Source organism: Streptomyces sp. NPDC015661, assembly GCF_043077765.1.
Lineage (GTDB): Bacteria > Actinomycetota > Actinomycetes > Streptomycetales > Streptomycetaceae > Streptomyces.
This window is the reverse complement of sequence record NZ_JBIBST010000002.1, coordinates 385,974-616,659: the sequence shown is the minus strand read 5'-3', so window position 1 is coordinate 616,659 and position 230,686 is coordinate 385,974. Positions and strand designations below refer to the sequence as shown.

Sequence of the window (230,686 nt, the reverse complement as noted above, 5' to 3'; positions counted from 1 at the left end):
GACCGGCACGGCCACGACCTGTACAACGGCACATCGGAGGCGGCCGAACGGCTGGACCGTGCCGTGGAGGCCCTGCTCTTCTTCCGCCCCGAGGTGACCGGGGCGGTCGACGGCCTCCTCGCGACCGCCCCCGCCGCGCCGGTGGCGCACGCGTTCGCGGCCTATCTGGGGGTGCTGGGTACCGAGCCGGCCGACGCCGCGACGGCACGGCGCCGGTTCGACGGCTTCGTGTCCGGTCTCGACGTGACCGGCCTCCCCCCACGGGAGCGACTGCACACGGCCGCCGCCGAAAGCCTGCTCGCGGGAGACCTGCGGCGGGGCAGCGCCGTCCTGGAGGAGCTGACCGTGGCCTACCCGCGCGACGCGCTCGCGCTCTTCGTGGGGCACCAGCTCGACTTCCTCACCGGTGACGCCCTGCGCCTGCGGGACAGGATCGGCGGCGCCCTGTCCGCCTGGGACGAGGACGACCCGCACCGGGGCCCGATCCTGGGCATGTACGCCTTCGGCCTGGAGGAGTCCGGGCACTACGGCCACGCGCGGGACATCGGATCGGCGGCCGTCGCGCGCAACCGCCACGACGTGTGGGCGATCCACGCCGTCGTGCACACCTACGAGATGCAGGGCCGGTTCGCCGAGGGCATGGCCTATCTCGACGCGCGCACCGGCGACTGGTCCACGGGCAACTTCCTGACCGTCCACAACTGGTGGCACTACGCGCTCTACGCCCTGGAGGCGGGCCACACCGACAAGGCGCTCTGCATCTACGACGACGCACTGCACCACGGGGGATCCCGGGGGCTCGCGATGGAACTCCTGGACGCGGCGGCCATGCTGTGGCGCTTCCTCCTCGCGGGGTCCGACCAGACCCGCCGCTGGGAGGCGCTCGCGGACGCCTGGTCGGCCCGGGCCGATCCGCCGTTCTACGCCTTCAACGACGTGCACGCGGTCATGTCCTACGTCGGCGCCGGCCGGACCGGGGAGGCGCGGCGGCTGATCGCCGACCGCCGCCGGTGGCTCGCGGAGCCAGGCGCGGGAACGGTCAGCAACCACGCCATGACCGCGGAGGTGGGCCTGCCCGTGTGCGAGGCCCTGGTCGCCCACGCCGAAGGGGACCAGGACACCGTCCTGGGGCTGCTGTGGCCGCTGCGGCGGCGGTTCCACGAGTTCGGAGGCAGCCACGCCCAACGCGACGCACTCCAGAAGACCCTCGTCGAGGCGGCCCTGCGGTCCGGGCGGCACGACATGGCGCGTGTCCTGATCAGCGAGCGGATCGCGCTGCGGCCGGACAGCCCGTACAACTGGCTCAGCAGGGCCCGCCTGGCGGACGCCTCGGGGGATGCCTCCAGGGCCGCGGCAGCCCGCGAGGAGGCACGTCGTCTCGGCCGGGGCGGAGACCTCACGGCCGACCGGTTCTGACCTCGGGCCATCCCGACGGCGCCCGCGACCGCGTCCCGGCCCGGCTCGCCCCTCGGTGCGAATGAGCCCGGCAGACACCTTCCGGGTCTCGGGGGACGGCCTTATGCTCCTGCGTCGGACGTCAGGTTACCGCCGGTAAAGGGGTTGGGTCATGGACCGTACGGGCACCTCGCGACGCACTTTCGTGGCGGGCGCGGCCGCCGCGACCGGAGCGGCCGCCGTCGGGGCGGTCGCCCTCGGCACCGCACCGGCCGTCGCCGCGGAACCGTCCGCACCGCAGTCCGTGGCCGTGCTCGGTGGTGGGGTCGCGGGCCTGACCGCCGCCCACGAACTGGCCGAGCGCGGCTTCCGCGTCACCGTCTACGAGCGCCGGGCGCCGGGCGGCAAGGCACGCTCCATGGACGTACCGGACAGCGCGCGCGGCGGCCGGCGCCCGCTCCCCGCCGAACACGGCTTCCGGTTCATCCCCGGCATCTACCACAACCTCCCCGACACGATGCGGCGCATCCCCTTCCCCGGGAACGCCAACGGCGTCTGGGACAACCTCGTCGCCCCCGCGGAGATGTCCTTCGCCCGCACCGGCCGCGAAGACTTGCGCATCCCGCTCCCGTGGCCGGGCCACCGGCCCGCCGAACTCACCCTCGACGAGATCGGCCGTGCCCTCACCGCACTCCTGGACACCGCCCGCTCCCTCCCGCTCCACGAGACCGCGTACTTCGTCAACCGCTTCCTCGTCTTCCTGACCAGCTGCGACGAGCGGCGGAACGAGGCGTGGGAGCGCACGCCCTGGTGGGAGTTCCTGCGGGCCGAGCGGATGAGCTACGACTACCAGCGCATCCTGGCCGTCGGACTGACCCGCAACATCGTGGCGACGAAGGCCGAGGAGGCCAGTACCCGTACGGTCGCCACGCTCCTGGAGGCCTTCGCCCTCAACGCCCTGGGCCGCGGCGCCGACGGACCCCTCGACCGGATCCTGAACCTGCCCACGAACGAGGCCTGGATCGACCCCTGGGTGGCCCATCTGACCGGCCTCGGCGTGGAGTTCCGTATCGGCTGGACCGTGCGCGAGCTGGCCCACGACGCGGGATCCGGGCGCATCGGGGCGGCGGTCGTCGAGGATCCACAGGGCCTCCGCCACTCGGTGACCGCGGACCACTACATCTCGGCGATGCCGGTGGAGCACGCCCGGCGGACCTGGGGCGCGGCCCTGCGGGCGGCGGACCCGCAGCTGGCGCGGTGCGACGAACTGGAGACGGACTGGATGACGGGCATCCAGTTCTATCTCACCGAACGCGCGCCGCTCCTGGCCGGCCACGCCAACTGCATCGACTCCCCCTGGTCGTTGACGGCGATCCAGCAGGCACGCCACTGGCCGTCCCGCGACTTCCCGGCCGACTACGGCGACGGCGTCGCCGTCGACTGCCTCTCGGTGGACGTCTCGGAGTGGGACCGCCCCGGCATCCTCTACGGCAAGACGGCCAAGCAGTGCACCCGCACGGAGGTCGCCCGGGAGGTGTGGGCACAGCTGAAGGCCGCGTTCAACGACACGGGCCGTACGGTGCTGAAGGACAGCGCCCTGCACTCCTGGTTCCTCGACCCCGGAGTCGACGGCCTCGGCACCCCGAACCCGACCAACGAGGACCAGCTCCTCGTCCATCCGGTCGGTACCTTCCACAACCGCCCCGAGGCCGCCACCGCGATCCCCAACTTCTTCCTGGCCGGCGACTACGTGGCCGTCGACATCGACCTGGCGACGATGGAGGGCGCCAACGCCTCCGCCCGCCAGGCCGTCAACGCCCTCCTCGACCGGACGGGCTCGACCGCTCCGCGCTGCACGGTCCAGCCGCTCTTCCGGCCCCCGGAGCTGGAAGGCCTCAAGCGCCACGACCGCCTGCGCTACCGCCTCGGCCTGCGCAACGCGCTGGACGTCGGCTGAGGCGCCATGGACCCGGACGCCGGGCCCCGGATACTGGCCGCTGACCGCATCGCCGAGGAACCTGGAGACGACGTGCTTCACCGCTCTGCTGTCGCCCTTGGTTCAGCCACGCCGACCTGCGGTGTTCTGCTGGCCGCCCCACCGGCGAGCGCTGCCGACTATCCGGTCAGCACCTTCGACATCACCTACGGGCAGACGTACACGCGGGGCACCATCACCTCGTACGCACGTACCTGAAGTGCGTGAGGTACGGCCACCCCTGGGGGGTGTCTTGCACACGGGCCCGGATGCCGGCGGGGCCCCGGCACACAACGGGATCGCCGTGTGCCGGGGCCCGGGTTCATCAGTGCTCGCAGAGGGAGAACTCCCGTTCGTAGAGCTGCTCGTTGTGTTCGTCGACGAAGAACTTGCGTTCCTGCATGAGCTGTTCGCGGAAGTCCCTGGCCTGTTCGAGCGTCATGGTCGAGGTGTCGGCCCACGGCTGCTGCGGCGGCACGTCGGACGTCGAGACGATCGTCTCCGACGGGTCGACGAGGAAGAACGCGAGAATCTTGCGGTGTCCCGGACGGGTGGGATCCGCGAGGCGGAACGAGTCGACGCGGTGCTGCAGGACGTTCGGGAACGCCAGGCACCGGCCCGCCGGGGTCGATGCCGATCCGAGCACCTGGTTCAGCGCGTCCTCGTCCTCAAGGCCGTAGACCTCACGCAGACCGTTGTCGTCGTTCTGCTCGTAGTCCGGGTCGTCGAGCGCCGCACGGAAACCCAGCCGGCTCTCCGTGATGTTCTCGCTGTCCCAGTAATAGATGCCGGTCGAGACGATCCGCTCGTTCAGCATCCCCTCGACGTGCCAGGAACCGCCGGAGTACTCGGGCTTGTCCGGGGTGAGATGAAGAGTGGCGAGCTTGACGACGACCTGGAGACGGCGGCCGCGCAGGTCGACCCGGGCGGAGGCGTCGGGCGAACCGGGCGGGGCGAAGTCCGGGGCGTCCGGGACGACCGGGCGGCGGTTCTCCCACCAGTCGTCCTGGGCCCGTCCCCATGCGCGGCGGGCCTCCGCGTAGGCCTCGTCGTCGCTGTAGGCGGACTGGTCCGGGTACTCCGGCTCCGAGTCGTACCACCCATAGGGATCGGCGTCGATGCGCAGGGCCCGCGGATGGCGCAGATCGGTGAGCACGTTCTCCCACAGGGGGAGAAAGCGCGCGAACAGGTCCGGCAGCACGGAGGCCAGTGCGTGATGAGTCTCGGGGTGGACGTTGTTGACGTACGAGCGGAAGGCGACCTCGCCGTCGTCACTGACGTCGACGTCCGTCGGCAGCCACTGGAACCTCTCCGAGAACTCGTACGTCGAGTAGGGGTTCGTCGGGTTCTGCCAAGCCCGCTCGGGCGCGCCGCTCACCTCTCTCACCAGGCAGAACAGGGAGGGATGAACCAGATCCAGTACCTGCTCGCCGGATCCGGGATGCCAGTCCCGCTCGGCTTCGGGGACCTGCTCCAGAACCCGAACCGCCTCGCGCAGCCGGGAGCCGAGCTTGTCGTCGACCAGGGAGTCCGACTGCCACACCCCGTCGACGGCGGACACCTCGATGCCGGTGCGTCCGTCCCGCAGCGCGGCGTAGTGCGCGAGTTCGGCAAGCACATAACGAACTTGCGCTTCGGTGAGGCCCTGGGCGACCGCTTCTCGCGTCCACCGGGAGACGATGGCGGGATCGTTCCTCTTGTCGAACCACCCCGGCTTCGACCGAATGTGTGCGCTGCACCGCATCATCTGGAGCTCCCGCAGCGTTCGGGGCGTCGCGAACGCGAGGGAACGGGAGGCGTGGAAGGGCAAGGGGAAAGCAGACAGGCCGGTCAATTCTCGAGGTCCCTAGGGTCGGTCGGCGTGCGGTGGCGGGAAGAATAGCCCAGCCGACTGACACCGCAGGGGGGGCGCACGAGGAACCCCGCCGGGGCCGGGAGCGGGCCGCGGCTCCGTTCCGGACGGCGAGCCCGGAACGGAGCCGCGGCAAGCGAGCGCGAGCCAACAGGCAAGGGGGGGACGGGGATACGGCCGGTGGGCGCGCGGGTCAGTTCAGCTCGTCGGGGTGCGGGCCGGTGCGCAGGCCGCGGTCGAGACCGGCGATCGTCGCCATCTCCTCGTCCGTGAGGACGAAGTCGAACACGTCGATGTTGGCGCGGATCCGGGCCGGGGTCACCGACTTGGGGATGACCACGTTGCCGAGCTGCAGGTGCCAGCGGATGACGACCTGCGCCGGCGACTTGCCGTGGGCGGCGGCGATCGCGGTGATCGCCGGGTCGTCGAGGACCGCGCCCTGCGCCAGCGGGCTCCAGGCCTCGGTGGCGATCCGGTGCTCGCCGTGGAAGGCGCGCAGCTCGGACTGCTGCAGCGCGGGGTGCAGCTCGATCTGGTTGACGGCCGGGGTCAGCGCCGCGCCGTCCATCAGCCGGCGCAGATGTCCGGGCTGGAAGTTGGAGACGCCGGCGGCCCGGATCCGGCCCTCCTCGGCGAGCCGCTCCAGGGCGCGCCAGGAGTCGAGGTACAGGTCACGGTCCGGGGCGGGCCAGTGGATCAGGTACAGGTCGACGTGGTCCAGGCCGAGCTTGGCCAGGCTGTCGTCGAAGGCGCGCAGCGTGGCGTCGTGGCCCTGGTCGGCGTTCCACAGCTTGGTGGTGACGAACAGTTCCTCGCGGGCGAGCCCGGAGGCGCCGAGGGCACGGCCGACGCCGGCCTCGTTGCCGTAGACGGCGGCGGTGTCGATGCTGCGGTAGCCGGCTTCCAGGGCGGAGGTGACGGCGGCGGTGGTCGCGTCGTCGGCGACCTGGAAGACGCCGAAGCCGAGCTGCGGGATCTCGACGCCGTTGTTCAGCGTGACGGTGGGGACGGTGGGGGTGGTGGACGGTGCCATGGTGGGCGGGCGTTCCTTCACTCGGTGCGGGTGGAGAGGGTGGGGGATCAGTGGTGTACGGGGCTGGGGGCGGCCGGCGCCGTGACGGTGAGGGCCCCGACGGCACCGGCGTCGTCCGTGAGGCCGGGGGAGTCCTTCGCGGAGGCCCGGCGTTCCAGCGCCGCCGACCAGAAGGCGAGGAGCAGCGCGGCGGCGGCCAGGACGGCACCGACCCAGTTCGGGGACGTGTAGCCGAAGCCGGCGGCGATGACCATGCCACCGAGCCAGGCGGCGAGCGCGTTGCCGAGGTTGAAGGCGCCGATGTTCACGGCGGAGGCCAGGGTCGGCGCACCGTGCGCCTGGTCGAGGACGCGCTTCTGCAGCGGCGGCACGGTGGCGAAGCCGAGCGCCCCGACGAGGAGGATGGTGATCGCGGCGAGGATCTTGTGGTGCGCGGTCACGGTGAACAGGGCCAGTACGACCGCGAGGCCGCCCAGGGTGACGTACAGCAGGGGCATCAGCGCCCGGTCGGCGAAGCGCCCGCCGAGCAGGTTCCCGAGGAACATGCCGATGCCGAAGAGGACGAGCAGCCAGGTCACGGCGCCGTCGGAGTAGCCGGCGGCGTGCGTCATCATCGGCGCGATGTAGGTGATGGCCGCGAAGACACCGCCGAAACCGAGCACGGTCATCGCCATCGCGAGCAGCACCTGAGGGTTGCGGAAGGCCTTCAGCTCGCCGCGCAGACGGGCACCCGCGGGGCGGGGCACGGCCGGGACGAGCTTCGAGATGCCGAGCAGTCCGATCACGCCGAGCGCGGCGACGACGGCGAAGGTGGTGCGCCAGCCCACCGCCTGCCCGATGAACGTGCCCAGGGGCACGCCGACGATGTTGGCGACGGTCAGGCCGGTGAACATGGTGGCGATGGCGCCGGCCTTCTTCTCCGGTGCGACCAGCTCGGCGGCGACGACGGACCCGATGCCGAAGAACGAGCCGTGGGCGAGCGAGGCGACGACGCGGCCGGTCAGCATCATCCCGAAGTCGGGGGCGAGCGCGGACAGCAGGTTGCCGAATACGAACAGGCCCATGAGCAGCATGAGCATCCGCTTCCGGCTCACCTTCGTACCGAGCACGGTGAGGAGCGGGGCGCCGATGACGACGCCGAGTGCGTAACCGGTGACCAGCAGTCCGGCGGTGGGGATGGTGACGCCGTAGTCGGCGGCGATCTCGGGCAGCAGCCCCATGATCACGAACTCGGTCGTACCGATGCCGAAGGCCCCGACCGCCAGGGCCAGGAGAGCGAGCGGCATGGCTCGCCCCCTTCCGGAATTACTTGAACGATCCCTTTGCATGCTTCGACAATAGTTGCATGCGCGCTATATATGCAAGCGCGGGTAGGTGGTGCGATCTGGGTGGTGCTGACTGCAGGTGAATCCGCCGTGCTGCGGCGCCGGACTCTTACGCACCTACGTAACAGGTATTACATCTAGCCATGACAAACATTGATGTGTAACTTCTGGAACGCCGGCGGAGAGGATTCCGCTCGCTTCGGACGTCCGAGAGGGAACGACGTTGATGTACATCTCTGCGCCCCGCCGCGGGGCGACTGCCGTGCTCGCCTGCACGGCTCTGGCGGTGGTCTCCGGCTGCGGCGCGAGCGGTGCCGGCGGTGGTGAACCCGCAGCCGTGGGCAAGATCGCCGGGGTCACGGTCACGCGGGACGCGGCCCTCCACGAGGCCCTGCCCGAGCAGATCAAGAAGGCGGGCACCGTGCGTGTGGCCACGGACGTCCCGTACCCCCCGTTCGCGATGTTCGTCACCGAGGGGAAGAGCGACCTGACCGGCCTGGACTACGACCTCGGCCAGGCCCTGGGCGCGAAGCTCGGCGTCAGATTCGCCTTCACCCCGACGAAGTTCGACGGCATCGTGCCCGCCCTCCAGGCGGGCAGGTTCGACGTCGCGATGTCCGCGCTGACCGACAACAAGGAGCGGCAGAAGGTCGTCGACTTCGTCGACTACTCGCGCTCCGGCTCGGGCATCCTGGTGGCCGAGGGCAACCCGGCGAAGATCAGCACGCTGGACGATCTCTGCGGCCGGAAGGTCGGCGTCCAGGCGGCGACCAACCAGTACAAGCTGCTCACGGCCCACCAGGCCACATGCCGGGCGACCGGCCGACAGGTGGCCGACATCCAGACCTTCCCCAAGGACTCCGACGCCCAGCTCGCCCTGCGCTCCGGCAAGGTGGTCGCCGAGGTCGTCACCAAGCCCGCCGCCGGCTGGTCGGCCAAGACCGCCGACGGCGGCAAGGCCTTCGACCTGGCCGAGGACCCGGCGGCACCGGCCGGCTACCGTGCCTCGCCCAACGGCATCGCGGTCAGCAGACAGCTCCCGCAACTGACCGAAGCGATCAGGCGGGCGCTCCAGGCGCTGATCGACGACGGCACCCTCACCGCGATCTGCGACAAGTACGGCGTCGCCTCCATCGCCGTGAAGGAAGCCACCAAGAACGCGGCGGTGGACTAGAGATGACCACCACCCACGTGGGCACACCGCACACCGGCGAGCACCTCGCACCCGACACCTTCGAGATCGTCCCCGTCCACCACTGGGGGCGTTGGATCTCCGCGGTGGCCGCCGTCGCCGCCCTGGCCGGCCTCATCGGCTCGCTCGCGAAGAACGGCAACCTGCACTGGGACGTCGTCGGCCACTACCTGTTCGCCGGGCTGATCTTCGACGGCCTGGCCACCACCCTGTGGCTGACCGCCGCCGCGATGACCCTCGGCCTCGCCCTCGGCACCCTCGTCGCCGTCATGCGGCTCTCCGACAACCCGGTCCTGTACGGCCTCTCGTCGCTGTTCGTCTGGGTCTTCCGCGGCACCCCGCTGCTCGTACAGATCATCTTCTGGGGCTACGCCGGAGCCCTCTACCAGCAGGTGATGATCGGCGTCCCGTTCACCGGCGTCACCTTCTTCCAGGCCGACACCAACACCCTGCTCACCCCGTCCGTCGCGGCCCTGCTCGCACTCGGCCTCAACGAGGCCGCGTACGCCTCCGAGATCGTCCGCGCCGGGATCCGGTCCGTCGACCCGGGGCAGACCGAGGCGGCCCACTCGCTCGGCATGCGCCCGGCGCTCACCATGCGGCGGATCGTGCTGCCCCAGGCGATGCGGGTGATCATCCCGCCGCTCGGCAACGAGACGATCAACATGCTCAAGATGACCGCCCTCGTGTCGGTGATCGCGGCGCACGACCTGATGTCCAACATCCAGGACGTGTACGGGCAGAACTACCAGGTCATCCCGATGCTCGTGGTGGCGTCGCTCTGGTACCTGGCCCTGGTCAGCGCCCTGAGCGTCCCGCAGGCGTGGCTCGAGCGCCGCTACGGGCGGGGCACGGCCCGCGGTGCCGAGCTCTCTCCCCTGCGACGCCTGTGCGCCGGACCCCTCACCGCCCTGCGCGGCCGCACACAGAAGGAGGCGGGCCGTTGAACGCGCCCATGGTGCACGCCGAGGGCGTGCGCAAGCACTTCGGGAAGCTCCAGGTCCTCAAGGGCATCGACCTGACGGTCGAACGCGGTCAGGTGTGCTGCCTGCTCGGGCCCTCCGGGTCCGGCAAGTCCACGTTCCTGCGGTGCATCAACCATCTGGAGAAGATCGATGGAGGACGGCTCTCCGTCGACGGTGAACCGGTCGGATACCGGCCGCAGGGCACCCGCCTCCACGAGCTGCGGGAGCGCGAGGTCGCTGCCCGACGGCGCGACATCGGCATGGTGTTCCAGCGGTTCAACCTCTTCCCGCACATGACGGCCCTGGAGAACGTGATGGAGGCCCCCGTCAAGGTCGCCGGAACCGCCAGGGAACAGGCCCGCGAGGAGGCGAGGGCCCTGCTGGACCAGGTGGGGCTCGCCGACAGGGAGGGCCACTACCCGGCCGAGCTCTCGGGCGGCCAGCAGCAGCGCGTCGCCATCGCCCGCGCCCTCGCCATGAAACCGAAACTGATGCTGTTCGACGAACCGACGTCGGCGCTCGACCCCGAACTCGTCGGCGACGTCCTCGACGTCATGCGCCGGCTCGCGGACGACGGCATGACCATGGTCGTCGTCACGCACGAGATCGGCTTCGCCCGCGAAGTCGGCGACCTCGCGGTCTTCATGGACGAAGGCGTCGTCGTCGAATCCGGTGACCCCCGACGGGTCCTGGCCGAACCGGAGCAGGAACGCACCCGCGCCTTCCTGTCGAAGGTCCTGTGAGCGCCCCGCCCCGGCAGCAGCCCCTCGACGACGTGCTGCTGTCCCTGTCCCAGGCACATCAGGCGCGGTACCTGGAAGACCTGGCCGAACTCGTCGCGATCGACTCCGGCTCGTACAGCGCCGACGGAGTCAACCGGGTCGCCGACCTGGTCCGGGCCCACCTCGAGCGCCTGGACTTCTCCGTGGAACGCGTCCCACTGCCTTCGGCCCAAGGACACCGCACCGGAGATGTCCTCATCGGCCGCAGACAAGGCCGCCTCGCCGTCGCGGACGGAGGCCGCAGAATCCTCCTCGCCGCGCACATGGACACCGTCTTCGACGACGGAGCCGCCGTCGAACGCCCCTTCTCCCTCGATGGACCCCTCGCCCACGGACCCGGCGTCAGCGACGACAAGGGAGGCCTGATCGCAGGCCTCGCAGCCCTCGAGGTCCTCGCCTCGGCAGGCATCGATGACTACGCGGAACTCGTCTTCCTCGCCACACCCGACGAGGAGATCGGCTCACCCGCCAGCAGACCCGTCACCCGGCGGGCGGCCGAAGGAGCGCACTACGCCCTCGCCCTCGAATGCGCCCGGGAGAACGGCGACCTGGTCATCGCACGCAAGGGCGTGGCCGACTTCCGGGTCACCGTCACCGGCCGCGCCGCACACGCGGGCATCGAACCCGAACGGGGAGCGAACGCGGCCCTGGCCGCCGCCCACCTCGTCATCGCGATCCAGGCGCTGAACGGCACGTGGGAGGGCGTCACCCTCAACGTCGGCGTCGTGCGCGCGGGCAGCCGCTACAACATCGTCTGCTCCGAGGCGGAACTCCTCGTCGAGATCCGCTCGGCCACGGACAGGGGCATGCGCGCGGCCACCGCCGCCCTCGAGGAGGCCGCCTCGCGGCCCGTCGTCCCCGGCACCCGTGCCACCGTGGAGGAAGTCGCCTCCTGCCCGCCGATGGAAGACACAGCCGCCTCCCGCCGGATGCTCGCGCGGGCCCAGGACATCGGCGTACGCCTGGGCCTGACCTTCGGCGGCACGGCGACAGGCGGCGTGGGAGACGCCAACACCATCGCCGGCACAGGGGTCCCGACCCTGGACGGTCTGGGGCCGGTCGGCGGCGCCGACCATACCCCCGAGGAGTGGCTCGACGTCCGTACGGTCCCGGCCCGGGTCGCCCTGCTCGCCTCCCTCATCGCCGACCTCGGCGACAGCCGCAGCGGCTGACGCCGCCCCCGACGCTCCCGCACCGGTTCACCGCGCCGTTGCCCGGTGCGGGAGCACCCACCGCCGTCGGCGGGGCGCGGCGGCCGCGATCGCGGCGCGGACGATCGGCATTAGGCTCGGCACGCGGGCCGCACGCCCGCCGACGACCCAGAAAGGAACCCGCGATGGCCTCCGGCGCACTCGCCGACGTGATCCGGCACAAGCTGGGCGACCTCAGCCCGGCCGAGCGCAAGGTCGCCCGCGTCCTCCTGGCCAACTACCCCTCGGCCGGTTTCGAGACCGTCGCCGTCCTCGCCGAGCGGGCGGGCGTCAGCGCCCCCACCGTCATCCGCTTCGTCAACCGGCTCGGCTACCGGGGCTTCCCCGACTTCCAGACCGCGCTGCGCGAGGAACTCGACGAACGCAACGCCTCACCCCTGTCCCTGTACGAATCCGCCGACCGCACCCGCACCGACAAGGCACCGGACGGCGAAGCATCCCTGCTCGAACAGGGCAGCAGGCTGTTCGGCGGTGCCGTCGCGCAGACCCTCACCGAACTCCCGCCGCACGACCTGGAACACGCCGTCGCACTCCTGGCCGACGGCAAACGGCGCATCACCCTGACCGGCGGCCGCTTCACGCATCTCCTCGCCCAGTACCTCGGACTGCACCTCATGCAGTTGCGCGACGACATCCAGCTCCTGCCCGCGGGCGACGTCGAGCGCACCGCGGCACTCGGTACGCTCACCCGCCGCGACGTCCTGGTCGTCTTCGACCACCGCCGCTACGAGCAGGACAAGGTAACCATGGCCCAACTCGCCCTCGAACAAGGCGCGAAGGTCATCCTGTTCACCGACCGTTGGCTCTCCCCGGTCTCCGCGCACGCCGAGGTCGTCCTTCCCAGCCTGGTCACGACCCCCTCACCGTACGACAGCCTCGTCCCGACCCTCGCCGTGGTCGAGACCGTCGTCGCCGGAGTCGTCACGGCCCTCGGCGACGCCGCACCGGCACGCCTGCGGCACACCGAGGAGATCGCGCGGCGCCTCGGACTGCAGTGACCCGCGGCACGGACCTGCGGTGACCGGGGCCCAGGCCGACCCCGGCCCGCCCGCCGGAATCTCAGCGCTCAAGGCCCAGAGGCGCAATCCCCTCGCGCAGTGCCTGCCTCGTCGGCACACTGAGCCGATGAGCCTGTTGGACGCCACCCACTACACCCCCGACGACATGCTGATGCACCCGCGCCACATCGCGATGCAGCCGGCGCTCGCCCATCTCATCGAGCAGGTCAGGGCCATCGACTCCGCCGCAGCGGGCTACGAGTTCCAACAGGATCTGCTCGACCGCATCCTCGAAATCGACAGAGACCGATACGAGTTCAAGAAGGCCGCCGAGCGGATGAAGAAGGGCAAGGCCCCGCACCCGGACGCCCCCGAACCCCAATCCGGACGCGACCTCTCCGACGAGGCGACGTGGCGGTTCGAGCACGCGGTCTGTGAACGGCTGGGGAGCCAGCTCCGCTCCGTCGGCGATGCCCTGGCCTGGAGGGCCTTCGGGTTCCACCGACCCTTCGTCCTCGCACTGAGCCGCAATGACAGCCCCGGCCCCATGCACGGCAAGACCGGCCTCGCGGCAGAACGGGACCGTGCGGAGAGGGCCTTCAAGGACGACGGCCACTTCGCCCTCCTGCACGACGTGACCAACTGCCTGCGCATCGGCGACATCACCCTCTGGGACGAGACCAACCCACCCCTCACCGAGGAGATCAAGACCAACCCGAACGCCAAACGCAGCACTCAACTTCGGCGGATCAACCAGGCCAGAGCCGCCATCCTGGACGGCGGCCCGCTCCCCGGCCCCGACACCGCACAGCGCTTGCACGACCTCGATCTCCCGATGCGTACCCACCTCGACATGCTCCAGTCCGCTGCCCGGCAGGCAGCAGCGGACGGCATCCACGCCACCGTGGTGCCGGGAGCGCGCGCCCTCGCCGTCGTCGACCAACAAGCCTGCTCCCGGAACGGCCTCTCCTCCGAGCAGTTCAACGCCCAGTTCCAGTCGGCCTTCGGCGCGGCACTCGCGAGCGCCGGCATCGCCGGCCGACGAGAGGACCACAACTGGCACGCCACTACCTTGGACAGCACCGCCCGAGACCCGCTGCGCGTTCCATGGGCGAATTACCCCCTCGACCCGACCCTCTGCGCGCGCCTCATCGGCGACTACGTCATTTTCACCGTCGAGACCTCCGGCCCCGTGCTCACCCGCCTCATTCGGACCGCCGGCCTGGATGCCCACTGGGTCAGACCGCCAGGCCCCCGAGCCCCCCGCCCCGGCGAAGTGTTCATGGAAATCCACCACCAAGAGCAACTACAGGCCCTGCCGCTCCCCGGTGGTGTGACGATGACCCCTGGCTGGACGCTCCAGATGGCACCTTCGGAACTCGACCGGTACCTGCTCGAATTCCTCCAGCCAGGGACCTGGATCGCGGGCATCAAGCACCTGCTCGCGGCACGACAGGCCGGACGCCCGTGGCCGCACTTCCGGGACGAGCACGAAGTCTGGCGCTGATCGAGCTCGGAGTGGACCGGCCACTGAGGAAGTCCATGTGTTGGCGGTGCGCCGCCGCTTCCGCCGCTCTTGCGGGTGTCGGGGCGTAGCGCAGGTGGGCCTGTGGGATGAGGGCGGGCGGGGAGGCAGTGACGACGCTGCGTACCGTGCGGCTCGTCACGGCCCCGAGGGCGTCACCGCTCGCCGTCGCTCGTCGCGCCCGGTTTGCGGCCCCAGGCGGTGAGCATCCCGGCGGACAGCGCGGCGCACGCGTCCGAGTCCAGGTAGCGGACCGCCGCGTCGATGCCCGCGCTGTCGATCAGCCCGGTGGTGACCATCGACGCCCGGCTCCGCTCCCACGTGTCCGCCCAGAAACGGCTGATCGGACTTCCCCGCAGCAGCGGCGGTGCGTACATCTCCGCGCCGACCGCCCTCAGGCCGGCCGCGCGCAGCAGCTGCGGATACGACGGCACCCACGAGACGTCCGTGCCGATGGAAGCGCGCAGCCCCTGCCACATCGCGCGCATCGCCGCGGCGTACGGGGTGTCGCCCTCCGTCTTCGTACGGTTGCTGGTGAGGTCCACCGCGTCGCTGAGGACCAGCACCCCGCCGGGCGCCACCAGCCCGGCCAGCGCGGACACCATCCGCTCGGGCTCCGGCAGATGCATCAGCACGAACCGCGCGTGGACCAGATCGAACCGGCCCGGCGCGAAGTCCGGAGCGGTGATGTCGGCCTGGAGCACGTCGAGGCCGGGCACGGGCCGTTCGGCGAGGAACCGCACATCGCGGTCGACGGCCAGCACGCCCGCCACCTCCGCCTCGCGCAGCAGGCGCCGCGAGACCGTGCCCGTACCGGCACCGATGTCCAGGCACCGCCACCCCGGCCCGGCACCGAGGGCGCGCAGCCGCGTCAGGGTGAGGTCGTCGTACGCGAGCGCCCCGAGATCGATCCGCTCGCCCTCACCGGGTTGCTCGGGCCGGAACACGTCCTCGCCGTAACGGCCCCCGTCCGACGCGCGGAACGGGAAGGCGGGGTCGTCGAACGATTTCCTCGACGTCATGACGGGACCCTTTCCGCGGGAGGACGGTGGGACTGCGGCGCTGCTGGGCAAGCGGTACCGCGGGGCTTTCCCATCCTCCGGTCCGTACGGCCGGGGCGCGCAGCCCCTGGGGCATTCGGGTCACGGAAGGAACGGGCCCGGCCCCGTCCCCTTGAGCGCCGGGCCTCGCGCACCTTGACCGCCTGGGTAGGGGCTCTACCCGGCCGCCAGGCGGTCGAGGTGGCGCTGCGCGAGTTTCGCGAGGGCCGGCCCGTGTTCGTAGCCGAGCGGCGCGAGCTCCGGGGGGAGCACGTAGCCGTCCGGCATCCCGGCGTACGTCTGCTCCATGAGCTGCCGGTAGGCGCCCGCGAGCAGGCCGGGCCAGTCGCCCGTCAGCGGTGGGCGCATGCGGGACTCGGCGGCGAGGGCGGCGTGGTGGGCCGCCGCCTCCTCGACGGCCTCGGCGGTCGTCCAGTCGGAGATCGGCTGCCGGTTCGGCCGCCACGGCGCGAGCCAGGGGCTCGGTTCGCCGCGCAGGATCTCGCCGGCGAGTTCCTGGGCGATCAGCGGGGAGGCGTGCAGGCCGTCGCGGTGCGTGCCGGTGGCCACCCACAGGCCGGGGCGTCCGGCGTTCCCCAGGAGCGGGTGTCCGTCGAGGCCCACAGGGCGGTTGCCGTGGTGGACCCGGTCGATCCTCGCGCCGGTCAGACCGTGGTGCAGTTGGCCGAGACCCGCGCCGAGGAGGAAGTGCAGCGCGCCGGCGGTCGGTGCGTCGCCCGGGAGGAGTGCGGGGGCCGCGGAGGCGCCGAGGTACCAGGTGCCGTCGGCCTGCGGGACGGCGTGGAGCCCGCACGCGTACGCGCGATTGGGGGTGCGTAACACCACCGGCGGCACGGGGGCGGCGGAGGGGCGGAGGGCGACGGCGCTGCCTTCCGCCGCGACCACCGGCAGGACGGGCAGTTCCGGGTCGACACGCTCCAGGAGCGCGCTCGACCACGCCCCGGCCGCGACGACGACCCGGCCGGCCCTGAACGCGCCCTCGCGCGTGGCGAGTTCGTACCCGCTTCCATGAGCGCGCAGCCGGCCGGTCCCGGTGCGGTGCACGTTCGGCAGTGCTCGGAGTGCCGCGTCGAGGCTCCGCAGCCAGCGTCGTGCGTCCAGGAAACGTTCCCGCGGCAGGAAGACGGCCCGCAGTGCCCGGTCGTTGTCCAGCGGCCGGTACGCGGGGACGTCCGGGACGGCACTCTCCTCGACGGGCAGTCCGTGGCGGGCGCCGGCCGTGCGCATGGCCTCGACCGCCGATTCGTCCAGCGGCCCGGACACCGTGTTCAGCAGGACGTACGTCCCCGCCCCGTACCCGTCCGCGGGAGCCGCCGCCCCGGCCCGCTCCCGTACGCCCTCGCGCCAGGCCGGCCAGCGCGCGGCGGCCTCCACCGCCATGTTCAGGCGAAGTCCGCCGTGCCGGGTTCGCAGACCGGCCGCCGTCACCTCGCCGAGCACGCCGAGCATCGCGCCCGCTGCCCGCGAGGCGCCGGGACCGCGCCGGCCCGACAACACGATCCGGAGCTCCGGCTCGGCACAGGCCAGCGCGTAGGCGACCGACCTGCCCAGCACCCCCGCGCCCACGACCACCACGTCCACGTCCGCCACGGATTCCCCTCCCGTACGAGTCGCCTCACAGGCTTCCCTCCGCGTCCCGGGCCACACCTGCCGCACGGTCCGGGGGCGCGGTCCCCTGGGAGTGGCGTTCACCGGCGCGGGCCCACCGACATCGCCGTCCTCGACGGCGGACCCGCGCGGTACGCCGTCGAGGACCGCGATGCCGGTGGGCCCGGCACGTTCGAGCAGGCTGGCGGCGGTCATGGCGCGCTCGCGGTGACCGCAGGCCACGACCGCCCTGTCGGGGGCGCCGGCGACCTGGGCGGTCAGGCTGCCGAGCTCGATGTACGTGGCGCCCGGCACGTGGCCGCCGGTGAATTCCCGTTCCTGCCGCACGCCGCCGACCTGCACCGCCCGGCCGGGCGGTGATCAAGGCCCTGGGATCCCCTCCGCCCCGCCGAGTCCCGGCGCGCCCCACACCGGGAACCATCGCTCCATGTCCGGCTCCATCGCCAGGTCGCCGGCGAGCAGGCCCCTGACCTCGAGCTCGAGGGCGTTGTCGCGCGTCTCGGCTCGATCGGTGCGCGGCGCGAAGGGGTAGAAGGTGCCGCGTTTGTAGAGGTACACGAGCGCGAGGTCGCGCGCCCGGTGTCCGTCGGCTCCCGGATCGTCTCCGGCCGCCGGGGCGCGGAACGCTGTCAGGGAGCAGAGCAGGTTGGGGCCGAAGCCGGCTTCCTCGAGGAGCGCGTTGACCGCGTGCAGGTCATTGACCAGCGTGATCAGGTCCTCGGCGGGAGGTCGTACGGTCAGCCAGGTGTAGCCGTACGCGTCCGAGGTGTACGTCACGGGGTACGCCCCCGGCCCCGCGTCCCGGCCCTCGCCGCCGCCCGCCCCCGGCCCCGCGTCCCGGCCCTCGCCGCCGCCCGCGCCCGGATCGGGGCCGGCCCCCGCCCCGGCGTCGAGGAGATCCCGTACGTCTGCCTTCAGGCGCGCGAAGGCACCGCCCTCCACCGCCGCGAAGCACACCGACCCGGCGCCGGCCGGGACGAAGCCCGTGCCTGCCTGAAGGGTGAGTGCCGCGGCCGGCAGCCCGAAGAGACGGTCGAGATCGGGCCGGACCGGCCTGCTGCGCCCGAGGATGCTGTCGAGGAGCCCCACTGCCGTCACGCCCCGCCGAGCTGCGCCGAGATCCGCGTGAGCTGTTCGAGCCGCTGCTCCAGGGTGGGGTGGGTGGAGAACAGCCGGCTCAGGCTCTCCTTGGAGGAGAAGGCGGGAGCGAACCAGAAGGCGTTGTACGGCTCCGCCTTGCGCAGGTCCTTCGTCGGGATCCTGGCCATCTCGCCGCTCACCTTGGTGAGCGCCGAGGCGAGCGCCGACGGGCGGCCCGTGAGGAGCGCGGCGGCGCGGTCGGCGGCGAGTTCGCGGTAGCGGGACAGGACGCGGGTCAGCAGGAAGCTGACGACGTAGACGGCGGCGCTGACCACGGGGACGAGGACCGCGGCGAGGCCCATGGTGCTGTCCCGGCTGCGGCCGAGACCGCTGTAGAGCGCGACCCGCGTCATCATCCCCGCGAGGACGCCGAGGAAGGACGCGATGGTCATGACGGCGACGTCCCGATGCGCCACGTGCGACATCTCGTGCGCGAGGACCCCCTCCAGCTCCTCCGGTTCGAGGCGCCGCAGGAGGCCGGTCGTGACGCAGACCAGCGCGGTCTTCTCGCCGCGGCCGGTGGCGAAGGCGTTCGGCACGTCGCTCTCGGCGATCGCGACCTTCGGTTTCGGCATGTCGGCCAGCGCGCAGATCCGGTCCACGGTGCCGTGCAGCTCGGGCGCCTGCTCGCGAGTCACCTCGCGGGCCCCCATGCCCAAGGCGGCGATCCGGTCGCTGAACCAGAACTGCCCGACGAACAGCGCGCCCGTGATCAGCAGGATGATCGGCCAGGAGCCGCGCAGCAGTACCAGCAGGACGCCGACGAAGACCACGTACAGCAGCCCGATCAGGAACATCGTCGTCGCCATGCGCGTCGCGAGCCCCCGGTCGGGGGCGTAGCGCGAGCGGGCCGAGGACCGGGTTCTGGGCATCCGCGCACCCTCTTCCACGAGTGGGCGGGACCGGCCGACCCCCGGGCGGGGCAAGCCTTCCGCCCCTCCTGCCAGTGTGCTCCCCCGTACGCCGGAACGAATCGGAGACAACGTTGTCAGAACGTGCATGTGCCCTCCGGGCGGCGGCACGGGGAGACGGGCCGCCGCCCGGAGGGGAGTCACCGAGGTCACCCCGGTGGGGTGACCCGCCGGATCATCAGGGGAAGTCGACGACGGTGGAGGGGACGGTCCCGGTGCCCTGGGTCGGCGCGCCGATGTCGTTGATGACGTGGTCGAACTGGCCGTTGCCGCCGAGCGACACGGTGAGCAGGCCGTGGAACCTCACGCCGGGCTTCGCCGGGGCCTTGAAGCCGTGGTCCTGACGGATGGTGGGGTCGACGTTGTAGTAGCAGTAGCTGCCGAGGCCCCAGCCCTCGTGGGTGGTGACGGAGTCGTCGACACGGTAGGCGGCGTAGCCCTTCGTGGTGCCGTTCTGGATGGCCGCCTGGTCGGGCGCGTCGTACGCCTTCTCGTTCTGGAAGAAGATCGTGCGGCCGCGGTCGCCGAACCACTCGACGTCGTACTTGTTGAAGTGCTCGACGAACAGTCCGGTGGCGAGGACGTCGTCGCCGTTCACGCGGACGCCGTAGTCGGCCCGGTTGGTCTCCCAGCCGACGCCGTCGCCGTGGTCGGCGCGCCAGACCCAGATGTGGTCGACGAGGGTGTCGTCGCTGTTGACGACGATGCTCGTGGTGGCCTTGCCCGCGCCCGCGCCGCCGATCCGGACGTAGACGTCCTGGACGGTGGTGGGGTCGGCCGCGTGGTCGGCGGAGGCGTTCTGCGGGCCGACCTCCAGAAGTGTCGGCGAGGCGACCGGGCCGGCGTCGATCAGGAAGCCGGCGAGGCGGACGCCGTCCACGTCGGCGACGCGCATCGCGGTGACGCCGTTGTCCGGGACGATCGTGGCCAGGCCGAGGCCGAGGACGATCGTGCCGGCCCGGTTCACCTCGATCGTCTGGTCCAGGTGGTAGACGCCGGGCGTGAACAGCAGGTGCAGGCCCTGGGCGAGCGCCTGGTTGACGGTGGCGGCGGTGGTGCCGGGCCTGACGACGTAGAACCGGCTCAGCGGGATCCTCTCGCCCTGCGGGGTGCCGTTCGCCCAGGTGGTGCCGCGGGCGTTGGTCCGCTTGGCGGGGGAGAAGACCTTGTACTGGTTGTCCTCCCAGATGAGGTACGGCTTCTCGCGGGAGACCGGGGTGGTGTCGAGGGTCGTGTACTTGGGCTCGGGGAAGGACTGCGCGGGCGCGCCCTCGGTGCCGGAGAAGACCTGGTTCCAGACGCTGTTGGACCAGCCTCCGATCGAGCTGTCCCGGGTGTACCACTGCTGCTGCGAGTAGTTGCCGACCTGGCCGTCGATCTTCGAGTCGGCGATGTAGCCGCCGCTGGCCCAGCCGTAGCCGCTGGGCGCGAGGTTGAGCCCGCCCTTGACGTGCATGCGGCGGAAGGAGGAGGCCTGCGAGACGGCCCAGCGGTCGGTGCCGTTCACCGGGTTGAGGGCCAGGCCCTCGGCTCCGCGCCAGAAGTTCTGGGTGGCGTTGCCGTCGAACCAGCCGGCGTCGACCGTCACGTCGCCGTTGATGGTGGTGTCGTCGGGACGGACACCGAGGCCGGCGATCTGGGTGTAGAAGCCGATCTGGGCGTTGAGGCCGTTGTACGTGCCCGGCTTGAACAGGAAGGCGTGCCGGCCGCTGCCGAACTGGGCCGACTCCTGCTGCCGGAAGACGCTGTCCAGCTGTGCCTGGACGTCGGGCGTGGACGGGTCGACGACGTGGACGTTGGGTCCGAGGTCGCCGCCGCCCGGCAGGGTGGTGCCGCCGGTGGTGCCGTACACCTGGAACTCCCAGAGCGAGTAGCCCCAGACGGTGCCCCGGGAGAGACCGTTCATCCGGACGTAGCGGCCGGTGCCCGAGAGGGCGACATCGTCGGTGCCGCCGTCGCCGCCGGTCACCGTGGTGACGGTCCGCCAGTCGGTGCCGTTCTCGGAGGCCTGGATCTCGTAGCTCTTGCCGTAGGCGGTCTCCCAGGTCAGGACGGCGCTGCTGAGCGTGGCGCTCCGGCCGAGGTCGACCTGGAACCACTGGGCGTCGGACCAGTCGCTGGCCCAGCGGGTGCCGGTGAGGTCGCCGTCGACGGCTCCGCCCGCGGTGAAGGCTCCTTCCGTGGACGAGGAGGTGGCCGTCTTCCCCTGGGAGAGCAGGGTGGGGGCCGCGGAGGCCGTCGTGGCGGGGGCGACGGCGAGGAGGCCGCCGGCGAGCGCGGTGACGAGTGCGCCGACGGCGGTCCGTCGGAGGGCTGGGGCGGGGCGCCGGAGGACCGGCGAGGACCCGACAGGGGACATGGGAGCTCCTCGGGATGCGTGGGGGAAACAGGGGGAGCGTTCTTCGAACCTTGGTGCCGGGTGACACGCGTGCCGCAGGGGGCGCCCGGTCACCCGCGGTGCGTCCGGTGGGCGCGCATGATCTCCGCGTACCGGCGGCCGCTCGACTTCACCGTCCGCCGCTGGGTCGCGTAGTCGACATGGACCAGGCCGAAGCGCTTGTCGTAGCCGTAGGCCCATTCGAAGTTGTCGAGCAGGGACCAGGCGTAGTACCCCGCGAGCGGTGCGCCCTTGCGCAGCGCGCGGGCGCAGGCCGCGAGGTGCTGCTCCAGGTAGCGGGTGCGGTCCGGGTCGTGCACCTCGCCGTCGGGGCCGACGGTGTCGGGGAACGCCGAGCCGTTCTCGGTCACGTACAGCTTCCGCACGCCGTACTCCTCGGTGAGGCGGAGCAGGAAGGTCTCCAGGCCGTCGGGGCCGATCTGCCAGTCCATGCCGGTGCGCGGGACGTCCGGGAGGCGTACGGCACGGGCGTGGGGGACGGGTCCGGCCGGGTCGTCGGCCACCGTCTCCGGGAAGTAGTAGTTGAGTCCGTGCCAGTCGAGCGGGGCCGAGATCAGTTCCAGGTCACCGGGCCGCTCGGGGAGCTCGACCCCGTACAGCTCGCGCATGTCGGCGGGGAAACCGCGCCCGTACACCGGGTCGAGCCACCAGCGGTTGGTGTGCCCGTCGGCCCGGCGCGCGGCGGCGACGTCCTCGGGGCGGGTGGAGACCGGGGTGACGGTGGAGTGGTTGGTGACGAGGCCGACCTGGGCGCCGGGGGCGGCGGCGCGGACGGCGGCCGTGGCGAGGCCGTGGCCGAGCAGCAGATGGTACGAGGCGCGGACGGCGGCCGTGAGGTCCGTGAGGCCCGGTGCCATCCGGCCCTCCAGGTGGCCGATCCAGGCGGAGCAGAGCGGCTCGTTGAGCGTGGCCCAGTGGGTGATGCGGTCGCCGAGGCGCTCGGCGACGGCGGAGGCGTAGGAGGCGAGGTGTTCGGCGGTGTCGCGGACGGTCCAGCCGCCGCGGTCCTGCAGGGTCTGCGGCAGGTCCCAGTGGTAGAGGGTGACGTTGGGGGTGATGCCGGCGTCGAGCAGTCCGTCGACGAGCCGGTCGTAGAAGTCGAGCCCGGCCTTGTTGACGGGCCCGTCGCCGTTCGGGACGACGCGGGGCCAGGCGACGGACATCCGGTACGCGTCGGTGCCCAGCTCCTGCATCAGGGCGATGTCCTCGGGCCAGCGGTGGTAGTGGTCGCAGGCCGTGTCTCCGTGGTCGCCGTTGTCGATGGCTCCGGGGACGCGCGCGAACGTGTCCCAGATGGAGGGGGAGCGGCCGTCCTCGGCGACGGCGCCCTCGATCTGGTGGGCGGACGTGGCCGTGCCCCAGGTGAAGTCCGCGGGGAACGCACCCAGGTCGAGGGTGTGGTGGTCGGTGGTGTCGGACACGGTGGACCTCTTCGTGGAAGGCCGGAGGCCGGCGGAGGGAGCGTCGGGCGCGTCGGGTGCGGCCGGGCGGATCACTTGACCGCGCCCGCGGTGAGGCCCGCGACGAGGTAGCGCTGGAGGAGGAGGAAGCCGGCGACGACGGGCACGCTCACCACGAGGGAGGCGGCCATCACCTGGTTCCAGTAGACGTCGTTCTGGGTGGCGTAGCCCTGGAGGCCGACGGCGAGGGTGCGGGTGGTGTCGTCGGTCATGACGGAGGCGAAGAGGACTTCGCCCCAGGCGGTCATGAAGGCGTAGACGGCGACGGCGACGATGCCGGGCAGGGCGGCGGGCACGATGACCCGGAAGAGGGCGCCGACGGGGCCGCAGCCGTCGACCTGGGCGGCTTCGTCGAGCTCGCGGGGGATGGAGTCGAAGTAGCCGGTCAGCATCCAGATGGAGAAGGGCAGCGAGAAGGTCAGATAGGTGAGGACCAGACCGCCGCGCGAGCCGAAGAGGGCGATGCCGGTGGCGTTGCCGATGTTGACGTAGATGAGGAAGAGCGGCAGCAGGAAGAGGATGCCGGGGAACATCTGCGTCGACAGGACGGTGACGGCGAAGACGCGCCTGCCCCGGAAGTCGTAGCGGCTGACGGCGTACGCGGCGACGATCGCGACGGCGACGGAGAACACGGTGGCCGCGCCCGCCACGGCCAGGGAGTTCAGGAAGTAGTCGGCGAGCGGGACGGTGTCCCAGATGTCGAGGTAGGGGCGGAGCGTGAGCCCGGACGGGATCCACTCGAACGTTCCCGACACGTCCTCGAGGGGTTTCAGGGAGCCGGAGACCATCACGTACAGCGGCAGCAGTACGAAGCCGGTGAGCAGGGTGAGGAAGATCCGCCGGGACCACAGGAAGGAGGGGGGCGCGGCCATGGGGGAGCGTGGTGTGCGTTCAGGCATCGGAGGCCTTCCTTCCTCGGGTGGTGAGCAGGAGGTACACGCCCGTGACGAGCAGGAGGAAGAGCAGGAGCAGCACGGACATCGCCGATCCGGTGCCGAAGTTCCACGTCAGGAAGGACGACTGGTAGATGTGCAGGGAGATCAGGTCCGCCGCCTCGGGTGCGGCCTTGCCGAAGAGCACGAACGGCGTGTTGAAGTCGTTGAAGGTCCACAGGAAGAGGACCAGGACGAGGACCTGGTTGACCTGGCGCAGGGACGGCAGGGTGACGTGGCGGAGCTGCCTCCACACGCCGGCGCCGTCGAGGGCGGCCGCCTCGTACATGTCCGGGGAGATGTTCTGCAGGCCGGCCATGACGGTCAGGAAGGCGAAGGGCCAGCCCTTCCACACGGAGACGGTGAGCAGGGCCCAGAAGCTGTTGTCGCCGATGAGCCAGAAGGCCGGGCTGTCGCCGAGGCCGAGCTGGTCGTGCAGCACGTGGTTGATCAGGCCGTTGTCCCGCTGGAACATGAACGCCCAGGTGATGACGGCGGCGTAGACGGGCAGCGCGTACGGGACGAGGAACAGGGTCCGCAGGAAGCCCCGGCCGCGGAAGTTCTCCTGGAGGAAGACGGCGGCGGCCGTGCCGAGGAACCAGCAGAGGGCGACCGACGCCAGCGTGAACAGGCAGGTGGTGAGGAAGGACTTCAGCAGGGCCTGGCCGACGGGCGCGTCGAAGTCGACCGAGACGGCGTAGTTGTCGAGGCCGGCCCAGGGCGCGGACGACCAGTCCCGGATGAAGAACTGGGTGAGCTCCTTGAAGCTCATGCCGATGCCCATGAGCATCGGGACGAGGTGGACGAGGAGTTCGAGGACGAGCGCGGGGAGCAGCAGCAGGTACGGGAGGGCGATGCGGCGGCGTCCGGAGCGGCGCTGTGCGGGCGCCGCTCCGGGTCCGGCCGTGCGCACCGCGCCCTCGCTCGGCCGGGCGACGGCGGTCTGGGTCATGGAGGTGCCGCCTACTTCTTCGGCATCTGCTGCTGGGCCTTGTCGAGCTTGGCCCGTACGGACTCGGTGGTGACCGGGCGGCCGGCGGCGGCGTCGGCGAAGAGCTCCTTCACCGCGGTGCCGACGACGGTCTCGAACTGGGACTCCTCGGGGACCTGCGGCAGTGCGGAGGCGCTCTTGGCGAGGGTGTCGCGGATGACCGCCAGCGACGCCGTGTTGAAGGCGGGGTCGGCCTGGGCGGACCTGACGGGCGGGACGGATCCGTACGTCTTGTTGAGGAGGATCTGCTCCTCGTCGCCGGTCATGAACTTCACGAACGCGAGGGCGCCGTCGAGGTTCTTGGTGTTCTTGAAGACGGAGATGTTGATGCCGGCGACCATGGAGTTGGTCCGGGCCCCCTGGCCGGGGGCGCCGGAGGCGACGGGGGCCGGGACGACGCCCCACTGGTCCTCGGACATGCCCTGGGCGGCGAAGGTCTGCTGGGGGGTCTGCCACAGGACCATGCCGGTGCGGTTCTTGGCGAAGTCGGCGAGCGACTGGTTCTGGGCGTACTCGGCGTTGCCGGGTGCGACGATCCTGTCGGCGGCCATCAGGTCGACGTACTGCTTGACGGCGGCGACGGCTCCGTCGGAGGTGAAGTCCGGCTTGCCGTCGGGGGTGAAGAAGTCGGCGCCGTGCTGTTTGCCCAGTACGAAGATCTGGTGGATGTTGTTGGCGAGGCTGGAGCCCTCGACCCCGATGCCCCACCTGCCGTCCTTGCTGAGCTTCCTTCCGGCGGCTTCGACCTCGTCCCAGGTGGTCGGCGGCTTGGCTATGCCCGCGTCGGCGAACATCTTCTTGTTGTAGTAGAGGGCGTAGGCCATGGAGTAGAGCGGTACGGCCGCCGGGTCCTTGCCGGGGGCCCCGGTGGAGCCGAGCGCGGAGTCGACGAAGCGGTCCCTGCCGCCGATCGTGGCGAAGTTCTTCTCGTCCCAGGGCAGCAGGGCGCCGGTCGCCTGGAGCGAGGCGCTCCAGGTGTTGCCGATGTTGAGGACGTCGGGGCCCTGTCCCGAGGTCGTGGCGGTCAGGATCCGGTTGAGCAGGTCGGACCAGGGGATGACCTCCAGCTTGACCTCGATGCCCGTCTGCTTCTCGAACTTGTCGAGCTCCGGCTGCAGGATCTTCTTGTCGGCCTCCAGGCTGGTGCCCTGGTTCGTGGCCCAGTAGGTCAGCGTCTTCGGACGGGAGTTGGATCCGCCCGAACCGCCGGTGCCGCCGCCGCAGGCGGTGGCGGCGAGGACGAGGGAGAGGGTGACGGCACCGGTGACGGCGGCTCTGCAACTGCGCATGGCTCCAGGGCCCTTTCAGGGACGACGGGAGGACCGACACCGTGGGCGGGCCCGGCCGCTTCCGGTCCATCGGCTTAATTTAGGACGTGAGTTAATCCCCGTGAGAAGGTCGCGTCAAGGCTTGGAATGCGGGTATGTTGCACCGAAGGACTTCAGAGACGGGAACCCACGTGGACGCGACAAGTGGCCGTACGGTGCGTGACCTGCGGCGCGAGAACCGCACCGCCGTACTGCGGAGGCTCTACTTCGACGGACCCATGAGCCGCCTCATGCTCGGGCCCGCGACCGGGCTCAGCTCCGGCTCCGTCAGCAACGTCGTGGCCGAACTCGTCGCCGAGGGCCTCGTCGAGGAGGCCGGCAGCGTCGACTCGGCGGGCGGACGTCCCCAGACCCTGCTGCGGGTCAGGCCCGACAGCGGCTGCATGATCGGTGTCGACGTCGGCGAGACCCGTGTCCGCGTCGAGCTGTTCGACCTCACCCTCACCGAACTCGCCCGTACCGACCGGGCGTTGCCGAGCTCCGGGCCGCGCACCTCCCGCTACGACGTGGATCTGGTCGTCGCCCATGTCCGCGACGGCATCGCCGAGGTGCTGCGGACCGCGGGCGTCGACCCCGACCGGCTCCTCGGCGTGGGCGTCGGCGTCCCCGGCATCGTCGCCCACACCCCTGACGACGGCGCCGTCGTCCACGGACAGACCATCGGCTGGGAAGCCGTCCCCTTCGAAGGCCGGCTGCGCCGGACCGTCGACCTTCCCGCCACCGTCCCCTACTGGATCGACAACGGAGCCAAGACCCTCGGCCAGGCCGAGATGTGGTTCGGCGCCGGTCGCGGCGCCCGCAGTGCCGTCACCGTCCTGTTCGGCTCCGGTGTCGGCGCCTGCGTCGTCACCGACCCGCTCGGACCCGGCCGCGCCCTCGAATGGGGCCATCTCACCGTCAACGTCCGAGGGCGCCGGTGCCGCTGCGGTGCCCGCGGCTGCCTGGAGGCGTACGCGGGCGCCGAAGCCCTCCTCGACCGCTGGCGCGAGGCGGGCGGCACCCCGCCGGCCGGCGCCGACGAGGAGACCGCCCTCGCCGCCATGCTCGCCGCCGCCTACCCCGACGAGTCCCGCACCGAACCCGACGCCACCGCCCTCACCGTCCTCGACGAGACCGCCGAGTACCTCGGCGCGGGCTTCGCCGACCTCATCAACCTCTTCCAGCCCGAGCGCATCCTCGTCGGCGGCTGGGCCGGCCTCCAGCTCGGCTCCCGCTTCCTCGACACCGTCACCCGGTACGCGACCGAGTACGCCCTGCGCTATCCGGCGAGCCGCACCACCGTGGGCCTCGGAACCCTGGGCCCCGAGGCGGTCACGGTCGGCGCGGCCCTTCTTCCGCTGGACGACTTCTTCGCCCGGGGCGGCCGCCGGCCGGAGACCGCCCCGCGCGCGCCGGCCCCCGCCTGGCAGACGGCGATCGCGGACCGTGTCACGCCCTGACGCCGCGCCGGGTCCGGGAACTCAGCCCACGGTCCATTTCTGGGCCGGGGTGCCGTTGCAGGTCCAGATCTGCAGCCGGGTGCCGTTCGCCGAGTTGCTGTCCGGCACGTCCAGGCACTTGTCCGCGGCGACGTTCACGATGTCCTTGGCCGCCTCGACACGCCATTTCTGGGCGCCGGTGCCGTTGCAGTCGTAGAGCTGGAGCTTGGCCCCGTCCGCCGTGGATCCGGCGGTGACGTCCAGGCACTTGCCGAGCGCGCGGATCGAGCCGTCGGCGTTCACGGTCCACTGCTGGGCCGCGGTGCCGTTGCAGTCGTAGAGCTGGACCGGGGTGCCGTTCGCGGGGTTCGCCCCGGCGACGTCGACGCACTTGCCGGCGAGGCCGGTGATCGGGCCGCCGGTTCCGGTCGGCGGGGCAGGCTGGTCGTTCGTGACCCGGACGTAGTCGACGGTCAGGGCGTTCGGCATCGGGGTGCTGCCGTCCGGGTCGCCCGGCCAGTAGCCGCCGACGGCGAGGTTGAGGATGAGGAAGAACGGGTGGTCGAACACCCACTGCCGACCGCCGAGATCGGCCGGTGTGCGCGTCTGGTAGGTGACGCCGTCGACCTTCCAGACCAGCTTGTCCGGCGCCCATTCGAGACGGAAGGTGTGGAATCCGTCCGCGAAGGGCGAGCCGATCGAGTAGCCGGCGCCGATGCCGCCCGAACCCGAGTAGCCCGGGCCGTGGAGGGTGCCGTGCACGGTGTTCGGCTCGAATCCGACGTTCTCCATCACGTCGATCTCGCCGCTCTGCGGCCAGCCGACGCTGCCGATGTCGTTGCCGAGCATCCAGAACGCCGGCCACATGCCCTGGCCGCGCGACATCTTCAGCCGGGCCTCGAAGGTGCCGTACGCCTGGGTGAACTTGCCGGACGTGTTGAGCCGGGCCGAGGTGTACTCGCAACGGCCGTACCAGCAGGCGTAGTTGCCGGGATTCTCGCGCCGCGCGGTGATCACCAGGTTGCCCTGGCCGTCGTGGACGGCGTTGCGGGTGGAGTTCGTGTAGTACTGCCGCTCGTGGTTGTTCACGTTGTCGCCGGTCTCCAGGTTCCACTTGGAGCCGTCGACCGGCGTGCCCGCCGGAGCGTTGAACTCGTCGCTGAACGTGGTGGCCTGGACGCCGGCTTCGGCCGCGGGCGCCGCGGCCGAAACCGGCGCCGCGAGCGTCGACGCCTGCGCCGTGGGGCTCACCAGAGCCGCCACCGTGGCGCATCCCAGGCCCAGGGCCAGGAGAAGCCGTGATCGTCGAGAGGGGGGTGCGGACATCGTTGTCACCGCCGACAGTCGGAGGGGTGAGAGATGGCAACGAAGAGTGCCATTGTCTGGACCAAGTCGACAAGAGCTTGAGCCGAATCCGCTCTCAACCAGCTTACTGCGTTCGGGAGTTGTATGCGGAAGGGGTTGACGTGTGCGAGGGGCCTCCATAGCTTCACACCTTAAGGAAAGCCCGAAGGCCTGGGCCCTCATCGAAAGGTCTGTCAGGTGCATTACAGAAGCAGCTCCTGGTTCGGCTCCTGGTCCGGCGCCCGCCGCGGGCGCCGCCCGCGCCGCCTCGCCGCCCTCGTGACCGGCGCCCTCCTCGCGAGCGGCCTGGTCATGACCGGTCCCGGCGTGGCCGAGGCCACCGGCGAGCGGGTCGACGTCTGGCTGACCACCACCTCGGACGCCGGCGGACGGACCGTCACACGGGGTCTCGCCCCGCAGGCACCGATCGCCTTCGGCCCCTCCGGCGGCAGCGCGAACCGCACCATCACCGTCGACGAGAACACCACCTACCAGCAGTTCGAGGGCGGCGGCGCGTCGATCACCGACACCACCGCCCACCTCCTGCGCGGCGGCGCGATCAGCGCCGCCACCCGCGACGAGGTCATGCGCAAGCTCTTCTCACCGACCGACGGCATCGGCCTCTCCTTCGTCCGCAACCCGATCGGCGCCTCCGACCTCTCCCGGCCCGGCAACGTCTCCCTCGACGACACCTGCTGCGACCTCGCCGACTTCGGGACCAACGGCTACGACACCGACGTGCGGCTGCTCACCGTCCAGGCCAAGCAGCTCAACCCGGCGCTCCGGCTCAAGGCCGTGCCGTGGAGCGCGCCCGGCTGGATGAAGGACAACGGTCGGATGGACCAGATGGGCTGGCTGAAGTGGGAGTACTACCCGCTCTACGCCCAGTACCTGGTGAAGTACATCCAGAGCTACCAGGCGGCCGGCGTCAAGGTCGACTACCTGTCCGTGCAGAACGAGCCGAACTGCTGCCAGGCGGGCAATCCCACCGCCATGAACTACCCGGGCATGAGCTGGAACCCCTCGGGTCTGGCCGAGTTCACCAAGAACCACGTCTACCCGGCCTTCCGGGCCGCCGGGATCACCACCAAGATCCTGGTCCACGACTGGAACTACGGCGACTACGCGAACTTCGGCTCCGGCGTGCTCGACGACGCGGGCGTCCGCAACGATCCGCTGTTCGGCGGCATCGCCTGGCACGGCTACTCCGGCGACCCCGCCGTCGGCAGCCACGTCCACGACCAGTACCCGACGGTCAGGCAGTTCAGCACCGAGCACTCCGGCGGCACCTGGATCGCCGACCAGCACAACGAGGACCTGAAGGACATCGTCGGCTACGCCCGCAACTGGAGCAGCAGCCTGACGAAGTGGAGCCTGGCGCTCAACCAGGACATGGGCCCGCACAACGGCGGCTGCGGCACCTGCACGGGGCTGATCACGGTCCAGGAGGGCGGCCCGCGCGCCGGGCAGGTCGACTACACGATCGAGTACTACACGACCGGCCATCTCACCAAGTTCGTGCGCCCCGGCGCGTACCGCATCGCCTCCACGGCCGACTCCACCGTGCAGAACGTCGCCTGGCGCAATCCCGACGGCTCCAAGGCGCTCATCGCCCACAACGGCGGCGCCTCCGCGCAGTCCGTCCGCGTCGACTGGGGCGGCCAGTCCTTCACGTACAGCCTGCCGGCCCGCACCACGGCCACCTTCACCTGGTCCGGCACGACGGCCGGCGCACCGACGGGACCGCTGACCGGTCTCGCCGGGAAGTGCCTCGACGTGGCCGGCGCGGCCACGGCCGACGGCACCCCGGTGCAGCTGTACACCTGCAACGGCACCACGGCCCAGCGGTGGGCGCTCGCCGCCGACGGCACCGTCCGGGCGCTCGGCAAGTGCCTGGACGTGACCGGGGGAGCGACCGCGGACGGCACCAAGGTGCAGCTCTACACCTGCAACGGGACGGGCGCACAGCGCTGGTCGTACGACGCCGCCACGCACGACGTCGTCAACACGGCCTCCGGCAAGTGCCTCGACGTGACCGGCAACACCTCGGCGGACGGGACCCGCACCCAGATCTGGTCCTGCACGGGCGCCGCCAACCAGAAGTGGACCCACCAGCCTTCCTGACGGGCCGGCGGCACAGGGGGCGAAGGAGCCGGATCCCCGGGGGACCGTCCCCGGGGATCCGATGTCAGGGGTGAACCGTCGTGCGGGGCCGGATCAGCCGACCGACCACCGCTGCAGGGCCTAGCCGCCGTCGACGTCGGCGCACAGGCCCGACCTGACGTTGACGAGCTCGTCGTCCGCGACAGCACGTGCCCGCCCCGGTCCGCGGGGGCGTGAGCGCTACCTCCTGCGCCGCCTCACCTGCCGGTGGGGTCGGCCTTGGGCCGCGACGGGACGCCCGGTCGTGGATACACCCTTGACTGTTTGACGCTGCCGAAGGCGAAGCTGGACTCGATCGACGCGATGCCCGGGATGGCGTGGATCCGGGTGCGTACGAGGGCTTCGTACGCCTCCAGGCTCTCGATGACGACCCGCAGCAGATAGTCGCTGCTGCCGGCCATCAGATAGCAGTCCTGGATGTGGTCGATGAGGCCGATGTGCTCCTCGAACACGTTGACGGCCTCGGCGGTGTGGCGCTCCAGCCTGATCCGTACGAAGACGGTGATCGGCAGGCCGAAGGCGACCTGGTCCACGGTGGCCGTGTAGCCGCTGATCAGGCCCGACTCCTCCAGGCGGCGCACGCGGCGCAGACAGGGGGAGGGGGACAGGCGGATCCGGTCGGCGAGGTCCTGGTTGGTCAGGCGGCCGTCCGCCTGCAACTCGTGGATGATCTGGAAGTCCACGGCGTCCATCGTCACTCCTTGGCAGATTCTGCCCCCACGCTATGTTCAGAGGGCAGAACTGGCAATCGTCTGCCCCGGCGCAAGGTCTAGCGTTGCTTCTCGGGGCAAACGCCGGTTTTCGGTTCGCCCGTATGTTCAGAGCGGGAGGAATCGTCGGTGGTCGCACCACAATCGGTCGCGTCGGAATCGGTAGGGACGCCAGGTCCGGGGGTGCCCGCGGCCGCCCGCGCCCGGGGTCTGTCCCCGCAGGGCGTGGGCATGGTCGCGCTGGTGCTCACCGTGGTGATCTGGGCCGCGTTCGCCCTCAGCGCCCGTGCGCTGAGCGCCTCCACGCTGCTGCCCGCCGATGCCGCATTGCTGCGGTTCGGCGTGCCCCTGGTGGTCCTGGCGCCCGCGCTGTGGCGGCGCAGGCGCCGGCTGGCCGCGGTACGGCCCGGCCCCGCACTCAAGATCGTCTGCGGCGCGGGCGTGCCCTTCTTCCTCGCCGCCATGTACGGCGGATCGCTGACGTCGGCCGCCTTCGTCGGGGCGATCGTGCCCGGCATGGTCCCGCTGTTCGTCTCCGCCCTCATGGTCGCCGGCGGGAAGCGCGCGCCGCGCGGGACGCAGGCGGCCGGGCTCGCCCTCATCGTGGCCGGGATCGTGGCCCTGGTCTGGCGCTACACCGCCGCCCTCGACGCCGACGTCCTGCTCGGTACGGGAACGCTGCTCGTCGCCAGCGGTCTGTGGGCGCTCTACACCGTGGGGCTGCGCGAGGTGGACCTCGACCCCGTCGGGTCGATCGGCCTGCTGTGCCTGCCGTCCTTCACGGTCATCGCGCTCCTGGCCCTGACCGGCGTCCTGCCCACCGGCCTCGCCCGGGCGGCCGGCGGCGACATCGCGCTGTTCCTCGTCGTCCAGGGCCTGGGCGTCGGTCTCTGCGCCGGTCTGCTGTACGCGTTCGCCATCCGCCGACTCGGCCCGGAACGCAGCTCGGTCGTCGGCAGCCTCAGCCCGGTCGCCGTCGTCCTGCTCGCCATCCCCCTGCTCGACGAGTCGCCGACCCTGCCCGTCGTGGTCGGCGTCCCCCTCATCACCCTCGGCGTCGCACTCGCCAACCGGCGCCCCCGAACCAAGGTTTCCCCCGATGCTTGAGCTTCTTCCCGCCCCGCCCGTGGACCCGCTGTGGGACCTGACGGCCGAGTTCGCCGCCGACCCGCGTCCCGAGCGCCTCGACCTCGTCCTCGGCGTCTACCGCGACGCGAGCGGGGTCACCCCGGTCATGGCGGCGGTCAGGGAGGCCGAGATACACCTGGCGGAACGTTCCGGCACCAAGGAGTACCTCGGCCTGTCGGGCAACACCGCCTTCAACCGGGCCATGCTGTCGCTCGTACTGGGCTCCGAGGAGCTGACGGGACGCGCGACGGGCGTCCAGACCGTGGCCGGCACCGGGGCCCTGCGGCTCCTCGCCGACCTCGTCCAGCAGACGCGCCCCGGCGCCACCGTGTGGATCAGCGACCCCGCGTACGTCAACCACCGCCCCATCCTGGAAGGCGCCGGGCTCACCGTCCGGACCTACCGGTGGCGCGACGACAGCGGCCGGCCGGACACCGGGGGCATGCTCGACGACCTGGCCGGCGCACGCCGCGGCGACGTCGTCCTGCTGCAGGGCTGCTGCCACAACCCCACCGGCGTGGACCCCTCCTTCGGCACCTGGGAGGAGCTCGCCGCACTCGCCGCGGCGAACGGCTGGGTCCCCTTCGTCGACCTCGCCTACCACGGCCTCGGCGACGGCCTCGCCGCCGACCTGGCACCGACCCGGATGCTGGCCGAACGCCTCCCCGAGGTGCTGATCGCCGTCAGCTGCTCGAAGAACTTCGGCCTCTACAGCGACCGCACCGGATGCGCCATCGTCCTCGGCTCGTCGAAGCGGACCCTGCGGCACGTCGAGACCGCCCTGCAGAACGCCGCCCGCACCCTGTACTCGATGCCGCCCGACCACGGTGCCGCGATCGTCGCCACCGTCCTGGACGACGAGCGCCTGCGCGCGGAATGGCTCGCGGAACTCGACGCGATGCGCCACCGGATCACGGCCAACAGGACCGACCTCGTCGCCCACCTCCGCGCCCTCGGGCACGAGGAGGAGGCGCGGTCCCTCGCCGGCCAGAAGGGCATGTTCTCGATGCTGCCCCTCACGCCGGACGGGATGCGCCGGATGCGCCGCCGGTCCGGCATCTACGGCACGGCCGCCGGGCGCATCAACATCGCGGGCGTCCCGGCACACCGGATCCCGTTCCTGGCCCACGGCATCGCCACCGCCCTGCGGACGCCGCACACCGCCCCGTCCGTCTGAGCCGCCGGCTACCCGGCGCCGAGCAGGGCGGGCAGGTCGGCGAAGGAGTCGAGGACGTGGTCGGGCGTCCCCGAGGCGGCGCGGAGCGTCTCGGGGAGGTACTTCCCCGTCCTCACCAGGACGCCGGTGATGCCGGACCGCTGGGCGGCGAGCACGTCGGACTCGATGTCGTCGCCGACCATCAGCGCCTGCGCCGCGCCGACGCCGAGATGATCGAGGGCGCTCGCGAAGAACGCCGGAGCCGGCTTGCCCGTCACCTCCGCCTCGACGCGGGCGGCCTTCTCGAGCCCTTCCAGGAAGGCCCCCGTGTCCAGGTCGAGCCCGCCCTCGGTGCGCCAGAACAGATTCCGGTGCATCGACACCAGCCGTGCCCCGCGCTGCAGCTGCCGGAACACCCGGTTGAGCGCCTCGTAGCCGAACTCGGCCCCCGCGCCCCCGAGCACGACGACGTCAGCGTCTTCTGCGTCTCCGTCCCCGACGAGCGTGACGCCGGCCAGGTCGTCCCGTACGTCCCCGCTGTTGAGCAGCAGGCAGCGCGCACCGGCGAAGTGTTCCCGCAGATACGCCGCCGTCGCCGCCGGCGCGGTCAGGACGTCCCCGGCGTCGACGGGAAACCCGAGCCCGTCCAGCCGCGCGGCGATGGCGGCCCGCGTCCGTGACGTGTTGTTGGTGAGCAGCGCCACCCGCAGCCCGGCCTCGCGCACCTGCTCCAGGGCCCGGACCGCCCCGGGCAGCGCCTTCCAGGACACGGTGAGGACGCCGTCGATGTCGATCAGGGCAGCCCGGATTCGCTCCATGCCCCGACGGTAGCCCCGGGGCCGCCGCCCCGCCGCCCGCTTGCGACCCCGGCGCGTCCCTCGATCCGTTACACCGGCGCCGCCCGGTCCAGAGCCTCGCGGGCCGCTTCTTCGGCGATGCCGCGGTCCTCCGGGACCAGACCGATGCGGGTGCGGCGGTCGAGGAGGTCGGAGGTGTCGAGGGCGCCTTCGTGGCGGACGGCCCAGACCAGTTCGGCTCCCGTGACGGGGTGGCCGGGCACGACGGGCTCGGCGAGGGCGGGGTCGGCGAGACCGAGGGCGTGGACGGCCGGGGCTTCGGAGCCGTAGCGCTGTACGAGGCGGGGCGGGACGTCGAGACCGGCGAGGGTCTGCGGGCGGGCCGCGCCGACGAGGGGGACGGAGGCGGTACGGCACGGGCCGGCGGTCAGTCCGCGGGCGGCCACGGCCGCGTCGACGGCGTCCTGGGCCATGCGGCGGTACGTGGTCAGCTTGCCGCCGACGACGGTGACGATGCCGTCGGGCGAGGTGAGCACGGCGTGCTTGCGCGAGATGTCGGCGGTGCGGCCCTCCGAGTCCTGGGTGTCGAGCAGGGGCCGCAGTCCGGCGAAGGCCCCGACCACGTCGGAACGGTGGACGGTGACGTCGAGGGCGGAGCCGAGGACGTCGAGGAGGAAGCCGATGTCGGTCTCGGGGACCTCCGGCACGTCGGGGACGTCGCCGTCGACGGGCTCGTCGGTGAGGCCCACGTACACGCGTCCGTCGCCCTGGGGCAGGACCAGGACGAAGCGGTTCGTCTCGCCGGGGATCGGGATGTGCAGTCCGGCGGAGAGCCGGCCGAGGGTTTCGGAACGCAGGACGAGATGGGTGCCGCGCGAGGGCCGGAGGCGTACGTCGTCGACGAGGCCGCCCGCCCAGACGCCGGCCGCGTTGATCACCGTACGGGCACGGACGCGCAGCTCCTGGCCGGTGGTCTCGTCGCGCACCAGCGCGCCGTCGCCGTGGAGTTCCAGGGCCCGGGCGCGGGTGACGACCCGGGCGCCGTGGGCGGCCGCGGTGCGGGCGATCGCGGTCACCAGGCGTGCGTCGTCGGAGAGCTTGCCGTCCCAGGAGAGCAGTCCGCCGCGCAGGCCGACGGGGCGCAGGGCCGGGGCGAGGTGGCGGGTCTCGACGGCCGACAGCGTGCGCGGCTGCGGCAGCGTGCGGCGCGAGGTGCGGGCGGAGACGCGCAGCAGGTCGCCCGCGACGAATCCGGCGCGGGCGAGGGCGGCCTGGCCGCGGCTGACCAGCGGGGTGAGGGGCAGCACGAAGGGCTGGGCGCGGACGAGGTGCGGGGCGGTGCGTTCCATGAGGATGCCGCGTTCGACAGCGCTCTCGTGGGCGACGTCGAGCTGTCCGGACGCGAGGTAGCGCAGCCCGCCGTGGATCAGCTTGGAGCTCCAGCGGGAGGTGCCGAACGCGAGGTCGTGGGCGTCGATCGCGGCGACGCTGAGCCCGCGGGTGGCGGCGTCGAGGGCGGCTCCCGCTCCCGTGGCGCCGAGCCCGACGACGAGGACGTCGACGACGTCGCCGTCGGCGAGCCGGGCCAGTTCGGTCCGGCGCCGCTCGGCATGGAGGGAGGAGCCGGGCAGGGCGGTGCTGCTCGTGGGGTTCACGGGGTGAGGGTCCTCTCCAGCAGGGTGCGCAGCTCGTCGAGAAAGGCGGCTTCGCTCAGTTCGGGATCGGTCTCGTCGGCCATGGTGCGCAGCGAGAGCGTGAAGGACTGGACGACGAGCAGCAGGGACCGGGCCTGCAGGTCGGACTGGACGCGGCGTACGGAACCGTCCTCGTGCCCTTCGTCCAGCGCCGTGACGAGGAGCCCGAGCAGGGCGTCCTGGCTGGCCCCCCGCCGGTCGAGGACGTACGGCAGCAGCAGTTCGGGGTCGACGTCGAGGATCTTCCGGAACAGCGGATGGGCCCGGAACGCGGCGACTCCCGCGACCAGCCCCTCGACGATCCGGGAGCGTTCGGGCCGGTCCTCGTCGAAGGGCGGCATGGCGCCGGCGGCGACGGCGATCCATTCCCGGGTCATCAGGTCGCCGACCAGGGTGCGCACATCGGGCCAGCGCCGGTACAGCGTCATCCGCGACACGCCGGCCCGCCGGGCGACGTCGGTGAGGGTGGTCCGTCGTACTCCGACGGCGAGCACGCAGTCGCGTGCGGCGTCGAGCACGGGATCTGCGTCCACATGGTTGTGACGAATGGGCGTCATCTGTCACAGTGTAATACCAGCGCGGGCCGAACGGCAGCGCCGTCCGTGAAACAGACCGTGAGGAACCTCTCGAAGTGGACATGTTGTGGAGCGGCTGGGGCGACCCGGCCAAGGCGGCGCCCCTGCCCGAATCGGTGACCGGGCTCCTGCGGGACCTGCTCGGCGTCACCCCGCGCGAGAGCGGTCCTTCCGCCCTCGCCGACATCGACGTCCCCGCCGCGGCACTGACCGACGAGGCGAGCGGTGCGCTGCGTGCCGCCGTCGCCGCCCCCGACGGTCTGCGGGACGACCCCGAGAGCCGCATCCGGCACACCCGGGGCAAGTCGACCCCCGACCTCCTGCGCATCCGCGCCGGCGAGGTCGCCGACATCCCCGCCGCCGTCGTGCTCCCCGGCAGCCACGACGAGGTCCTCGCCGTGCTGCGCGCCTGCGCGGACCACGGCCTGTCCGCCGTCCCGTTCGGTGGCGGCACCTCCGTCGTCGGCGGCCTCGCGCCCACCACGAAGCGGCCGTTCGTCGCCCTCGACCTCCGCCGCCTCGACCAGCTCCTCGCCGTCGACGAGGTGTCCCGCACCGCGACCCTGCAGCCCGGTCTGCGCGGCCCGCAGGCAGAGGCGCTCCTCAACGCCCAGGGCTGGACGCTCGGCCACTTCCCGCAGTCCTTCGAATGGGCCACCATCGGCGGCTTCGCCGCGGCCCGCTCCAGCGGTCAGGCCTCGGCCGGATACGGCCGCTTCGACGAGATGGTCGTCGGCCTGAAGGTCGCCACCCCCGAAGGCACGCTGTGGAGCGGCCGGGCCCCGCGCTCCGCCGCCGGCCCCGACCTGCGCCAGCTGATCCTCGGCTCCGAGGGCGCCCTCGGCGTGATCACGTCGGTGACCGTACGCATCCGCCCGCTGCCGCAGAAGCGGATCTACGAGGGCTGGCGCTTCGCCACCTTCGAGGCCGGTACGGCGGCACTGCGCCGCCTCGCCCAGGACGGCCCGCGGCCCACCGTGCTGCGACTGTCGGACGAGTCCGAGACCTTCATCGGACTGGCGCAGCCGGACGCCATCGGCAACACCGAACTCCCGCAGAACCCGGGCTGCATGGCCATCGTCGGCTTCGAGGGGACCGAGGCCGACACGGCCGCCCGCCGCGCCGCCGCCCGCGAGGTCCTCCTCGCCTGCGACGGCGAGTTCATCGGGGAGGAGGCCGGCGACAAGTGGGAGCACGGCCGCTACAACGCCCCCTACCTGCGCGACGCGCTGCTCGACGCGGGCGCCTTCGCCGAGACGCTGGAGACGGCCGCCTTCTGGTCCGCGATCCCCGGCCTGTACACGGCGGTACGTGACGCGCTGACCAGCACCCTCACCGAGGCCGGCACCCCGCCGCTCGTCATGTGCCACATCTCCCACACGTACGAGAACGGCGCCTCGCTCTACTTCACCGTCGTCTCCGCGCAGGGCGAGGACGCCGTCGCGCACTGGGCGCCGGTGAAGCGGGCGGCGAACGACGCGATCCTGGCGGCGGGCGGCACCATCAGCCACCACCACGGCGTCGGCACCGACCACCGCGACTGGTACTCCCGCGAGATCGGCCCCCTCGGCATCCGCATGCTGCAGGCGGTCAAGGCCGAGGTCGACCCGTCCGACGTGCTCAGCCCCGGGGTCCTGATCCCCGTCCGCTGAGCGCCCCCTCCCGCACCGCTCCCTCCCGAACCCCCCTTCTGCCGTCCGGAGGCCAGATCCATGCGACAGTTCACCGCCGTCGTCAACCCCACCGCAGGGGGTTCCAGCGGTACGGCGGGCCTGCTCCCGCTGGCCCGGCTGCTGCGGGAGGCGGGCGCGCGGCTCGACACCGTCTACAGCCGCAGCCTGGAGCACGCGCAGGAACTCGCCCGGGAGGCCGGGGCGAAGGGGCACATCGTGCTCGCCGTCGGCGGTGACGGCATGGCCGGCACCGTCGGTGGCGCGCTCAGTGGCACGGACACCGTCTTCGGCCTGGTCCCCGCGGGCCGCGGCAACGACTTCGCGCGCGCCCTGGGGCTTCCCACCGACGCCCCGGGCCTCGCCAAGGTGCTGCTCGAAGGCGAACCGCGGGCCGTCGACACCATCGAGGTGGAGTCCGCCCAGCACCAGGGGACCTGCGTCCTCGGCAGTGTGTACGCGGGTGTCGACGCGGTGGCCAACCGCCACGCCAACGCCTCCCGTCTGCTGCGCGGCGCGGCCTCCTACTACGCCGGCGGCCTCCGGGCGGTCCTCGCCTGGAAGCCCGCCGCGTACCGCATCACGATCGACGGGATCCGGCACGAGCGCACCGGCTACACCGTGGTCGCGGCCAACTCCGGCTTCTACGGATTCGGGAGGAACATCGCGCCGGGCGCGCGTCTCGACGACGGCCTCCTCGACGTCGTGGTGATCAAGGAGGCGCCCAAGCGTCTCTTCTTCGCCATGATGAACGAACTGAAGACGGGCGCGCACGTGAACCGTCCCCAGATCGAGATCCTGCGCGGGAAGGAGGTCCGCATCGAAGCCGACCGCCCCCTGCCGTACGGCGCGGACGGCGAGGTCGACGCGACCCTGCCGGTGACCCTCAGGGCGAGGCCCGCCGCCCTCCGCGTCCTGGCCTGACGACAGCCCGGAGCCGCCCGGACCCGGTCCCGGCGGCGTCACGGCCCGGAGGGCAGGCCCTAGCGGGGCCCGTGGGTCTGCAGGAAGACCACCGGGCCCCCGTCCAGTCGGCCGGCCGCGTCCAGGTCGAGCAGGGCCGCGAGCGCCTTGGCGGTGTAGGTGCGTTCCAGGGTCAGCCCGGCCTGCGCCGCCGCGCGGGCGAGCGCCTGGTCGCCCGCGGTGGTGGGGTGCGCGTAGCCGTCCCCCAGCCAGGCGGTCTCGGTGCGGATCGCGGCGGGCCCGATTTCGACGCCGCCCAGGTCGGCGCCCCGGGCCCTGAGCAGGACCGTGGACCGGCGGGCCAGCCCGAGGAGGGTGGCGGAGTCCAGCCGCAGCGTGTCGTTGACCACGACACCGAGGACACGGGTACGCAGCCCGGCGAGCCGCAGTCCGAGGGCCAGCCCCGCGGCGGTGCCGCCGGATCCCACGGCGGTGACGAGCCACGCCGGCTCCGGCAGCTCCCCGGCCTCCACCTGCGCGCCCAGCTCCAGCGCCGTCTCGACGGCGCCGAGCGTACCGAGCGGCGAGGAGCCGCCCGCCGGGAGGTAGTACGGCGGAGTGAGACGGTGGGTGTGCCGGGTGAAGAGCCAGGGCGCGGCGAGGATCAGCCTCGCCTTGGTGTGCAGGAAGTGCAGCGTGGCGCCGGAGGCGCGCAGCCGTTCCAGCTGGGCCCGCACATGCTCGTCCACCGGGTGGTCGATCAGACCCAGCGCCACCCCGAGCCCCAGCTCCCGGGCGTACCGGGCGGTGGCGAGCCCCCAGTTGGTGCCGAGGCCGCCGACCGTGAGGATGGTCCTCGCGCCGCGCCGCCGGGCCTCCGGCAGCAGCCACTCCAGCTTGCGGACCTTGTTGCCGCCCCAGCCGCCCGAGCCGTATCCGCTCTCGTCCTTGATCCACAGCTCGGAGTGCTTGCCCAGTCCGGGCAGCGGCCGGACCGGCGTGGGTGCCTCGCCGAGCCGGAGGAAGGGCAGCGACCCTGCCAGTTCGGGGCAGCGCCGGTGCAGCAGCGGAGGGGGCATGGGGGAGACGGTAGAGCACCGGGCCGCCGACCGGACCGGCTTCGGCGTCGACTGCCGTGAACGTCCGGTTCGGCGCCGGTCTGTTCACGGGGTCACGATCGGGAACTCCGGCTCGGGGCTGTCGAGGACCGCGAGCAGCCGCGGCAGGAGCGTGCGGTCGCCGGTCATGACGATGCCGTCGGTGCCCTTTCCGGCGAGGAGCGAGATGAGCTGGGGCTTGGTCATCGTCAGGGTCAGGCCCGCGTCGGGCGCGGGGCGGTTGTCCGTGGTCCAGGTGAGCAGGCCGTTGGCGAGGCGCAGGTGCCAGTAGTCGGAGCCGATGCGCCAGTCCATGGCGATCCCCAGCGGCCAGGCCTTCGGGCCGTCGACGCGGACGGCGAGGCTGTCGATGATCTGGCCGACGCTCAGCGCCAGGTACATGTCGGGGCCGAGGGTGGCGGTGGCGTGCGGGGTGATGCCGTGCAGGAGTTCCTGGGCTCCGGTGAGGTAGAAGTTCCGCCACACCGCGTTCTCGACGGCCTGGCCCAGGCGGGTGTAGAGCGCGGCGAGCTGTCGCTTGGCCCGGCCGTCCTCGGGGTCGTTGAAGACGGCGTGGTTGAGGAGCGTGACGGCGAAGCGCAGCTCGCCCCGGTCGGCGTAGTGCCGGGCGCGGGCGCGGACCGCGGCCTGGCCGCCCAGGGACTCCACCCAGAGGCGGGCCTGCTCGACGGGCGGGTGTTCCCACAGGTGCGCCGGGTTGCCGTCGAACCAGCCCATGTACCGCTGGTAGACGGCTTTGACGTTGTGGCTCAGCGAGCCGTAGTAGCCGCGATTGGCCCAGACGCCTTCGAGTGGTGGCGGCAGCCGGAAGGTCTCCGCGATCTCGGTGCCGGTCATGCCCCGGTTGATCAGCCGGACGGTCTGGTCGTGCAGGTAGCCGTACAGGTCCCGTTGGTGGGTGAGGAGGCCGATGATGGCGTCGTTGCCCCAGGTGGGCCAGTGGTGCGAGGCGAAGGCGACGTCGGCGGTGCCTTCGTAGAGACCGATGGATTCCGTGAGGTAGCCGGCCCACGCGTGGGCGTCGCGCACCTGGGCGCCGCGCAGGGTGAGGATGTTGTGCATGGTGTGGGTGGCGTTCTCCGCCATGCACACCGCGCGCAGGTCGGGGAAGAGGAAGTTCATCTCCTCCTGGCATTCGGTGCCGGGGGTCATCTGGAAGCGGATCCGCACCCCGTCGAGGACGACCTCCTCTCCCGTGCTGCCGATGAGCCGCGTGGGGGCGATGAGTCCGACGGTGCCGAGCGAGACCGTGAGGCCGAGCCCGCAGCCGACCTGCGCGCCCCCGTTCTTGGGGAGCGTGGAGCCGTACATGTAGGCGGCGCGGCGCGCCATCGCGGTGCCGACGTACACGTTCTCGCTGACCGCGTGCTCCATGAAGCCCTCGGGCGCGAGGACGGGCACGTCCCCGGCGCCGTGCGGCAGCACGCCCCGGCAGCCGCCGAAGTGGTCGACGTGCGGATGGGTGTAGATCATCGCGCGGACCGCGCGGTCGCCGCGGTGGGCGCGGTAGAGCCGCAGGGCCGCGGCGGCGGTCTCGGCGGAGATGAGCGGGTCGATGACGATGATGCCGGTGTCGCCCTCGACGATCGTCATGTTGGACAGGTCGAGGCCCCTGACCTGGTAAATGCGATCGGTGACCCGGTACAGGCCCTGGCGCGACAGCAGCCGCGCCTGTCGCCACAGGCTGGGGTCGACGGTGTCGGGTCCGGCCTTGCCGCCCTCCGCGTCGGCGAGGAAGCGGTAGGCGTCGGGGTCCCAGGCGGTCTTCCCGGCAGCGGTGGTGATCGGTCCGTCCGTGAACGCGGCGATGAACCCGCGGTCCGCGTCGGTGAAGTCGGCCTCGTCCTCGTACGGGAGTCCGTCGGTGCGCGTGGGGGTCCGCGACTCCTGGGGCAGATGCCCGCTCCCGGCGAGCGCCTGGGCGGTCTGCGGGTTCAGGGAGACGGAGGCGGCCGCGGCGCCCATCGCGGCGGCGGCCGCGACGAAGCCGCGCCGGTTCATCGGGGTCATGGCAGGGTCACGTCCTTCTCGGCTCTCGGTGAGGACGCCCACTATTGCAGTCTGACTGCAATACGAGTCAAGGGGTGTGCGGCACGACGTTCAGGAGCGCCCGCAGCGTGCGGTCGATCGCAGCCCGGGCAGCGGTCTCGTCGAGCCCTCGACGGGACCGCAGATGGTCCCAGGCCGCCCAGGACGAGGCGGCCTCCAGCGAGTCGAGCAGGCCTCCGGGCGCCTCGGCCTCCGGCATCTGCCCCAGCTCCGGCGCGAACACGGCGGCGAGGTCCGCCCGGAACCAGGCGTCGCCCTCCGCCATCACCCCGCGAAGGCCGGGCGAGTCCGGTTCCAGGCCGAGCCCGATCCTGCGGATCGGCGTCATCACCTCGTACATCCGGCCGCGCTGTGCCACGAGCGCCCCCACCTTGCGTGCCGTCTCCCACACGGGCGGTACGGGCTCCGCGTGGGCGCGCCACCGCTCGGCCTGTCGCCGGGCAGCCGCCACGTACAGCGCCTCGCGGTCGGCGAAGTGCACGAACACCGTCCGCTCGGACACCCCCGCCCGCTCCGCGATCGCCTTCCTGGTGGGTTCACGCCCGCTCTCGGAGATCAGCCGGAGCAGCGCGTCGAGCAGCGCCGCATACGTCCACTCCGGGTCCCGCCGACGCCGCCCCCGCGCGCCCGCGTCCGCAGGTCCGGGGCCCTTCTCCGCCTCTGTGTCGCTCACCGGCCCATCGTGGCAGAACGGCACCGGCGGGGCGGACGGCACCGGCGGGGCGGACGGCACCGGCGGGGCGGACGGTTCCGGGCCGGCCGTCGCCGGTGAGCCCGATCGGTCCGTACCCGGGTCACGTGCCGTACGCTCCGGGCCCTCCGGAGTCCGCCCCGCGCCGGGCGGCCGCCGCGTGCAACGCCCGCAGGGCGATCAGGAGGACACCGACGTCGTCGAGGTAGACCGGGTCCGGGATCAGGTCGATCGGCGAGACCGTGTAGACCACCGCGGCCCAGAACAGGGCCTTCGACTGCAAGGGGACACCGGCGTCCAGGAGCAGCCTTCGCGCCCGGAAGACGCGGACGAGCAGAACGGCCGCGAATCCCGCCACGACGAGCACGAGAACCACGGCCACGATGAGCCAGAGGGAGCTGTCCATGCTGCTCTCCTGCCCGCTAGCGGTCCAGGCCGCGCCGGTCGTCCGCGGCTCTCACAAGGCTACGACGCCGGGCCCGCTGCGCGGCTCACCGGCGGTCCCGTGGTCGAGACCGGCACGGTCACTGCTTGCCGGTGCCGGTGCCGGTGCCGGTGTCGGTGTCGGTGGGTGGCGGTTCGGCGTCACCGGGGCCGGGCTCGACGGGCGGGGGCGGGCCCGGGGTGGCCGGGGGAGCCCACTGCGCCCCGGTGCGCAGACGGAAGGCGGCGACCGCCGCCTCCACGGTCGGGAAGAAGTGCCGGGGGTCGATGGTGCGGGTGAGCTCGTACCGTTCGATCTTGCGGCGCACGGGGTCCTTGAGCTCGGCGAACACGAGGTGGACGCCGTCCGCGTTGAGCGTCTCGTCGAGCTCTTCGAGGACGTCGGCGGCGGTGGTGTCCACGTCGGTCATGGGCTCCGCCGCGATCACGATCCAGCTCGGCCGCGGGTCCGCCGCGGCCAGGCGCCTGATCTCGTCGCGGAAGGCCTTGGCGTTGGCGAAGAGGAGCGGCGCGTCGAACCGGTAGACGACCAGGCCCGGCAGCTGCCGGGCCTGCGGGTACGAGCGGATGTCGTGGTAGCCCTCAAGACCCTGCACCAGACCCAGCACGGTGTGGTACGGCCACCAGACGCGGCGGAAGACGTTCAGCACGGACAGGGCGACGGCGATGCCGATCCCGGGCAGCACACCGAGCAGGGCCACGCCCAGGAACGCCGCGCAGCACAGCAGGAAGTCCGTCCGCCGCTGCCGCCACAGCCGCACGGCCCCCGGGATGTCGGCCAGGGACAGCGACGCCGTGATGACCACGGCGGCGAGGGCCGGCTGGGGGAGATTGCGGAACAGGCCGGGAGCCAGCACGAGCATGAGGACGATGAGAACCGCTCCGGCGACCCCGGTCAGCTGGCTCCTGGCTCCCGCGCGCTCCGCCACCGCCGTGCGGGAACCGCTCGTGCTGACCGGGAAGCCCTGGAAGAGACCGGCCGCCAGGTTGGCCGCACCGATGGCCGCCATCTCCTGGTTGCCGCGGACCTCCTGTCCGGTGCGCGCCGCGAAGGCCGACGCGTTGGAGATCGTGTCCGCCAGGGACACCAGAGCGATGCCGAGCGCACCGCCGAGCAGCAGCGACAGGTCGGCGAGCCGCACCTCGGGGATCGTGAACGGGGGGAAGCCCTCCGGCAGTTCTCCGACCAGGCCGACGCCGTGCCCGCCCAGATCGAAGACCGTGGCCGCGGCGATCGCCAGGACCACCATCACGAGCACGGCGGGGACCTTCGGCAGCAGGCGTTGCAGGACCAGGATCAACGCGATCCCGCCGCAGCCGACCGCCGCGGCTGCCGGCACGGCCGCCCCGTCGGCGAGACCGCGCACGAAGCCGGCGCATTCGCCGATCAGGTCGTCCGCCTCGACCTTGAAGCCGAACAGCTTGGGCAGTTGACCGACCAGAATGGTCAGGGCCAGGCCGTTCATGTAGCCGATCATCGTCGGCTTGGAGATCAGATCCGCGACGAAGCCGAGCTTCGCCACCGAGGCCAGGATCATCACGCCCGCCACCATGAGCGCGAGGACCGAGGCCAGCGCGACGGCCCGCGCGGGGTCCCCGTCGGCCGCCACCAGGGGCAGCACGGTGGCGGCGATCATCGGCCCCAGCGAGGAGTCCGGGCCCAGCACCAGGATCCGGGACGGCCCGCACACCGCGTAACCGAGCAGGCAGAGAATCGTGGTGTACAGCCCGGTGATGGGCGGCAGCCCCGCGAGCTCGGCGTACGCCATGCCCTGCGGCACCAGGAGCGTGGTCAGGACGACTCCCGCCACCAGGTCCTTGACCAGCCACTCCCGCCGGTAGGACGACGCGGCACGGACCCCGGGAACGGCCCGCAACCGGGCGAGAGGCCTGCGGCTCATGCGGTGGATGGTCACGGACCGTCCCTCCGATCGGTCCGGCCGGAGCCTGTCCGGCTTCCCGTCCGGCCGAGCGGCCTCAGTCCCTGTCCGGTCCGGGGCTCGCCCGGCCTGTCTCGGGGTCCGCCCGGCCGTCGCGGGCCTGACCGGGGGCCGTGCGGGCGGCGGCGTCGAGCGCCCTCCTGGACCGGCGCTCGACCAGGATCGGGACGTACGCTCTCACCCTGGCCTGGCGGAACGACTCGTACGCCGCCCTGACCGTCGTCTCGACGGCGACCGCGTCCAGCGAGGGGTAGGCGGCCCCCAAGCGTGCCACCGTTTCCCGGATGGACACGAGTTCGTCCTGCGAGCCGGATGACAGGAGGTCGGCCGGCCCTTCCGGATCGGGGCGCTCGACCGGCTCGGAGTAGCTGGTCACACGTTCGACGGGAAGGTAGGCGTCGGCTTGAGGGGGCTGTTCGTCGACTGTCATGGGGGCACTGATCTCATGTCCTACGACCTCCAGACCGCAGAACCGCAGGTCTCGACGTCGCCACGAAAAGGTCCGTCACGCTGATTGTCTGCTGGCCCGCACAAGATCGCCCTCCGAGGGCGCGGGAAGCGGTGGGGTCCCGCCGTCAGGGGCGTGCGCCGGCCTCCCGGCCCGGCCGCGTCAGCCTTCCGCGTCGAGCTCGGCGACGGCGATGGCGACGCCGAGCGCCGAGGTGATGTTGCCGGCTGCCGTCATGACCCTGGCCGTACCCACGATGGGGGCGATGGCGACCAGCACGTCCTGCAACTGCTCGATGGTGAGTCCGGCCTTGAGGGCGGGATCGACGTGGGCGAGATAGGAGACCGGAGGAGCGTCGGAGGCGGCGAGCGCCGCGATACGGGTGAGCAGGAGCATGTCCGGGGCCAGCCCGCACCGCTCCAGCGAGTCGTCCGTCATGGCGAGGATGGTGTCCAGAACAGGGGTGTCAGATGCAGTGGACATGTCGAACTGTCCTCCTGGAACGGCCCGGTTGGGGGGGCGGGATGAAAGGGGGATGCCCGCGGACCACCACCGGCACGCCCTGCCTTCAACTCTAGAACCCCTCCTGAACCCGCGCGCGGGATGTGTGCCCGTGCCGACCACGGTGGGCGGGCGGCCGTGGGACGGGGGTGTGCCGGGCCCGCCGCGGCCGGTCAGTCGTCGATGGATCCCAGGGAGTCGTCGTCCAGGCTGGCCGCCAGCCACTGCTCGACGGCGCTGATGTGGGTGGTCGCGGCGGAGACGGCGAGCAGGGTGTCCCGTGCCTCCAGTGCGCGGAGGATCTCCTCGTGGTCCTTGTGGGCGTTCTCCAGGGCGTGGCTGGTCCGGCTGCCGCGCATGATGCGTACGCGCTGGGTACGGGTGGAGAGCACGGACAGCAGCATCGACAGCACCGGGTTGCCGACGGCCTCGACGATCCTGAGGTGGAAGGCGATGTCGTGGGCGACGAACTCCTCGACGGTGGCCGCGGAGCGGCACTGGTCGAGGAGGTGCCGCAGTTCGCGCAGGTCGTCCGGTCGCAGCAGGGCGGCGGCGAGTCCGGTGGCCTGCGGTTCGAGGAGCCTGCGGACCTGGAGCAGCTGCAGGGCGGTCTCCCCCTGGGAGACGTCGGCAGCGAAGGAGAGACTCTCGAGCAGCAGGTGGGGCTCCAGGCTGGAGACGTACGTGCCGTCGCCCTGCCGGGTGATCAGGATCCGCATGGCGGTCAGAGCCCGGACGGCCTCGCGCAGCGAGCTGCGCGACAGGCCGAGCTGTTCGGCGAGGACCTCTTCCCTGGGGAGGCGGGAGCCGGGTGCGAGTTCGCCGGTGACGATCATCGCCTTGATCTTGTCGATGGCCTCGTCGGTCAGTGCCACGCGTGTGTCTCTCCAAGCCGGGTGCGTACGGGCGGCGGCTCCGCCCGCCCGTCGCGGGCCGGGCGGAGCCGTTCGTGGGGTGAGGCTATTCCTGCTTCTCGCCGGAGGCGAAGCGGGAGATGACCAGGGCGACGATGATGATGAGGCCGTTGAGGAACTGGTTCCAGAGGGGCGGTACCCCCGCCAGCGTCATGACGTTGACGACGAGCTGGAGGGTCAGGACACCCGTGAGGGCTCCGAACACCGAGCCCTTGCCGCCGTTGAGGCTCACGCCGCCGATGACGGTCGCCGCGAAGACCTGGAAGATCCAGCCGCTGCCCTGGGTCGCGGAGATGGAGCCGTAGTGGCCGCTGTAGAGGATGCCGGCGAACGCGGCGAGCACACCGCCGACGACGAGGGCGATCCACACGCTCCGTTCGACGCGGATGCCGGCGGTGCGGGCGGCCTCGGGGTTGCCGCCGATCGCGTACAGGGCCCGCCCGTGCCGCAGCCAGGCCAGCGCGCTGCCGCCGATGGCGAAGAGCGCCGCGCAGACCCAGATCGCGGCGGGCACGCCGAGCCAGGACGCCTTGCCCAGATAGGTGAAGGACGGCGGCAGGTCGATGATGGACTGGCCCTCGGACAGCGCGACCTGGAGGCCGCGCAGCATGGTCAGGGCGCCCAGCGTCACGATGAAGCCGTTGAGGCGCAGTTTGAGGATCAGGAAGCCGTTGACGGCGCCGATCAGCGCGCCGACGAGCAGGCACAGGGGCACGGCCGTCCACGCGGGAAGGAGTCCGAGACCGCTGAACCGGCCTCCGGTGGTGGGCAGGACCAGCCAGACGGCGACGAGGGGAGCGACGCCGATGGTCGACTCGAGGGAGAGGTCCATCCGCCCGCAGATCAGGATGAACGTCGTGGCGAGGACGAGCAGGCTCAGTTCGGTGGACTGCTGGGCGACGCCGATGAGGTTGTCGGCGGTGAGGAAGGCCGGCGAGACGATGAATCCGATCAGGCCGAGCACCAGGATGGCGGGGACGAGGGACAGCTCACGGAAGCGGCCGAGGTCGACGCGGCGGCGCGCGGGGCCCGCGGCGGCCGGCTCCGCCGCGCTCGTCGCGGGCTCGGTGAGATCTGTGGTGGCGGACATGACTACCTTCCGTGCTTGTCGGTGCCGGGTGCGGGGGATGCGGTGCCGGTGTCGGCGACGCCCTCGATGGCGGCGACGACGTCCTCGTCCTTCCAGCCGCGCCGGAACTCGGCGACCACCCGGCCGTGGAACATGACGACCACCCGGTCGCAGACCTTGAGGTCGTCGAGCTCGTCGGAGACGATCAGCGCGGCCCTGCCGCCGTCGGCGACCCGTCGGATCCTGCCGAGCAGGAACTCCTTGGACTTGACGTCGACGCCGTTGGTGGGCCGGATGGCCACCAGGACGTGGGGGTCGGTGGCGAGGGCGCGGGCGACCACGACCTTCTGCTGGTTGCCGCCGGAGAGGGCGGAGACAGGGGTGGCGGCTCCCGGGGTCTTGATGTCGAGATCCCGGATCATGCGCCGGGCGAAGACCTTCGTCCGGGAGGGCAGCACCGTGCCGAACGGGCCGAGCTGATCGGTGACGGTGAGCGTCGCGTTCTCCGCCACGCTGCGGTCGTTCACCAGGCCCTGGAGATGGCGGTCCTCGGGGACCAGACCGACCCCGGCGGCGAGCGCGGACGGCACGCTGCCGGTGCGTACGATCCTGCCGCCGGCCGAGATCGTGCCGCCCTTGGCGCGATGCAGACCGGCGACGGCCTCGCCCACCCGCACGTTGCCGCTGGCCGCCGAACCGGCGAGCCCCACCACCTCGCCCGAGCGGACCGAGAGCGACAGCTCCTCGCAGGCACCGGGCAGGGTCAGCGCGTCGATCGTCAGCAGCTCCGCCGAGCCGGCCGCCACCGCCGGGGCCGCGCCCCCGGCCGGGGGCGTGAGGGAGGCGGACTCGCCGGTCATGGCCTCGACCAGCGCCTGACGGCCGAGCCGGGCCACCGGCGCGGTGAGGACGTGCGCCGCGTCGCGGTAGACCGTGACCGTGCTGCAGAGGTCGTACACCTCCTGCAGGTGGTGGGAGATGAAGAGGAAGGCGACGCCCTGCTCCTGGAGGTCGCGGAGCTTGTCGAAGAGGCGCCCGATGCCACGGGCGTCGAGCTTGGCGGTCGGCTCGTCGAGGATGATGAAGCGGGCGCCGAAGGACAGTGCCCGGGCGATCTCGACGAACTGCCGCTGCTCGACGGTGAGGTCCTTCGCGCGTGCGGAGGGGTCGACCTCGACGCCGTACTCGCCGAGCAACTCCTCCGCGCGGACCCGGAGCTGCTTCCAGCGGATCCGCCGCAGCGGGCCGGCGCTCTGTCGGTTGAGGAAGAGGTTCTCGGCGACCGTGAGCTCGCCGATGACCGTGGAGTGCTGGTAGACGCAGGCGACGCGGGACCGCCAGGCGTCGATGTCGCCGACGGCGGGTGCCGGTGTGCCCGAGAAGCGCAGGGATCCGGTGTCGGGTCGCTGGAGTCCGGTGAGGACGGACACGAGCGTCGACTTGCCGGCGCCGTTGCGTCCGACCAGGGCGTGCGACTCGCCCGCCGCGACGCTGATGCGGGCGTCGCGCAGGGCGACGGTCGCGCCGAACCGTTTGGTGATGCCGGTGGCCTCGGCCACCGGGGCCGGGTGCCCGGGCACTGTCGCCGGGGCGGTCGCGGTGTCCGCCATGGTGGATACCGTCCTTCGTGTGCGGGTGCCGGGGTGCCGGGGTGCGGGAGTGCGGGGGTGCGGGGGAACGCGGGGTGGGGCGCGGCGCGGGGAGAGGACGGTGTCACCCTTCCCGCCGCGGGCGCCGGCGGTCAGCCGACGTTGTTGCCCCACAGCGCCTTGTCCTCGACGTTCTCCTTGGTCACCAGCGGGGCGGGCAGCTGGTCCTCCAGGCCGTTCGGGATCTTGACGATGGTGGAGCCGTGGTCCGTCGCACCCGGCTGGAAGGTCTTGCCCTCGGTCGCGGCCTCGGCGTAGTAGAGCGCGTACTTGGCGTAGAGGTCGGCGGGCTGGGAGACCGTGGCGTCGATCTGTCCCTTGCGGATCGCGTCGAACTCCTGCGGGATGCCGTCGTTGGAGATGATCGAGATGTGGCCCTTCGCGCCGGCCGGCTTCAGCAGCCCCTTCTGCTCCAGGAGGGCGAGCGTCGGCTGCAGGAAGACGCCGCCGGCCTGCATGTAGATGCCGTTCAGGTCCGGGTTCTGGGCGAGCAGTGACTGGAGCTTCGCGGAGGCCACGTCGCCCTTCCAGTCGGTGGGCAGCTCGAAGACCTTGATCTTCGGGAACTTCGTCCTCATGCACGCGCCGAACGCCTCGGAGCGGTCCCGCCCGTTGATGGAGTCCAGGGCGCCCTGGAGCTCGGCGACCTTGCCCTCGCCGTTCAGCTGCTTGCCGAGGAACTCGCAGGCCTTGGTGCCGTACGCCCGGTTGTCGGCCCGGACCACCATGTAGACGTCGCCCTTGTCCGGCCGGGTGTCGACGCTGACCACCGGGATCTTCGCCGCCGACAGGGTGTCGAGGGTCGAGGCCACGGCGCCGGTGTCCTGGGGTGCCATGACGACGGCCTTGGCCCCGGTGTTCTGGAACACCTGCACGTTGGCGACCAGCTTGGTGATGTCGTTCTGCGAGTTGCTCAGGGGCAGGGTGTGGACGCCTCCGGACGCGATGTCCTTGTTCAGGTACTGCGCGTAGGAGTTCCAGAAGTCGGAGTCGGAGCGGGGCAGGTCGATGCCGATGGCGGGCTTGCCGCCGCCGGGCTTGGCGGAGTCCGCGCCCTCGCGGTTGCACGCGGTGGCGAGGGACAGCACCGCGAGGACGGCGGCGGCTGCCGTAGCGGTGGAACGGGTGCGAGCGAGCTTCATGGCGGTGTTCTCTCCTGAGCCGGGGCGGGGGAGCCGCGGAGCGAGGTGGGAGGTGGCGGATGCGCCTGCCGGGGCAGGGGCGCGCCCGCCGTCCGGGCGGGGGCGGCCCGGCGTGGGAGTGGGCGTGGGGGACATCCCACATTCCTCCGATGTATCGCGGACGCCGAGACGTTACGACGGTGTCGCAGGCGCTGACAAGGGTCCGTTCGCACCCGATTTCCGGGCGTAGGGCCTGGAGTTCCGCGATACATCGGAGGTATCCGTTGCGGTGTCCGCCTCCCTGTGTCTACAGTCGCGCTGCCGCCATACCTCCGATGACTCCGTCCGATGTCCGAAGGTGCGGGCCATCGAAGAACCCTGCGGCCGACCTCCTCGACGAACCAGCCATGGCAAGGGAGTTGTCTGTGAAACTGCTACGTGTCGGTGCCCCCGGTGAGGAGCGGCCCGCCGTCCGCACCGACGACGGCCGGCTGCTCGACCTGTCCTCCGTGGCCTCCGACATCGACGGCGCCTTCCTCGCCTCGGGCGGCCTCGACCGGGCCCGTACGGCGCTCGCGGAGGGATCGCTTCCCGAGCTGGACCCCGAAGGACTACGCATCGGTGCGCCCGTCGCCCGTCCCGGCAAGGTCGTCTGCGTCGGCCTGAACTACCGTGACCACGCCGCCGAGACCGGCGCGCCCGTCCCCGCACGGCCGGTCGTGTTCATGAAGGACCCGGGCACGGTCGTCGGCCCGTACGACGAGGTGCTGATCCCCCGCCGCTCTGTGAAGACGGACTGGGAGGTCGAACTCGCCGTCGTCATAGGCCGCCGGGCGCGCTACCTCGACGGGCCGGCCGCCGCACGGGCCGTGATCGCGGGGTACGCGATCAGCCACGACGTGTCCGAGCGCGAGTTCCAACTGGAGTACTCGTCCCAGTGGGACCTCGGCAAGTCCTGCGAGACCTTCAACCCCCTCGGCCCCTGGCTCGTCACCGCCGACGAGGCCGGCGACCCCCAGAACCTCGGACTGCGCCTGAGCGTCAACGGGGTGAAGCGGCAGGACGGCCACACCGGCGACATGATCTTCCCGGTCGACCACATCGTGTCGTACCTCAGCCAGTACATGGTCCTGGAGCCGGGCGACGTCATCAACACGGGCACCCCCGCCGGCGTGGCCCTCGGCCTGCCCGGCACCCCCTTCCTGACTCCCGGCGACACCGTCGAGCTGTCCGTCGACGGGCTCGGCAGCCAGCGCCAGACCTTCGGCCGCGCGTGAAAGGCACCCCCTTGACTGCAACCCCCGCCCGGATCACCGCGGTCGACACCTTCGACATCCGCTTCCCGACCTCACGGGAACTGGACGGCTCGGACGCGATGAACCCGGACCCCGACTACTCCGCCGCCTACCTGATCCTGCGCACCGACGCCGGCGACGGGCTCGAAGGACACGGCTTCACCTTCACCATCGGACGCGGCAACGACGTCCAGGTCGCCGCCATCGACGCGCTGCGGCACCACGTGGTGGGACGCCCCGTGGCGGAACTCTGCGCCGACCCGGGCTCACTCAGCCGCGACCTCGTCGGAGACAGCCAGCTGCGCTGGCTCGGCCCCGAGAAGGGCGTGATGCACATGGCGATCGGCGCCGTCGTCAACGCCGTGTGGGACCTGGCCGCCAAGCGCGAAGGCAAGCCGCTGTGGCAGCTGCTCGCCCACGCCTCCCCGGAATGGCTGGTCTCCCAGATCGACTTCCGCTACATCGCCGATGCCCTCACCCCCGAGGAAGCCCTCCACCTCCTCCACGAGGGGCGCGCCGGCCTCGCCGAGCGCGAGACGGCCCTGCTGGAACACGGCTACCCCGCCTACACCACCTCCCCGGGCTGGCTCGGCTACTCCGACGACAAGCTCACCCGGCTCGCCCGGCAGGCGGTCGCGGACGGCTTCACCCAGATCAAGCTCAAGGTCGGTGCCGACCTCGACGACGACATCCGACGACTGCGCACCGCACGGGCCGCCGTCGGCGACGGCATCCGCATCGCCATCGACGCCAACCAGCGGTGGAACGTGAACGAGGCGATCGACTGGACCGGCGCCCTCGCCGAATTCGACCCGTACTGGATCGAGGAGCCCACCAGCCCGGACGACATCCTCGGCCACGCGACGATCCGCAAGGCCGTGGCACCGGTGAAGGTCGCCACCGGCGAGCACGTCCAGAACCGGGTCGTCTTCAAGCAGCTCCTGGAAGCCGGCGCCATCGACGTCCTCCAGATCGACGCCGCCCGCGTCGGAGGCGTGAACGAGAACCTCGCGATCCTGCTGCTCGCCGCCAAGTCCGGTGTGCCGGTCTGCCCGCACGCCGGCGGGGTGGGACTGTGCGAGCTGGTCCAGCACCTGTCGATGTTCGACTACCTGGCACTGTCCGGCACCACCGAGAACCGCGTGATCGAATACGTCGACCACCTCCACCAGCACTTCACCGACCCCGTGGTGATACGCGACGGCCACTACGCCGCGCCGCTCGCCCCCGGCTTCTCCGCCACCATGCGGGCGGAGTCCATGGCCGAGTACCGCTACCCGGACGGAACGTTCTGGGTCGCCGACCGCACCGGACAGGAGAACGCGGCATGACCGAGCTGTCAGGCCTCAGGGCCCTCGTCACCGGCGGCGCGTCCGGCATCGGACTCGCCACGGCCCACGAGCTTGCCGAGCGCGGCGCCGCGGTCGCCGTGCTCGACCTCGACCCGGCCGGTGTGCCCGGGCCGCTGCTCGCCCTCAAGGCCGACGTCGGGGACGACGCCTCGGTACGCGCGGCCGTGGACGCCGCCGCCGCACACCTGGGCGGCATCGACATCCTCGTCAACAACGCGGGCATCGGCGCCGCCGGGACCGTCGAGGACAACGACGACGAGCAGTGGCACCGCGTCCTGGACGTCAACGTCGTCGGCATGGTCCGCACCACCCGGGCCGCCCTGCCGCATCTGCGCCGATCCCTGCACGCCGCCGTCGTCAACACCTGCTCCATCGCCGCCACCGCCGGGCTGCCTCAGCGGGCCCTGTACTCCGCGAGCAAGGGCGCCGTACTGTCCCTCACCCTCGCCATGGCCGCGGACCACGTCCGCGAGGGCATCCGGGTCAACTGCGTCAACCCCGGCACCGCCGACACCCCCTGGGTGAGCCGGCTCCTGGACGCCGCCGACGACCCACGGGCCGAGCGCGCCGCCCTCGAAGCCCGCCAGCCCATGGGCCGCCTGGTCACGGCCGAGGAAGTGGCGGCCGCCATCGTGTACCTCGCCGGTCCCGCCGCCGCCAGTGTCACCGGCACCGCACTCGCCGTCGACGGCGGCATGCAGGGACTGCGCCTGCGCCCGGCGGTCCACTCGTGAGGACCACCGCGGGCGGGGGCGCCCTCCGGGTCTCACGCCTGGCGCTGGGCTGCGCAGCCCTCGGCAACCTCTACGAGCCGGTGAGCGACGAGACGGCCCGCGCCACCGTGGACGCGGCCTGGGACGCCGGCGTCCGCACCTTCGACACCGCACCCCACTACGGTCTGGGTCTGTCGGAACGGCGCCTCGGGGCGGCACTGCACGGCCGACCCCGCGACGAGTACACCCTCTCCACCAAAGTGGGCCGCCTCCTCGTGCCCGACGCCGAGGGCCGCGGCCGCGACGACCTCGCCAACGGCTTCGCCGTTCCCGCGACCCACCGCAGAGTCTGGGACTTCAGCGCCGACGGAGTGCTGCGCTCCCTGGACGCGAGCCTGGACCGCCTCGGCCTCGACCGTGTCGACCTCGCTCTCCTGCACGACCCGGACGACCATGCCGAGCAGGCCCTGCGCGAGGCGTACCCGGCCCTTGAGCGGCTGCGCGCCGAAGGCGTCGTCGGGGCGATCGGCGTCGGGATGAACCAGTCCGCGCTGCCCGCCCGCTTCCTGCGCGACACCGACATCGACGTGGTCCTCCTCGCCGGCCGCTACACCCTGCTCGACCAGGACGGGCTCGGCGAACTGCTGCCGGAGGCGGCCGCCCGCGGCCGCGGCGTGATCATCGGAGGCGTACTCAACTCCGGCCTGCTCACCGCTCCGGGGCCGGGTGCCACGTACGACTACGCGCCCGCCCCGCGACCGGTGCTCGACCGCGCCCTGCGGCTCCTGGAGATCACCGAACGCCACGGCGTCCCGCTGCGCGCCGCCGCCCTGCACTTCCCGTTCGGTCACCCCGCCGTCGCGAGCGTCCTCACGGGCGCGCGGTCCCCCGGAGAGGTGCGCGACACCGTGGAGCAGCTGAGCCGGCCCGTCCCGGACGCGCTGTGGGACGAACTGCGCGCCGAGGGCCTCCTGGCCCCGGACGTCCCCGTCCCCCACGCCGGACCTTCCAAGGAGGAGTCATGAGGGTCGCCCTGCACACCAGGGTCCGCGCCGACCGCGTGGGGGAGTACGAGGCGGCGCACCGCGAGGTGCCCGAGGAGCTGACCGCCGCCATCCGCGCCGCCGGCGTGCGCGAGTGGACGATCTGGCGCAGCGGCACCGATCTCTTCCACACCCTGGAGGTGGACGACTACGCGGCGATGATCGCCGCGCTCGGGAAGCTGCCGGTCAACATCGCCTGGCAGGCACGGATGGCGGAACTCCTGGACGTCGTCCACGACTACTCCGCCGAGGGTGCGGACGCCTCGCTGCCGGTGGTGTGGCAACTGTGACCGCCGCCCGTCCCCAGCTCCGCGTCGTCGACGCCCACCACCACGTCTGGCAGCTGTCCGTACGCGACCAGGACTGGATCTCCGGACCCGAACTGGCGCCGCTCCGGCGCGATTTCACCCTCGCCGACCTGGAGCCCGAGGCCCGCGCGGCCGGAGTCGCCGCCACCGTGCTGGTGCAGACGATCACCGTGCCGGAGGAGACCCCGGAATTCCTCTCCCTGGCCGCGCGCAGCGACCTGGTCGCCGGCGTGGTCGGCTGGACCGACCTGACCGCCGCCGACGTCGCCGACACCCTCGCGAGCCTGCGCGCGGGACCGGGCGGCGAGCACCTGGTCGGCATCCGCCACCAGGTGCAGGGAGAACCGGACCCCCGCTGGCTCACCCGCCCCGACGTGCTGCGCGGTCTGGCCGCGGTCGCCGGGGCCGGACTCGTCTACGACCTCGTGGTGAAGCCCCATCAGCTGGAGGCCGCGACCGAGGCCGCCGGGCTTCTGCCGGGACTCACCTTCGTCCTCGACCACCTGGGCAAACCGCCCGTCGCCTCCGGTGCACTCGCCCCCTGGGCCGGGCGGATCCGACGGCTCGCCGCCCTGCCGAACACCGTCTGCAAACTCTCCGGCCTGGTCACCGAGGCCGACTGGCACTCATGGACTCCGGACGGCCTCAGGCCGTACGCCGACACGGTCCTGGACGCCTTCGGTCCGGAGCGGCTGATGTACGGATCCGACTGGCCCGTCTGCCGTCTCGCGGCGACCTACGCCGAAGTCCTCGGCGCCGCACACGCGGTGACGGCACGACTCGACCCGGCGGAACGCCACGAGGTCTTCGCCGGCACCGCCACGCGGACCTACGGCCTGACGATCACCGGATCCCCGGGTCCGCCGAAGGAAGCACCATGCGCATAGCCCTCTTCATGGACCTTCGGCCACCAGCGACATCGAACCGGACCGGGTGGAGGGCGTGCACGGGCCGAGGGTCCTGGACGTCATCGTGATCGACAAGGGGAGCCCGTGATGACGACCCCTTCGGCGAAAGCCGCTGAGCCCCCACTTCCCCGCAAGAGAACCCCTGCATGGATGGGAGACCCTGCCATGACCGACGAGGCCCGACCGCAGCGACGAAGTGTCCTCAAGTTCGGGGGTGCGTTCGCCCTCGCCCCTCTGCTCGCTCAGCTGACCGACCTGACGCCGGCCGGAGAAGCCGCCGCCGCGCCCGCCTCCGCTTCGGCGGCCGTCCCGTGGCCGGCCCTCTCGCGAACGGCGCTGAAGTACCCCGTCCCCGCCCTGGACTGGCAGTCGCAGGCCCTGCCGATCGGCAACGGCCGACTGGGCGCCATGCTCTTCGCCGACCCCGACCAGGAACGCATCCAGTTCAACGAGCAGAGCCTGTGGGGCGGGGTCAACGACTACGACAACGCCCTCGCCGGCAAGCCGGACAGCGACTTCGACACCGGCATGACCGGCTTCGGCTCGTACCGGAACTTCGGTGACGTCGTGGTCTCCTTCCACGACCGCCCGCAGGTCACGGCGCCCGGAGGCCCGTACCGGACCTCCTCGACGGAGGGCGTCGACAAGACGTACGACGGCACGCCGAGCACCAAGTGGTGCATCGACGGACCGGGCACGAAGGTGCAGTGGCAGGTCGAGCTGCCCGACCCCGTCGCGGTCGCGACCTACCGTCTGACGAGCGCCAACGACGTTCCGGAGCGCGACCCGCAGGAGTGGACGCTGTCCGGTTCCTCCGACGGCGCCACCTGGACCACGCTGGACAGCCGCACTCTGGCGGCACCGTTCGAGAGCCGCTTCCAGACGAAGGAGTTCACCTGCGGCGGCACCGGGACCTACCGCTTCTACCGCTTCGACTTCGTCCCCAGGGCCGGAGTCAGCCACTTCCAGGTGAGCGAGATAGCCCTCTCCGGAGTCGACGTCCTCGGGGGAGGCACGATGTACCTGTCCTCGCCCAGCGGACACTCCGAGGGATCCGGCACCGTGGCCGGCGCGCAGGACATCTCGCGTTCGGTGGACGCCGATCCCGCCACCGTCTGGCGGGTGGAGGGAGGCGCACCCGCGGTCGTCTGGCAGGCCGACCTGCCCAGGGCGGCCGTCGTCACCTCGTACGCGCTGACTGCCGCCCCCGACCGCGCACAGGACGACCCCCGGAGGTGGGTGCTCGAAGGCTCGCAGGACGGGCACACATGGGTGACCCTCGACGCCCGGAACCCGGGGGCGTCCTTCGCCGGCCGCGGTGAGACCCGGACCTACCGGATCACCAACGGCACGGCCTACCGCACCTACCGGATCACCTTCACCCCCGGCAAGGCCTCCACCGGCTTCCAGATCGCGGAGGTCGCCCTGGCGGGCACGGGTCTCGACACGCGCGCCCTGCGCACGTTCGTCGACTACCAGCGTGCCCTGGACTTCGCCCAGGGCCTCCACGTCACCCGCTTCGGCGGGCCGGGCCGGCGCGTCCTGCGGGAGGCCTTCGCCAGCCGGACCGCGGACGTCATGGTCTTCCGGTACACCTCGGACACCGACCGGGGACTGTCCGGAGTGATCTCCCTGACCTCAGGACAGGAGGGGGCTCCGACCACCGTCGACGCCGCCGCCGGGAGGATCGCCTTCCGCGGCGTCATGGGCAACGGCCTCAAGCACGCCTGCACCGTCCAGGTCGCGCACGCGGACGGAGAGGTACGCGCGCAGGGGCAGACGCTCCGGTTCAGCGACTGCACGAGCCTGACACTGCTGCTCGACGCCCGCACCGACTACAAGCTCGACGCCGCCGCAGGGTGGCGCGGAGCCGATCCGGAACCGGTCGTCGTGAGCACGCTCGACGCGGCCGCCGCCCGGTCCTACGACGAGTTGCGCGAGGAGCACACCGCCGGGACGCGGGCCCTCATGAACCGCGTCTCCGTCGACTGGGGCACCTCCGCCGACGCCGTCGTCGCCCTCCCCACCCCCGCCCGGCTCGCACGGTACGCGGCCGGCGGGCAGGACCCCACCCTCGAACAGACGATGTTCGACCTCGGGCGATACCTGCTGATCAGTTCCTCGCGCCCGGGCGGACTGCCCGCCAACCTCCAGGGGCTCTGGAACGACAGCAACGCGCCGGCCTGGGCCTCCGACTACCACACCAACATCAATGTGCAGATGAACTACTGGGGAGCCGAGACGACGAACCTGCCGGAGTGCCACGAGGCGCTCGTCGGGTTCGTCCGGCAGGTGGCGGTCCCCAGCCGCGCGGCGACCCGCAACGCCTTCGGCGCGGACTCCCGGGGCTGGACGGCCCGTACCAGCCAGAGCGTCTTCGGCGGCAACGCCTGGGAGTGGAACACCGTCGCGAGCGCCTGGTACGCGCAGCACCTGTACGAGCACTGGGCGTTCACTCAGGACATGGGCTACCTCCGCACGGTCGCGTACCCGATGATCAAGGAGATCTGCACGTTCTGGGAGGGGCACCTCAAGGAGCGCGAGGACGGACTCCTCGTCGCGCCGAACGGCTGGTCCCCCGAACACGGGCCGCGCGAGGACGGGGTCATGTACGACCAGCAGATCATCTGGGACCTGTTCCAGAACTACCTCGACTGCGAGGCGGTCCTCGACGCGGACCCAGACTACCGATCCAAGGTCGCGGACATGCAGGCGCGCCTCGCGCCGAACAGGATCGGCCGCTGGGGGCAGCTGCAGGAGTGGCAGGAGGACATCGACAGCCCCACCGACACCCACCGCCACACCTCGCACCTCTTCGCGGTCTACCCGGGCCGGCAGATCACCACGAGGACGCCGGACCTCGCGGCCGCCGCCCTGGTCTCGCTCAAGGCGAGGTGCGGGGAGCGGGACGGCGTCCCGTTCACGGCCGCGACGGTGACGGGCGACAGCCGCCGCTCCTGGACCTGGCCCTGGCGGGCGGCCCTCTTCGCCCGCCTCGGCGACGGGCACCGCGCCGGGATCATGCTGCGCGGACTGCTGACGTTCAACACGCTGCCCAACCTGTTCTGCAACCATCCGCCCTTCCAGATGGACGGCAACTTCGGCATCTCGGGTGCCGTGGCGGAGATGCTCCTGCAGAGCCACGACGGCGTCGTCCGGTTGCTGCCCGCACTGCCCGACGCGTGGAAGGCCAAGGGGTCCTTCAGGGGCCTGCGCGCCCGCGGCGGCTACGAGGTCAGCTGCGACTGGCGGGACGGGAAGGTCACCTCGTACCGGATCGTGGCCGACCGGGCGCGCACGCAGGCGACCGTCGCCGTGCGGGTGAACGGCGTCGACAGGAACGTGAAGCCGGCCAAGCGCTGACGGCGGGTGGGGGAACCGCGAACGCCACTGCCGCCGAGGGGGCGACCAGCTCCGTCGGCGGCAGTGGCCCGGTCCGGTGCGGATCAGGCGGTGAACACGGCGGACGAGCTGAACGGGGTTCCGTCCAGCGTCCAGTGCAGATCCGGGGTGATGCCGAGGGACGTGTAGACCTGGGCGGCGACATCGCTGTGGTGGAGGGCCGCCGGAGGCTCTCCCGCGGTCAGGTCGGGACCGCAGGCGGCGATCCACGCCGTGCGCTCCAGCGGGCTGCGTCCCCCGTGGCCGCCCTCGTCGCGGTGGCCGTGGTCCGTGACCACGATGATCGTCCACCGCTCGTGCTCCGGACGGCGCCGCACCGCTGCCAGGAGCCGGCCCAGGCGCCGGTCCGCGGCCTCGATCGCGGCACGGTATTCCGGGCCGCAGCCGAGGAAGTGGGCGGTCTCGTCGACGGCGCCCAGATAGACGAAGCCGGCGTGGAGGTCCTCGTCCAGGCCCAGGAGGTGCTCCGCGTCGGCGGTCACCCGGTCGTCCACCTCCTCCCATGCCTCGGGGGTGTCCTCGCGGGGAGCGACGTAGCGGAGCCTGGTGGGGGCGACGAAGAGGGGGCCGCCCTGCTGGGCGAGGAAGAGCGGTGCCCAGCCGCCGACGGCGAAGGTCCGCCGTCCGCACTCGGCGGCGAGGCGGGTCGTGAAGTCGGGGAAGACGTCGAGCCGGTTGCCGTCGAAGCGGTTGGCCCACACCCCGTGCTTGGCGACGCCGACGCCGGTGACGATCGTGGTCCAGCACGGTCCGGACATCGTCGGGGTCTCGGCGTCCACCTCGACGGGGGCCAGGAAGCCCGCGCGGGCGACCCCGTCGAGGTGGGGGGTGTCGAGTGCGGGGAGGAGGTCGAGGCGTACGCCGTCGATGCCGACCACCAGTACGCGGGCGTTGTCCTGGGCGGTGTCCATGAGTGATCCAGAGGTGTCGTTTAGGGGCGGGGGAGTGCGTGCGCGGCAACGGGGCCTCGGACCGTACGCTCAGGTCGGGACGCGGCGCAGCCGGATCAGGGCGCTGGCGTGGTCTCCGGCGGGGAGGTCCGGTGCGATGCCCCGGTGGACGAGGACGGCCCCGCTGTACTCACGCTTCCGGTCCGGGTCCAGGTAGCGGGCCCCGGGGTCGAGGGCGGGCAGCCGTACGGGGTCGGGGGCGTGACCGAATCGGGTCGTGGAGCGCCAGACGAGGAGCGCGTGCTCGCTGTCGTCCGGTGCCGCGTAGTGGACGGCGGCCACGGCAGCGCCGTCAGGGGTGACCCGGTGCTGGTGGCCCCTCTGGACGAGCGGGCGGATCCGCTTGTACGCGGCCACGAGCTCGGCGGTCTCCGCGAGTTCCTCCTCGGACCAGGACGTCAGGTCTCCGCCGAGCCCCAGCGCGCCGGCCATGGCGACGTGGAAGCGGAAGCGCAGGGGAGTGCGCCGGCCGGTGGCGGTGTTCGGGCTGTCGGTGACCCATGCGGCCATGGCCTGGGCGGGGAAGAGCTGGGAGAAGCCGTGCTGGATGCCGATCCGGTCGACCGGGTCGGTGTTGTCCGAGGTCCAGGCCTGATCGGTGCGGGCGAGGATGCCGAGGTCGACGCGACCGCCGCCGCCCGCGCAGGCCTCGATGCGCAGACCGGGGTGGGCGGCGCGGAGCCGGTCCATGACGCGGTGGACGGCCCGCGTGTGGTCGATCCAGAGACGGTCGGGGTCGGGGTGGCCGTCCCATCCCGCCTCGGTGAAGGCCCGGTTGGCGTCCCACTTGAGCCAGTCGACGTCGTTCTCGCGGACCAGCCGGTCGAGGGTTCCCTGGGCCCAGGCCTCGACCTCGGGCCGGGCGAAGTTCAGCACGAGCTGGTTGCGGAGCTCGGTCGCGTCGAGGTGGGGGGAGTGGACGACCCAGTCCGGGTGGGCGCGGTACAGCTCGCTGTCGGGGTTGACCATCTCCGGCTCGACCCACAGTCCGAAGTCCATCCCGAGACGGTGCACCTCGTCGGCCAGCGGGCGCAGGCCGCGGGGGAACGCCTCCGGGCGGGGGGTCCAGTCGCCGAGCCCGGACCGGTCGTCCCGACGCGTGCCGAACCATCCGTCGTCCAGGACGAAGAGTTCCGCCCCGACCCGGGCGGCCAGGTGCGCCAGGCGGATCTGACCGGCCTCGTCCACGTCGAATCCGGTGGCCTCCCAGGAGTTGTAGAGCACCGGCCGGTCCCGCTCCGGCCCCGGCAGCACGTGCCGGCGGACGTAGTCGTGCCAGGCACGACTGGCCGCGCCGAAGCCGTGCGGGGTGTAGAGGCCCGCGTACACGGGCGTGCGCAGGCTTTCGCCGGACCGTAGGGTCCAGCCGGTCCCCTCGTGGCCGAAGCCGCCCGTCCAGGTGGTGCGGCCGACGGGGTCACGGTGGACGGTGACGCGCCAGCTTCCGCTCCAGGCGAGAGCCGTGCTCCACACCTCGCCCCGCTCCTCGCCGGCGGTGCCGTCGTCGAGGGCCAGCCAGGGGCTCGCGTGGTGGCCGGTGATGCCGCGACGGCTCGTCAGCACGGTCTCGGCGACGGGAAGCCGGTCGCGCTGGAGCTGGAACTCGCTGTTCCAGCCGCCCACCAGATGGCTGAGGCGGTAGTCGGCGAGCGCGGGGGCGGTCCAGGACGCCGAGTCGAGCCGGTCGACGGTGATCGGACCGTCCGCGCTGTCAGGGGACCCGAGGTGGGTCAGCTCGGTCCAGCGCTCGACGACGTCGGTGCCGGGCCGGACGCGGTAGCAGAGTTCCGCCCGCAGGGGCCGGCGCCGGTCCTCCAGGCGCAGTCGTAGTGCGCCGGAGTCGATCGTGTGACCCACGAAGTGCCACTGGGCGCCTCGGGTGCCGTCGGCGAAGCGGACCTGAAGGCCGGCCGGTCCGAAGCGTGCCCCGGTCTGTGGTGCGAGTTCGTCGGCGGCGGCGTCGGCCTCGAAGCTGCTCGCGGCGGGGGAGGCCCCCTCCGGCAGCGCGGCCAGGGTGTCCGTGCCGAGCGGCGCACCCCAGTACAGGTGCCGGGGACTGCCGTCGGAGCCTACGCGGAGCGCGTACACGCTGTTCGGCGTGCGCAGGACCGCGAGGCCGAGGTCGGGATCGAAGGTGATGGGCGGGAGCGTGGCGAGCACGGATGGATCCCCTGACGTGCGGAGAGGAACAGGGTCTTATCCAGGGCGACATGAACAGAGCGCCGATGAAGTCGCCGTCCGAGGCCCAGAGTTGGCCACGGAGGCGGGCCCGAGCGTAGGGCGGCCCCAACTCCTAAATCAATACTGGAAGAAGTTATTTATTTGCTCTATGTTGCACCCGTGTTTCGACATCACCCCCAGCCGCTGGTCAGTGCGCCCGCCGAAACCGCGGTCCTCGCCCTCCTCCTCGCGGAGGGACCTCTCAGCAGAGTGGAACTGGCACGCCGCACCGGGCTCTCCTCGACCGCGGTCACCAAGGCCGCCAGGCCGCTCATCGACGACGGCTATCTGTACGAACTCCCGCCGGAGCGCACCGCACCCGGTGCCGGACGGCCGGTCAACCCGCTCGCGGTCGCTCCCGACCGGGAGTTCTTCATCGGAGTGAAGATCAGTTCCGACCAGGTCTTCGGCGCCGTGTGCGATCTGCGGGCCGGGATACGGGCCACGGCCGCCCGTCCGCTCGACGTGTGCACCCCCGAGGCCGTGGCCGCGCTCGTGGCCGAGCTGGTCGACGAACTGTTCGACGCCGACCCCGCGTTCCGGGACCGTACGCGCCACCTGGGCGTCGCCGTGAACGGGGACGTGGACCGCGACAGCGGCAGGCTCCGCCACTCCGGACTCCTCGGCTGGCGCGACGTCCCGCTCGCCGAACTGCTCCGCGCCTCCACCGGCCTGATGGTCACCGTCGAGAACGACGTCAGGGCCCTGACCGTCGCCGAGCACTGGTTCGGCGAAGGCATCGGAACCGGCTACTTCGCGCTGGTCACCATCGGCTCGGGCATCGGCTCCGCCCTCGTCGTCAACGGGCACCTGCTCCGCGGGGCCTACGGCGTCGCCGGCGAGGTCGGTCACATCTGCGTCGATGTGACCGGACCGCGCTGCCGCTGCGGGGCGCGCGGCTGTGTCGAGGCGATCGCCTCGACCGACGTGATCCTCGCGACGGTCCGCGAGGCCGCGGCGAACCCCCGCCTCACCTTCCACGAGGTCGTCGACATGGCCCGGGAGGGCCGTCCCGAAGCCCGCGAGGCCTTCGCCCGCGCCGGACGTGCCATCGGCGTCGGCATCTCCACGCTCGTGAACCTCGTCGGACCGGAGCGTGTCGTCGTCAGCGGCGAAGGCGTCGACGCCTACGACCTGTTCAGCCGCCACATCCAGGAGGCGTACGCCGCACACGCCTTCGGAGCGGCCTCCCGGTGCCCGCTGTCGCTCCGCCCGCTGCCCTGGGAGGAATGGGCCCGCGGCGGAGCCGCCGTGGCCATCCAGGCTCTCTTCCCCCAGCCCGCGGCCACCACCACGATCGGCGCCGGCTGAGCATCCCCGCAGCCGTCGCGTACCACTCCCTGGCCGTCGCCCTCCACTGCCGGCAAGCACATGCGAAGGCGCCGACCAGGGAGCACATCCGCCCCGTACACACACCCTCACAGAAGGATTTGCGACATGAGCGCACGCAGACCAGAGCTTAGCCGACGCGGATTCCTCACCGGATCGCTGCTCGTCGCCGCGGGATCGGTCCTCTCGACCGCCTGCAGCACCGACCCCACGGGCGCCTCCTCCTCGGGCGCCAAGACCACCCTCAACGTCTGGTACCACGCCTACGGCGAGGCGGGCACACAGCAGGCCGTGCTCCGCTACGCCACCGCCTTCACGAAGGCCAACCCGGACATAGCCGTCAAGGTGACCTGGGTGCCCGGCGACTACGCGGCCAAGCTCAACGCCACCCTGCTGACCGACGGGGCCCCCGACGTCTTCGAGATCGGCGACTTCAGCGAGCGGATGGCCCGCGGCGGCCAGATCGCCGCCCTCGACGACGTGTACGGCAGCGCCAAGAGCGACTTCAACGCCAACGCCATCAGCTCGGTCACCGTGGACGGCAAGCTCTACGGCGTCAAGATGATCGACGACGTCATCATGCTCTACTACCGCAAGAGCGTCCTCACCAAGGCCGGCATCACCCCGCCCACCACCTTCGACGGCCTCGTCTCCGCGGCGAAGGCCCTGACCACGAAGAAGAACAAGGGCCTGTTCGTCGGCAACGACGGCATCGGCGACTCCCCGAGCAACGCCGTCTGGTCCAACGGCGGCGACCTGGTGACCCCCGACGGCAAGGTCGCGTTCGGATCGGCCCAGTCGCTGGAGGCGATCACGGCCCTGAAGCGCCTGCACGACGACAAGTCGCTGCTCCTCGGCTTCACCACCGACTGGTGGGACCCGGCCGCCTTCACCCAGGGCGTCGTACCGATGCAGTGGTGCGGCCTGTGGGCCATGCCCGCGATCGCGGACGCGCTCGGCGACGACTTCGGTGTCCTGCCGTGGCCCGCCTTCAAGGCCGGCGGCGTTCCCGTCGTCCGCGTCGGCGGCTGGACGAGCTGCGTCAACGCCAAGGGCAAGAACCTGGCCGCGGCCAAGAAGTTCGTCAAGTGGCTGTGGGTCGAGCAGGCCGACCTGCAGAAGGACTTCGCCGAGAGCTACGGCTTCCACGTGCCGCCGCGCACCTCCGTGGCGGCGACCGCGGACAAGCTCTCCACCGGCACCGCCAAGGAGACCGTGGAACTGGCGGCGAAGCACGGGAAGCACAACCCGGGCACCTGGGACTCCGCCGTGAGCAGCACCTTCAACGCGGCCGCGGCGAAGATCGTCGGGGGAGAGGGCGATCCGGCCACCCTCCTCGCCGACGCGGTGAAGAAGGCCCAGAGCGAGATCGACAAGCAGCTCGGCCGGTGACACCGATGAACTCGGCCAACCCCACCACCCTGGAGCCCGAGCACACCGGGCGCCCCGCGGTCACCCCGCGGGGCGCCCGCCCCGGCAGGGCCCGCCCCGGCAGGGCCCGCGCCGACCGGGCCCGCGCCGGTGGGCCCCGCGCCGGCCGCTCCGGCTGGATCGCGTTCGTCCTGCTCACGGCGCCGACGCTGATCGGGCTCGGCATCTTCAAGTACGTCGCGATCGGCTGGAGTTTCCTGCTCAGCCTCAGCGACGCACGCGGCACCATCGCCCTCGGCCACTGGATCGGACTCGACAACTACCGGACCCTCCTGACCGACCAGGCCTTCCGCACCTCACTGGTCCAGATCCTGCTGTTCACCGCCTTCATCGTGCCGCTCACCTTCGCCGCCTCACTCGGACTCGCCCTGCTCGTGCACAGGATCAGGCGGGGCCGGGCCCTGTTCCGTACCACCTTCCTCATCCCGGCGGCCGTCTCGTACGTCGCCGCCTCACTGCTGTGGAAGATGTCCCTCTTCAACGGCCTGCCGGCGGGCATCGCCAACACGATCGGAGGATGGTTCGGCGCGGAGCCGGTGGCCTGGCTCCAGACCACGTCGCCGCCGCTGTACTGGATCGCGCTCGTCACGCTGCGGCTGTGGCTCCAGGTCGGCTTCTACATGGTGCTCTTCCTCGCCGGACTGCAGGCCATCCCCACGGAGGTGTACGAGGCGGCCGCACTCGACGGTGCCAAGGGCCGGCGGCTGCTGACCGGCATCACCCTGCCGATGCTGCGCAACACCTCCGTCGCCGTACTGATGCTGCTGTTCATCGCCGCCTTCCAGGCCTTCGACGAGTTCTACAACCTGTTCAACAGCGGGCTCTCGGGAACCGGGACCGCCCCCGTGCGAACCCCGCTGGTCCACCTCTACGACACCGCCATGGGCAGCCAGAACTACGGCCTCGGCTCCGCCGGAGCGTTCGTGCTCACCGCCCTCATCGTCGGAGTGACCCTGATCCAGGGACGGTTCACCGGCTTCGGCAGGAGCGGAGAATGAGAAGCGCATGACCACCCCGCCCGCACTGACCCGATCCGTGCGCCTCGGCGCGCGCGGCCTGCTCGTCGGCCTCCTCACCGCGGCCTTCCTCGCCCCCTTCTACCTGATGCTCCGCAACGCCCTCATGGACTCCCAGGGGCTGACGTCGCCCGAGTGGACCTGGTGGCCCTCGACGATGCACTTCGAGAACTTCACCGCCCTCTTCGACGACCCCGCCGTCTCCATGGGCCCGGCCCTCGGCAACTCGCTCCTCGTCGCCGCCGTCACCGCACCGGTGTCCACGCTCCTCGCCTCCGCCGCCGGCTACGCCCTGGCACGGATCCCGGTCCCGGGACGTGGTGTGGTGCTCGCCCTGATCGTGGCCACGCTGATGATCCCCGGCTCGGTCACCTTCGTACCGACCTTCGTCGTCGTCGGCTCCATGGGCGGCGTGAACACACTGTGGGGCCTCATCGTGCCCGGCCTCTTCAATCCGTTCGCGGTGCTGCTGTTCCGCAACTTCTACCTGCAGTTCCCGAGCGAGATCGAAGACGCCGGACGGCTCGACGGCCTCGGCTGGCTGGGTCTCTACCGCCGGATCGCCCTGCCGAGCTCGGGGGCCATGCTGGCCTCGCTCGGCGCGCTGTCCTTCATCGACAGCTGGAACTCCTTCCTGTGGCCGCTGGTCATCGGACAGGACCCGTCCGCCTGGACCGCGCAGATCGCGCTGTCCACCTTCCTCACCTCGCAGACCATCAACCTGCCCGGCCTGTTCGCCGGCGCCGTCGTCACCATCACGCCCCTGGTCGTCATGTTCGTCGTCGCCCAGCGCTACATCGTCGAGGGCATCGCCACCAGCGGCCTGAAGGGCTGACCCCCGGACCGCACCACCGCACCACCGCACCACCGCGCACGGCACGACCACGCACCACCCCCGCACACGGCACCACCGCACCTCACGGCACCACCGCACCTCACGGCACCACCGCACCTCACGGCACCACGTACAAGGCAGGTACAACGTCCCCCCATCCGCAAGGAGTCCCCGTGACACCTCGCACCACCGTGCTCCGGCACGCCACAGCGGCCCTCGCCATGTCGTCCGCGCTCCTCCTCGGCACCCTCGCCCCCACCGCCGCCACCGCGGCGGAGCCAGCGGCCGTGCCTCCCCAGGTCCTCACCGGCGCCCAGCTCGCCGCCTCGTGGACCGCCCCCCTGTCCACCCGCGGCCGGTACGTCGTCGACGCGAACGGCGAGCGGTTCAAACTCAAGTCCGGCAACTGGGCCGGCGCCCAGGGCACCTGGGAGGGCAGCGGCGACGTCAACGACGTCACGAACCACCAGGCCGACCAGAATTCGCACAACATCCCGCTCGGCCTGGACCGCAAGCCGCTGGCCCAGATCCTGAGCGACTTCCACGCCCTGGGCCTGAACAGCATCCGCCTGCCGTTCGCCAACGCCCTGGTGCACGACACGACCCCGGTCCCCGACGCGGCCGTCACCGCCAACCCGCAGCTCCGGGGCAAGACCCCGCTGCAGGTCCTCGACTCCGTGATCGACGGCCTCACCGCCGACGGCTTCGCCGTCATCCTCAACAACCACACCACCAGCTACCGCTTCTGCTGCGGCCTGGACGGCAACGAGCGCTGGAACAGCGGCCAGTCGACCCAGCAGTGGATCGACGACTGGGTGTTCCTGGCGAAGCGCTACCAGAACAACAAGCGCGTCGTCGGCGCCGACCTGCGCAACGAGGTCCGCCGCGACACCTGGAACGACTCCAACTGGGGGTGGGGCGACGACCACGACCTGAACAAGGCCCTGGAAGAGGCCGGGAACAAGATCCTCCAGGCCGACCCCGACCTGCTGATCGTCATGGAGGGCATCAACTGGCAGGGCATCCCGACCGACCTCACCAGCCACGGCCGCCCGATGCTGACCCCGGTCGCGACCCTGTCCAACACACTGATCCGCTCGGACAAACTCGTCTACTCGGCCCACTTCTACGGCTACACCGGCCCCCACCACACCGGCGCCACCGGCACGGGTGAGACCCACGACCCGCGTTACCACGACCTCACCCCCGCGGAGCTCGTCCGGGCCGTCGACGACGAGGCCCTGTTCGTCACCCGGTCCGGCCAGCACTTCACCGCGCCCGTGTGGATCAGCGAGTTCGGTGTCGGCGGCCGGGGATCGACCGACGCCCTGGAACAGGACTGGTTCGCCCGCTTCACCGACATCATGGTGAACAACGACAGCGACTTCGCCATCTGGCCGCTCGTCGGCTGGACCGACGCGAGCGGCAAGCCGCAGGACAACTGGGCCATGGTCAACTACGCCGCGGACGGCACCCGGCTCGGCGTCATGGACTCCGGCGACTGGCGGACCACCGCCTGGAACAAGCTGGTCAACGCCCCCGGCAGGACCGGCCAGGTCGCGCAGACCCCGCGCTGGAACATGCTGAACCTGGACTACGCCGACTACAACGTCTCCGCCACCATGCTGGCGAAGCCGGACTGGTCACCGGGCAACCGCAAGGGCAACTGCCCCGACACCCAGCGCCTGGTCGGTCTCGGCCGCAGTGACAGCCGCGGCCTGTGCACCGACGCGGGGCAGCCGGCGAAGGGCAGCGGAGCCTGGACCGTCGTCACCGACGAGCGGTACGTGACGAACGGCGACTGGGCTTCCGGCTACAACAAGCTGGAGTGCCCCAGGAACACGTTCGCCGTCGGCTACAGCGTGAACGGCAACGCGATGTCCGCACTCCTCTGCGCCCCCGCCGCGGCCTCCCTGCCCACCTCGAACCGCGTGCTCTGGTTCGACCACGGCGACAACCGGCCCGCCACCGGAGGCTCGAACGCCAGTGACTGGGCCCCCGGCTACTACAAGGGCCAGTGCGCCGACAACGAGTACCTCGCCGGCGTCGCCCACACCTGGAAGTGGCTGCACTACGGCGTCCCGGACGCCGTGCTCTGCCGCCCCCTCGCCTGACCCTCACCTCCGCACCCGTACGCACACCTAGGAGCATCCCGGCATGCCTCGACTGGAGATCGCCGAGAACGGCTTCCGTCTCGACGACCACCCGTTCCGCATCATCTCGGGCGGACTGCACTACTTCCGCGTCCACCCGGAACAGTGGGCCGACAGGCTCCACAAGGCGAGGCTGCTGGGTCTCAACACGGTCGAGACCTACGTCCCCTGGAACCTCCACGCCCCCCGGCCCGGTGAGTTCCGGACGGACGGAGGTCTCGACCTGCCCCGCTTCCTCGACCTCGCCGCCGCGGAGGGCCTGCACGTCCTCCTGCGGCCCGGCCCGTACATCTGCGCCGAATGGGAGGGCGGCGGCCTGCCCTCGTGGCTGCTCGCCGAGGACGGCATCGAGCTGCGCAGCAGCGACCCGCGCTTCCTGGCCGCCGTCGACGGCTACCTCGCCGCGCTCCTCCCGCCGCTGAAGACCTACCTGTCCTCCGCCGGCGGGCCGGTGATCGCGGTGCAGCTGGAGAACGAGTACGGGGCCCACGGCGACGACGCCGGCTACCTCTCCGACCTCGCCGGCCTGCTCCGCACCCACGGCGTCGACGTCCCCCTCTTCACCTGCGACCAGCCCGGCGACCTCGCCCGCGGCGGCCTGGACGGCGTCCTGCGCACCGTGAACCTCGGGAGCCGGGTCGACGCGGGGCTCGCCGAGCTGCGCCGGCTCCAGCCCTCCGGGCCGCTGATGTGCTCGGAGTTCTGGATCGGCTGGTTCGACCGGTGGGGCGGTGTCCACACCACCCGCGACGCCGCGGACGCGGCGGCCGACCTCGACCGTCTGCTCGCCGCCGGAGCCTCCGTCAACATCTACATGTTCCACGGCGGTACGAACTTCGGATGCACCAACGGAGCCAACGACAAGGGCACCTACCGCCCCACCGGCACCTCCTACGACTACGACGCCCTCCTCGACGAAGCCGGCGACCCCACCCCCAAGTACGAGGCGTTCCGCGAGGTCATCGCCCGCCACGCGCCCGTCCCCGACGAACCGGTCCCGGCACCCGCTCCGAAGCTCACCCCGACCGTCGTCGAGCTGGACGCGTCCGGCGGCCTGTTCGACCAGACCCACCTGTTCGGACAGCCGGTCCTCGCCGGCCACCCGCTCACCATGGAACACCTGGGCCAGTCCTTCGGCTTCGTGCTGTACGAGGCGGAACTGCCGACCGCCGGGCCGGCCCTGCTGCGGGTGGGCGAGGTCCGCGACCGGGCCCAGGTCTTCGTCGACGGCCAGCCCGTCGGCGTCCTGGAACGGGAGAACCACGAGCACGCCCTCGGCTTCGTCTCGCCCAGGAGCGGCGCCCGCCTCACCGTCCTCGTGGAGAACCAGGGCCGGGTCAACTACGGACCCGGCATCCACGACCGCAAGGGCCTGCTCGGCCAGGTCACCGTCAACGGCGCGGAGCTCGCGCGGTGGAGCAGCAGCCCGCTGCCGCTGGACCGCCTCGACGGCCTCACCCTCACCCCGGCCGCACCCGTCGCGGGCCCGGCCCTCCACCGCGGCACCTTCGAGGTCGACCGGCCCGCCGACGGCTACCTCGCCCTGGACGGCTGGACCAAGGGACACGCCTGGGTCAACGGCTTCCCGCTCGGCCGCTACTGGTCCCGGGGCCCGCAGGCCACCCTGTACGTACCCGCGCCGGCCCTGCGCCCCGGCCGCAACGAGATCACCGTCCTCGAACTCCACGCCACCGCGTCCCGTACCGTCGAACTGCGGGACCGGCCCGACCTCGGCATCGTCGAGGACTGACACCCGCCCGGAGAATCCCATGCACAGCAAGCGACGCCTGATCGAGCAACGCCTCAAGAGGGTGCTCACGGAGCGCATCCGACCGACCGTGCACGCCCGGACCGTCCCCCTCCGGGCCGAGATCTGGAACGCCCCCGGCGAACCGGTGCCGGTCGCCGCCGGCCTGGCAGCGCCGTACCGGCCGGTCCAGGTCGGACACCGATGGGGACCGGCCTGGTCGACGAGCTGGTTCAAGATCACCGGCCGGGTTCCCGAGGAGTGGGCCGGACAGCGCGTCGAAGCCGTCCTCGACCTCGGTTTCGACGTCACCGGCGCCGGCTTCTCCACCGAGGGCCTGGTGTACCGGCCCGACGGGACCGTGCTCAAGGCACTCAACCCCCGCAACGCCTGGGTGCCGGTCGCCGACCCGGCCCAGGGCGGCGAGGAGTTCACGTACTACATCGAGGCCGCCGCCAACCCGGCCCTCTGCGACAGCCACATGCCGACCCCGCTCGGCGGCCCACCCCCGTGGACGACCGGCGGCGGCAACCCCGGCGACCCGCTCTACCGGCTGCTCCGCCTGGACCTCGCCGTCTTCGACACCCAGGTCTGGGAACTCGCCCAGGACCTCGACGTGCTCGGCGAACTCATGCTGGCGCTCCCGGAGGCCGACCCCCGCCGCTGGCAGCTCCTGGGGACCATCGACAAGGCCCTGGACGCCGTCGACCTCCAGGCGGTGTCCGCCAGTGCTCCCGCCGCCCGCGAGATCCTCCGGCCGGCCCTGTCGGCCCCGGCCGCGCCGAGCGCCCACCGCGTCTCCGCCGTCGGACACGCCCACATCGACACCGCGTGGCTGTGGCCGCTGCGCGAGACCGTCCGCAAGGTCGCCCGCACGCTCTCCAACGTCACCCACCTCATGGACGGCCATCCGGACTTCCGCTTCGCCATGTCCCAGGCCCAGCAGCTGGCCTGGCTGAAGGAGAAGCGCCCCGGGGTGTACGCCCGCGTCCAGGAGAAGGCGAAGAGCGGCCAGTTCCTGCCCGTCGGCAGTCTGTGGGTGGAACCCGACACCAACATCACCGGAGGCGAGGCGTTCGCCCGTCAGCTGATCCACGGCAAGCGCTTCTACCTCGACGAGTTCGGCGTCGAGACAGAGGAGATGTGGCTGCCCGACACCTTCGGCTACAACGCGGCCATGCCCCAGCTGATGAAGCTGGCGGGCGTGCGCTGGTTCCTCACCCAGAAGATCTCCTGGAACACCACCAACAAGTTCCCGCACCACACCTTCCGCTGGGAGGGCATCGACGGCAGCCGGATCTTCAGCCACTTCCCACCCGTCGACACCTACAACGCCGAGATCACCGGCGCCGAACTCGCCCACGCCGTGCGCAACTTCCAGGACAAGGGAGCGGCCAACAGCTCGCTCCTCCCCTTCGGATACGGGGACGGCGGCGGCGGTCCCACCCGCGAGATGATCGCCCGCGCCGCGCGCCTGGGAGACCTGGAGGGCTCGCCCCGGGTGGTCGTCGAGACGCCCGCCGCGTTCTTCACCCGCGCCGAGGCCGAGTACCCCGACGCCCCCGTCTGGGTCGGCGAGCTCTATCTGGAGTTCCACCGCGGCACGCTCACCAGCCAGCTGCGCACCAAACAGGGCAACCGGCGCAGCGAGCACCTGCTGCGCGAAGCCGAACTCTGGGCGGCGACGGCGGCCGTGCGCGGCGGCTTCCCGTATCCGTACGAACAACTCGACCGGCTCTGGAAGACCGTCCTCCTGCACCAGTTCCACGACATCCTGCCCGGCTCCTCCATCGCCTGGGTGCACCGCGAGGCCGAGCAGACCTACGCCGAGGTCCTCGGCGAGCTGGACGGGATCGTCTCCGCGGCGCAGCGCGCGCTGGCCGGCGAGGGAGAGCGGACCGTCGTCTTCAACTCCGCGCCGCACGCCCGCGGCGACGCCCCGGCCCTCGGCGCGTCCGTACGCACCACCTCGGTCGGCCGGCCGGTCGAGCCGGTGCGCTCCGGAGACGGCTTCGTCCTCGACAACGGTCTCGTGAGGATCGTGATCGACGCCCGCGGCCTGGTCACCTCGGCCTTGGACCTGACCGCCGGCCGCGAGGCCCTCGCCCCGGGCGCCGTGGCCAACCTCCTCCAACTGCACCAGGACTTCCCCAACGAGTACGACGCCTGGGACGTCGACGAGTTCTACCGCAACACCGTCCACGACCTCACCGACGCCGACGACCTGCGCGCCGAACCGGACGGCGTCCGGATCGTCAGGACCTTCGGCGACTCCCGGATCGAACAGCTCCTCTCGCTGCGCGAGAACTCCCGTCGGCTCGACATCGACACCATGATCGACTGGCACGAGAAGGAGAAGCTCCTCAAGGCCGCCTTCCCCCTGGACCTGCGCGCCGACCACTCCAGCGCCGAGATCCCGTTCGGACACGTCAAACGCCCCACCCACACCAACACCAGCTGGGACGCGGCCAAGTTCGAGATCTGCGCCCACCGCTATCTGCACGTCGGCGAGAACGACTGGGGCGCCGCCCTCGTCAACGACTCGACCTACGGCCACGACCTCACCCGGGACGTACGCCGGGACGGCGGCACGACCACGACCGTTCGCCTCTCCCTGCTCCGCGCCCCCCGCTTCCCCGACCCGGACGCCGACCAGGGAAGCCACCGCCTGCGGTACGGCCTCGTCCTGGGCGCCGACATCGCCGACGCGGTCCGCGAGGGCTACGCCTTCAACCTCCCGGAGCGCACGGTGGCAGGGGCCGCGGCGGCGGTGGTCCCGCTCGTCACCGCGGACGACGACGCCGTCGTGATCGAGGCCGTGAAACTCGCCGACGACCGCTCCGGCGACATCGTCGTCCGCCTCTACGAAGCCCACGGCGGTCGCGCGCGGACCGCTCTGGAGCTCTCCGCCCCGTGGGACACCGTCACCGAGACGGACCTCCTCGAACGCCCCCTGGCAGGCTCGGAGCCCATCCGGCCGGGGACACCGGACACCACAGCGCTGCCCCTCACGCTGCGCCCCTTCGAGATCCGCACCCTCCGGTTCACCCTCCGGGCGGGCTCGTGACACGCGTACGCCCGACACGACAGGGGAATTCCGTGCCCACAGAACTCCAGGCCGTCCTCTTCGACATGGACGGCACGCTCGTCGACACCGAGCGCCTCTGGCGGCGGGCGGTGGAGGAGGAATGCCTGGACCTCGGCCTCGCGCTCACGGACGCGGACCTCCCGTACGTCGTCGGCCGCGCGATCGAGGACACCGCGGCCCACCTCGTCTCCCGTGCTCCCGGCCGCACCGAGCCCTCCCGGCTCGCGGCGGCCCTGGAGCGCCGTTTCACCCGGCTCGTGCGCGCCGAGGTGGTCCCCCTCCCGGGGGCCGAACGCCTGCTGGCGGCCCTGGGCGCGGCCGGCGTGCCCACCGCCCTGGTCTCGGCCTCGCCCCGCTCCGTGGTGGACACCGTCCTCGCCGCGCTGGGGCGGCACCGGTTCGGCACGACCGTCGCCGCCGGCGAGACGCCGCGCACGAAACCCTTCCCCGACCCGTACCTGGCGGCGCTGACAGCCCTGGGTGCCGCTCCGGCCGCCTGCGTGGCGATCGAGGACAGCCTCGCGGGCGTGGCCTCCGCGGAGGCGGCGGAGTGCACGGTCCTGGCTGTCCCCTCCCTGATCCCCGTCCCCACGGCACCGGGGCGGACGGTGGTCGACAGCCTGCTGGACGTGGACCTCGTCCTGCTCCGGGGCCTCACCGCGGGGCGGTGAGGCCCCGGAGCCGTGGTCGGCTTCGGGGGGAGCCCCGGCCGGCGACGGTCTACTGCGGCTCGCGCCGCACCGCGCACAGCGCCCAGATGACGACCACGGACATGGCGATCACGATGATCGACCAGGCCGGGTAGTTCGGCAGGGACATGAAGTTCGCGACGATGAGGAGCGCGGCGATGGCCACGCCGGCCACGCGTGCCCACGTGGACGTCCGGTACAGCCCGAAGCTCACGAGGACGGCGATGACACCGATGACGAGGTGGATCCAGCCCCACGACGTCAGGTCGAACTTGTAGACGTAGTTGGGCGTCGCGACGAAGACCTCGTCCTCGGAGATCGCCATGATGCCCCGGAAGATTCCGACGAGGCCGGTGAGGCCGAGCATGACGGCGGCGAAGACGGTGAGCCCGCCCGCCCACGCTTGTTTCGTCGTGTCGACCGGGTGTGAGGAGTGCGTGGCGGCCATGGGGTGCCTCGATTCCTGTCGATTCCTCGGGCGTGGGGCGTCAGACGACCGGCCCCGACGTGTCGTGGCGCGGGGTGCCCGCCGTGTCGTTCCCTGTGACGCCGGCCCGGCGCAGGGTCGACCGCCAGGCCAGGGCGGCCGCCGTCTCGGCCAGGCCCATGAGGACGAGCCACAGGCCGAGGAGTCTGGTCAGGGCCCGCGCGGACTCGGTCGGCAGAGCCAGGACCACGATGCCCGCGACGATGCCCAGCGCGGCGATCGCCATGACGACGCCACGGTGCGGCATGTTCTTGGTGGCGATCGCGGTGTACAGGGTGAAGATGCCGGTCACGAGCCAGACGGCACCGACGATGAGCGACAGCGCGGCGATCGTCTGCAGGGGGTTCCGCAGGCACAGCACCCCGCCCAGGACGTACAGGACGGCGACGATCAGGCCGGCCACCCGTTCCCCGCCGGAGCCCTGGCCGAACACGGCGACGAAACGGAACGCACCGGCCGCCAGAAGGTACAGGCCGATGAGCACGGCCAGGACGTGCAGGGTCACGTCCGGCCAGACGAGCGCCAGGATGCCCGGCACGAGCGTCGCCATCGCCGCGCCCAGGAGCCAGACCCAGGAACCGCCGAGACGCGCCAGCTGGTCCGCCGGGTCCGCCGTGTCGGCAGCGGAGGCGGGTGTGGGTCCTTGCGACGTGGCCATGTGTCCTCCTCCCCGGTCGCCCGGTGGATCACGGGGATCATCCGGGCGGCTGGTGGCTCCCCCTCAGTGTGCGTCCTCCGTCCGGCCGTCGCCTCCCGTCGCCTCCCGTCACCGCAGGACAAGCGCTCTGCCGCGCCGGAACCTACCGTGGACCTGGGGAAGCGATCCCACGGAGGGATGATGGACAAGAACAGGGCCATGGACATGGCCAAGGCCCGATTCAAGGAGATCGCCGGAAAGATCACCGGCGACGAGCGTCTCGAGTCCGAGGGCAGAACGGACCAGGCGAAGGTCAAGATCCGGAAGAAGATGCAGAGCATCCGCCACCGTGCCGAAGGCTTCAAGGACTCGCTCAAGCACGACCGTTCGTGACGTAAGCGTGACGCGTCAGCGGGGGAGGAACGGGGGCGGGCGGCCGCGCAACCGATGGCGCGGGCCGATCGGCACCTGGCCGGCCGTGGCGCTCGTGGTCGCCGTACTCGTCACGGCCAATGTGCTCCTGCACCAGTGGACCGGCGCGCTCCGCCTGGCGACGGCCGTCGCGGTCGGCGTCCTGCTGCTCGCCGTCCTCCGCTGGGCGGGCGGCACTCTGGCCGACGCGGGCCTGGCGCGCGGGACCCTGGCCCGGGGGGCCGTGTGGGGGCTGGCCCTGACAGGGCTGGTCGGAGTCGTCTACGCCCTCGGGGCACTGCTCCCGGCCACCCGCCCGCTGTTCGAGGACCGGCGGTACGACGCGATGACCGGGGGCGACGTGCTGACGCGCGTTCTCCTGGTGGTGCCCGTCGGCACGGTCCTGGTGGAGGAGATCGCGTTCCGCGGAGTGCTGTACGGATTGGTGTGCCGGGCCCGTGGGGCGGTCTGGGCGACCGCCGTGTCGAGTGTGCTGTTCGGCCTGTGGCACGTCCTGCCGTCCCTGCACCTGGCGAGCGCGAAGCCCGTGCTCACCTCTGTCCTCGGAGGTTCCGTGCTCGGCTCCGTCCTCGCGGTCGTGGGCGCCGTCCTGTTCACCGCGCTGTCGGGCGTCCTGCTCTGTGAGCTGCGACGCCGCAGCGGCAGTCTGCTGGCCCCGATGGGGCTGCACTGGGCGGTCAACGCGCTCGGTTACGTCGTCGGCTTCCAGCTGCGCTGACCGCGCGGCCGCGCCGCGCGCACGGCGGTCAGTGATCCGGCTGGATGACGTCCCGCAGCCGGTCCACGTCCTGCGGTGTGAAGTCCGTCGGCCGCATGACGGCGTTCCACCCGTCGACGTAGGCGGCCTTGTACGTGTGACCGTGGCCGTCCGGGACGCCGGTGGCGAACGGCAGGTCGGCGGTGACCTGCCAGAAGGTGACGAAGGGGATCCAGACCATCCCTTCGAGCACGTCGCTGCCGGGCGCCTCGCCGATCCAGTCGGGCTCGGAGAGAGCCAGCGCGGGGCTCCACCAGACGATCGGATCGGACGGGTGCATGAGGTACAGCACCCGCGTACCGTTCCACGGCTGGTCCGCCGGAGGGCTCGCGGTCGTCGGGTCGTCGGTGAACCGCACGGTCCGCCCCTGCTTGTAGACGGGCTCGATCTCCGGACTCCCCGCGTCGCGGTGGTCGCTGAACTCGCGGAACAGGGTGTTGAAGTTCGGTGGGCCGGCGAAGAGCGTGCCGGCGGTGCGGTTGCGCAGGTCGTACTCGCCGCTGAAGGCCGTCTCGCCGCCGAACGACCCGAGGCTCTCGCCCGCCACGAACAGCCGCGGACGCTGGTCCTGCGGCAGCTTGGACCAGACGTCGTAGACCGCGTCGAAGAGCTCACGGCCGGCCTCGCGCGCCTTGGACTGGTCCACGAGATAGGAGAGCCACGACGGCAGGTACGAGTACTGCATCGCCACGGTGGCCGAGTCGCCGTCGCCGAGGTACTCGAACGAGTCCACGGCGGCCGGGTCGACCCAGCCGCTTCCGGTGGTGGTCATGACGAGCAGGTTCGCGCGTTCGAAGCCTCCGGCCCGTTCGAGGTCCGCGACGGCCCGCTCGGCGCGGGCCTCCGCGTCGTCGGCGGTCTGGAGCCCGGCGTAGGCCCGCACCGGTTCCTGCGCCGGGCGGTGGGTGAACGCGCCGATGTCCCGGGCCGACGGACCGCTGCCGGTGAAGGCCCGGCCCTGGTAGCCGAGCGTGTTCCACGGCACCAGCGAGCCGGGTCCGCCCGACCGCAGGGTGGTCGTGGGCTGGTGCACGCCCTCGGGAGTCTCGTTGTCCCGCAGCGAGAACGCCTCGTTGGTCGCGTTCACGAAGCCGCCGATCAGCACCCCGCTGACCACGGACCACGCGAGGGCCGCCACCACGACCCAGCCGACCACCCGCGCCGCGCGCGGGCCGATCCAGCGGCGGAGGAGGCGGGCGAACCATCGGTACAGGCGCCGCAGTCCCCGGCCCGCGAGCAGCAGCAGCAGGAAGACGAGCGCGGCCACGAACGGGGAGGCGACGGTGGCGAGGACGTTGTAGTCGGTGACCCCCATGAGCCCACGGATCTCGTGCTGCCAGTACTGACCGAACCCGAACGCCAGGCCGAACAGGACGATCGCGCACCCGATCAGGACCTGCCACGACCTGTGCGACGCGCTCCGCGCCTCCCGGTCGGCGAACGCGCGCCACACATACGCCGCGACCACACCGAGCCCGTACCCGATGGCCGCGCTGATGCCGCAGATCAGTCCCTGGAGGATGCCGCCGCGGGGCAGCAGCGACGGGGTGAAGGACAGGCAGGCGAGGACAAGCGCACCCCAGCAGCCCGGCACCGTCAGATGGAGCGACCGGCGGCGCTTCCCGGTCCCGGCGGCCGGCTCGGCGTCCACCGTCCCCGTGACCTCGCGGTCCTGGGGGACGTCCGGCCGGGGCTCGTGCTGGTCAGGAATCATGACTGTCCTCCGGCTTTCGGAGGAAATCATCCCAACACCCTGCAGGGCACGCCATTCGGACCCGGCGCTCCACGAGAGCGGGGCCGGCGGCCGCGATGGCCGGCCCGTGGCCCCCGAGGCGGCGGGGGCCACGGGCTCAGGCGGCCGTCACCCGGCGCACGCGTACGTGAAGGCGGCCTCGGCCTCCAGCGGGGTCCCGTCCGCGCGCAGCACCTGGAGATGGGCGGTGCCGTGGAACCGGCCCGGGCCGCGGACGGTCCAGCGAAGGTGCACCGGCACCTCGTGCTCGCCACCCCGGGCCGTACGGGTCAGCACCTCGGACCGCTGCCCGTCACTGCGCAGCCAGCGGTACCTGAACGGTCCGGCTTGGCCGTCCGTCGTCACCACACCGGTCACCTCGGCGGTCCCGCCGCACGCCAACTGGTGCGGGGCCGTGACCCGGACCGCCGTCACCTCCGGGCCCGTCGACGGCCGCAGCAGCAGCCACAGGACCACCCCCACCGCCACCAGCGCGGCACAGGCACCGAGCAGTCCGGCCCGGCGCCGCCGGCGCACGGGGGCGGGTACGGGCGCGGGCACGGCCCACAGAGCGCGCAGGGCCTCCTCCTCGGAGCGCGGGACGCCCGGGCCGAAACGCAGCACGATCTCGTCGTCGTCCTCGCCACCGGGCAGAGGCGTGAGGGGTGTGGCGGCGGCGCTCCCATGGCGCTTGCCGAGGACGGTGTCCCGCTGGTCGGGGGCGCCGCCGGCGGGGGCGTCCGCGGCCGTGTCCTCCGTCGCCCCCGCGTCCTGCACCGTCTCCTCGCCCGGCCTCGCATCCGCCTCCGCGTCCTCCACCGACGCCGGCGGCTCGGCGAGTTCCGCCAGGGCGGCGGCCGCCGCCGTCCGCAGGGCCGTCCTCCGCAGGAAGTCCCGGGGCAGCGCCGTACGCCCCGAGGTGAGTGTCGTACGGGCGGCGGCGAGGCCGTCGGACTCGGCCGTGGCGGAACAGCGGGCGAGCAGCTCGGCCGCCGGTGTGCCGGGCGCGGCCCAGGCCGTGCCGAGGGTACGGGCGAGCCCCGCCCACGCCTCGATGTCGGCGCCCTGCGGGGAGGCCACGGAGGCCTCGTCGCCGGGCAGCGCGGCGGCCAGCGACGCCACGGAGGCCTCGTCCCCGGCCAGAGCACCGGCCAGCGACGCCTCGGTGAGCTGAGCGGTGCCGTCCGGGGCGAGGACCACGTGGTCGGGGGTGAGCGAACCGTGGGCGAGGCCCGCCGCGTGGAGGGCGAGCAGCGTCTGCGCGGTCTCGTTGAGCACGCTCGCCGCGCTGCCCTCGTCGAGCCCGGGCGCCCCCGCGGCGAGCAGGTCGGCGACCGTACGGGCCGGCGGGCGCGCGACGATCAGCCACACGTCCCCGGCCTCCCGCACCAGGTCGACGGTGGCCGGCACGCCCGGCAGCCGTAGCTTCGCCACGGAACGGACCGCGGCCGTGAGCCGCTCCTGCGCACCGCTCGGCGTGAGCAGGGCGCGATGGATCCGCAGGGCGCCGAGGGGCGGTTCGTCCGCGTCGGCGGGCCCCAGCGCGTACCAGACGCCGAACCGGCCGTCCCGCGACCAGTCCGACAGGGCACGCCCGGCGACCGTGGCCGGTGCCGGGGGCGTCGGCGACATCGGTGGAGTCAAGGGGGGCCTCATCCTGCCTCGTTCTCCTCGGTGGTGGCTCAGCACGGCGGTGCGTCGGCGGAGGCCGTCCGCGTTCCGCCCGGGGACGCCGGGCTGCTGCTGACGGCGATGGTCCAGGTGCCCCGGCACGGGTGGTTCGCGAAGTCGCCCTCGAAGGTCACGGAGTACTGCGTGCTCCCCGACAGCCGGCGGGACTGCGAACCGTACGACTCGGCGGGCGAGTCGACGTAGAAGTCCGCCGTGAGCGTCAGCGGACCGGTGCCGGTGGTGTCGACGGTCACGTCGGCGATCAGCGTGCTGCCCGGCCCCCGGCGCAGGGAGCCGATGACGAGGGTGATCGTGCCCGGCGTCGGCGCCGCCGGGGTCGTGGTGGGCGGGGCCGACGTGGGCGGAGCCGGGTCGGTGGAGGCGGTGGGACCCGGTCCGGGTGCGGTCGTGGTCGGCGGGCCGTCCGTGGCCGGTGCCGTCGTCGTGTCGCTCGGTGCCGGTTCGGTCGAGGCGCTGTCGGACGGCGACGCGCTGGGCGTCGGGGCGTCCGAAGGAGCGAGGGACGAGGAGGACGGAGCCGGGGCACCGGAGGCGGGAGACCCCGAGGGGACGGAGTGCGCCGCGGTCGTCGTCGTGTCCTCCGGCGTTCCGGCCTTCGCCACCGTCGCCGCACCCGCCGCGACCACGGCCAGGACGGCCGCACCGACCAGCGTCTTCCCGAGCACACCCCTGAGGCGGCCCAGGACCGTCAGCGCCGGCGTCGCCTCGTACACCGCCCCCGTCGTCGCGAACGGGAACAGCAGGGCGAGCAGGGCGGCGAGCCGTCCGAGCCCGCGGCGTCCGCGCTCCTCCCAGTCCGCTCCGTAGCCGTCGGTGGCGGCGCGTTCGAGTCCGGCGAGCAACGCGTCGACGGCGGGCCGGTCGGCCGGGTCCTTCGCCAGACCCGTACGCACCAGATCGCGCACCGGCTCGGGCACGCCGGCCACCTCGACGGGTGCCCGGAGGTGCTGGAGCCGCAGGGCGATCAGGTCGTCGGCGACGAACGGCTGCCGGCCGGTGAGGCACTCGTAGAAAACGGCCGTCGCCGCGTACACGTCGCCCGCCGGGCTCGCCGGCTCGCCGTCCCACTGCTCGGGCGCCATGTATGCGGGAGTGCCCGCGGCCTCCGCCTCGCGGCCCGCGCGCACGGCGATCCCGAAGTCGGCGAGGGCGCTCGAACCGTCGGCGCGCACCAGCACGTTCTCCGGCTTGTAGTCGCGGTGCACCACCCCGGCCGCGTGCGCCGCGCCGAGCCCGAGCAGCGAGCCCTTGAGCAGCACCAGTGCCGCCTCGGGGCCCGTCGACCCGTGCTCGCGCAGCAGCGCGCGCAGAGCCACCCCGTCGACCGCCTCCATGACGATCGCCGCACCCCGCCGGGCCTCCACGTACTCGTACAGCCGCACCACGCACGGGTGCCGCAGCTCGCCGAGCAGCCGCGCCTCGGCGCGGAACCGGGCCAGGAAGTCCCGGTCGCCGTGCAGCCGTTCGCTCAGGTACTTGACGGCCACGGGCACGCCCGTCGCCTCGTGCCTGGCCAGGACGACCTGCCCGCCGGCGCCGCGGCCGAGCGTCCGCACCGCCTCGTAACCGGGAACCGCCCAACGGGCATCCGCCGTGGGTGTGTCGCTCATGCCGTCCCCTCCAGGGGCGCGCCGTCCACGGCCGCCCCGTCCGCCGGGCGCGCCCGGCCGTCATCCGCCGCCGTGCGGCGCCGCTTCACCACCCGTACCAGCCACCGCACCGGCGCGGCCCACACCGGGAACGCCACCAGGGCCACGACCACCGCCACGATCACCGTGTCCCACGGTGCGGGCACCCGCCCGTCCAGCCACTCACCGAGCCGGGACCGCCAGGCCAGCAGGGCGAGGACCAGGAAGCCGTACGTCCCGAGGACCACCGCGAGGCCGTACGCGGCCATGCCGGTCTGCCGAGGCCCCGGCCGGCGGCCCGCGCGCAGGTCCCGCCACAGCCCCTTGCGGAAGTACGCGCTCGCCTCCTCGCGGAGTCGCGGCACGCGCAGGGCGTCGGTGAGCGCCTGGTAACCGTCCAGCGGCATCAGCGGATTGAAGTTGTACAGGGTGTTCAGATACAGACCGAAGGCCAGGTGGAACAGCACGGCCGAGACCGGCCCCACCGGCAGGAAGGCCGCGCCCACGGCGCACCAGCCCGCCAGGGCGGCCGTCGACACCGGCCCGGACAGCGCCACCACGACCCGCGACCAGCGGGTGCCGAACCACATGTCGCTCGTGTCCACGAACGCGAACGGCATCCCCATCATCAGCATGAAGCCGCCCCGTCTGACCTTGCGGCCGTACGACTTCACCGCGAGGGCGTGCGCGAGTTCGTGCACCACCAGCGCCGAGACGTAGCCGACGGCCAGCGCCACCGGTCCCCAGACACCGGACCCGCCGAAGTCGAGGAGGTGCTGCCGGCCCTGTGCCACCGCGAAGAACACCACGAGACCACCGAGCAGCGACAGCCAGGTCAGCGCCACTCCGGTACGGGTGAAGAACCGCCAGCCGCCGCCCGCGTACAGCCGGGTCACGACTCCGTCGAGTCCCGGTACCGACACCTCCAGTTTCAGCAGCGCCCGGTACACCGCCCGCCACACCCGGCGCGGCCTGGAGAGCGCCTTCTCCTCGCTCTGCCCCGGCAGACCGCTCAGGAGCCCGGCGCCCGCGAACGCCGCGAGCGCGGCCTCGATCCGCGGCAGCGCCAGCTCGCCGAAGCGGTCCGCGTACGCGAAGAGCAGGTCCCGCACGGTGGCGTCGCCGTCGAGGGCGTTCCACAGGAACACCTCGCGCTCGTCGAGCCGGAGATACGCGCCCGTCCGCGTGTTGTTCAGCACCCAGTGCGGCTCCGCGCGGCCGCTCGTCGGCACCTGCTTGAGCGCCCACCCGCCGCGGCGGCGCGGCCGCGCGGTGAGCGGGCCGTGCGCCTCCGGCGCGTCCGGCTCGGAGACGACACCGGCGGCCAGCTCGGTGAGCTGGGTGCCGACCATGACGGTCCGCGAGCCGATCCGCACGTCACGCGGCTGCTCGAACACCAACCGGACGTCGCCGACGGACAGTTCGGCGCCGTCGTCCAGGCGCGCCGAACCGCCGTGCAGGGTCGCCCCGGCGACCGCCGTGCCGTTGAACGAATCCAGGTCCTCGACCCGGAAGCCCGACGCGTCACGGACGATCCGGGCATGGCGGCGCGACACGCTGCCGTCCGCCAGGACGACGTCGTTCTCCGCGCCGCGGCCCAACGTGGTGGTCTCGCCGGTCAGCGGTACGAGGAGGTCGGGGTCGTCGAGGCCGCGCAACCGGGGCGCGGCGAACGACGTCGGTGCCGCGCCGCGGCGCAGGGTGCCGCAGCGCAGGCAGTACGGGAAGTCGCGCCGCACGTGCACGCGACAGGCATGGCAGAGCATGGTGAGAGACCCGACGCCTCAGGAACCGGTGACGAAGGAACCGCCGGCCGGGCCACCGAGCGCGTCGTGACCGGGCCCGGTGGCGCGCAGGTGACTGTCGCCGAGCCGGTCGAGGCCGGGACGGACGAGCCCGTCGCCCGCGTGGTCGGAGTCGGGAGCGGGAGTCTCGGAACGCCCGCCACCACCGCTGGGCCGGCGCCCGTTCTCACTGCTGCCGCCGTCACCGCCGCCGTCGCCACCGCCGCCTTCACCGCCGCCGGTGCCGCCACTGCCGGGCCGGCGCCCGTTCTCGCTGCTGCTGCCTTCACCGCCTCCGCCGTCGCCCCCTCCGTCGCCGCCGCCCGGGCCTCCGCCGCCGGGCCGACGCCCGTTCTCGCTGCTACTCCCCTCGCCGCCGCCGCCGCCTTCGCCGCCTCCGTCGCCGCCGCCGGAGCCTCCGCCGCCGGGCCGGCGCCCGTTCTCGCTGCTGCTGCCATCACCGCCGCCGCCTCCACCGTCGCCTCCGCCTTCTCCGCCGCCGCCTCCGCCTTCACCTCCGCCGGAGCCGCCACCGGGCCGGCGGCCGTTCTCGCTGCTGCTGCCTTCACCGCCCCCGCCGCCGTCGCCCCCGCCGCCTTCCCCGCCGCCGGAGCCACCGCCGGGCCGGCGGCCGTTCTCGCTGCTGCTGCCTTCACCGCCCCCGCCGCCGGAGTCGCCTCCACCGCCCCCAGAGCCGCCGTCGTCGCCCTCCGCGTAGATGCCACCGTGCCCGAAGCCCTCGGCACCGCCCCCGCCGAACCCACCGTCGTGGCCGCCGACTCCGTCACCGAAACCACCGCCGAACCCGCCGCCGTGGCCGCCCCCGAAGCCGTCCCCGGCCCCGCCGCCGAACCCGTCGCCGAGTCCACCGCCGAGCCCGCCCTCGAACCCGTCCCCGGCCCCGCCGCCGAAGCCGTCGCCGAGTCCACCGCCGTGGCCGCCCCCGAAGCCGTCCCCGGCCCCGCCGCCGAAGCCGTCGCCGAGTCCACCGCCGTGGCCGTCCCCGAAGCCGTCCCCGGCCCCGCCGCCGAAGCCGTCGCCGAGTCCACCGCCGAGCCCGCCCTCGAAGCCGTCCCCGGCCCCGCCGCCGAAGCCGTCGCCGAGTCCACCGCCGAGCCCGCCCCCGAAGCCGTCGCCGAACTCACCGCCGAGCCCGTCACCGAACCCGCCGTCGTGGCCGCCGATTCCGGCCTCGCCGAAGCCCGAGTCGCCGTCACCGAAGGAGCCGAAGTCCCCGAAGCCCCCGGCGTCCCCCAAGCCACCGGCGTCCCCGAAACCGCCGAAGTCGCCGGCGTCGCCCAGACCGCCCATGTCTCCCAGCTCGCCGGTGTCGCCCAGCCCTCCGAGGTCGCCGAGGAGGGAGCCGTCGTCGCCGACGGGCGTGTCGGTGTGGGCGTCGCCGATCAGGCCGGCGAGGTCGGACGCCGTCCCGTCGAGCTGTCCGGCCAGGTCGCGGGAGTCGCCCAGGGCGTCCGCCGCGTCGTGCGGGCCCGCCTCGACGGGCACGTCGTGGGCCGCGAGGGCGTGGGCCGCGTTGCCGAAGAACAGGGACGACTTGGACAGCCGGGCGTCGAGGGTGGAGGGCCCGTCGGTCGCGCTCGACTCCACACGGAGCCGCCGCAGCTCGGTGACCTGCTCGGGCGTCAGACCGAGTCTTCGTGCGACCTCGTCGGGGTCGCCGTCGAGTTGCTCCGCGAACGCGGGATCGATCGCGAGACGGGTCATGGCATCGCGAAAGGCGTCGTTGTCGGTCATGGCCTCACGTTCTCCGTCGGTACGCGTGCGCGCACGGTGCTCCCGGCGGGAAGTGGAGGGTCCCCCTGGTCGGTGGCATGGATGCCATTCCGGCCATCCCAACCGATGCCTACAGGGAACCTTATAGAGGCTTTCGACCCCCTGGCGCAAGGGCTCAGGAGGCCCCAGGAAGGGACGAACCGCCTACCGGGCACGGGCCCGTCGATCGAGTTTCGGACAGTGCCGTTCACCCCTTCCGGCCCTGAACCCCGGACCCGTCCCGGGGCGGTGTCCGGGCGAGGAAGGCCCCGCACACGCGCCGCGGCGCGTACGGGGCCTTTGTGCCGCATCGGAACGGCCCGCACGCAACTCTGGACCGCCGAGTCGGCGCTCGGGGAGCTAGTGCTTGTGGCCGTGTCGTACGTCCAGGCAGAGCGCCCAGACGTCCGAGTAGCTGCCCTGGGAGGGCGAACCGCCGCTGTGGGTGGCTGCCGTCCAGTACGACGGGTTGGTGGCCCCGTCGCCGACCGGGGTGCCTGCGGCGTCGCTCGGGAAGCTGCCGTTGAGGTGGGGGCCGCCCGAGGTCGCCTTGCCGAAATCGGTCGTGGTCACGTTGCCACCGCTGATCGCGGCGCCGCCGCTGACCAGTTGCCCATCCTCGCGGGAGCAGCCGGCCGTCGCCGTCTGCCCCGTGGAGGCCGTGTTCGGGCCGTCGACCTCGGTGAAGCGGACCGTCGTGGAGACGTGTTCGAGGCCGATGTCGTCCGTGCTGCAGATCGCGTAGGCGTAGGTCATGTTGTCCGCGCCGCGCCCGCCGCCGATCCCGCCGACCGCCGTCCAGGAGTCGGGGTCGCGCTCGCCGTCACCCGCCGCGATGGAACCGTAGTGGTGCTCGGCGTCGTCGAAGGTGGGGAAGCCGGCGATCGGCTTGAGGCTGCCGACACCGGCCGGGGTGGTGCGGGCGCCGCCGCCGATCAGGACGGTGCCGGCCGGGCAGGTCGCGGTGACGAGCTTGGACGAAAGCCCGACGGACGGCCCCTGGGCCTTGTTCATGACCACCTGGGTGTGCCTGATGAGGTTGCTGTTCAGGCAGATCGCGTACGGGGTGGTGGAGAAGGCGTCGCTGCTCCGGCTCCCGCTTCCGCCGAACGTCATCCAGTGCGTGGCGTCGGTGCCGACGATCCCGGGCGCGTCGGTGTACGCGGTGGCTCCGTCGGCGCTGGGCACCATGCCCATCACGTGGTTGCCGTTGGACATCTCGTCGTTGCCGATGGTCTGGTCGGCCCCGCCGCCGGAGACGAGGCCGTCGGGGCAGTCGGCGTGCGAGGACACACCGGTGAAGGGCGTCGCGGGGCCCATGGTGGCCCCGGGGGTGACGACGGTGACGTCAGCGGTTTTGGCGTACGCGGCTCCCGGCACCGCGACGGTCAGCAGGGCGGCAAGGATCAGGGCCTTGCCCGCGGCGGAGTCCCGCCGGATGGTCGTGCTCATTGGACTCTCTCTCGTGTGTTCATGCGGACGACGGGAACGGCTGGCCCTCAGACGCCGTCGTCGGCGCACAGCGCCCAGGCGTCCGTGTAGGTGCCGGGGGAGGACTGGCCTCCGGTGTGGGCGGAGGCCGTCCAGTACGCCGCCGTGGTGGTCCCGTCGCCGACCGCGGCGCCGCCGGAGGTGCTGGGGAAGCCGCCGTTGAGGTGGTCGCCGCCCGAGCCCGGACCGGTGAAGTTCGTGGAGGTCACGCCGCCCCCGCTGATCGCGGCACCGCCGCTGACCAGCTTCCCGTCGCCCTGGCCGCAGCCCACGGTCGCCGTCTGGCCGGTGCTCCCGGTGGTCGGGCCGCTCACCTCCGTGTGGCGGACCTTCACCGTGGCGCCACCGGCATTGATGCCGCTTCCGGCGCAGATCGCGTACGCGTAGGTGTGGTTGGCGCTGTTGGCGCCGGAGTCCCAGCCGACCGCCGTCCAGGAGTCGGGGTTGGTCTCCCCGTCGGCCGCGGCCTTGGCGCCGTAGGAGTGTGCGGAGTTGTTGAAGGTGGGGAAGCTCGCGATCGTCTTGAAGCTGCCCGTGTTGCCCGGGGTGGTGCGGGCCCCGCCACCGAGCAGGCGGGTGTTGGCCGGGCAGGTCGCCGTGACGAGGCCCGCGGTCGCCCCGGCGGTCGGGGTGTTGGCCTTGTTCATGACGAGGCCTGGTTGATCCCGCCACCGGAGACGAGACCGCCGACGCAGTCCGCGTGGGTCGATATCTCGGAGTTGGCGGAGGCGGGACCACCGGTGGCCCCGGGGGTCTTCACCGTCACGCTCACGGAGTTGGCGTAGGCGGTTCCCGGCACTGCCAGGGCGAGCGCAGCGCCGAGGACCGGCACCTTGCTCACAGCAGGGCGCAGCGACAGGTTCGTTGTCATCGGATTCCATCTCTCTGATGGTCGGCATGGACGGCGACTGGGGACCGAAGAGGCGGTTCGAGTTCAGCCGGACTGCCGGGGAGGACGGGAGCGGGCATGCGGAAGAGCCCCTGCGTGCCGAACACCGCGCGCGACACGCAGGGCCTTCCTGGCCGGCGGTCGCGTCGCGGTGAGAGCCACTCCTCCGCCACGGCGCCGGTGAGGGTCAGTCAAGCAGTCGACGAACCGCGGGGGCGATTGGATCGGGACACAGAAATATCCGGTCGGTGGCTCCTTGGGTACGGTGGATCATCCAAGAGGTGAACAGGGTCCTATGACACCCACCTGCAAGGTGGGCAGTGTCATTCGTCTGGCTTGTGCGGTTCGGGATTGCCTGGGTGTGAGATGGGGACCCCTGAGGGAGGGTCTTGTCGAATGCGCGAGGAGAATGCGCCCATTCGGCTGGTGGATGCGACGCCTGGCGCCAAACGGATGTTCTCTTCCAGTAGCGTCGGTGCCCTGCAGGTCGCAGAAGTGACGACTGCTCGTTTCCCGCTTTGTGAGGCGTGCTTCCATGACTCTGTCCATTCGTAACCAGCTGCCCGGAACCGTCGCCGCCGTCACGCTGGGCGAGGCCATGGCGTCCGTGAAGGTGCGCCTGGCCGGCGGCCAGGACATCACGGCGGCCATCACCGCTGACGCCGTCAGGGATCTGGGTCTGGCCGAGGGCTCCGCGGTGAAAGCCCTCGTGAAGTCCACCGAGGTCGCCCTCGCGACCGGCCCGGTCGAGGGCATCTCCATCCGCAACCAGCTCGCCGGCTCCGTCACCGAGGTCTCCACCGGTGGCGCCATGGGTTCGGTGAAGGTCTCCGTCGAGGGCGGGGAACTGACCGCCGCGATCACCAAGGACGCCGTCGAGGACCTGGGCCTGAGCGCCGGCACCGCCGTCGTCGCCCTGATCAAGTCGACCGAGATCTCCCTCTCCGCGGCCTGACCGAGAAGCCCTGTCGCACGCGAGGCCTGTCACACGCGGGGCCTGTCGCACGCGGGGCCTGTCGTACGCGGGGCCTGGCTTGCGCGAGGGTCGCGCTCCCGGGCGGGGCGCGGCCCCGCGCCCGCGGGCTCATCGGCCTGGCGACCGGACTCCGCCCAGTGGAAGGTGACCGCGGCGCGCGGAGTGCCGGTGAGCTCAGAGCCGGTGGACGCCGATCCAGATCCCGGTGACGGCGCTGACATAGCGGGCACCGCAGCGGTCGGACGGGACGACGAGCTGGGTGCCGGCCGTGTCGAGTTCCGAGTGGTCCATGCGGGTGGCGAGCAGTACGGGGGCGTTGCCGAAGTCCGCGTCGATCTCCGCCCACGACAGGACCGCGTGGTGTCCGTCCCCGCCGCTCACGGACAGCAGGAAGCGGGAGCGTTCCTTGCGGCGGGCGGGATCGAAACCGGGCCGCGCCACGGCCATGACCTCGCGCAACAGCGGTCCGACGAAGGTGTGGTGCTGCGGTCCCTCCGTGGCGCAGTCGAAGACCACCTCGGCCCGGTGCTGCCGCCACCCTTCGCGCAGGTCGGCGACGGTGAGCGTGGCCGGTTCGGCCACATCCCCCCAGAGTGCGAAGGATCCGGGTGCGGGCGTGGTCGCGGCCATCGGGTGCGGTGCGGTGCTCGGTCGGCTCATCGTGCGTCCCTTCGGGCGGTCGGTGCGGCGGCTGCGCGCAGTGATACCCGACCGTCCGAGCGGGAAATCGTGTTTGCTACTCGAATTCGGCCTGGAAGCCAGCATTTGTGAGCTTGCTACGAGTCGATCGCTCACATCCTCCCGGTGCTTCGACCGACGTTCCGTGCCTTCCGGTCGAGGGCGAGCCAGACGCGGTCACGGGTCACCGGCAGTTCGGTGAAGCGGATGCCCGTGGCGTCGCGCAGGGCGTTGGCGAACGCGGGAGCCACCGGGTTGAAGGGGCTCTCGCTCATCGACTTGGCGCCGAGCGGGCCGATCGCGTCGGACGTCTCGGTGAAGTGGACCTCGGTGCGCGGGACGTCCGCGTACTGGGGGAGCCGGTAGCGGCGGAAGGCGGCGGTGGTGACCTCGCCGCGATCGTCGATCCGGACGGTTTCGAAGAGGGTGGCGCCGAGGGCCTGGGCGACACCGCCCTCGACCTGGCCGCGGCACTGCATGGGGTTCATGACCTTGCCGGCGTCGGCGGCGTGAAGGCTGCGGAGGATGCGGATCTCGCCGGTCGCGGGGTCCACGGCGAGGCGGAACCACTGGGCGTTGAAGGCGACCGAGCGCGGAGACCCGCCCCAGTGGCCGTCGGCGGCGAGTTCCTCCGTGGCACCGAGTGCATGACCCGCCTCGTACAGCTCCTTGAGCGTGACGAGCCGGCCCGCGCAGTCGAGGGCCTCTGCTCCGAGGACGCACTGGTGGCGGGCGACGCCGGTGTGACGGGCGGCGAGCGTACGGAGGCGTTCGGCGAGGGAGGTCGCGGCGAGCAGGACGGCCTTTCCGGCGACGACGGTGCCGGCGGAGCCGAAGGCGCCGGTGTCGTGGCGGACGACGTCCGTGTCGGACTGGCGGACGGTGAGCCGGTCCTCGGTGGTGTTCAGGGCGCCGGCGGTGATCTGTTGGTGGACCGTGGTGGTGCCGTTGCCGAACTCGGCGGTGCCGACGGCGATGTCGTACCTGCCGTCTTCGAGGAGGGAGACACGGGCGTCTGCGAAGTGGCCGCCGGGCGGGCCGGTGGCGATCATCGCCATGCCGGTGCCCTGCCCGACCAGCCAGCCCTCGGGGGCCTCCCCGGCGCTGCGATCCTCGGCGATGGCCTTCCGTACGACCGACAGGCACTGGTCCAGGCCGTACGAGGCGATGTGCAGGTCCTCCTCCTCCCCGATCGGGCTGAGCATGGCCTCGCCCGGACCGATGACGTTCTTCTCGCGGAAGACCAGCGGGTCCATCCCGAGCCGGCGTGCGAGCTCGTCCATCACGGACTCGACGGCGAAGGTGACCTGGCCGAGGCCGTAGCCGCGGAAGGCGCCCGCCGGGACCACGTTGGTGTAGACGGAGTAGGCGTCGACCTTCTTGTGCGGGGCGCGGTAGACCGCGAAGGGCTCGCCGACGCTGTGGAACATCACCGCCGGGCCGTGGTTGCCGTACGCCCCGGTGTTGGACACCACCCGCATCTGGACGGCCGTCAGCCTTCCGTCCTCACGCGCACCCGCCTTGATAGCGACGGTGAAGGGGTGCCGGGTGGTCGCCCCGTAGAACTGCTCGGCGCGGGTGTACTCCAGCTTCACGGGCCGGCGCAGCTTCAGCGCGGCGAGCGTGACGACGTCCTCGGTGAGCATCTCCTGCTTGCCGCCGAAACCGCCGCCCACGCGTCCCGCGACCACCCGCACCCCGTCCTCCGGCAGGCCGTACAGCGCACACAGGGCGCGCCGGGTCAGGAACGGGGTCTGCGTGGACGAGCGGACCGTCAGCCGCTCTCCCGAACCGTCCTCCTTCGGCTCGAAGTACGCGACGCAGCCGTGCGTCTCCAGGCTGGCGTGCTGCACGCGCTGGGTGCGGAAGGTCTCCTCGTACACGACGTCCGCCTCGGCGAAACCCCGCTCGACGTCGCCGATCTCGCCGTGCACCTCGCCCGCGACGTTGTTCTCGACCCGGGCGATGCGCACGTCGGGCCCCTTGCCGTCGTGGACGACGGGCGCGCCGGGACGCATCGCCTCCTCCGGGTCGGTGACATGCGGCAGTTCCTCGTACGTCACCTCGATCCGGCGGCACCCCTCCTCGGCGGCCCGTTCGCTGTCGGCGACCACGGCCGCGACCCGCTGGCCGACGTGGCGGACCACGTCGTCCAGGACACGCGTGTCGTCGGGGTCCTCGGTGGGGTGCTCGTGCCGGGCGGAGGAGTACAGCGTCGCCGGGGCGTCCTCGTGGGTGAGGACGGCGACCACCCCCGGCACGCGCAGTGCGGCGGTGCTGTCGATCGCCAGGATCCGGGCGTACGGGTGCGGTGAGCGCAACAGCTTCATGTGGAGCAGGCCGGGGACCTCGACGTCGAAGGTGTAGCGGGCGGTGCCGGTGACGACCTGCGGACCGGCCGGCGCGCCCACGTTGCGCCCCACGGCCTGTCCCGCGCAGGGCCGTTCGGTGTGCTTCACCCCCCGGACGGCGTCCTCGATCGCCCGATAGCCCGTGCAGCGGCAGATGTTGCCCTTGAAGGCGCGCGGGAGGTCGTCGAGCTTGCCGTCGTCATGGCCGGAGCACCGTTCGGCCTCGAGTGCCGCGGTCGTCATGAGGAACCCGGCGGTGCAGAAGCCGCACTGGTAGCCCTGGGCGTCGAGGAACTTCTGCTGTACGGGGTGGAGTTCGCCGTCCGGGGAAGCCAGCCCCTCCACCGTGGTGACGGTGCGACCCTCGGCCCGTACCGCCGGGTACAGGCAGCTGTGCACGGGCTCCCCGTCGACGTGCACGGTGCAGGCACCGCAGTCACCGGCGTCGCAGCCCTTCTTCACCCCGAACCAGCCGCGCTCGCGGAGGTAGGTGCGCAGACACTGGCCGGCGCGCGGCTCGTCCTGATGGGACCGGCCGTTCACATGGAGCTGGAATCCCTCGGTCCGCGGGCTCATCGGACTCCTTCTTCCGTCAGGGTGATCAGTTCACGGCGGACTTCCTCGGCGAGGCGCAGGCCCATGTGCCTTCGCCATGCGGGGAGTCCGTGGATGTCGTCGAACCACTCGTCGGGCCGGACCGCCTCGTCGATCGCCAGGCGCAGGCGCGCGCGGTCCGGCGGCAGCGGGAACCAGAACCGGAACGGCCGTACGGTCGCGGCGCTGACCGTCACCGCCAGCGAGCCGTCCACCGGATCGAGCGTCCCGATGACCAGCGCGCCCGAGCGGCCCAGCCCGTACAGCGAGGCCTGCCGGAACGCCGTACGGCACTCCAGCGCCCGGGCGGGCAGGGTCACCGAGCGCAGCAGCTCGCCCTCCGCGAGGTCCTTGACGCCCGCGCCGGTGATGAAGTCGACGACCTTCACCTCGCGCAGCGAGCCGTCCTGCGCCTGGAGCAGACACGTGCCGTCGAGCGCGGCGGTGAGCGAGATCATCGGCCCGGCAGGCAGGCCGTTGCACAGGTTCCCGCCGATCGTCGCCATGTTCCAGATCTTGAACGAGGCCAGGAAGGCCCGGCAGCACTGCTCGAACAGCGGAGCCGCGGGCGCGTCCAGGGATCGCCGCCCGAAGCGGGACAGCTGCGCGACGGTGCACGTCGCCGCGATCTCCAGCGAACCGTCCTCGTGCCGGGTGAGCGGTTCCCAGCCCATCCGGCTCAGGTCGACCAACCGGCGCAGATGCGGCTGCGGCTCGGAGAAGAGGTAGGTGCCGCCACCGAGCCACGCGTCGCCGGGCCGCCACGCCTCGCGCCGACGGGCGTCCCTCACGTCCGCGATCGTGTTCAGATCCATCCCTACCCATGCCTTCCGACCGGTGCCTTCAGGCCAGTGAAGCCGGGGGAGACCGGCGGCACGACTGGACGCGAAGCCGGAAAACGTCCACCTCGCTGCGCCCTGCCCTGGAGGATCAACCAAGAGCTGTTTTGCACCTCTGCTCTGGCATCTACGATGTCTTGTCTCGCATTCGCCTCGTGAATGTGGGCGCGGGACAATCCCGCGACCGCGCTAGGAGCCTCTTCATGCACGTCGGCCATCTCCTCCGTCTCGACCGCCTGGACCTCTCCCTCGTCTGGGGCGACGAGGCGCTCCTCGGCCAGGACATCGGCGGCGTGACGGCGACGGACCTGGAGGACCCGGCGCGGTTTCTGCAGCCGGGGGAGATCGTTCTCAGCGGACTGGTGTGGTGGAGCCCCGACAGCGGTCCGGGCAAGACCGAGCGCTTCGTCTCCGCCCTGCGCGAGGCGGGCGCGGTGGCTCTGTTCGCCGGGGAGGAGACCCACGGAGAGGTGCCGCGACAGCTGGCCGAGGCGTGCCGGAAACACCGCGTCCCCCTGATCGCCGTGCCCGCGCACACGACGTTCCGGGCGATCACCGAGGCGGTCTACCTCCGGCAATGGAGCGAGCTGAGCCGCCGGCCCACCGACCACTTCGCCCTGCCGGAGAACGTCCGCCTGGACCTGGACCGCGCACTGGAGAACGGCGCCACGGCGGGTGATCTGCTGGTCCGGGCGTTCGCTCACCTCGGCATGCCCGCCTGCCACTTGCTGACCAGCAGCGGCCGCACGGTCGCCCGGACCGGCCCCGCCCGGACGGAACTCCCGGCCCGGCGGGCCGCGGAGCTCGTACGCGGCGCACACGGTACGACGGTACGTGTCGAGGCCGACGGCACGGCCTACGACACCTGGCACCTCCACCTGCCCGAGGCCGGCCAGGTGCCCCCGCGGATCCTCCAGGAGATAGCCGAACTCCTCGGGCGTCACCGGCGCCGCGAGGACCGGAACCGGGCGGCGAGCGGCGCGGCGTTCACGGAACTCGTCGACGCGGTGGGCGCGCCGCGCTTCGCCACCCACCGCGTGCGGACCGCGCTGGCCTCCTGCGGCCTCGCCGACAAGGCCGCGTACACCGTGGTCGTCGCGGCCTCGGACACGCTTGGTGAGGCCGGTGCTCCCGGCGTCGCCGCACTCACGGAAGCGCTGCGGCACGTCCCCTCCGTCGCGTTCGCGGTCGCCGACGACCCCGGGGGAGAGGCGACGGCCGTGATCGCGCACGAGAAGGAGGCGGCGCCGCGCGTACGGGCCAGGCTGGGCGACGCCTGGCCCTTGATCCACGGCTGCACCCCGGACATCACCCTGCACGCGGGTGTGAGCGGGCCCGCCGTCGGCCCCGAGGGGCTGAACACCGCACTGACCCAGGCCCGTTACGCCCTGGCCGCGGCCCGCACCGCGGCACCGTCGTCGTCCCACGTCGCCGGCCTCGGCGACCTCGACGGGCTGGGCAAACTGATGGCCGGCATCCCCGTCGACGTACGGAACGTCTACCGCGAGACCGTCCTCGGACCGCTCCTCGGCGCCGGCCGAGGGTCGAGCAGGATGCTCCTGGAGACCCTGGAGGTCTTCCTGGCACACGACTGCTCCTGGGCGAGAACCGCCGAGGCCCTCCACGTCCACGTCAACACGGTCCACTACCGCGTCGAACGCATCGAGACCATCACCGGCCGGGACCTGTCGCGGCTCGACCACAAGGTGGACCTGCGCGCCGCACTGCTCTGCCACTGACGGTCCGCGCGCCGGGACCGCTCAGGGCAGGTCGATGTGCACACTCGTCGACTTCACCCGGGCCGTCACCGTGACGCCGACATCGAGCCCCAGCTCCTCCACGGCCTCCCGCGTCACCAGCGAGACCAGCCGGTGCGGGCCCGACTGGACCTCCACCTGCGCGGCCACATCGTCCACCCGCACCCCCGTGACGATCCCCACGAAGGAGTTCCGGACGGAGGTCGACACGTCGTCCTCCGGAACCGCGTGGAGCCCGGCGCCCCGCTCCCGCGCGAAACGGGCCAGAGCCGCCCCTTCGATCACCCGCTTGCCGGCCCCGTCGCGCACCATGGCCAGCTTGCCGCCGTCCGCCCACCGGCGAACGGTCTCCGAACTCACTCCCAGCAGCTGCGCTGCCTGCCCAATGCTGTATGACGGCACCATCGCACTCTAGGCCACCCCCCCCCCCGGACCACGCGGCACGCGGGAGGACCCTCGTGGCGACGACGGTGCCGGCGTCCCGGAGCAGGTCACGGGTGACAGCCGCGCCCATCCGGCCGCTCCCGTTCAGACGTGTCGCGCGCTCGACTGCCATTCCCGGGGCGTCATCCCGTAGGCGGCGCGAAAGGCCCTGCTGAAGTGGGAAGGGCTCACGAAGCCCCACCGCTGGGCGACCGCCGACACGGCAGGTGCCGTCCTCGACTGCCCGGACAGGTCGCGTCGGCACCTCTCCAGGCGCTCCCGGTGGATCCAGCGGCCCACCGTGGTCCCTTCCGACTGGAAGAGCTTGTGCAGATACCGGACCGACATGTGGTGCGCGCAGGCGATCCTCTCCGGGGAGAGACCGGGATCGGGCAGGTGCCTCAGGATGTACTCCTTGACGCGGGCGAGCATGCCGCGGGCCGTTTCCGACACGTGGGGGTTGAGCTCCCCCTGCCGTTCGCGCACCAGAACCGTCAGCAGGTCCGTGGCCGTCATCGCGAGTTGCCGGCCCGTGTAGGGGTCGACCCCCGCCGCCTGCTCGGCCAGCCGTTCCAGATATCCGGCGACCAGTCCGGACGTACCGGAACGGCTGCTGAACACCGTCCCCGTGATCGCGCGCAGGTCGGCGTCCGACACCCCGAGCACCTGCTTCGGCACGCGGATCGCCGTGAATCGGAAGTCGTCCGGCTGCTCTCTCCGATAGGGCCGGCCGGCGTCGGAACAGGTGAAGGTGCCGGGCTGGACGAGGGCCTCCCGTCCGTCCTGGCTGAGCCGCGCGGTGCCCCGCTGCTGCAGGGTGACGGTCATGAACTCCCCGCCGCCCCTGGAGATCAGGTGGCCATGACGCGACACCGTCTGCGGGCCCGCCTCGACGACGGAGATCTGCAGGGGACCGAGCCGCTCCGTGGTGATCGTCCCCACCGAGGACTCGTCGTGCAGCATGACGTCCAACGGGATGAAGGTGCCGGAAACCAGGCTGTGCCAGTACTCCGCCCGTTCGGCGGGCGAGAGCGGCAACGTGGAAAGTGCGACTGGCATCATGACTCCTCGTCATGGTGGTGCGGACATCTGTGCGTCTCCTCCCGTCCAGTCTCGGAGCCTCCGCCGCCGCTGCCATCAGTCGTCCGACTGGCGCTCTGTTCAGTACCCGGCTTACGCATGCCGCTCGCCGGACACCGCGGCCGCGGGACGGGCCCGGCAGCCGCCCCGCCCTCATGCGAGATGAGCGCGCAGGAACACGCCACCCAGCCGCACCGCCGCCAGCGTCGGCGGACTGGTCCGCAGCGCGGTCAGCGACGCGAAGTCGTGGACCGTGCCCTGGAAGCGGGTGGCGGTCGCGGCGACGCCGGCACGACGCAGCCGGTTCGCGTACTCCTCCGCCTCGTCCCGCGTCACGTCGGCCTCCGCCGTGACGATCAGCGCCGGCGGCAGCCCGGCCAGGTCGGCCAAGCCCGCCCGCAGCGGGGCCGCCGTCGGCTCGTCCCGCTGGCGGGGGTCGACGGCGTACTGACGCCAGTACGCGCGGACGGCTTCCCGGGTGAGCGGATACCCCGTGGCGAACTCCCGCTGCGACGGGCTGTCACAGCGGGCGTCCGTGAGCGGGTAGTACAGGAGTTGGGCACGGATCTCCGGGCCCCCGCGCTCCTTCGCCAGCAGCGTGAGCGCCGTGGCGAGCGTCGCCCCCGCGCAGTCGCCGGCGACCGCGAGACGGTCGGCGTCGAGTCCGAAAGCCGCCGCCTGCCGCACCGTCCAGGTCAGCAGGGCGTAGCACTCCTCCAGGGCGACGGGATAGCGGGATTCGGGGGTGCGGCTGTACTCGGGGACCACGGCCGCCACGGCCGCCCGGCGCACCAGTTCGCTGACCAGCCACGCGTGGGTCTGCCCGTCACCCAGCATCCAGCGGCCCCCGTGGATGTAGAGCACCGTCGGTGGCGGGTGCGTGACGCCGGTCGGCCGGAAGATCCAGAAGCCCACCAGACCGGAAGGACCCACGGGCGCCGCGTGGAAGGTGGCGTCCACCGCGAAGTCCTCGATCCGATCGCCCTGGGACTCCCTCAACGCCTGCCGGGCGGTGTCGGGTTCGAGCTCGTGCAGAAACGGAGGCGCCGTCGAGGCGTCGACGAGCCGTCGTACGACCGGATCGAGGATCACGGGCGACGGCGGCTCGGCGCGTGGCTCCCGATCGTCGGCACCGGGGTCCGGCTGCATGCGGTCTTGCCTCTCGCTCGTGCCCCTGTGGATGGTGGTTCCTCGCACGTCAGCAGTCGTGCAGGAGGTCCCGAAGTTGGTGGCGGCTGCTGATGCCGAGCTTGGGATACACGTTGTAGAGGTGCGAGCCCACGGTACGCGGCGAGAGGAAGAGCCGCTCGCCGATCTCGCGGTTCGACAGGCCGCGCGCGGCGAGCCGCGCGATCTGCTCCTGCTGGGCCGTGAGTTCGGCCATCCCGTCGGCCCAGACGGAGGTGTCCGCCACTCCCGCCGCGCGCAGCTCGCCACGTGCCGCGTCGGCGAGGGCCCGTGCGTCGAGCCGGGTCGCGACCTCCAGTACCGCGGTCAGCTGGGCACGGGCCTCCACGGGCCTCCTGCGCCGGCGCAGCCAGATCGCGTAGTGCAGACGGGCCTGGGCCCGCTCCAGAGGCCAGGTGTCTCCCTCGGGGTTGACGAGGGCGAGCCGGAAGTGGTGCTCGGGATCCGCGTCCTCGTCGACGAGGGCAGCCGCGTGATGCATCAGCAGGGTCATCCGGGTCGTCGGCCGCTCGCCCTGGCTTCTGCGCACCTCGCCGAGGACGCGCGCCGCTTCCTGCTGCCGGCCGACGCGTTGTGCGGCGGCGGCCAGCTCGCTGATGGAACGCGCGGACAAGAAGGGAACGAGGGGCGAGCCGTCCTCCCCGAACAGGGCCCGCAAGTGGCGGAACGCGCGGTCCGCGTCACCGTGGGCCAGCGCCGTCAGGCCGCAGGCGCGCAGCATCCTGGCCCGGGTGGCCCCGTTCTCACCCAGGTTGACGGAGCGCCAGTGGGGGCCGGTGAAGGGGATGTCCGGCACGCTGTCGCCGCGCAGCGCGCACAGCGTCACCTCCAGGGCCTGGAGATCCATGTCGACACGGGGCAACCGGTGGACGACAGCGTCGGAGCGCCCTTCACCGATCAGGGCCTCGGCCTCCGGCCACCGCCCCAGGACGATGAGGGTGTCCACCTGGGCCGGCAGCGTCCACACCCGCGGGCCCCAGGCTCCGGGCGCATCGTGCTGGGTGCGCGCCCGCCGGTACATCTCTGCACAGGCCTCCGACGCGTCGGTGTAGTAGGCCACTGATGCGCCGGCCAGGAGGCGGGTCAGCTGACCCGGTCCGTCGAGCGGTCCGTCGGGCCGTCCGTCGGGCCGGGCGGCCGCCCGGCGGGACATGCCGGCACGGGCGTCGGGATCGACACCCACCGACACATAGGTCTCCAGGGCTGCCAGGACCCCGGGTCCGTCGAGCTCGGGATACAGGCCCCGGTACCCGGGTTCGGTGCGCCTCGCGGGTGCGGCGGTCCGCCGGGCGTGGTCGAGCATGCCCGGCAGCTCCCGCCGGTGCTCCGGCAGCCCTGACTGGTGGGCGATCGCCGCCGCGAGCGCGGTGAGCGCGAACGACGCGGTGGCCGTGCGCGGAGGCGAGTGCCGCCACACGTCGAGCAGGAGGTCGAAGGCCTCCCGCTGGAACGACAGCAGTGCCAGTGCGCTTGCCATGGCACAGGTCGCGATGCAGCGCAGCTCCGGGTCGCGGTTCAGCCGGGAGAACTCCGTGTAGAGGTCGCGGACCCATTCCGCATCCCCGAGATCGCTCGCCGCCACCATGGCGGCGGCGAGGCGCCGGGCCCGGTCCTCGTCGCTTCCGCTCAGTCGCGCCGCCTGCTCCAGAGCCTTGGCCGAGAGGAAGGGGTCTCCTGCCAGCCGGGCCTGTACGGCGGTGGCCTCCTCCAGGGACGAAGCCACCGCCTCGTCGGGGCCGACCGCCGCGGCGGCCAGATGCCAGGCCCGGCGTGCCGGGTTCTGTCCCCGTGCCGCCGCCAGATCGCGGTGTGCCCGCTGCCGCAGCTGCGCGGGCTGCCGGTGGAGCGCCGCCGTGCGGATCAGCGGGTTGCCGAACACGAGATGGCTGTCGGCGATGCCGATCAGACCGGCCTTCTCCGCAGCGGCCCATACGGTGAGGTCGTCGGTGCCCAAGGCGGCCATCACGGTGGGAAGCTCCTCCTCCCGCAGCGCGGCCGCGGCGTAGAGCAGCGCATGCTGCGTGTTCTCCGGAAGCGCGTCCAGGCGCGCGGCGAACATCTGCGGGATCCGTATGATCCGGCCCGCTTCGGCGATGACCGGCGGTGATCCGGTACCGGTGCGTGACGTCCGGTTCAGTTCGACGATCGCCAGCGGATTGCCTTCCGCCTGCCGGAGCAGCTCCAGTCGGAGCCGTCCCCCAGGGGCTTCGGGCTGCGCGTCCAGGAGCCGGGCCGCCGCGCCGGGGGACAACGGGCCGAGCCGTACGACAAGGAGATCCCCGGGGACCCCGGCCGGAGGAGTCTCGCCGTGTGCGGCGAACAGCATGGTCACGCCCTGCTGGGTGAGCCGCTGCTGCACGGAGAAGAGGACGTCCAGGGAGGCGCGATCGCAGTCCTGCACGTCGTCCACCGTCACCAAGAGAGGGTTCGCCCGAGCCAGACGGCTCAGGAGGGTCACGACCTCGGCGCAGGCCGCATGCCGCTCCTGCGGTCCGGTGCCCACACCCGGTTCGAAGACGGCACGGAGCGCGGGCCACCGGTCCTCCGGCAGAGTCTCCGGCGTATCGAGCACCGGCAGGAGCAGCCGGCGCAGCGAGGTGAAGGGCTGCGGTTCCTCGGCGTCCCAGCCCCGTACCGACAGGACCCTGATCCGACGCGCCGCGGCCGTCTCCGCGGCGAAGCGCAGCAACCGGGACTTTCCGGTGCCGGTCTCCCCGAGCACGAGCAGCGACCGAGGCGGACCGGAACGCTCGTCGAGGCACCGCAGGATCCGGTCGGCCTCCTTCTCGCGGCCGATCGGCACCGCCGTGCCGCCTGCTTCGAACTCCGTCATCGCACTCCGACTCCCCGTACAAGGCGCTCGTTCCCGCCCCTGAGGGGATGCTGGCAGGAGCCCCGGCCGTGCTGCTTCTGTCATGTGACCAGTCATGCCGGAAGAGGGCCTGGCAGGATGGCTTCAACGCTGTGAACAGGCAGTTCGCGGCCGGCACTGTCCACTGGGCGGACCGTTCGGCCGTGTGAAGGGCAAGGGAGAGCATGGACGTCGGCTCCATAGACACACGTACGCCGGGCATCCGGGGCAGGGCTCGCGAACTGGAGTGGATCGGGAGGCTGGTCGACGCCGCGGACGGCCCCGGCCCGAAGGTGCTCGTGCTGACCGGTGAGCCCGGGACCGGCAAGAGCACACTGCTTGACCACGCCGCCGCCGCGGCCGAGGCACGTGGTCTCCGTGTCCTCCGGGTTCGGGGGTGCGAGGGCGAGCTGGGCCTCGACCTCGCGGGAGCGCATCAGCTGCTGCGCCCGGTTCTCCGCGACGCCGAACGGCTTCCCGCGCGTCAGCGCAACGCCCTGCGGTACGCCTTCGGCGAGGACGACGGCGACGAACAGCAGACGCCCGACCCGCTCCTGATCAGGACCGGGGTGCTGACACTCCTTTCGGAAGCGGCGACGGAACGACCCGTGCTCATCGTCGTCGACGACGCCCAATGGCTGGACGTCGGCTCACTGGACGTCCTGGCGTTCGTCGCCCGGCGCCTCGAAGGCGAACGCATCGCCCTCCTGCTCGCCGCCCGGGAAGACGCGGTGCCCGTGCGCTTCGACCGCGATTTCCCCCATCTGACGGCAGGGCCCTTGGACCGGGCCGAGGCGGGCCTCCTGCTGGACGAGCAGCCGCACCCGCCGCGCGGCAAGGCCCGCGCCCGGATCCTCGAGCAGGCCTCCGGGAACCCGCTCGCGCTCATCGAACTCGCTCGCGCCCACGCCAAGGAACCGGCGGACCCCGGCTCCGACTCGATCGACTCGCTCGCCCTCACCGCGCGGCTGGAGCGCCTGTTCGCCGCCGACCTGCCCGACCTTCCGGAACCCACCCGGCGTGCGCTGCTCCTTGCGGCAGCCGCCGGTACGGACCGGCTCTCCGACGTCCTGCACGCGGCCCCTGGCCTGGACGAGCCGGACGTGTGGCGGCCGGCCGAACAGGCGGGTCTCGTACGGGTCGAGAGCGGCGACATCCGCCTGCGCCATCCGCTGGTCCGCGTCGCGATCCACCAGGCAGCCTCCTTCGCCGAGCGTCGCGAGGCCCACCTGGCGCTCGCGGCGGCCTTCGCACACGAACCCGACCGCCGGGCCTGGCACCTCGCCGCCGCCGCACTAGGACCGGACGAGGCGGTCGCCGACGCCCTGGCGGAGAGTGCCGAACGCTCCCAGCGCCGCGGCGGATACGCGGCCGCGGCCACCGCGCTGGAACGAGCGGCGGAACTCACCCCGGACCCCGAGCACCGTGCCGGGCGCCTGCTCGCGGCCTCCGCCGCCGCCATGTACGCCGGCTACCCGCAGTGGGTCGGCGACCTCGCGTCCCGCGTCGCCACGCTGACCGACGACCCCCGGATGCTCGCCGAGGCCTCCCTGCGCGGCGGCTGGTCGCTCGCCGTGACCCTCCGCCACGACGACGCGCTCGGGTTCCTGCTCCCCGTGGCCGAATCCATGGCCACCGCGGCACCCGAGCTGGCACTGGACGCCCTGGGGACGGCGTCCACCCCTGCCTACAACTCCGGAGACCCCTTCTACCGCACGGAACTCGAGCGCATCCGCACCCTGATCGCGCCGCGGCCCGACAGGAGCGACAGTCTCTGGACACAGCTCGTCAGCCGGCCGTTCGAGGGCCGGGGAGCGGCGCTGGAGCTCCTGACCCACAAGGTCGACAGCCTGCGGGATGCCTCCCTCCCCGATCTCGTCGTGCTCGGCGCCACCGCCTGGATCCTGGACGAGAGCGAGACCGCCGTGCGCCTCCTCGGCCAGGCCGTGGACCATCACCGCCGCGCCGCGACGGCCGGCACCAACTGCACGGTCGCCCAGGCGCTCGGACTCGCGTTGTTCGAGAGCGGAGCCTGGACGGCCGCCCGGTCCATGGCCGAGGACGCCTTCGGCCTGGCCGCCGAGGCGGGGGCCGACAACGTGTCCGTGGGATCGCTGATCCTCCAGGCCACGCTGCGCGCCGCCCGCGGCGACCACGCGGGCGCCCGGGCACAGGCCGCCGACGCCGTGCGCGGCACCGACCTGCGCTCGTCCCGCAGCCTCTACGTCCGTCATTGCCACGCGCTCGGCATGGCGGCGCTCGCCGAGGGCGACCAGACGACGGCGTACGAGCACCTTCGCCGCGCCTTCACCCGGGACCTCCGCCCCGCCCCCGTGCACCACCACGCCTCGTTCTACTACCTCGCCGACCTCGCGGCGGCCGCCGTTCGCGCCGGCCGGACGAACGACGCCCGCGCCGTGCTCCACGCCGCCGAGCAATCCCTGGACGCACCCCGCTCCGCCCGCCTTGACGCCATCGTGTGCCGTGCCTCGGCCCTGTTGAGTGAGTCCGACGACGCGGAGCCGCACTTCCGCGCGGCGCTCGCCGACCCGGCCGGCGCACGCTGGCCCTTCGAACACGCCTGCACGCTCCTTGACTTCGGCGAGTGGCTCCGTCGCCACCGCAGGGCCGCGGAGGCGCGCCCCCTGCTCAGTACCGCCCTGGAGATCTTCGAACGGCTCGACGCACGGCCCTGGATCGCACGCTCCATCGCCGAGCTCCGGGCGGCGGGCGTGTCCGTGGCGGACTCCACGGCACCGGAGGCGGTGGCCGGCCTGACCCCGCAGGAGCTGCAGATCGCCCAACTGGCCGCGGAGGGCCTGACGAACCGGGACATCGGTGCCCGGCTCTATCTGTCTCCCCGCACGATCGGCTTCCACCTGCACAAGATCTTCCCGAAGCTCGGCATCACGGGGCGCGCCCAACTGAGGGACGTCCTCGCCCCGTGAGGGGGCTGGAATCGCTCGTCGGGATTCCCTCCGCCGAATGGGTCGAGACCCTCCAACGAGGCGGACGACCTGTTCCGTTGCACCCCGCCCGCCCGGTCGTCCGGGCGGGCGGTTCCTTTCCCGCGGGCGTTTCCGCACGAGTTCCGCTTTGGGCGCTGAGGGACAAGAGCCCTTGCGCGCAGGAGCACGGCGGCCGCCCGTGCAGCGCCTAGATTTCGAGAAAGAGTAGCTATTCACGAACAAAGAGGCGTATATGCAGTTCGGAGTCTTTTCCGTGGGGGACGTGACCCCTGACCCGACCAACGGCCGTACCCCTTCGGAGGGGGAGCGCATCAAGGCGATGATCGCCATCGCGCTGAAGGCGGAGGAGGTCGGACTCGACGTGTTCGCGACCGGCGAGCACCACAATCCGCCGTTCGTGCCGTCCTCGCCCACCACGATGCTCGGATACATCGCCGCCCGAACCGAGAAGCTGATCCTCTCCACCGCCACGACGCTCATCACCACCAACGATCCGGTGAAGATCGCCGAGGACTTCGCGATGCTTCAGCACGTGGCCGACGGGCGTGTGGACCTGATGATGGGCCGCGGCAACACCGGGCCGGTCTACCCCTGGTTCGGGCAGGACATCCGGCAGGGCATCAACCTCGCGAGGGAGAACTACGCGCTGCTGCGACGGCTGTGGCGCGAGGACGTCGTGGACTGGCAGGGCACGTTCCGTACGCCGCTGCAGGGGTTCACGTCCACGCCGCGTCCGCTGGACGGGGTCCCGCCGTTCGTGTGGCACGGCTCCATCCGGTCTCCGGAGATCGCCGAGCAGGCCGCCTTCTACGGCGACGGCTTCTTCCACAACAACATCTTCTGGCCGGCCGACCACACCCGGCGGATGGTCCAGCTGTACCGCCGACGGTACGAGTTCCACGGCCACGGCCGGGCGGAGGAGGCCATCGTCGGCCTCGGGGGACAGGTCTTCATGCGGAGGAACTCCCAGGACGCGATACGGGAGTTCCGCCCGTACTTCGACAACGCGCCGGTCTACGGGCACGGCCCGTCGCTGGAGGAGTTCACCGAGCAGACCCCGCTGACGGTCGGGTCCCCCCAGCAGGTGATCGAGCGGACGCTGTCCTTCAGGGAGACGGTCGGCGACTACCAGCGGCAGCTGTTCCTGATGGACCACGCCGGCCTGCCGCTGAAGACCGTTCTGGAACAGCTCGACATCCTCGGTGAGGAAGTGGTGCCCGTGCTGCGGAAGGAGTTCGCCGCCGGTCGCCCGGCCGGCGTGCCGGACGCTCCCACCCACGCGTCCCTGCGCGTCGCCCGGGAAGGGGCCGCGGCATGAAGCTGGTCGCCGTGTCCGCGGGGCTGAGCACCCCGTCCTCCACACGTCTGCTCGCCGACCGTCTCGCCGAGTCCGTCCGCGACGATCTCGGCGCCCAGGGGCACGAGGTGGAGGTGGAGGTCATCGAGCTCCGTGAACTCGCCGTCGCCGTCGCCAACAACCTCGTGACCGGCTTTCCCGCACCGCAACTCGCCTCCGCCATCGACGCGGTGACGGGAGCGGACGGACTGATCGCCGTGACGCCCGTGTTCACCGCCTCCTACAGCGGGCTGTTCAAGTCCTTCTTCGACCTGATCGACCCGGACGCCCTGACGGGCAAGCCGGTCCTCGTCGCGGCGACCGGCGGAACGGCCCGCCACTCCCTGGTCCTGGAGCACGCCCTGCGCCCGCTCTTCGCCTACTTGAGGGCGGCCGTCGTGCCCACCGCGGTCTATGCGGCGTCGGAGGACTGGGGGGCCGGCGGCGACGAGTACACCGACGGCCTGCCCGCCCGCATACGAAGGGCGGGCGCCGAACTCGCCGTACTGATGGCGGCCCGCCCGGCGCCGGAGGCGGGGGCGCCCGAGGACGACGTCACCGCGCTGGAGCGACAACTCTCCGACCTCCGCTTCGACTGATGCCTCCGCAGCGCGCGTCTCCGTACCGTCGAGCGGGGCACGGGTACGCGCGCCGCGGCACCACCACCCAGCACACCGACCATGACACCAAAGGGAGTTCACTCATGTCCCGTTCCCCCAAGCCGACCGTCGTCCTCGTCCATGGCGCGTTCGCCGACGCCTCCAGCTACGCGCAGGTCATCCCGCGGCTGATCGCCCGCGGTCTGGACGTCGTCGCGCCCGCCGTTCCCAACCGAAGCCTGATCGGCGACGCCGCCTACATCGCCTCCGTCGTCCGGCAGATCCCCGGCCCCGTCGTCCTGGTGGGCCACTCGTACGGAGGCGCCGTCATCACCGTCGCCGGCACCGAGGACAACGTCCAGGCGCTGGTCTACCTCGCCGGCTACGCCCTGGAGAAGGGCGAGAGCCTCGGCGAACTGCAGGGCCGTTTCCCGGACTCCGACCTCGCCGCCGCACTCGTCTACACGCCTTTCCCGCTGGAAGGGTCGGCCGGCACCGGGACCGATGTGTCGGTGCAGCCCGACGAGTTCCCGTCCATCTTCGCCGCCGACGTCGACCGCCGCCTGACCGAGGTCCTCGCCGTCAGCCAGCGTCCGCTCGCCGCCCAGGCGTTCGCCGACGTGGCCTCGGCCGCCGCCTGGAGGACGAAGCCCTCCTGGGGGCTGGTCGCCTCTTCCGACCGCACCCTCAACCCGGACGTCCAGCGCTACGGCTACCAGCGCGCCGGCATGACCACCGTCGAGGTCGACTCCTCGCACCTGGTCATGCTGTCCCGGCCCGACAGCGTCGTCGAGCTGATCGAGGACGCCACCCGATCCACCTCCGCCTGAGGCACCCGCCGCGAACCATGCCCGCCCAGCCCGCCGCCCTCTGGCGTCCTTTCCCTTCCGCAGAGAGCGAACGATGAACTCACCTGTCCCCACCGTCGTCCTGATCCACGGAGCGTTCGCCGACGCCTCCAGTTGGACCGGTGTCGCCGGGGCCCGAGGGTGGCCACCCGCTGTGGTTCACCGCAGAACCGTGTCCCCCAGCCAACGGGCGGCGAGCAGTGCCGCGCGGACATCGAAGTCGTCCACGAGATCGTCCGGGCCGTGCGGCAGCAGGGCGGTGGCCTGTTGCACCCGGTACTGCACCGAATTGCGGTGCAGGTTCATGTCCCTGGCTGCCGCCGCGTAGCTGCGGTGGTGCCTGAGGAAGGTGTGCAGCGTCTCGCGCAGGGTCGCCTCGCGTTCGTCGTCCCGTGACAGCTCGCCGAGCGTGGTCCGGACGAAGTCCCGTACCGCCGCCCGGTCCCCGGCCATCAGTGCGACCGGCGCCACGTCGGCGTAGTGCAGCCACTGCGCGACGGGCGGGTGGGACCGCTCCTTCCCCGTGCTGCCCAGCCGGGCCGTGAGGATCTCCTTGACCTGTGCGGCCTGGCGGGCCGAGGTACGGAAGCCCTCCAATCCGATGCCCGGCCGCCCGACCGAGGCGTGCAGGAGGGTCCCGTCCGGAGGAGTCAGCCGTTCGGGACGGGCGCCGCCCGAGGTGGGCAGAGCCAGCCACAGCCGGGCCTCGCGCTCGTCCGTCGGTACGACGAGCGCGGCACGTGCCCGGAGCGCCGCCGTGGCGGAGGCCCGCGCGTCCTCCACGGCGGTGACGAGGTCGAAGGAGGACATGTCCGCGGCCGGCCACAGCGTGCACGCGAGGTGCGGCCCGTCCAGTGGATAGCGCAGGGCCTGCTCGGCCGCGGCCCGGTCCACCGGCGCACCCGCCAGCAGTTCGTTCACCCACTGCTGCCGGACACCGCTCCGGCTGGCCACCCACCGCTCGCGCTCCCGCTCGTAGGCACGCCCGACCTGCTCGCAGATCTGGTCGATGAACTGCGCGGAACGCCGCACGAAGATCAGGACGAGCGGTAGCCGGCCCTCCGGAGGCAGGTCGGCGAGCTCCTCGAAGGCCCGGTCGAGGACCAGCGAGTGCCCGATCCGGTACGCCCTGATCAGCGCCGACAGGGGGACGTCACGCTGCGCCAGGACCCGGGCGTACGCCAGGGCCGAGGTCGGCGCCTCCAGGTCGTCCGCGTCCAGGCCGTGCCCGATGAAGTGGAGCGCGGACACGACGTTCTCGGCGATGCTCGCCTCGAGTAGCGAGCGCAGCGCGGTGTCGTGGTCGAGGACGCTGATCTGGGCGCGGGTCACCCGCGTGAGGCCGGCGACGAGCTCGTCCCGTACCTCCATGAGGCGGTCGGTCACCTCGGCGACCGACGGCTGTTCTGTCGGCATGCCCCGCACTGTACGCCGACGGGCCGCCCCGGTGTTCGTGCCCGCCGCACGAAAGCGGACCTGATCCTTGTGGCCCGCGTCCGTCGCCGTACGGCCGGGCCGCGCCCTACCTTCGCCTGGTTCCGCCGTCCCTCCACCTCCGAGGTGCAAGCCCGCATGAACCTGAGCCGCCTTCCCGCTGTGCGCCGCGCACAGGCCCCCGAAGACCCCGCCCTCTCCGACGACACCCGCGGCACCCTGTCGAACGCCGCCTTCGCCGACCTCGTCGAGCGGTTCGCCCGCCACTTCGCCGACCACGGCATCGGCCCCGGCGACATCGTCGCCGTCAAGCTCCCCAACCGCAGCGAGCTGGTCGTGGCCCTGTTCGCCGCCTGGCGTCTCGGCGCCGCGCTCACCCCCGTGAACCCCGCCCTGACCGAGGGCGAGACCCGTCACCAACTCGCGGACGCCGGCGCACGCCTGCTCGTCGTGGAGGGAGCGCCGGCCGACGGCTCCGGTGCCGTACCCCTCGCCGTACCCCGGCCCGTCACCGTACTGACCCTGGACGACCTGGCCGTGCCGCCGCCGCGCACCGCCGTCCTGCCCGAGCCGTCCGCGGACCCGGAGGCCGGCGCGGACGATCTCGCGCTGGTGATCTACACCAGCGGCACCACCGGCCGCCCCAAGGGCGTCGAGCTGCTGCACCGCAACCTCGACGCCATGACCGAGGCCATGATCGAGTCGATGAAGATGACCGCGGGCGAGCGGCCCCACAGCCTCCTGATCCTGCCGCTCTTCCACGTCAACGGCATCGTCGTCAGCATTCTGTCGCCGCTGCGTGCCGGTGGTCAGGCCACGATCATGGGACGGTTCAGCGCCTCGAACTTCTTCACGGTCCTGGAGAAGGCCCGGCCCACGTTCTTCTCGGGAGTCCCGGCGATGTACGCGATGTTCGCGAACCTGCCGCCCGAGGTGCAGCCGGACACCTCCTCGCTCCGCTACGTCATCTGCGGCGCCGCGCCCATGCCCCCGCAGCTCATCGACGTGGTGGAGAAGAGGTACGGCGTCCAGCTCATCGAGGGGTACGGCCTGTCCGAGGCGACCTGCGCGTCGACGGTCAACCCGCTGGACGGTCGGCGCAAGCCGGGCACGGTCGGACTTCCGCTGCCCGGCCAGACCGTGGCGATCATGGGCGAGGACGGGGAGCCCGTCACCGACGGCCGGGTCGGCGAAGTCGTCATCAGCGGCCCGACCGTGATGCGCGGCTACCTGGGCCGACCCGAGGAGACCGCCCGGGTGCTCCGGGACGGACTGCTGTACACCGGCGACCTGGGGCGGCTCGACGAGGACGGCTATCTGATCCTGGTCGACCGCGTGAAGGACATGATCATCCGGGGCGGGGAGAACGTCTACCCCAAGGAGATCGAGACCGTCCTGCACGACCACCCCGCCGTCTTCGAGGCCGCAGTGGTCGGCCGTCCCGACGCGGTGATGGGCGAGGTCCCGGTCGCCTTCGTGTCGCTGCGCGACGGGACGCGGGCCGCCGCGGAGGACCTCGACGCGTTCCTCGCCGAGCGGCTTGCCCCGTACAAGCGACCGGTCGCCGTCATCCTCGTGCCCTCGATCGTGAAGAACCCCGTCGGCAAGATCGACAAGCCCATGCTGAGGCGCCACGCGCTCACGCCCCTCGACTGAACCGACGCGCACCGCCCGGCTCGCCCCCCGCGAAGAAGCGGCCCCAGTCCGGCTCGCCCCCGCGAAGAAGCGGCCCCAGCTCGGCTCGCCCCCGCGAAGAAGCGGCCCCAGTCCGGCTCGCCCCCCGCGAAGAAGCGGCCCCAGCTCGGCTCGTCCCCCGCGAAGAAGCGGCCCCAGTCCGGCTCGCCCCCGCGAAGAAGCGGCCCCAGCTCGGCTCGCCCCCGCGAAGAAGCGGTCCCCGGCCCCGCACGTCCCCCGCGAAGACACGAAAGGCGTGATCCCCCTTGGGCTTCATGAAACCCGCACTGCCACCCGTCGACGGCGCCACCTTCCGCGCCCTGCCGCGCCGCGAGCGCCTGCAGACGCTGACCCGTCACTGGGTCGAGCACGGCTTCGGAACCCCGTACGCGGTCTACCTGTTCTACGTCGTCAAATGCCTGCTCTACGTCGGCGTGGCAGCGCTCGCGATCTCGACGACCCCCGGTCTCGGACCGGTCACCGGCCTCGCCTCCTGGTGGTCCGAGCCGATCGTCTACCAGAAGCTGATCGTCTTCACCCTGCTGTGGGAGATCGTCGGTCTCGGCTGCGGATCGGGCCCGCTCTCCTCCCGCTTCGTCCCGCCGATCGGTTCGGTGCTGTACTGGCTGCGCCCGGGTACCGTCCGGCTTCCGCCCTGGCCGGACAAGGTGCCGCTGACCCGCGGTGACCGCCGCACGGGAGCCGACGTCCTGCTGTACGCGGCCGTCCTCGGCTCGGGCGTGTGGCTGCTGAGCCGGCCGGGCGACGGCAGCCCCGTCCCGGGTTTCGGCGACGTCGGTCTGATCGATCCGGTGGCGGCCGTCCCCCTCATCGCCTCCCTCGCGGTGATCGGGCTGCGGGACAAGACCGTCTTCCTCGCGGCGCGCGGCGAGCAGTACGGACTGTCGCTGCTGCTCTTCTTCTTCCCGTACGGGGACATGTTCGTCGGCTTCCAGCTCGTCATGCTGGCGCTGTGGTGGGGAGCGGCGACGTCCAAGCTCAACCACCACTTCCCGTTCGTCGTGGCGACGATGATGAGCAACGCGCCGCTGCTGCCGTCCCGCCGTCTGAAGCGGGCCTTCTACCGGGACCACCCGCACGACCTGCGCCCCTCGCGGCTGCCGTTCGTCCTGGCCCACGTCGGAACCCTCACCGAGTACCTCGTGCCGCTGTATCTCGTCTTCCTGGGCGACGGCGGCCGGTGGACCTGGGCGGCCGTGCTCTACATGACCGTCTTCCACCTCCACATCCTGTCGACCGTGCCGATGGGCGTGCCGCTGGAGTGGAACATCTTCTTCGTCTTCTCGCTCTTCCACCTCTTCGTCGCACACGGCGACGTGACGGTGTGGCAGCTGGAGTCGCCCTGGCTGCTCGTCGTGGTGCTGCCGAGCCTGCTGGCCCTTCCCGTGCTGGGAAACCTGCGCCCCGACCTCGTGTCGTTCCTGCCGGCCATGCGCTACTACGCCGGGAACTGGGCCACCACCGCCTGGGTGTTCACCGGCGACGCCCTCGACCGCCTGACGGCCGGGCTGACCACGTCGAACCGGCTCGCGCCGCACCAGCTGGAGATGCTCTACGACCCGGACACCGCCCTGATGACGGCGAGCAAGATCCAGGGCTGGCGCGCCATGCACTCCCACGGCCGCGCCCACAACGGCCTGATCGACCGCGTCACCGACGGCCAGGACGACACCGTCGTCCTCGACGGAGAGCTGATCGCCGGGTTCGCGCTCGGCTGGAACTTCGGCGAGGGCCACCTCCACGACGACCAGCTGCTGCGCGCCGTCCAGGCCCGCTGCGGGTTCGCGCCCGGCGAGGTCCGCGTGGTCTGTTTGGAGGGCCAGCCCATCCACCGGCAGACTCAGGCCTATGAGATCCACGACGCCGCCCTCGGACTGCTGGAAGCCGGCCACGTCACCGTGCGCGACATGCTGACCCGGCAGCCCTGGCCCACCGACGGCCCCGACTATCCCGTCCACGGGGTGCGCTCCCTCCACCCGCTGCGGCCGGTCCCCGGCCAGCCGCCCGTGGAGACGGCGTCGTGACCACCGCCGTCGTCGTCGGCGGCGGGCCCAACGGGCTCGCCGCCGCGGCCCTCCTCGCGAAGGCGGGGCTGCGGGTCACGCTCCTGGAGGCCGCCGACCAGGTCGGCGGCGGCACCCGCAGCGACGAGGCCATCCTGCCCGGACTGCTGCACGACCACTGCTCGGCCGTCCACCCGATGGCCGTCGCCTCGCCCGCGCTCCGCTCCCTGGACCTGGAGGCCCACGGGCTGCGCTGGCGGCTCCCGGAGATCGACTGCGTGCACCCGTTGGACGACGGGACCGCGGGCGTACTGCTGCGCTCCGTCGACGCGACCGCCGCAGGACTCGGCCCGGACGGCGACCGCTACCGGGCCCTGCTGGCTCCCTCGGTACGGCGCTGGGACGCGCTGGCCGAGGACGTGATGGGCCCGCTGCTGCGGGTCCCCGCGCACCCCCTGCTCCTCGTGCGCTTCGGCCTGCCGACGGTGCTGCCCGCCGTCGCGCTCGCCCGGATCTTCCGTACCCCGCAGGCCCGGGCGCTGTGGGCGGGCGTGGCGGCGCACGCGTACCGCCCGCTGTCCGATCCGCTCAGTTCGGCGATCGGGCTCGGCATCCTGACCGCCGGCCATGCCTCCGGCTGGGCCGTCGCCGAGGGCGGCTCGCAGTCGATCGCCCGGAGCATGGCCGCGGTGCTGCGCGCGCACGGCGGCACGATCGAGACCGGCGTACGGATCACCGACCGTCGCCAGATCCCACCGGCCGACGTGACCCTCCTCGACCTCGACCCCGGCCAGGTCGCCGACCTGTACGGCGATCGGCTGCCGGCCCGGGTGACGGCCGCGTACCGGCGTTTCCGACGCGGCCCGGGCGCGTTCAAGGTCGACCTGGCGGTGGAGGGCGGCGTGCCCTGGCGGGACCGGCGCGCCAGGAGCGCCGGGACCGTGCACCTGGGCGGCCCGCTCGCCGAAGTGGCGGGCACGGAGCGGGACGTGACGGAGGGCCGGATGCCCGAGAGGCCCTTCGTCCTGGTCGGCCAGCAGTACCTGGCCGACCCGACCCGCTCGGCCGGCGACGTCCACCCGGTCTGGACGTACGCGCACGTCCCGCACGGCTACGACGGGGACGCCACCGAGGCGATCCTGCGACAGCTCGAACGCTTCGCCCCGGGCGTACGCGAACGGATCGTGGGCCGTCGCGTCACCCGCCCGGCCGACTTCGCCGCCGCCAACCCCAACTTCGCGGGCGGTGACATCCTCACCGGGGCGAAGACGATCCCCCAGCTCGTCCTGGGCGCGCGCCCCACGCTCGACCCCTACTCCACGGGCCTGCCCGGGGTGTTCCTGTGCTCGGCGTCCACCCCGCCCGGACCCGGTGCGCACGGCATGTGCGGCGCGGGGGCGGCGGCGTCCGCGCTGCGCCACCTGGGAGCCCACCCGCACGGGGGAGAGGGCGTTCCCCGTCGCCGCCGCGAATGAAGGCCGGTGGCCTGCCCCCAGGAAACGACCGGGAGCGACGGTAAGATGATCTTGCTGGCAGGGTGCGGTCGGCTATGGGGGATACGGTGGGAGAGCGGCTTGACTTCGGAATTCTCGGCCCACTCGTGGCCCGCGTCGGAGGGCGAACGCTTCCACCCGGCGGGGCGCGGCAGCGGACGGTACTGGCCCTCCTGCTCCTGACCCCGGGACGCGTCGTGCCGCTGGACGTCCTGGTGCACGAGGTATGGGGCGACCGGCCGCCGGCGACCGCGCGCACCCAGATCGCCATCGTCATCGCGGCCCTGCGCAAGGCCTTCAGAAGCGAAGGTGCGGCGGACGAGGTCATCGTCACCGCGCACCCCGGCTACCTGCTGCGGCCGGCGGGGCACGGGCTCGACAGCGAGACCTTCACCGGACTCGTCGCCGAGGCGGAGACGGCGACGCGTGAGCACCGCCCCGCCGACGCCGCCCGCTGCTACGCCGAGGCGCTCGCGCTCTGGCGGGGACCCGCGCTGACCGGTGTGGCCGGTCGACGCGTGGAGGACGAGGCGGCCCGCTGGGAGGAGCTCCGCCGCCACGCCCAGGAAGCGCTGACCGGCGTACGTCTGGAGCTCGGACACCACCGCGAGCTGCTGCCCCAACTCGAAGCGGCCGTACGGGAACACCCCCTGCGTGAGCGCGCCCGGTGTCAACTCATCCTCGCGCAGTACCGCTGCGGACGGCGGGCCGAGGCGCTGGAGAGCTTCCGGGAGGGGCGGCGCCTGTTCGTCGACGAACTCGGCATGGAACCGGGCCGGGAGCTCCAGGAGTTGCACGAAGCCATCCTGCGGGACGACCCGTCCCTGAGGGCCGGCACGACGGACGCGGCGACGGCCCCGCCGACGGCGGAAGCCTCCGCACCGGCCGCAGCGCCCGGCTCCGCGTCGGCCGCACTGCCGTCCGGACCACCGGCGTCCCGCCCCGTCGTCCCCTCCGAACTCCCCTCCGACGTACCGGGTTTCGCGGGACGCGAGCAGGAACTGGCTGCTCTCGACACCCTGGCGGACGCCCGGGACGACGACCGGAACGCGCCCTCCGTCGGGCTGATCACGGGCGTCGCGGGCGTGGGCAAGACCGGCCTCGCGGTGCGCTGGGCGCACCGCGCCACCGCGCACTACCCGGACGGCAGGCTCTTCGCCGACCTGCGGGGATACGACGAGAACCACGCCCCGACCGCCGCCGGCGAGATCCTCAGCCGTTTCCTGCGCTCTCTCGGAATGGCCAGCGAGGACGTCCCCGACGGCCTGGAGGACCGGATCGCGCTGTACCGCAGCGTGCTGGCCGACCGGCGGGTGCTGCTCGTGCTCGACAACGTCCGTACGCCGGAGCAGGTACGACCGCTCCTGCCGGGCGGCAGCGGCTGCACCGTCCTGGTCACCAGCCGCGAGCAGCTGGAGCAACTGGTGACCTGGCCGCCGTCCGCGCGGATCCACCTCGGCCTCCTGCCCGCGGACCGCTCCCTCGAACTGCTCGGCGGCATCGTCGGCGAGGACCGGATCCTCCGCGCGCCCGCCGAGTCGGCCCGCCTGGTCGAGTTGTGCGACCGGCTGCCGCTCGCACTGCGCATCGCTGCCGCCCGGCTGGCCTCGAAGCCGCACTGGACCGTTCGGCATCTGGTCGCCCGGCTCAGCGACGAGCGCCGCCGACTCGACGAGCTCAGCCAGGGCGAGCTGCGCCTCAGGGCCGGCTTCGCACTCAGCTACCGGTACCTGGACCCGGACGCGGCCCGCCTCTACCGCCTGCTCGGGCTGCTCGCCGTCCCGGACTTCACCACCTGGGTCGCGGCCGCGCTCCTCGACTGCGGCGAGCTCGCAGCGGAGCGGCTCGTCGAGCACCTCGTGGACGCCCAGTTCCTGGGGGTCGCCGGAGTCGACGCGACCGGGCGGCTGCGCTATCGCTTCCACGACCTGATGCGGCTGTACGCGGGGGAGCTGGCCCGCGAGGAGGAGTCCGAGGCGGACCGGGCGGCCGCCTGCGACCGCGCGTTCAGGACCTACCTGACCATCGCCGAGCTGGCGTACCGGCGCGAGAACGGCGGCGCCGGCGACACGCTGCACGGCGGCGTACCGCGCAGGGACGTCGACCCCGTCCTGGTGGAGGAACTGCTGCCGGAACCGATGGAGTGGTTCGAGGCGGAGCGGCTGTGCCTCGGGGCCGTCGTGGAGCAGTCGGCCCGGATGGGCGCGCACGACCTGGCCTGGGACCTGGTCATGACCATGCAGGCGCTCTTCGAGTCGCGCAACTACCTCGACGACTGGCGGGACTGCAGCGAGCGGGCGCTCGCGGCGGCTCGCACCGCGGGCAACCTCCGGGGGCAGGCCGCGATGCACTCCCAGCTGGGGAGGATCGCACTGCGGCAGCGCGACGTACCCTCGGCGCTCACCCGTCAGGAGACCGCCCTCACCCTGTTCGAGGAAGCGGGGGACGCATACGGTGGGGCGCTCGTGCTGAACGGCCTCGGGCTCATCGACCGGATCCGGGGCGAGTACGAGCAGGGCGTCCGGCGGTTTCGGGCGGCCCTGGACGTGTTCCGTGAGGTGGGAGACCGTGCCGCCGCGGCCTATGCGCTCCACGGCCTCGCCCAGTTCGCCCTCGACGAGGGGCGGCCGGAGGAGGCCCTGGAGCTCTGCCTGGAGGCCGTCCGGGTCGCCGAGACCATCGCGGTCGACGGGCGCAGCATGGCCCTGGCCCTCTACCGACTGGCCAGCACCTACCTGGCGCTGGGGCGGCTCGACGCCGCGGAGGAGGCGTTCGGCCGGGTCGTCCCGATCGTCGAGCGGAAGGCCGACCTGATCGGCGTCGCGTACGCCCTGATGGGGCTCGCGGAGACCCGGCGCGCGGCCGGGGCGGGCGAGGCCGCCGAGCGGACGTATCTGGAGGCGCTGGACTTCGCCACACGCCGGCAGAGCACGCTGCTCGAAGGTCAGATCCGGCTCGGCCTCGGCCGGCTCCATCACGCGGAGGGCCGCCCGGAGGAGAGCCGTGTGCAACTGGCCGCCGCGCTGACCGTGTTCCGTGCGATCGGCTCGCCGCCGTGGGAGGAGAAGGCGGTCGGCGCGCTGGCGCTGGTGGACGCCGGGGACACCGCCTGACCGGGCGGTGTCCGGTACAGGAGCCGATCGCCGGAGACCCGGCCGCCCGGATATCGCGTCGATACCCGCCCCGATGCCCGGCTCGATAACCGGCCGATAAGGCCGTTCCCTAGCGTCGTCGCAGACGAGAAACCCCGCGATCCGCAGGCAACGGTTCGCGAGCTCCAGAGCTCCAGAGCTCCAGAGCTCCGGGGGTTCCCGAGTTCCGACACGTCTGGAGTCCGTGATGACGCACACCGCCGGCGTGCCCCGCCAGGGCACACGTCCCTCCCCCGGAGCCCCCTGATGCGGTTCCGGCACCGCGACGGCACGGCCGTCCATCTCGGCTACCTCGCCGACGTGCGGACGGCCGGCAGTCTGGAGGAGATCGTCGGCCGGCTCGCCCCGTACGCCGATCCGGTCCGCCGGGCCGCCTCCGCACCCGTCGTCGGCCTCGGCCTGTGGCTGCCGGCGGACACGGCGGCCGCCCTCGCGGCCGACCCGGGCGCGGTCGCGAGGCTGCGCCGGGAGCTCACCGCCCGGGGCCTGGAGACGGTGACCCTCGACGGCTCCCGCCACCGGGTCTTCCACGCCCCCGTGGTCAAGCGGGCCGTGTACTACCCGGACTGGTCCGAACCGGCCCGCCTCGCCTACACCCTCGACCTCGCCCGGATCCTCGCCCGGCTGCTGCCGGACGACGCCGCGCGCGGCTCCGTGTCGACGCTGCCGCTGGCCTGGCGTACCGCCTGGTCGCGGACCCGGATGGCGGCGGCGATGCGGCAGTTGGACGCGCTCGCGGCGGGGCTGCGGCGGATCGCTGCGGAGACCGGCCGGATCGTCCGCGTCGCCGTCGAGCCCGAGCCCGGCTGTGTCGCCGCGACCACCGGGCAGGCCGTGGAGCTGCTCAAGGACGTCGACCACGACTGGATCGGCCTCTGCGTGGACGCCTGCCACCTCGCCGTCGCCCACGAGGACCCCGGAGGCGCCGTCGCCCGGCTGCTGCGGGCCGGGATTCCGGTGGTGAAGGTCCAGGCGTCCCACGCCCTCCAGGCCGCGGACCCGGCGGACCCGCGGGTCCGCGAGGCGCTGGCCGCCCTCACGGACCCGCGCTTTCTGCGCCAGACCACGGAGGCCGCTCCCGGCGGCGGTGGGGGCGCCCCCGGAGACCGCCCCGTTGGGGGCGCCCCCGGAGACCGCCACCTGTCGCTCGGCTCCGACGACCTGGCCACGGCCCTCGCCGGTGCCCTGCCCGCGCGGACACCGTGGCGGATCCACCACCACGTACCCCTGCACGAGGAGCCCGCAGCGCCCCTGTCCTCCACCCGGCCCGTACTGAGGGACACCCTGCGCGCCCTCTTCGCCGAGGACCGCGCCCTCACCGACCACGTCGAGGTGGAGACCGCCACCTGGTCCGCGCTGCCCGCGCACCACAGGCCGACCGGCGAGTCCGGCCCGGCCGGGGCGGTCGCCGCCGAACTCGCCTGGGCCGCCCGGGAACTGACCGGCCTCGGCCTGACCCCCGACGACGGACGGCGGACGAGTCCCGCCGCACCGCAATCACCCACCGAGGAAAGGACCACTCACCCATGAGCACCACACCGCGGACGACCGGCCTCGCACTGCGCATGGACGGCGTCGTGAAGGAGTACGGGAAGACGGGCCGCGCCGTCCGCGCCCTGGACGGAATATCGGTCGGCATCGAACGGGGCTCGTTCACCGCCGTGATGGGCCCGTCCGGCTCCGGGAAATCGACCTTCCTGCACTGCGCCGCCGGCCTCGACGGACCGTCAGGCGGCTCGGCCTTCATCGGCGACACCGAACTCGGCGGACTCAACGAGACCCGGCTGACCGAACTGCGGCGCAAGCGCGTCGGCTTCGTCTTCCAGGCCTTCAACCTCATCCCGTCACTGTCGGTACGGCAGAACGTCGAGCTGCCCCTCCGCCTCGCCGGCGAACGGCTCGACCCCGCCTGGCTGGACGAGATCCTGAGCCGCGTGGGCCTGGCCGGACGGGCCGCCCACCGGCCCGCCGAGCTCTCCGGCGGGCAGCAGCAGCGGGTCGCGATCGCCCGCGCCCTGATCACCCGCCCCGACGTCGTCTTCGGCGACGAACCCACCGGCGCGCTCGACACGATGACCGCCAAGGAGATCCTCGGGCTGCTCAGGTCCTGCGTGGACGACACCGGCCAGACCGTGGTCATGGTCACCCACGACCCGGTCGCCGCCTCGTACGCCGACACCGTGCTCTTCCTCGCCGACGGGCGGATCGTCGACCGCATGCAGGCCCCCACCGCCGACCGGGTCGCCGAGCGCATGACGCACCTGGGAGCGTGGGCCTGATGCTGCGGTACGCCTTTCAGACCCTGCGCGCCCGCAAGGGCGGCTTCACGGGCGCCTTCCTCGCGCTCTTCTGCGCGGCCGCGCTGGTCACGGCCTGCGGAGTCCTGCTGGAGACCGGACTGCGCGGGACCATCGGCACCGAACGGTACGCCGGAACCCCGGTGATCGTCGGCGCCGACCAGAACGTGCACGAGGTCACCGTCGAACACAAGGGCGACAAGACCAAGACGAAGGAGAAGGCCAAGCCGCTCGGCGAGCGCGTCCGGCTGCCCGCCCGAACGGTGACCACGCTCGCCGCGGTGCCCGGCGTCCGGGCCGCGCTCCCGGAGATCACCTTCCCCGTCTCCGCGGTCTCGCCCGAGGGCCGGATCATCCCCGGCGTCGACGCCAAGCCCTCGTACGGCCATTCCTGGACCTCGGCGCCCCTGACCCCCTTCACCCTGACCGAGGGCACCGCCCCGGCCCGCCCCGACGAGGTCGTCCTCGACCGCGAACTGGCCGGGCGCACCGGCCTCGCCCCCGGCGACCGGCTCACCGTCCAGTCGACCCGGGCGCCGTGCACGTACCGCGTCACCGGCATCGCGGCACCCTCCGGCGGCGATCTGCGGCAGCAGACCTCGCTGTTCTTCTCCGATTCCGAGGCCGAACGGCTGTACGGGCACGAGGGCGAGGTCGCCACGGTCGGCGTGCTGCCGGAGCCCGGCGTGGCCACCGCCGAGCTCGCCGCGCGCGTCGCGAAGGCCCTCGAAGGCTCGCGCGCCCAGGTGGTGACCGGCGGCGACCGCGGACCGGTCGAGTTCCTGGACGCCGCCAACGCCCGGATCAAACTGGTCTCCATGGGAGGCGCCATCGGCGGCACATCGCTGCTCGTCGCGATCCTCGTCGTCGTCGGCACCTTCGCCCTCACCATCCAGCAGCGCCACCGCGAACTGGCCCTGCTGCGCGCCGTCGCGGCGACCCCCCGCCAGGTCCGCCGCCTCATCGGCCGCGAGGCTTTGATCGTCGGCCTCATGGCCGGCGTCCTCGGATCGCTGGCGGGCCTGCCCCTCGCCTCGTGGCTGCACGACCGTTTCGTCGCCCTGAAGGCGATCCCGGAGACCCTGGACGTCACCTACAGCGTCTTCCCGGTCTTCGCCGCCGTCGGCGCCGCCCTCCTCGGCGCCTGGTCGGCCGCACGGATCTCGGCCCGCCGCACCTCCCGCATCCGCCCCGCCGAAGCGCTGTCCGAGGCGGCGATGGAGCACCGCCCGGCTTCCCGGGGCCGCATCGCGGCCGGAGTGGCGGCCCTGGCCGCCGGTACGGTCCTGCTGGCGGTCCTGTCCACGCTCCGCAGCGAGCCCGCGGCGACCCCGGTGACCTTCCTGTCGGTCGTCGTGCTGGCCGTGGCGGTCTCCCTGCTGGGCCCGCTGACAGCCCGCGGCGCACTGGTCGTCCTCGGCGTCCCGCTCCGGACCTCACGGGTGGCGGGCCACCTGGCCGCGGCCAACGCCCGTGCCAACACCGGCCGCCTGTCCGCGGCCGTCACCCCGCTGACCCTGCTGATCGGCATGGCCTGCACCGTCCTCTTCGTCCAGACCACCATGGGCGCGGCGGCCACAGCCCAGGCCCGGACCGGCAACAAGTCGGACTGGGTCGTGGCGTCGGCCGGACCGGGCGTGCCCGCGCAGGGCGCCGACACGCTCCGCCGGCTCCCCGGCGTGTCGGCGGTGACCGAGGTCGTCCGCACGTCCGTACGCGTCGGCCTGGTGAAGTACGCGGCCCAGGGGGTCTCCACGGACGGCCTGACCCGCACCTGGGACCCGGGCGTCACCGCCGGCAGCCTGGACGGCTTCGACCGGGGAAGCGTCGCGTTGAGCGAGCTCGCCGCCGACGACCTCGGAAAGAAGCCGGGCGACACGCTCGAGCTGACCCTCGGCGACGGCACGGAGACCGAACTCACCGTCGCGGCCGTGTACGAGCGCGGCCTGGGCTTCGGCGATCTGACGATGGCCCACGCGCTGGTCTCCCTGCACGTCGACAACCCGCTGGCCTCCAGCCTGCTGGTGAAGACGGAGGGGACCGACCGTCCTGACCGCGCCGCCCTGCAGAAGGCGCTGGGAGCCCTGCCGGGCGTGGCCGTCCTGGACCGCGACGAGGTCGAGGACCTGCAGGCCGAGGTGCAGCAGTCCAACGCCGAGGTGAACTACGTGGCGATGGGCCTGATCATCGCCTTCACCGCCATCGCGGCGGTCAACACGCTGGCCATCTCGGTCGCCGACCGCGCCCGCGAGTTCGCCCTCCTCCAGCTCATCGGCACGACACGCCGCCAGGTGAGGCGCATGCTCCGGATCGAGGCAGCCCTGGTGACCCTGATCGCCACGGCACTGGGCTCAGGCATCGCGTACGCGGTCCTCACCGCCTTCAGCCTCGGCATGACGGGCTCGGCCGCACCGTCCATGAACCCCTGGACCTATCTCGGCGTCGTCGCCTTCGCCACGGCCCTCGCCTTCCTGGCGACGCTGCTCCCGGGCCGCCTCGCCCTGGCGGGCCGCCCGGCGGACGTCATCGGCTCGCGGCAGTAAGGGCACGGCGGAGGGGAGGCGGCAGGAGCGGCACGACGCGGCGCCGCGCGGCTGCTACGTGGCGCGGAATCGTCCCTTCTCGACCTCGGTGACCAGTCCCCTGCCGGCCAAGCGGTTCAGGTGCTGTGCCGCGGTCCGTCGCTCCACCGGCTGCACGTGGGGGCCTTCGACGTGCGGCCGGTAGACCAGCCCGCGCTCGGCGATCTCCTCGACGGTCCGCGGCTCGCCGAGGTACGCCAGGAGGGTCGCGTCCCGCTTCTCCACCACCCCGACGAAGGCGTCGAGCCGCCGGCCGAACTCCGTGGCGCCCTCGATCACGCCCTTCTGGTGGGCCGTGCCGTACCAGCGGGCGCCGATCTCCCGGCATCGGCGCATGGATGCCTCGAAGTCCGGGAGGCTGCTGCCGAGGTCTCCGTAGAACGGGCCGAACGAGGTCAGGTCGATGTCCGCCACGAACAGGAAGCCGTCCGGCTCGATCAGGAAACCGCAGTGGCCCGCGGTGTGGCCGGGGAGGTGCACGACCGTCACGGTGCGTCCACCGAGGTCGAACACGGTTCCGTCGGTGAACCCCGTCGCGTCGGGGCGGTCGCGCACGTGGAACCGGTCGCGCAGCATCGTCTCCGTCTGCTGGGTGGCGTCCGGTGGGAGGCCGTAGCCGGCGGCCATGACCTCGCGGGATCGCAGGGCGGCGAGATCCCTCTCGTGGGTGTGGACGGGCACGTCGTATCCTCCGAGACCCGCGACGTGGTCCTCGTGCGCGTGGCTGACGAGCACGGTGTCCGCGTGTGGTGCCGAGCCGACGAGCGACAGCGACGGGTCGATGACCAGGGTCTCGGCGGTGCCGCGCACGAGGACGGAGTGGGCGTACGGGTACGCCCCTCGCTCGGCGCCGACCAGTACGGTGACTCCTCCGTACTCGGCCTCCGCGTATCCCGTCGTGAGCAAGGTCGGCACTCCTTCGTCAGTTCCCGCTCGATTATCCCGCCGGTCGCCGGCATGGGCAGGGTCCCCCGGAACCCGACGACACGGGGGCCTCCGGGAGCGGTCCCCGGAGGCCCCCGCGTGGCGTGGTCAGCCGCGCAACGCCGAGGCGAAGATCTTCGGCAGCGCGGTCCAGCGGGGCTCCGCGGCGAAGTCGGCGAGAAGACGGCCGGTGGTGGCCGCGGTGCGGTGGGTGACGAACCACGGCGGCTTGGGGGACAGGGTCGTCCTGCCGTGGAGGAGGGCCCGGGGCGCGGGGTGGAACGGGCCGCGGACGACCGTGCGTTCCGGGCCGTCCAGGAGAAGGGCGTTGTGCACGACGCCGATGCCGCTCTGCACGTCGTCGAGGGTGTGGCCGGGGTAGGCGCCCCAGGTGGCGGTCGCGGTGAGATAGCCGACGCCGGTCCACGCGTTCAACGCGACCGTTCCGTAGCGGAGTTCGGCGATCGCCTCGTCGAGCGCGGGCCCGAGGGCGGAGACGGTGCCCGGGTGGGCGATCAGGTTCACGCCGAGCGTGCCGGCGAACTCCTCGTTCGCGGTGCGTACGGCCTCGGCGAGGAACCGCCGCGCGTCACCGGGGAGCTCCAGGACGGCGAGGACCGGGCCGAAGTACTCGGAGGCCAGGGCCGGACCGGGATGCGCGGGGTCGACGTCCTTGATCAGCACCCGCCCCGCGCCGATGTTCTCCGCGCCGGGGTACGACTCCAGGGCCGTCGCCACCCGGTCGTCGCTGCCCGGGTAGTAGGCGGGGCGCACCGGGGCGTCGGACAACGCGGCTCGCAGATGGGCCAGGAACCGGTCCTTCTGGGCCCAGTCGGAGCTGACGACGACGACCTGGCTCGCGACGCAGTTGTAGCCGCCGTTGTGCAGCTTCTGGGTGGCGACGTGTTCGGCCTGGTAGCGCAGGTCCGCCTCGGACCAGCGGCCCGGGAGCACGATCGTCGGGGACACCCCGCCCAGTTCGCTGGTGACCGGCTTGTCGAGCAGCGGTGTGCCGGCCTTCTTGCGGTCGGCCCCCTCCCTGCCCGTACCGAAGACGATCGCGTCGTGGGTCGCGGCGCTGCCCGTCATGTGGACGTGGCCGACCTTGGGATGGTGCACCAGGTACGAGCCCACGTCGGCGCCGCCGGTGAGGATCCGTACCGCCCCCAGGTCGATCAGCGGGCCGAGCACCCGGCCGAAGACGTCGAGGAGGCCGTCGGTGACCGGGTTGAGCTTGAGGGCCACGACACGGTTGTTCGCGTACAGCTCGTACAGCACGTCGAGGACCGGGATCGAGGTGATGTTTCCCGCGCCGAGCACGACACCCACGCCCTTGGTGTCGGCCGGATGCAGCTGGGCGAGGCCCGCGCGCCTGCGGACCGTCTCCTTCGTGACGCCCGGAGGCATCCACACCTCGGCACTGAAGCCGTTCAGCAGGAGCTGGTCCCAGATGCCGTGCGGCAGCACGCGGACGGAGACCCGCCCGCCGGGCGCCCGGCCGAAGGAGAAGCCGTCGACGGGGCTGCTGCCCTCCTCCAGGGACCCGATGCTCGCGGCGAGCGCGCCCAGGGAGGTGAGCACGGGGTAGGGGCCGGTGATCCACTCCTCGCCGATCAGCGGGCTGTCCTCCGGCAGCCGCTTGTAGGCCACCGCAGCGCGCACCCACGCCTCCGCGTGCTCCGCGGTGGCCGCATGCATCCGCTCCAGGAGCTCGCGGCGCTCCGCTCTGCCACAGGCGGCCCAGGCCGCCTCGCCACGGACCAGGTCGTCGACGGCCTGGTCGATCTTCCACCTGCTTTCGGTGGACGGCGGGGACGTCGTCATCGGACGGCTCCCTTGATCAGGTCGGCCGCCTTCTCCGCGGCCATGATGGTGGGCGCGTTGGTGTTGCCGCGCGGAACGGACGGGAACACGGACGCGTCGACGACCCGCAGACCCGGCACGCCGTACACGCGCAGCTCCGGGTCGACCACCGTGCCGATGGCGCACGTCGACGCCGGGTGGTACAGCGTCTGACCGACCCGCCGAGCCCAGGCGAGGATGTCCGCGTCGGAGTCCGGGGCCGGCACCTCGAACGGCCCCGTGACGAGGTCGGCGACCGCCTGCTGCGCCGCTATCTCCAGGGCGATCCGGACTCCGGCGACGATGCACTCCTGGTCCTCGGGCGTCACGAGGTAGTTGTGCACGATCCGGGGCGCGGCGTCGGGGAGCGGGGAGCGCAGGGTCACCGCGCCGCGGCTGGTCGGGGCGAGCACGAGGGGGCCGAACGAGAAGCCGTGCTCGGTGGCCGCGCCGAGCCCCTCCTGGTGGAAGAGCACGGGAGCGGCGTGGAACTGGACGTCGGGGGCGTCCAGTTCGGGCCGGCTGCGGAAGAAGCCACCGCTCTCGCCGATGTTGGAGGTCAGCGGTCCGCGCCCCTCGCTCTGCAGGAGTGCGGCGTTCTCGGGGCTCGCGGCGCTGATCAGCGACTCGACGTCGGTGCGGAAGCTCAGCATCGCCATGTAGTGGTCCTGGAGCCCCTGGCCGACCGGGAGGTCGCGGACGACGTCGATGCCGAAGGCGGTCAGGTCGGCGGCGGGCCCGATCCCGGAGAGCATCAGCAGCTTCGGGGACTCGTAGGCGCCCGCGGACAGGATCACCTCGCGCTCGGCGCGGATCACCTCGACGTCGCCGCCCCGCTCGACCTCCACACCCGTCGCCCTGCCGTCCTCGACGACCACGCGGCGGGCGTGGGACGCGGAGAGCACCGTGAGGTTCGGCCGACCGAGGGCGGGGTGCAGGTAGGCGACGGCCGCGCTGCAGCGCAGGCCGCCCCGCTGCGTGAGCTGGTAGCGCCCGACGCCGAACTGGTCCGCGCCGTTGAAGTCGTCGTTCGCCTTGTGCCCGGCCTGCTGGGCCGCCTGCACGAAGGCCGAGGAGAGCGGGTGCCCGGAGCGGCCCTCGCTGACGGTGAGCGGCCCGCCCACGCCGTGGAAGGCGTCCTCGCCGCGCTCGTTGTCCTCCGCGCGCTTGAAGTAGGGCAGCACCTCGTCGTACGACCAGCCGGTCGCCCCGGCGGCGGCCCAGCCGTCGTAGTCGGCGCGGCTGCCCCGGATGTAGATCATCGCGTTGATCGAGCTGCAGCCGCCGAACACCTTGCCCCGCGGCAGGTACGCCCGGCGTCCGCCGATGCCCGGCTCCGGCTCGGTGTCGAGGTCCCAGTCGAGGCCCGACTTGAACAGTTGGGGGAAGGCCGCCGGTATGTGGATCTCCTGCGCGGTGTCGGGGCCCCCGGCCTCGATCAGCGCGACCCGGACGTCCGGGTCCTCGGACAGGCGCGCCGCGAGGACGCAGCCCGCGGATCCGGCACCGACGATGACGTAGTCGTACATGTTCATCCCGTCCCTTGAATGAAGAATGCCTGGTGACGAACGACGTGGTGAGGAGGGGGAGGGGCGGACCGCGAGCGATCCGCCCCCCGTACCCGCTAGGCCCGGGGGCCCCTGTGCCGGGGCGGCCGGGCCGGGCCCAGAGCGCCCGAGAGGAAGGTGAGCTGGTCGGCGAGCGCCCGCTTCTGCCACGCCCCCTCGTACACGTCGAAGTGGTCGACGGGGTACTCGCGCAGCTGCGCCCGGGTGCCGGCCCTGCGGGCGGTGCGGCGTGCCGCGTCCGGTGGTGCCACGTGGTCGTGGGTTCCGACCTGCACGAGGAGCGGGCACGTCAGGCGTCCGGCGTGGGTGACGGGCCGGTTGAACCCGACCTCCAGGGCCGTGCGGGCGCGCACCTCGTTGCGGAAGGTCGGGCCGACGATCGTCGTGTGGATCGCCTCGGCGTCGGGTGTGTTCATCATCGCCAGGGTTCCCGGCGGTCCGATGATCGGCAGGAGGTGCGGAGCCCTTCCGCCCAGGGCACGGGCCGCGTCACGCAGCCCGTGCCCTGCCATGCGCAACAGCCGGCCGACCCCGGCGTGGCGCACGATCTGTGTGAGGGTCGCGAGGCCGTCCGTCGCGGGCGTCAGCGCGACGACCGCCGCGACGCGCCGGTCCTCGGCCGCGACCACGACGGCGTGACCTCCGGAGTACGAGGTCCCCCACAACACGATCCTGTCCGGATCGACGCCGGGCAGGCGCCTGGCGGCAGCGAGGGCAGCGCGGTAGTCCTGCCGCTGACGGCGGACCGAGACGTCCTGGCGGGGCGTTCCGCCGGAGTCCCCGAAGCCGCGGTAGTCGAAGACGAAGGCGTCGATCCCGGCGTCGGCGAATGCCTCGGCGTACCCCAGCAGGCCGCTGTCCCGGGTGCAGCCGAAGCCGTGGGCCATGACCACGCACGGCCGGCCGCCGGCGGTGGCCAGTTCGTCGGTCCTGGCCCGGATGTGCCAGGCGACGCAGCCGACGCCGTGGCTGGTGAAGGTGATGTCCGTCTTCATCGCGCCTCCTCCGTCGAAGCCGCCGGGACCGCCGGCCGGACGGCGGTGAACCTGAGCGCGCCGTCCTCGACCCCGCCGTCGCGCAGCCGCTCGACGTCCTTCTCGTAGGCCATCTCGACCGTCCAGGGGCCGCGGGTCCCGGCTCGCGGGAACGCGCCGACTCCCCGCTGGACGTAGTTCGAGGTCAGGTCCAGATAGGGCACCCGCTCCATGTGCGGATCGTTCAGGACCGGTTCGACGATGCCGTGCCCCTGCGCGTCCATGTGGTCGAGGAGCCGGCAGAAGTGTTCGCAGACCAGATCGACCTTGAGCGTCCAGGAGAGGTTCGTGTAGCCGAGGGCGAACACGAGGTTGGGCACGCCCGAGAGCATCATCGCCTTGTAGGCCGTCGTGTCGGACGGGCTCACCCGGCGTCCGTCGACACCCAACAGGACCTTGCCGAAGGGCGACATGATGAGACCGGTCGCCGTCACGATGACGTCGGCAGTCAGCTCCTGGCCCGACTTCAGCAGGATGCCCGTCTTCGTGAACCGGTCGATGTGGTCGGTGACCACCGAGGCCCGGCCGTCCGAGAGCGCCTTGAACAGATCGCCGTCGGGCACCATACAGAGGCGCTGCTCCCACGGGTTGTAGCGCGGGGTGAAGTGGGTGTCGACGTCGAAGTGCTTGGGCAGCTGCCGGCGCACGTTGGCGATCAGCAGCCTGCGCATCAGCTTCGGAGCGCGCATGGACGCCTTGAAGACCCCGCGCGTGAGTGCGATGTTCTTGCGCCGGACGATCTCGTGGGCGCGCCGGTGGCCGAGCAGCTTCCGCAGGGTCTGGGCGATCACGTCCTCGGCCGGCGCGGAGAACACGTAGCTCGGCGAGCGCTGCAGCATCGTGACGTGCCCGGCCTCGTCGGCCATCGACGGAATCAGCGTGACCGCCGTGGCGCCGCTGCCGATCACGACCACGCGCTTGCCCGTGTAGTCCAGGTCCTCCGGCCACTGCTGGGGATGGACCACCTGGCCCTGGAAGTCCTCGACACCGGCGAAATCGGGCGTGAAACCCGCGTCGTGGTCGTACATTCCGGTGCCCAGGAACAGGAAGCGCGCGGTGAACCGCACCTTCTTGCGGCTGCCGGACTGCTGGGCGGTGACGGTCCACTGTCCCTTCGACGAGGAGAAGTCCGCGCTGAGCACGCGGTGGCCGAAGCGCATGTGCTCGGCCAGTCGGTGCTCGTCGACCGTCCGCCGCAGGTAGTCGAGGATGAGGTGTCCGTCGGCGATCGACTTGCGATGGGTCCACGGTTGGAAGCCGAAGCCGAAGGTGGGCATGTCGGAGTCCGAGCGGATGCCGGGATACTGGAAGAGACTCCAGGTTCCGCCGATCTCCTCGCGCGCATCGAGGATCGCGAACGACGTGCCGGGGCGCAGGCTCTTGAGGTGGGAGGCCGCGCCGATGCCCGAGATCCCGGCGCCGACGATCAGCACGTCGAAATCCGCGGTGGCCGTCCGGCGGGTGGTCGTGTTCGTCACTGGAGCCCCCTGGGCACGGTGAGGGAGGGCTGTACGGCGTTGGTTCCCGCCGTACGGTCCTTGCCGGCGGCCCTGCGGCCGAGTTCGGCGCGGGCGAGCGCGTTCTTGTGTACTTCGTCGGGGCCGTCGGCGAATCGCAGCGAGCGGACTCCGGCGTAGGCGCGGGCGAGCGGGAAGTCCTGGGACAGGCCGCCGGCGCCGTGCGTCTGGATGGCCTTGTCGAGGATCCACTGCACCGTCCTGGGCGTGGCGATCTTGATGGCCTGGATCTCGGTGTGGGCGCCCTTGTTGCCGACCGTGTCCATCAGCCAGGCGGTCTTGAGGACCAGGAGCCGCAGCTGTTCGATCCGCACCCGGGACTCGGCGATCCAGTCGCGGATCACGCCCTGGCGGGCGAGCGGCTTGCCGAACGCGACCCGTTCCTCGGCGCGGTCGCACATCAGCTCGACGGCCCGCTCGGCGACGCCGATGAAGCGCATGCAGTGATGGATCCGGCCGGGCCCGAGACGGGCCTGGGCGATGGCGAACCCGCCGCCCTCCTCGCCGATGAGGTTCCCGGCCGGCACCCGCACGTCGTGGAACACCATCTCCGCGTGGCCGCCGTGGTCGTGGTCGTCGTACCCGAAGACCTCCATCGCGCGCCGGATCTCCAGACCCGGGGTGTCCCGCGGCACGAGGACCATCGACTGCCGGCGGTGCCGGTCGGCGTCGGGGTTCGTCCGGCCCATCACGATGAAGACCTTCGCGTTGGGGTTCATCGCGCCGGTGATCCACCACTTGCGGCCGTTGATCACGTAGTCGTCGCCGTCGCGGACGATCGACGTGGCGATGTTGGTGGCGTCGGAGGAAGCGACGTCGGGTTCCGTCATCGCGAACGCGGAGCGGATCTCGCCGGCGAGGAGCGGCTCCAGCCACTCCTCGCGCTGCGCCTCGGTGCCGAACATGGAGAGGACTTCCATGTTGCCGGTGTCCGGGGCGGCGCAGTTGAGGACGGCGGGGGCGAGTTCCAGGGAACGGCCGGTGATCTCGGCGAGGGGCGCGTACTGGAGGTTGGTCAGCCCGCCGCCCTCCTCGCCGGGGAGGAAGAGGTTCCACAGGCCGCGCCGCCGGGCCTCGGCGCGCAGCTCGCCGAGTACGGGGACCGAGTCCCAGGCCCAGCGGTCCGTCAGGTGCCCGAGCTGTTCCTCGAAGACCCCCTCGGCCGGGTGGATATGACTCCACATCAGGTCGAGCAGGTTCTCGCGGAGCATCTCGGTGCGCGGATCGAAGGCGAAGTGCATGGTCAGTGTTCCTTGAGTGCGGAGAGTCCGGCGTCGAGCAGGGGGCGGATCGCCTCGCCGATCCGGTCGAAGCCGGGGCCGACGGTCTGCCCGCCCAGGTGGCGGAAGTGGATGCCCTCGAGGATCGTGGCGATTTTGAAGGCCGCGAGGCCGAGGTGGAAGCCCAGGTCGCCGAGGTCGCGGTTGCTCCGGGCCTCGTACCGGGCGACGATCTCCGCCTCGGCGAGGAAGCCGGGGGCGTCTCCGGCGTCGGGGGCGATTTCGGGGCCGACGAGGCGGGCGAGCCGGGTGTAGAGCAGCATCAGCGCCAGGTCGGTGACCGGGTCGCCGACGGTGGCCATCTCCCAGTCGATGACCGCCCGGAGCCGGTCGTCTCCGTCGACCAGCACGTTGTCGAGCCGGAAGTCGCCGTGGACGATCCCGGGACGTGAGGCGGCGTCCGCGGCGGTGGCCCGCTCTTCCAGAGCGGCGTGCAGGGTGACGGCGTCCGGCAGGTCGCGCGTGTACGAGGCGGCCAACTGCCGCCGCCAGCGCGCGACCTGACGGGTGAGGAAGCCCTCGGGCCGTCCGAAGGCGCCGAGCCCGACCGCGCGCGGGTCGACCGTGTGAAGGTCGGCCAGGGTGTCCACGAGCGCACCGGAGATCCGCCGCACCCGCTCGGGCCCGAGCGGTGCCAGGTCGGCGGCCGTGCGGTACGGCCGGCCCTCGACCGCCTCCATGACGTAGAACTCGGCGCCCAGCACCTCGGTGTCGAGACAGAGGCCGTGCAGGTGCGGTACGGGCACGGGGGTGTCGGCGAGCGCCGACATCACCGCGTACTCGCGCCCCATGTCATGGGCCGTGGCAAGGACATGGCCCAGCGGCGGCCGTCGCAGGATCCAACTGGACCCGCCGTCGGAGAGTCGGTAGGTCAGATTGGACTTGCCGCCCGTGATCAGGGTGGCGGAGAGGGCCTCTGCCCGCGCCCGGGGCACGGCCTCCGCGAACCAGGGGCGCAGCCGGGTCAGGTCGATGCCCGGCGTCTCGTGCCGGTCGTGCAGACTCATCAGGCACCGCCGGCCACGGTGAGGCCGCCGTCGACGACCAGCGTCTGGCCGGTCATCCACGAGGCGTCGCCGGAGAGCAGGAACGCCACGGCGCTTCCGACGTCGCTGGGGATCCCGAGCCGCTTCAGCGGGTAGGCCGCCGCGACCTCGTCCTCCCGACCCTCGTAGAGCGCCGCGGCGAACCTCGTCTTCACCACGGCCGGGGCGACCGCGTTCACCCGGATGCGGGGTCCGAGCTCGACGGCGAGTGCCTCGGTGAGGTGGATGAGCATCGCCTTGCTGGCGCAGTACATCCCGATGTCGGGTGCCGCGCGGACGCCGCCGACGGAGGCGATGTTGACGACCGCGCCGCCGTGCTTGCCCATCCACGCCGCGTGGACCTTCTGGACCCACGACAGGGCGGAGACGCAGTTCACCTCGACGATGTTGCGGGCCACCCCGAGATCGAGGGCGATCAGCGGCCCGTAGACCGGGTTGATCCCGGTGTTGTTGACCAGCAGGTCGGCGCTGCCGAACGTGGCGATCGCCTGGGCGATCACCTCGTCCTGATGCTCGGTGTCGGCGGCGTGACCGGCGATGCCGAGGGCGTGGTCGGGTCCGCCGAGCGAGGCGACGGCCTCGGCCAGGACGTCCGGCTTGCGTCCGGTGATCACGACCTTCGCGCCTTCGGCGACGAGCCGTTCGGCGACGGCGAGCCCCAGCCCGCGACTGGCGCCGGTGATGATCGCGGTCTGCCCCGTGAATGTGTCGGCCATGGTTCCTTGCTCTTCCTCGAACTGGGATCGGACGTGTGAGTGGCGGCCGGCGCCGGCGCGATGTCCCGGGCGGCGCGTGTGCCGCTCCCGACGGCGCCGTCGATCCCTCCGATGCCGGGGGGCAGGGCCCCAGGGTGGGATTCGATATAGAATCGAGTTCGAGTTTAGAGTGTGTTCGGAGGGTGTCAACCTTGCGTGCGGGGTCTTGCGGGAGCCGTGACTGATACGATCTCGAATCGTGTTCGAGAAAAAGTTGACAACTCGGGCGTCGACTCGCCCAGCTGTGCAGCGCCGCGGCGTGCAACGGAGACGGGCCATCCTGGACGCCGCCGAGGCGCTGCTCGCCGAGCAGGGCTACGAAGCGGCCACCCTGAAGGCCGTCGGTGAGCGGGCGGGCATCCCGATCGCCTCCCTCTACCACTACTTCTCCGACCGTCATCAGGTCGACGCCGCACTCCTGCAGCGGCATCTGCCGGCGATCGAGGAGACCCTCGACGCGGCTCTGGAAGGCGCCGAGCTGCCTTCGCTGCGAGCCGCCGCGGATGCCGTCATCCACCCCCTGCGCGACTATTTCCGCCGGCACCGCAGCTGTGTCGAGCTGTGGTTCCCAGGGCGCGGCGAGACGGTGACCGCTGTCGTCCGGGAATTCGACGCCGCGCAGGCGGACCGGTTCTGGTACCTCATCGTCGAGCGCGGATTGGTGCCCGCCGATACGCCCCGATGCGCCGTGCAGCTCGCTTTCGAGGTGGGCAACCACCTCTTCGACATCGCGTTCCGGCAGTCACCGGCCGGCGACGACACCACGATCGAAGAAGCGGGACGCATGGTGGCCGCGTACTTCGAGACCTACGCCGCGTGAACGGTCTCACCACGACGCGCCGCGGCGGGGCCGGAGAAACCGGCCCCGCGAGAGGGCGTCCGCCCTGGTCTCCGTCGCCACCACGCGCGCGGCCGCGGTCGAGCGAGAGATCCGGCTGAGAGCTGAGGCGGCCGGCCGTGCTCCACCGCCACAAGGACGCCGCGCCGCGGCACACGCTCTCCCGGCCCGCCACGCCGGGCCGATGGGGGCGCCGCTAGCGCAGCGGAGCGCCCCAACGCACCTGCAGGCGCAGCTCGTTCTTCAGGAGCTTGCCGCCGGCATTGCGAGGCAGCGCCTGGGTGACGACCGCCGCGTACTGAGGCACCTTGAAGTCCGCGAGCCGCTGTCGGCAGTGTGCGACCACGGAGGCGATGTCGATCTCGCCCTGTTCGGCGAAGAGGACGGCACCGACCTTCTCACCCATGACGTCGTCGGGTACGGCGAGGACGGCGGCGTCGGCGACACCGGGTGCGGAGAGCAGCACGGCCTCGACCTCGACGCTGGAGATGTTCTCGCCGCCGCGGTTGATGATGTCCTTGACGCGGTCGACGATGTGGACGCGGCCGGCGTCGTCGACCCGGACGATGTCCCCGGTGTGCAGCCAGCCGTTGGTCATCGTCTCCGCCGTGGCCTCCGGCCTGCGCCAGTACCCGTTGGTCACCGTGACACCACGCACCACGAGCTCGCCCGTGGACGGGTCGTCACCGATCGGCACGATGCCGAGGTCGACCGACGGCACCGCGTACCCGACGGAGTCCGCGTGGTCCGCGGCGTCCTGGTCCGGAAGGACGGTGATCAGCGACGCCGTCTCCGTCATGCCGTAGCCGTTGATCACGGTGGCTCCGGGGAACGCCTCCTTCAGGGACCGCACGAGTGACGGCGCGATCGGAGCTCCGCCGTACGCCAGCCAACGCACCCCGGACACCTCGGCGTCGGCGAAGCTCGGATGGCGCAGCAGCAGGGAGTAGACCGCGGGCACCGTCACGACGAAGGAGATCCTCTCCGCCGCCAGCGCCGTCGTCAGCTGCGGCAGGTGGAGCGCGGGCATGATGACCGACGTGCCGCCGAGGTAGGCGGCGACCATGAACTGCGAGTTGCAGGCGGTCACGTGGAACAGCGGCACGGAGACGAGGGTGCGCAGCTCCGGTCCGACGTCGCGCGGAATGCCGAGACAGCGCACCAGGTTCTCGGCGTTGGTCACGAAGGCCTCGTGCGTGGTCGGCACGCCCTTGGGGCGCCCGGTCGTGCCCGAGGTGTAGAACAAGGCGGCCACGTCGGAGGGTTCCAGGTTCGCCGCCACGTACGGATGGCCGTCGGGGAGGGGAGTGCCGGCCGCCAGATCGACCTTCACGCCGGCGTCGCCGAGGACGAACTCCACTTCCGGCTGCGCCGACCGCGTGTTCACGGCCACCGCGATGCCGCCGGCCATCACCGTGCCCCAGAACGCGAGGGCCCAGTCCGTGCCGGCCGGATACCGGACGGCCACCCGGTCCCCCTGCGCAACGCCTTGGGCCCGCAGTCCGCCGGCGACGCGCGCGGCGCGCTCCCACAACTGGGCGTAGGTCAGCCGGAGCCCGCCGAGTTCGACGACGGCCTCGGTGTCGGGCCGGGTGTCGGCATGGGCGCGCAGCATGTCGACGAGCGTGGCGGGGACGTCCCCGAAGCGCAGGAGGCCGTCCGGGCCCCTGTCCAGATCCTTCCGCGGGAAGGGGTTGCGCGAGCGTGTGACGGGGATGACGGGACGGGGCATCTCGGCGGCTCCGGAGAATGACGTGTGCGGTCGGCGTGTGACGTGGGGGGTACAGGCGACCAGGGCATCGCCGTGACTTGACCTCCCTGGTACGGGGTCGCGGCGATGCCCTGGTCAGGGTCGAGTCGGAGCGTCCCTAGTGCGGCGACTCGACGTCTTCGTGGCGCGGTGTGTGCCCACGCGCCTCAGGGCGGTAGGGAAACCCTCGCGTTCGGAGAGGCCTTGGGGACGAGTACACCGAGGCATACGTGTCCGGCCGTTCCGGTTCCGGTACGGGACGCGTGATCACAGGTGTCATCAGCTTCCCCGTTCCGTTTAGTCGATCTGGAATCGAGTTTGATAACCGGAAGGAGTGATGTCAAGAGGGGCGACCGGGAGCGTGCCGCCGCCCCGGGTGGACCGGGTCCTCCGCGCACACGTGTGCCCTATTCCGAGGCGATCTCCTGCCCTCCGACGTCACGTGACGCCCTGCGACGCCATTGCCGCCGCCGCTCTCGGGAAGTCCGCGAGTTCGTCGGGCATGAGGCCGACGTCCGCGAACGGGCGCACGGCCATCCGCAGGCGGCCCATGGAGGCGGCGGCGCGCAGTCCGTGTCCGACGACATCGCCCGCGAGGAGGGGGTGCGGGCGGGCTCCGATGCGATCGGATAGGCGAACGTACGGTGCGGGTCGGCGTGCTTCCGGTCCGTCGGCTCGCCTCGTTGGCCAGGAGGAGCCGCCGCTGCAGTCGGTGGTCGCGTTCCTCCAGGTAGGCCGCGACGACTGGGTCGGTGCCGCCATCTCGGCCGCGTCGAGGCCGCGCTCGAGCAGGGTTGGAACCGCGGTGACGTGCGTGGCCGCCTCTTCGGAAGTGAGGGCGGTGAGGTCCGGGAGGGCACGAGCGCTGGGTGGTTGGCGGTACGCGTTCCATCATGCGTAAACTCAAACCCGATTCGATATCGACACCCGCTTCGAATCGGCACTCCTGCCTGCCTCCCCGCTGGCTCCGCCCGACCGGCCGGCCGCGGGCACGGCCTGTCCCGGTCCAGCTCCACGCGAGCGACGAGGGACCGGGCCGAGGGCCGGCGCTCGCCCGGCGCACTCAGGAAGCCCGACGATTCCGTCCGGCCCGTTCGAAGGTTGCGCCCCACGGCCCGGGCTGCCACGCCGCTCCCACCGTGACGTCCCGAAGATGACCGCCGGCCCTGGGCTCGCGACGGTCCCGCTTCGCATGCCGTCACCCACCCACCACCCTCACCACCGGAGGTTTTCGTGCGCTTCTCGTCGATGCCGACCCCACCGGCCCGCCCGCCCTCGCCGCGGTGGGGAGACGGATCCGAGGGCGCCGCCCGGCAGGTCCGGCGGGCGTTCGTGACCGTGAACGCGGTGCCACTCGCCATCGGTGTCGCGCTGTCGTGCTCCACCGCGCTCTCGGGAGTCCGCGTATACGGGCGACTCACGGTCGGCGTCGTATGGGGCGCCCTGCAACTGGTCGTCTTCCTCGCCAGTGTGTGGTGGTACGAGGACCGGTCCACGAGGCTGTGCGCCTCCGCCGAGCGGTCACTCGGCCCTGACCTGCCGTCGGCCGGGCCTGCCGGCGCGCCTGCCACGCGAGAGGGATGGTGATCCGGTGGCGACGCCGCTCCTCTTGGGCCCGGGTGGACTCGACCCCGTGGGCTCGGCCGCCCGGGGCCCCGTGATCAGTGCGTTCCTGATCTTCATCGGCCTGTGCCTGCTGTGGATCTTCACCCTGGCCAGCCAGGAGGACCGCGCGGAGAGCCTCTACACGGCCGACCGGTCGCTCTCGCCGGTCTTCAACGGCTTCGCCCTGGCGGGCGAATACATCACGGTCGTCACCCTGTTCGTGGGCTCAGGAGCGATCGCCCTCTTCGGCTACGACGGGTTCGGGTCCGCCGTCGACAGCGTCATCGCCTTCGGCGTCCTGCTGCTCCTTGCCCGCAAGATCCGCGACAGCGGCAGTCACACACTCGGCGACCTCTTTTCCCTGCGGGCGTCAGGGCAGGCCCCGCGCACGGCGGCGACCGTGGTGACGCTCGCCATCACGATGCCGCTGCTCATGGTGCAGCTGCGAGCCGCCGGCATCAGCGCGGCCCTCCTGATCGGCATGTCGAACGACGCGGCCCAGGTGGCCTGCACGGTCCTGATGGGCTGCCTCGTCGCCTGCTTCGCCGGGGTGGCGGACCTGAGGGGCACCAGCTTCGTACAGGTCGTCAAGGTGCCGGTCACGTTGGTGACGCTCGCGGTGGTCACGCTGCTCGCCCTGCGGAAGTTCTCGTGGAGCCCCGTCAGCCTGCTGTCGGCCGCCGTGGAGCGGAGCACTGATCCGGACCGATACCTGGGCCGGGGGCTCTGGGCGCACACGGCAGGCCTCGGGACGCTGAACACGATCAGCGACCACACGGTCGTGATCCTCGGCATGGCGATGATGCCGCACCTGATCCTCCGTATCGCCGCATCGCGGAACGGACAGTCGGCACGACGGTCCACGAGTATCGCCGTGGGGCTGACGGGTGCCTTCTACATCCTCTTGATCACGACCGGATTCGCCGCCGCGGCGGTGGTGGGCAGTGAGGTGATCAGCGGGATCGACGCGAACGGCCAAGCGGCTCCGATCCTCCTCGCGTCGGGTGTCCTCGGCCAGGCATCAACCGCCCGCGTGGTCCTCATCACCCTGATGGCGTGCGTCGCCTTCCTCGCCGTGCTGACAGCCGTGACCAGCGTGACCTTCGCCGCCGCGGTCTCCCTCACGCGGGACGTCCTTGCCCGGACCGGGCGCCCTCTCGTCGACACCGGGCAGGTGCGGGCCCTTCGCGCCACCGTTGTCGTCCTGTGCCTGGGCGGCCTGTCGCTGTCCGCGGCCGTCCACCAGTATCCGGTGGAGTTCCTGGTCACCTTCTCGCTGGGCGTCGCGGCGACGTGTGTCTTTCCCGCGCTGATCTACTCCTTCTTCTGGCGGGGGTTCAACCGCCAAGGGCTGCTGTGGTCCGTGTACGGCGGACTTCTGCTCTGCGTGGTGCTCACCGTCTGCTCACCAACCGTCGCCGGGACCGCGTACGCGCTGTGGCCGGACGCGACTTTCGACTGGTATCCGTTCCATACGTCGGGCGTGGTCTCCGTCCCGGCGGCCTTCTTCCTCGGGTGGCTGGGGAGCACACGGTCGCGGGCGAATGCCGAGCGCGGCTCCCAGGAGGAGGCGTACGAAAACGTGAAGAGATAGGTAGCGGCGCGCGGGGCGTACGCGTCACCCACGCGACCCCGCTGGGGCGCTCGCCGGTTCGGGGGTGCACCGCTTCGGTCTCGTAGAGCGGGCCGAGGAACTGGGCGAGCGGTGTTCCTGCTCGACCCCTTCGCCCCGGCCGACGTCGCCGCGCCGGCCCGCGTCCGTGGCGGAGGGCGCGGATCTGCTCGGCGTAGCGCCCCCGCTGAGGGACGGTCGGGGCACCCCTGCCGGACGACACCCCTGCCGCACGACACCCCGCCGCGCAGCGACGATGGCCCGTCGCGATGCCGTAGCTTCGTACTTCGACCTGGTCGGAAGCCGAATGTCCTGGGGAGTTCGTCCGTGCAGCAGCCGCGTTCCGAGCGCCCCCGTCGGAATCGGTGGCTCTCCGAGCGGCGCCGATCGGCGGTCGCCGGCGTCATCGCCGCAGGCACGGCGGCTCTTCTTCTCGGCGCTGACAGCAGCTGGGCACAGATCTCGGGGGCGGACGTCTGCGTGCTGCTCCTGCTCGCCTACCTCTTGCCCTATCTCCTGATCACGGTGATCGCCTTCTCGACCGCATCGCCGGACCGCGTGGGCACCTGGGCCCGCCGGGAGACGAGGGGCACGGTCCTTCAGCGGTACGTGTACGGCACGGCGCCCGGACCTGGGGTGTCGATCTTCATCTCGGGTGCCGCGCTCGTGGTGGCCGTGGTGTGGCGACCCGGGCACATCGGCTCGGCGTACGAACCGGGTGCCCGGGCGGCGGTGGCACTCGTCCTGGTCGGCCTGGCCTGGATCTGTGTCGCCGTCTCCTTCGCGGTTGCCTTCCAGGCCGACAACCTCGTGGAGGACGGACGGGCGTTGGACTTCCCCGGCGAGGGGGACCCTCTCTGGGCCGACTATGTGTACTTCGCCTTGTCGGTCATGACGACGTTCGGTACGACGGACGTCGACGTGACGTCCCGGGAGATGCGTCGGACCGTGACGGCCAACGCGATCATCGCGTTTGTCTTCAACACCGTCACGGTTGCCAGCCTCGTCTCCGCCCTGGACAGCATCTGACGAGCCCGGGGGGGCCCGCATCCGATGTGCGACGAGCCGGACTGCGTCGGCGACGATCCGGGCGACGACGTCATCGAAACCATGTTCTGGGGGCCGCTCGTGACGTTCTGACGGGTCACGGCCGACCTCCCGTTCGCCACCGGGATGCTCGACAGCCTCGTGTCGCCGGACGGAACGGAGGGTTCAGACCCGCTCCCACCATCCAAGGGCCAGGACGACGCCCTTCTTCGCCGAGCATCCCCACGTATGCCCCCGGAGGGTGAAGAAGGCCGAGGAGAACATGGCCGAGGTGGCGGTCAGCGCGATGATGGCGACGCCGAACTGCCAGGAGATGAAGAAGCCGAGCAGCAGGGCGGGGATGAGCATGATCAAGCACCCGATGAGCGCCTCGCGGAGAACCCGGTTCCAGCTCGCCCTCTGCCACGCCCTCGCTCTGCCGGAGTACCCCTGGAGGCGGACGTGCCGAGTGCTGCCGCAGGCTTCGGTGTTCATCGCGGCGCCTCCTCGAAGGTGTGGCCGTTCCCGCCGTCGTCGTGGCGGGCCGGGCGAGGGGCAAATTAGATATCGAATCTAGTTCGAGTTTAGGGTGTGGCGGCGAGGGCCGCAAATTGAACCGGAGGCCCTGCGTCGTCCGTACTCAACCCAGGGAGGGGAGCTGTCATGAGCAGCGAAGACCACGACACGGGCCGGACGGCCGAGCGGTGGAAGGCGAAGGGCGTCGCCCTGCGAGTGTTCTTCTACGTTTTCGGTACGTACGTGTTCCTCGACGTGGTGGGCCTGCTGGGCGCGCACGCCCAGAAGTAGCCGGGGGCCCAGGAGCGCGCCCTGGCGTGCCGAGCCGGCCTCCGGCGCCCGAGGCGACCGTGGAGGCAGGCACGCAGGCGGGCAGGCAGGCGGGCAGGCGAGCGGCGCGGAGCCGCGACGCACGCGGCCCCGCACCCTGCCGTAGCCCGGGCGCACGGCGAGGTCCCCCAGGTGGCCCTCACCCCATGCCCTCACTCGCCCCCGTGATCACTGGATCGACCCCGCCGCCGAATCTCACTTACACGTTGTCATTGACGTCGTGTAAGTGGAGCCCTAGCCTCTCCCCATGACGACGCAGAAGAGGATTGTCTTCATTGGTGCGGCGGGCGATATGTGTCGAGTCGCGATCGAGCGATTTGCCGAAGCCGCCGGGGGCGCCGACTGGAAGCTGGAGCTGTACGACATCCGGCCCGACGCCCTTGACGCACTGGTCGCGAGCCTGCCCCCAGGGTCGGCGAGCTCAGGGTCCTTCGACCTGTTCAACCCGGTTGCCCTCCGTGCGGCCATCGAGGGAGCCGCACTCGTCGTGCTGGGTGCCGGGCCGTACATCCGCACCGCGGAGCCGGTCATGGAGGCGTGCATCGAGAAGGGGGTTCCCTATCTTGATCTCGATGACGACGAGGCCAGCACGCGAGCGGCGATGGAGCTGGATGCGGAAGCGAGGGCGGCCGGCGTTCCGATCTTCGTCGGTTGTGGCGCGTCCCCCGGGCTCACCAATGTGATGGCTGCGGACGCGGCCCGCGACATGGACAGCGTCGACCGGATCGACGTGGGCTGGGCGACCGGCGACGAGGGTCCGGTCGAGTTCGGGCGGGCCGTACTGGATCACGCGATCCGAGGCTTCGCCGGACCGTGCCAGACCTGGGAGAACGGACGGGCCGTCACTCACCAGACGTTCGTGGAGTCGGATGTGTTCGACCTGGGCGGTTCGTTCGGCTCCGCGTATCGGCTGTACGAGTGCGCGCATCCGGAGGCGGTGACCATGCCGCGACGGTGGCCCGGTGCGGACCGGATCCGTGTCCTGGGGGCGCTCGACCCGGCGCCTGTCAGCGGCGTCATGCGCGGTGTCGCCGTAGCAGTGGAGGAGGGCAAGATCTCGATGGATCAGGCCATCGACTTCGTCAACGACGTCGTCACCGACAAGCCGGGCTCGCCGAAGGTCTGGCGCTACGCCCTCGCGGGGCTGTGGGGATCGATCCGCCGGGGCGAGATCGCCGTGGGCGAGGTGCTGAAGTACTTCGCGGCCGCGGCGCGCAAGAAGCACCCCGACTTTCGCGGGATCAACTACGTGCGGGTGACCGGAAAGCGCGACGGAAGGAAGGTCGTCTCGATCCGTCGCATCCCGGTCAGCGGGCCGGGCACACCATGGACGAGCATGGCGGCGGGAACCGGATCGGCGACCGCGGCGTTCATGATGCTCGCGGTCGACGAACTGGGCGACATGGCAGGCGTCCTCGCGCCGGAGGACTGGGCGAACCCGGAGCGGTTCTACGCGGCGATGGCGCGGACCGGCCGGACGACGGTCGACCAGGTCGTCGAGGCGGTGAAGGCATGAGCCGGCGCCCGAAGCACGACCCCAAGGAGTCGGAGCGCGAGATCCTCGACGCGGCGGAGGCCTTTCTCCGGGAGCGGCCGTTCCGGAAGATGACGGTGGACGCGGTCATGAGCCGGACCGGGCTCAAGCGGCCGGCCTTCTACGCCCACTTCCGCGACCGCCACGACCTGGCGCTCCGCGTCGTCGAGGAGCTCGGCCTCGAGCTCGGTGCGATGATCGACCGGTGGCTGACGGGTGTCGACCTGGCCACCGACGCCAAGTCGGCGTTCCAGGGCCTGGCCGAGGTCTACGCCAAGCACGGCCCCGTACTCCGGGCGCTCTCGGAAGCGGCCGGCAGCGACGACAAGGTCGAGGCCGCCTACAACGCCCTGGTCCAGCGATTCATCGACGCGACCACCCAGCGCATTTCCGAAGAACAGGCCGCGGGGCTGGTCAAGGCGGATCTCGACGTCGAGGAGACGGCCCGCGCCCTGGTCTGGATGGACGAGCGCTATCTGACGCAGGCCTTCTCGAAGGAGCCGCACCCGGAGATCCAGCGCGTCGTCGCCGTCCTTTACAACATCTGGTTCTCGGCGCTGTACGGAGGGGATTGAGCCATGAAGGAAGTGATCTTCATATTGGCCGACCTGTGGATGGTCTTCGCGGGGTTCTTCTGTGGATGGAGGTTCCTCCGGCAGTACGGCAACCACCTGCTCGGCCTGGAGTGGATGATCGTCGGTACCTCGGGCGTCAACTTCCTGATCTGGGCGCTCCGTGGCGGGGACGTCACCGATCCGCAGAGCATGCTGGTGTCCTTCTTCGACGCGTTCTCCCGAGGGGTGGGCATCACCCTCATCCTGATCATGGGTCTGCTGCGGGTGACCCATCGGTACAAGCCGGGTCCGGTGGTCGACATCGGAGCGTTCGTCCTCGCCACCTCGGCCGGCCTCTACCTCATGCGGTTCGGCGGCCATGGGTTCTCCCTGGGCCCGGCGACGTTCTTCGTCGTCGTCAACGCGCTGACGACGCTGTTCCTGATCTATTTCACGTGGCGCGTCTGGAACACGGGCGCCAGAGGTCCGGCCGTCGGTACGGCGCTCGCAACCGCGGCGGGATCCGTCATCGCGATCACCTACGACTTCTTCCCGCTTCCCGGCGACGACGCGCACCGCACGATCTTCGCCGCCGCCGCGCTGGCGACCTGGGGCACGCAACTGTTCGTGTACTTCCTTGCTTATCGCGCGATGGAGAACCACAACCGGGCAACCGAAGCCGGGGCTGTCCCGATGTCACTGAGCACGGCAGGAGGGCAGGGGAGATGAAGACCGACAACGTGGAGTACTCGACCTTCAGCGGGTGGGTCGATGAGCCGGCGGACGTCCTCCCGGCACTGGCTGAAGACCTCGCCTGCGACGTCGCCGTCTTCGGCGGTGGCCTCGGTGGCATGATGACCGCCCTGCGGCTGGCGGAGCGCGGTCAGGACGTGGTGCTCCTGGAAGCGGAGTTCTGTGGGCACGGCTCCAGCTCGCGCAACGCGGGGCAGTTGGCGAGTGCTCCCGGTGGCGACCTCCAGCTCCTGAACCTGCTGTACCGCAAGAAGATGCCCGGCATGGTGCGGCTCTCCGAGAACGCCGCTCGCTTCGTCGAAGACCTCATCGACACCCACGAGATCGACTGCGACTACGAGCCGGTGGGCAACTGCTTCGCCGCCGTGTCGCGCGGGCAGATGGGCCGGGTGCGTCGGGTGGCCAAGATCCTGCGGGGCGTCGGCGCACACGTCGAGGTGGGCACGAGTGCGGAGCTCGGCATCCCCCGCGGGTTCGTCGGCGGGATGCGCGAGGTCGTCGGGGGGATGATGAACCCCGGCAAGTTCAGCCGCGGCGTCCGGACGGTGCTGCTGGCCTCCTCGGCTCGGGTCTTCGAAGGGACGAAGGTCACCGACGTCACCCGGGACGACGGTCGAGTCGTGCTCTCCACCCCGCGTGGCGCGGTGCGGGCGAACAAGGTCGTGCTGGCGACGAACGCGTTCGCGGGGGAGTGGGAGATCACCCCCAGGAACGTCTCCGTCCCCATCTGGATCATCGAGGTGGAAACGGAGCCGATCGACGAGGACCGGCTGGCTGCGCTCGGCTGGACCAGCCGGTCAGGGGTCGTGACGCAGCACAACATCATGGAGAACTACCGCCTGACCTCGCGCAACACCATCGTCTTCGGCGTCCGGAGGCTCGAGCGGGGAACGACGTTCCCGCTGCCCGCGAAGAAGCCGGATCCGGGACTCGTCGACGAACTCGCGACGGCCTTCGCGACGAGGTTTCCGGCTCTCGCGGACGTCGCCGTCGAGCGTGCCTGGGGTGGGTGGATCGCCATCACCTCGTCCTTCCTTCCGCTCGCGGGCCAGGTCGGCGACAACACCTTCTACTCGGTCGCCTGCAACGGTCACGGGCTGGCACAGGCACCGTATGTGGGCTCGCTCATCGCCGACATGATCGTCGACGGCCACCGGCACGACGACCTGGAACTCCTGTGGACGCGGAGGTCGAAGTTCCCTCCCGCCGTGGCGCTGGGGCGGCTGGGCGTGCGCATGATCTGGGCGGTCGACCGCTGGAACGACCTGTTCAACGGAAGCCGTCGCCGTGCGCGACGGGCGCCCGCAGCGTGAACCGACCGGCGTTCGGGCCACCGGGTCCGAACGCCGGTCGGGCGATGAGCAGCGGCCGCATCGCGTTGAGGCACTGACAGTGACGCAGCGTGGTCGTCGAGATCGTCGCCGGTGTGCCGTCGGACTGCTTGTGCGGGGCAGATCACGGCACGGATTCCGCGTCGGCGGACGTGTCCCGGCAGGTGCCGGTGAGTCCCTCGCGAGATTTCACCCATCGAGCGGAATACCCCCAGGGGGTATATGGTTGTGATCGTCGTCCTGAACGGAAGACGTCACGAGACGCATCACACCGATGGAGACGCCATGAGGAATCACTCGGGTCACGACCAGACCAACCACGCTGCCCACGGTGCCCACAGTGCCCACGCCGCCCATGCCGCCCACGGTGCCCACGCTGCCCACGGCGGAGCCCGGCCCGGTGGGCTGTCGGTCGCCGAGGACGGCTACACCCTTGAGCTCGACTCGACGATCCTCACCGCCGGCGTGCAGCCGGTCAGCTTCCGCGTGATCGGCCCCGACGGTCAGGCGGTGACCGAATTCCAGCCCGAGCACGAGAAGGAACTGCACTTCATCGCCGTCCGGCGTGACACGGCCGGCTTTCAGCACGTGCACCCGGTGAGGGACGAGAAGGGCACCTGGAGCGTCGAGCTGACCCTGGAACCGGGGGACTGGAGGTTCTTCGCGGACGTCCATCCGGTCGGCCACGACGGCACCCTGACGCTGGGGATCGATGCCGCGGTCGCCGGGGCGTACGACCCGAGGCCGCTCCCCGAGGTCACCGGGATCGCGCAGGTGGGCGAGTACACCGTCGCCCTCGACGGCGAACTCCTGCCCGGCGAGGCGAGCGAACTGACCCTCACCGTCAGCAGGAACGCACAGCCCGTCACGGACCTGCAGCCCTACCTGGCCGCGTACGGGCATCTGGTGGCACTGCGGGTCGGCGACCTGGGCTACCTGCACGTCCACCCGGAGGGCGCCCCCGGTGACGGCACCACCGCGCCGGGTCCCGAGATCGCCTTCATGGCGGTCGCACCTTCGGCCGGCACCTACCGCCTGTACCTGGACTTCCAGCACGGCGACGTCGTCCGGACGGCCGAGTTCACGGTACGCACCACCGCGACCACATCCCGCTCGGACAGGGCGGCCCAGGCCGCACCGGAGCACGCGAGCCACCACCACGGCCACCACGCACACCACTGACCACATGCACCACTGTTCGGCTGCCGCCGCACACGGCCCGGCCGGGGGCGCCCGACCCGCCGAGTCCCACCGTGCTCGGCGCATACCCGCACCGGAAGGAGCGTCATGCCCGTCCTGACCCGACGCACGCCCGACACAGCGGACGATGCCTCGCGCAGCTTCCTCGCCGACCTCGCCGACCTGGTCTCCCGCCCTCGGTCGATCGGCGTCACGGCCTCCGCGACGGCGCACTCGCCGGCCATACCCGGTGGCTACCTCCGGCTCGGCCGGGCCATGGGACGAACCGATCTCGACCGCAGGAACAGCGAACGGACCTCGATCACCGTCCGGGTCCTGAGGGGTCGCCGACTGTGTCTCCGCGCGACGACCGACGCCGTCGGCACCGTCGCATTCCGCGTGCTCGCATTCAGCATCCTCACCGGCGCCTTCAACCTGCTCGCCGGCCTCACACCGGGGAGCGAGACCGGTGCGTAGAGACACCCCCGCCTGTGTTCGCGGGGCACGGCCGCCGCCCCGGGGCCGTGCCCCGCCGCATGGATACGGAAGGAACCCGCCATGCGTCTGTTCGCCATCCGCGACTACCGCCACCTGTTCAGTGCCCAGGTGATCGCCCTGTTCGGTACGGGTCTGACCACCGTGGCCCTCGGGCTGCTCGCGTACGACCTCGCCGGCCCCCGTGCCGGCATGGTCCTCGGTACCGCCCTGACCATCAAGATGGTCATGTACGTGGTCATAGCTCCTCTGGCTGCCGCGTACGTCGACCGGCTCCCCAGGAGAACGCTCCTGGTCGTCCTCGACGTGGTCCGCGGTGCGGTGGTCCTGGCACTGCCGCTGATCAGCGAGGTCTGGCAGATCTACGTCCTGATCGGCCTGCTCCAGGCGGCCTCCGCGGCGTTCACCCCGACGTTCCAGGCGGTCATCCCCGCCATCGTCACCGACGAGTCCGACTACACGCGTGCCCTGTCCGCCTCGCAGGTCGCCTCCACCATGGAGAGCCTGCTCAGCCCCGTGCTGGCAGCCGTCGCCCTGACGTTCATGAGCTTCAACTGGCTGTTCCTGGGCACCTCCGCCGGATTCCTCGTCTCCGCCCTGCTCGTCCTGTCGACGCGCATCCCCGACGCCTGCCCCAGTACCCACACCAGGGCATGGGACAGAGCCACATCAGGGATCAGGACCTTCCTCTCGACACCCCGGCTGCGCGGCATCATGGCGCTCAATCTCGTGGTCGCGACGGCGGGATCGATCGTCGTCGTCAACACCGTCAACCACGTCCGTGACGAGCTCGGCGGCTCGCGGGCGGACGTCGCCTGGATGCTCGCCGCCTCCGGCACCGGAACCCTCCTCGCCGCGCTCGTACTGCCCCGCGTACTCGACCGGATCACCGCCCGCACCGTCATGACGACCGGCGCCGGAGTCCTGGTCGGCGGCACGACCGCCGCGGCGACGCTCGTTGCGGCAGGCCTCATCACGTGGACCGGTACGGCGATCATCTGGACCGTGATAGGCATCGGCATGGCACTGATCATCACCCCGACCGGCAAAGTCCTGCGCGCCTCCGTCGGACGGGACGCGATCCCCGAGACGTTCGCGGCCCAGTTCTCCCTGTCGCACCTGGCCTGGCTGATCACCTACCCCATCGCGGGCTGGCTCGGCAGCAACGGGGGCTTCGCCGTCACCTGGTCCGTCCTCGCGGTCCTTGCCGGAGCGGGCACGGCCAGCGCCCTCCTCCTGTGGCCGCGCCACGACGGACGAGCAGCCGTGACGACTCTGCCGACGCCCGCCCGACACACCCTCCGGACGGACCCCTCCACCCTGTCCAAGGCCGCGTGAAGGACCGTGCGCGCCACCTGGCCGCCGTACCGCCCCGCGCGGCCGGCGGCCCACGGCGTCTCAACGCGTCGCGTCAGCGCGCACGGCCCCGCCGGGTACTCTCCGGTCGATCTCGGGGGTGAGGCGGCAGGCATGATGTCGTCGTGATCGGCTTCGAGATTGTGAACTCATGGTCGGCGAGTGCCTCGTGCCCGTCGCGGACGGCAATCTCGTACATCCACCGGCCGGTGCCGGAGATGCCTCAGAGGGCGCCGGCCGTAGACCACGGCGGTCCACGTCGCCCAGGTCCCAGTCCCGGATCGCTGAATAGCGCCCGTGGTCCCCGATGGCGATCGTCACTTCCACAGCGCAGTGGGGGCAGGCCAGGTGGTGGCAGTCGTCCGTGAAGTCCCCCAGGACGGCACTCCAGTGGTACTCCTCCATGGCCGCGAGCGAATCGAGGAAGCACGTGAGGCAGTCGACCGGCCGCGATTGCAGGTGCCGGTCGAGCAGCTTGCGGAACTCGGAGATCTCCTCGGCGCAGTTCGCCGGCAGATCATCGCAGCCGTGGTGTCCTGCCGCGCATCGCACCCGTGATCGACTGAGTGCATGAGCTTGTCAGTGGATGTGTTCGTCGTCGGTGCAGACGACGAGAGGACCCTGTTGGATGTTCCGGAGGGCAGTTCCGACGTCGCCGGCTTCGAACGCTGGCGTACCTCCGTGTGGGGGTCCGAGGCCCTACGTTCCTTGGGGGCGAGGTTCTTCCCGATGCTGGCCGGCGGCGACCTGACGGTGGCGCCGGACCAGGTGGCGGACTTCCTGGCCGAATGTGCCTTGATCCGAAGCAACCTCGAACTCGTCGCGTCCAGCACCGACCCGGCGAAGTCGCATGGGGAGTACGTTCGGCAGATCTCCGAGCGCCTGCGGAACATCGAGGACGCCGCCGAGCGTGCGCGGAGCGTCAGGGGTGGTGTGATCATCTGGTAGGCCCTCTGTTCTGGAGGAAACCAGGCGGTGGGTCTTCCTGTGGCACGGCAGGATGGCGCCATGACGTTGATCCAAAGGGGCGATGCCGCGTAAGTCGCCCGGCGCCGTGCGCGCCCAGACGCGGTCGATGCGGGGTCAGTCCCGACAGTTCAGTCAGGTCCGAGGCCTGCGACGAAGTGCCCAGGCTGCTGTCCGGCGCCTTGAGGCTCGCAGGTTTTGGCCCGGCTTCTTGAGTGAGGCGCTCGGCCAGTACGAGCAGTTCTTGCGCCGGCCTGGTCGGTGGCTCTATGTGCCGTTGGCGAATTGCCCGTGCCACGATGTGTTGGGCAGTCGAGACAACCTGCAGGCCGTGCTTGATGCGCTGCCGTCCGCCGCGCGCCGCGAAATGCGGCAGATCGTGACCCGGCTCGACGCGGAGTTCGAGCGGCGTACGTTGCCGGATCCGTTTGCGTCGGAACGGTTGGGCAACGAGTGGTTCGACCCGCCGAGTCGGCCGTGGTGGTACCTGCGGTTGACCGGGCCTTAAACGAATGGGCGAAGGCATCTGCCGCTCGCCGTCGAAGGCGGAAGGCGTCCAGTGGCGGGGTACGAGGCGATGAACCGGGCGCCGGCGTCGCCCTGCTCGCCCCCGACCGCGGAGGCCCGGCCCTGGCCTTCCACATGCTGCCCTGTCCGATGCTCGACGACCGCAATGCGACACCGGCGAGGTATGAGATCACCGACATCGGCATCTGGGACCGGGCCGCCAACCTCCAGGGCTGGCAGGCCCTCCTGGGCGACAGGTTCGGCACCGACCGCGTCAGCTCCTACGCCGCCCCGCCCGCGCCGACGACCTCAGCGGACTGTCGCCCACGTATCTCGACGTCGGCGACCTCGACCTCTTCCGCGACGAAGACCTCATCAACGCCAACCGGCTGATGCGGGCCGGCGTCCCCGTCGAACTCCATGTCTACCCAGGAGGGGTCCACGCCGGCGAACTGCTCGCCCCCGACGCCGAACTCGTCACCGGCATCACCGGCTACCGCATGAGCGCGCTCAACCGGGCCCTGCACCCCTCCCGCGCAGCGGGCGGGCCTCGGTAGTCGGACCGGTACCGGCTGCACCGCGCTCCGCTGCGGGGCGGTTCGATGCCCCGCAACGTACGCATTTCGGCTGCGTCGACCGGCATTCCGGGCGCCCGTCGGACAACCCCGGTCTTGAGGGCCGGTCCGTAGGTCACCAGGAGGGCCGCGCTCAGCCCACCTCTCCGGTTGCCGCCGCGCCGGTGCCCGTGCGCTTCCGTTCCGAGGTGAGCCGGCCGACGAGTTCCGCGGATCGGGCCCTGTATCGCGCCACCGACGCCATCTTGATCTCCTCGTAGCCACGCACGAGGTCGGGCAGCGAGGCGATCTCGACGGCCAAGCCGTGGCCGTCCTCGTCGAGAGTCCGGCAGACCTCGGTGATCGTGGCCTCGTACTCGACGACCAGGGCCCGTTCCGTACGCCGCACGCGTGCCGCTCCGAAGGGGTCCAGGCGGGTGCCTCGGAGCCTGCGCATCGCGGCGAGTGCCTGGAAGGCGGGCTTGAACCAAGGGCCGAGTTCGATCTTGCGCGTCATTCCGAGTGCGCGCAGTACGGGCGGATGGAGACGGTAGGAGATCCGCGCCCCGTCCCCGAAGCGGGCCTTCACCTCCCGCTCGACCTCCGGGTCGAGGGAGAGACGGGCCACCTCGTACTCGTCCTTGTACGCCATCAGCTTGTGCAGGTGCCGGGCGACGGCCTCGGCGAGTGCGGTCGAGCCGGGGACGCGCTCGCTCTCCGCTTGCCGTACCTGCTCGACGAAGCGTGCGTACCTCGCCGCGTAGGCGGAGTCCTGGTACGCGATGAGGTCCGGCACCCGGACCGCCAGGAGCCGGGCGAGCTCCGACTCGGCGGCGGCCCCGACCAGTTCGAGGGTGCGCAGGGCGTCGGCGGACGGGCCGCGCCCCGGCTTCGGTGCGGCGGCCCGTCCGTTCAGGAGACGAGCGAAGGCCTCGGGGTCGGCGACGGCCTGGCGGCCGAGTCGGAACGCCTTGAGGTTGGCCTCGACCTTCACGCCGTTGAGGGTGATGGCCTGCTCGATGGCACGGGCCGGCAGCGGCAGCCCGCCGGTCTGGTAGGCCGCGCCCGTGAGCAGGAGATTGGCGAACTGGTCCTCACCCAGCAGGTCGTTGGCGAGCCGGCGCGCGTCGAGGAAGACTGCGTCTTTGGACCCGGCACGGATCCGCTCCTTGAGCAGTCCGGCGGGCGGGAACGAGATCTCCGGGTCGATCACCATCTGTCCGGTCGGGACCTCGGCCGTGGAGACGACCGCCACTGTTCGCGCCGGGGCGGCCGCAGTCAGCTGTCCGGGATCGGCCGCGACAAGCAGGTCACAGCCGAGGTAGAGGTCGCACTCGTCCAGGGCCGCTTTGCCGGCCTGCTCGGTCGCCTCCTTCGTGATCTTGATGTCGGAGACGACCGCCCCGCCCTTCTGGGCCAGGCCGGTCTGGTCGAGGGCCCGGACGTGCCGACCCGCGAGCGAAGCCGCGGTGCTGAGGATCTGGGCGAGGGTGACCACGCCGGAGCCCCCGACGCCGGTGATCCGGGTGGTGTGGGACGCCGGTACGAGAAGCGCCGGATCGGGCAGGGCGGCGTCGTCCGGCATCGGGACGGGGGTGAAGGCGGGCTTTCCGCCGGCGGGGACGACGGTGAGGAAGGAGGGGCAGTCGCCCACCAGGCAGGCGTAGTCCGTGTTGCACGAGGACTGGTCGATCCGGGTCTTGCGGCCGAACTCGGTGTCGACGGGCTGCACGGAGAGGCAGTTGGACTGCTGTCCGCAGTCGCCGCACCCTTCGCACACCCGCTCGTTGATCACCACGCGCTCGGTGGGTGCGGGCGCGAGGCCGCGCTTGCGCTTGCGTCGGAGTTCCGTCGCGCATTCCTGATCGTGGAGGAGCAGAGTGACGCCGGGGATCCTGGCGAGCACCTCCTGGGCCTCGGTCAGACGGGCCCGGTCCCAGACGACGACGCCTTTTGGAAGGGTGACCCTCCGATACCGCTTGACGTCCTCGGTCGTCACGATGATGCGTTTGACGCCCTCCGCCAGGAGGCCTTGGGCGATCGCGGGCACGGGCATGACGCCGACGGGTTGCTGGCCGCCGGTCATCGCCACGGCCGAGTTGTAGAGCAGCTTGTAGGTGACGTTCACCCCCGCGGAGACCGCGGCGCGGATGGCGAGGCTGCCGGAGTGGTGGAAGGTGCCGTCACCGAGGTTCTGGATCAGATGATCCCGTTCCAGGAACGGCTGCATGCCGATCCACTGGGCGCCTTCGCCTCCCATCTGGGTCATGCCGATCACGTCCCCGGCCTGGGAGGGCGCCATGAGCGTGACCATGGCGTGGCAGCCGATCCCGGCTCCGACGGCGGTGCCCTCGGGGGCCTTGGTCGAGAGGTTGTGGGGGCAACCGGAACAGAAGTAGGGGGTGCGGGTGAGCAAGGGCAGAAGGGGGAGGGTCTTACGCTGGGTCGTTGCCCGCCTCATCTCCAACCAGCTCTGTACGGTGGGGAATTCACCCAACTCGCTCAGGTGGGGAGCGAGCCGTGCGGCGACGGTGTCGGGATCGAGTTCTCCGTCGAGGGGAAACAGGGCCGAGCCGTCGGGTGCGCGCTTGCCGGACACGGACGGCTGGTCGTTCCGGCCGTAGAGCAGGTCCTTGAGAGCCGCCTCGACGAGTGGCCGCTTCTCCTCCACGACAACGATGTGGCGCAGTCCCCGGGCGAACCGTTCGACGACCGTGGGCTCCAGCGGGTGGATCATGCCGAGGTGCAGCAGGCGCACACCGCGGCGCTCCAGTTCCGCGTCGTCGAGTCCGAGGACGCGCAGGGCCTGCCGGAGGTCGAGGAAGGTCTTGCCCGCAGCGACGATGCCGATGCGGTCGTCGGGGCCCGTTCGCGTGATCCGGTTGAGGTCGTTGGCGGCGGCGTAGCGACGGGCGATCTCCAGCCGCGCGCCGTCCCGGCTGCGTTCCAGATCGCCGAGGGCCGGCTGGACCATCCGGCTGCCTACGGTGTGGCGGTACGGCACTCCGTCGACCGTGAGGTCCGGAACGACCGGTGACACCCGTCCGGCGCTCACGTCGACGGTGCCGGAACCGTCGGCGACGGCCGTCACGATCTTCAGCGCCACCCACAGTCCGGATGCGCGGGACATCGCCACACCGTGCAGCCCGAAGTCGAGGGCTTCCTGCGGGTCGGACGGGTAGAGCGTGGGCAGACCCAGATCGGCGAGGAGCAGTTCGGAGGCGCCGGGGACGGTCGACGACTTGGCGGCGGGATCGTCGCCGACCAGGGCCACTGCGCCGCCGTTCGGGTGCGTGCCCATGAGGTTGTTGTGCCGGATGGCGTCCGAAGCGCGGTCGAGACCAGGGGACTTGCCGTACCAGAGCGCTGTGACACCGTCGACACGCTTGTCCGGCTGCGCCGAGGCGAGTTGGGTGCCCTGGACGGCCGTCGCCGCGAGTTCCTCGTTGACGCCCGGGCGGAAGACGATGTCGTACTCGTCGAGGAGGGGGCCGCATCGCGCGAGTTCCATGTCGTATCCCGCGAGCGGCGAGCCCTCGTATCCGGAGACGAACGCCGCGGTGTCGCGGCCCTCGCGTCGGTCGCCGCGGCGGACGTCGAGCGGCAGGCGGGCGAGGGCCTGGATGCCGGTGAGGTGAACGACGCCTTCTTCGCGTAGGTATCGATCCTGAAGCGTGGGGCGGGAGGCTGTTGCTTGCTGGTGGGTCACCACTGTGTTCCTCCGGGTGGGGCATGTGCGGCCGCGGGGGCGGACGAGGAGTCGGCCCCGTGCGGCGGGGGCGGGCGCCCGATACGGCCGTGCCGGCAGGGCTCGGCCGCGGGGCGTGTGTCGGTACGGGGGGCTGTGATCGCCGGCGGGCGGCGCGGGTGTGTGCCGGTCCGCACTGGTCGCGGATGGCCGACGTGGGCCTGCGCCGGTCCGCACTGGTCGCCGTCAGTCATCACAGGTCGGCACAGGCCGGTCCCGGTCCCTGTCCCGGTCTCGTTCCCGGGTCTGGTCCGGTCCCGGTCGGCGTCGGCCGGAACAGCGGCACAGGCCGCCAGGCAGGCGTGGCAGGCGTGGCAGGCGTGGCAGCGTCGCAGGTTGAGGCCGCCGGGCTCCGGCTTTCTGGCGGGCACGTCGAACGCTGCGGTGAAGAGGACGCCGAGCCAGGGTCTGCCGGCGGACGGCCCGTGCCACCGACCGGGACAAGAGGCCAGGACTGAAGGCCCGTGCGAGCGCCGGGCACGCGGACCGGCGCTCCACAGGGGTGCCGTGCGGGGCCAGGCCCCGTTTCCGTCGAACTGCCGCCTGCCGTGCAGCACATCCGGTACGTACGGTCGCGGCGTCGCCGTAGCGGCCCGGCAGCTCCGCCGCGAGGCCGCTCCGGCGCCTGGCGGTCCCACGCAGCGGACGGCGCGCGGCCGTCCTCCGGGGCGACGACGGTGGGGCGACGGCGGGACGACGACGGCAGGACGACGACAGGACCTAGGCGGCCTGCTCGGTGGCGTTGAGCAGGGCGGCGAGCGCGGAGCCAGGGGATGATCCCTCGGAGCTGTGCCACGCGATGTGACCGTCCGGCCGGACGAGAAGGGCTCCGTTCTCACCGATCCCGAGCAGCTCGAGGCAGGAGCCGTCCGGGCTGGTGACGTCCCTGCCGATGACGACGGTCCGCTTCACCACCTCCTCCCCGGTCTCCGCGAGGGAATCTGCCCAGTCCGTGCCCTCGGGCCCCGTGATGAGGGTGAAGCCCGGTATGAGGAGGTCGTGGGTGGACACCCGTTCCCCGGCACGTTCGATCCAGGCGTGCGGCAGTCGTGCTCCGGGTGCGGCGATCGGTGTGTAGTCGGTGGCCGAGTGCGGGGCGCCGCCGTCGTGCCGGGCCGCCCCGTAGACGTACCCGATCTCCTGGTTGAGCGCGTCGAAGTGCGGGCGCTGTGGCGGAATGGCCTCCGCGATGCGTCGGCGCTCCGCCGCGGCCACCGTCGGGTCGGGGCTTTCGAGGCGGGAGGCGATCCTGGTCGTTTCGGGCCCGATCCCGACCTCGGCCATCCTGAGGGCGTTGAGCACGCTGTGGCGGGCGTTGTCGACGGCGACGGGACGGCGCTCCCGCTCGTACCCGTCGAGCAGGGCGTCGGAGGCGCCGCCCTTCAGCACGGCGGCGAGTCTCCAGCCGAGGTTGTCCGCGTCGGCGAGGCCGCTGTTCATCCCCAGGCCGCCTGTCGGCGGGAACTGGTGCGCCGCGTCGCCCGCGAGGAACACACGGCCGCTGCGGTACGTCGCGGCGGTCCGTGCCGTCATGGTCCACGGCCCCACGGAGCGGATGTCCACGTCGAGTTCGGTGGCTCCGACGGCCTCCTGGATGATCCGGGCACACCGTTCGGGCGGGTAGTCCCGCGGTGATTCGACGGCCGGGTCGAAGCTCCGCTGGAAGGTCCACCGGCGAACGCCGTCCATCCCGATGAGGAGTCCCGGGGAGGCGCTGTTGATCAGCCAGACCAACAGAGCGGGATCCCCTCCCATCCACGGGGAGAGATCGGCGTGGAAGTAGATGTTCAACTGGTGGCCGAGAACGGGGGAGCCGTCCACGCCGATGCCGAGCGTGTCACGCAGGCCCCCGGTCGCCCCGTCCGCCGCCACGGCGTAACAGGTGCGCAGGATCTGCCGCCCGCCGATGCCTTCCACGGTGACGTCGACGCGATCGCCGAGGTCCGTCACCTCCACGACGGTGGTGCCGTAGTGCACCGTGGCCATGCCCTGGGCGAGGACCGCGTCGAGGAGGTGTCGCTGCACACGGTCCTGGGCGCAGGACGTGAGCTGCTCGGCCGAGGCGTGGATCCGTCGCAGGAGCTGTTCCTGCGGGCCTTCGACGAGGTCGATGCGGCCCAGTGGTTCCCCGGCGAGGGTCTGCTTCCACAGGATGGTGCCGGCCCAGGACGGGTCGGCCGCGTCCGCTCGGACGGCGTCCGCGATGCCCCAGGCGCGGAACAGTTCCATGGACCTGGTGTTGACGACATGGGCCCGGGGGTGCGGATTGATCCCGTCGTACCGCTCGAAGACCATGCTGCGGACGCCGTGCCGGCCCAGGACGAGCGCGGTGGCGAGCCCCACGGGGCCGGCTCCGACGATGACGACGGGGGCGTCGATGTCGGTCATGCGCGCCTGACCAGCTCGGCGAAGGGCTCACCCGAGTCGAAGCGGCGCACCAGGTCGTCCGGGTCGAACTCGACCCCGATCGGATTGGCTTCGAAGGCTCCGGACCGGAACCACTCGTCGAGGGCCGCTTCGGTGGCGAAGTTGTCGATCTGGAGCTCGATGTGATTGCCGTCGGGGTCCGCGAAGTACATCGAGGTGGTCGGACCGTGGTTGATGCACCAGAAGGGCAGGATGCCGTCCTTCTTCAGCCGCTGGTACGTGCCGAGCAGATCCCCGAGCGTGCTGTACGTGAACGCTGCGTGGTGCAGACCGGTGTGCGCGTCCGTCGGGCGCTCGGACGCTCCGGTGGCGACCAGCGCGACACGGTGGTGCTCGTCGTCGTAGGTCAGGAAGGCGAGGGCCTCGTTGGCGAAGGTGACGCGGCCTTCGAGGACGCGCACGTACCAGTCGGTCATGGGCGACAGACGGCCGGTGCGCAGGACGATGTGGGCGAGTTTGCCTGGAGAAGCCATGGGTGGCGACCTCCTGATCGAGGGCACGACAGCCATCTCTTGACTGCCATACAAGAGGACTTTAGGCACCTCTTGTATGGCAGTCAAGAGAACGGTGTCAGCGTGCCGACGCGACCGCTGTCAGCGCCTCCACGAGGAGGTCGATGAACTCTCCGGTCGGCCGGTCCAGGCCCCGGGCGCTGACGAGCAGTCCCTCGAAGAGCACATGGGCCATGTCCGCCACGGGTGCGACGTCGACCCCCTCGGGCAGCCGGTTCGCGACGGCCGCGAGCAGGCGTCCCTCCAGCCAGTCCCTCATGCGCGCGTAGACCTCGGCGAGGGCGGGCGACGCGTCCATGCGGTCGTACGCCTCCCGGTGCAGCCCTCGATACGCCTCCAGGTCGGCGAGGAACGTCACCAGCTGCCGCTGCGGATCGTCTCCGATCGCGGGATCGGTCTCCACGCGCTCCCGCTCGCGTAGGAAGAGGCGGTCCAGCGTGGCGGCGAACAGGTCGTCCTTGGTCGGGAAGTACCAGCGGACGGCGTTGGCCGCCACGCCGGCCGCCTTTCCGACCTCGGTCAGGCTGGTCCCCTTGTATCCCTTGGCGGCGAAGAGCTCCCAGGCGCTGTCGACCAGGACGGCCTCGCGCTCGGCTTTGGGGATCTGTTGGCGGTTCCTTGGCATAGCAACCCAGCCTAGGCGGCACATCCCGGCCCTCGACGTCTGCACCCGGGATCGGTGACTCGACGACCCACGGGCTCTTGACTTGGAAACAAGAAATCTCTTGACTGGTGAACAAGAGAACGCCCCCCAACCCGAAGGAGTCCGTGATGCGCCTGTACAGCACAGCCCTGGGCATCGCCAGGGAGGAGAGCCCCGGCGAACTCTCCGTACTCGACCTTCCCTTCGCCGACCTCGGCGCCCTGCTGCGCGGACCGGGTATCGACGCCGCGCGCGCGGCGGCGGTCGTCCGGCGGATCGCCCTCGACGAGATCCGGGTACACGCCCCCGTGCCCCGGCCCGGGAAGATCCTGATCGTCGGCCTCAACTACCCCAGCCACGCGGAGGAGGCCCTGGAGATGCTCGCCGCGATGGGGCGGCCCGACATCGCCCTGCCCGCTGAGCCGAACTTCCAGGTGGTCGCCGGATCCGCGGTCGTCGCACCGGGCGACGACATCCGCCTCCCCGCCGTCGCGGCCGACCAGGTCGACTACGAGGGCGAGCTGGCCGTCGTGATCGGCCGGTCTGCGAGCGCGGTCTCCACCGCCGAGGCCGCGCGCCACATCGCCGGACTGACCATCGCCAACGACGTCTCCGCGCGCGACATCCAGCAGCGTGCGATGTCGGGCGATCCGACCGCGTCCATCGGCGTGGCCAAGAGCTTCGACACCTTCAAACCTCTCGGCCCCTGCCTGGTCACCCCGGACGAGTTCACCGCGCCGTTCGACCTGCGGCTGCGCACCCTGGTCAACGGTGACGTGCGCCAGGACGACCGCACCAGCAGCTTCATCCACGACGTGGCCGAGCTCATCTCCTCCCTCTCCCGCTACCAGACCCTCGAACCCGGAGACGTGATCCTCACCGGCACACCGCGCGGCGCGGGCGTGTTCTCCGGCCGCCATCTGCGCCCCGGCGATGTCGTCGAGGTCGAGGTGGAGCACATCGGCACGCTCCGCAACCGCGTGGGGGCCGCCACCCTGCCGTGAACGCGGGCACGGCGGAACGGCACTGCCGCGCGGAGCCGCCCAGGGGTGGTACCGCGGCACTCGCCGTGAACGCGGGCACGGCGGAACGGCACTGCCGCGCGGAGCCGCCCGGACGTCGTACCCCGCGGCACTTCGCCGTGAGCGCGGCCCTCCTCAGGCGCCGAGCAGCTCCTCGCCGCCCTTCTCCATGTCGAGGACCGCGTCGGCCGGGGGCGCTGCCGCGTTCACCGGCTCGCCGTACTGGGCGAACGAGATGCTGATCTCGGAACCCTGGGACGCTCCTTCCAAGAACCGGATGTAGGGCTTCCCCTGGGCGGCCACGTAGATGACCAGGCCCTCGTTCCCCTCGGGACCGCGCAGCGGGACGAGTCGCTCACCGGCATGGACGACGACGGGGTCTCGCCGGACACCCGCTCCGTTCCGGGGAACGGTCGACAGCGCCTTGTCCACGTCGCACTGGTCCTTCAACGCGGTGGAGATCGCGGGGAGCTTCAGGTACTTGCCGCGCGCCCGAGCCGTGTTCTCGTTCGCACGAGCCGCGGCCTCGGGACCGCGGCGGGCGGCCGCCGCGCGCATCTCCGCGAGCGCGGCATCGGTGTAGCGGATGTACGACACGCCCTCGCCCGCGATCCTGATGATCTCTCCGCGCTGCATCGGTCCCAGGTCGAAGGAGCCCGTGCAGTTGCCGTCCCGGTCGGCGTGCACGGAGATCACGGACCGTCCACGGGGTGAGCGGATCGTCAGGGACAGGCGCAGCGCGTCCGTGTCGCGGAGCAGGTCGAACGCCGTCTGAGCCGTTCGCTCCCCCGAGGGAGCCGTGGGCCGGTCCTGTGCGGGCCCGTCGTCCTCCGCGGGAGCAGCTCCCGCGGGCCCGCAGCCCGTCAGCAGCACCAACGCCACGCACAGCCCTGCCAACCGCCCCCTGCTTCCCGCAGCGGCACGTCGCATGCTTCTCCCTCTTCTCATGGCTGGGAACGGATCACCGCGACGCAGCACAGTGCCGCGAGCGCCAGACCGGCCGCCGCCGGCCCCGCGAGGGCTGTCGCGGCCGAGGAGGGAAGGACGCGGTCGGTCGGGGGGACGGCGCCCTCCGGGTCGAAGACCATCGTGAGCCGCTGGCCCGGGTGGGCGTCGGCGCCGCAGCTGCGCCAGGCTTCGGTCGGGACCGGGGCGCCGTCGGGAAGACGCACGGAACACGAGTTCTTGACGTAGTCCCGTCCTTCGTAGCGGTGGACGTGGACTTCGGTCACCACCACCGTACGGCTCTCGCCGCGCGCCGCCAGGACGGCCTGCGCGGTCTGGCCCGGTATCCACCAGGCGAGGAAGCCACCGGCCAGGGCGACCACACCGACCAGGGCGCGCCCCGCGTTCGTCGAGAAGAGATACACGGCGGAGGCCAGGGCCACGACGGCCCCGACCACCGTGCCGATCGTCGTGAAACCGGTCAACACGCCGGTCACCGCGGCAGCCGCGACCAGACCGGCCGTCACCACGCCCACGACGACGCCCTCCACCACCAGCCGCGCAGGTGGCCGTCCGGAGAAGTTCGCCGGGCCCCACAGGAATGCCCCGTCGTAGGACATGGTGCTCCATTCGTCGCTCAGGATGGTGCGGATGGGGTGCCGCCCGGGTGCGGGTGCCGGTCATGCCCGCACCCGCACCCGGGCGGCTGGAATCATGTCACCAGCCGCTTCCTCCGTAGATGGTGGTGAAGCTGGTTCCGCCGGCCACGTCGACGCCGGTCACCAGGGTGACGCCGCCCCCGACGGTGTAGACGGGATCACCGTCGCTGTTGACCACCCACGGATTGCTGAAGTCCGTGGGGAACGACCATTCGTCCGCGGAGTTGACCGCCCGGCTGTACAGGCCGTGGACGCCGAGCAGCGGGCCGACCGACGCATCGGCTCCGACGCCGGAGCCGGCGAGCTGGTTGAAGCTGTCGGCATTGCTCCAGACGATGTCGATGCTTGCGGAGGCTCCGTCACCGACGGCCGGTCCATGGCTTTCGGTGAAGCCGATGTCGTAGTCGCCGTTGCTGGTCTGGACGACCATGAAGCAGCCCTGCTCCGCGTAGCCGACGAACATGGACCCGCCGATGCCGGCGCAGATGCCGGTGCTGCCGCCGTCGCGGCCGCCCTGGGTGAAGCCGGTCAGCAGCGTGTGGGTCACGCCGCCGAGGAAGTTCTCCCAGGCCGGTATGGGCTTGGGCTGCGGGGCCGGGGCCGGCTCGTCGCTCTCGGTGGACGGGGTGTCGTCCGTGGTCAGCTGCCAGCCGTTGCCCCACTCGCCCGGACCGGACGGAAGCTCCTCCGTGTCCTGGTTCATCCGGGGGCAGGTGAAGCTGTTGTACCCCATGCAGTCCGGCTCGTGGCCGTCGAGCTCCACCCGGCCGACCGGGTTGCCGCCGGTGAAGGCGTAGCGGTTCCCGGTCACCGGATCGGCACCGAGACGCATGTCGGCGAGCGCGCCGTTGTACATGTCGCGGGTGGTGAAGCGGTTGAGCTCGGGCTTGTAGTCCCGGAAGCCCATGTCGTACGTGCCCGAGGAGACGTCCCACCGCTTGGCGTTGTACCGGTACGGGTTGAACGCGTCCTTGGCCGGGTCGTCCGGGTCGGCCTTGTCGCGGCCGGTGAACTCGCCCGCCTCGTCCTTGCCGTAGGCCGTGTACCCGTACGTCGCCGAGGTGTCGCCGGCCGCCGTGGTGACGGTCTCGACGTCGCCGCGCGCGTTGTAGCCGTACACGCCCAGCTCCTCGCCGGCCCCCGGGTTCTTGAGCTGGGACAGCCGCTCGCCCCAGGGCGAGTACTGGTACGAGGCCGTGACCGCGCCCGCGACCTCCTCGCTCAGTACCTCGGCCGACAGACCGAGGTAGTTGAACGTGGTGGTCTTGCCGCCGCCGGTCTTGCTGGCCGTGCGGTCGAACGGGTCGAAGGCGTACTGCGTGACCGACTGGCTGCCGTCGCCCTTGAGCCTGGACGTCTCGACCACGTGGTCGAAGCCGTCGTAGGTGTTGCGCTCCACCACCTTGCCGCCGCCGGTGACCGTCGCCAGGCGGCCGAAGGGGTCGTAGTCGTAGTTCGCCACAGCCCCGGAGATCGTCGCCGACAGCAGGCGGTCACGGTCGTAGGTGAAGCTGGACGACACTCCCTTGACCGTCTGTGCGACGACGTTGGCGTTGTCGTCGTGGACGTACGTCTCGGTCGACGCGTTCGTGCCGGTCTTGGTGACCTTCGCGATGCGGTCGACGGGGTCGTAGACGTAAGCGGCGGTGACGTCGATGTACGTCGACGCCGCGTCCGCGCTCATCTTCCGGCCGACGTCCTGCGCCGGGTTGCCGTTGGCGTCGTAGCTCAGGGTGTGCTGGGAGACGAGCGTCCCGTTCGCCTTCTTCTCGGTGCGGGTCTTCACCGACCCGTCCAGGAAGTAGGCGTGGTCGACGGAGTTCCCGTTGGCCTTGGTCTCCTTCAGCGTCTGGCCGCGGGCGGTGTACGTGTACGAGCTGACCTTCGGGGAGCCGTCGGTCGCGGACGTGCCGACCGACACCGACGCGACGAGGTCGCGCAGGTCGTACGTGTACGTGGAGAACTGGTCGGGGTGCGTGACCGTCTCCGCCAGGCCGTTGCGGTCATAGGTGAAGGAGGTGGCCTTCTTCTCCTGTCCGTCCGCCGACTCGGTGACCTTCTGGACCTGGTTGAGGCCCGTGTAGGCGACCGCGTAGGTGTCGATCCGGGCACCGGAGGAGGTGTCGTCGATCGACGTCAGGTTGGCGTTCACGTCGTATCCGTACGTGAAGCTGTTCTTCTCGGTGTCGGTCTCGCCGGACGTGTTCCGGACGAGCTTGACGCCGTCGGCGACCACCACGCCGCCGCTGTTCTGGAACAGCTGGAGCTTCGCGGCACCGTTCTGGGTGAAGGAGTACGAGCCCAGCGGGACCCAGGTGCCGTCGCCGGTGCCCTGGTTGATCACCTTGTCCGTGGTGCCGCCCGCGTGGCTGACCGTGTACTTCGCGGTCGTGGCCGCGCCGGTGACCTTCGGGTACTTCACGTACGCGGTGTACGTGCCGTCCTTCGGGATGTTCAGCGTCCAGGTGAAGGCGTCCGTGCCGGTGCCGGCGGCGTGGACCTGGTGGTCGTAGCCGTGCTGACCGCTGATGCTGCCCTTCGTCCACGTGCCGGTCGCGGTGGTGTTCTGCGTGTCCGAGTTGTCGACGAGCACCACCGCGCTGCCGACGGGCACGCCGTCGTCCGACCGGGACTTGAGCTTGCCGTCGGGGAAGTACGACCACGTCATCGTGCGGTTCGAGGAGCCGCCCGCCGAGGTCAGGGTCCGCACGGTCTGCTTGCCCAGGTCGTTGTAGTCGTAGCCGGTGACGATGGACCACGGGTCGGTGGACGACTCGACCCATCCGTTGTCGAAGTACGTGTACGCGGTGTCGTTGCGGACCGTCTGCCCCTCGGAAGGAGGCGCCGACACGGTCTTCACCCGGCCGACCTCGTCGTACGTCGTCTCCGTCCAGACCTTCTTGTTGTAGCGGGCGTCCGCCGGGTCGTACGGCTGGATCTGCCGCTTCACCCTGTTCAGCGCGTCGTAGGTGGTCTCAGTGGTGAAGTCGTCGGCGGCGGCGGTGTCGACGCCGCGTGGGCTGATCACCTTGGTGGCGTTGCCGACCTGGTCGTACTCGTACTTCGTGGTCCGGAAAGTGGTCCCCTCGTACGGGACCTTGACCTCCTGCTTCTTCCCGCGCTCGTCGTAGACGACGGTCGTGGTGTTGTTCTCGGCGTCCGTCGTGGAGACGACCAGGGAGTCCTTGTCGTAGCCCTTCCTGGTGGTCTTGCCGGCGGCATCGGTGACCGAGGTCACCCGGTGGTTCAGGTCGTACGCCGTCCTGGTGGTGAAGTCGGTGGCATCGGCGGACGCGTTCTTCTTCGGGTCGATGACCGTGACGAGGTTGCCGACGTTGTCGTACTCGTAGGACAGCTTGTGCCCGGAGGCGTTGACGACGGACGTCAGCTGGTTGACCGCGTCGTAGGTGCGCGTCGTGCGGTAGTCGGACGGGTCGCCGGTGGTCAGCGTTCCCTTCGGCTCGGTGGTCGAGGTGAGATTGCCGGCCTTGTCGTACGTGTAGGTCGTCCGGCGCTCACCCGACGTGGTCGTGTCCTGCGGAGCCGTGGCGGAGACGACCTGGTCGACGGCGTCGTAGACGGCCGTGGAGACGGCTCCGTTCGGCGCCGTCGACGTGACGATGTTGTCGTTGGCGTCGTAGACCGGCGCGGGCGTGGTGATGAGGGTGCCCTGGTCCTGCTTCTTCGGGACGGTCCGGCCCAGCGTACGGCCGAAGACGTCGTACGACTGGGTGGTCTTCTTGCCCAGGGCGTCGGTGACCTCGGTGACCTGGCCCCGGTCGTCGTAGGCGAACCACGTCGGGTTGTTCAGCGCGTCCGTGATCTGCGTGGGGTAGCCGGTGGGTCCGAAACCGCTGTTGACGGTCGAGTTGCCGTTGGCGTCGATCGCCTTGGTGAGCCGGCCGTAGGAGTCGTACTCGTACGTCGTGGTGTAGTCACCGGCGGTGCCGGTGGTCGCGACGCCCTTCGGGTCCGTGACGGTCTTCAGGTTGCCGAAGGTGTCGTAGCCGAACTGCCACTTCCGCCCCTGGGGGGAGGTCTTGGCGGTCAGGTCGGCGGAGAAGCCGTCGGCACGCGTCTGGTACGTGTACTGAGCGGAGCCGGCGGGATAGGTGCCCACCGCGCACTCGCTCTGCGCGGGAACGCCGGCCTTGTTGCCCTCGGCGTCGCGCTGCCAGAGCGGGTAGCCCGTCTTCTGGTCGTAGCAGTACGCGGTCTTGGCGCCGTTGGCCTCCTCCAGGTACGTGACGTTGTTGTCCGCGTCCCAGGCCAGCTTGGTGGTCTCGGACTTGGCGTTGGTGTTCTGCACGGGGCGGCCGAAGTCGTCGGTGACGTGGTCCGTGGCGTGGTTCTCGGCGTCGGTGACCCGGGTGGCGGTGAACTTGGGATTGCCCGCGTCCACCGCGTAGGTGTAGCCCGTGGCGCCCTGGAGACGGTCGGTGATCGTCTTGGTCCACCAGTGGTACTTCGGGTCGTCACCGCTCTGCGGGGCGTAGTACGTCATGTCGGTGGCGTTGCCGCGCGGGTCGGTGACCTTGACCAGCTTGACGTTCTTGTTGCCCTGGGTGGCGTCGTACACGAAGCCGAAGACCTTCGGCTGGGTGGAACCGGCACCGTCGGTGAGCTTGGTGAGCAGGCCCTTGTCGGAGTACTCGAAGGCGACCTTGCGGCCCGAGATGTCGGTCATCGACTTGATGTGGTCGATGATCTTCGGGTTGGAGCTGTCGGCCTTGGAGTAGTACTCGATCGTCAGCGACTGCCGGCCGGCCGGGTCGGTGATGTACTTGAGGAACTTGGTCGGCTTGTTGTTCGACTTGCGTTCCTCGTAGGTGTACGTCTGCGTGTTGCCGTTCTTGTCGACGACCGAGGTCATGTAGCCGTCGCAGCCGAACAGGAAGCGGGTGCCGTCGGGACGGGTCATCGTCCAGGCGTCCGGGACCGGGTCCTTCAGCGGGGTGCAGTCCAGACCGGGCTTGGCGGCCAGCTTGTAGTGGACACCGGCCGGCGCCTTCCAGGAGCTCGTGGCCGAGTCCCAGCGGAAGACGTGCGTGGTGCCGTCACCGTCGGGGAGACGGATCTCGGTCGGGTTGGGCTTGGGGTGGAACTCCAAGGGCGCGCCGAGCCGGATCGGGCCGGAGGCCTGGAAGGACCAGCCGTATCCGGAGACGGTGTCGGAGGTGTCCTGGCTGTTGTAAGCGAACCGGGCGAAAGTGGAGAGGCCGCGGCCGGGGTTGGTGAACGCGTTGTACGACCAGACGCTGTTGCCCGAGGCCAGGTTGTTCATGACGGTCGAGCCGGCGCCGGTGTTCTTGCCGGTGTAGGAGTAGAACTTCTCCATGCCGAGCTGGTTGGAGGTCGGGTCCTCCACCGCCACGTTCTGCGCGAGACCCGGGATGCCGGAGGTGCCCGAGATCCAGGTTCCGGCGGTCTTGTTGTAGACGTCCCAGGTCAGGACGTAGTCCGTGCGCTTGTTGCCGTTGTCCGAGTTGATCGGCGTCTTCACCACGGCCTGGAGGTCCACGCTGTCACCGGGGACGACGTTCGACGGCAGAGCGGTCTGGACCTGGTTGCCACCGGTGGTGACGTCCGTGCCGTCGGGCAGCGTCCACTTGTAGGTGAGGACGTGATCGGCCGAAGTCCAGTTGGCGGCGGTGGTGTTGGTGAGGGTGAAGTCGACCGTGTAGTCGCTGTTCGGCGTCATACGGGCCGGGGTCTGCGGCGCGTAGTACGTCGACTCGGTGGTCGAGTCGATGTACGTGACCACGATCTTCGGCTGGAGGCGCGGCTCGGCACCCTCCGACGACAGGAACAGGGTCCGCTCCTGCTTCGCCACCTCGTCGGCCATCTTGATGGCCACGCCCTTCTGGGAGGAAGGCGTGGACACCCAGGACTGGGCCAGCGAGGTGATGTTCCAGTCGTGACGGGCCGGGTCGTTCGTCATCGCCCCGACGTCACCGACGGACGCAGCGAAGTCACCGCCCTGCGCGGTCCAGTTCGTGGCGGCATCGGCCTTCACCCAGGTCGCGGACTCGTCGAAGTCGCGCGTCAGCGGCCGGAGTTCGTAGACGGCACCGGTGGTGTCCTGGGCGGTCTGGGTCGACCACAGACGGACCTTGGCGTCCAGGACCCGGGCGGTGGTGGGGATGCCGAGGGCCGGGAACTTCAGCAGGGCCCGGGTGTCGTCGTAGGTGGCGGAGTTGTTGCCGACGGACAGCCAGTTCTTCGCGCCGCCGTCGTCGATGGTGTCGTGCGCGGTGGTGGTCTGCAGCGAGGACAACGTGGTGTCCTGCGTCGCGGTCAGCACCTTGGTCGTCCGGCCGGCCTTCGGCAGGCGGACGAGCTGGGTGGGGGCGGCGACGACCTGCCCGTCCTTCGTCCTGACCGCGACCATGTAGTAGTACGCGCGGCCGTACGGGTCGGGGTCGTCGCCCTTCGTGGGCACCGCCGTGGTGTCGGTGAAGGATGTCGTGCCGGACGAGACCGGGGCGACGAGGGTGGCGGCGGAGGGGGTGAAGGTCTGGTTGATGGAACGGTGGACCTGGTACTCGACGATGTCGTCGCCGGTGCCGACGGGGTCCTTGTCCTGATAGGCGGACCAGTTCAGCTCCGCGCCGGTGTCGTGGATCGTCGTCGGGGCGGAGAGGTCGACGCCCTGACGGCCGAAGGTGAGGACGAGGCGGGGGTAGTTGGCGGTCTCGCCGCCGTATCCGAACTCACTGCCCTCGTAACGGGGTCCGCCCTTGGGTCCGTTGGCGGACTCGTCACCGGCCTTGATCACGAAACCGTTGTTCGTGTACGTGCCGTCGATCCACTGCTGGACCGTCTTGGTCACCGGGAAGGAGTGCCAGGTGTTCAGCTCACCGGGCTGCTTGGTGACCACACCGCCCTTGGTGAAGCGGACGGCGTCGGCGATGACGGAGGTCGCGGTCGTGACGGGCCCGTCGCCGAGGGCGATCTTGCCGAGCGTTCCCGCCTTGAACGGGTGCGAGCCGAGGGTCTTCCACACGCCGGTGGTGCCGGCCTGCTGGTTGACGGTGTAGGCCTTCGTCCCGCCGTCGTAGGTGACGGTGTACGGGGCGTTGGTGGCACGGTCGGAGGCCGGGACGTAGTGCGTCTCGACCTGGTAGGTGCCGTCCTCGGGAAGACTCGGCTGCCAGGTGTACGTGTCACCCGCGACCGAATCCTTGTTGTACATGTACGTCTGGTTCACCGCGTACTGCGTGTACGCCGTGTTCCCCGACGCAGGCCACGCACCCACGGCGGCGGTACGCCCGGCGTCGCCGTTGTCCACGACCACTGCCGTGCCCGACAGCTCACCCGTGAAGGTGTTCGCGCTGTTCCAGGTGGCGGTGTCCTCCGACCATGCCTGGGTGGCGCGGTGCGCCTCCAGCTGGACCTCGGTGTCACCCGTGGTGTGGTACTGGTCGAACCACAGCTTCAGATCGGCCGAGTCCAGCTTCGTCCCCGCCGGAACACCCGTGATCGGGAACCGGATCAGCGCACGCGAGGCACCCGTGGAGGTGTTGCCGACCGACAGACGCCAGTTGTCCTTGTAGTTCGTCGTCGGACCGTCCGACGAGATCATCACGTCCTGCGCCGTCGTCGGCGTCGGAGCGATCGAGATCGTCGGGTCGATGGTGACCGGGTACTGTCGCTCCGGGGCGGCGAGCCACTTCGCGTCGGGCGTGACCGACAGCTCCCAGCCCTTGCCCGCGCGCGTCAGCTTCTGCGTGACGTTCGCGCTGTAGGCGGAACCGTACGCGGCCTTGGCGTCCTTCTTCGCGTCCGTCATGAACGCGGCCGGGATCACCAGAACCGGATCGGCCCCTTCACCGAAGAAGGAGATGGAGCCGTCCTTGTTCTGCTGCGGGGTTAACCCGCCCGCGTCCAGCGTGAACGTGAAGGAGACCTGACCGGACGGCTTCGCGTCCAGGACGATGTTCTCCTTCACTCGCCCCGGACCGACCACGTACGACAGGTCGGCCCCGGACACCGCGTCCTTGTACGTGACGGTGTCGCCGGCCGCGACCGGCGCGAGCTGTCCCGCTCCCTTGAGACCGAGGGTCACCGCATGCCCGGCACCGGCCTCGAAACGCAGCAACCGGTCGGCGTCCGAGCCGAACCAGCTACGGGCGGCGTTCGTGGTGTTGGCGAAGTCGAAGCCCTTGGCGTCGGACGGGACGACCGTCGGGTCGATGTCCTTCCAGGACTTCCCCGCGCGATACCCGGTCGGGACGGCCGACACCTCGGCCTGCACCCGCCCGTCGGACAGCTGCCAGTACCGCGCGTTCGCCGTGCGCTTCCCGGTCAGCTCCGCGACGCGCTTCGGCTTGGCCGCAGCCTTGCCCTTCGGCAGCTTCTCGCGGGACGGCAGCACCGGGGTACCACCGGTCTGCGGCTCCTGGGGGCCGGTTTCTTCCTCGTCGCCCGAGAACCAACCACTGAAGGCTTCGCTAATTCCCTTGTCGTCGCTGTCCGAAACCTGTGCGGCGTAGGCAACTTGTGGCAACATGGTGCTCGCCAACGCGGACACCGCGAGGCAGGAGACGAATCTCCCATATCTCACTTTCAAGCCCTTCCCTTTCCTTTTGCCTCATCCCGTGGGCGGAATCAGGGCGCGCCGATACGGCCGACGGGGAACTTTTGCTCCCGCCTCGGCGCTGGCGGTCGGGATTATTGGTCACGGAGGTGATGGTGTGTCAACTGACTTCACATACCGGACCAGTTGCGCGCTAGAACACATGGTGAGTGAAGTCCATTCATCCGCTGGTTCACCCGTCGACGTCGCGATAGTGCGTAAACCGCCCGGTTCTGACCGGCCGAATTCGCCGGAGACCTCCAGGACTGTCGTGAGTGCCGAGAAGGCCGAAGCCTGCGCCGAGAATTCGGAATCGGAGACTCCGGCATGTGCGGCGGAATCCGGAGGCCTCGACCGCCGAGACCTCGCCATCGGCCTCTCGCTGCCGCGGCGGAAGCTCCTCGATCGTCATGCCGGGCCCCGGGGGCGGACACCTCCACGCGGATGCGGCGCCGGACGCGCGAACCGCGCCGACGATCCGGCTGCAGGCCCTGGAAGGCGGTCAGGCCCGGGTCCGTTTGAAGGGCTCACCTGGACGGCCGAGGCTGAGCGACAGGCAAGTGATGAGACCTGAAGGGGTGTTGGGGCGCTGTCGTGGCGAGGCCGGGTAGGCCATGAGACCGCCGCGTGCCAGAAGCTGGGGCCGGGACCAGCTCGGCGGTCCGCTCGTGCTTGTCTGGGACAACCTGCGCGCTCACCTGATGCCGCAGATGAAGTCGTTCATCGAAGCGAACGCCGCCTGGCTGACGGTCTTCCAGCTACCCTCCGACGCTCCCCGACCTCAACCCTCAAAGGGGGCACGGCATCTGGGCACCGGCGCAACGGACTGTCGTGACGATTCAGTGCTGCCCTACTGACTTGGTCCGATGCTGGTAGGGCAAGGTGCATGCGCCGAGAGGCAATCCCTTGGAGAAGAGGTTGACGAAGCCGATAATGAAGACCCACGGGGACATGCCGGCATTCTTCGCCGTGGAGAGTCCACCCGTCGCTGTCACCACCAGGCCGAGGCCTCCGTAGGGAGTGAGAGCCACCGCCGAGGCCCATCCGGGTGAAGGGGGAAGCCATCGCGGGACCCGCCGTCCGCTCAGCCCGGATATCCAGCGTGGGAAGATCTGGCCCCACGGTCGGGTGAGTGCTCTGAGGAGCGTGATAACCAGAAGGACGCCCACGGCGGTGAAATCGATCCCGCGCTCCTCCAGCCGTACAAGAGCCTGGGGAGCCCCGTTCTTGGTGAATTCCTCGGCGATACTCATGCCCACTGGTTTGCCTGCTGTTCCGCCCCGGGCTGAACTCGCCGTCGAGACCCGCAGGTTCTTCCGCCGCCGACAACGCCGGCCCCACATCATCCGCGGCCACTTCGGCGGCCCTCACGTCCGCTACACCCTCGCCCCGTCTCAACGAGGTGTGACCGTTCTCGGCGATGTTTGACCGGTGCCGATGTTGGGCTCGGCCTGAGGTTCAGGCGCGCTGGAGGATCCGGCCCTACCAGGGCTGCTGTGCAGGGGGCGCCGGGGCCTCGGTGGTGACGGGGCCGAGGCCGCTCTCGATCGGGGTGTCCCACTCGATCAGGGCGCCGGGGAACCACGTGACTGGCTTGGTGTCTCCCCGAGTGTTCGCCCAGGCGGCGACTCGTAGGGCGGCCTGCCGGTTGGGCAGCAGGCCGCGTTCACCGGTATCCACTCCGAGGTGGAGCCTGCCCTCCTCGTACAGGTCGTTGCAGAGCCAGGTGTGGAGCAGGCCACAGTCGTAGCCGAGTACCTCCCAGCCGAGCTTGTGCCCGCCCTCGGCCACCTCCCGGGCGGCCTCACCAGCTTCCTGACCGTTGAGGTGGGCCAGCAGCACCGGTTCGTCCGTCCCAGCCGCGCGGATGTCGGCGACGAATCCGCCGACATGCTCAGAGGGCACCAGCAGGGCGTACAGACGTGCGTCCACTGGTAGCTGGAGAGGCAGGCAGGCCGCGCGTGCCTCCTGCGCCGTGCCGAACCAGCAGCCATCATCAGGAAACCGGTCGATCAGGCAGTCGGACGCCGACGTCAGCCGCTCCGTACGGGGGAGCCCCGCGACCGTGGGCCGCTCGGGCACCGCAACGAAGTAGCCGGCGAGCAGCATCTTGCCGGGCACGTCACCGTCGGAAGGAAGACCCTCAATCATGCCCGCACCGTACCTGACCTGCGAGGTCAGACCCTGGTGAGACGGGAGAACCCTCAACGAATGAACCAAATGCGTTTCTGATCAATAGAAGTCGAGCCTCAGCCTCATCTAAGGGCTGTCCCGTAAATGATCTTCAGGTCGCCTCGGGTGTGGTGGACACCGTCGCCTTTGAGGCGGCAGTCGCGGAGGATCTTCCAGATCTTCATCCGGGCGAAGACGTGTTCGACGCGGGCGCGGACCTGCTTGTGGGACTTGTTGTGTTCCTCTTTCCAGTCCGGGAGTTCGCTCTGGCCGCGCTGCCGACGGTGGGGGATGACGAGTCCGGTGCCTGGGTAGCCGCCGTCGGCGATCGTCATGGTCTTGCCGACGGCGGCCTTGGCGCCGGACTCCTCCCATGCCTTGCAGTCGTTGCGGTTTCCGGCGAGCGGCCGGCCGACCACGACGACCAGGCGGGTGTCGGCGTCGATGACGACCTGGTGATTGGTGGAGTACCGGTAGTTCTTCGACCGCTCGGCGACGGTGTGGTCGCGGGTGGGGACCAGGGTGCCGTCCACAATGAGCACGGTGTCCTTCGCGAACCGCTTGCGGGGCTGGAGCGCGAGCATCGGCCCGAGGTGGTCGATGATCCGGTCCGCCGCCGACTTCGACACCCCGAACAGCGGAGCGAGCTGCCGCATGGTCAGGTTCGTTCGCCAGTACGCCGCGACCAGCAGGGCCCGGTCCTCCAGCGGAGGGCTCCACGGCCGGCCCCTGCGGACCACGTCCGCACCCGCACGACGCAGAACCGTCACCAGCATCCCGAAGGCACGCGGGCTCAGCCCGGAGAACGGGGCTATCCAGGACGGCTCCGACGCCGTGATCACACCAGCCACATCACGATCATCTCGCTCATGCGACCACTTCTGCTCAGGCCCGTGGTCGAGAATCCTGCCATGACCGAAGCTGACCGCCACAAGGCATCCACACGTACATTCCTTGCATGCGCAGCCGAAGTGGCTCGCCTGCTGGACCTTGAGACTGCGGCCGACGTACCTGAAGACCGACGTGCGCGGCACCTGGCCGGAGCCACACGAAGACCGCTGCTGGAACGCGCCACCCTGCCCGAGGAGTTCTTCGATCCGCTGATGGCTGCTGCCGTCTACGACCCGGACCCAAGCTTCTGCCGCTGGTTCGTCGAGCCGGCGCTCTACGCATTCGGGCGCCGCAGGGTCATGACAGCCTTGCTCGGCTATCTCCGCACGGGCACGACCGCAGAGATAGCCGGTGCCCGGCGGGCCTGGTACTGCGCACATCTGCCACTACGTGCTGACCGGTCACCGGCCTACGCGCCCAGCGGAAGTCGCGATCCGGCCCTGGACGAAGTGGAGGATGTGGTGGGCCAGTGGCTGGAGTCGTCCAGCACCCAGCAGCGTGATCGCAGTGCCTCAGAGAGCTACCAGGGCTCTCGTCGGCCGTTCTCCTGAGCTGCGACACTCTGCGCGTGAGTTATCCCGCGACAGACCAGCTGTCCTCCGCCGAACGCGCCTTCATGATCAACGCCACCGAGATCGACATCCTCCCCGGTGTCTGGGGCGACCTCGACGAGCCGCTGGTCTCAGGGCCCGCCTCGGCTCTCGTCCCGATCCTCCTTCCTCTCGTCGACAGAGGATGGATCGAAGTGTGCCGGCTCGTTCCCTGGACAGCGCCGGACGGCACTCTCGGAGAGCAACCTGGGCCCCCTATCCCGAGGCAGGACCTTCCCGCGGTCCTGGCGGACGCCGAGGACTGGGAGTACCCGCGATCCGGCACGTGGCTGGGGTGTCTCACACTGACCCTCACCGAAGCGGGACAGGGGATCCCCCGCTGATACTCGGCCTCAACGGCACCCCTCCGCTCTCTGCAAGATCCTCCGCGGCTGCCGTTTCAAGGACGAGGGTGTTCACCATGCCGTGCTCGCCATCGCCCGCCTACACAGCCTCACCCACGCCGGATGAGGCTGAGCGTTGCTGTTCGATCGGCATGTCGTAGATCATTTACGGGACAGCTCTTGGCTCAGCGAGAATCTTTCTCCCCCCGGACCACAGTTTCGGGTTGCGGCCGTAGACCCCGTCGCCGGCAGCCCAGCGCATGCCGTGCCCAGCGTCCAGGAACCGGCGATCACGCGGGCGGCCAGTCCCGGCTTGGTCGCGAAGACGGTGTCCTCGCCCAGACCCGCGGTCCGGGTCACGCGTCCACGAGCGCGGGACGGACGGCTGCCGGTCTACCACCGCATGCCCGTGCAGTCCCCGCGTAGACGAGGTAGACCGCGACCTTGGCGCTTTCGATCCTCCCGGCGGTCCCGGTGTAGTGGCGCTGGACACCGACGGTGCGGGTGGCACCGCCAACCGCGCTGTGGATGCCGTGGGTGGCAGGGTTCGGTCAGTCGTTCTGCCGTAGTTCATGAACCAGTGGGTGTCGAAAAAGCGGCCCATCGTGAACGGGTGGTGCGGGTCGACGAGGATGCGGCAGACGAACTCGGCGCGGCTCGGCAGTCGAAGGTGATGTCCTCACCCTCGAAGACCCGGACCGCCATGGGCCAGCGGTCGGGGTCGTCGCCGTCGGCCCTCCAGCAAGACAGGTTCTCGTGCTCCGTGCCGGCCCAGATGAGCAGGCCGTCCCCCTTGAGACTCGTCCACGGCTCCTGGTTCAGATCCAGGAATCCGTCCAAGGCGCCCTTGCCGGACGTCTCGACCATGCGCTTGTAGTCGCTCGGCAGCTCGGTGCCCAGGCCAGACTCCGTCTCCGCCCAGTCCATGTCCGGCCGCTGGTCGGAATGTGTCCAGCCGGTGATCCGTCTGAGCCGCTCCATCCCGTCGGTGTCCTCGTCCTCGTTCTCGTCCGGAGCGGCACCCAAGGGTCCCGGCACTCGTCGACCGTCGGATCGGCGAGGCCATGGTTCGCGTCGCCGTGCTCGCCGCTCTCACCTTCAGGTCCGTGGAAAGAGGCCCCGCCCGCGCGGCTCACGCGGGCCCCTCGGAGTACGGCAAGAGGGCTGCGCTGCCTTCCATGACGATGCCGTACACATCGTCCGTCGTGAGCTTCTGCTGCGTACGGTCTCCCTCGAAGAACACGACGCGGCGGCGCCGCGACATGTCGGCGAAGCGGGCGATGACTTCCTGGGCGATGTCGGGCAGCATCGCGGCCGGTGCCGAGACGGCGCCGAGAACGCCCTCGAAGGGCCTGCCGGTGTGCGGGTCGAGGAGCAGGCTCCAGACCCCGTTGTCGGCGAGAATCTGCAGGAGGTACGTGTACGTGTTCCAGTGGGCGCCGTCCTGCGAGGCAGCCGGTGACGGGCGCCGGTCGCTCTTGCGCACCACGTTGATCAGGTAGTTGGCGTCCCCCGCAGGGCCGGCCAGGATGTGCAGGCGCCTGGAGCGTCCCCAGGCGCCGGGGACCAGCACGCCCTCGCGTTCCAGGTCGAGCAGCAGGGACTGGACGAGTCCGTCGCGGGTCGAGTCGTCGCTCATGGTGCCGGGGCCGCCCCTGCGGATGTGGAGGAGGGGGGCGTCATCGGGGACGAGGGGGAGGAACTTGGTCACTACGGTGAGGGCTTCGTCCGTCGTCGGGCGGATGGGGCCGTCCCGGACGACGATGACGCCTTCGATGGTGTCGGGATCCATCGGTGTGACGTCGTGGCGTCCGGTGGGCAGTACGGGCGTCGTCAGGAGTCCGCCACCGCAGCCGGCGTTGCCGCAGAAGCCGCCGACCGGTTCTGCCACGTCGACTGGGTCTGTGTACGAGGGCGTCCGCTTCCTCTTCAGACAGTCCCTGCACAGCGTGTAGCGGCACCTCTGGCATTGGAGGCCGATGGGATTCGTGACGTCGATGCGCCCACCCTTGTCGCCATGCAGCACCGTGTGAGTCGAGTACCAGCGGGCGTCGCAGGACGAGCACTCCGTCGTGATCGGCGCCAGCAGCGCGCTCTGCACTTGCATGTCGGTCGGTGGTTCGGGAGAGACGAGCCGTGCCGTGCGGCTTTGGCCCAGGACCGTGAGCGCCACGAACAGCGCGTCGGTGCTTTCCGGATCACGGCGCAGACGGCGCAGGACTTCGTCCAGCGCCGTACGGTGTCGTCTCTCCCTGAGCAGTTCTCCCACCGTGTGCCGCAGGTCCGTGAGGTGCGGGCCTCGTTTCCATTCCGACAGTTCGAACCGCCGCATGGAGTTCACCGCCAATCCGCTAGTTCGGCCGCTTCGGCATGCCGCCCGGCCCTGGTCAGTGCCTGTACGGCGGTCTGCCGTACCGTCGCGAAGAGCGCCGGGGGGAGTGGCGTGGCCAGCAGCCGGTTGAGTTGGTTGATGGCCTCGCCGAGCCGGCCGAGCCGGATCAGCACCTCGGCCAGCGCGAGCGCCCTGCGCTGCTGGTCGATCGGGGCCAGGGGAATCCCGGGGGAGTCGACCGGTGGGCTCTGGACAGCTCTGGCGAGCATCTCGGCGAGCATCCGGAACGACTGAGGGCGCTCTGACAGGTGTTGCTGCAGGCAGCTCGACACGAGGATGCTGATGCCCTCCCCGGGCGGGGTGACGGGTACCTGGGTCGGCTCGAACTGCCCCCAGTAATAGAGCTCCTCCTGACGACGTTCCGGGCCTGGTGACGCGTAGTAGTCCAGCAGTTGCGCCTGCTGGGTGACCGGGTCGGGTGCCAGGGCGAACGGGTAGGGGAGTCTGCCCGTGCAGGCTTCGTAGAGGAGCACGCCGAAGGAGAAGATGTCGGCGCGGGTGTCGCAGGGTTCCCGCCGCAGCACCTCGGGCGCGGCGTACGCCCAGGTGCCGCCCCGCGCGCTCGCGAAGCGTCCGTCCTGGATACGCACCCGCCGGGCCAGGCCGAAGTCGGCGACCTTGGCCTGACCGGTGTCGTCGATGAGTACGTTCGACGGTTTGAGGTCGAGGTGAGCGACCTCGACGATGTCGGACAGGTGAGCCATGCCGGCGCACACCTGCTGGAGGATTCCTGCGAGTCCGGGTCCGTGCCGCAGCCGGATCAGGTCGGTCAGGGTCGAGGGCGCGTAGTCGAAGAGGATGCCCGACCGCCCCCGCACTTCGAGGACGTCGAGCGTGGTGACGGTGTGCCGGTGCGGTTCGAGCGCGAGCAACATGGCGAGTTCGCCGTCGCCGACGAGAGCGTCGGACAGCGGGATCTTGATCGCGCGGCGGCCCCCGCGCTCAAGGTCGTCGACGACAAGGACCCATGCCTGCCCGCCTCGGCGGATCTCCGCCACCGACCAGCGGCCGGACAACACCGCGCCGATGGCGGCGGGTGCTCCCGCGGGCGGTGGCGGTGGTTCGAACGGTCCATCGGCCGTGAGGTCGGTGGTGGGGTCCAACTGAGGGTTCCTCCCTTTCACTCGGGTGCCTCAGGCGTGACGCTCGCATTCGGGTCGAAAAGGTCGGGCGCGGAGAACTCCACCAGCATCGTTCCGCTCGCGACGCTCAGCCGGTCCTTGTCCCCGACGGGACAGGAGTCCCCTTTGGCCAGCCTCAACTGGCGTGTGGCGCCGGCCAGGAACGCGGGGTGGGAGCCCAGGTGCCGGTAGGTCAAGGTCGTACCGATCAGGCTGAGATGGCCGTGGAAGCGGCTGTCGCGGTGGTCCGGCAGGCACACGCGATTGTGTGCGTTGCGGCCGAGCGAGACGGTGAAGTCGTCGGTTTCCAGGATGAGTTCCGTCGCACCTTCGCGCAGCCACGACAACCGGAGGGTGCCATCGGTGAACCGGTTGACCGGTGCGGCGAGACGCAGGCGCTCGGGGGCGAGCGCGACGAGCCGCTCGGCCGGGGCGAGCAGCACGGTGTCGCGGTTCCAGCGCCCCGAGTTGAGGCGCGCCGACACGATGCCGATGACGCTGCCCGTCCCGGTGAGCAGCACCGGTGCGCCGCTCATGCCCGGCTGGGCGTGCCGACAGCTCACCTTCACCCAGGACGTGCCGTCCTGCGCAGTGGCGCCGACGTACTGGCCGACACCGGAGTCGTAGTCGCGGGACGTGGCGAATCCGCGCAGGTGGACCGGGGCGCCGGGGGTGGCGCTCGTATGCGAGGCGAGTGTCATCGGCTTCCAGTCGTCGGCCTCGCGGACGTGGATCAGCGCCACGTCGGTCGCGCTGTCCGACGGCAGGGAGCAGTCGACGGGGAACGAAACTCCGGGAGCGGCGATCGGTTGGAATGTCCATCGCGCGGCCGGGTGCGGCGCAAGGACATGAGCGGCGGTCGCGGCGAGCCCGTCGGCGGTGAGGACGAACGCGGTCCCGACGGGCTCACCGTCGCGCACCAGCCTTCCGACAGTGTCCACTGCGACGCCTCAGTCCGGGAACAGCCGGTTGGCCAGTTCGAGCAGGGGATCCTTGCCGGATCGGCCCGCGGCCGACAGCTGTTCCGTGTCCGACCCGCTCCCGGGGGCGCGGGTCGCCTGGACCGCCGCCGCCAGTCTGTGGCCGTTGAGAGCCGCAGTGGCGTTGGCGTCCGCACGGGATTCGGCTGCTTCGGTACGGGCAGTCAGGTCCGCCACCCGCTGCCGCTGAATCGTCGTACCGAACAAGGCGCCGATGGCCGCGAACGCGACGGCCTCGACGGACCCGAGGACGACGAGCAGACGTGACCAGGTGACGTCGCTCGCGTCGGCGTTGAAGGCCAGCCAGGCGAGGAGCCCGAGCCACAGCGCGATGACCGTGACCGCGACGACGAGCGCTGTCCCGGCGAGCGACGCGCCCGCCGCCGCATCCCTCGGCTCTTCGCCCGCTGCCGCATCCCTCGGCCCTTCGCCCGCCGCCGCATCCCTCGGCGCCTCGCCCGCCGCCGCTGCTGCGTCCCTCGTCTCCTCGCCCGCCTCGTCACCCGTACTCTCGATTACAGGCACAAGCCCCCCTCTGATGCCGCAGCTGCCCGAACCCGCCTCGCCGTAAGGGAGTTGGCCGTACGACCGCTGACCGCTCTCCCTGTCGTTCCCTCTACCCCATCGGGTCCTCCCTGTCCCCTGGGGCACCCTGTTGCTGTCTGGTCGTCACGATGGCGCTCAAGTAGCCTGCCGTGAATGAGCCCTTCGCGGAGCGGGAACTCGGAGAATCAGGCCATCCAGTTCGTGGGGACCGAGAAGCAGCCCCAAGCCACCTACCACGTCTACCGCGGTCCGGACCGGGCACAGGCCCTGGCGTTCCTCCGGCAGACCCCGGTCAGAGAGCCTCATGTGTACGTCGTCGTCGAGACGCCGCAGGGCAATGTCGGCCGCGACCTGATCTACCTCTTCGAAGAGGGCGACGGACAGCTGATCGAGTTCGGTGCACGTACGCAGTCGGAAGACCCCGTGCCGTCGGCCACGCACTGCGCCTGGTGCGGGTTCTACGTCGTTCCGTTCGTTCTGCCCCCGGAGGCACGTCTCGCCTCGACTCTGAGCGTGTATCTGACCATTGACGAGGCGCGGGAGAACGGGCACGGACTGCGCTGCCACCACTGTTCCCTTCTCCAGTGCACCTTCTGCGCCGATTTCGTCGAGTCCGGTGACGGCGGGCCGACACCCCACTGTCACGCGTGCGGTCAGGAGCTGAAAGACCTCGTGAAGGTGTCTCCGTCCGCGTAGCCGGCACGGGCATCAGGAGTCGCCGAGAGTTCCTCCAGGAGTGAGGGGACGCTGACCGTGCTCGTGCGGGCCACCCTCTCGGAGTACCTCGCCTCACGCCTCGTGCGCTGATCGGGGCGGCCGACAGGGCGTCTGCCGGGAGAAAACCCGTCAGACGCCCCTTTTCGTGCCTCTCATGGTCGGCTCGGCGACGAGAGGCGCCCCGTACGGCGTGGCGCTTCTTCGGGCCCGCCAATCGGTCGGACGCGCAGCTCGAACGGGTGAGGTGCGGGCGCCGTCACGCCGCTGCCCGGCGCGTGCCGACCGATGATCGCAGGCGGTTGGCGGACCGCGGTTCCCAGGGCCGCACCGTCCATCGCACGCGGAAAGGCCGCCCATGCGCATCCTGCTCGTCGCCAGCAGCTTCAACAGCCTCACCCAGCGCGTCCTGGTCGAGCTGCGTGACCGCGGGCACACCGTTCCCGTGGAGGTCACCCTCGACGGGGCTGCCGTGCGCGAGGCCGTCGCGCGCCATGCGCCCGATCTGGTCGTGGCCCCCATGCTGAAGGCCGTCGTGCCCCGCGATGTGTGGACGGCGCACCTTTGTCTGATCGTGCACCCGGGGCCCGTGGGCGACCGGGGCCCGTCCTCGCTGGACCACGCGATCCACGACGGGGTCGAGGAGTGGGGCGTGACCGTCCTCCAGGCCGACGAGGAGATGGACGCGGGCGACGTCTGGGCCTCCGCGACGTTCCGCGTCCCGGAGGTCGGCAAGAGCGATCTGTACCGCAACGAGCTGTCCGACGCCGCCGTGGCCGCCGTGCTCCTCGCCGTCGAGAGGGTCGCCGCCGGGGCGACCCCACGTCCGCAGACCGGCGAGATCCGCGCCCGTCCCGCGCTCCGGCAGGAGGAGCGTCGGATCGCGTGGGGCGAGGACACCACCGAGACCGTTCTGCGCACCCTGCGGGCCGCCGACTCGCAGCCCGGTGTGCCGGACCGGCTGCTGGGCGCCGAGTGGTTCCTGCACGGCGGCCACGCGGAGGACGGTCTGCGCGGGCGGCCCGGTGCCCTCCTCGCCACCCGGGCGGGCGCGGTCTGCCGGGCCACCGTGGACGGCGCCGTGTGGATCCCCGAGCTCCGCGCCCGCACCGGCCCCGGCAGGCCGCGTGCCTGCAAGCTCCCCGCCGCCCTGGCCCTCGCCGGCCGGTTGCCGCAGCTCCCCGAAGTGCCGCCACCCACCGACCCGGCGCCAGGTCGGCGGACCTGGTCCGACATCCGGTACCGCGAGCTGGGGCCGGTCGGCGTCCTGTCCTTCGCGTTCCCCGGCGGGGCGATGAGCACCGACCAGTGTCGCCGCCTGCTCGACGCGTACGAGACCGCCCGCGGGCGCCCCACCTCCGTCCTGGTGCTCGGCGGGCAGCGCGACTTCTTCTCCAACGGCATCCATCTGAACGTCATCGAGGCCGCCGCCGACCCCGCCGCCGAGTCCTGGGCCAACATCAATGCCATGAACGACCTGGTCGAGGCGGTTCTCACCACGACCGACCGGCTCGTCGTGAGCGCGATCGGCGGCAACGCCGCCGCCGGCGGGGTGATGCTCGCCCTCGCCGCGGACGAGGTCTGGTGCCGTTCGGGCTCGGTGCTCAATCCGCACTACCGCCGCATGGGCCTGTACGGATCGGAGTACTGGACCCGCACCCTGCCCGGGAAGGTGGGCGAGGCCCTGGCCGCCCGCCTCACCGAAGAGGCCCGACCGGTGTCCGCGGCGGCATCCCTGGACATGGGTCTGGTCGACCGGGTCGTCGACTGCGGACCCGGGGAGTTCGCCACCGAGGTCACCCGATTGGCCCTCCAGCTGGCATCGAGTGGTGGTCTTCAGCCGCGGATCGCGGCGAAGAAGGCGGAGCACGAGCGGCAGGAGTCCGTCGCTCCCCTTGCGGCCCATCGTGAGCAAGAGCTTTCCCGGATGCGGACGATCTTCGACGATCCCGCCGCGAGCTACCACGCACGCCGCCGGGCGTTCGTCCGGAAGGAGGTTCCGCGGGCGCCGCTCCCGAACGGCCCGGGTGCGGGCGCGGCCGGATCGGCCGACTGTTGAGCAAGACCCAGGCCCGACACGAGGCCTTCGCCCATCCCTCCTCAGGAGGCGACCACCCATGAGCGCAGTGAAGCCGGCCCCGGTCGAGGACCGGGGTGCCGCACCCGGCAGCGAAGAGAAGCCGATCCACATCCTCTGGATCAACGCGGGTCTGAGCTGCGACGGCGACTCGGTGGCCCTGACCGCCGCCATGCAGCCCAGCATCGAGGAGATCGCCCTCGCGGGGCTGCCAGGGCTGCCCAGGATCGCGGTCCACTGGCCACTGATCGACTTCGAGTGCGGTCCGGTGGGCGGCGCCGACACGTTCATCGAGTGGTTCTTCAAGGGTGAGCGGGGCGAGATCGACCCGTTCGTGCTGGTCGTCGAGGGATCGATCCCGAACGAGGCCATCAAGCAGGAGGGCTACTGGTGCGGCTTCGGCGACGACCCGGAGACCGGTCAGCCCATCACCACCAGCGAATGGATCGACCGGCTGGCGCCCAAGGCCCTCGCGGTGGTCGCGATCGGCACCTGTGCCACGTACGGCGGCATCCACGCCATGGCGGGGAACCCGACCGGTGCGATGGGTCTACCGGACTATCTGGGCTGGGACTGGAAGTCGCACGCCGGGATCCCCATCGTGTGCGTGCCGGGCTGCCCCATCCAGCCGGACAACTTCGCGGAGACGCTGACCTACCTGCTCTATCAGGCGGTCGGCTCCGCGCCCATGATCCCGCTGGACGACAAGCTCCGTCCGACCTGGCTGTTCGGGGCGACCGTGCACGAGGGCTGCGACCGGGCCGGCTACTACGAGCAGGGCGAGTTCGCCTCGACGTACGACTCGCCCAAGTGCCTGGTCAAGCTCGGCTGCTGGGGCCCCGTCGTCAAGTGCAACGTCCCCAAGCGCGGCTGGATCAACGGTGTCGGCGGCTGTCCGAACGTCGGCGGCATCTGCATCGCGTGCACGATGCCCGGATTCCCGGACAAGTTCATGCCGTTCATGGACGAACCTCCCGGCGGCAAGGTCTCCAGCACCGCCAGCGGCGTGTACGGCTCCGTCATCCGCCGCCTGCGGAACATCACGGCCAAGACCGTGGACAAGGAACCGAAGTGGCGGCACACCGGCGAGCGCATCACCACCGGCTACCGGCCGCCCTGGTGACCGGGACGCCCTCGCTCCACCCCTGCAGCACCCCCCATCCATCCCACTGTTCGTGTAGTCGAAGAGTTGACGAAGGGCACCGCAACGACCATGGCATCTCCGGCGAAGACGACGGGTGACGGATCCGGCCTTGTGGAGATGGCATGGGACCCCATCACCCGGATCGTGGGCAGCCTCGGCATCCACACGAAGATCGATTTCAAGCAGAAGCGCGTCGCGGAGTGCTACAGCACGTCCTCCGTCTTCCGCGGCTACAGCGTCTTCATGCGGGGCAAGGACCCCCGCGACGCGCACTTCATCACCAGCCGCATCTGCGGCATCTGCGGTGACAACCACGCGACCTGCTCGGTGTACGCGCAGAACATGGCGTACGGCGTGAAGCCCCCGCACCTCGGCGAGTGGATCATCAACCTCGGCGAGTCGGCGGAGTACATGTTCGACCACAACATCTTCCAGGAGAACCTGGTCGGGGTCGACTACTGCGAGAAGATGGTCCGCGAGACCAACCCCGGTGTCCTGGAGCTGGCCGAGCGCACCGAGGCGCCCCACGCCGCCGAGCACGGCTACCGCACGATCGCGGACATCATGCGCTCCCTCAACCCCCTCGAAGGCGAGTTCTACCGCGAGGCGCTCCAGGTCAGCCGCTACACCCGGGAGATGTTCTGCCTCATGGAGGGGCGGCACGTCCACCCCTCCACCCTCTACCCCGGTGGTGTCGGCACGGTCGCGTCCGTGCAGCTGTTCACCGACTACATGAGCCGCCTCATGCGCTACGTGGAGTTCATGAAGCGGGTCGTCCCGCTCCACGACGACCTCTTCGACTTCTTCTACGAGGCCCTGCCCGGCTACGAGGAGGTCGGCCGCCGCCGCGTGCTGCTCGGCTGCTGGGGCGCGCTCAACGACCCCGAGCACTGCGACTTCACCTACGCCAACATGACGGACTGGGGCCGGCGGATGTTCGTCACCCCCGGTGTCGTCGTCGACGGCAAGCTGGTGACCAACGACCTCACCGAGATCAACCTCGGCATCCGCATCCTGCTCGGCAGCTCGTACTACGAGGACTGGCAGGGCCAGGAACAGTTCGTCACCCACGATCCGCTGGGCAACCCGGTCGACCCGCGCCACCCGTGGAACCAGCACACCATCCCGGCCCCGCAGAAGCGGAACTTCGACGACAAGTACAGCTGGGTCATGTCCCCGCGCTGGTTCGACGGCAAGGACCACCTGGCACTGGACACCGGCGGCGGCCCCATCGCGCGCCTGTGGTCCACGGCGCTCTCCGGCCTCGTCGACATCGGCTACGTCAAGGCCACCGGGCACAGCGTCGTCATCAACCTCCCCCGGACGATGACCAAGCCGGAGACCACCTTCGAGTGGAAGATCCCCAAGTGGAGCAACGCCCTGGAGCGCAACCGCGCCCGGACCTACTTCCAGGCGTACGCGGCCGCCGTCGCCCTGCACTGCGCCGAGAAGGGCCTGGAGGAGGTCCGCGCCGGACGCACACAGACCTGGGAGAAGTTCGAGGTGCCGGACGAGTCCATCGGCGTCGGCTTCACCGAGGCCGTACGAGGTGTCCTCTCGCACCACATGGTCATCAGGGACGGCAAGATCGCCAACTACCACCCCTACCCGCCGACGCCGTGGAACGCCTCCACGCGCGACACGTTCGGGACCCCCGGTCCCTACGAGGACGCCGTGCAGAACACCCCCATCTTCGAGGAGAACACCCCGGAGAACTTCAAGGGCATCGACATCATGCGCGCCGTGCGCAGCTTCGACCCCTGTCTGCCGTGCGGCGTCCACATGTACACGGGCAACGGCAGGACCGTGAAGCAGATGCACGTGCCCACCGGCCTGAGCGGTCTGGCCGGATGAGCGCGACGACCGCCGAACAGGCGGGCCGACGGGTCGAGGAGGTCCTGGACCGGCTGGCCGAGAGCGGCGACGCCCAGGCCTGCGCGGCCACGGAGGAAGTCGTACGCGTCCTCATGGAGTTCTACGGCAGCGGCATCGCCCGCATCGTCGAGCTCCTCGGGCGCCCCGCCGCCCGTCCGCCCGCCGACCCGCTGGGCCCGCTGCTCGCCGACGAACTCGTCGCGAGCCTCCTCACCCTGCACGGACTGCACCCCGAGGACGCGCCGACCCGTATCGCCCGCGCCCTGTCCGCCCTGCCGCAGCCCGTGGAGAACACCGGATTCGACCCGGCGACGGGTGTGCTGCGGCTGCGGGTCACCGCCGCTACCGGCTGCGGCTGCTCCGGCACCCAGGAGTCCGTCCGGCAGGCGGCCGTGGACGCCCTCGCCTGCTTCGCCCCCGAGGTGACCGGCGTGGAGCTGGAGAGCGGCGCCGCGCGTGAACCTGCGCTGCTCCAGATCGGCACCCGTCCGTCGCTCGCGGGCGCGGACGGCCGTTCATCGGCCGCCCGGTGAACGGGCCGCCGAACAGCGCCGTGCGGCCCCCGGCGCCCACCGGCCTGCGCCGGTTCACCACTCCCCGCCCACCCCGTGAGGAGCGCTGCGGACTGTGCGGCGCCCCGTTGGCGGCCGAGGAGCGTCACCCGCACCTCGTCGACACGGTCGAGCGGGCCCTGGTCTGCGCCTGCGGCCCGTGCGCGCAGCTCATGGACCGCTCCGCAGCCTCCCCGGGGCGGTTCCGGGCGGTCCCCGGCCGATTCCTCAGCGACCCCGACCACCGGATCGACGACCGGGCCTGGGAGTCGCTGCGGATTCCGGTCTCCGTCGCGTTCTTCTTCCGCAACTCCGCCCTCGACCGGCCGGTGGCGCTCTACCCCAGCCCCGCCGGTGCCACCGAGAGCGAACCGGACGAAGAGGCCTGGCGGTCCGTCCTCGACGCCACTCGGCTCGCCGCCCACCTCGAACCCGACGTCGAGGCCCTGCTGCTGCGCCGCCACGAGGGCCGCACCGAGTGCTTCCTCGTGCCGATCGACCTCTGCTACGAACTGGTGGGCCGCATGCGACTGCACTGGCAGGGCTTCGACGGAGGCGCGGAGGCGCGCGCGGACCTCGACGACCTCTTCACCCACGTCCGCGGCCTGGCCCGCGAGCCGCAGGGGAGCCGGCCGTGACCGAGTTCTCCTTCAGCTGCACCGACGTCCGCGCCGACGCCTACGCGGCCGGACCCACGCTCGTGTTCCGGCTGCGGATCACCGCCACCGGCGGCACCCGGGTCCACGCCATGGCCCTGCGCTGCCAGATCCGCGTCGAACCCGCCCGGCGCGGCTACGACGACCACGAGGCCGCGGCCCTGGGCGATCTGTTCGGCGAACGCTCCCGGTGGGGCAGCAGCCTCAACCCGGTCCAGTTCGCCCAGGCCTCCGTCATGGTGCCCGGCTTCACCGACGAGATCGAGACCGACCTCGTCGTGCCGTGCACCTACGACACCGACATCGCCGCGTCGCGCTATTTCAGGGCGCTCTCCGACGGCGACGTCCCGCTGCTCCTGCTCTTCTCCGGCACCGCCTTCACCGGTGCCGGCGGCTTCCACGTCGAGCCCGTTCCCTGGGACAGGGAGATCTCCCACCGCATGCCCGTGAAGGTGTGGCGCGAGATGATCGACCAGCACTTCCCCGGCTGCGGATGGATCCGGCTCCCCGGCGACACGATGGACGCCCTGCTCGCCTACCGCTCGCGCCGGGCCCTCCCGTCGTGGGAGGCCACCGTCGAGACCCTGCTCGAAGCGGCGGGGGAGAGGACACGATGACCACCGCCGCCTTCACCCCCGGCACCGAGGCACGGTTCGCCGTCGCCCGGCACGTCGCCGACGCCGTCCTCTTCGAGGGGTACGTCCTCTACCCGTACCGTGCGTCCGCCGCGAAGAACCGGCTCCGCTGGCAGTTCGGGGTCCTGGTGCCGCCGTCCTGGAGCGCCGCCGCCGAGGAGCACGACTTCCAGCTCACCGAGTGCCTCATGGAGCCCAGGACCGGTGCCGAACTCGCCGTGGAGCTCCGCTTCCTGCGCGCCCAGCGGCGTACCGTCGAGGAACTGCGCGGGGACGGCACCTTCGCTCCGGTCGGCGAACTCCGGCTGCCCGACCGGGTCCTGATGGCCTGGGACGAAGGCGTCGAGGAACGGGTCACGCTCGTCGCCCCCGTCGCCGACCTGCGGGGCGACGGCATCGCCCTGCCCTTCAGCCGCCCCGCCGCCGAGGAGACGGAGGAGGTCACCGACACCGACGGACGCGTCCTCGGCCGACTCGTACGCCGACGCGAGGGGATCAGCGGCACCCTGACGATCTCCGCGGCCGAACTCGACGGCCCGTACCGGGTCGAGCGCCTCTCGGTCACGGTGGAGAACACCAGCGACTGGACCGCCGAGCGGAACACCGACCGCCATGCGGCGCTGCCGTACTCCCTCGTCGCCACTCACACGCTGCTGCGTATCGACGGCGGCTCGTTCCTGTCGATGACCGACCCGCCGGAGTGGGCGAAAGGTGCCGTCGCCGCCTGCCGCAACCTGCACACCTGGCCCGTCCTGGCCGGCGAACCCGGCCGCGACGACCTCGTGCTCTCCTCGCCGATCATCCTGGAGGACCACCCCGCCATCGCCCCCGAGAGCCCCGGCGCCCTCTACGACGCGACCGAGATCGACGAGATCCTCGCCCTGCGCACGGCCGCCCTCACCGACGAGGAGAAACGCGAGGCCAGAGGGACCGACGCCCGCGCCGCGGCCGTGATCGAGCTGGCGGACACCATGCCGCCCGAAGTGCTCGAACGCCTGCACGGCGCGGTACGGAGCCTCCAGAGCGTCACCGGGCCCCCGAAGCAGACCGGGAACATCCTCGAACCGGAGACGCCCTGGTGGGACCCGGGCGGCGACACCGGCGTCGATCCGGGGAGCGACCACGTCCTTGTCGACGGCCGCCCGGTCCGCGCGGGCAGCAGGGTCGTCCTGCGCCCACGGCTGCGCCGCACGGACGCCCAGGACCTGTTCCTCGACGGGCGCAGCGCGCTGGTCGAGGCGGTCCTCCACGACGTCGACGGCGGAATCCACATCGCGGTGACGGTGGAGGACGACCCGGGCGCCGACATCCGCCGCGAACAGGGCCGGTTCCTGTACTTCCAGCCCGACGAGGTCGAAGCCCTGGAGGACGTGTGAACAGCCCCGCACCCGGCACCCCGGCACCCGGCACCCCGGCACCCGGCACCCCGGCACCCGGCACGGCTCGCACCCTCGTGGCCGGCGTGGGCAACATCTTCCTCGGCGACGACGGCTTCGGCGTGGAGACCCTGCGGCGGCTCACCCGCGAGGAACTCCCCGCCTCCGTCGAACTGGCCGACGTCGGCGTCCGGGGCGTCCACCTCGCCTACGAACTCCTCGACGGCTGGGACACCCTCGTCCTCGTCGACGTCACGGCCCGCGGCGGTGAACCGGGGACGCTCTATCTGATCGACGCCTCGGCGGCCGGCGACCGAGGCCACGCCACGGAGCCCGCGCCGCTCGACGGCCACCGGATGACGCCCGACGCCGTCCTCGCCCTGCTCGACACCCTGTGCGCGGGAACAGGGGCCGCGCCGCCCCGGCGGATCCTCGTCGTCGGCTGCGAACCGGCCTGCCTCGACGAGGGCATCGGGCTCAGCCCGCAGGTCGCCGCGGCCGTGCCCGAGGCGGTGCGCATGGTGACCGAACTGGTCCGCCAGGAAGTCGTCGTATGAAGACCGAAAGGGAGAGCACCATGCACAGGAACGTCCTCGGCGCGGCAGTCGCCGCCACCGCCGCCCTCGCCGTCGTGGCCGTCGCCGTCGGAGTCCTCCCCGACCTCCGGCGCTACCTGCGCATCAGCAGAATGTGACGCTTTCGCGGATCCGGTGGCGGCGGCTGCACCGAACGGACGACACCGACGCCCGGCCCCGGCGCGCCGGGCGTGCCTCCGCCACCCCCCGTTCTCTAATGGCGCCCGAGCCCCACCCCCGCGCCCAGGACGGAGACCGATGCACGAGATGTCCCTCGCGGTCGCCGTCGTCGACCAGGTCGAGGCCGCGGCGAAGTCCCATGGGGCCGTCGGCGTCACCAGCGTCGAGCTGGACGTGGGCGAGCTGGCCGGCGTCGTCGCCGACGCCCTCGCGTTCTGCTTCGAACTCGCCTGCGCCGGCACCGTTCTGGAGGGCGCCGAGCTGATCACCCGCACCGTTCCGGGCACCGCGCGCTGCGAGCCCTGCGCCGCGGACTGGGCGGTCGGCATGCCGCCCCGGCTGCTCTGCCCCCGCTGCGGCGCCGCGGCCGGCGAACTGCTCTCCGGCCGTGAACTGCAGATCCGGCAGGTCCGCTGGGCCGGCCCCGACACGCCGCACGGGCGACATCGCCAACCGATCACCGAGGAGAGCTGAGCATGTGCCGAGCCGTCGACCTCCAGCGCGCCGTCCTCGCAAGGAACGAGGCAGCGGCACACATCCTGCGCACCGAGCTGAACGCCCGCGGGACCACCGTGATCAACCTGCTCTCCAGCCCCGGCAGCGGGAAGACCGCCCTGCTGGAGCGCGAACTGACCCTCGCCGGCGAACGGGGCGTCAGCGCCGCCGCGCTCACCGCCGACCTCGCCACCGAGAACGACGCCCGCCGCCTGGCCCGCTCGGGCGCCCCCGTCAAGCAGGTGCTCACCGACGGCCTGTGCCACCTGGAGGCCGACATGGTCGCCCGGCACCTGCACGACTGGCTGCCCGAGGCCACCCGGCTGCTGTTCGTCGAGAACGTCGGCAACCTCGTCTGCCCCGCCGGCTACGACCTGGGGGAGTCCCTCCGCGTGGTCCTCGCCTCGGTCACCGAGGGCGAGGACAAGCCGCTCAAGTACCCCAGCGCGTTCGGCCTCGCCCAGCTGGTGATCGTCACCAAGACCGACATGGCCGAGGCCGCGGCGTTCGACGAGAAGGCCTTCCGCGCCCACGTGGAGCAGGTCAACCCCGGCGTCGAGGTCGTCCTCAGCTCGGTGCGTGACGGCCGGGGCGTCGGCACGCTGCTCGACCGGGCCCTCGCGGTGGCCGAGGGGAACCGCGTCCACACCCCGGCGATGGCACAGGCCGGCGCGTGATCACGGCGCGGCCCGGGTCCGCCCCCGCCGCGGCCCCGCGGCGCAGTCGGGTGGTCGTCCGCGGCGTCGTGCAGGGCGTGGGCTTCCGGCCGTTCGTCTACGCCCTCGCCACCGGTCTTCGCCTGTCCGGCCACGTCACCAACACCGCGGAAGGCGTCGTCGCGGAGGTCGAGGGCGACCCCGCGGACGTCGCGTCCTTCTGCGCCCGGCTCGCGCCCGACGCCCCGCCCCTGGCCCGGGTCGAGTCGGTCGAGGCGGCCGAGGTGACCGCGAGCGGCGGCAGCGGCTTCACGATCGTGCCGTCCCGTCACGGCGGCGCCGTCCGCACCCTCGTCCCGCCCGACACCGCCACCTGCGACGACTGCCTCGCGGAGCTCGCGGACCCGGCCGACCGGCGCTATCTGCACCCCTTCATCACGTGCACCAACTGCGGCCCGCGGTTCACGATCGTCACGGGACTGCCGTACGACCGTGTCCACACCACCATGGCCGGGTTCCCGATGTGTCCGGACTGCGCCCGGGAGTACGCGGACCCGGCCGACCGGCGCTTCCACGCGCAGCCCGTCGCCTGCCCCCGTTGCGGCCCCCGACTGCGGCTGGTCACCGCGCCCGACGCCCCCGCCCGCTTCGCCCCCGAGCCGACGCCCGCCCCCACCGGCACGGCTCCGGCCCCCGGCCCCGATGGGAACTCTCCGGCCCCCGGCCCTGACCGGAACCCTTTGGCCCCCAGCCCCGATGGGAACCCCTCGGCCCCCGGCCCTGACCGGAACCCTTTGGCCCCCAGCCCCGATGGGAACCCTTCGGCCCCCGGCCTCGACCGGTCCGACGCCGGCCGCGGTCCCGGTGCCGACCCGGTCGCCGGCCCTGACCGGTCGGACGCCGGCCGCGGTCCCGGTGCCGACCCGGTCGCCGCCGCGCGTGCGATGCTCGCCTCCGGCGCGATCCTCGCCGTCAAAGGCCTCGGCGGCTACCACCTGGCGTGCGACGCGACGAACCCCGACGCGGTGGCCGAACTGCGCCGCCGCAAGGCCCGCGGTGACAAACCGTTCGCGATGATGGCCGCGGACCTCGCGGACATCGAACCCCTCGCCCACCTGGGCCCGCTCGAACGCGAGCTCCTCACCGGCGCCGTCCGGCCCGTCGTGCTCCTGCGCCGCCGCGCCGAAGCCCGGCCGCGCCGAGGGGCGGCGCCCGCGCCGGAGGTCGCGCCGGGCAGCCCGGACCTCGGTTTCGTGCTTCCTTACACCCCCGTGCACCACCTCCTCCTCGGCCTCGGCACGACGGACCGGAAGGGACCCCGGCTGCTGGTGATGACCAGCGGCAACCGCGCGGGGGAACCCATCGTCACGGACGACGCCGAGGCACTGACCACGCTCGCCGGCCTCGCGGACGCCTGGCTGCTGCACGACCGGCCCATCCACGTGCCCTGCGACGACTCCGTCGTCCGCGTCTGCGACGGAGAACAGCTGACGCTGCGCCGCTCCCGCGGCTACGCGCCGCTGCCGGTCGAGCTGCCCGTCGAGCTCGCCCCCGCCCTCGCCGTCGGAGGGGACCTGAAGAACACCTTCTGCCTCGGCGAGGGACGTCAGGCCTGGCTCTCCGCCCACATCGGTGACATGGACGACCTCGCCACCCAGTCCGCCCTCGCCTCCGCCGAGCGGCAGCTGGAATCGGTCACGGGCGTACGGCCCGGACTGGTCGCCGCCGACCGCCACCCCGGCTACCGGTCCACGCGCTGGGCCCGCGAACACGCCGCGGGACGGCCCGTCGTCGCCGTACAGCACCACCATGCGCACGTCGCGGCGGCGATGGCCGAGAACGGTCTCGACGGCACCCGTCCCGTGATCGGTGTGGCCTTCGACGGCACCGGCTACGGACTCGACGGCGCCGTGTGGGGCGGCGAGTTCCTCCTGGCGGACTACGCCGGGTTCCGGCGGTTCGCCCACCTTGCCTCCGTACCCCTGCCGGGCGGCGACGCGGCGGTACGCCGGCCCTATCGCATGGCCCTGTCCCACCTGCGGGCCGCGGGCCTCGCCGCCGACCCCGCCCTGCCCTGCACGCGCGCCTGTGCGCCTGGAGAACTACCCGTACTGGAGAGGCAGTTGGCGCGCAACTTGAACTGCGTGCCCACCTCCAGCATGGGGCGCCTCTTCGACGCCGTCTCCTCCCTCGCGGGGGTCTGCCAGCACGCGGGATACGAGGCGCAGGCCGCGATCGAGCTGGAGGCGGCGGCCCTGCGCGCACCCGCCACGGCCGAGGACCCGCGCTACGCCTTCCGGCTCGGCCCGCCGCGGCCCGGCGCCCCGCTCACGGCCGACCCCGCGCCCCTTCTCGCGGCGGTGGCCGCCGACGTGCTGGACGGGACCCCCGCGGCCGTCGTAGCGGCCCGGTTCCACCACGCCGTGGCCCGGCTGGTGCGGACGGTCTGCGCCGCCGCCCGCGCCGAGACCGGCATGGAGACCGTCGCCCTGACCGGGGGAGTGTTCGCCAACGCGGTGCTCTCCTCGGCCTGCGCCCGAGGACTGAGGGAGGACGGCTTCACCGTCCTGCGTCACCGGCGGATCCCGCCGAACGACGGCGGACTGGCCCTCGGCCAGCTCGTCGTGGCCGCCCGGACGACGGACCGAGCGGACCCCGGCGTTCCGCGACGAGAGCGACAGTGAGGAGACACCGATGTGCCTGGCGGTACCCGGAAAAGTGTTGGACATCGAGGACCGCGACGGCACTCGGATGGCCACGGTCGACTTCGGCGGCGTGGTCAAGGAGGTGTGCCTGGAGTACCTGCCGGACCTGAAGCCCGGTGAGTACGCCATCGTGCACGTCGGCTTCGCCCTCCAGAAGCTCGACGAGGAGTCGGCCCGGCGGACGCTGGAGCTGTTCGAGACCCTCGGCCTGCTCCAGGAGGAGTTCGGAGACCCGTGGGAGGCCGCAGAGGCCGCGGGAAGCGAGTGGCAGGCGCAGGACGACGTCCGCGGAGAGGTACGGCCGTGAAGTACATCGACGAATTCCAGAACCCGGATCTCGCGATCCGGCTGCTCGACGAGATCCGTGCGACGGTGACCCGCCCCTGGGCGCTGATGGAAGTCTGCGGTGGCCAGACCCACAGCATCATCCGGCACGGCATCGACCAGCTGCTGCCGTCCGAGATCGAGCTGATCCACGGCCCGGGCTGCCCGGTCTGCGTCACCCCGCTGGAGATGATCGACAAGGCCCTGGAGATCGCCTCCCGGCCCGGGGTGATCTTCTGCTCCTTCGGCGACATGCTCCGCGTCCCCGGCACGGGCCGCGACCTCTTCCAGGTCCGCGGACAGGGCGGCGACGTCAGGGTGGTCTACTCCCCGCTGGACGCGCTGAGGATCGCCGAGCAGAACCCTGACCGCGAGGTGGTGTTCTTCGGCATCGGCTTCGAGACCACCGCGCCGCCCAACGCGATGACGGTCCACCAGGCGCGCAAGCGGAACATCAGGAACTTCAGTCTGCTCGTGTCGCACGTCCGCGTCCCCCCGGCGATCGACGCGATCATGCGGTCCCCGGACTGCCGCGTCCAGGGCTTCCTCGCCGCCGGCCACGTCTGCAGCGTGATGGGCACGGCCGAGTACCCGGAACTCGCACGACGCCACCGGACGCCGATCGTGGTCACCGGATTCGAGCCGCTGGACATCCTGGAAGGCGTACGCAGGACCGTGCTTCAGCTGGAGCGGGGCGAGCACACGGTCGAGAACGCCTATCAGCGCGCCGTACCGGCCGAGGGCAATCCGGCGGCGCAGGCGATGCTGAGCGACGTCTTCGAGATCACCGACCGGGCCTGGCGCGGCATCGGCGTCATCCCGGACAGCGGCTGGCGTCTGTCCGAGCGCTACCGCGACCACGACGCCGAGTACCGCTTCTCCGTCGGGGGAATCGACACCCGCGAGCCCGCCGAGTGCCGCAGCGGCGAAGTGCTCCAGGGCCTGCTGAAGCCCAACCAGTGCGAGGCCTTCGGCACCACCTGCACGCCCCGCTCCCCGCTCGGCGCCACGATGGTGTCCAGCGAGGGCGCCTGCGCCGCCTACTACCTCTACCGGCGGCTCGACGCGGGAACCCCCGGACAGCGGCCGCCCACGCCGGCGGGCGCGGCCTCCGGCACCCCGTCCCCGGTCACCGCCTCCCTGGAGGGCAGCCCCCTTGCCTGACATCAGCACCACCCCGGCACCCGACATGCTCGCCTGGACCTGCCCGGCGCCGCTGCGCGACCACCCGCGCATCGTCATGGGCCACGGCGGCGGCGGAGCACTGTCCGCCGAGCTGATCGAGCACGTCTTCGCACCCGCCTACGGCGGACCGGCCCTCGCCCACACCGCCGACGCGGCCGAGATCCGGATCGGCGGCGCCCGCCTGGCCTTCTCCACGGACTCCTTCGTGGTCCGCCCCCTGTTCTTCCCCGGCGGCAGCATCGGCGACCTGGCGGTCAACGGCACCGTGAACGACCTCGCCATGCGCGGCGCCCGGGCGAGCCACCTCTCCTGCGGGTTCATCCTGGAGGAAGGCGTCGAGACCGATGTCGTCGCCCGCGTCGCGGAGGCCCTCGGTGCGGCGGCGCGCGCGGCCGGCGTCCAGGTCGTCACCGGTGACACCAAGGTCGTGGAGGCCGGCCACGGCGACGGCGTCTACATCAACACCTCGGGGGTCGGGTTGATCCCCGACGGAGTCGACCTGCGCCCGCAACGGGTGGTGCCCGGAGACGTGGTGATCGTGAGCGGCCCGATCGGCATGCACGGCGTGGCGATCATGAGCGTGCGGGAGGGCCTCGAATTCGGTGTCGAGATCAACAGCGACTGCGCACCGCTCGGCGGCCTCGTCGAGGCGATGCTGGACGTCACGCGGGACCTGCACGTGCTGCGCGACCCCACACGCGGTGGCCTGGCCGCCTCGCTGAACGAGATCGCGGCGGCGTCGGGCACGGGCGTCGTCGTCCAGGAGCGCGCCGTCCCTGTCCCCGAGGCGGTCGGCAACGCCTGCGCGGTGCTCGGACTCGACCCCATGTACGTGGCGAACGAGGGCAAGCTCGTGGCGTTCGTCCCACGGGAAAGCGCCGACGCCGTCCTGGCCGCGATGCGCGCGCACCCCGTGGGCGCGGAAGCGGCGGTGATCGGCGAGGCGGTCGAGACCCACCCGGGCATGGTCGTGGCCCGGACCGGACTGGGCGGCACCCGCATCGTGGACATGCCGCTCGGGGAGCAGCTGCCGCGGATCTGCTGAGGTCAGTCCCGGCGGCCGCGACGCTCGCGAGAGGTGTCCAGGGTCCACATGTGGGTGCAGTTCGGGCACTGCAGGTGGACCCGGGGCCCCTTGTTCGCGATCAGGTAGCGCCAGTGGCTCCGGCAGTTCCGGCGGTCCAGGCAGGTCCCGCAGTCCCGGGCGTCGTCGCAGCCGGGGCACGCGACCCAGGCCCGCCGGGCCGGGTCGGCGTGGGGATCAAGCGGAAGACGCATGGCCCGGCTCCTCCCCGGGCAGCACGCCGGCCGCGACCAGTTCCGCGTGAATCCGCTGCTGATCCTCGTCCAGGCCGGAGTACAGCAGGGCGTGCGCCGCCTGCTCGTCACGCAGAACGGCCACGGGGTCCCAGTCGGGCCCGAGGGCCGCCACGACTTCGGCACGCCGACGTGCCTCCTCGACGGTGAGGTCGATGCTGAAGCCGACGAGGTCGGCATGAGGGCCGGGGACGTGGTTCATGGGCGGGGCTTTCAGGCGGAATCGAACATGTACGCCACCACGTGTACCAGAGCGCACGATGCGTACGGAAGTGCCCGACCTGCCTTCGAAGGCCCCTGTGGCGCACCTCATGCCGAACGCCGTGAGCTGGAGGGCGGCCACCGTGGCGATGTACCGGACCACCGCCGGCCCGGTCCGGCACCCTCCCGCTCCGGGGCGATCACGTTCCGCGACCGCTCACCCGGTCGGCCCGTACCCGGCCCGACCAGGTGAGCGGCGACCGGCCCGACCAGGTGAGAGGCGACAAGGACCCGTACGCACAGCTCCCGTCGTCATGGCAGCCAGGTCCGAAGAGGAGGGTCCGTGCGAGGGGCCTCACCAGGTCCTGCTCACCTTCCCGACTGGAGGGCGCCCCAGGTGCCGGAGCCGACGATGCCGTCGACCGTCAGGGCGCGTGAGGACTGGTAGTCGCGCACGGCCTGGTCGGTGCCCGGACCGAAGGCGCCGTCGATGGCCACCGTCCGGCCGAGCGCGGCGGTCAGGGCACGCTGGAGCCGGGTGACGGCTTCTCCCGTCGAGCCGCTCTGGACGGTGGGGGTGGTGCCGCGGGACAGCAGGGCGGTCCACGTCTTCGGCCCGATCACCCCGTCCGCGGTGAGCCCTGTGGCGCCCTGGAAGTTCTTGGTGGCGGTGGTCGTGGAGGCACCGAAAGACCCGTCCGGTGCGCCCGGGTCGTATCCGGCGGCTGTGAGCAGGCACTGCGCCGCCTTGACCTGGTCGCCGTTCGAGCCGCTCTGGACGGTGGCGTACGCAGTGAAGTCGAGGTTCGTCCCGGTGCAGTTGGGTGCGGGCTGTGTGCCGGTGCCCACGTCCAGGTAGTCGCGGTCGATGTTGATCGAGTAGCCGCCGTAGGACTCGGTGACCTCGCCCGCGTACTGGTGGATCCGCTGGTGGCCGGACCAGTAGGTGGACGGGACGTAGGAACCGGTGTTGGTGTCGGCGGCGCCGTTCCACCAGCCGTAGAAGATGTCGTCGACCCGCGTGTAGGCGCTGTTGCCGTACTCGCTCGCGGCGTCCTTGATGCCGGAGGACACGCTGGAGTAGAAGCCCGACAGATAGCCGCCGCTGTGCAGCCGCTCCGTCCAGCCGGACAGGTACGACAGCACGGCCGCCTTGCAGGAGGCCGTGGAGGCGTATCCCTCGATGTCGCTGTAGACGGCGCTGCCCGCGGGGATCCCGAGGTTCGCCGCGGCGGTGAGGGCGGCGGCCGCCGCGGTGACGCCCTGGGACTTGGCCGTCGCGGGGTCGGTGGACATCTTCAGGGAGAAGCTCGTGCACGGGGCCTGGCGGCCGACGTCGATGGGGATCAGCCGCCATCCGTTGCCGGTCTGACCGGTCACCCAACTCGCGGTCAGATTCGGCTGCGCGCAGCCGCGGAAGGATCCGCTGATGTAGACGCCGACCGCGCCGTACGGGGAGCCGGCCCGCCAGGCGTTCATGGCTGCCTGGGAGGGCGCGGCGCAGGTGTCGAAGCCCTTGCCAAGGTAGCTGCCGGGTTGCGGCCCGGCCGCGGCCAGGGGAGTGGCGTCGGGCCGCTGGGCCGCACGGGGCAGCTCGGTGCGCCGGGCATCCGGGGTGAGTTCGGCCGAGGCCAGAACACCCCGCACCAGATTCTCGGTCGCCGGGGTGTGGGCGGCGGTGACGAGTACACCGGCGTCTTCGACCGCGATCTGGATGGTGTCATTGCTGGAGGCGGCGGTCGGGGCGGTGGCCTTGCCGCGTGGGGCCCGTGCGGTCGCCGTCGTCGCCTGTCCGGCGGAGCGGGCGGTGAGGGGCTCCACGACAATGCCTGCCGTACGGCCCACGAGGTGGGCGGGGCAGTCGCTCTGCTCGGCGGGCTCGCCCAGGTAGACGGCGGGTCGGTCGAACCGGAGGCAGGCCCGTGGACTTTCGGCCAGATCGACGACCTGCCAGTCGGCGGGGACCTCGATGCGGTAGCCCTGGTAGCTGACGGTCTGTCGGCCGGACCCGGGCGGGGAGGCAGCCGTGGCGGATCCGGGCGGGGAGGCAGCCGTGGCGGATCCGGGCGCGGCGAACGCCCCGATACCGGCGAGCACCGCCAGCGTGGCCGTTCCGGCACGGACGCGCCAGGGGATGCGGGAGGACATCAGGGCACTCCTACTCGATGAGGGGAGGGGAGGGGAGGGAGTGGTGGGGCAGGTCTGCTCGGGGCAGGGCTGAGCGGGGCCCGTCCGGAGGGCCGGAGTCTTCCCGGCCTCGCGCCTCGCGGGCGGAACGGGCTCTCCCCCGGGCCGGAGCCGGTCCGGGGGGAGAGCCCGATGTCCGTGTCGTACGTACGGGTCAGACGCCGCAGTTGGGCGCGGACCAGGAGCGGCTGGTGCGTCCGTCCACGTGGGTGTGGTCGTTGTGGTCGGGGTAGCCGGGGCCGAAGATTCCGCCGAAGCCGTGGTAGCGGGCCCGCTGGGCCAGCGTGCACAGCGACGGGCTGCCGGTGAGGTCGGCGGCGTCACCGTACAGGTGCCGACTGTTCGAGGCGCCGCCCACCGCGCTGTTGCAGGCGTACGAGCGGAATCCGCTGGTGACGGTGATCGGCACGTCACCCAGGGCGTGCCGCATGGCCTCCAGCTTCCACATCGTCTGCAGGGCGTTGGACTTGGCCGTCGCGGCGCTGACCGCGCCGCCGGACCAGTCGGAGTTGCACTTGTTCAGTTCGGCGTAGGTGAAGTGGATGGGGGTGCAGTCCGGGTCCTGCAGGGCGTAGATCTTGCTGAACGTCTGGGAACCGGCGACGCCGTCCGCGGGCAGCCCGTACGCCTGCTGAAAGCGGGTCACCGCGGCCTTCGTGGCCGGACCGAACGAGCCGTCGATGGCGATGACCTCGCCGTACGCCGCGTGGCCGGCCACGCGGATCTGCAGCTGCGTCACGTCGGAGCCCGACATGCCCTCGGACAGGGTGCGGCCCCAGGTGTAGCACTCGTCGGCCTGGGCGGATCCGGCCGTGGACAGCATCCCACCCAGCGCTGCCACCATGACCATGACAACCGAGAGGGTGAGTTGGATCGTGCGCCGAAGCATCGCGTCTCCGTCCTGCGTTCCGATTCCCCGCCGAGGGGCTGAGGCGAGTGTGAGGGCTGTAAGCGGTGTGTGTCCACACCATCACCGTCCGCCACAGGATTAGACCTTCGAAACAACCCGTCTGCAGGTCGACGGTCGTGATGACGCCGGTCGCGTACCGGGCCGCACGTGCGCTGTTCCGCAGAATCGGACGCACGCGCGGCCCGGTGAGTCGCAGCGAGTCCGGTGCTACATCTGCTTCAGCTCCGCGTGCACCGCCTCTGCGACGGCTGCCGTCGCGTGCTCGGCGAACAGGATCGTGTAGTGGTTGGTGTCGTCGACCCGGCGGGTGGTGATCCGGTCCGGGGAGAGGCCGCCCGCGGCCAGACGCCCCTCGTCGTAGAGCCCCTGAGGCTCGTTCATCACTCCTCGCTCCGCCCACAGCATGGTGCCGCGCACCTCCGGCCGGTGGATGGCGGTCAGCGTCTCGGGGTCGCCGATGGGGCCGGCACCGTCGGCACGGATCGCGTCCAGGACACAGCTGCTGCGCATCTCGGGCGGCTCGCCGGCCAGATCACGGTCCACGTACGCCTGGACGTGCGGGCCCCAGTGGGCCGCGAAGGCCGGGTGCTCACGGAAGAGCGCGCGGTACGCGTCGCCGTCCGGGAAGGTCGTCTTGAGCCGGCGCATCGCCGGGCCGATGACCGACTCGATCACCTCGTCGATGTCCGCGCCGCCCGGTATCGGGAATCCGAGGCCACCGTCGACGAGGACCACGCGCGGGAAGCGGTCCGGGTGCCGCGCGGCGGCCACCGCGGTGGTGAAGGCCCCCAGGGAGTGGCCGAGAAGCAGCGCCTGACGCAGGCCCAGGTGATCGAGGACGGCGAGGACGTCCTCGACGTGGGCCTGGATGCCGTAGGGAGCCGGTAGACCTGCGCTGCCGGCCCGGCCGCGCAGGTCCGGGGCGTACAGATCGATGTCGCCGAGCTGCTCGGCGACGGCGCCGAAGGTCAGGCTGTTGCCCGTGATGCCGTGCAGGGCGACGACCGCAGGCCCTTCGCCCGGCCAGCGGGTCACGGCGAGGTCGCCTCCTCGTACGGGGACGGCGAGTTCCTGCGGAGTACGCGTGGTCATGCGGACCTCTCCCATCAGTTCGGTCTCCTGCTGCCGGGCGCGTCGAGACTGCCCGCGGCCATGGAGACGGCCGGCACGAAGAGTGTCCCGAGAACGGACCTGGGTTCAAGGCCTGGGCACCGGGCCCCGACCCACTGGGCCTGGCACCCGCGGCGAACCCGGTCGCCTACGTGGCCGACCCCCGGACTCTCACCGTCCCCTGGGCCTCATCGCCAAGGGATGCACCGAGGACGGCGGTTGGTGGGGCGGCATGACCCCGGCCTACCTGAAGGACGAGGACGACAAGCCGGAGTCCGATCGTGTCGAAGTGGAAGGGGTAGTGGGCGGGCAGTGCGACGGCGAGGCGAGTACGGGTGCCGCGACGGCGGTGACCCACGCCCACAGGTGGCCGTGCCGCACGCCGAACCAGGCCAGGGCCGCGACGGCGAGGCCCGTGGCCGCGATGAATCCGGAGACGGCGATGTGCAGGTGCGAGATGTAGTCGTACAGCTCGGGGCTGAACGCCCGGATCTGGGTCTTGCCGACGTCGACCTGCGCTTGTCCGATGCCGAGTTCGAGGAACGAGTCGGTGAAGTCGCGGATGAAGGAGATGACCGCGTAGCCGATGATCGCCAGGCCGGCGAGGGCCATGAGGGCGGATCCCGCCTGGAGTGAGCCGGCCGCCTTGCCGGTCTCGGTTGTGGGGTGGCGGTGGGTGAGGGTGGTCATGACGTGCCTCCTGGCACGCGCCGCGGTCGTGCGGGCCGCGGGAGGGGCTCAGCGGTCCGGCTTGACCGCGAGCAGGGAGATGCTCTTGACGCCGTACCTGGCGCTGGCCCGGCGGGCCTGGCCGGAGAGGAACTCGTAGTCGTTGCCCCGGAGTTCCTTGATGCGCAGGCCGGCGGTCTCGATGGCCTGCCGGTAGGTGGTCTCGTGGGCGGCGCCGCCGATGCACGAGGCCCAGAGGCTCGCGTCGCAGACGACGGCCTCGGTCAGCGGCTGTTCGGTGACGATGTCGGCGAGGGCGAGCCGGCCGCCCGGGCGCAGGACGCGTGCGGCTTCCTCGAAGACCTTTCTCTTGGCGGCGGAGAGGTTGATGAGGCCGTTGGAGATCGCACAGTCGAAGCTCGCGTCCTCGGCCGGCAGTGCTTCGACGCGGCCCTCGCGGAACTCGACCTGGTCGAAGCCGCCTGCTTCGGCGAGCTGCCGGGCCTTGGCCGGCTGGGCGAGCGTGAAGTCGAAACCGACACCCGTCCCGAGGCTGTGACCTGCTGCGCGGTGCAGAAGGAATCCGTACCGGAACCGCTGCCCAGGTCGATCACGCGCTCGCCCTCGGAGAGTGCCGCCAGGTCGAGGAAGTAGCCGACCCCTGCGAAGGACTCGACAGCACCGGCGGGAACCCGGTTCAGCAGGTCGCCGGGATGGCCCAGGCGAAGAGCCAGGTCACGGCCCATCTCGAAGTGGTAGGAGCCCTGCGGCTCCTGCGCCACCAGGCGGTACAGAGTCCGGACCTTCTCTTCCAGCTCCAGGGTGTTCAACGTGGCCAAGACGTCTTCTTCCAGCAGAGCGGGTGCCTGTGAGTACGAGGACGGTGAGGGGTGCTGGAGTATTGCCCGCGCGAGGAATGCGGACGAAGCGAAATACCGGCCCCTCCGGCCGGGTGATCGCGCTCGACTTCCTCCCCGAGATGCTCGCGCGCACGGCGAAGGCGGTGTCCGAGGCCGGTCTCGCGAACGTCGACCTGCTGGAGGGCGAGATGGAGGACATTCCCCTGCCCGACGGCACCGTCGATCTGATCGTCTCGAACGGTGTCGTCAATCCCTCCCCGAGGAGACCGCGAGTGATGGCCGAATGCGCCCGCGTCGTGCGGCCGGGCGGGCGGCTGTGCGTGTCGGACCTGACCGTCGGGCAGGACGACCTACCTCCGGAGATCCTCACGCAGCCGGCGGCCTGGGCGGCGGCCTGGGCGGGCTGTGTCGCCGGGGCGCTCTCGGAGCCCGCGTTCGTGCGGAAGCTGGAGAGGGCCGGTTTCCGGGACGTCGAGGTGGTGCACCGGGAGGCGCTGAGCATCGACGACTGTGCGCTGTATCCCCTGTTCACCCCGGCGGTGATCCGCCTCATGAGAGAGCTGCTCCCGCCCGCCCGGCAGCGAGCGGTGGCCGTGTCGATCGTTGTCAAAGCCAACCGTCCGTAGGCGGAGTCGGTGGTGAGTCCGTCAGACGCTCCGTGCCGCACCATGACGGTCGGCGGCGGCCCACCTCAAGGGCGGGGAGTGGGCTCTTCAGTCGGGGCCGCTCCAGTCGAAGGGGAAGTGCTTGCTCGACTTCCCGGTGCGTTCCCAGGAGAAGCCGAACGCGTCGGCGCGGTCGGCGGTGGACCGCCCCCAGGTGGCGATCTGGCCCGGCCCCACCTCGGAGCCCGGAGAGTTGAGGACCTGGACGCGTGCGCCCTCCGGGGTGGTCGGGCCGGTGAGCGCCTCGGCGGTCGCCGTGACACGGCCCGGGATCTCGGCTCGCCAGCCGGCGAGATCCTCGTCGACCTCCACGTGGATCGGGGCGACGTCCATGCCCCGCACCTCGGGGTGGAACAGCGCCCCGAACTGGGCCGGCCATCCGCCCGCCTCGCCGCCGAAGACGGTCCCGAGCGCGGCCCTCTGCTGATCGTCGGCGCGTTCGTCGAGGAAGACCGCGGCGTACGGCTCGGTGTGCGTGCCGGCCCACGGGTTGCCCTCGAACGACCCGAGCATCACGACGTTGAGGTCGTCGAGCCGAACGTCTCCGAAGTTGCCTTCCCTGATGTGCCAGACCATGATGCCTTCGCAGTCGCCGTAGGTCGGGGACTGCGCGAACGTGCACGGGCACGGAATCGCGCACTTGCATACGTCGAACCAGTCGCCGGTCAGATGCCAGCGCGTGCCGGTGGTGGCCTGTTCTGTCATCTCGCTTCCTCCAGCCGAGCTCCGAGGAGCTCACTCGGAGTGGCGAGACCGCGTGTCCCGAGCCCGTTCCCGGGGATCGGAGGACGGTCTCCCTTCCAGCTTGCACCTCATGTCCCGGGCGGGAAACCGGCGGACGTCCACGGTGGGCCGCGGCGGGGGCCGGGTGGCGACACTTCAGGCCGGTCCGGCTGGTAGGTACGCCCCAGGGCGCCTCGCTCGTACGCACCGCCGTCCAAGGGATTACCACGTGTGCACACGGCGTCACATGCCGTCCATGGGCGGCATCGAGCCCTCCGGCCCCGGCAGCATCGAGTCCTGGAACGGTGCGAGCCCCGCCAGGACGAGGAAGGCGACGCACGCGACGCCGCTGAGGTCGCGCCGGATGCGAGAAGCGATGGGCCGTCACGAAGCCGACGGCAGGCCTTCGACCCGACTCCGAAGGTCAACCATGCTTGGCCCACCGCCGGGCGAGCCGAGCAGCGGCCATACCGGTCACGAGGGCGGCGAGCGGCACGACGATGTTCGCCCAGGGGTCTCTGACAGGCTTGTAGGTGGCGGTTCCGTCCTTGATGACGATGAAGCCGCGGGGTCGGGCAGCGACCCCGCCGCCACCCCCTCCGCCTTCGTCGGTCTTGGCTGCCGCCGTGTCGCGTCCGGCGCCGCCGCCGAAGCCGAAGGCCGTCTCGGCGACGGGGATGACGGTGACACCGCCGTTGGTGACGGGCTCGCCGTAGACGGCCCGTACGGAGGCCCGTGCGCCGAGCTTGTCGGCCAGGTGTTCCAGCAGGCTGGCGGAGGCATGGGCGATGGTCGACTCCACCGGTGGGGCGGGCTGGATCTTGTCGTCCGGGGCGGTCATGGTTGCCTCCGTGGTCACTGCGTACGGCGGTGCCGAGGACGTGGATGCCGGCTGGCGAGGGATCCCGGTCCCTGGGAACGGGATCCTGGTACCTGGAAAGTGGGAGCGGTCGACGGCGGTCCGGATGAAGCCTGCGGTGATGACGGTGGTCTGGGTGTCGAGACGGGTGTGGCAGGCGCCCGACAGCCCCACGAGGGCGACTCTAGTCTGCTGAGGGGCGCTGAGCAGTGCAGCGCTTTCATGCTGTGCCCGATCGACCCGTTCCCCCAGGACTGCACTCGACCGGCGCGTGAGCTCGCCGAGGTCCTGGGCGCGGTCATGCGACCGTCGGGTGCCGCGGGGCAGCCGTGTGCGAGCCGCCGCAGCCGGGCCTCAGGGGGTGCTTCTGCGCCAGGGCGCATCGAGCCTGGTGCTGTGTGCGTCGGCGGCGAGCCGCAGGGCGTAGAGCGCCCGTCCGGCTGCGTCGGGGACGGGGCCGAGGTAGTGGTGGCCGGTCATGTGGCACCAGGCGGGCAGGTCGAGCGGGGCTGCGGGGTCACTGGCGATGACGTGGACGACGGTGCCCGGCCCGGCGCCGTCGATCTCCTTGCGCAGCCGCAGCAGGAGGGTGACGCAGAGCAGGCCGGTGCCGTCGACGGTGATGCCAGGGGCGGGGCTGCCGGGGGGCGGCATGTTCATCAACGGGCTCCGGGTCTGCGGTGAGGTGTCGTGGATCGTCGAGGGTCAGGGCTGGATGCGCGCGCCTGAGGGGAGGGCCGCACGGATCGGGGACGCTGCCGCCGTCTCGATGTCCCCCGGCGTGGTCCAGCGGCCCAGGGACAGCCGCAGCGCGCCGGCCCCGGTCTCGTTGTTCGCCGCCATCACCGACACGAGCACTGTGTCCTCGGTGAGGGCTGTGGCCAAGGCGGCCGGCTCCACGAGTTCGTCCCGGTCGACAGGCAGGACCGTCACCTTCGCACCGTGCAACCGCTCCAGCGCACGGCATGTCTCCAGCACGGCGGGGTGCTCGGGGGCCTGCGTGATCACATGCGGACGGGGGCGGTCGGAAGCCAGCACCGTGCCGCGCAGTGCGAGCAGGTCGGCCTCGGAGCCGGAGGCGGTGAAGACGATCTCGCCTGCCATGGCGCCGATCAGGTCGGCCACCTGGACGCGGGCCGCGTCCAGCGCCCGCCGAGGCGCCCGGGCATAGGGGTGGCTGCTGGAAGGGTTCCCGAAGAATTCCGTCAGATGCGGCAGCATCGCTTCGGCTACGCACGGATCGACCGGTGTGGTGGCGTTGTAGTCGAGATAGACCGGCCCGCCGGCGAGACCCGGGTGCGAGGGAACGCTGTCGGGGACGTTGTTCACGCCGCGGCTCCGGCGTGCACGGGGAGGTCGGCCAGGCGCCACTCGAGCATGCCGTCGTTGAGCCGGATCGCCCGTCGGCCGTGGTGGGTGAGCAGGCGCACGGCGTCGTAGGCCAGCGCGCAGTACTCGCCGCGGCAGTAGACGACGACGTCGGTCTCCTCGGGCAGCTCGCCGATCCGGTCGGCCAGCTCGGCGACCGGGATGCACACAGCCCCGGGGATGTGTCCCGCCTGGTACTCCTCCAGCGGCCGTACGTCGAGGACGACGACGTTGCCGGCCTCGACCCGCGCCAGCAGCTCCTCGTGGGTGACCTCGGCGGCGCCGTCCTCACCGAGGTAGGCGTCCCGGGCGGCGGGAACGGCGGCCTGGTGGCGGTCGGCGACCTTGCGCAGCAGTGCGAAGAGCTGGGCCACGTCGTCACCGGCGAGCCGGTAGTGGATGCGGACGCCTTCCCGGCGGGTGGCGACGAACCCCGCCTGCTTGAGGGTCTGCAGGTGCGCCGAGGCGGTGGTCAGGTTCAGCCCGGCCGCCTTCGACAGTGCGTCCACGGTGCGCTCGCCCTGGGCGAGCAGGTCGAGCAGTTCAAGGCGCTTGCCGCTGGCCAGCGCCTTGCCGCTGGCGGCGAAGGCGTCGTAGAGGGCGGCCTTCGTGCCGCTGGTGGTGGCATCCCGCATTGCATCCTCCAAATATCTATGGATTACTGTAACTGATGTCGAGAACTGATGTCGGGCGGTGAGACCTTCCGCCCGCCCCCCTTCTTCTCGTGAAGGACAACAGCACGATGGGTTTCCTCGAAGATCACCTCATTCCGCTGGTCGACGAAGGACTCGGCAACAGCGCCTACCTCGTGGACCTGGGCGACGGCCGCGCCCTCGCCGTCGACGCGAGCCGGGACCTGCGCGCCCTGCGCGCCGCTGCCGAGCAGCGCGGCCTGACCGTCGCGTACGCGGCCGACACGCACCTGCACGCCGACTTCCTCTCCGGCGCGATCCAGCTCGGCCACGACCACGGCGCCACGATCCTGGCCTCCGCCGCCGGACTGCGTGCCTTCGACCACCAGGGCCTGAGCGACGAAGACGAGGTCGACCTCGGCGGGCTGACCCTGCGGGCGCTGGCCACCCCAGGCCACACCGACGAGCACCTGTCCTTCCTGCTCCTCGACGGCGCCCGAGAGCTCGGCGTGTTCACGGGCGGGTCACTGATCGTGAACTCCGCCGCCCGCACCGACCTCCTCGGAGCGGACCGTACGGAGGAGCTGGCCCGGGCCCAGTACCACTCCCTCAAGCGGCTGACGGCCCTGCCGGACGCAACGGCCGTGTGGCCCACGCACGGGGCCGGGTCCTTCTGCTCGGCCCCGCCGGGCAGCGAACGCATCACCACGATCGGAGCCCAGAAGCAGGCCAACCCGCTGCTCGCCGCACCCGACGAGGACACCTTCGTGTCGCAGCTGACCGCGAGCCTGGGCAGCTACCCCGCGTACTTCGACCGGCTCGGCGAGGCCAACCGGCGCGGGCCCACCGTGATCACCGGCACCCCGCTCCTGCCGGAGCTCTCCGCAGAACAGGTCCGCGCCCTCGTCGCCGACGGCGGCCACGTCGTCGACGTGCGCCCGGCCGCCGACTACGCCGCCGGCCACATTCCCGGATCGATCGCCATCCCCCTGCGCGGCCAGTTCGCCACCTGGCTCGGCTGGCTCCTGCCCGACGCCGCCCCCCTCGTCTTCGCCACCGCCGACGGCCAGGACCTGAGCGAGATCGTCTGGCAGGCGTACAAGATCGGCTACGAGCGGCTCGCCGGCCGTCTCGCGGGTGGCACGGACGCATGGACGGACGCCGGCCACCGACTGGCCACCACCGCGTTCGTCACCGCCGCCCGCGCCGGGGGCCAGCCATATCTCGACGTGCGGCAGGAGTCGGAGTTCGCCGCCGGACACGTCCCCGGCGCGGTCAACATCGAACTCGGCGGCCTCACCCACGTCGCCGCCGAGGCTCCGGAGGGCGCGGTCGTGGCCTGCGGGCACGGCGAGCGCGCCATGACCGCCGCGAGCCTCCTCGAACGGGCCGGCCACACCGCCGTCGCGGTCCTCGACGGCGGACCGGCCGACTACGCCGCCGCCCACGGCGAGAAGCTCGTCCAGGGCACGGAGGACAGCCGCCCGTGAAGACCGCTCCCGCCTCGGCCGCGACGACGAACGCCTCCAGCCGTCCGGTACGCCTCGGCCTGCGCGAGAACCGGCTCCAGTTCACCCTGCTGGTCATCGTCAACATCTGCGTCGGCGGCCTGGTCGGCCTCGAACGCACCACCGTCCCGCTCATCGGCTCCGAGACCTTCGGCCTCACCAGTGATCTGGCCGTCTTCTCCTTCATCATCGCCTTCGGCCTCACCAAGGCGGTCACCAACCTCGCCGCCGGTGCGCTGACCGCCCGCTTCCGCCGCAAGCAACTCCTCGTGGCGGGCTGGCTGATCGGCATGCCCGTCCCCTTCGCCCTCGCGTACGCACCCTCATGGGGCTGGATCGTCGCCGCCAACGTTCTGCTCGGCCTCAACCAGGGCCTGACGTGGTCGATGACCGTCAACATGAAGATCGACCTCGTCGGGCCTGCCCGCAGGGGCCTGGCCACCGGACTGAACGAGGCCGCCGGTTACACCGCCGTCGGCGCCACCGCCCTGCTCACCGGCTACCTCGCCACCGCCTACGGCCTGCGCCCCGTACCCGAACTCATCGGCGTCGTCTTCGTCGTCGCGGGCCTCGCCCTGGCCCTCGTCGTCCGCGACACCGCCGCCCACGTCGCCCTCGAACTCGCCAACCACACGAAACCCCTGCCCACCGGCGAGGACACCGGCCTGAAGGCCGTCTTCGCCCGCACCTCCTGGCGCGACCGATCCCTGCGCGGCGCCAGCCAGGCCGGCCTGGTCAACAACCTCAACGACGGCCTCACCTGGGGCGTCTTCCCCCTGCTGTTCACCGACCACGGCCTCGGCATCGCCGCCATCGGCCTCATCAAGGGCCTCTACCCCATCCTTTGGGGCATCGGCCAGATCCCGACCGGCCACCTCGCCGACCGCATCGGCCGCAAACCCCTGATCGTCTACGGGATGCTCGTCCAGGCCGCCGGTTTCGTCCTGGCCCTCGCGCTGCTGGACCGGCCACTGCTCGCCGGTATCCTCTCCGCCGTCGCACTCGGCCTCGGCACCGCCATGGTCTACCCGGCCCTCATCGCCTCCGTCTCCGACCACGCCCACCCCGCCTGGCGCGCCAACGCCCTCGGCACGTACCGCTTCTGGCGCGACATCGGCTACGCGGCAGGTGCCCTCGTCGCCGGCGTCCTCGCCGACCTCCTCGGCCTGAACGCCACCGTCATCGCCGCCGCCTTCCTCACCGCCGCCTCGGGCCTGCTCGCCGCCCGCTGGATCACCGAGCACCGGCCCGGCCCCCGCTGAGCCACGAGCCTGCCGGTCCCGGACGGCCTCACCAAGAGAGGCGGTCCCGGACGGCCTCACCAAAGGAGACCAGGGCGCCCTGGACCAGCCCGTATCGGCGGTGACGGGCGGGTGGTCGGCGGTGAGAAGGGCGTTGTCGTCGATGCGCGGCCGCCCGCTGCTCGCCGCGATCGGCCCGGTGATCCGGCGCGGGCCGCGGGCCCTGTGGGGCCCGGTCGCCGACGATCCGCTCTCCGGAATCGAACCCGCCCGGGCATGCCTGACCTGCCCGAGGCCTGCGACGCCGAGCGGCTCCGCCGGCGGAGTGCCGTGGAGTCACAGCCAGCCGTTGCGTTTGAAGCCGCGGTGGATGACGAAGCAGGCGGTGGCCATGACGCCGAGAACCAGTGGATAGCCGTAGGTCCAGCGGAGTTCCGGCATGTGGTCGAAGTTCATGCCGTAGACGCCGCAGACCATCGTGGGGACGGCGACTATGGCGGCCCAGGCGGTGATCTTGCGCATGTCCTCGTTCTGGGCGACGGTCACCTGGGCGAGGTGGGCCTGGAGGATGGAGTCGATCAGGCCGTCGAAGGAGCCGATCTGCTCGGTGGCGCGGGCGAGGTGGTCGGCGACGTCGCGGAAGTACGGCCTTATGTCGGCGTCCACCGAGGGGCAGGGCTCGGTGGCGAGGACCGTGAGCGGGCGGGCGAGGGGGGTCACGGCCCGCTTCAGTTCGAGGAGCTCGCGCTTCAGCTGGTAGATGCGGCCGGCGTCCGCAGTCTTGGAGCCGTGGGGCGAGAACACATCGGTCTCCACTTGCTCGATGTCCCCCTGGACCGCGTCGACGACGGAGAGGTAGTCGTCGACGACATGGTCCGCGATCGCGTGCAGCACCGCCGACGGCCCCTTGGCGAGCTGCTCCGTGTCGGACTCCAGGGCCTCGCGCAGCGGGCCGAGCGAGCCGTGGCGGCCGTGGCGGACGGTCACGACGAAGTCGGGGCCGGTGAACACCATGATCTCGCCGGTGTCGACCACCTCACTGGTCGCCGTCAGCTGCTCGTGATCCACGTACGTGACCGTCTTGAAAACGGCGAACAGCACCTCGCCGTACCGCTCCACCTTGGGTCGCTGATGGGCGTGCACGGCGTCCTCGACGGCCAGCGGGTGCAGGTCGAACAGTTCTGCGATCCCCGCGAACTCCTCCTCGGACGGCTCGTGCAGGCCGATCCAGAGAAAGCCGTCCTTGTGCTTGCGGACCCGCCGCAGGGACTCCTCGATGCCGTCCTTGCCGGTCAGCCGGCGGCCGTCGCGGTAGGCGACGCAGTTGACGACCGTGGTGCCGAGCGGTGAGCGGGCCGGGTGGCTCAGGTCCACGCGTCGCGTTCGCCGCGCCAGGCGGGCCATTTTGCGCAGGCTCCCGACCATTGACATGCTGCTGCTCCTTCGGGAGGTCCGGTCCGTGTGCCGGAGGGTGCCACCGCCGGCCAGGGCGCCTTGTGCGCACCACCGGGGACCCTACGTGCGTGGACGCGTAAGAAGAAGGACGGAATGCCCGGCTACGGAGCGGGCGCTCAGGCGCTCGCCCGGCAGATCGAGGGGACATCCGTCCGAACGTCGGCGGGCCGCGGTGAGGCCGCACCGTGGCCCGCCGACGTTCGGGGAGGCGTGTGCCGAGGGCTTCGGCCGGTTGTCGCGGGGAGGCGTCGCGCCGTCCTACTGCGGCACGAGCGTCACGCCCGGTCCGGCAGCGGGACGAGCAAGGCACCAACAACGGCTCGCGGACCTGGAAGATGAGCGTGGACCGCTCTGCGTTCGCAGGCGCGCCCCGCGCGAGAAGGTCATCGACCTGGGCGTTTGCGTCGCGCTCCGCCAGGGCTTGCGATCCGCATGCCGAGGGGCCGGGACGCGCTCATGCGCCCCGGCGAGCTGCCGGAAGCCCTCCATCGCCTTCTTCAGTCCCGGCCCTGTCCCCGGCGGGGGTAGCCGTACACGGTGGCCCGTGCTGCCGCGGCTGCGGACTTCGTGGTCACGGTCGACCCGTCCGGGATCAGCGCGTAGCGAGATCACGCCCTGTGGTTGAGGAAGTCGACAGGCACGGCAGGGCGCCGACCGGTGCTTGGAGAGCGGGCTGCGGCGCGCCCGGCATCCCGGAAACCGGGGGTCATGTGATCTCCTCGGCGAGGAGATCCATGAGCAGGCCGTCGTGCCAGGTTCCGTCGGGCCCGCGTTCGTATTGCCGCATGACGCCGACAGGCCGGAAGCCGACCTTCGCGTAGCAGCGGATGGCGGCGGCGTTGTCGGCGGCCGGGTCGATGACGAGCCGGTGGAAACCGGCATCGTGGATGAGGTGTCGGGCGAGGGTCCTGACGGCGTCGGTTCCCAGGCCGCGACCGTGTACCGCAGGGTCCAGGAAGATGTCTATGCCGGCGTGCCGGTAGTCGGGCTCTTCCTCGGCGTGCCACTGGATCATGCCGATGATCCGGTCCTGCTGGTAGATGGTCAGGCGGTGCGTGCGGGGATCAGCCAGCTCCTCCGCGACCTCGGCTGCGAAGTCGGGGCCGCCGCGCCAGCGGGCCCGCACTTCGGGGGTGGCGCGAATCGCGGCCAGCCCGGGGACGTCGTGGGGCTTGGAAGGCCGGAGTTCGAGGGCGTCGCCGCACAGTACGGTCATGTCCGGAGCCTACGTTCCAGCGCGGGGGAGCGGTCCCGGGCCGCGCGCGACGTTCTTCCTGGACTCAGCCCCAAGGGCGTCTGCCTGTCGACCCGGTCTCCGCGCCGAACCCCTCGCCAGGCACGACTGGAGGGTGGACACCTACCCGCTGCACGCCGCCGGGGGAACTCCCGGCTGTCGCTGGGCACCCTGCAGGGAGCTGGCCCGGGATGCGGCACGATGGCCCGATGAACGTACAACTGGGAAGCACGACAGAGGAATCCGTGGGGGAGCTCGCCAGGCGACTCCTCGCGGCAGACACCGACGGCTGGACGCCGGAGGGTGTGAGGGCTGTGGCGGCCCATCTGGGGTGGGCCTGGGGCGGCACCTCGGACGCTCCCGTGCTGATCACTGGTCGGTCTTCGGGCGACGCTCGCTTGCGTCCGGTCGGCGAGTACGAGAAGCGTTACGTCGACGGCGAGTCGTACGTGGAGCTCGCGGTGCCACTGTCGGTTCCCGCGCCGGACGCCGCAGCGCAGGCGGCATCCTTCCGGGCAGCGAAGGAGGAGGTGACGGCCGCGCTGGGCAAGCCGTCCATCATGGGCTCGCACGGTGACATGGGCCCCTTCTACGACAGCGAGCCGCTCTGGGGCGCCCCCTTCCTGCGCTGGCGCGGCAGGCCGAACACGCTCGAACTGCGCGCCGGGAAGTCGGGGCCGGAGCTGGTCCTGCAACCCACCGACCCCGCGGAGAACTGGTTCTGGCGTCAGGGCGTCGGCGAGGAGCACGCGATCAGCGGCTTCTTCGGCAGCAACCGTGACCAGGCCAACGTCGGCCTCGGTTTCCCGGGCGGATGGACCGCCCGCAGCTGGGAGACCGTCACCCGGTCGCTGGGAGATTTCCTGGGAGCGCTGCCTGCCGAGACCAGCGCCCTGGGGGTCCGGATCGGGATGCCGTTCTACGGGCGCAACGGCCGAAGCGCGCCCCTCCTCTTCGACGTGGTGTGCGGCGACCGGCTCTCGATCGCCTGCTTCGCCCCGGACGACGTCGATCCGGCCGCACTCGGCTGGGGCACGGTCGCCGAATTCCCGCACACGGCCTCGGTCTTCGGCGACGACGATCCGGTGTGGCGTGTGGACGCGGGCGGCCCCGGCGAGCCGAAGGGCCGCGCACTCGCCGAGATGCTCGTGGCCACGGCCAGGGCGGCGGGCGCGAGCGAACCCACCGACCTGATCGTCGGCGGCGAGGCGGAGTACGTGGACGGCTACCACGTCACCTATTACGGGCTGGGCCTGCCGACCGGCTGACCGCCTCCCGGGACGCACCGCCGCGGCGATGCGCCGCCTCACCATCACCGTCCCTTTCACCTGGTGGGTGCAGCGATCCGGAAGAGGCGGCCTGGGGCCTGTCCGAACGATGGGTCGTGGGTGGCGTGAGGACCGGCCGCACGCGCCCGGGCGGGGCGGTGGTGCGGGCGGGGCGCCGTGGTTGAACGGCGCCCCCCGTGCTCCTCCCGCCCGTGCGGCGAGAGGGCGGTGGTTGAACGGCGGCCCCCCGTGCTCCTCCCGCCCGTGCGGCGAGAGGGCCGTGGTTGAACGGCGGCCCCCGTGCTCCTCCCGCCCGTGCGGCGAGAGCCAGCCGCGCGGAAGCGGCGGACCTCGGAGGCCGGTCACCGCAGGGGCGGGCGGCGCAGGAGCCCGAGAGGGCACCTGGTTGCGTCCTCCTGGCCTCGCCCTACTCCGCACGACGCGTCACCCGAGAGACCGTCAACGCCGAGGGCGGGAGGCCCCTGCCCCGGCAGCGCCGAGATCGTCACCTTCGCCGGTGCCGTCGCCGCCGAAGGCACGGCGGTAGGCAGTGGGGGAGATGCCGAACGCGGTCCTCATGTGGACGCGCAGGGAGTTCCCGGAACCGAGCCCGGCGCGGTGCGCCACCAGGTCCACCGGGAGATCGGTTGTTTCCAGGAGCTGCTTGGCGAGTTCGAGCCGCTGCGCCGTGAGCCATTGCACGGGCGTCATGCCGACCTCGTCGCGGAACCGTCGGGTGAAGGAGCGCAGACTCATCCGGGCGTGTTCGGCGAGGCGGGCCAGAGTGAGCGGTTCCGCGAGGTGTTCGAGGGCCCAGGCGCGGGTGGCGGTGGTACTGGCCAGGGTGGGCTCGGGGACCGGACGGTCGATGAACTGGGCCTGCCCGCCGTCTCGCCAGGGCGGTACGACGCACATGCGGGCGGCGCGGTTGGCGGCCGCGGCGCCGTGGTCGCGGCGGATCATGTGCAGGCACAGGTCGACACCTGCGGCCACGCCTGCGGAGGTCAGCACGTCGCCGTCGTCGACGAACAGCACCTCCTCGTCGAGCTTGACCTCGGGGAAGGCCTGGCGGAACTCAGGGGCCAGGTTCCAGTGGGTGGTGGCCGGCCGGCCGTCGAGGAGTCCGGCTGCGGCGAGCACGTACGACCCGGAGCAGATCGACACCAGTCGGGTGCCCGGCCTGATCCCGTCGATGGCGGCGCCGACCTCGGGAGGCAGGGGGCCTCCGCGGCTCAGCTCGGGCATGGCGTGCGTGGGCGGGACGATCACGGTGTCGGCCTCGGCGAGCGCCTCCGGGCCGGCCGCGGGCTGCACGGTGAAACCGGCGTCGCTGAGGACAGGGGCGCCGTCGGCCGTACAGACGGTGACCTCGTAGAGGGGCCTGCCCTCGGCGTCCTCCACGCTTCCGAAGACCCGGGAAGGGATGCCCAGCTCGAAGGGGGGCACGCCCGGGAGGGCGAGCACGGCGATGCGGTGCGGCCTCGCCTGCACTTCCCCCTGCTCTTCCGCCCGCTCTTCCGTCCGCTCGTCCCCCGTGGTCGTTCCCGGTATCTCGGTCATGGCCAGATCCTGTCACATAGTGGCTAGGAGGCCAACACCTCTCCGGGGCGGAATGCCCGATCGTGGAGCGGTCGCCGCCGGAAGGGATCCGGCGGCATCCCGATGAGACAGAGAAGCGAGGCGGACGACATGCGTGCGGTGGTCGTGGAGCAGTGGGGCGGACCCGAGAACCTGGTCGAGCGCGAGGTGGAGCGCCCCGAGCCGGGCCTGAACGAGGTCCTGGTGCGGGTGCACGCGGCCGGGGTGAACCCGGTGGACTGGAAGACCCGCGCGAGCGGCGCCCTCATCGGATGGGGCGACGTGCCCGTCGTCGGCTGGGACGTGTCCGGCACGGTCGAGGCCGTCGGCCCCGGCGTGGGGATCTTCCGCCGCGGCGACGAGGTCTTCGGGATGCCGCTGTTCCCGCGCCAGGCGGGCGGGTACGCCCAGTACGTGGTGGCACCGGCGCGCCACCTCGCGCCGAAGCCGGCGTCCCTCACGCACGTGGAGGCGGCCGCGCTGCCGCTCGCCGCCCTGACCGCCTGGCAGGCTCTCGTCGACGCGGCGGACGTCCGCCCCGGCGAGCGCGTACTGGTGCATGCCGCGGCCGGAGGGGTGGGGCACCTCGCCGTGCAGATCGCCAAGGCCCGCGGTGCGTACGTCATCGGCACGGCGAGCGCGGCCAAGCACGACCTGGTGCGAGAACTGGGCGCCGACGAGGTGGTCGACTACCGTACGGCTCGCTTCGAGGACGTCGTTTCCGACATCGACGTCGTGTTGGACGGGCTCGGAGGAGAGACGGCCGTGCGCTCTCTGAAGGTGCTCCGTGGCGGCGGCAGGCTCATCACGCTGCCGGGCCCGGACGACGTGCCCGCCGCCCAGGACGGGGTCACGGCCGCGTGGGTCCTGGTCGAACCCGACCACCTCGGCCTGCGAGAGATCGCGGGCCTGGTGGAGCGCGGCGTGCTGCGGCCGGTGGTCGACACCGTGCTGCCGCTCGCCGAGGCCGCGGAGGCCCATGCGATCGGCGAGCTGGGCCGCACGACGGGCAAGATCGTCCTGACGGTCGCCTGACCCCGCCCCGGCCGGACGCCCAAAGCACGTCTTCGTCGGCGACACCCGCCTGACCACGAAGACGGTCGCAGCCACCGGGCCCGAGGACGCCCAACGGTTCTTCCACGCCGACCACATTGGCTCCTCCGGCCACCGCGCCGGGTCACGCCCTGGCGCGAGGCCCAGAGCAACGGGAGGGGCTGATGCGTGTGCCCGCCGGTCACGGGCGGCGCGGTGCCGGGCGGGTGGTGGCGAAGGGCGTGGGCGGAGCGGCTGACCCAGTACGGTGCCGTGGGCATGGCCGCAGAGCGCCCGCAGCGCGGTGCACCCTGTACGTCAGAGCGCGTCCGGGCCGCGCTGCCCCGTGCGTACGCGCACCACCGTTTCCACGGGTACCGCCCACACCTTGCCGTCGCCGATCTTGCCCGTGTGGGCGGCACGGACGATCGCGTCGATGACGGGCTCCGCGTCGGCGTCCTCGACGACGACCTCGATTCGTGCCTTGGGGACGAGGTCCACGCGGTACTCGGCGCCCCGGTACACCTCGGTGTGTCCTCGCTGGCGCCCGTAGCCGCTGGCCTCGGTGACCGTCAGCCCGCTGATGCCGAGTTCCTGGAGCGCGGTCTTCACCTCGTCGAGGCGGAACGGCTTGACGATCGCGGTGATCAGCTTCATGCGGAGGGCTTCCTGTCCTTGACGAGCGAGGTGACGGGGGACGCGGCGTGCAGCGGCGCGGCGCCGTGGCCGAGCACGCCGTGATCGTAAGCGGTCTCCGCGTGCAGCGTCTGATCGAGTCCCGTCAACTCCTCCTCGGCGGAGGCCCGCAGCCCCATCGCCCGGTCGAGAGCCTTGCCGATGCCGTACGTGACGAGGAAGGTGTACGCCGCCACGGCCGCCACGGCGAGGGCCTGCCGCCCGAGCTGGCCGAGCCCGCCACCGTACAACAGCCCCTCCTTGCCGCCGGTCATCACCGAGGTGGCGAACAGGCCGATCAGCAGCGTGCCGACGACACCGCCGGCGAAGTGCACGCCCACGACGTCGAGGGAGTCGTCGTAGCCGAAGCGGAACTTCCAGGCGACCGCGTACGAGCAGACGACGCCCGCGGCGAGCCCGATCGCCGCCGCGCCCGGCATGGCGACGACCCCGCACGCCGGAGTGATCGCCACGAGGCCGGCGACCGCGCCGGACGCCGCACCGAACGTGGTCGGGTGCCCGTCGCGCCGCTGCTCGACGAAGAGCCAGCCGAGGAGGCCGGTGCACCCGGCGACGAGGGTGTTGAGGACGGACGCGGCGGCCAGGCCGTTCGCGCCCAGCGCGGAGCCGCCGTTGAAGCCGAGCCAGCCGAACCACAGCAGACCCGCGCCGAGCAGCACCATCGGCAGATTGTGCGGCCGCATCGCGTCCTTCTTGAAGCCGATGCGCGGACCGAGCACCAGGCACAGCGCGAGGCCCGAGGCGCCCGACGCGATCTCGACGACCAGTCCGCCCGCGAAGTCGAGGGCGCCCAGCGAGTGAGTGATCCAGCCGCCGGGGCCCCACACCCAGTGCGCCACGGGAACGTATACGAGGAGCGTCCATACCGGTACGAAGACGAGCCAGCCCGCGAACTTGGTGCGGTCCGCGACCGCGCCGCTGATCAGCGCCGCCGTGATGATCGCGAAGGTCAGCTGGAACGTGCCGAAGAGGAGGGTGGGAACCGTACCGGTGAGGCTGTCCGGCCCGATGCCCGCCATGCCGAGGTGTCCCAGCCCGCCGATCACGCCGGCGAAGGCGTCGTCGCCGAACGCGAGCGAGTAGCCGGCGGCCAGCCAGACCACCGTGACCAGGGCGATCGACACGAAACTCATCATCAGCATGTTGAGGACGCTCTTCGTGCGGACCATGCCGGCATAGAACAGGGCCAGGCCCGGGGTCATCAGCAGAACGAGCGCGGTGGCGGCGAGCAGCCAGGCGGTGTCGCCGGTGTCGAGCCGGGGTGCGGCGGCGAGGGGCATCAACGGTCTCCTCCTACGGGTCAGGGGGAGAGCCTCACGGCGGCGCGTTTCGCGATGCGTACACAGGCATTTCCGCTGTGTTTCGTGTTGCGCGGGGATTACCTGGTCCTCACAGTGCGGCGGCTCCGCGCGTGCCCACCGGCCCTGCGAGGCCCGTGCCCAAATGACCTCGCGCCGGTGTCCCGTCTCACTCAATCGAGGCGTCTTCTCGACGAACCGAGTCGTTCGGGCTTCCGTCTCAGCGAACCTGGTCGCGCTGTTGAGGGCGCTGGGGGTGCTGGATGGCTGTACCCGGTGGGGTAGATCAGGCAAGGCCGGCCAGGGCCTTGATGGCCGGGCGGAGCAGCGCGGCGATGTGCTCTGCAGGGGCCTCGCGAAGCGCGGCCAGGCCGAGGAACTGGTGGCCGATGGTCACGCCCAGCAACGCGGTGACAACCAGTGCGGCACGCAGTTCGGGATCCTCGGCAGCCGGCAGGGCGGAACCGACGCTGTCGATCTGCCGGCCGAGAGCGGCACGGACGTGATCGGCTGCAGCCTGGTCGGTGAGCATGGACCGCATCATCGCCAGCGTGCCTTCGGGAAGACCGCCGAGCTTGAGGCCGAGCGAGGCCAGCAGCTGATCAACGAGCTCGTCGGTGTCAGTGGCCGTCAGCGCGGCGGGGACCACCCGCACGGCTTGGCTGAACAACTCCCGCTTCGAGCCGAAGTACTGCATGACCAGAGCCGGATCGACGCTCGCCGCGGCCGCCACGGCGCGAATGGTGGTGCGCTCGAATCCCTTCTCGGCGAACAGCTCCCGGGCGCTGTCAAGGATGCGCACCTCGGTCGCTCGGCGTCGGTCGGCTCGGGGCTGGCGAGAAGTGGACACCGATTCACTCTACAGCCGTTGACCGAACTTCCGGCCGACCCTACGGTGAGTGAGTCAACAAGTGTTGAGCGAATGGAACAACCCCCGTGTCGCATCTGGATACACCTGCTGTTCGCACCCCTCACGAGGTGCTGACCTGCTACTACCAAGCCATGCTCGACAAGTCCCCGGACGATCTCGCCAATCTCTACTCCATCGACGCGGTGCACGAGTTCCCGTTCGCCTCACCCGGCTTCCCCCCGAGCTTCGAAGGTCGTGAGGCTGTGCGCGCCGGATACCGGGCAGCCTGGGGCGCCAGCCCCGTCCAGGTGGAGGAGGTCAGGAGAGTCGCGGCTCACGAGACCGCCGATCCCGAAGTGATCGTCGCCGAGCATGTCGTGGTGGGAAGGCTGCCGGCCAAGGCCACCACGTTCACCGTCCCCGGCCTCCTGATACTCCACGTCCACAACGGACTGATCACACGAGTCCGCGACTACATGGACGGCCTGGGCGTCGCCGGCGCCAGAAACTGAAGGCCCGACCAGTACAGCGGCAGCCTGCCTCGAAGGGGACGGCCCTCAGCTCGTTCGGCCCTGACGCCCGACCGCATGACTGACCGGACGAGGAGTCCACCACGGTGCTGGACGGACGGCCTCCTCGCCTCGTCGCCGATCGGCATCGCCGTCCACGACACCGAGCTGCGGCTCGCGCGTGTCCATCAAACCTTTGAGTGCCAGGGCGTCATGCCCGCCTGGAAGCGGTCCATTTCAAGACCGGCGAGCCCATCGGCTACGGCTCAGCCGTCGCCCGGCACGCCCCGGAGCCATTCCGCGCATGCGGACGGACTCGCTAGGTGGTGCCGGCGGGCGTACGGCGGGACAGGGCGGCCTTCGCGTACAGCAGGTGGGCGATGGCCTCGGCCGCGAGGAGCAGCACCACAAACCACGGAGCGAGTACGTCCGCGCCGAGAACCACCAGGAGGGGGACCGCGATCCCGGGCACGGCCCAGACCGCCACCTCACGCAGTCTCCGGCCGAACCGCAGCGCGATCAGGGCGTGCGCTCCGTGATAGACGGCCAACCCGCCGGCGAGGGCCCACACCGCGCCCCTCGCCAGATGGTCATGGCTGGACTCCTCCACGGCCGTGGCGAGTCCGGCGGCCATGGAGATGACGGCGGCGGTGACGAAGAAGTGCAGGAAGCCGCCCACGTCACGGGCGAGGAGGTAGGCCTCGCGTGTGCCGGCGGTGCCCATGACGCGCTCCGCCGCGGTCGAGGCGAAGTCGAAGTAGGACCACCACAACGCGGCCAGCAGGACGAATCCGAGCACGGCCACGATCCCGGCCCGGGCGGTCCAGGTGTGGTCCGTGGCGGTGATGAGGGCCAGCACCGACTCGCCGAGGACGATGATCACGAACAGGCCGACCCGTTCGACCAGGTGGCCGGTGTGGACCCGCCCCGGGATGCCTCGCCCACGCGCGGTCAGCAACAGGACCATTTCCGCCAGGAGCAGGACGGCCCACATCCCGTAGCGCCAGGGGGCCGGAACCGCCGCCGAGCCGGCCCAGAGCAGCCCGGAGAGCAGACAGTAGGTCAGCGGCCGCCAGCGGGGCAGCGTGCGGGGCGCGGGGAAACGGGTGGCTGGCCACCAGAGGGCGAGCAGGACGAGGCGGGTGCCCGCGTAGCCGAGGGCGTAGGCGGGGGCCCGGTCCCCGTCGGCCTCGGGCACCGCGGCGGCCATCACGGCGAGGCACAGCATCGCCGTCAGCATGACGACGCGGCGGCGGGCACTGTCGTCCTGGAAGAGGTTGGCGGAGACCGTGAGGTTCGCCCACATCCACCAGGGCGGGAAGTAGAGGCCGAGGAACACACCGAACTCGCGCCACCCGGGGTCGCCGTGGAGACCGTGCGAGAGCTGGGCGACGACGGCGACGAAGACCAGATCGAAGAAGAGTTCCAGCCATCCGGCGTGTCGGGGCTCCGGCTCCGGTTCCGACGTGGGCGAGGGCAACGGCGCGGGGGTGTGCGGAGTGCTCATCGGGCCATCCGAGTGGGAATTCGACAGCGGCTCGGTCTGAGCGCATCAGATCACGAATCAGGTCACGCGTAGGCGAGCCATGCTCACCGAACGGCGGCCGGACGCGGAACGGGGCTTTTCCGGAGGCGCCGGGACCGAGCTCGTCGCCGATACCGTCCAGCACGGTGGCAGCCCCGACACGGCATTGCTGCGCACGGCCACCGGTCATGCGGTCACCCATGAGGTTCGGGACTCGGGCAGAGGGCGGCCCTGGCGTTCGTGATTTCCCGGCGATGAGGATCCGTGCCGTGACAGCGGAGCTGAGTTCCGCAGGATTCCGGACCACGACCGAGCGCTTGAGGCTGTATGAGCCGTGAGGCCGGTCGGCTCACACCCTGCATCCGGTGCGGCACCATCCGCCACCACGAGCGGGCCCTGCCCGCCGAACCCGCACCCGAGGCTTGAGCTGAGGAAACCAGCCTGGAATTCGAACCGGTCCACGGGGAGAAGGCCGGCTTCGTCTCAGTAGCGAGCCGGCGGGGGAGCACCCAAGGGGCGTGCCTGAACCGCGCCGCCACACCGCCGAGGAGGCCGAAGGGTCTCCTCCGCCCGCCACATCACATCGTCGTCATCCCGCTCGGGGTCAGTCCCGGCAGCAGCCAGTCCTGGAACGGCGCCAGCGCGGCCAGTACCAGGAACGCCACGCCCGTCACCCGGGCCAGCAGCGCGCCGTGCCGCCACAGCTTCTCGAGGAAGATCACCACCGCGATCGCCGCCATCGCCGCCACGTTCATCACCCCGAGCGGTACCAACACCACCATCAGGGCCCAGCAGCAGCCCACGCAGTACCCGCCGTGGTGCAGCCCCACCCGCAGGTCGCGCACCGGCGGTCGGAAGCCCGCATACCGCATCAGCTGGGCCATCGGGCTGCGGCAGTGCCGAAGGCACACGTACTTCAGCGGCCCCAGCTGGTACAACCCCGCCAGGGCGAAGGCCGCCGCGCCGATCCACTTGCCGGCCTGCGGGTCGCGGTCGACCAGGCCGCCGGTGAGCGCCAGTCCGACGTACGCCAGAAGCCCGAATGCCGTCCACGCCAGCAGGTACCCGCCGAGGAACTCCGTGGTCCGCACCGCCCGCTTCAGCCCGCTCGACTGCCGGGCGATGCCCCTGGCCCAGGTCACCGCCACCGGGGCCACCGAGGGCAGCATCATCGCCGCCATCATCGCCAGCCACAGCGGCAGGAACAACGGCAGGGGCATCCCCATCGTGCCCGGCCCGATCCCCATGTCACGGGCCTGCCCGAGCGTGATCACCCAGGCCAGCGCCGCGATCACCGCGATCAGGCCCCACGCCACCGCCAGATCCCTCGCAGGCATCAACACCCCGGGCCGCAGCGGCTGCTTCTCCACGGTGACGGAACGCATGGGGCCTCCCTGAAGGCACTTCCAGGACAGCACACCGTCGCCTGCGCGCGCCAGTGCCACCCGGCGGACAGAGCCTACGGCTTCCGCGGCGTCGGCCGGGGCGCAGCGGCGGGCGGCCGAGCAGCGGTGTCGGGAGGGCGCGAGGGCTTGCGTCCGGCTCGGCCCCGCTTCCCACGGGAGGCCGATCGAGGACGCGGTCGGCGGACCAGACGACCTGGCCCCCCGTATCAATGGTGCAGGAGCTGGAAGCGTCGCCGTCGCGGACTGTTCGGAGACGACGAAGGCCGTCGACGTGGCCCGAGGCTGGGCCATGAGGGCCGTGAGCGGTTCTCGAAGGTTCGCCGCCGCGCGTACGGTGGACATAGGGCCGGACCGGTCCGCCGGTGCAGGCGCTGAGGCAGCCGCTGCGTGAGACCGCCCGCCGCGGGGGTTGTTGTCCTCCCGCACAGGAGGGAAAGGCGATGCGCGAGCACAGGGTCGGCACGCAGGAGGAGTTCGAGGCAGCCCGGGAGGAGCTGCTCGCCCAGGAGAAGGAACTCACGCGGCGCGGCGACGAGCTCGCGCGGAAGCGGAGGGATCTTCCCTGGGTACGGGTCGAGAAGGACTACCGCTTCGAGACCGCGAGCGGGACCGGGTCGCTCGCGGACCTCTTCGCGGGGCGCTCGCAGCTGCTCGTCTACCACTTCATGTTCGGTCCGCCGTACGAGGCCGGATGCCCGGTGTGCTCCTCGATCGCGGACACCCTCGATCCCAACGCGGTTCACCTCAAGGCTCGCGACGTGACGCTGATCTGCTCGTCGCGGGCGCCGGTCGACAGACTCCTCGCCTACCGGGAGCGGATGGGCTGGAGCTTCGACTGGGTCTCCGCGGGCGGCGGTGACTTCCACCGCGACCTCGGCTTCCAGCACACGGAGGAGGAGCTGAGACCGTTCCTGCAGGCGAGATTCCCGCGACCGTGAGCCAGATGGCAGAGGCGTGCGGCACGGACGTGCTCGGCTACGTCACCGAAGGCCCCGGGCTGAGCTGCTACGCGCTGTCGGAGGGCACGGTCTACCGGACGTACGTCAGCACCGCCCGCGGCCTTGAGCCGGCCATGGCCTACTACGGCCTCCTCGACCGCGCGCCGCTGGGCCGCCACGAGGAGGGCGAGGAGACCCACTGGCTGCGCCGGCACGACGAGTACGAGGAAGCCTGAGCGAGGGGCCCTTCGCGATCTCCTCCGGCGATCCGCGGAAACCGTCGGTTCCGCCCGGTGCGTACTGCTCGTGCCAGGCCGTTTCTCCGACCGCCTCCGGAAGGTCACGGCCCAGACCGAGGCAGTTCTCAGGGCAACCTTCCCCGGGTGCGGAACCTTCGGAACACCCCTAGCCGTCGGACATCGCCACCCAGTTGTACCCGAAGTAGTTCAGGCCCTGGGTCTGGTCGGTGGCCTCGAAGGAGTGGGTCAGGACGTTGAGGCACTCCATCCGGCGCGGTTCCTTCTCGTCCGTCAGCAGGCCGCGTTCCTGCTCCATGAGCTCTCGCGAGCACGTCCGGTGGGTTGTCGCGGTGAGCCGGTACATCGACAGGACGTCGCCGTCGAAGGTGGCCCTGCCGGTGAAGTCGTTGCAGCCGGCCCTGCCGGTGACGGTCCCGTCCCGATGGAAGACGTAGTACACCTCCTTGCCGCCGATGATCGGCACGACGGAGTCGCCCGCGACCAGATGGTCCAGCCGCCATCGGGAGCCGAAGAGCCCCTCGGGCCGAATCAGTTTCACCGCGACGTAGTCGCCGCTCCGATTCCTCAGGTCCATCGTCAGGTCGTCGACGCGCCGGCTGATGTCGAGCGGCCCGCTGAGGAGCTTCCGCAGCTTCTCCTCGAAGGCGAGATACGACGCCGGGCACCGCCCGGCCGGGGCCGTCCCGTCGGTTGTCTCGCCCACGGTGAGCGTTGTCTCGGTGACGGTGGTGGCCGCCTTGAACGGGGTGCACCCGTAGCTGCCCTCGGTCGTGTTGTCGTAGCCGGCCTCGACCCATGCGGCGGCATGGGGCGGCGCGGTGATCGTCCGCCCGTCGACGGTGACCCACTGCACGTACCAGCGCGCCCCCACCAGCAGCCCCCCGTTCCCGCCGGGACCCTTGGGGGTGGGCGGGGCCGCGGCCCGTCTCGTGCCCGTCGGCGTGCAGGCGCTGATGAGGAGCAGGGCGGTGAGGAGAGTTCCGACGATGGTTCTGGCGCGGAATCCACGTTTGACAGCTACATGCATGAAGTGTCAGACGGACGCGGCCCGCCCAGGGTTGTGGTGTCCCTCCTCGGCCCCGTGGTACCGGCGGCCCGGCCGCGGCGGCCGCCTGATCACACGTCGCTCGATCCACAACTCCTGACGATTGCTCCTTTTCGGGCCCTGGCCGTGGGAGCCAGTGATCCGTCTCGACGAAGGTGATCAGTGCCGTACCTCACCCGGCCCTGCCATGGCCTGTACGGCGCACCGAGCTGTTTCTCCCGGGTGATACGAGTGGCGCGCGTCCCGCGGTCACGGGTGTCTGGAGGAAGGAAGTGCGGGCAGAGAGCGGGAGACCATGGAGCGGAAGCACAAGCGCCTCGCGACACCCTGGGCGGCCGGGGTGGCAGGAGTCGTGTTCGCGATCCTGACGGCCACGGCGATCGTCCTGGTACGCATCGCCCTGCCGAGCGGCGTCGACGTGGCCGTCGACCCACGGCAACGGAGCACCGTGCGGACGGCGCTGGAGCTGGTCCCGTTCGCCGGGATCGCGTTCCTGTGGTTCATGGGCGCCCTGCGCGAGCAGGGGGGCGAACGCGAGGACAAGTTCGTCTCCACGGTGTTCCTGGGCAGCGGTCTGGTCTTCGTCGCCACGTTGTTCGGCGCCGCCGCGGCGGCCTGGAGCGTGCTCGACGAGGGCGGTGGGCAGGGTTCCTCCTTCGGCCGCGATGTCGCATACGCCCTGCTGACCACGTACGCCATGCGGATGGCAGCGGTGTTCGTCATCACGACGTCGACCATCGGACGCCGGCTCGGTGTGCTCCCGCGCCCGCTCGTCGTCGTCGGCTATCTGGCGGGCCTGACGCTGCTGGTGGTGGGAGCAAGCGTGCCCTGGTCGGAGCTGGTCTTCCCGGCCTGGGTGCTGATCCTCAGCCTGAACAGCCTGTGGGGCCGGCGTTCCGCCGAGGCACGGCCCGCCGCCTCGACCTGATCGGGCCGCACGGCTCACCCGAACGGTCCGCTCCCCGTCGCTGTGACCCTCCCGTCCGACGAGAGTGGCACAGGGGCCTGACCGGGCCATTGGAGAGGACCGATTCCATGGTGAGCGTTGCCGTAGACCTGAACCGCTGCCAGGGGTACGCACAGTGCGCGTTCCTCGCTCCGGAGATCTTCACCATGCACGGCGACGAGGCGCTGCTGTACGACCCGGACGTCGACGAGACGCAGCGCGAGAAGCTGGCCCAGGCCGCCGCGGCCTGTCCCGTTCAGGCCATCCTCGTCGACGCCGTGGACGAGAAGTCGGCCGAGGCGGTGTCCGGTGCTCGGTGACGGAGCCTTGGAGCAGCTGAAACGCGAGGGCCGCATCGTCGTCGTCGGCGCCTCGCTGGCAGGCCTGCGGGCCGCCGAGACACTGCGCGCCGAGGGCTTCGCGGGGTCACTGACCATGATCGGCGACGAGCCTTGCGAACCGTACGACCGGCCGCCGTTGTCCAAGGGGGTGCTGCTGGGCAGGGCGCGCGCCGACCGCACCGCGCTGCCCCGGCTCCGATCCGTCGACGCGACCTGGCGGCTCGGCGTTCCCGCCACCGGCCTGGACATGGCGGCGAGGAGGGTGCGGCTGGCCGACGGCGACGAGGTGCCGTACGACCGGCTGCTGATCGCCACCGGCGTCCGGGCTCGGCCGTGGCCGCGCGAGGAGGAGGCAGAACTCGACGGCGTCTTCGTGCTGAGGACCCGCGGCGATGGCGCCGCGCTCGCCCGGCGGCTCGACGACGGACCCAAGCGGGTCCTGGTCATCGGGGGAGGGTTCGCCGGCTCGGAGGTCGCCTCCGCCTGCCGGGAACGCGGCCTGCCCGTCACCGTCGCCGAACGAGGCGCCGCGCCCCTGGTCGGCGCACTGGGTGGGGTGGTCGCCGCGGTGGCCGCGGGCCTCCAGCGCGAGCACGGTGTGGACCTGCGGTGCGGGGTCATGGTGACCGCTCTGGAGGGTGACGCCTCGGGGCGGGTGCGCGCCGCGCATCTGTCCGACGGCTCCACCGTGGAGACCGACGTGGTGGTCGTCTCGCTCGGTGCCCTCCGCAACACCGAATGGCTGAACGGTTCCGGGCTCGGGGCCGGCCCCCGCGGCATCGCCTGCGATGCCGGCTGCCGGGCCTTCGACATCCGCGGAATCGTCACCGACGACATCTACGCGGCGGGCGACGTCGCCCGCTGCCCCCACCCCCTGTTCGGCTACCAGTTCCTGTCGCTGGAGCACTGGGGCAATGCCGTCGCCCAGGCCGGGATCGCGGCGCACAACATGCTCAGCGAGAGCACCGACCGACTGCCGCACATGGACGTGCCGGCCTTCTGGTCCTCCCAGTTCGGCGTCAACATCAAGTCGGTCGGCGTACCGTCGATGGCGACGGAGATCCTGATCTCGCAGGGCTCGCTGGACAGCCGCCGGTTCGTCGGCGTCTACGGATACCAGGGGCGCGTCATCGGTGCCGTCTCCTTCGACCACGGGCGATGGCTGCCGTTCTACAAGGAACTCATCGAGAGCACCGCGCCGTTCCCGCCGCAGTTCCCCACGGTCGACCGGCACGCGGACGGACAACGGCCGATGGACGCGGACTTCCCCGACCCGTCGGTCCCCAGCCACGGCCCCACCGTGACCCTCAGCGGATACTCGCCGGCCGACCGCCGGATGACGTTCACCCCCGCGCACTGACCCGTACGGCCACAAGGACCTGCCATGACGCACACCCTGTTGCACCAGATCCTGGACTACGCCAATCGGGCCGACCCGTACCCGATCTACGAAGAGCTGCGGAAGACACCGGTCCACCACGACGGCGACGGGCCGTACGTGATCAGCACCTACTACGAGATCCGCAGCCTTCTGCACGATCCCCGGATCAGCTCCGACGCCCGCAACCTGGCGTCCAGCAGCGCTGACCCGCTGGCCGAGCAGGCCCCTGAGGAGAGTGCCCTGCCGCCGGGCTTCCTCCGGCTCGACCCGCCGGAGCACGACCGGATGCGACGCATGACGAACCGGCACTTCGGCCCGCCGCACTCCCCCCGCCGGGTCGACGGGATGCGTCCGGAGCTCCACGACATCGTCGCCGGCCTCATCGACGGCTTCGACGACCCGGGCCGGATCGACCTGGTGGAGGAGTTCTCCTACCCGTTCCCGGTGACGGTGATCTGCAGGCTGCTCGGAGTGCCGCGCGAGGACGAGGCGCGCTTCCACACTTGGGCGGACACCCTCGCCGCCAGCCTGGACCCCGACCCGGACGCCGATCCCGCCGACCGCGGCAAGGGCGCGCATGAGGCCCGGATGCAGCTGGGCATGTACCTGGCCGGCCTGATCGAGGAGCGCCGCAAGAACCCCGGGGACGACATGCTCTCCCAACTGGCGACGGCCAAGGGCCAGGACGGCCCGATGACCACGATGGAACTGCTCAGCACCGCGGCTCTGCTCCTGATCGCGGGGCATGAGACCACGGTCAACCTCATCACCAACGGAATGCTGACCTTGCTGCGGAACCCCGACGTCCTCCAGCGGCTGAGGGCAGAACCGCGCCTGGCCGTGCCCATCGTCGAGGAACTCCTGCGCTTCGAGCCGCCGGTGCAGCTGCTGCCGCAGCGCACCACTCTCGCCGACATCGAGGTCCGCGGCGTCACCATCCCGAAGGGCTCCACCCTCTGGCTGGTCCTGGCGTCCGGCAACCGCGACTCCCAGCGCTTCGAGAACCCGGACCGCTTCGACCCGGACCGCCCGGACATCCAGCACCTCGGCCTGGGCAGCGGCATCCACAGCTGCTTCGGCGCACCGCTCGCCCGACTGGAGGCCCAGCTCGCCCTGTCGGAGCTCGCCAGGAGACTCGACAACCCACGCCTGCTGGAAGACCCGCCCCCGTACCGCCAGAACGCCGTACTGCGCGGTCCGCGCCATCTGCGGATCGCCTGCGACGGGATCCGTCCCTAGGGGGTGGCGGACGCCTCACCCCTCGTCAGGCGCCGGCTCGGCGGACCTCCGGTGCCCGGTTAGGTGCCCGGCACCGGTCCCGTGGAGGCGCGGATCACCAGCTCCGGGTCGAAGAGCAGTTCGCCGGTCGGCACCTCGCGGTTGCTGACCAGGGCGAGGACGCTGCGGCCCACCTCCAGGGCGAGCCGGTCGGCCGGCTGGCGGACGGTGGTGAGGGCGGGGTCGGTGAACTCGGTGACGGTCGAGCCGTCGTAACCGACCACCGAGACGTCCGCGGGCACGGAGAGGCCCTGCCGCCGGATGCCCCGGATGGCGCCGAGGGCCATGTAGTCGCTGGCGGCGACGATGGCGGTGGCGCCCTGCGCCACGAGGGCCGCGGCGGCGGCCTGCCCGCCTTCCACGGTGTAGGACTGGCGGACGACCCACCGTTCGGCGTCCTCGGCGCCACGCCGGGCCATCGCCTCGACGAAACCGCGCACCCGCCGGTCGGCGGGCCGGTTCCCGGCGGGGCCGGAGGCCATGCCGATGCGGCGGTGGCCGAGCCGGTGGAGGTGGTCGACGGCCAACTCGGCGGCGAGGGTGTCGTCGGTGGAGTAGACGGGCACGGGCACGCCGTCGGCGAACTCGCCGTTGATGCCGACATAGGGGACGCGACGCTGGCGCAGCAGCTCGTAGCTCTCGGTGTCGGAGCCCTCGACCGTGTTGGAGGCGGAGAGGAAGACCACGGCGGCCACGCCCTTGTCGATGAGCGCGGTGAGGAAGTCCAGTTCCTGGACGCCGCCGGGGAAGACGGGGCACAGGACGGTCTTGAGGCCGTGCGGGGCGAGCGCGGACTCGATCCGCTCGGCGACGTCGGCGAAGAACGGGTTCGAGACGAATTCGGTGACGACGGCCACCAGCTGGCCCTGGGTGGGGCGCTCGTAACCGAGTTCGGCCATGGCCCGCTCGACCGCCTCGCGTGTCTTGCGGGACACCCCCTGGCGCCGGTTGATCACCCGGCTGACGGTGGCCTCACTGACCTGTGCGCGGGCTGCGACGTCGGTGATGCCGACCTTCATCGCGGTCCTTCCGTGAGTGTGAGCGACACCAGGCCGCCGCGCGGGACGGCCAGGGGCCGTGGTCCGTCGGGCAGGAGCGTCAGCGGATCATTCATCATACGGCCGTCGGGGCCGTGGACCCGGGCCCTCACGGGTCCGCCGCCGCCGATGACCTCGACCATCACCCGGTCCCTACCGGAACCGTTCACCAGATGGAAGGTGCGGTACGCGGCGGTGTCGAGGGTCGCGACCCGGTCGCCGTGCACGCTGATCAGGCACTCCTCGCCCCGGGCCGAGTGCACCAGCGGGTACAGCTCGTCGGGCCGCCCCGGCTCGGTCTCGCCGTCGAGGATCAGCTCGCGGTGCCGACGCCACCACCCGAGCCAGAACCGCACGGTCTCCCGGTGTTCCTGGGGCACCTCGTCGAGGCGTACGGAGATCTGCGGTACGGCGTGCAGGGCCCCGATCAGCTGCCTGGCCACGGCCTCGGTACCGGCGCTGTGCGACCACATGAGCATGTCGGAGTGGACGGCGCCGCCGACCGCGAGGAGAGCGGTGTCGAGCGTGTTCACCCGGTTGGCGGTGGCGTCCGCCGGACAGTCGAAGGAACGCAGCATGTTCCCGTACGGGGCCATGCCCGGCCCCGTGTACGGCTGGCGCAGCTCCAGCAGGATCCCGGGCCGGACGGCCTCGAGCTCCTGCCGCAGCCCGTCGAGGAGGAGGGTCATGGCGTGGCCGACGTCGCCGCCGCCGTCGCCCGCGTAGACGGCGGCCTCGTCGAGGAAATCGAGCTTCAGCCCGTCGAGTCCGTAGTCGCGGACGAGGGAGACGCACAGGTCGACGACGTGCCGGCGCACTTCGGGGCGGCGGGGATCGAGGACGTGGGCGCCGGGCACGGTGGCGGGGCGGGGGGCCGCGGCGGCCCACCGGTCGTGGCAGTCGGCCTGCGGGCCGAGCAGCAGGGGCGCCACCCAGAGGAGGTGGCGCAGGCCGTGGGCGCGGACGGCGGCCACGTGTGCGGCGAGGTCGGGGAACTTGGCGGGATCGGGCCGCCAGTCGCCGACGCCCGCGTAGCCGCGGCCGTTGCCGTACGCCTGCCAGCCGTCGTCGAGGATCAGCGCCCCGCAGCCGAGCTCGGCGGCGAGGGCGGCCTGGCTCTCGACGGCGGCGGCGGTGACGTTCTGGTTGAAGGCGTACCAGGTGGAGTAGACGGGGACGCGGGCCGTGTCCGGGACGTGCATCGGCGGGCGGGCGGCGGCGAGGTGGGCGCGGATGGGGCGCAGGGCGGCGGCGACGGAGGCCGAGCGGGGTGCGAGCAGCAGGCGGTGGGGCCGGTCGGCGGGGGGCAGCCGGAGGTGGACGACGTGGGTGTCGTTCTCCTCGGAGACGCCGAAGCGGATCGTGGCTTCGGTGACGGGGTCGGCGGCGGCCCAGGTGAGGAGGGTGGCGCCGGAGTGCTCGTAAAGGGAGCCGGCGGCGGGGCCGTCGACGAGGCAGGTGGCGGCCCGCCCGGCCCAGTCGGGGACGAGGGTGCGGCGCCAGCCGCCCTGCGGATGCCAGTAGCCGGCCGCGTCGCCGAGGGGGACGGAGAGGCGGACCTCGACGGGGACGCCGGGGGCGTGGACGTCGAGGGCGAGCAGTCCGTCCGGCAGGCGGGTCAGGGTCCAGGAGGGGGTGGTGCCGGGGGAGAGGAGGGCGATCGAGACCGCGTCGTGAAGGGGTTCGGCGGGCACCGGGGTCTCGTGTGCGGTGGTCACGGGCTCGTCGGCCCGGGCCTGGAGAGTCATGGTCATTCCTTGACGGCGCCCGCGAGGAGGCCGGAGACGAAGTGGCGCTGGAGGAGGAGGAAGACGACCGCCATGGGGACGGCGGCGACCGACGTTCCGGCGAGGATGGCGCCGTAGTCGGTCTCGTCGAGTCCCTGGAGGGAGGCGAGGGCGACGGGGATGGTGAAGGTGAGCTCGTCGCGCAGCACGATCAGCGGCCACACGAAGTCGTTCCACTGGTAGAGGAAGAGGAAGATCGCGAGGGCCGCGAGGGCGGGCCGCATCGGCGGCAGCGCGACCCTCAGGAAGAGCCGCAGCTCACCGCAGCCGTCCACGCGGCCGGAGTCCAGCAGCTCCGTCGGGAGCGCCGCCATGGACTGCCGCATGAGGAAGATGCCGAAAGGCAGGGCGAGGTTGGGGGCGATGACGGCCTGGTAGGTGCCGAGCCACTGGAGCTCGGCCATCATGCGGAAGAGCGGCACGAGGGTGATCTGGGTGGGCACGACGAGGCCCAGCATGAGCAGCCCGAAGAGGACCTCGCGGCCGCGGAAGCGATAGGTGGCGAAGCCGTATCCGGTGAGGGTGCAGACCGTGCCCGCGAGCAGCGTGTACACAGTGGCGATGCCGAGGGAGTTGAGGACGACCCGGCCGAAGTGGGCGGTGTCCTGGAGGGTGGCGAGGTTCTCGGCGAGGTGGCCGCCGGGAAGCAGGGGCGGCGGGCTCGTGAAGAGTTCGCGCGAGCTGTGGGTGGCGCCGACGACGAGCCAGTAGAAGGGCACGGCGACGGCGGCGAGGGCGATCGCGAGGCCGGAGGTGAGCAGGAGCGAGCGGCCGGCCCGCCGGTCCGGGGCCCGGTTCGTCATGGCGTGTCTCACGACTTGTCTCCCAGGAGGCGGAACTGGACCAGGCCGAGGAGGCCGATGAGCAGGGTGAGGGCGTAGGCGAGGGCGGAGGCGTAGCCGAAGTCCGCGTAGGTGAAGGCGTTGCGGTAGAGGTACACGCCGATGGTGAGGGTGGCGTTGTCGGGGCCGCCGCCGGTGAGGACCGTCGGCTCGTCGAAGAGCTGCAGCGTGCCGATGGTGGACAGGACGGTGGTGAGCAGCAGTGCGGGGCGCAGCCCGGGCAGGGTGACGTGACGGAAGGCGGCGAGGGCGCCGGCCCCGTCCACGGCGGCGGCGTCGTACAGCTCCGCGGGCACGGTCTGGAGGCGGGCGAGCAGGATGACGGCGTTGTAGCCGGTGTAGTGCCAGGTGAGGGCGAGGCCCAGGGAGATCCGGGCCCACAGGCCGTCGGTGAGCCAGGGCACGGGGTCGACGCCGACGAGGCCGAGCAGCCAGTTGACGAGGCCGTAGTCCTTGTTGAGGAGGACGGAGAAGACGATGCCGTACGCGACGAGTCCGGTGACCATCGGAAGGAAGAAGCCCAGCCGGAAGACCGGGCGGCCGCGCAGGAGCGTGGAGTTCAGGGCGACGGCGAGGGCCGTGGCGAGGGCCAGCATCAGGGGGACCTGTACGGCGAGGACGATCGCCGTGTTGCGGAGCGCGGTCCACATCAACGGGTCGTCGAGCAGCCGCCGGTAGTTGTCGAGGCCGACGAAGGTCTCCGTGCCCGCGACGGTGCGGTGCAGGCTGATCACGAAGGACCAGCCGATCGGGTAGAGCTTGAAGACGGAGAAGAGCAGCAGGGCCGGCAGCACGAAGAGGTACGGGGCCGCCCGGCCGCGCCGCCGGGGGCGGGCGGCGGCCGGGAGCGGTGTTGCCAGGCTCATCGGGCGGCCTTCCGGCCGGTCTGGCGGACGAGTTCGGCGGCCGCCTCGCGGAGCACGGCCGCCGGTTCGGCGCCCTTGAGGAGGACCCTGGACTGCGCGTCGGTGACCAGCTTGAGAGCGCGGGCGTAGTCGGAGGTGTAGTTCACGGCCGGGGAGGGCGCCCTGAGGGCGGCGAGGAAGATCTCGCCCTTCTTCTGGCCGCTGAAGAAGGCCGAGGGCTCGTGGAACACGGCGTCGTCGTAGGCCTTCATGAGCGCAGGGGCGATGCCCTTGCCCCGGTAGATCCGCACCTGGGAGGCGGGGCGGGTGAGGGCGAACTCGACGAAGGACCAGGCGGCCGCCTGGTGCCTGCTGCTGCCGGCGACGGCGAGGTGGGTGGAGTTCACGGTGGCGGCGGTGGGGCCGCCGCGGCGCACGGCGGGCGGGAGCCGCACCTTCCACTTGCCGGCCTCGGCGGGCACCTGCTCCTCGACGATGCCCCCGAACCACGTGGGCCAGGGCACGACGGCGTTGGTGCCCTGCTTGAGGGAGCTCATGAGGGCGTTCCAGCCGCCGGCGAGGTCGCTGACGAGACCGGCGTCGTTCATGGTCTTGATCAGCGTCATGGCCCGCACGGCCTCGGGCGAGTCGAGGGTGACCCGGCCTTCGAGGTCGAAGTAGAAGGCGCCCTGGAGCTGGAGCAGCATCTGGAAGAAGTTGGCGGCGTCGGGCTGGGACGCCGGCTTGTCGATGCCGAGGAGGTGGACGCCGGTCTTGGCCTTGAG

At 71.5% G+C, this 230,686-nt stretch carries 190 protein-coding genes and 4 pseudogenes (2 of these 194 only partly in view); 92 read left to right on the top strand and 102 right to left on the bottom strand.

Going from position 1 to position 230,686, the window contains the following annotated elements:
- The 3 genes from ACF07V_RS07335 to ACF07V_RS07325 form a co-directional block, all read left to right on the top strand.
- A protein-coding gene (locus ACF07V_RS07335) for a tetratricopeptide repeat protein (RefSeq protein WP_392151988.1) crosses the window boundary here: on the top strand, positions 1 to 1,416 show its 3' portion. The gene continues 9 nt to the left of window position 1, outside the view; 1,416 of the gene's 1,425 nt are visible here — the last part of the coding sequence; the start codon falls outside the window, past its left edge; its stop codon occupies positions 1,414 to 1,416.
- 151 nt (positions 1,417 to 1,567) lie between these two features.
- Complete coding sequence (locus ACF07V_RS07330; protein WP_392151986.1) at positions 1,568 to 3,352, top strand: FAD-dependent oxidoreductase; 1,785 nt, start codon at positions 1,568 to 1,570, stop codon at positions 3,350 to 3,352.
- Positions 3,353 to 3,358: 6 nt separating this feature from the next.
- Entirely contained in the window at positions 3,359 to 3,589 is a 231-nt protein-coding gene (locus ACF07V_RS07325) for a hypothetical protein (RefSeq protein WP_392151984.1), read from the top strand.
- A 106-nt stretch (positions 3,590 to 3,695) separates the two neighbouring features.
- On the opposite strand, the gene ACF07V_RS07320 is transcribed toward ACF07V_RS07325, so the two are convergent.
- The 3 genes from ACF07V_RS07320 to ACF07V_RS07310 all read right to left on the bottom strand — a co-directional run bounded on the left by ACF07V_RS07320 (position 3,696) and on the right by ACF07V_RS07310 (position 7,541).
- Positions 3,696 to 5,204, bottom strand: a complete 1,509-nt coding sequence (locus ACF07V_RS07320) for a DUF4246 domain-containing protein (protein ID WP_392151982.1) — start codon at positions 5,202 to 5,204, stop codon at positions 3,696 to 3,698.
- 211 nt (positions 5,205 to 5,415) lie between these two features.
- Entirely contained in the window at positions 5,416 to 6,255 is an 840-nt protein-coding gene (locus ACF07V_RS07315; RefSeq protein WP_392151981.1) for an aldo/keto reductase, read from the bottom strand.
- Positions 6,256 to 6,302: 47 nt separating this feature from the next.
- Positions 6,303 to 7,541, bottom strand: coding sequence for an MFS transporter (locus ACF07V_RS07310; protein ID WP_392151979.1), 1,239 nt, complete (start codon positions 7,539 to 7,541; stop codon positions 6,303 to 6,305).
- A 265-nt stretch (positions 7,542 to 7,806) separates the two neighbouring features.
- Here ACF07V_RS07310 and ACF07V_RS07305 point away from each other — a divergent pair, with 265 nt between their 5' ends.
- The 6 genes from ACF07V_RS07305 (at position 7,807) to ACF07V_RS07280 (ending at position 14,235) form a co-directional block, all read left to right on the top strand.
- Positions 7,807 to 8,754, top strand: a complete 948-nt coding sequence (locus tag ACF07V_RS07305) for an ABC transporter substrate-binding protein (protein WP_392151978.1) — start codon at positions 7,807 to 7,809, stop codon at positions 8,752 to 8,754.
- 2 nt (positions 8,755 to 8,756) lie between these two features.
- The gene (locus tag ACF07V_RS07300) at positions 8,757 to 9,719 is read left to right on the top strand and encodes an amino acid ABC transporter permease (RefSeq protein WP_392151977.1); all 963 of its coding nucleotides are present in this window, start codon (positions 8,757 to 8,759) and stop codon (positions 9,717 to 9,719) included.
- 8 nt (positions 9,720 to 9,727) lie between these two features.
- Positions 9,728 to 10,480: an amino acid ABC transporter ATP-binding protein gene (locus ACF07V_RS07295; protein WP_392152382.1), complete on the top strand. Its 753-nt coding sequence runs from the start codon at positions 9,728 to 9,730 to the stop codon at positions 10,478 to 10,480.
- Complete coding sequence (locus ACF07V_RS07290) at positions 10,477 to 11,691, top strand: M20 family metallopeptidase (protein WP_392151975.1); 1,215 nt, start codon at positions 10,477 to 10,479, stop codon at positions 11,689 to 11,691. The genes ACF07V_RS07295 and ACF07V_RS07290 overlap by 4 nt, the downstream gene beginning before the upstream one ends.
- A 164-nt stretch (positions 11,692 to 11,855) precedes the next feature.
- Complete coding sequence (locus tag ACF07V_RS07285) at positions 11,856 to 12,728, top strand: MurR/RpiR family transcriptional regulator (RefSeq protein ID WP_392151974.1); 873 nt, start codon at positions 11,856 to 11,858, stop codon at positions 12,726 to 12,728.
- Between the two features lie 19 nt (positions 12,729 to 12,747).
- A complete protein-coding gene (locus ACF07V_RS07280; RefSeq protein WP_392151972.1) occupies positions 12,748 to 14,235 on the top strand; it encodes a hypothetical protein in 1,488 nt (495 codons plus the stop codon).
- A gap of 173 nt (positions 14,236 to 14,408) precedes the next feature.
- Here ACF07V_RS07280 and ACF07V_RS07275 read toward each other — a convergent pair whose 3' ends face one another.
- The 9 genes from ACF07V_RS07275 to ACF07V_RS07235 form a co-directional block, all read right to left on the bottom strand.
- Positions 14,409 to 15,275 (bottom strand): class I SAM-dependent methyltransferase, encoded by an 867-nt coding sequence (locus ACF07V_RS07275; RefSeq protein WP_392151971.1) that lies wholly within the window; start codon positions 15,273 to 15,275, stop codon positions 14,409 to 14,411.
- A 195-nt stretch (positions 15,276 to 15,470) separates the two neighbouring features.
- Positions 15,471 to 17,249, bottom strand: a complete 1,779-nt coding sequence (locus ACF07V_RS07270; RefSeq protein ID WP_392151969.1) for an FAD-dependent oxidoreductase — start codon at positions 17,247 to 17,249, stop codon at positions 15,471 to 15,473.
- 33 nt (positions 17,250 to 17,282) lie between these two features.
- Positions 17,283 to 18,011, bottom strand: coding sequence for a hypothetical protein (locus ACF07V_RS07265; RefSeq protein ID WP_392152380.1), 729 nt, complete (start codon positions 18,009 to 18,011; stop codon positions 17,283 to 17,285).
- A gap of 5 nt (positions 18,012 to 18,016) precedes the next feature.
- Complete coding sequence (gene htpX / locus ACF07V_RS07260; RefSeq protein WP_392151968.1) at positions 18,017 to 18,934, bottom strand: zinc metalloprotease HtpX; 918 nt, start codon at positions 18,932 to 18,934, stop codon at positions 18,017 to 18,019.
- A gap of 217 nt (positions 18,935 to 19,151) precedes the next feature.
- Positions 19,152 to 21,332: a discoidin domain-containing protein gene (locus tag ACF07V_RS07255; RefSeq protein ID WP_392151966.1), complete on the bottom strand. Its 2,181-nt coding sequence runs from the start codon at positions 21,330 to 21,332 to the stop codon at positions 19,152 to 19,154.
- Between the two features lie 89 nt (positions 21,333 to 21,421).
- A complete protein-coding gene (locus ACF07V_RS07250) occupies positions 21,422 to 22,792 on the bottom strand; it encodes a GH1 family beta-glucosidase (RefSeq protein WP_392151964.1) in 1,371 nt (456 codons plus the stop codon).
- A gap of 71 nt (positions 22,793 to 22,863) precedes the next feature.
- Positions 22,864 to 23,703 (bottom strand): carbohydrate ABC transporter permease, encoded by an 840-nt coding sequence (locus tag ACF07V_RS07245; protein WP_392152378.1) that lies wholly within the window; start codon positions 23,701 to 23,703, stop codon positions 22,864 to 22,866.
- Between the two features lie 19 nt (positions 23,704 to 23,722).
- The gene (locus ACF07V_RS07240) at positions 23,723 to 24,715 is read right to left on the bottom strand and encodes a carbohydrate ABC transporter permease (protein ID WP_392151962.1); all 993 of its coding nucleotides are present in this window, start codon (positions 24,713 to 24,715) and stop codon (positions 23,723 to 23,725) included.
- Between the two features lie 11 nt (positions 24,716 to 24,726).
- Positions 24,727 to 26,043 carry an ABC transporter substrate-binding protein gene (locus ACF07V_RS07235; protein ID WP_392151960.1) on the bottom strand — a complete coding sequence of 439 codons (1,317 nt, stop codon included), beginning with the start codon at positions 26,041 to 26,043 and terminating at the stop codon, positions 24,727 to 24,729.
- Between the two features lie 170 nt (positions 26,044 to 26,213).
- Here ACF07V_RS07235 and ACF07V_RS07230 point away from each other — a divergent pair, with 170 nt between their 5' ends.
- A complete protein-coding gene (locus tag ACF07V_RS07230) occupies positions 26,214 to 27,521 on the top strand; it encodes an ROK family protein (RefSeq protein ID WP_392151958.1) in 1,308 nt (435 codons plus the stop codon).
- 21 nt (positions 27,522 to 27,542) lie between these two features.
- Here the strand turns inward: ACF07V_RS07230 and ACF07V_RS07225 are convergent, their stop codons facing one another.
- Positions 27,543 to 28,826 carry a lectin gene (locus ACF07V_RS07225; protein WP_392151957.1) on the bottom strand — a complete coding sequence of 428 codons (1,284 nt, stop codon included), beginning with the start codon at positions 28,824 to 28,826 and terminating at the stop codon, positions 27,543 to 27,545.
- Between the two features lie 297 nt (positions 28,827 to 29,123).
- On the opposite strand from ACF07V_RS07225, the gene ACF07V_RS07220 reads away from it, so the two are divergent.
- Positions 29,124 to 30,968 (top strand): ricin-type beta-trefoil lectin domain protein, encoded by a 1,845-nt coding sequence (locus ACF07V_RS07220; protein ID WP_392152377.1) that lies wholly within the window; start codon positions 29,124 to 29,126, stop codon positions 30,966 to 30,968.
- A gap of 236 nt (positions 30,969 to 31,204) precedes the next feature.
- On the opposite strand, the gene ACF07V_RS07215 is transcribed toward ACF07V_RS07220, so the two are convergent.
- Positions 31,205 to 31,699 carry an Lrp/AsnC family transcriptional regulator gene (locus tag ACF07V_RS07215; RefSeq protein WP_392151955.1) on the bottom strand — a complete coding sequence of 165 codons (495 nt, stop codon included), beginning with the start codon at positions 31,697 to 31,699 and terminating at the stop codon, positions 31,205 to 31,207.
- A gap of 201 nt (positions 31,700 to 31,900) precedes the next feature.
- Between ACF07V_RS07215 and ACF07V_RS07210 the strand changes: the two genes are divergently transcribed.
- Both ACF07V_RS07210 and ACF07V_RS07205 read left to right on the top strand, forming a co-directional pair.
- Positions 31,901 to 32,824: a DMT family transporter gene (locus tag ACF07V_RS07210; RefSeq protein WP_392151953.1), complete on the top strand. Its 924-nt coding sequence runs from the start codon at positions 31,901 to 31,903 to the stop codon at positions 32,822 to 32,824.
- Positions 32,817 to 34,022, top strand: coding sequence for an aromatic amino acid transaminase (locus ACF07V_RS07205; RefSeq protein WP_392151951.1), 1,206 nt, complete (start codon positions 32,817 to 32,819; stop codon positions 34,020 to 34,022). The genes ACF07V_RS07210 and ACF07V_RS07205 overlap by 8 nt, the downstream gene beginning before the upstream one ends.
- A gap of 8 nt (positions 34,023 to 34,030) precedes the next feature.
- Here the strand turns inward: ACF07V_RS07205 and ACF07V_RS07200 are convergent, their stop codons facing one another.
- From ACF07V_RS07200 to ACF07V_RS07190, 3 genes are all read right to left on the bottom strand, one after another.
- Positions 34,031 to 34,819 (bottom strand): HAD-IIA family hydrolase, encoded by a 789-nt coding sequence (locus ACF07V_RS07200; protein ID WP_392151950.1) that lies wholly within the window; start codon positions 34,817 to 34,819, stop codon positions 34,031 to 34,033.
- Between the two features lie 68 nt (positions 34,820 to 34,887).
- Positions 34,888 to 36,453, bottom strand: coding sequence for a glycerol-3-phosphate dehydrogenase/oxidase (locus ACF07V_RS07195; protein ID WP_392151948.1), 1,566 nt, complete (start codon positions 36,451 to 36,453; stop codon positions 34,888 to 34,890).
- A complete protein-coding gene (locus ACF07V_RS07190) occupies positions 36,450 to 37,049 on the bottom strand; it encodes a TetR/AcrR family transcriptional regulator (RefSeq protein WP_392151946.1) in 600 nt (199 codons plus the stop codon). Before ACF07V_RS07190 ends, ACF07V_RS07195 begins: the two co-directional genes overlap by 4 nt.
- A gap of 74 nt (positions 37,050 to 37,123) precedes the next feature.
- Here ACF07V_RS07190 and ACF07V_RS07185 point away from each other — a divergent pair, with 74 nt between their 5' ends.
- On the top strand, positions 37,124 to 38,719 hold the full coding sequence (locus ACF07V_RS07185; RefSeq protein ID WP_392151945.1) for an FAD-binding oxidoreductase: 1,596 nt from the start codon (positions 37,124 to 37,126) through the stop codon (positions 38,717 to 38,719).
- A gap of 60 nt (positions 38,720 to 38,779) precedes the next feature.
- Entirely contained in the window at positions 38,780 to 39,661 is an 882-nt protein-coding gene (locus ACF07V_RS07180; RefSeq protein ID WP_392151943.1) for a diacylglycerol/lipid kinase family protein, read from the top strand.
- A gap of 59 nt (positions 39,662 to 39,720) precedes the next feature.
- Here ACF07V_RS07180 and ACF07V_RS07175 read toward each other — a convergent pair whose 3' ends face one another.
- The 11 genes from ACF07V_RS07175 to ACF07V_RS07125 form a co-directional block, all read right to left on the bottom strand.
- Positions 39,721 to 40,719 carry a pyridoxal-phosphate dependent enzyme gene (locus ACF07V_RS07175; protein WP_392151941.1) on the bottom strand — a complete coding sequence of 333 codons (999 nt, stop codon included), beginning with the start codon at positions 40,717 to 40,719 and terminating at the stop codon, positions 39,721 to 39,723.
- 84 nt (positions 40,720 to 40,803) lie between these two features.
- Positions 40,804 to 42,768, bottom strand: a complete 1,965-nt coding sequence (locus ACF07V_RS07170; RefSeq protein WP_392151939.1) for an alkyl/aryl-sulfatase — start codon at positions 42,766 to 42,768, stop codon at positions 40,804 to 40,806.
- Between the two features lie 67 nt (positions 42,769 to 42,835).
- Positions 42,836 to 43,480 carry a TetR/AcrR family transcriptional regulator gene (locus ACF07V_RS07165; protein WP_392151938.1) on the bottom strand — a complete coding sequence of 215 codons (645 nt, stop codon included), beginning with the start codon at positions 43,478 to 43,480 and terminating at the stop codon, positions 42,836 to 42,838.
- A gap of 121 nt (positions 43,481 to 43,601) precedes the next feature.
- Positions 43,602 to 43,904, bottom strand: coding sequence for a YkvA family protein (locus ACF07V_RS07160; protein ID WP_392151936.1), 303 nt, complete (start codon positions 43,902 to 43,904; stop codon positions 43,602 to 43,604).
- A 118-nt stretch (positions 43,905 to 44,022) separates the two neighbouring features.
- Positions 44,023 to 45,843 carry a SulP family inorganic anion transporter gene (locus ACF07V_RS07155; RefSeq protein ID WP_392151934.1) on the bottom strand — a complete coding sequence of 607 codons (1,821 nt, stop codon included), beginning with the start codon at positions 45,841 to 45,843 and terminating at the stop codon, positions 44,023 to 44,025.
- Between the two features lie 76 nt (positions 45,844 to 45,919).
- Positions 45,920 to 46,312, bottom strand: coding sequence for a three-helix bundle dimerization domain-containing protein (locus tag ACF07V_RS07150; protein ID WP_392151932.1), 393 nt, complete (start codon positions 46,310 to 46,312; stop codon positions 45,920 to 45,922).
- A gap of 180 nt (positions 46,313 to 46,492) precedes the next feature.
- Complete coding sequence (locus ACF07V_RS07145; protein WP_392151930.1) at positions 46,493 to 46,813, bottom strand: carboxymuconolactone decarboxylase family protein; 321 nt, start codon at positions 46,811 to 46,813, stop codon at positions 46,493 to 46,495.
- 191 nt (positions 46,814 to 47,004) lie between these two features.
- Positions 47,005 to 47,706, bottom strand: coding sequence for a FadR/GntR family transcriptional regulator (locus tag ACF07V_RS07140; RefSeq protein ID WP_392151929.1), 702 nt, complete (start codon positions 47,704 to 47,706; stop codon positions 47,005 to 47,007).
- Between the two features lie 85 nt (positions 47,707 to 47,791).
- Positions 47,792 to 48,835 carry an ABC transporter permease gene (locus tag ACF07V_RS07135; RefSeq protein ID WP_392151927.1) on the bottom strand — a complete coding sequence of 348 codons (1,044 nt, stop codon included), beginning with the start codon at positions 48,833 to 48,835 and terminating at the stop codon, positions 47,792 to 47,794.
- 2 nt (positions 48,836 to 48,837) lie between these two features.
- The gene (locus ACF07V_RS07130; protein WP_392151926.1) at positions 48,838 to 50,424 is read right to left on the bottom strand and encodes a sugar ABC transporter ATP-binding protein; all 1,587 of its coding nucleotides are present in this window, start codon (positions 50,422 to 50,424) and stop codon (positions 48,838 to 48,840) included.
- 131 nt (positions 50,425 to 50,555) lie between these two features.
- Entirely contained in the window at positions 50,556 to 51,605 is a 1,050-nt protein-coding gene (locus tag ACF07V_RS07125) for a sugar ABC transporter substrate-binding protein (protein ID WP_392151924.1), read from the bottom strand.
- A 404-nt stretch (positions 51,606 to 52,009) separates the two neighbouring features.
- Between ACF07V_RS07125 and ACF07V_RS07120 the strand changes: the two genes are divergently transcribed.
- From ACF07V_RS07120 to ACF07V_RS07085, 8 genes and pseudogenes are all read left to right on the top strand, one after another.
- On the top strand, positions 52,010 to 52,861 hold the full coding sequence (locus ACF07V_RS07120) for a fumarylacetoacetate hydrolase family protein (protein ID WP_392151923.1): 852 nt from the start codon (positions 52,010 to 52,012) through the stop codon (positions 52,859 to 52,861).
- 11 nt (positions 52,862 to 52,872) lie between these two features.
- Positions 52,873 to 54,210, top strand: a complete 1,338-nt coding sequence (locus ACF07V_RS07115; protein WP_392151921.1) for an L-fuconate dehydratase — start codon at positions 52,873 to 52,875, stop codon at positions 54,208 to 54,210.
- A complete protein-coding gene (locus tag ACF07V_RS07110) occupies positions 54,207 to 54,965 on the top strand; it encodes an SDR family NAD(P)-dependent oxidoreductase (protein WP_392151919.1) in 759 nt (252 codons plus the stop codon). The genes ACF07V_RS07115 and ACF07V_RS07110 overlap by 4 nt, the downstream gene beginning before the upstream one ends.
- Positions 54,962 to 55,969 (top strand): aldo/keto reductase, encoded by a 1,008-nt coding sequence (locus tag ACF07V_RS07105; protein WP_392151917.1) that lies wholly within the window; start codon positions 54,962 to 54,964, stop codon positions 55,967 to 55,969. Before ACF07V_RS07110 ends, ACF07V_RS07105 begins: the two co-directional genes overlap by 4 nt.
- Positions 55,966 to 56,277, top strand: a complete 312-nt coding sequence (locus ACF07V_RS07100; protein ID WP_392151915.1) for an L-rhamnose mutarotase — start codon at positions 55,966 to 55,968, stop codon at positions 56,275 to 56,277. Before ACF07V_RS07105 ends, ACF07V_RS07100 begins: the two co-directional genes overlap by 4 nt.
- Positions 56,274 to 57,182: an amidohydrolase family protein gene (locus ACF07V_RS07095; RefSeq protein ID WP_392151913.1), complete on the top strand. Its 909-nt coding sequence runs from the start codon at positions 56,274 to 56,276 to the stop codon at positions 57,180 to 57,182. Before ACF07V_RS07100 ends, ACF07V_RS07095 begins: the two co-directional genes overlap by 4 nt.
- Positions 57,183 to 57,189: 7 nt before the next feature.
- Positions 57,190 to 57,291 (top strand): annotated as a pseudogene (locus tag ACF07V_RS07090) (lactate utilization protein C); the annotation flags it as partial.
- A gap of 77 nt (positions 57,292 to 57,368) precedes the next feature.
- The gene (locus ACF07V_RS07085) at positions 57,369 to 60,566 is read left to right on the top strand and encodes a glycoside hydrolase N-terminal domain-containing protein (RefSeq protein WP_392151911.1); all 3,198 of its coding nucleotides are present in this window, start codon (positions 57,369 to 57,371) and stop codon (positions 60,564 to 60,566) included.
- An 83-nt stretch (positions 60,567 to 60,649) separates the two neighbouring features.
- Here the strand turns inward: ACF07V_RS07085 and ACF07V_RS07080 are convergent, their stop codons facing one another.
- Together ACF07V_RS07080 and ACF07V_RS07075 are read right to left on the bottom strand one after the other, a co-directional pair.
- A complete protein-coding gene (locus tag ACF07V_RS07080) occupies positions 60,650 to 61,516 on the bottom strand; it encodes an alkaline phosphatase family protein (protein WP_392151909.1) in 867 nt (288 codons plus the stop codon).
- Between the two features lie 69 nt (positions 61,517 to 61,585).
- Positions 61,586 to 63,715, bottom strand: coding sequence for an alpha-galactosidase (locus tag ACF07V_RS07075; RefSeq protein WP_392151907.1), 2,130 nt, complete (start codon positions 63,713 to 63,715; stop codon positions 61,586 to 61,588).
- Positions 63,716 to 63,895: 180 nt separating this feature from the next.
- On the opposite strand from ACF07V_RS07075, the gene ACF07V_RS07070 reads away from it, so the two are divergent.
- The 8 genes from ACF07V_RS07070 to ACF07V_RS07035 all read left to right on the top strand — a co-directional run bounded on the left by ACF07V_RS07070 (position 63,896) and on the right by ACF07V_RS07035 (position 76,045).
- Positions 63,896 to 65,086 carry an ROK family protein gene (locus tag ACF07V_RS07070; protein WP_392151906.1) on the top strand — a complete coding sequence of 397 codons (1,191 nt, stop codon included), beginning with the start codon at positions 63,896 to 63,898 and terminating at the stop codon, positions 65,084 to 65,086.
- A gap of 126 nt (positions 65,087 to 65,212) precedes the next feature.
- Positions 65,213 to 66,496 carry an ABC transporter substrate-binding protein gene (locus tag ACF07V_RS07065; protein WP_392151904.1) on the top strand — a complete coding sequence of 428 codons (1,284 nt, stop codon included), beginning with the start codon at positions 65,213 to 65,215 and terminating at the stop codon, positions 66,494 to 66,496.
- A gap of 5 nt (positions 66,497 to 66,501) precedes the next feature.
- Positions 66,502 to 67,533 (top strand): carbohydrate ABC transporter permease, encoded by a 1,032-nt coding sequence (locus tag ACF07V_RS07060; protein ID WP_392151902.1) that lies wholly within the window; start codon positions 66,502 to 66,504, stop codon positions 67,531 to 67,533.
- Between the two features lie 7 nt (positions 67,534 to 67,540).
- Positions 67,541 to 68,386, top strand: a complete 846-nt coding sequence (locus ACF07V_RS07055) for a carbohydrate ABC transporter permease (protein ID WP_392151900.1) — start codon at positions 67,541 to 67,543, stop codon at positions 68,384 to 68,386.
- Between the two features lie 221 nt (positions 68,387 to 68,607).
- Positions 68,608 to 70,500, top strand: coding sequence for a glycoside hydrolase family 5 protein (locus ACF07V_RS07050; RefSeq protein WP_392152375.1), 1,893 nt, complete (start codon positions 68,608 to 68,610; stop codon positions 70,498 to 70,500).
- Between the two features lie 43 nt (positions 70,501 to 70,543).
- Positions 70,544 to 72,289, top strand: coding sequence for a beta-galactosidase family protein (locus ACF07V_RS07045; protein ID WP_392151899.1), 1,746 nt, complete (start codon positions 70,544 to 70,546; stop codon positions 72,287 to 72,289).
- 19 nt (positions 72,290 to 72,308) lie between these two features.
- Entirely contained in the window at positions 72,309 to 75,353 is a 3,045-nt protein-coding gene (locus ACF07V_RS07040) for an alpha-mannosidase (RefSeq protein ID WP_392151898.1), read from the top strand.
- A 32-nt stretch (positions 75,354 to 75,385) separates the two neighbouring features.
- Positions 75,386 to 76,045 (top strand): HAD family hydrolase, encoded by a 660-nt coding sequence (locus tag ACF07V_RS07035; protein WP_392151896.1) that lies wholly within the window; start codon positions 75,386 to 75,388, stop codon positions 76,043 to 76,045.
- Positions 76,046 to 76,094: 49 nt separating this feature from the next.
- Here ACF07V_RS07035 and ACF07V_RS07030 read toward each other — a convergent pair whose 3' ends face one another.
- Positions 76,095 to 76,511 (bottom strand): hypothetical protein, encoded by a 417-nt coding sequence (locus ACF07V_RS07030; RefSeq protein ID WP_392151895.1) that lies wholly within the window; start codon positions 76,509 to 76,511, stop codon positions 76,095 to 76,097.
- 40 nt (positions 76,512 to 76,551) lie between these two features.
- A complete protein-coding gene (locus ACF07V_RS07025) occupies positions 76,552 to 77,208 on the bottom strand; it encodes an HdeD family acid-resistance protein (protein ID WP_392151894.1) in 657 nt (218 codons plus the stop codon).
- A 180-nt stretch (positions 77,209 to 77,388) separates the two neighbouring features.
- On the opposite strand from ACF07V_RS07025, the gene ACF07V_RS07020 reads away from it, so the two are divergent.
- Both ACF07V_RS07020 and ACF07V_RS07015 read left to right on the top strand, forming a co-directional pair.
- Positions 77,389 to 77,580 (top strand): CsbD family protein, encoded by a 192-nt coding sequence (locus tag ACF07V_RS07020; RefSeq protein ID WP_392151893.1) that lies wholly within the window; start codon positions 77,389 to 77,391, stop codon positions 77,578 to 77,580.
- Positions 77,581 to 77,665: 85 nt separating this feature from the next.
- Complete coding sequence (locus ACF07V_RS07015) at positions 77,666 to 78,337, top strand: CPBP family intramembrane glutamic endopeptidase (protein WP_392151891.1); 672 nt, start codon at positions 77,666 to 77,668, stop codon at positions 78,335 to 78,337.
- A 28-nt stretch (positions 78,338 to 78,365) separates the two neighbouring features.
- On the opposite strand, the gene ACF07V_RS07010 is transcribed toward ACF07V_RS07015, so the two are convergent.
- The 8 genes from ACF07V_RS07010 to ACF07V_RS06975 form a co-directional block, all read right to left on the bottom strand.
- The gene (locus ACF07V_RS07010; protein WP_392151890.1) at positions 78,366 to 80,090 is read right to left on the bottom strand and encodes an alpha/beta hydrolase; all 1,725 of its coding nucleotides are present in this window, start codon (positions 80,088 to 80,090) and stop codon (positions 78,366 to 78,368) included.
- Between the two features lie 147 nt (positions 80,091 to 80,237).
- Entirely contained in the window at positions 80,238 to 81,740 is a 1,503-nt protein-coding gene (locus tag ACF07V_RS07005) for a hypothetical protein (protein ID WP_392151888.1), read from the bottom strand.
- Positions 81,741 to 81,790: 50 nt separating this feature from the next.
- Positions 81,791 to 83,410, bottom strand: a complete 1,620-nt coding sequence (locus ACF07V_RS07000) for a serine/threonine-protein kinase (protein ID WP_392151886.1) — start codon at positions 83,408 to 83,410, stop codon at positions 81,791 to 81,793.
- Positions 83,407 to 85,173: an FHA domain-containing protein gene (locus ACF07V_RS06995; protein WP_392151885.1), complete on the bottom strand. Its 1,767-nt coding sequence runs from the start codon at positions 85,171 to 85,173 to the stop codon at positions 83,407 to 83,409. The genes ACF07V_RS07000 and ACF07V_RS06995 overlap by 4 nt, the downstream gene beginning before the upstream one ends.
- Positions 85,174 to 85,212: 39 nt before the next feature.
- Positions 85,213 to 86,967 (bottom strand): hypothetical protein, encoded by a 1,755-nt coding sequence (locus tag ACF07V_RS06990; protein WP_392151883.1) that lies wholly within the window; start codon positions 86,965 to 86,967, stop codon positions 85,213 to 85,215.
- A 378-nt stretch (positions 86,968 to 87,345) separates the two neighbouring features.
- Positions 87,346 to 88,437 carry a hypothetical protein gene (locus tag ACF07V_RS06985; RefSeq protein WP_392151881.1) on the bottom strand — a complete coding sequence of 364 codons (1,092 nt, stop codon included), beginning with the start codon at positions 88,435 to 88,437 and terminating at the stop codon, positions 87,346 to 87,348.
- 47 nt (positions 88,438 to 88,484) lie between these two features.
- Positions 88,485 to 89,123, bottom strand: a complete 639-nt coding sequence (locus tag ACF07V_RS06980; protein WP_392151879.1) for a hypothetical protein — start codon at positions 89,121 to 89,123, stop codon at positions 88,485 to 88,487.
- Positions 89,120 to 89,347: a hypothetical protein gene (locus ACF07V_RS06975; protein ID WP_392151878.1), complete on the bottom strand. Its 228-nt coding sequence runs from the start codon at positions 89,345 to 89,347 to the stop codon at positions 89,120 to 89,122. The genes ACF07V_RS06980 and ACF07V_RS06975 overlap by 4 nt, the downstream gene beginning before the upstream one ends.
- A gap of 553 nt (positions 89,348 to 89,900) precedes the next feature.
- On the opposite strand from ACF07V_RS06975, the gene ACF07V_RS06970 reads away from it, so the two are divergent.
- The gene (locus ACF07V_RS06970; protein WP_392151876.1) at positions 89,901 to 90,320 is read left to right on the top strand and encodes a molybdopterin-binding protein; all 420 of its coding nucleotides are present in this window, start codon (positions 89,901 to 89,903) and stop codon (positions 90,318 to 90,320) included.
- A 195-nt stretch (positions 90,321 to 90,515) separates the two neighbouring features.
- On the opposite strand, the gene ACF07V_RS06965 is transcribed toward ACF07V_RS06970, so the two are convergent.
- The 3 genes from ACF07V_RS06965 to ACF07V_RS06955 form a co-directional block, all read right to left on the bottom strand.
- On the bottom strand, positions 90,516 to 91,001 hold the full coding sequence (locus tag ACF07V_RS06965) for a molybdopterin-dependent oxidoreductase (RefSeq protein WP_392151875.1): 486 nt from the start codon (positions 90,999 to 91,001) through the stop codon (positions 90,516 to 90,518).
- Positions 91,002 to 91,132: 131 nt separating this feature from the next.
- Positions 91,133 to 93,946: a molybdopterin-dependent oxidoreductase gene (locus ACF07V_RS06960; protein ID WP_392151873.1), complete on the bottom strand. Its 2,814-nt coding sequence runs from the start codon at positions 93,944 to 93,946 to the stop codon at positions 91,133 to 91,135.
- On the bottom strand, positions 93,943 to 94,779 hold the full coding sequence (locus ACF07V_RS06955; protein ID WP_392151871.1) for an FAD binding domain-containing protein: 837 nt from the start codon (positions 94,777 to 94,779) through the stop codon (positions 93,943 to 93,945). The genes ACF07V_RS06960 and ACF07V_RS06955 overlap by 4 nt, the downstream gene beginning before the upstream one ends.
- A gap of 227 nt (positions 94,780 to 95,006) precedes the next feature.
- Between ACF07V_RS06955 and ACF07V_RS06950 the strand changes: the two genes are divergently transcribed.
- The gene (locus ACF07V_RS06950; RefSeq protein WP_392151870.1) at positions 95,007 to 96,542 is read left to right on the top strand and encodes a PucR family transcriptional regulator; all 1,536 of its coding nucleotides are present in this window, start codon (positions 95,007 to 95,009) and stop codon (positions 96,540 to 96,542) included.
- A 21-nt stretch (positions 96,543 to 96,563) separates the two neighbouring features.
- On the opposite strand, the gene ACF07V_RS06945 is transcribed toward ACF07V_RS06950, so the two are convergent.
- From ACF07V_RS06945 to ACF07V_RS06930, 4 genes are all read right to left on the bottom strand, one after another.
- Positions 96,564 to 96,962, bottom strand: coding sequence for a molybdopterin-binding protein (locus tag ACF07V_RS06945; protein WP_392151868.1), 399 nt, complete (start codon positions 96,960 to 96,962; stop codon positions 96,564 to 96,566).
- Positions 96,963 to 97,088: 126 nt separating this feature from the next.
- Positions 97,089 to 98,042: a helix-turn-helix domain-containing protein gene (locus ACF07V_RS06940; protein ID WP_392151866.1), complete on the bottom strand. Its 954-nt coding sequence runs from the start codon at positions 98,040 to 98,042 to the stop codon at positions 97,089 to 97,091.
- A gap of 174 nt (positions 98,043 to 98,216) precedes the next feature.
- Entirely contained in the window at positions 98,217 to 99,212 is a 996-nt protein-coding gene (locus tag ACF07V_RS06935) for an alpha/beta hydrolase (protein ID WP_392151865.1), read from the bottom strand.
- 49 nt (positions 99,213 to 99,261) lie between these two features.
- Positions 99,262 to 102,084, bottom strand: coding sequence for an AAA family ATPase (locus ACF07V_RS06930; protein WP_392151863.1), 2,823 nt, complete (start codon positions 102,082 to 102,084; stop codon positions 99,262 to 99,264).
- 203 nt (positions 102,085 to 102,287) lie between these two features.
- Between ACF07V_RS06930 and ACF07V_RS06925 the strand changes: the two genes are divergently transcribed.
- From ACF07V_RS06925 to ACF07V_RS06910, 4 genes are all read left to right on the top strand, one after another.
- Positions 102,288 to 105,050: an AAA family ATPase gene (locus ACF07V_RS06925; RefSeq protein ID WP_392151861.1), complete on the top strand. Its 2,763-nt coding sequence runs from the start codon at positions 102,288 to 102,290 to the stop codon at positions 105,048 to 105,050.
- Between the two features lie 253 nt (positions 105,051 to 105,303).
- Entirely contained in the window at positions 105,304 to 106,389 is a 1,086-nt protein-coding gene (locus tag ACF07V_RS06920; protein WP_392151859.1) for an LLM class flavin-dependent oxidoreductase, read from the top strand.
- Positions 106,386 to 107,006, top strand: a complete 621-nt coding sequence (locus ACF07V_RS06915; protein WP_392151857.1) for an FMN reductase — start codon at positions 106,386 to 106,388, stop codon at positions 107,004 to 107,006. The genes ACF07V_RS06920 and ACF07V_RS06915 overlap by 4 nt, the downstream gene beginning before the upstream one ends.
- Before the next feature lie 104 nt (positions 107,007 to 107,110).
- Entirely contained in the window at positions 107,111 to 107,836 is a 726-nt protein-coding gene (locus tag ACF07V_RS06910) for an alpha/beta fold hydrolase (RefSeq protein WP_392151855.1), read from the top strand.
- A gap of 177 nt (positions 107,837 to 108,013) precedes the next feature.
- On the opposite strand, the gene ACF07V_RS06905 is transcribed toward ACF07V_RS06910, so the two are convergent.
- Positions 108,014 to 109,270 carry a PucR family transcriptional regulator gene (locus ACF07V_RS06905; protein ID WP_392151853.1) on the bottom strand — a complete coding sequence of 419 codons (1,257 nt, stop codon included), beginning with the start codon at positions 109,268 to 109,270 and terminating at the stop codon, positions 108,014 to 108,016.
- 156 nt (positions 109,271 to 109,426) lie between these two features.
- Here ACF07V_RS06905 and ACF07V_RS06900 point away from each other — a divergent pair, with 156 nt between their 5' ends.
- From ACF07V_RS06900 to ACF07V_RS06870, 7 genes are all read left to right on the top strand, one after another.
- Positions 109,427 to 110,944 carry a class I adenylate-forming enzyme family protein gene (locus ACF07V_RS06900; RefSeq protein WP_392151851.1) on the top strand — a complete coding sequence of 506 codons (1,518 nt, stop codon included), beginning with the start codon at positions 109,427 to 109,429 and terminating at the stop codon, positions 110,942 to 110,944.
- A 293-nt stretch (positions 110,945 to 111,237) separates the two neighbouring features.
- The gene (locus ACF07V_RS06895) at positions 111,238 to 113,007 is read left to right on the top strand and encodes a DUF3556 domain-containing protein (protein ID WP_392151849.1); all 1,770 of its coding nucleotides are present in this window, start codon (positions 111,238 to 111,240) and stop codon (positions 113,005 to 113,007) included.
- Entirely contained in the window at positions 113,004 to 114,461 is a 1,458-nt protein-coding gene (locus tag ACF07V_RS06890) for a phytoene desaturase family protein (RefSeq protein ID WP_392151848.1), read from the top strand. The genes ACF07V_RS06895 and ACF07V_RS06890 overlap by 4 nt, the downstream gene beginning before the upstream one ends.
- A 74-nt stretch (positions 114,462 to 114,535) precedes the next feature.
- Positions 114,536 to 117,592, top strand: a complete 3,057-nt coding sequence (locus ACF07V_RS06885; RefSeq protein ID WP_392151847.1) for a BTAD domain-containing putative transcriptional regulator — start codon at positions 114,536 to 114,538, stop codon at positions 117,590 to 117,592.
- A gap of 285 nt (positions 117,593 to 117,877) precedes the next feature.
- A complete protein-coding gene (gene eboE / locus ACF07V_RS06880) occupies positions 117,878 to 119,161 on the top strand; it encodes a metabolite traffic protein EboE (protein WP_392151845.1) in 1,284 nt (427 codons plus the stop codon).
- The gene (locus tag ACF07V_RS06875; RefSeq protein WP_392151843.1) at positions 119,158 to 119,910 is read left to right on the top strand and encodes an ABC transporter ATP-binding protein; all 753 of its coding nucleotides are present in this window, start codon (positions 119,158 to 119,160) and stop codon (positions 119,908 to 119,910) included. The genes eboE and ACF07V_RS06875 overlap by 4 nt, the downstream gene beginning before the upstream one ends.
- The gene (locus ACF07V_RS06870; RefSeq protein ID WP_392151841.1) at positions 119,910 to 122,471 is read left to right on the top strand and encodes an FtsX-like permease family protein; all 2,562 of its coding nucleotides are present in this window, start codon (positions 119,910 to 119,912) and stop codon (positions 122,469 to 122,471) included. Before ACF07V_RS06875 ends, ACF07V_RS06870 begins: the two co-directional genes overlap by 1 nt.
- A gap of 54 nt (positions 122,472 to 122,525) precedes the next feature.
- Here the strand turns inward: ACF07V_RS06870 and ACF07V_RS06865 are convergent, their stop codons facing one another.
- The 8 genes and pseudogenes from ACF07V_RS06865 to ACF07V_RS06830 form a co-directional block, all read right to left on the bottom strand.
- Positions 122,526 to 123,425 (bottom strand): MBL fold metallo-hydrolase, encoded by a 900-nt coding sequence (locus ACF07V_RS06865; RefSeq protein ID WP_392151839.1) that lies wholly within the window; start codon positions 123,423 to 123,425, stop codon positions 122,526 to 122,528.
- A gap of 117 nt (positions 123,426 to 123,542) precedes the next feature.
- On the bottom strand, positions 123,543 to 125,258 hold the full coding sequence (locus ACF07V_RS06860) for an aldehyde dehydrogenase family protein (protein WP_392151837.1): 1,716 nt from the start codon (positions 125,256 to 125,258) through the stop codon (positions 123,543 to 123,545).
- Positions 125,255 to 126,811 (bottom strand): GMC family oxidoreductase, encoded by a 1,557-nt coding sequence (locus ACF07V_RS06855; protein ID WP_392151836.1) that lies wholly within the window; start codon positions 126,809 to 126,811, stop codon positions 125,255 to 125,257. Before ACF07V_RS06855 ends, ACF07V_RS06860 begins: the two co-directional genes overlap by 4 nt.
- Positions 126,812 to 126,900: 89 nt before the next feature.
- Entirely contained in the window at positions 126,901 to 127,839 is a 939-nt protein-coding gene (locus ACF07V_RS06850; protein ID WP_392151834.1) for an alpha/beta hydrolase, read from the bottom strand.
- Positions 127,836 to 129,356 (bottom strand): flavin-containing monooxygenase, encoded by a 1,521-nt coding sequence (locus tag ACF07V_RS06845; RefSeq protein WP_392151832.1) that lies wholly within the window; start codon positions 129,354 to 129,356, stop codon positions 127,836 to 127,838. The genes ACF07V_RS06850 and ACF07V_RS06845 overlap by 4 nt, the downstream gene beginning before the upstream one ends.
- 74 nt (positions 129,357 to 129,430) lie before the next feature.
- Positions 129,431 to 130,636: pseudogene (locus ACF07V_RS06840) on the bottom strand (acyl-CoA dehydrogenase family protein); the annotation flags it as partial.
- A gap of 2 nt (positions 130,637 to 130,638) precedes the next feature.
- On the bottom strand, positions 130,639 to 131,682 hold the full coding sequence (locus ACF07V_RS06835; protein ID WP_392151830.1) for a phosphotransferase family protein: 1,044 nt from the start codon (positions 131,680 to 131,682) through the stop codon (positions 130,639 to 130,641).
- Positions 131,682 to 132,437 carry an SDR family oxidoreductase gene (locus ACF07V_RS06830; RefSeq protein WP_392151828.1) on the bottom strand — a complete coding sequence of 252 codons (756 nt, stop codon included), beginning with the start codon at positions 132,435 to 132,437 and terminating at the stop codon, positions 131,682 to 131,684. The genes ACF07V_RS06835 and ACF07V_RS06830 overlap by 1 nt, the downstream gene beginning before the upstream one ends.
- A 238-nt stretch (positions 132,438 to 132,675) precedes the next feature.
- Between ACF07V_RS06830 and ACF07V_RS06825 the strand changes: the two genes are divergently transcribed.
- Positions 132,676 to 133,296, top strand: a complete 621-nt coding sequence (locus tag ACF07V_RS06825) for a TetR/AcrR family transcriptional regulator (RefSeq protein WP_392151826.1) — start codon at positions 132,676 to 132,678, stop codon at positions 133,294 to 133,296.
- Positions 133,297 to 133,510: 214 nt separating this feature from the next.
- On the opposite strand, the gene ACF07V_RS06820 is transcribed toward ACF07V_RS06825, so the two are convergent.
- Positions 133,511 to 135,046: a class I adenylate-forming enzyme family protein gene (locus ACF07V_RS06820; protein ID WP_392151824.1), complete on the bottom strand. Its 1,536-nt coding sequence runs from the start codon at positions 135,044 to 135,046 to the stop codon at positions 133,511 to 133,513.
- 456 nt (positions 135,047 to 135,502) lie between these two features.
- Entirely contained in the window at positions 135,503 to 135,826 is a 324-nt protein-coding gene (locus ACF07V_RS06815) for a SpoIIE family protein phosphatase (protein ID WP_392151822.1), read from the bottom strand.
- Positions 135,827 to 136,655: 829 nt separating this feature from the next.
- Between ACF07V_RS06815 and ACF07V_RS06810 the strand changes: the two genes are divergently transcribed.
- Positions 136,656 to 138,263 carry a transporter gene (locus ACF07V_RS06810; protein WP_392151820.1) on the top strand — a complete coding sequence of 536 codons (1,608 nt, stop codon included), beginning with the start codon at positions 136,656 to 136,658 and terminating at the stop codon, positions 138,261 to 138,263.
- Positions 138,264 to 138,608: 345 nt separating this feature from the next.
- Positions 138,609 to 139,310 carry a DUF1345 domain-containing protein gene (locus ACF07V_RS06805; RefSeq protein ID WP_392151819.1) on the top strand — a complete coding sequence of 234 codons (702 nt, stop codon included), beginning with the start codon at positions 138,609 to 138,611 and terminating at the stop codon, positions 139,308 to 139,310.
- Positions 139,311 to 139,493: 183 nt separating this feature from the next.
- On the opposite strand, the gene ACF07V_RS06800 is transcribed toward ACF07V_RS06805, so the two are convergent.
- Positions 139,494 to 139,802, bottom strand: a complete 309-nt coding sequence (locus ACF07V_RS06800) for a hypothetical protein (protein ID WP_392151817.1) — start codon at positions 139,800 to 139,802, stop codon at positions 139,494 to 139,496.
- A 168-nt stretch (positions 139,803 to 139,970) separates the two neighbouring features.
- On the opposite strand from ACF07V_RS06800, the gene ACF07V_RS06795 reads away from it, so the two are divergent.
- The 12 genes from ACF07V_RS06795 to ACF07V_RS06740 all read left to right on the top strand — a co-directional run bounded on the left by ACF07V_RS06795 (position 139,971) and on the right by ACF07V_RS06740 (position 149,385).
- Positions 139,971 to 140,114 carry a DUF6126 family protein gene (locus ACF07V_RS06795; RefSeq protein WP_392151816.1) on the top strand — a complete coding sequence of 48 codons (144 nt, stop codon included), beginning with the start codon at positions 139,971 to 139,973 and terminating at the stop codon, positions 140,112 to 140,114.
- A 286-nt stretch (positions 140,115 to 140,400) separates the two neighbouring features.
- Complete coding sequence (locus ACF07V_RS06790; RefSeq protein ID WP_392151814.1) at positions 140,401 to 141,669, top strand: saccharopine dehydrogenase family protein; 1,269 nt, start codon at positions 140,401 to 140,403, stop codon at positions 141,667 to 141,669.
- Positions 141,666 to 142,262: a TetR/AcrR family transcriptional regulator gene (locus ACF07V_RS06785; protein ID WP_392151812.1), complete on the top strand. Its 597-nt coding sequence runs from the start codon at positions 141,666 to 141,668 to the stop codon at positions 142,260 to 142,262. Before ACF07V_RS06790 ends, ACF07V_RS06785 begins: the two co-directional genes overlap by 4 nt.
- Positions 142,263 to 142,265: 3 nt before the next feature.
- Positions 142,266 to 142,970 (top strand): transporter, encoded by a 705-nt coding sequence (locus tag ACF07V_RS06780; protein WP_392151810.1) that lies wholly within the window; start codon positions 142,266 to 142,268, stop codon positions 142,968 to 142,970.
- A complete protein-coding gene (locus ACF07V_RS06775) occupies positions 142,967 to 144,307 on the top strand; it encodes an NAD(P)/FAD-dependent oxidoreductase (RefSeq protein WP_392151808.1) in 1,341 nt (446 codons plus the stop codon). The genes ACF07V_RS06780 and ACF07V_RS06775 overlap by 4 nt, the downstream gene beginning before the upstream one ends.
- 303 nt (positions 144,308 to 144,610) lie before the next feature.
- Positions 144,611 to 145,507 carry a hypothetical protein gene (locus tag ACF07V_RS06770; protein WP_392151806.1) on the top strand — a complete coding sequence of 299 codons (897 nt, stop codon included), beginning with the start codon at positions 144,611 to 144,613 and terminating at the stop codon, positions 145,505 to 145,507.
- A gap of 105 nt (positions 145,508 to 145,612) precedes the next feature.
- Positions 145,613 to 145,981, top strand: coding sequence for a hypothetical protein (locus ACF07V_RS06765; RefSeq protein WP_392151805.1), 369 nt, complete (start codon positions 145,613 to 145,615; stop codon positions 145,979 to 145,981).
- Positions 145,982 to 146,062: 81 nt separating this feature from the next.
- Positions 146,063 to 147,337, top strand: coding sequence for an MFS transporter (locus ACF07V_RS06760; protein WP_392151803.1), 1,275 nt, complete (start codon positions 146,063 to 146,065; stop codon positions 147,335 to 147,337).
- A gap of 588 nt (positions 147,338 to 147,925) precedes the next feature.
- A complete protein-coding gene (locus tag ACF07V_RS06755; RefSeq protein ID WP_392151801.1) occupies positions 147,926 to 148,303 on the top strand; it encodes a hypothetical protein in 378 nt (125 codons plus the stop codon).
- 229 nt (positions 148,304 to 148,532) lie between these two features.
- Positions 148,533 to 148,829, top strand: a complete 297-nt coding sequence (locus ACF07V_RS06750; RefSeq protein WP_392151799.1) for a hypothetical protein — start codon at positions 148,533 to 148,535, stop codon at positions 148,827 to 148,829.
- A 149-nt stretch (positions 148,830 to 148,978) separates the two neighbouring features.
- Positions 148,979 to 149,221, top strand: coding sequence for a hypothetical protein (locus ACF07V_RS06745; protein WP_392151797.1), 243 nt, complete (start codon positions 148,979 to 148,981; stop codon positions 149,219 to 149,221).
- On the top strand, positions 149,146 to 149,385 hold the full coding sequence (locus ACF07V_RS06740) for an alpha/beta hydrolase (RefSeq protein WP_392152373.1): 240 nt from the start codon (positions 149,146 to 149,148) through the stop codon (positions 149,383 to 149,385). Before ACF07V_RS06745 ends, ACF07V_RS06740 begins: the two co-directional genes overlap by 76 nt.
- 151 nt (positions 149,386 to 149,536) lie before the next feature.
- On the opposite strand, the gene ACF07V_RS06735 is transcribed toward ACF07V_RS06740, so the two are convergent.
- From ACF07V_RS06735 to ACF07V_RS06720, 4 genes are all read right to left on the bottom strand, one after another.
- Positions 149,537 to 153,091, bottom strand: coding sequence for an indolepyruvate ferredoxin oxidoreductase family protein (locus tag ACF07V_RS06735; RefSeq protein WP_392151795.1), 3,555 nt, complete (start codon positions 153,089 to 153,091; stop codon positions 149,537 to 149,539).
- 759 nt (positions 153,092 to 153,850) lie between these two features.
- Positions 153,851 to 155,518 carry an FAD-dependent monooxygenase gene (locus ACF07V_RS06730; RefSeq protein ID WP_392151794.1) on the bottom strand — a complete coding sequence of 556 codons (1,668 nt, stop codon included), beginning with the start codon at positions 155,516 to 155,518 and terminating at the stop codon, positions 153,851 to 153,853.
- On the bottom strand, positions 155,515 to 156,030 hold the full coding sequence (locus tag ACF07V_RS06725; RefSeq protein WP_392151792.1) for a VOC family protein: 516 nt from the start codon (positions 156,028 to 156,030) through the stop codon (positions 155,515 to 155,517). Before ACF07V_RS06725 ends, ACF07V_RS06730 begins: the two co-directional genes overlap by 4 nt.
- Positions 156,031 to 156,127: 97 nt before the next feature.
- Positions 156,128 to 156,694, bottom strand: a complete 567-nt coding sequence (locus ACF07V_RS06720; RefSeq protein ID WP_392151790.1) for a TetR/AcrR family transcriptional regulator — start codon at positions 156,692 to 156,694, stop codon at positions 156,128 to 156,130.
- A gap of 146 nt (positions 156,695 to 156,840) precedes the next feature.
- On the opposite strand from ACF07V_RS06720, the gene ACF07V_RS06715 reads away from it, so the two are divergent.
- The gene (locus ACF07V_RS06715; RefSeq protein WP_392151788.1) at positions 156,841 to 157,716 is read left to right on the top strand and encodes a fumarylacetoacetate hydrolase family protein; all 876 of its coding nucleotides are present in this window, start codon (positions 156,841 to 156,843) and stop codon (positions 157,714 to 157,716) included.
- Between the two features lie 153 nt (positions 157,717 to 157,869).
- Here ACF07V_RS06715 and ACF07V_RS06710 read toward each other — a convergent pair whose 3' ends face one another.
- The 6 genes from ACF07V_RS06710 to ACF07V_RS06685 all read right to left on the bottom strand — a co-directional run bounded on the left by ACF07V_RS06710 (position 157,870) and on the right by ACF07V_RS06685 (position 170,939).
- The gene (locus tag ACF07V_RS06710) at positions 157,870 to 158,616 is read right to left on the bottom strand and encodes a hypothetical protein (RefSeq protein WP_392151786.1); all 747 of its coding nucleotides are present in this window, start codon (positions 158,614 to 158,616) and stop codon (positions 157,870 to 157,872) included.
- Positions 158,617 to 158,678: 62 nt separating this feature from the next.
- Positions 158,679 to 159,299: a hypothetical protein gene (locus ACF07V_RS06705; RefSeq protein ID WP_392151784.1), complete on the bottom strand. Its 621-nt coding sequence runs from the start codon at positions 159,297 to 159,299 to the stop codon at positions 158,679 to 158,681.
- Between the two features lie 97 nt (positions 159,300 to 159,396).
- Positions 159,397 to 167,850, bottom strand: coding sequence for a DNRLRE domain-containing protein (locus ACF07V_RS06700; protein ID WP_392151782.1), 8,454 nt, complete (start codon positions 167,848 to 167,850; stop codon positions 159,397 to 159,399).
- A 905-nt stretch (positions 167,851 to 168,755) separates the two neighbouring features.
- Positions 168,756 to 169,169, bottom strand: coding sequence for a hypothetical protein (locus ACF07V_RS06695; RefSeq protein ID WP_392151781.1), 414 nt, complete (start codon positions 169,167 to 169,169; stop codon positions 168,756 to 168,758).
- Between the two features lie 229 nt (positions 169,170 to 169,398).
- Complete coding sequence (locus ACF07V_RS06690; protein ID WP_392151779.1) at positions 169,399 to 170,067, bottom strand: hypothetical protein; 669 nt, start codon at positions 170,065 to 170,067, stop codon at positions 169,399 to 169,401.
- Positions 170,068 to 170,171: 104 nt separating this feature from the next.
- Positions 170,172 to 170,939: a transposase gene (locus tag ACF07V_RS06685; protein ID WP_392151778.1), complete on the bottom strand. Its 768-nt coding sequence runs from the start codon at positions 170,937 to 170,939 to the stop codon at positions 170,172 to 170,174.
- Between the two features lie 60 nt (positions 170,940 to 170,999).
- Here ACF07V_RS06685 and ACF07V_RS06680 point away from each other — a divergent pair, with 60 nt between their 5' ends.
- Positions 171,000 to 171,530 carry a hypothetical protein gene (locus ACF07V_RS06680; RefSeq protein WP_392151777.1) on the top strand — a complete coding sequence of 177 codons (531 nt, stop codon included), beginning with the start codon at positions 171,000 to 171,002 and terminating at the stop codon, positions 171,528 to 171,530.
- A gap of 17 nt (positions 171,531 to 171,547) precedes the next feature.
- Complete coding sequence (locus ACF07V_RS06675; RefSeq protein ID WP_392151776.1) at positions 171,548 to 171,913, top strand: hypothetical protein; 366 nt, start codon at positions 171,548 to 171,550, stop codon at positions 171,911 to 171,913.
- A gap of 214 nt (positions 171,914 to 172,127) precedes the next feature.
- Here the strand turns inward: ACF07V_RS06675 and ACF07V_RS06670 are convergent.
- From ACF07V_RS06670 to ACF07V_RS06645, 6 genes and pseudogenes are all read right to left on the bottom strand, one after another.
- Positions 172,128 to 172,419 (bottom strand): annotated as a pseudogene (locus ACF07V_RS06670) (transposase); the annotation flags it as partial.
- A 64-nt stretch (positions 172,420 to 172,483) separates the two neighbouring features.
- Entirely contained in the window at positions 172,484 to 172,951 is a 468-nt protein-coding gene (locus ACF07V_RS06665; RefSeq protein ID WP_392151775.1) for a hypothetical protein, read from the bottom strand.
- Between the two features lie 94 nt (positions 172,952 to 173,045).
- On the bottom strand, positions 173,046 to 173,804 hold the full coding sequence (locus ACF07V_RS06660; RefSeq protein ID WP_392151774.1) for a hypothetical protein: 759 nt from the start codon (positions 173,802 to 173,804) through the stop codon (positions 173,046 to 173,048).
- A gap of 446 nt (positions 173,805 to 174,250) precedes the next feature.
- Positions 174,251 to 175,408 (bottom strand): serine/threonine-protein kinase, encoded by a 1,158-nt coding sequence (locus ACF07V_RS06655; protein ID WP_392151773.1) that lies wholly within the window; start codon positions 175,406 to 175,408, stop codon positions 174,251 to 174,253.
- Positions 175,409 to 175,425: 17 nt separating this feature from the next.
- Positions 175,426 to 176,346 carry a trypsin-like peptidase domain-containing protein gene (locus ACF07V_RS06650; RefSeq protein ID WP_392152372.1) on the bottom strand — a complete coding sequence of 307 codons (921 nt, stop codon included), beginning with the start codon at positions 176,344 to 176,346 and terminating at the stop codon, positions 175,426 to 175,428.
- A 30-nt stretch (positions 176,347 to 176,376) separates the two neighbouring features.
- Positions 176,377 to 176,931 (bottom strand): hypothetical protein, encoded by a 555-nt coding sequence (locus tag ACF07V_RS06645; protein ID WP_392151772.1) that lies wholly within the window; start codon positions 176,929 to 176,931, stop codon positions 176,377 to 176,379.
- A gap of 327 nt (positions 176,932 to 177,258) precedes the next feature.
- Here ACF07V_RS06645 and ACF07V_RS06640 point away from each other — a divergent pair, with 327 nt between their 5' ends.
- The 16 genes from ACF07V_RS06640 to hypE all read left to right on the top strand — a co-directional run bounded on the left by ACF07V_RS06640 (position 177,259) and on the right by hypE (position 193,145).
- The gene (locus ACF07V_RS06640; protein WP_392151771.1) at positions 177,259 to 177,648 is read left to right on the top strand and encodes a hypothetical protein; all 390 of its coding nucleotides are present in this window, start codon (positions 177,259 to 177,261) and stop codon (positions 177,646 to 177,648) included.
- 376 nt (positions 177,649 to 178,024) lie between these two features.
- On the top strand, positions 178,025 to 179,725 hold the full coding sequence (locus tag ACF07V_RS06635; RefSeq protein WP_392151770.1) for a hydrogenase maturation protein: 1,701 nt from the start codon (positions 178,025 to 178,027) through the stop codon (positions 179,723 to 179,725).
- A gap of 58 nt (positions 179,726 to 179,783) precedes the next feature.
- The gene (locus ACF07V_RS06630) at positions 179,784 to 180,866 is read left to right on the top strand and encodes a hydrogenase expression protein HypE (protein WP_392151769.1); all 1,083 of its coding nucleotides are present in this window, start codon (positions 179,784 to 179,786) and stop codon (positions 180,864 to 180,866) included.
- A gap of 90 nt (positions 180,867 to 180,956) precedes the next feature.
- A complete protein-coding gene (locus tag ACF07V_RS06625; RefSeq protein WP_030689662.1) occupies positions 180,957 to 182,741 on the top strand; it encodes a nickel-dependent hydrogenase large subunit in 1,785 nt (594 codons plus the stop codon).
- A complete protein-coding gene (locus ACF07V_RS06620; protein ID WP_392151768.1) occupies positions 182,738 to 183,295 on the top strand; it encodes a hypothetical protein in 558 nt (185 codons plus the stop codon). The genes ACF07V_RS06625 and ACF07V_RS06620 overlap by 4 nt, the downstream gene beginning before the upstream one ends.
- On the top strand, positions 183,292 to 183,951 hold the full coding sequence (locus ACF07V_RS06615; RefSeq protein WP_392151767.1) for a DUF5947 family protein: 660 nt from the start codon (positions 183,292 to 183,294) through the stop codon (positions 183,949 to 183,951). The genes ACF07V_RS06620 and ACF07V_RS06615 overlap by 4 nt, the downstream gene beginning before the upstream one ends.
- On the top strand, positions 183,948 to 184,586 hold the full coding sequence (locus ACF07V_RS06610; RefSeq protein WP_392151766.1) for a DUF6084 family protein: 639 nt from the start codon (positions 183,948 to 183,950) through the stop codon (positions 184,584 to 184,586). Before ACF07V_RS06615 ends, ACF07V_RS06610 begins: the two co-directional genes overlap by 4 nt.
- Positions 184,583 to 185,980: a hypothetical protein gene (locus ACF07V_RS06605; protein ID WP_392151765.1), complete on the top strand. Its 1,398-nt coding sequence runs from the start codon at positions 184,583 to 184,585 to the stop codon at positions 185,978 to 185,980. The genes ACF07V_RS06610 and ACF07V_RS06605 overlap by 4 nt, the downstream gene beginning before the upstream one ends.
- Complete coding sequence (locus ACF07V_RS06600) at positions 185,977 to 186,537, top strand: hydrogenase maturation protease (protein ID WP_392151764.1); 561 nt, start codon at positions 185,977 to 185,979, stop codon at positions 186,535 to 186,537. Before ACF07V_RS06605 ends, ACF07V_RS06600 begins: the two co-directional genes overlap by 4 nt.
- A complete protein-coding gene (locus tag ACF07V_RS06595) occupies positions 186,534 to 186,674 on the top strand; it encodes a DUF6893 family small protein (protein WP_392151763.1) in 141 nt (46 codons plus the stop codon). Before ACF07V_RS06600 ends, ACF07V_RS06595 begins: the two co-directional genes overlap by 4 nt.
- A 139-nt stretch (positions 186,675 to 186,813) precedes the next feature.
- Positions 186,814 to 187,209 (top strand): hydrogenase maturation nickel metallochaperone HypA, encoded by a 396-nt coding sequence (hypA, locus tag ACF07V_RS06590; RefSeq protein WP_392151762.1) that lies wholly within the window; start codon positions 186,814 to 186,816, stop codon positions 187,207 to 187,209.
- A gap of 2 nt (positions 187,210 to 187,211) precedes the next feature.
- Positions 187,212 to 187,907 (top strand): hydrogenase nickel incorporation protein HypB, encoded by a 696-nt coding sequence (gene hypB / locus ACF07V_RS06585; protein WP_392151761.1) that lies wholly within the window; start codon positions 187,212 to 187,214, stop codon positions 187,905 to 187,907.
- Positions 187,904 to 190,570, top strand: coding sequence for a carbamoyltransferase HypF (gene hypF / locus ACF07V_RS06580; RefSeq protein ID WP_392151760.1), 2,667 nt, complete (start codon positions 187,904 to 187,906; stop codon positions 190,568 to 190,570). Before hypB ends, hypF begins: the two co-directional genes overlap by 4 nt.
- A 10-nt stretch (positions 190,571 to 190,580) precedes the next feature.
- A complete protein-coding gene (locus ACF07V_RS06575) occupies positions 190,581 to 190,898 on the top strand; it encodes a HypC/HybG/HupF family hydrogenase formation chaperone (protein ID WP_392151759.1) in 318 nt (105 codons plus the stop codon).
- Positions 190,895 to 192,079 (top strand): hydrogenase formation protein HypD, encoded by a 1,185-nt coding sequence (gene hypD, locus ACF07V_RS06570; protein WP_392151758.1) that lies wholly within the window; start codon positions 190,895 to 190,897, stop codon positions 192,077 to 192,079. Before ACF07V_RS06575 ends, hypD begins: the two co-directional genes overlap by 4 nt.
- A 25-nt stretch (positions 192,080 to 192,104) precedes the next feature.
- Positions 192,105 to 193,145: a hydrogenase expression/formation protein HypE gene (gene hypE / locus ACF07V_RS06565; protein WP_392152370.1), complete on the top strand. Its 1,041-nt coding sequence runs from the start codon at positions 192,105 to 192,107 to the stop codon at positions 193,143 to 193,145.
- A gap of 2 nt (positions 193,146 to 193,147) precedes the next feature.
- Here the strand turns inward: hypE and ACF07V_RS06560 are convergent, their stop codons facing one another.
- From ACF07V_RS06560 to ACF07V_RS06525, 8 genes and pseudogenes are all read right to left on the bottom strand, one after another.
- A complete protein-coding gene (locus tag ACF07V_RS06560) occupies positions 193,148 to 193,378 on the bottom strand; it encodes a hypothetical protein (RefSeq protein ID WP_388858142.1) in 231 nt (76 codons plus the stop codon).
- Positions 193,362 to 193,619 carry a DUF6400 family protein gene (locus ACF07V_RS06555; RefSeq protein WP_392151757.1) on the bottom strand — a complete coding sequence of 86 codons (258 nt, stop codon included), beginning with the start codon at positions 193,617 to 193,619 and terminating at the stop codon, positions 193,362 to 193,364. Before ACF07V_RS06555 ends, ACF07V_RS06560 begins: the two co-directional genes overlap by 17 nt.
- Positions 193,620 to 193,987: 368 nt before the next feature.
- Complete coding sequence (locus ACF07V_RS06550) at positions 193,988 to 195,766, bottom strand: glycoside hydrolase domain-containing protein (protein ID WP_392151756.1); 1,779 nt, start codon at positions 195,764 to 195,766, stop codon at positions 193,988 to 193,990.
- Positions 195,767 to 195,959: 193 nt separating this feature from the next.
- Complete coding sequence (locus ACF07V_RS06545; protein ID WP_392151755.1) at positions 195,960 to 196,694, bottom strand: D-Ala-D-Ala carboxypeptidase family metallohydrolase; 735 nt, start codon at positions 196,692 to 196,694, stop codon at positions 195,960 to 195,962.
- 228 nt (positions 196,695 to 196,922) lie between these two features.
- Entirely contained in the window at positions 196,923 to 197,807 is an 885-nt protein-coding gene (locus ACF07V_RS06540) for an alpha/beta fold hydrolase (RefSeq protein WP_392151754.1), read from the bottom strand.
- Positions 197,808 to 198,068: 261 nt separating this feature from the next.
- Positions 198,069 to 198,515, bottom strand: a complete 447-nt coding sequence (locus ACF07V_RS06535; RefSeq protein ID WP_392151753.1) for a hypothetical protein — start codon at positions 198,513 to 198,515, stop codon at positions 198,069 to 198,071.
- Positions 198,516 to 198,563: 48 nt separating this feature from the next.
- Complete coding sequence (locus ACF07V_RS06530) at positions 198,564 to 199,070, bottom strand: methyltransferase domain-containing protein (protein ID WP_392152368.1); 507 nt, start codon at positions 199,068 to 199,070, stop codon at positions 198,564 to 198,566.
- 14 nt (positions 199,071 to 199,084) lie between these two features.
- Positions 199,085 to 199,240: pseudogene (locus ACF07V_RS06525) on the bottom strand (methyltransferase type 11); the annotation flags it as partial.
- Between the two features lie 170 nt (positions 199,241 to 199,410).
- Here ACF07V_RS06525 and ACF07V_RS06520 point away from each other — a divergent pair.
- On the top strand, positions 199,411 to 199,980 hold the full coding sequence (locus tag ACF07V_RS06520) for a methyltransferase domain-containing protein (RefSeq protein WP_392152366.1): 570 nt from the start codon (positions 199,411 to 199,413) through the stop codon (positions 199,978 to 199,980).
- Positions 199,981 to 200,067: 87 nt separating this feature from the next.
- Here the strand turns inward: ACF07V_RS06520 and ACF07V_RS06515 are convergent, their stop codons facing one another.
- The 5 genes from ACF07V_RS06515 to ACF07V_RS06495 all read right to left on the bottom strand — a co-directional run bounded on the left by ACF07V_RS06515 (position 200,068) and on the right by ACF07V_RS06495 (position 203,604).
- Positions 200,068 to 200,724 (bottom strand): DUF1326 domain-containing protein, encoded by a 657-nt coding sequence (locus tag ACF07V_RS06515; protein ID WP_392151752.1) that lies wholly within the window; start codon positions 200,722 to 200,724, stop codon positions 200,068 to 200,070.
- 442 nt (positions 200,725 to 201,166) lie between these two features.
- Positions 201,167 to 201,583 carry a spore germination protein GerW family protein gene (locus ACF07V_RS06510; protein WP_392151751.1) on the bottom strand — a complete coding sequence of 139 codons (417 nt, stop codon included), beginning with the start codon at positions 201,581 to 201,583 and terminating at the stop codon, positions 201,167 to 201,169.
- Positions 201,584 to 201,955: 372 nt separating this feature from the next.
- Positions 201,956 to 202,261 (bottom strand): sulfurtransferase TusA family protein, encoded by a 306-nt coding sequence (locus ACF07V_RS06505; protein ID WP_392151750.1) that lies wholly within the window; start codon positions 202,259 to 202,261, stop codon positions 201,956 to 201,958.
- Positions 202,262 to 202,306: 45 nt separating this feature from the next.
- Positions 202,307 to 202,930 (bottom strand): cysteine desulfurase family protein, encoded by a 624-nt coding sequence (locus tag ACF07V_RS06500; protein ID WP_392151749.1) that lies wholly within the window; start codon positions 202,928 to 202,930, stop codon positions 202,307 to 202,309.
- Positions 202,927 to 203,604, bottom strand: a complete 678-nt coding sequence (locus ACF07V_RS06495) for an ArsR/SmtB family transcription factor (RefSeq protein ID WP_392151748.1) — start codon at positions 203,602 to 203,604, stop codon at positions 202,927 to 202,929. The genes ACF07V_RS06500 and ACF07V_RS06495 overlap by 4 nt, the downstream gene beginning before the upstream one ends.
- Positions 203,605 to 203,693: 89 nt before the next feature.
- Between ACF07V_RS06495 and ACF07V_RS06490 the strand changes: the two genes are divergently transcribed.
- The gene (locus ACF07V_RS06490) at positions 203,694 to 205,091 is read left to right on the top strand and encodes a rhodanese-like domain-containing protein (RefSeq protein ID WP_392151747.1); all 1,398 of its coding nucleotides are present in this window, start codon (positions 203,694 to 203,696) and stop codon (positions 205,089 to 205,091) included.
- Positions 205,088 to 206,371, top strand: coding sequence for an MFS transporter (locus tag ACF07V_RS06485; RefSeq protein WP_392151746.1), 1,284 nt, complete (start codon positions 205,088 to 205,090; stop codon positions 206,369 to 206,371). Before ACF07V_RS06490 ends, ACF07V_RS06485 begins: the two co-directional genes overlap by 4 nt.
- Positions 206,372 to 206,686: 315 nt before the next feature.
- On the opposite strand, the gene ACF07V_RS06480 is transcribed toward ACF07V_RS06485, so the two are convergent.
- A complete protein-coding gene (locus ACF07V_RS06480) occupies positions 206,687 to 207,781 on the bottom strand; it encodes a magnesium and cobalt transport protein CorA (protein WP_392151745.1) in 1,095 nt (364 codons plus the stop codon).
- 730 nt (positions 207,782 to 208,511) lie between these two features.
- Positions 208,512 to 209,021 carry a GNAT family N-acetyltransferase gene (locus ACF07V_RS06475; protein WP_392151744.1) on the bottom strand — a complete coding sequence of 170 codons (510 nt, stop codon included), beginning with the start codon at positions 209,019 to 209,021 and terminating at the stop codon, positions 208,512 to 208,514.
- A 227-nt stretch (positions 209,022 to 209,248) separates the two neighbouring features.
- On the opposite strand from ACF07V_RS06475, the gene ACF07V_RS06470 reads away from it, so the two are divergent.
- A complete protein-coding gene (locus ACF07V_RS06470; protein ID WP_392151743.1) occupies positions 209,249 to 210,307 on the top strand; it encodes a hypothetical protein in 1,059 nt (352 codons plus the stop codon).
- Between the two features lie 459 nt (positions 210,308 to 210,766).
- On the opposite strand, the gene ACF07V_RS06465 is transcribed toward ACF07V_RS06470, so the two are convergent.
- Entirely contained in the window at positions 210,767 to 211,867 is a 1,101-nt protein-coding gene (locus tag ACF07V_RS06465; RefSeq protein ID WP_392151742.1) for a GlxA family transcriptional regulator, read from the bottom strand.
- 129 nt (positions 211,868 to 211,996) lie between these two features.
- Here ACF07V_RS06465 and ACF07V_RS06460 point away from each other — a divergent pair, with 129 nt between their 5' ends.
- Positions 211,997 to 212,920, top strand: coding sequence for an NADP-dependent oxidoreductase (locus ACF07V_RS06460; RefSeq protein ID WP_392152365.1), 924 nt, complete (start codon positions 211,997 to 211,999; stop codon positions 212,918 to 212,920).
- Positions 212,921 to 213,235: 315 nt separating this feature from the next.
- Here ACF07V_RS06460 and ACF07V_RS06455 read toward each other — a convergent pair whose 3' ends face one another.
- The 3 genes from ACF07V_RS06455 to ACF07V_RS06445 all read right to left on the bottom strand — a co-directional run bounded on the left by ACF07V_RS06455 (position 213,236) and on the right by ACF07V_RS06445 (position 215,761).
- Positions 213,236 to 213,574 carry a P-II family nitrogen regulator gene (locus ACF07V_RS06455; protein WP_392151741.1) on the bottom strand — a complete coding sequence of 113 codons (339 nt, stop codon included), beginning with the start codon at positions 213,572 to 213,574 and terminating at the stop codon, positions 213,236 to 213,238.
- A complete protein-coding gene (locus tag ACF07V_RS06450) occupies positions 213,571 to 214,893 on the bottom strand; it encodes an ammonium transporter (protein WP_392151740.1) in 1,323 nt (440 codons plus the stop codon). The genes ACF07V_RS06455 and ACF07V_RS06450 overlap by 4 nt, the downstream gene beginning before the upstream one ends.
- Before the next feature lie 304 nt (positions 214,894 to 215,197).
- Positions 215,198 to 215,761, bottom strand: a complete 564-nt coding sequence (locus ACF07V_RS06445; RefSeq protein WP_392151739.1) for a TetR family transcriptional regulator — start codon at positions 215,759 to 215,761, stop codon at positions 215,198 to 215,200.
- Between the two features lie 86 nt (positions 215,762 to 215,847).
- Between ACF07V_RS06445 and ACF07V_RS06440 the strand changes: the two genes are divergently transcribed.
- On the top strand, positions 215,848 to 216,273 hold the full coding sequence (locus ACF07V_RS06440; RefSeq protein WP_392151738.1) for a nuclear transport factor 2 family protein: 426 nt from the start codon (positions 215,848 to 215,850) through the stop codon (positions 216,271 to 216,273).
- 316 nt (positions 216,274 to 216,589) lie between these two features.
- Here the strand turns inward: ACF07V_RS06440 and ACF07V_RS06435 are convergent, their stop codons facing one another.
- Positions 216,590 to 217,777, bottom strand: coding sequence for a low temperature requirement protein A (locus tag ACF07V_RS06435; protein ID WP_392151737.1), 1,188 nt, complete (start codon positions 217,775 to 217,777; stop codon positions 216,590 to 216,592).
- A gap of 596 nt (positions 217,778 to 218,373) precedes the next feature.
- On the bottom strand, positions 218,374 to 219,180 hold the full coding sequence (locus ACF07V_RS06430) for a DUF2182 domain-containing protein (protein WP_392151736.1): 807 nt from the start codon (positions 219,178 to 219,180) through the stop codon (positions 218,374 to 218,376).
- 461 nt (positions 219,181 to 219,641) lie between these two features.
- Here ACF07V_RS06430 and ACF07V_RS06425 point away from each other — a divergent pair, with 461 nt between their 5' ends.
- Both ACF07V_RS06425 and ACF07V_RS06420 read left to right on the top strand, forming a co-directional pair.
- Positions 219,642 to 220,139, top strand: coding sequence for a DUF899 family protein (locus ACF07V_RS06425; protein ID WP_392151735.1), 498 nt, complete (start codon positions 219,642 to 219,644; stop codon positions 220,137 to 220,139).
- Positions 220,140 to 220,144: 5 nt separating this feature from the next.
- On the top strand, positions 220,145 to 220,375 hold the full coding sequence (locus ACF07V_RS06420; RefSeq protein ID WP_392151734.1) for a DUF899 family protein: 231 nt from the start codon (positions 220,145 to 220,147) through the stop codon (positions 220,373 to 220,375).
- 169 nt (positions 220,376 to 220,544) lie between these two features.
- On the opposite strand, the gene ACF07V_RS06415 is transcribed toward ACF07V_RS06420, so the two are convergent.
- Positions 220,545 to 221,426, bottom strand: a complete 882-nt coding sequence (locus tag ACF07V_RS06415; protein ID WP_392151733.1) for an META domain-containing protein — start codon at positions 221,424 to 221,426, stop codon at positions 220,545 to 220,547.
- A gap of 313 nt (positions 221,427 to 221,739) precedes the next feature.
- On the opposite strand from ACF07V_RS06415, the gene ACF07V_RS06410 reads away from it, so the two are divergent.
- From ACF07V_RS06410 to ACF07V_RS06395, 4 genes are all read left to right on the top strand, one after another.
- Complete coding sequence (locus ACF07V_RS06410; protein ID WP_392151732.1) at positions 221,740 to 222,372, top strand: hypothetical protein; 633 nt, start codon at positions 221,740 to 221,742, stop codon at positions 222,370 to 222,372.
- Between the two features lie 110 nt (positions 222,373 to 222,482).
- The gene (locus ACF07V_RS06405; RefSeq protein WP_392151731.1) at positions 222,483 to 222,710 is read left to right on the top strand and encodes a ferredoxin; all 228 of its coding nucleotides are present in this window, start codon (positions 222,483 to 222,485) and stop codon (positions 222,708 to 222,710) included.
- 7 nt (positions 222,711 to 222,717) lie between these two features.
- Positions 222,718 to 224,091, top strand: a complete 1,374-nt coding sequence (locus tag ACF07V_RS06400) for an NAD(P)/FAD-dependent oxidoreductase (RefSeq protein ID WP_392151730.1) — start codon at positions 222,718 to 222,720, stop codon at positions 224,089 to 224,091.
- 24 nt (positions 224,092 to 224,115) lie between these two features.
- Positions 224,116 to 225,351, top strand: a complete 1,236-nt coding sequence (locus ACF07V_RS06395) for a cytochrome P450 (protein WP_392151729.1) — start codon at positions 224,116 to 224,118, stop codon at positions 225,349 to 225,351.
- A gap of 59 nt (positions 225,352 to 225,410) precedes the next feature.
- On the opposite strand, the gene ACF07V_RS06390 is transcribed toward ACF07V_RS06395, so the two are convergent.
- The 5 genes in view from ACF07V_RS06390 to ACF07V_RS06370 are tightly spaced (at most 2 nt apart) and all read right to left on the bottom strand, a layout consistent with a single transcriptional unit that may run on beyond the window.
- Positions 225,411 to 226,409: a LacI family DNA-binding transcriptional regulator gene (locus tag ACF07V_RS06390; protein ID WP_392151728.1), complete on the bottom strand. Its 999-nt coding sequence runs from the start codon at positions 226,407 to 226,409 to the stop codon at positions 225,411 to 225,413.
- Complete coding sequence (locus ACF07V_RS06385) at positions 226,406 to 228,175, bottom strand: glycoside hydrolase family 36 protein (RefSeq protein WP_392151727.1); 1,770 nt, start codon at positions 228,173 to 228,175, stop codon at positions 226,406 to 226,408. The genes ACF07V_RS06390 and ACF07V_RS06385 overlap by 4 nt, the downstream gene beginning before the upstream one ends.
- Positions 228,176 to 228,177: 2 nt before the next feature.
- Complete coding sequence (locus ACF07V_RS06380; protein ID WP_392151726.1) at positions 228,178 to 229,029, bottom strand: carbohydrate ABC transporter permease; 852 nt, start codon at positions 229,027 to 229,029, stop codon at positions 228,178 to 228,180.
- Complete coding sequence (locus ACF07V_RS06375; RefSeq protein ID WP_392151725.1) at positions 229,026 to 229,922, bottom strand: carbohydrate ABC transporter permease; 897 nt, start codon at positions 229,920 to 229,922, stop codon at positions 229,026 to 229,028. The genes ACF07V_RS06380 and ACF07V_RS06375 overlap by 4 nt, the downstream gene beginning before the upstream one ends.
- Positions 229,919 to 230,686: the 3' portion of an ABC transporter substrate-binding protein gene (locus ACF07V_RS06370; protein WP_392151724.1), read on the bottom strand. It continues 612 nt past the right edge of the window; 768 of the gene's 1,380 nt are visible here — the last part of the coding sequence; its start codon lies off the right edge, out of view; its stop codon occupies positions 229,919 to 229,921. The genes ACF07V_RS06375 and ACF07V_RS06370 overlap by 4 nt, the downstream gene beginning before the upstream one ends.

Bases quoted from the DNA above. Each gene is read 5' to 3' on its own strand.
- ACF07V_RS07330 (WP_392151986.1), top strand. From the start codon at position 1,568: ATGGACCGTACGGGCACCTCGCGACGCACTTTCGTGGCGGGCGCGGCC.
- ACF07V_RS07325 (WP_392151984.1), top strand. From the start codon at position 3,359: ATGGACCCGGACGCCGGGCCCCGGATACTGGCCGCTGACCGCATCGCC.
- ACF07V_RS07315 (WP_392151981.1), bottom strand. From the start codon at position 6,255: ATGGCACCGTCCACCACCCCCACCGTCCCCACCGTCACGCTGAACAAC.
- ACF07V_RS07310 (WP_392151979.1), bottom strand. From the start codon at position 7,541: ATGCCGCTCGCTCTCCTGGCCCTGGCGGTCGGGGCCTTCGGCATCGGT.
- ACF07V_RS07305 (WP_392151978.1), top strand. From the start codon at position 7,807: ATGTACATCTCTGCGCCCCGCCGCGGGGCGACTGCCGTGCTCGCCTGC.
- ACF07V_RS07300 (WP_392151977.1), top strand. From the start codon at position 8,757: ATGACCACCACCCACGTGGGCACACCGCACACCGGCGAGCACCTCGCA.
- ACF07V_RS07295 (WP_392152382.1), top strand. From the start codon at position 9,728: ATGGTGCACGCCGAGGGCGTGCGCAAGCACTTCGGGAAGCTCCAGGTC.
- ACF07V_RS07285 (WP_392151974.1), top strand. From the start codon at position 11,856: ATGGCCTCCGGCGCACTCGCCGACGTGATCCGGCACAAGCTGGGCGAC.
- ACF07V_RS07275 (WP_392151971.1), bottom strand. From the start codon at position 15,275: ATGACGTCGAGGAAATCGTTCGACGACCCCGCCTTCCCGTTCCGCGCG.
- htpX (WP_392151968.1), bottom strand. From the start codon at position 18,934: ATGCCCAGAACCCGGTCCTCGGCCCGCTCGCGCTACGCCCCCGACCGG.
- ACF07V_RS07255 (WP_392151966.1), bottom strand. From the start codon at position 21,332: ATGTCCCCTGTCGGGTCCTCGCCGGTCCTCCGGCGCCCCGCCCCAGCC.
- ACF07V_RS07245 (WP_392152378.1), bottom strand. From the start codon at position 23,703: ATGGCCGCGCCCCCCTCCTTCCTGTGGTCCCGGCGGATCTTCCTCACC.
- ACF07V_RS07240 (WP_392151962.1), bottom strand. From the start codon at position 24,715: ATGACCCAGACCGCCGTCGCCCGGCCGAGCGAGGGCGCGGTGCGCACG.
- ACF07V_RS07235 (WP_392151960.1), bottom strand. From the start codon at position 26,043: ATGCGCAGTTGCAGAGCCGCCGTCACCGGTGCCGTCACCCTCTCCCTC.
- ACF07V_RS07225 (WP_392151957.1), bottom strand. From the start codon at position 28,826: ATGTCCGCACCCCCCTCTCGACGATCACGGCTTCTCCTGGCCCTGGGC.
- ACF07V_RS07215 (WP_392151955.1), bottom strand. From the start codon at position 31,699: ATGGACGCCGTGGACTTCCAGATCATCCACGAGTTGCAGGCGGACGGC.
- ACF07V_RS07205 (WP_392151951.1), top strand. From the start codon at position 32,817: ATGCTTGAGCTTCTTCCCGCCCCGCCCGTGGACCCGCTGTGGGACCTG.
- ACF07V_RS07200 (WP_392151950.1), bottom strand. From the start codon at position 34,819: ATGGAGCGAATCCGGGCTGCCCTGATCGACATCGACGGCGTCCTCACC.
- ACF07V_RS07190 (WP_392151946.1), bottom strand. From the start codon at position 37,049: ATGACGCCCATTCGTCACAACCATGTGGACGCAGATCCCGTGCTCGAC.
- ACF07V_RS07180 (WP_392151943.1), top strand. From the start codon at position 38,780: ATGCGACAGTTCACCGCCGTCGTCAACCCCACCGCAGGGGGTTCCAGC.
- ACF07V_RS07175 (WP_392151941.1), bottom strand. From the start codon at position 40,719: ATGCCCCCTCCGCTGCTGCACCGGCGCTGCCCCGAACTGGCAGGGTCG.
- ACF07V_RS07170 (WP_392151939.1), bottom strand. From the start codon at position 42,768: ATGACCCCGATGAACCGGCGCGGCTTCGTCGCGGCCGCCGCCGCGATG.
- ACF07V_RS07160 (WP_392151936.1), bottom strand. From the start codon at position 43,904: ATGGACAGCTCCCTCTGGCTCATCGTGGCCGTGGTTCTCGTGCTCGTC.
- ACF07V_RS07155 (WP_392151934.1), bottom strand. From the start codon at position 45,843: ATGAGCCGCAGGCCTCTCGCCCGGTTGCGGGCCGTTCCCGGGGTCCGT.
- ACF07V_RS07150 (WP_392151932.1), bottom strand. From the start codon at position 46,312: ATGACAGTCGACGAACAGCCCCCTCAAGCCGACGCCTACCTTCCCGTC.
- ACF07V_RS07145 (WP_392151930.1), bottom strand. From the start codon at position 46,813: ATGTCCACTGCATCTGACACCCCTGTTCTGGACACCATCCTCGCCATG.
- ACF07V_RS07135 (WP_392151927.1), bottom strand. From the start codon at position 48,835: ATGTCCGCCACCACAGATCTCACCGAGCCCGCGACGAGCGCGGCGGAG.
- ACF07V_RS07130 (WP_392151926.1), bottom strand. From the start codon at position 50,424: ATGGCGGACACCGCGACCGCCCCGGCGACAGTGCCCGGGCACCCGGCC.
- ACF07V_RS07125 (WP_392151924.1), bottom strand. From the start codon at position 51,605: ATGAAGCTCGCTCGCACCCGTTCCACCGCTACGGCAGCCGCCGCCGTC.
- ACF07V_RS07110 (WP_392151919.1), top strand. From the start codon at position 54,207: ATGACCGAGCTGTCAGGCCTCAGGGCCCTCGTCACCGGCGGCGCGTCC.
- ACF07V_RS07100 (WP_392151915.1), top strand. From the start codon at position 55,966: ATGAGGGTCGCCCTGCACACCAGGGTCCGCGCCGACCGCGTGGGGGAG.
- ACF07V_RS07085 (WP_392151911.1), top strand. From the start codon at position 57,369: ATGACCGACGAGGCCCGACCGCAGCGACGAAGTGTCCTCAAGTTCGGG.
- ACF07V_RS07080 (WP_392151909.1), bottom strand. From the start codon at position 61,516: ATGGACACCGCCCAGGACAACGCCCGCGTACTGGTGGTCGGCATCGAC.
- ACF07V_RS07065 (WP_392151904.1), top strand. From the start codon at position 65,213: ATGAGCGCACGCAGACCAGAGCTTAGCCGACGCGGATTCCTCACCGGA.
- ACF07V_RS07060 (WP_392151902.1), top strand. From the start codon at position 66,502: ATGAACTCGGCCAACCCCACCACCCTGGAGCCCGAGCACACCGGGCGC.
- ACF07V_RS07055 (WP_392151900.1), top strand. From the start codon at position 67,541: ATGACCACCCCGCCCGCACTGACCCGATCCGTGCGCCTCGGCGCGCGC.
- ACF07V_RS07050 (WP_392152375.1), top strand. From the start codon at position 68,608: ATGTCGTCCGCGCTCCTCCTCGGCACCCTCGCCCCCACCGCCGCCACC.
- ACF07V_RS07045 (WP_392151899.1), top strand. From the start codon at position 70,544: ATGCCTCGACTGGAGATCGCCGAGAACGGCTTCCGTCTCGACGACCAC.
- ACF07V_RS07040 (WP_392151898.1), top strand. From the start codon at position 72,309: ATGCACAGCAAGCGACGCCTGATCGAGCAACGCCTCAAGAGGGTGCTC.
- ACF07V_RS07030 (WP_392151895.1), bottom strand. From the start codon at position 76,511: ATGGCCGCCACGCACTCCTCACACCCGGTCGACACGACGAAACAAGCG.
- ACF07V_RS07025 (WP_392151894.1), bottom strand. From the start codon at position 77,208: ATGGCCACGTCGCAAGGACCCACACCCGCCTCCGCTGCCGACACGGCG.
- ACF07V_RS07020 (WP_392151893.1), top strand. From the start codon at position 77,389: ATGGACAAGAACAGGGCCATGGACATGGCCAAGGCCCGATTCAAGGAG.
- ACF07V_RS07010 (WP_392151890.1), bottom strand. From the start codon at position 80,090: ATGATTCCTGACCAGCACGAGCCCCGGCCGGACGTCCCCCAGGACCGC.
- ACF07V_RS07005 (WP_392151888.1), bottom strand. From the start codon at position 81,740: ATGTCGCCGACGCCCCCGGCACCGGCCACGGTCGCCGGGCGTGCCCTG.
- ACF07V_RS07000 (WP_392151886.1), bottom strand. From the start codon at position 83,410: ATGAGCGACACACCCACGGCGGATGCCCGTTGGGCGGTTCCCGGTTAC.
- ACF07V_RS06990 (WP_392151883.1), bottom strand. From the start codon at position 86,967: ATGACCGACAACGACGCCTTTCGCGATGCCATGACCCGTCTCGCGATC.
- ACF07V_RS06985 (WP_392151881.1), bottom strand. From the start codon at position 88,437: ATGAGCACGACCATCCGGCGGGACTCCGCCGCGGGCAAGGCCCTGATC.
- ACF07V_RS06980 (WP_392151879.1), bottom strand. From the start codon at position 89,123: ATGAACAAGGCCAACACCCCGACCGCCGGGGCGACCGCGGGCCTCGTC.
- ACF07V_RS06975 (WP_392151878.1), bottom strand. From the start codon at position 89,347: ATGACAACGAACCTGTCGCTGCGCCCTGCTGTGAGCAAGGTGCCGGTC.
- ACF07V_RS06970 (WP_392151876.1), top strand. From the start codon at position 89,901: ATGACTCTGTCCATTCGTAACCAGCTGCCCGGAACCGTCGCCGCCGTC.
- ACF07V_RS06965 (WP_392151875.1), bottom strand. From the start codon at position 91,001: ATGAGCCGACCGAGCACCGCACCGCACCCGATGGCCGCGACCACGCCC.
- ACF07V_RS06960 (WP_392151873.1), bottom strand. From the start codon at position 93,946: ATGAGCCCGCGGACCGAGGGATTCCAGCTCCATGTGAACGGCCGGTCC.
- ACF07V_RS06955 (WP_392151871.1), bottom strand. From the start codon at position 94,779: ATGGATCTGAACACGATCGCGGACGTGAGGGACGCCCGTCGGCGCGAG.
- ACF07V_RS06950 (WP_392151870.1), top strand. From the start codon at position 95,007: ATGCACGTCGGCCATCTCCTCCGTCTCGACCGCCTGGACCTCTCCCTC.
- ACF07V_RS06940 (WP_392151866.1), bottom strand. From the start codon at position 98,042: ATGCCAGTCGCACTTTCCACGTTGCCGCTCTCGCCCGCCGAACGGGCG.
- ACF07V_RS06935 (WP_392151865.1), bottom strand. From the start codon at position 99,212: ATGCAGCCGGACCCCGGTGCCGACGATCGGGAGCCACGCGCCGAGCCG.
- ACF07V_RS06930 (WP_392151863.1), bottom strand. From the start codon at position 102,084: ATGACGGAGTTCGAAGCAGGCGGCACGGCGGTGCCGATCGGCCGCGAG.
- ACF07V_RS06925 (WP_392151861.1), top strand. From the start codon at position 102,288: ATGGACGTCGGCTCCATAGACACACGTACGCCGGGCATCCGGGGCAGG.
- ACF07V_RS06920 (WP_392151859.1), top strand. From the start codon at position 105,304: ATGCAGTTCGGAGTCTTTTCCGTGGGGGACGTGACCCCTGACCCGACC.
- ACF07V_RS06915 (WP_392151857.1), top strand. From the start codon at position 106,386: ATGAAGCTGGTCGCCGTGTCCGCGGGGCTGAGCACCCCGTCCTCCACA.
- ACF07V_RS06910 (WP_392151855.1), top strand. From the start codon at position 107,111: ATGTCCCGTTCCCCCAAGCCGACCGTCGTCCTCGTCCATGGCGCGTTC.
- ACF07V_RS06905 (WP_392151853.1), bottom strand. From the start codon at position 109,270: ATGCCGACAGAACAGCCGTCGGTCGCCGAGGTGACCGACCGCCTCATG.
- ACF07V_RS06900 (WP_392151851.1), top strand. From the start codon at position 109,427: ATGAACCTGAGCCGCCTTCCCGCTGTGCGCCGCGCACAGGCCCCCGAA.
- ACF07V_RS06895 (WP_392151849.1), top strand. From the start codon at position 111,238: ATGAAACCCGCACTGCCACCCGTCGACGGCGCCACCTTCCGCGCCCTG.
- ACF07V_RS06885 (WP_392151847.1), top strand. From the start codon at position 114,536: ATGGGGGATACGGTGGGAGAGCGGCTTGACTTCGGAATTCTCGGCCCA.
- eboE (WP_392151845.1), top strand. From the start codon at position 117,878: ATGCGGTTCCGGCACCGCGACGGCACGGCCGTCCATCTCGGCTACCTC.
- ACF07V_RS06875 (WP_392151843.1), top strand. From the start codon at position 119,158: ATGAGCACCACACCGCGGACGACCGGCCTCGCACTGCGCATGGACGGC.
- ACF07V_RS06870 (WP_392151841.1), top strand. From the start codon at position 119,910: ATGCTGCGGTACGCCTTTCAGACCCTGCGCGCCCGCAAGGGCGGCTTC.
- ACF07V_RS06860 (WP_392151837.1), bottom strand. From the start codon at position 125,258: ATGACGACGTCCCCGCCGTCCACCGAAAGCAGGTGGAAGATCGACCAG.
- ACF07V_RS06855 (WP_392151836.1), bottom strand. From the start codon at position 126,811: ATGAACATGTACGACTACGTCATCGTCGGTGCCGGATCCGCGGGCTGC.
- ACF07V_RS06850 (WP_392151834.1), bottom strand. From the start codon at position 127,839: ATGAAGACGGACATCACCTTCACCAGCCACGGCGTCGGCTGCGTCGCC.
- ACF07V_RS06835 (WP_392151830.1), bottom strand. From the start codon at position 131,682: ATGAGTCTGCACGACCGGCACGAGACGCCGGGCATCGACCTGACCCGG.
- ACF07V_RS06830 (WP_392151828.1), bottom strand. From the start codon at position 132,437: ATGGCCGACACATTCACGGGGCAGACCGCGATCATCACCGGCGCCAGT.
- ACF07V_RS06820 (WP_392151824.1), bottom strand. From the start codon at position 135,046: ATGCCCCGTCCCGTCATCCCCGTCACACGCTCGCGCAACCCCTTCCCG.
- ACF07V_RS06815 (WP_392151822.1), bottom strand. From the start codon at position 135,826: ATGGCGGCACCGACCCAGTCGTCGCGGCCTACCTGGAGGAACGCGACC.
- ACF07V_RS06800 (WP_392151817.1), bottom strand. From the start codon at position 139,802: ATGAACACCGAAGCCTGCGGCAGCACTCGGCACGTCCGCCTCCAGGGG.
- ACF07V_RS06795 (WP_392151816.1), top strand. From the start codon at position 139,971: ATGAGCAGCGAAGACCACGACACGGGCCGGACGGCCGAGCGGTGGAAG.
- ACF07V_RS06790 (WP_392151814.1), top strand. From the start codon at position 140,401: ATGACGACGCAGAAGAGGATTGTCTTCATTGGTGCGGCGGGCGATATG.
- ACF07V_RS06785 (WP_392151812.1), top strand. From the start codon at position 141,666: ATGAGCCGGCGCCCGAAGCACGACCCCAAGGAGTCGGAGCGCGAGATC.
- ACF07V_RS06780 (WP_392151810.1), top strand. From the start codon at position 142,266: ATGAAGGAAGTGATCTTCATATTGGCCGACCTGTGGATGGTCTTCGCG.
- ACF07V_RS06775 (WP_392151808.1), top strand. From the start codon at position 142,967: ATGAAGACCGACAACGTGGAGTACTCGACCTTCAGCGGGTGGGTCGAT.
- ACF07V_RS06770 (WP_392151806.1), top strand. From the start codon at position 144,611: ATGAGGAATCACTCGGGTCACGACCAGACCAACCACGCTGCCCACGGT.
- ACF07V_RS06765 (WP_392151805.1), top strand. From the start codon at position 145,613: ATGCCCGTCCTGACCCGACGCACGCCCGACACAGCGGACGATGCCTCG.
- ACF07V_RS06760 (WP_392151803.1), top strand. From the start codon at position 146,063: ATGCGTCTGTTCGCCATCCGCGACTACCGCCACCTGTTCAGTGCCCAG.
- ACF07V_RS06755 (WP_392151801.1), top strand. From the start codon at position 147,926: ATGAGCTTGTCAGTGGATGTGTTCGTCGTCGGTGCAGACGACGAGAGG.
- ACF07V_RS06745 (WP_392151797.1), top strand. From the start codon at position 148,979: ATGCTCGACGACCGCAATGCGACACCGGCGAGGTATGAGATCACCGAC.
- ACF07V_RS06730 (WP_392151794.1), bottom strand. From the start codon at position 155,518: ATGACCGACATCGACGCCCCCGTCGTCATCGTCGGAGCCGGCCCCGTG.
- ACF07V_RS06725 (WP_392151792.1), bottom strand. From the start codon at position 156,030: ATGGCTTCTCCAGGCAAACTCGCCCACATCGTCCTGCGCACCGGCCGT.
- ACF07V_RS06720 (WP_392151790.1), bottom strand. From the start codon at position 156,694: ATGCCAAGGAACCGCCAACAGATCCCCAAAGCCGAGCGCGAGGCCGTC.
- ACF07V_RS06715 (WP_392151788.1), top strand. From the start codon at position 156,841: ATGCGCCTGTACAGCACAGCCCTGGGCATCGCCAGGGAGGAGAGCCCC.
- ACF07V_RS06705 (WP_392151784.1), bottom strand. From the start codon at position 159,299: ATGTCCTACGACGGGGCATTCCTGTGGGGCCCGGCGAACTTCTCCGGA.
- ACF07V_RS06700 (WP_392151782.1), bottom strand. From the start codon at position 167,850: ATGTTGCCACAAGTTGCCTACGCCGCACAGGTTTCGGACAGCGACGAC.
- ACF07V_RS06695 (WP_392151781.1), bottom strand. From the start codon at position 169,169: ATGAGTATCGCCGAGGAATTCACCAAGAACGGGGCTCCCCAGGCTCTT.
- ACF07V_RS06690 (WP_392151779.1), bottom strand. From the start codon at position 170,067: ATGATTGAGGGTCTTCCTTCCGACGGTGACGTGCCCGGCAAGATGCTG.
- ACF07V_RS06680 (WP_392151777.1), top strand. From the start codon at position 171,000: ATGACCGAAGCTGACCGCCACAAGGCATCCACACGTACATTCCTTGCA.
- ACF07V_RS06635 (WP_392151770.1), top strand. From the start codon at position 178,025: ATGCGCATCCTGCTCGTCGCCAGCAGCTTCAACAGCCTCACCCAGCGC.
- ACF07V_RS06630 (WP_392151769.1), top strand. From the start codon at position 179,784: ATGAGCGCAGTGAAGCCGGCCCCGGTCGAGGACCGGGGTGCCGCACCC.
- ACF07V_RS06625 (WP_030689662.1), top strand. From the start codon at position 180,957: ATGGCATCTCCGGCGAAGACGACGGGTGACGGATCCGGCCTTGTGGAG.
- ACF07V_RS06620 (WP_392151768.1), top strand. From the start codon at position 182,738: ATGAGCGCGACGACCGCCGAACAGGCGGGCCGACGGGTCGAGGAGGTC.
- ACF07V_RS06605 (WP_392151765.1), top strand. From the start codon at position 184,583: ATGACCACCGCCGCCTTCACCCCCGGCACCGAGGCACGGTTCGCCGTC.
- ACF07V_RS06595 (WP_392151763.1), top strand. From the start codon at position 186,534: ATGAAGACCGAAAGGGAGAGCACCATGCACAGGAACGTCCTCGGCGCG.
- hypA (WP_392151762.1), top strand. From the start codon at position 186,814: ATGCACGAGATGTCCCTCGCGGTCGCCGTCGTCGACCAGGTCGAGGCC.
- hypB (WP_392151761.1), top strand. From the start codon at position 187,212: ATGTGCCGAGCCGTCGACCTCCAGCGCGCCGTCCTCGCAAGGAACGAG.
- ACF07V_RS06575 (WP_392151759.1), top strand. From the start codon at position 190,581: ATGTGCCTGGCGGTACCCGGAAAAGTGTTGGACATCGAGGACCGCGAC.
- hypE (WP_392152370.1), top strand. From the start codon at position 192,105: ATGCTCGCCTGGACCTGCCCGGCGCCGCTGCGCGACCACCCGCGCATC.
- ACF07V_RS06560 (WP_388858142.1), bottom strand. From the start codon at position 193,378: ATGCGTCTTCCGCTTGATCCCCACGCCGACCCGGCCCGGCGGGCCTGG.
- ACF07V_RS06555 (WP_392151757.1), bottom strand. From the start codon at position 193,619: ATGAACCACGTCCCCGGCCCTCATGCCGACCTCGTCGGCTTCAGCATC.
- ACF07V_RS06550 (WP_392151756.1), bottom strand. From the start codon at position 195,766: ATGTCCTCCCGCATCCCCTGGCGCGTCCGTGCCGGAACGGCCACGCTG.
- ACF07V_RS06545 (WP_392151755.1), bottom strand. From the start codon at position 196,694: ATGCTTCGGCGCACGATCCAACTCACCCTCTCGGTTGTCATGGTCATG.
- ACF07V_RS06540 (WP_392151754.1), bottom strand. From the start codon at position 197,807: ATGACCACGCGTACTCCGCAGGAACTCGCCGTCCCCGTACGAGGAGGC.
- ACF07V_RS06535 (WP_392151753.1), bottom strand. From the start codon at position 198,515: ATGACCACCCTCACCCACCGCCACCCCACAACCGAGACCGGCAAGGCG.
- ACF07V_RS06520 (WP_392152366.1), top strand. From the start codon at position 199,411: ATGCGGACGAAGCGAAATACCGGCCCCTCCGGCCGGGTGATCGCGCTC.
- ACF07V_RS06515 (WP_392151752.1), bottom strand. From the start codon at position 200,724: ATGACAGAACAGGCCACCACCGGCACGCGCTGGCATCTGACCGGCGAC.
- ACF07V_RS06510 (WP_392151751.1), bottom strand. From the start codon at position 201,583: ATGACCGCCCCGGACGACAAGATCCAGCCCGCCCCACCGGTGGAGTCG.
- ACF07V_RS06505 (WP_392151750.1), bottom strand. From the start codon at position 202,261: ATGAACATGCCGCCCCCCGGCAGCCCCGCCCCTGGCATCACCGTCGAC.
- ACF07V_RS06495 (WP_392151748.1), bottom strand. From the start codon at position 203,604: ATGCGGGATGCCACCACCAGCGGCACGAAGGCCGCCCTCTACGACGCC.
- ACF07V_RS06480 (WP_392151745.1), bottom strand. From the start codon at position 207,781: ATGTCAATGGTCGGGAGCCTGCGCAAAATGGCCCGCCTGGCGCGGCGA.
- ACF07V_RS06475 (WP_392151744.1), bottom strand. From the start codon at position 209,021: ATGACCGTACTGTGCGGCGACGCCCTCGAACTCCGGCCTTCCAAGCCC.
- ACF07V_RS06470 (WP_392151743.1), top strand. From the start codon at position 209,249: ATGAACGTACAACTGGGAAGCACGACAGAGGAATCCGTGGGGGAGCTC.
- ACF07V_RS06465 (WP_392151742.1), bottom strand. From the start codon at position 211,867: ATGACCGAGATACCGGGAACGACCACGGGGGACGAGCGGACGGAAGAG.
- ACF07V_RS06460 (WP_392152365.1), top strand. From the start codon at position 211,997: ATGCGTGCGGTGGTCGTGGAGCAGTGGGGCGGACCCGAGAACCTGGTC.
- ACF07V_RS06455 (WP_392151741.1), bottom strand. From the start codon at position 213,574: ATGAAGCTGATCACCGCGATCGTCAAGCCGTTCCGCCTCGACGAGGTG.
- ACF07V_RS06450 (WP_392151740.1), bottom strand. From the start codon at position 214,893: ATGCCCCTCGCCGCCGCACCCCGGCTCGACACCGGCGACACCGCCTGG.
- ACF07V_RS06435 (WP_392151737.1), bottom strand. From the start codon at position 217,777: ATGAGCACTCCGCACACCCCCGCGCCGTTGCCCTCGCCCACGTCGGAA.
- ACF07V_RS06430 (WP_392151736.1), bottom strand. From the start codon at position 219,180: ATGCGTTCCGTCACCGTGGAGAAGCAGCCGCTGCGGCCCGGGGTGTTG.
- ACF07V_RS06425 (WP_392151735.1), top strand. From the start codon at position 219,642: ATGCGCGAGCACAGGGTCGGCACGCAGGAGGAGTTCGAGGCAGCCCGG.
- ACF07V_RS06420 (WP_392151734.1), top strand. From the start codon at position 220,145: ATGGCAGAGGCGTGCGGCACGGACGTGCTCGGCTACGTCACCGAAGGC.
- ACF07V_RS06415 (WP_392151733.1), bottom strand. From the start codon at position 221,426: ATGCATGTAGCTGTCAAACGTGGATTCCGCGCCAGAACCATCGTCGGA.
- ACF07V_RS06410 (WP_392151732.1), top strand. From the start codon at position 221,740: ATGGAGCGGAAGCACAAGCGCCTCGCGACACCCTGGGCGGCCGGGGTG.
- ACF07V_RS06395 (WP_392151729.1), top strand. From the start codon at position 224,116: ATGACGCACACCCTGTTGCACCAGATCCTGGACTACGCCAATCGGGCC.
- ACF07V_RS06390 (WP_392151728.1), bottom strand. From the start codon at position 226,409: ATGAAGGTCGGCATCACCGACGTCGCAGCCCGCGCACAGGTCAGTGAG.
- ACF07V_RS06385 (WP_392151727.1), bottom strand. From the start codon at position 228,175: ATGACTCTCCAGGCCCGGGCCGACGAGCCCGTGACCACCGCACACGAG.
- ACF07V_RS06375 (WP_392151725.1), bottom strand. From the start codon at position 229,922: ATGAGCCTGGCAACACCGCTCCCGGCCGCCGCCCGCCCCCGGCGGCGC.